Source organism: Agrobacterium vitis (assembly GCF_013337045.2).
GTDB lineage: Bacteria > Pseudomonadota > Alphaproteobacteria > Rhizobiales > Rhizobiaceae > Allorhizobium > Allorhizobium vitis_B.
Window position 1 is genome coordinate 1,147,160 of the sequence record NZ_CP118259.1, and the last position, 226,648, is coordinate 1,373,807.

219 protein-coding genes, 3 tRNA genes, 3 pseudogenes and 1 riboswitch (2 of these 226 cut by a window edge) are annotated in these 226,648 nt (G+C 57.4%); of the genes and pseudogenes, 140 read left to right on the forward strand and 85 right to left on the reverse strand.

Annotated elements, in window-relative coordinates; genetic code table 11:
- From rplD to G6L01_RS05475, 26 genes are all read left to right on the forward strand, one after another.
- On the forward strand, positions 1-454 hold the 3' portion of the coding sequence (rplD, locus tag G6L01_RS05350; RefSeq protein WP_060715703.1) for a 50S ribosomal protein L4. The gene continues 167 nt to the left of window position 1, outside the view; the window shows 454 of its 621 coding nt (coding positions 168-621); its start codon lies beyond the left edge, outside the window; the stop codon is at positions 452-454.
- The gene (locus G6L01_RS05355) at positions 451-744 is read left to right on the forward strand and encodes a 50S ribosomal protein L23 (RefSeq protein WP_015915740.1); all 294 of its coding nucleotides are present in this window, start codon (positions 451-453) and stop codon (positions 742-744) included. The genes rplD and G6L01_RS05355 overlap by 4 nt, the downstream gene beginning before the upstream one ends.
- An 11-nt stretch (positions 745-755) precedes the next feature.
- Positions 756-1,592, forward strand: a complete 837-nt coding sequence (rplB, locus tag G6L01_RS05360) for a 50S ribosomal protein L2 (RefSeq protein ID WP_015915741.1) — start codon at positions 756-758, stop codon at positions 1,590-1,592.
- 15 nt (positions 1,593-1,607) lie between these two features.
- A complete protein-coding gene (gene rpsS, locus G6L01_RS05365) occupies positions 1,608-1,886 on the forward strand; it encodes a 30S ribosomal protein S19 (RefSeq protein WP_015915742.1) in 279 nt (92 codons plus the stop codon).
- A 2-nt stretch (positions 1,887-1,888) separates the two neighbouring features.
- Positions 1,889-2,278, forward strand: coding sequence for a 50S ribosomal protein L22 (rplV, locus tag G6L01_RS05370; protein ID WP_015915743.1), 390 nt, complete (start codon positions 1,889-1,891; stop codon positions 2,276-2,278).
- Positions 2,278-2,991: a 30S ribosomal protein S3 gene (rpsC, locus tag G6L01_RS05375; RefSeq protein ID WP_041696471.1), complete on the forward strand. Its 714-nt coding sequence runs from the start codon at positions 2,278-2,280 to the stop codon at positions 2,989-2,991. Before rplV ends, rpsC begins: the two co-directional genes overlap by 1 nt.
- A 37-nt stretch (positions 2,992-3,028) precedes the next feature.
- The gene (gene rplP, locus G6L01_RS05380; RefSeq protein ID WP_015915745.1) at positions 3,029-3,442 is read left to right on the forward strand and encodes a 50S ribosomal protein L16; all 414 of its coding nucleotides are present in this window, start codon (positions 3,029-3,031) and stop codon (positions 3,440-3,442) included.
- A 10-nt stretch (positions 3,443-3,452) separates the two neighbouring features.
- A complete protein-coding gene (gene rpmC, locus G6L01_RS05385) occupies positions 3,453-3,653 on the forward strand; it encodes a 50S ribosomal protein L29 (RefSeq protein ID WP_015915746.1) in 201 nt (66 codons plus the stop codon).
- Positions 3,654-3,668: 15 nt separating this feature from the next.
- Entirely contained in the window at positions 3,669-3,905 is a 237-nt protein-coding gene (gene rpsQ / locus G6L01_RS05390; protein WP_015915747.1) for a 30S ribosomal protein S17, read from the forward strand.
- Positions 3,906-4,140: 235 nt separating this feature from the next.
- Positions 4,141-4,509: a 50S ribosomal protein L14 gene (gene rplN / locus G6L01_RS05395; RefSeq protein ID WP_015915748.1), complete on the forward strand. Its 369-nt coding sequence runs from the start codon at positions 4,141-4,143 to the stop codon at positions 4,507-4,509.
- A gap of 15 nt (positions 4,510-4,524) precedes the next feature.
- On the forward strand, positions 4,525-4,833 hold the full coding sequence (rplX, locus tag G6L01_RS05400) for a 50S ribosomal protein L24 (protein WP_015915749.1): 309 nt from the start codon (positions 4,525-4,527) through the stop codon (positions 4,831-4,833).
- A complete protein-coding gene (gene rplE / locus G6L01_RS05405) occupies positions 4,826-5,383 on the forward strand; it encodes a 50S ribosomal protein L5 (protein WP_015915750.1) in 558 nt (185 codons plus the stop codon). The genes rplX and rplE overlap by 8 nt, the downstream gene beginning before the upstream one ends.
- 33 nt (positions 5,384-5,416) lie before the next feature.
- Entirely contained in the window at positions 5,417-5,722 is a 306-nt protein-coding gene (rpsN, locus tag G6L01_RS05410) for a 30S ribosomal protein S14 (RefSeq protein WP_060715702.1), read from the forward strand.
- A 12-nt stretch (positions 5,723-5,734) separates the two neighbouring features.
- Complete coding sequence (rpsH, locus tag G6L01_RS05415) at positions 5,735-6,133, forward strand: 30S ribosomal protein S8 (protein WP_015915752.1); 399 nt, start codon at positions 5,735-5,737, stop codon at positions 6,131-6,133.
- A 42-nt stretch (positions 6,134-6,175) separates the two neighbouring features.
- A complete protein-coding gene (rplF, locus tag G6L01_RS05420) occupies positions 6,176-6,709 on the forward strand; it encodes a 50S ribosomal protein L6 (RefSeq protein WP_015915753.1) in 534 nt (177 codons plus the stop codon).
- A 12-nt stretch (positions 6,710-6,721) separates the two neighbouring features.
- Positions 6,722-7,084 (forward strand): 50S ribosomal protein L18, encoded by a 363-nt coding sequence (rplR, locus tag G6L01_RS05425; protein ID WP_015915754.1) that lies wholly within the window; start codon positions 6,722-6,724, stop codon positions 7,082-7,084.
- Between the two features lie 145 nt (positions 7,085-7,229).
- The gene (gene rpsE / locus G6L01_RS05430; protein WP_015915755.1) at positions 7,230-7,799 is read left to right on the forward strand and encodes a 30S ribosomal protein S5; all 570 of its coding nucleotides are present in this window, start codon (positions 7,230-7,232) and stop codon (positions 7,797-7,799) included.
- Positions 7,800-7,810: 11 nt separating this feature from the next.
- The gene (gene rpmD, locus G6L01_RS05435; RefSeq protein WP_015915756.1) at positions 7,811-8,014 is read left to right on the forward strand and encodes a 50S ribosomal protein L30; all 204 of its coding nucleotides are present in this window, start codon (positions 7,811-7,813) and stop codon (positions 8,012-8,014) included.
- 16 nt (positions 8,015-8,030) lie between these two features.
- Entirely contained in the window at positions 8,031-8,510 is a 480-nt protein-coding gene (gene rplO, locus G6L01_RS05440) for a 50S ribosomal protein L15 (RefSeq protein ID WP_070167170.1), read from the forward strand.
- A 340-nt stretch (positions 8,511-8,850) separates the two neighbouring features.
- A complete protein-coding gene (gene secY / locus G6L01_RS05445) occupies positions 8,851-10,191 on the forward strand; it encodes a preprotein translocase subunit SecY (RefSeq protein WP_015915758.1) in 1,341 nt (446 codons plus the stop codon).
- A complete protein-coding gene (locus G6L01_RS05450) occupies positions 10,188-10,838 on the forward strand; it encodes an adenylate kinase (protein ID WP_070167169.1) in 651 nt (216 codons plus the stop codon). The genes secY and G6L01_RS05450 overlap by 4 nt, the downstream gene beginning before the upstream one ends.
- Before the next feature lie 229 nt (positions 10,839-11,067).
- Positions 11,068-11,436 carry a 30S ribosomal protein S13 gene (gene rpsM / locus G6L01_RS05455; RefSeq protein ID WP_060715700.1) on the forward strand — a complete coding sequence of 123 codons (369 nt, stop codon included), beginning with the start codon at positions 11,068-11,070 and terminating at the stop codon, positions 11,434-11,436.
- Between the two features lie 132 nt (positions 11,437-11,568).
- Positions 11,569-11,958 (forward strand): 30S ribosomal protein S11, encoded by a 390-nt coding sequence (rpsK, locus tag G6L01_RS05460; RefSeq protein ID WP_015915761.1) that lies wholly within the window; start codon positions 11,569-11,571, stop codon positions 11,956-11,958.
- A 99-nt stretch (positions 11,959-12,057) separates the two neighbouring features.
- Entirely contained in the window at positions 12,058-13,068 is a 1,011-nt protein-coding gene (locus tag G6L01_RS05465; protein ID WP_060715699.1) for a DNA-directed RNA polymerase subunit alpha, read from the forward strand.
- A gap of 119 nt (positions 13,069-13,187) precedes the next feature.
- Complete coding sequence (rplQ, locus tag G6L01_RS05470; RefSeq protein WP_070167168.1) at positions 13,188-13,613, forward strand: 50S ribosomal protein L17; 426 nt, start codon at positions 13,188-13,190, stop codon at positions 13,611-13,613.
- Positions 13,614-13,863: 250 nt separating this feature from the next.
- A complete protein-coding gene (locus G6L01_RS05475; protein WP_234891986.1) occupies positions 13,864-14,922 on the forward strand; it encodes a purine-nucleoside phosphorylase in 1,059 nt (352 codons plus the stop codon).
- Positions 14,923-15,055: 133 nt separating this feature from the next.
- Here the strand turns inward: G6L01_RS05475 and G6L01_RS05480 are convergent, their stop codons facing one another.
- On the reverse strand, positions 15,056-15,928 hold the full coding sequence (locus G6L01_RS05480) for a DUF817 domain-containing protein (protein ID WP_070167167.1): 873 nt from the start codon (positions 15,926-15,928) through the stop codon (positions 15,056-15,058).
- Positions 15,929-16,051: 123 nt separating this feature from the next.
- Between G6L01_RS05480 and G6L01_RS05485 the strand changes: the two genes are divergently transcribed.
- Positions 16,052-16,435, forward strand: coding sequence for a ribosomal maturation YjgA family protein (locus G6L01_RS05485; RefSeq protein ID WP_070167166.1), 384 nt, complete (start codon positions 16,052-16,054; stop codon positions 16,433-16,435).
- A 124-nt stretch (positions 16,436-16,559) separates the two neighbouring features.
- Here G6L01_RS05485 and sseA read toward each other — a convergent pair whose 3' ends face one another.
- The 8 genes from sseA to bcp all read right to left on the reverse strand — a co-directional run bounded on the left by sseA (position 16,560) and on the right by bcp (position 24,688).
- Positions 16,560-17,993, reverse strand: a complete 1,434-nt coding sequence (gene sseA, locus G6L01_RS05490) for a 3-mercaptopyruvate sulfurtransferase (RefSeq protein ID WP_070167165.1) — start codon at positions 17,991-17,993, stop codon at positions 16,560-16,562.
- 17 nt (positions 17,994-18,010) lie between these two features.
- Positions 18,011-18,748 (reverse strand): alanyl-tRNA editing protein, encoded by a 738-nt coding sequence (locus G6L01_RS05495; RefSeq protein ID WP_070167164.1) that lies wholly within the window; start codon positions 18,746-18,748, stop codon positions 18,011-18,013.
- A gap of 5 nt (positions 18,749-18,753) precedes the next feature.
- Positions 18,754-19,791, reverse strand: a complete 1,038-nt coding sequence (locus G6L01_RS05500; protein ID WP_070167163.1) for a cysteine synthase A — start codon at positions 19,789-19,791, stop codon at positions 18,754-18,756.
- Positions 19,792-19,935: 144 nt separating this feature from the next.
- Positions 19,936-21,387, reverse strand: coding sequence for a cryptochrome/photolyase family protein (locus tag G6L01_RS05505; protein ID WP_070167162.1), 1,452 nt, complete (start codon positions 21,385-21,387; stop codon positions 19,936-19,938).
- Positions 21,388-21,506: 119 nt separating this feature from the next.
- Positions 21,507-21,731 (reverse strand): hypothetical protein, encoded by a 225-nt coding sequence (locus G6L01_RS05510; protein WP_070150340.1) that lies wholly within the window; start codon positions 21,729-21,731, stop codon positions 21,507-21,509.
- 170 nt (positions 21,732-21,901) lie between these two features.
- Positions 21,902-23,194, reverse strand: a complete 1,293-nt coding sequence (locus tag G6L01_RS05515; RefSeq protein WP_070167267.1) for a M23 family metallopeptidase — start codon at positions 23,192-23,194, stop codon at positions 21,902-21,904.
- Between the two features lie 136 nt (positions 23,195-23,330).
- Positions 23,331-24,113 (reverse strand): ferritin-like domain-containing protein, encoded by a 783-nt coding sequence (locus G6L01_RS05520; protein ID WP_420359866.1) that lies wholly within the window; start codon positions 24,111-24,113, stop codon positions 23,331-23,333.
- A 101-nt stretch (positions 24,114-24,214) separates the two neighbouring features.
- Positions 24,215-24,688, reverse strand: coding sequence for a thioredoxin-dependent thiol peroxidase (gene bcp / locus G6L01_RS05525; protein ID WP_070167161.1), 474 nt, complete (start codon positions 24,686-24,688; stop codon positions 24,215-24,217).
- Between the two features lie 220 nt (positions 24,689-24,908).
- Between bcp and G6L01_RS05530 the strand changes: the two genes are divergently transcribed.
- Positions 24,909-28,334, forward strand: a complete 3,426-nt coding sequence (locus G6L01_RS05530; RefSeq protein WP_070167265.1) for a YhdP family protein — start codon at positions 24,909-24,911, stop codon at positions 28,332-28,334.
- 65 nt (positions 28,335-28,399) lie between these two features.
- On the opposite strand, the gene G6L01_RS05535 is transcribed toward G6L01_RS05530, so the two are convergent.
- From G6L01_RS05535 to G6L01_RS05550, 4 genes are all read right to left on the reverse strand, one after another.
- Entirely contained in the window at positions 28,400-29,572 is a 1,173-nt protein-coding gene (locus G6L01_RS05535; protein ID WP_070167160.1) for a DUF2865 domain-containing protein, read from the reverse strand.
- Between the two features lie 202 nt (positions 29,573-29,774).
- On the reverse strand, positions 29,775-30,419 hold the full coding sequence (locus G6L01_RS05540; protein WP_070167159.1) for an acyl-homoserine-lactone synthase: 645 nt from the start codon (positions 30,417-30,419) through the stop codon (positions 29,775-29,777).
- Between the two features lie 308 nt (positions 30,420-30,727).
- On the reverse strand, positions 30,728-31,468 hold the full coding sequence (locus tag G6L01_RS05545; protein WP_070167158.1) for a helix-turn-helix transcriptional regulator: 741 nt from the start codon (positions 31,466-31,468) through the stop codon (positions 30,728-30,730).
- Positions 31,469-31,802: 334 nt separating this feature from the next.
- On the reverse strand, positions 31,803-34,109 hold the full coding sequence (locus tag G6L01_RS05550) for an NADP-dependent malic enzyme (RefSeq protein WP_070167264.1): 2,307 nt from the start codon (positions 34,107-34,109) through the stop codon (positions 31,803-31,805).
- Between the two features lie 183 nt (positions 34,110-34,292).
- Between G6L01_RS05550 and G6L01_RS05555 the strand changes: the two genes are divergently transcribed.
- The 5 genes from G6L01_RS05555 to G6L01_RS05575 all read left to right on the forward strand — a co-directional run bounded on the left by G6L01_RS05555 (position 34,293) and on the right by G6L01_RS05575 (position 39,374).
- Positions 34,293-35,153, forward strand: coding sequence for a UDP-2,3-diacylglucosamine diphosphatase (locus tag G6L01_RS05555; RefSeq protein ID WP_070167156.1), 861 nt, complete (start codon positions 34,293-34,295; stop codon positions 35,151-35,153).
- Positions 35,154-35,340: 187 nt separating this feature from the next.
- Complete coding sequence (locus tag G6L01_RS05560; protein ID WP_070167155.1) at positions 35,341-36,471, forward strand: ABC transporter permease; 1,131 nt, start codon at positions 35,341-35,343, stop codon at positions 36,469-36,471.
- Positions 36,472-36,534: 63 nt separating this feature from the next.
- Entirely contained in the window at positions 36,535-37,356 is an 822-nt protein-coding gene (locus G6L01_RS05565; protein ID WP_070167154.1) for an ABC transporter ATP-binding protein, read from the forward strand.
- A gap of 6 nt (positions 37,357-37,362) precedes the next feature.
- Positions 37,363-38,730, forward strand: a complete 1,368-nt coding sequence (locus G6L01_RS05570) for an MlaD family protein (RefSeq protein WP_015915781.1) — start codon at positions 37,363-37,365, stop codon at positions 38,728-38,730.
- A 29-nt stretch (positions 38,731-38,759) separates the two neighbouring features.
- Positions 38,760-39,374: an ABC-type transport auxiliary lipoprotein family protein gene (locus G6L01_RS05575; protein ID WP_234892419.1), complete on the forward strand. Its 615-nt coding sequence runs from the start codon at positions 38,760-38,762 to the stop codon at positions 39,372-39,374.
- Positions 39,375-39,392: 18 nt separating this feature from the next.
- Here G6L01_RS05575 and G6L01_RS05580 read toward each other — a convergent pair whose 3' ends face one another.
- Positions 39,393-40,817, reverse strand: a complete 1,425-nt coding sequence (locus G6L01_RS05580) for an aminotransferase-like domain-containing protein (RefSeq protein WP_070167153.1) — start codon at positions 40,815-40,817, stop codon at positions 39,393-39,395.
- Between the two features lie 96 nt (positions 40,818-40,913).
- Between G6L01_RS05580 and G6L01_RS05585 the strand changes: the two genes are divergently transcribed.
- Positions 40,914-41,243 (forward strand): DUF1127 domain-containing protein, encoded by a 330-nt coding sequence (locus tag G6L01_RS05585; RefSeq protein WP_070167152.1) that lies wholly within the window; start codon positions 40,914-40,916, stop codon positions 41,241-41,243.
- Positions 41,244-41,268: 25 nt separating this feature from the next.
- Here G6L01_RS05585 and G6L01_RS05590 read toward each other — a convergent pair whose 3' ends face one another.
- From G6L01_RS05590 to G6L01_RS05615, 6 genes are all read right to left on the reverse strand, one after another.
- Positions 41,269-41,826 carry an acyloxyacyl hydrolase gene (locus G6L01_RS05590; RefSeq protein ID WP_070167151.1) on the reverse strand — a complete coding sequence of 186 codons (558 nt, stop codon included), beginning with the start codon at positions 41,824-41,826 and terminating at the stop codon, positions 41,269-41,271.
- Positions 41,827-41,970: 144 nt separating this feature from the next.
- The gene (locus tag G6L01_RS05595; protein ID WP_070167150.1) at positions 41,971-42,357 is read right to left on the reverse strand and encodes a hypothetical protein; all 387 of its coding nucleotides are present in this window, start codon (positions 42,355-42,357) and stop codon (positions 41,971-41,973) included.
- 44 nt (positions 42,358-42,401) lie between these two features.
- The gene (gene purQ / locus G6L01_RS05600) at positions 42,402-43,076 is read right to left on the reverse strand and encodes a phosphoribosylformylglycinamidine synthase subunit PurQ (protein WP_070167149.1); all 675 of its coding nucleotides are present in this window, start codon (positions 43,074-43,076) and stop codon (positions 42,402-42,404) included.
- 196 nt (positions 43,077-43,272) lie between these two features.
- Positions 43,273-43,515 carry a phosphoribosylformylglycinamidine synthase subunit PurS gene (gene purS / locus G6L01_RS05605; RefSeq protein WP_070167148.1) on the reverse strand — a complete coding sequence of 81 codons (243 nt, stop codon included), beginning with the start codon at positions 43,513-43,515 and terminating at the stop codon, positions 43,273-43,275.
- Positions 43,516-43,531: 16 nt separating this feature from the next.
- Positions 43,532-44,296, reverse strand: a complete 765-nt coding sequence (purC, locus tag G6L01_RS05610) for a phosphoribosylaminoimidazolesuccinocarboxamide synthase (protein ID WP_015915788.1) — start codon at positions 44,294-44,296, stop codon at positions 43,532-43,534.
- A gap of 293 nt (positions 44,297-44,589) precedes the next feature.
- The gene (locus tag G6L01_RS05615; protein WP_070167147.1) at positions 44,590-45,150 is read right to left on the reverse strand and encodes an RBBP9/YdeN family alpha/beta hydrolase; all 561 of its coding nucleotides are present in this window, start codon (positions 45,148-45,150) and stop codon (positions 44,590-44,592) included.
- 142 nt (positions 45,151-45,292) lie between these two features.
- Between G6L01_RS05615 and G6L01_RS05620 the strand changes: the two genes are divergently transcribed.
- Together G6L01_RS05620 and G6L01_RS05625 are read left to right on the forward strand one after the other, a co-directional pair.
- Positions 45,293-46,963 carry a tannase/feruloyl esterase family alpha/beta hydrolase gene (locus G6L01_RS05620; RefSeq protein WP_070167146.1) on the forward strand — a complete coding sequence of 557 codons (1,671 nt, stop codon included), beginning with the start codon at positions 45,293-45,295 and terminating at the stop codon, positions 46,961-46,963.
- Between the two features lie 475 nt (positions 46,964-47,438).
- Positions 47,439-48,680: a GGDEF domain-containing protein gene (locus tag G6L01_RS05625; RefSeq protein ID WP_139190272.1), complete on the forward strand. Its 1,242-nt coding sequence runs from the start codon at positions 47,439-47,441 to the stop codon at positions 48,678-48,680.
- A 109-nt stretch (positions 48,681-48,789) separates the two neighbouring features.
- Here G6L01_RS05625 and G6L01_RS05630 read toward each other — a convergent pair whose 3' ends face one another.
- Both G6L01_RS05630 and G6L01_RS05635 read right to left on the reverse strand, forming a co-directional pair.
- Complete coding sequence (locus tag G6L01_RS05630; RefSeq protein WP_070167144.1) at positions 48,790-49,413, reverse strand: glutathione S-transferase family protein; 624 nt, start codon at positions 49,411-49,413, stop codon at positions 48,790-48,792.
- 202 nt (positions 49,414-49,615) lie between these two features.
- The gene (locus G6L01_RS05635; RefSeq protein WP_015915793.1) at positions 49,616-50,830 is read right to left on the reverse strand and encodes an NADP-dependent isocitrate dehydrogenase; all 1,215 of its coding nucleotides are present in this window, start codon (positions 50,828-50,830) and stop codon (positions 49,616-49,618) included.
- A gap of 222 nt (positions 50,831-51,052) precedes the next feature.
- Between G6L01_RS05635 and G6L01_RS05640 the strand changes: the two genes are divergently transcribed.
- Positions 51,053-51,913: an RNA methyltransferase gene (locus tag G6L01_RS05640; RefSeq protein ID WP_070167143.1), complete on the forward strand. Its 861-nt coding sequence runs from the start codon at positions 51,053-51,055 to the stop codon at positions 51,911-51,913.
- Positions 51,894-52,703, forward strand: coding sequence for a glutamate racemase (murI, locus tag G6L01_RS05645; protein ID WP_070167142.1), 810 nt, complete (start codon positions 51,894-51,896; stop codon positions 52,701-52,703). The genes G6L01_RS05640 and murI overlap by 20 nt, the downstream gene beginning before the upstream one ends.
- A 30-nt stretch (positions 52,704-52,733) precedes the next feature.
- On the opposite strand, the gene G6L01_RS05650 is transcribed toward murI, so the two are convergent.
- On the reverse strand, positions 52,734-53,195 hold the full coding sequence (locus tag G6L01_RS05650; RefSeq protein ID WP_071206301.1) for an SRPBCC family protein: 462 nt from the start codon (positions 53,193-53,195) through the stop codon (positions 52,734-52,736).
- Between the two features lie 821 nt (positions 53,196-54,016).
- On the opposite strand from G6L01_RS05650, the gene G6L01_RS05655 reads away from it, so the two are divergent.
- The 3 genes from G6L01_RS05655 (at position 54,017) to G6L01_RS05665 (ending at position 58,005) form a co-directional block, all read left to right on the forward strand.
- Entirely contained in the window at positions 54,017-55,309 is a 1,293-nt protein-coding gene (locus G6L01_RS05655; protein WP_070167139.1) for a hemolysin family protein, read from the forward strand.
- A 142-nt stretch (positions 55,310-55,451) separates the two neighbouring features.
- Complete coding sequence (locus G6L01_RS05660) at positions 55,452-56,966, forward strand: helicase HerA domain-containing protein (RefSeq protein WP_070167138.1); 1,515 nt, start codon at positions 55,452-55,454, stop codon at positions 56,964-56,966.
- A gap of 76 nt (positions 56,967-57,042) precedes the next feature.
- Complete coding sequence (locus tag G6L01_RS05665) at positions 57,043-58,005, forward strand: alpha/beta hydrolase (RefSeq protein ID WP_234891988.1); 963 nt, start codon at positions 57,043-57,045, stop codon at positions 58,003-58,005.
- A 109-nt stretch (positions 58,006-58,114) separates the two neighbouring features.
- Here G6L01_RS05665 and pepT read toward each other — a convergent pair whose 3' ends face one another.
- Complete coding sequence (pepT, locus tag G6L01_RS05670; protein ID WP_070167137.1) at positions 58,115-59,350, reverse strand: peptidase T; 1,236 nt, start codon at positions 59,348-59,350, stop codon at positions 58,115-58,117.
- A gap of 797 nt (positions 59,351-60,147) precedes the next feature.
- Between pepT and G6L01_RS05675 the strand changes: the two genes are divergently transcribed.
- Both G6L01_RS05675 and G6L01_RS05680 read left to right on the forward strand, forming a co-directional pair.
- On the forward strand, positions 60,148-60,852 hold the full coding sequence (locus G6L01_RS05675; RefSeq protein ID WP_070167136.1) for a carbonic anhydrase: 705 nt from the start codon (positions 60,148-60,150) through the stop codon (positions 60,850-60,852).
- Between the two features lie 4 nt (positions 60,853-60,856).
- Complete coding sequence (locus G6L01_RS05680) at positions 60,857-62,383, forward strand: SulP family inorganic anion transporter (protein WP_070167135.1); 1,527 nt, start codon at positions 60,857-60,859, stop codon at positions 62,381-62,383.
- A gap of 81 nt (positions 62,384-62,464) precedes the next feature.
- Here G6L01_RS05680 and G6L01_RS05685 read toward each other — a convergent pair whose 3' ends face one another.
- Positions 62,465-63,454, reverse strand: coding sequence for a TerC family protein (locus G6L01_RS05685; RefSeq protein ID WP_071206299.1), 990 nt, complete (start codon positions 63,452-63,454; stop codon positions 62,465-62,467).
- A 331-nt stretch (positions 63,455-63,785) separates the two neighbouring features.
- On the opposite strand from G6L01_RS05685, the gene rpsD reads away from it, so the two are divergent.
- The 6 genes from rpsD (at position 63,786) to G6L01_RS05715 (ending at position 69,101) form a co-directional block, all read left to right on the forward strand.
- Positions 63,786-64,403 carry a 30S ribosomal protein S4 gene (rpsD, locus tag G6L01_RS05690; protein WP_060715661.1) on the forward strand — a complete coding sequence of 206 codons (618 nt, stop codon included), beginning with the start codon at positions 63,786-63,788 and terminating at the stop codon, positions 64,401-64,403.
- 155 nt (positions 64,404-64,558) lie between these two features.
- The gene (locus tag G6L01_RS05695) at positions 64,559-65,485 is read left to right on the forward strand and encodes a glutaminase (RefSeq protein ID WP_070167133.1); all 927 of its coding nucleotides are present in this window, start codon (positions 64,559-64,561) and stop codon (positions 65,483-65,485) included.
- Between the two features lie 139 nt (positions 65,486-65,624).
- Positions 65,625-66,419, forward strand: coding sequence for a ChbG/HpnK family deacetylase (locus G6L01_RS05700; RefSeq protein WP_337692740.1), 795 nt, complete (start codon positions 65,625-65,627; stop codon positions 66,417-66,419).
- Between the two features lie 78 nt (positions 66,420-66,497).
- Positions 66,498-67,373: a tRNA 2-thiocytidine(32) synthetase TtcA gene (gene ttcA, locus G6L01_RS05705; RefSeq protein ID WP_070167131.1), complete on the forward strand. Its 876-nt coding sequence runs from the start codon at positions 66,498-66,500 to the stop codon at positions 67,371-67,373.
- Positions 67,374-67,425: 52 nt separating this feature from the next.
- Positions 67,426-68,253: an inositol monophosphatase family protein gene (locus G6L01_RS05710; protein WP_070167130.1), complete on the forward strand. Its 828-nt coding sequence runs from the start codon at positions 67,426-67,428 to the stop codon at positions 68,251-68,253.
- A 26-nt stretch (positions 68,254-68,279) separates the two neighbouring features.
- Positions 68,280-69,101: an inositol monophosphatase family protein gene (locus tag G6L01_RS05715; protein ID WP_070167129.1), complete on the forward strand. Its 822-nt coding sequence runs from the start codon at positions 68,280-68,282 to the stop codon at positions 69,099-69,101.
- 72 nt (positions 69,102-69,173) lie between these two features.
- Here the strand turns inward: G6L01_RS05715 and G6L01_RS05720 are convergent, their stop codons facing one another.
- The 5 genes from G6L01_RS05720 to purL form a co-directional block, all read right to left on the reverse strand.
- The gene (locus tag G6L01_RS05720; RefSeq protein ID WP_070167128.1) at positions 69,174-70,379 is read right to left on the reverse strand and encodes a multidrug effflux MFS transporter; all 1,206 of its coding nucleotides are present in this window, start codon (positions 70,377-70,379) and stop codon (positions 69,174-69,176) included.
- A 256-nt stretch (positions 70,380-70,635) separates the two neighbouring features.
- Entirely contained in the window at positions 70,636-70,971 is a 336-nt protein-coding gene (gene grxD, locus G6L01_RS05725; protein WP_070167127.1) for a Grx4 family monothiol glutaredoxin, read from the reverse strand.
- A gap of 101 nt (positions 70,972-71,072) precedes the next feature.
- Positions 71,073-71,273, reverse strand: a complete 201-nt coding sequence (locus tag G6L01_RS05730) for a hypothetical protein (RefSeq protein WP_071206295.1) — start codon at positions 71,271-71,273, stop codon at positions 71,073-71,075.
- 15 nt (positions 71,274-71,288) lie between these two features.
- Positions 71,289-71,525, reverse strand: a complete 237-nt coding sequence (locus G6L01_RS05735) for a BolA/IbaG family iron-sulfur metabolism protein (protein WP_070167126.1) — start codon at positions 71,523-71,525, stop codon at positions 71,289-71,291.
- A 39-nt stretch (positions 71,526-71,564) separates the two neighbouring features.
- A complete protein-coding gene (purL, locus tag G6L01_RS05740) occupies positions 71,565-73,802 on the reverse strand; it encodes a phosphoribosylformylglycinamidine synthase subunit PurL (protein WP_070167125.1) in 2,238 nt (745 codons plus the stop codon).
- Between the two features lie 364 nt (positions 73,803-74,166).
- On the opposite strand from purL, the gene G6L01_RS05745 reads away from it, so the two are divergent.
- The 3 genes from G6L01_RS05745 (at position 74,167) to G6L01_RS05755 (ending at position 76,019) form a co-directional block, all read left to right on the forward strand.
- The gene (locus tag G6L01_RS05745; RefSeq protein ID WP_139190282.1) at positions 74,167-74,760 is read left to right on the forward strand and encodes a J domain-containing protein; all 594 of its coding nucleotides are present in this window, start codon (positions 74,167-74,169) and stop codon (positions 74,758-74,760) included.
- A 40-nt stretch (positions 74,761-74,800) separates the two neighbouring features.
- Entirely contained in the window at positions 74,801-75,115 is a 315-nt protein-coding gene (locus G6L01_RS05750) for a hypothetical protein (protein ID WP_070167123.1), read from the forward strand.
- 499 nt (positions 75,116-75,614) lie between these two features.
- Positions 75,615-76,019, forward strand: coding sequence for a helix-turn-helix domain-containing protein (locus G6L01_RS05755; RefSeq protein ID WP_070167122.1), 405 nt, complete (start codon positions 75,615-75,617; stop codon positions 76,017-76,019).
- Positions 76,020-76,039: 20 nt separating this feature from the next.
- On the opposite strand, the gene lipB is transcribed toward G6L01_RS05755, so the two are convergent.
- Positions 76,040-76,771, reverse strand: coding sequence for a lipoyl(octanoyl) transferase LipB (lipB, locus tag G6L01_RS05760; RefSeq protein WP_070167121.1), 732 nt, complete (start codon positions 76,769-76,771; stop codon positions 76,040-76,042).
- A gap of 486 nt (positions 76,772-77,257) precedes the next feature.
- On the opposite strand from lipB, the gene G6L01_RS05765 reads away from it, so the two are divergent.
- Positions 77,258-77,342 (forward strand) — tRNA-Leu (locus G6L01_RS05765).
- 262 nt (positions 77,343-77,604) lie between these two features.
- Here G6L01_RS05765 and G6L01_RS05770 read toward each other — a convergent pair.
- The 10 genes and pseudogenes from G6L01_RS05770 to G6L01_RS05820 form a co-directional block, all read right to left on the reverse strand.
- A pseudogene (locus G6L01_RS05770) lies at positions 77,605-77,886 on the reverse strand (IS3 family transposase); the annotation flags it as partial.
- Between the two features lie 16 nt (positions 77,887-77,902).
- The gene (locus G6L01_RS05775; RefSeq protein WP_070163634.1) at positions 77,903-78,979 is read right to left on the reverse strand and encodes an IS110 family RNA-guided transposase; all 1,077 of its coding nucleotides are present in this window, start codon (positions 78,977-78,979) and stop codon (positions 77,903-77,905) included.
- Positions 78,980-79,265: 286 nt separating this feature from the next.
- A pseudogene (locus G6L01_RS28110) lies at positions 79,266-80,140 on the reverse strand (transposase); the annotation flags it as partial.
- A gap of 143 nt (positions 80,141-80,283) precedes the next feature.
- Positions 80,284-83,577 (reverse strand): error-prone DNA polymerase, encoded by a 3,294-nt coding sequence (locus G6L01_RS05790; RefSeq protein ID WP_070167118.1) that lies wholly within the window; start codon positions 83,575-83,577, stop codon positions 80,284-80,286.
- Positions 83,574-85,085 (reverse strand): Y-family DNA polymerase, encoded by a 1,512-nt coding sequence (locus tag G6L01_RS05795; RefSeq protein WP_071207269.1) that lies wholly within the window; start codon positions 85,083-85,085, stop codon positions 83,574-83,576. The genes G6L01_RS05790 and G6L01_RS05795 overlap by 4 nt, the downstream gene beginning before the upstream one ends.
- A complete protein-coding gene (locus G6L01_RS05800; protein WP_070167117.1) occupies positions 85,006-85,758 on the reverse strand; it encodes an ImuA family protein in 753 nt (250 codons plus the stop codon). Before G6L01_RS05800 ends, G6L01_RS05795 begins: the two co-directional genes overlap by 80 nt.
- A gap of 477 nt (positions 85,759-86,235) precedes the next feature.
- Positions 86,236-86,999, reverse strand: a protein-coding gene (locus tag G6L01_RS05805; protein ID WP_139190091.1) for an IS5-like element IS869 family transposase whose coding sequence is annotated in 2 segments (ribosomal slippage) — positions 86,236-86,684 and positions 86,684-86,999 — 765 coding nt in all. Because the reading frame shifts where the segments join, the coding sequence is not laid out codon by codon here.
- A 74-nt stretch (positions 87,000-87,073) separates the two neighbouring features.
- Positions 87,074-87,781 carry a retropepsin-like aspartic protease family protein gene (locus G6L01_RS05810; protein WP_070164570.1) on the reverse strand — a complete coding sequence of 236 codons (708 nt, stop codon included), beginning with the start codon at positions 87,779-87,781 and terminating at the stop codon, positions 87,074-87,076.
- A 3-nt stretch (positions 87,782-87,784) separates the two neighbouring features.
- Entirely contained in the window at positions 87,785-87,982 is a 198-nt protein-coding gene (locus tag G6L01_RS05815; RefSeq protein ID WP_081344038.1) for a DUF1289 domain-containing protein, read from the reverse strand.
- A 9-nt stretch (positions 87,983-87,991) separates the two neighbouring features.
- The gene (locus tag G6L01_RS05820; protein ID WP_070164571.1) at positions 87,992-88,771 is read right to left on the reverse strand and encodes an adenosylcobinamide-GDP ribazoletransferase; all 780 of its coding nucleotides are present in this window, start codon (positions 88,769-88,771) and stop codon (positions 87,992-87,994) included.
- 313 nt (positions 88,772-89,084) lie between these two features.
- Between G6L01_RS05820 and cobT the strand changes: the two genes are divergently transcribed.
- From cobT to G6L01_RS05845, 5 genes are all read left to right on the forward strand, one after another.
- On the forward strand, positions 89,085-90,107 hold the full coding sequence (gene cobT, locus G6L01_RS05825; protein WP_070164572.1) for a nicotinate-nucleotide--dimethylbenzimidazole phosphoribosyltransferase: 1,023 nt from the start codon (positions 89,085-89,087) through the stop codon (positions 90,105-90,107).
- 43 nt (positions 90,108-90,150) lie between these two features.
- On the forward strand, positions 90,151-90,540 hold the full coding sequence (locus G6L01_RS05830) for a diacylglycerol kinase (RefSeq protein ID WP_070164573.1): 390 nt from the start codon (positions 90,151-90,153) through the stop codon (positions 90,538-90,540).
- A gap of 28 nt (positions 90,541-90,568) precedes the next feature.
- A complete protein-coding gene (locus G6L01_RS05835; protein ID WP_015915860.1) occupies positions 90,569-90,811 on the forward strand; it encodes a hypothetical protein in 243 nt (80 codons plus the stop codon).
- Between the two features lie 268 nt (positions 90,812-91,079).
- Positions 91,080-91,397 carry a hypothetical protein gene (locus G6L01_RS05840; RefSeq protein ID WP_070164574.1) on the forward strand — a complete coding sequence of 106 codons (318 nt, stop codon included), beginning with the start codon at positions 91,080-91,082 and terminating at the stop codon, positions 91,395-91,397.
- Between the two features lie 159 nt (positions 91,398-91,556).
- A complete protein-coding gene (locus G6L01_RS05845; protein WP_070165100.1) occupies positions 91,557-92,990 on the forward strand; it encodes a carbohydrate porin in 1,434 nt (477 codons plus the stop codon).
- A 54-nt stretch (positions 92,991-93,044) separates the two neighbouring features.
- Here G6L01_RS05845 and G6L01_RS05850 read toward each other — a convergent pair whose 3' ends face one another.
- From G6L01_RS05850 to G6L01_RS05860, 3 genes are all read right to left on the reverse strand, one after another.
- Positions 93,045-93,542, reverse strand: coding sequence for a BON domain-containing protein (locus G6L01_RS05850; protein ID WP_070164575.1), 498 nt, complete (start codon positions 93,540-93,542; stop codon positions 93,045-93,047).
- A 114-nt stretch (positions 93,543-93,656) separates the two neighbouring features.
- On the reverse strand, positions 93,657-94,157 hold the full coding sequence (locus tag G6L01_RS05855) for a peptide deformylase (RefSeq protein WP_070164576.1): 501 nt from the start codon (positions 94,155-94,157) through the stop codon (positions 93,657-93,659).
- Between the two features lie 18 nt (positions 94,158-94,175).
- Positions 94,176-94,901, reverse strand: coding sequence for a Crp/Fnr family transcriptional regulator (locus tag G6L01_RS05860; protein ID WP_070165101.1), 726 nt, complete (start codon positions 94,899-94,901; stop codon positions 94,176-94,178).
- Between the two features lie 319 nt (positions 94,902-95,220).
- Here G6L01_RS05860 and hemN point away from each other — a divergent pair, with 319 nt between their 5' ends.
- From hemN to G6L01_RS05895, 7 genes are all read left to right on the forward strand, one after another.
- Complete coding sequence (hemN, locus tag G6L01_RS05865; protein ID WP_070164577.1) at positions 95,221-96,573, forward strand: oxygen-independent coproporphyrinogen III oxidase; 1,353 nt, start codon at positions 95,221-95,223, stop codon at positions 96,571-96,573.
- 107 nt (positions 96,574-96,680) lie between these two features.
- A complete protein-coding gene (locus tag G6L01_RS05870) occupies positions 96,681-96,959 on the forward strand; it encodes an acyl carrier protein (protein ID WP_015915867.1) in 279 nt (92 codons plus the stop codon).
- 41 nt (positions 96,960-97,000) lie between these two features.
- Positions 97,001-97,474: a 3-hydroxyacyl-ACP dehydratase FabZ family protein gene (locus G6L01_RS05875; protein ID WP_070164578.1), complete on the forward strand. Its 474-nt coding sequence runs from the start codon at positions 97,001-97,003 to the stop codon at positions 97,472-97,474.
- Between the two features lie 289 nt (positions 97,475-97,763).
- Positions 97,764-98,969 carry a beta-ketoacyl-ACP synthase gene (locus tag G6L01_RS05880; RefSeq protein WP_070164579.1) on the forward strand — a complete coding sequence of 402 codons (1,206 nt, stop codon included), beginning with the start codon at positions 97,764-97,766 and terminating at the stop codon, positions 98,967-98,969.
- Between the two features lie 10 nt (positions 98,970-98,979).
- The gene (locus G6L01_RS05885) at positions 98,980-100,281 is read left to right on the forward strand and encodes a beta-ketoacyl-ACP synthase (protein ID WP_070164580.1); all 1,302 of its coding nucleotides are present in this window, start codon (positions 98,980-98,982) and stop codon (positions 100,279-100,281) included.
- 76 nt (positions 100,282-100,357) lie between these two features.
- Positions 100,358-101,386, forward strand: a complete 1,029-nt coding sequence (locus tag G6L01_RS05890) for a zinc-binding dehydrogenase (protein ID WP_070150944.1) — start codon at positions 100,358-100,360, stop codon at positions 101,384-101,386.
- Positions 101,387-101,388: 2 nt separating this feature from the next.
- The gene (locus G6L01_RS05895; RefSeq protein WP_070164581.1) at positions 101,389-102,321 is read left to right on the forward strand and encodes a lipid A biosynthesis lauroyl acyltransferase; all 933 of its coding nucleotides are present in this window, start codon (positions 101,389-101,391) and stop codon (positions 102,319-102,321) included.
- Here G6L01_RS05895 and G6L01_RS05900 read toward each other — a convergent pair.
- On the reverse strand, positions 102,305-103,111 hold the full coding sequence (locus G6L01_RS05900; RefSeq protein WP_234891826.1) for a hypothetical protein: 807 nt from the start codon (positions 103,109-103,111) through the stop codon (positions 102,305-102,307). The two genes, G6L01_RS05895 and G6L01_RS05900, sit on opposite strands and share 17 nt — an antisense overlap.
- A gap of 697 nt (positions 103,112-103,808) precedes the next feature.
- Between G6L01_RS05900 and G6L01_RS05905 the strand changes: the two genes are divergently transcribed.
- The 3 genes from G6L01_RS05905 to bluB all read left to right on the forward strand — a co-directional run bounded on the left by G6L01_RS05905 (position 103,809) and on the right by bluB (position 107,292).
- Positions 103,809-105,488 carry an NAD+ synthase gene (locus tag G6L01_RS05905; protein WP_070164583.1) on the forward strand — a complete coding sequence of 560 codons (1,680 nt, stop codon included), beginning with the start codon at positions 103,809-103,811 and terminating at the stop codon, positions 105,486-105,488.
- 5 nt (positions 105,489-105,493) lie between these two features.
- Complete coding sequence (locus tag G6L01_RS05910) at positions 105,494-106,327, forward strand: TolB family protein (RefSeq protein WP_070164584.1); 834 nt, start codon at positions 105,494-105,496, stop codon at positions 106,325-106,327.
- A gap of 18 nt (positions 106,328-106,345) precedes the next feature.
- A riboswitch (cobalamin riboswitch) is annotated at positions 106,346-106,526 on the forward strand.
- A gap of 79 nt (positions 106,527-106,605) precedes the next feature.
- Positions 106,606-107,292 (forward strand): 5,6-dimethylbenzimidazole synthase, encoded by a 687-nt coding sequence (gene bluB / locus G6L01_RS05915; protein ID WP_070164585.1) that lies wholly within the window; start codon positions 106,606-106,608, stop codon positions 107,290-107,292.
- 193 nt (positions 107,293-107,485) lie between these two features.
- Here bluB and G6L01_RS05920 read toward each other — a convergent pair whose 3' ends face one another.
- Both G6L01_RS05920 and tyrS read right to left on the reverse strand, forming a co-directional pair.
- Positions 107,486-108,286, reverse strand: a complete 801-nt coding sequence (locus G6L01_RS05920) for an endonuclease/exonuclease/phosphatase family protein (protein WP_070164586.1) — start codon at positions 108,284-108,286, stop codon at positions 107,486-107,488.
- Positions 108,287-108,432: 146 nt separating this feature from the next.
- Positions 108,433-109,689, reverse strand: coding sequence for a tyrosine--tRNA ligase (tyrS, locus tag G6L01_RS05925; RefSeq protein ID WP_070165102.1), 1,257 nt, complete (start codon positions 109,687-109,689; stop codon positions 108,433-108,435).
- A 171-nt stretch (positions 109,690-109,860) separates the two neighbouring features.
- Here tyrS and G6L01_RS05930 point away from each other — a divergent pair.
- The 3 genes and pseudogenes from G6L01_RS05930 to G6L01_RS05940 all read left to right on the forward strand — a co-directional run.
- Positions 109,861-110,931, forward strand: a pseudogene (locus tag G6L01_RS05930) (anhydro-N-acetylmuramic acid kinase); the annotation flags it as partial.
- Complete coding sequence (locus tag G6L01_RS05935; protein ID WP_337692693.1) at positions 110,908-111,450, forward strand: GNAT family N-acetyltransferase; 543 nt, start codon at positions 110,908-110,910, stop codon at positions 111,448-111,450. The pseudogene G6L01_RS05930 and the gene G6L01_RS05935, both read left to right, overlap by 24 nt.
- Before the next feature lie 124 nt (positions 111,451-111,574).
- Complete coding sequence (locus tag G6L01_RS05940; RefSeq protein WP_070164587.1) at positions 111,575-111,838, forward strand: hypothetical protein; 264 nt, start codon at positions 111,575-111,577, stop codon at positions 111,836-111,838.
- A gap of 82 nt (positions 111,839-111,920) precedes the next feature.
- Here the strand turns inward: G6L01_RS05940 and G6L01_RS05945 are convergent.
- Positions 111,921-111,995: transfer RNA gene (locus tag G6L01_RS05945), tRNA-Asn, on the reverse strand.
- 175 nt (positions 111,996-112,170) lie between these two features.
- Here G6L01_RS05945 and G6L01_RS05950 point away from each other — a divergent pair.
- Entirely contained in the window at positions 112,171-112,482 is a 312-nt protein-coding gene (locus G6L01_RS05950; protein WP_139190284.1) for a hypothetical protein, read from the forward strand.
- Between the two features lie 19 nt (positions 112,483-112,501).
- Here the strand turns inward: G6L01_RS05950 and G6L01_RS05955 are convergent, their stop codons facing one another.
- Positions 112,502-114,037: a sensor histidine kinase gene (locus tag G6L01_RS05955; RefSeq protein ID WP_070164588.1), complete on the reverse strand. Its 1,536-nt coding sequence runs from the start codon at positions 114,035-114,037 to the stop codon at positions 112,502-112,504.
- Positions 114,038-114,167: 130 nt separating this feature from the next.
- Here G6L01_RS05955 and G6L01_RS05960 point away from each other — a divergent pair, with 130 nt between their 5' ends.
- The 3 genes from G6L01_RS05960 (at position 114,168) to G6L01_RS05970 (ending at position 115,869) form a co-directional block, all read left to right on the forward strand.
- Positions 114,168-114,683 (forward strand): thermonuclease family protein, encoded by a 516-nt coding sequence (locus tag G6L01_RS05960; protein WP_081344041.1) that lies wholly within the window; start codon positions 114,168-114,170, stop codon positions 114,681-114,683.
- Between the two features lie 2 nt (positions 114,684-114,685).
- The gene (locus G6L01_RS05965; protein ID WP_420359880.1) at positions 114,686-115,315 is read left to right on the forward strand and encodes a uracil-DNA glycosylase family protein; all 630 of its coding nucleotides are present in this window, start codon (positions 114,686-114,688) and stop codon (positions 115,313-115,315) included.
- A gap of 65 nt (positions 115,316-115,380) precedes the next feature.
- Positions 115,381-115,869, forward strand: coding sequence for an Lrp/AsnC family transcriptional regulator (locus tag G6L01_RS05970; RefSeq protein ID WP_015915887.1), 489 nt, complete (start codon positions 115,381-115,383; stop codon positions 115,867-115,869).
- Between the two features lie 41 nt (positions 115,870-115,910).
- On the opposite strand, the gene G6L01_RS05975 is transcribed toward G6L01_RS05970, so the two are convergent.
- The 7 genes from G6L01_RS05975 to G6L01_RS06005 form a co-directional block, all read right to left on the reverse strand.
- On the reverse strand, positions 115,911-116,780 hold the full coding sequence (locus tag G6L01_RS05975) for an NAD(P)-dependent oxidoreductase (RefSeq protein WP_070164591.1): 870 nt from the start codon (positions 116,778-116,780) through the stop codon (positions 115,911-115,913).
- Between the two features lie 104 nt (positions 116,781-116,884).
- Positions 116,885-117,859, reverse strand: coding sequence for a prolyl aminopeptidase (gene pip, locus G6L01_RS05980; RefSeq protein ID WP_070164592.1), 975 nt, complete (start codon positions 117,857-117,859; stop codon positions 116,885-116,887).
- Between the two features lie 21 nt (positions 117,860-117,880).
- Entirely contained in the window at positions 117,881-118,690 is an 810-nt protein-coding gene (locus G6L01_RS05985) for a class I SAM-dependent methyltransferase (protein WP_070164593.1), read from the reverse strand.
- Between the two features lie 194 nt (positions 118,691-118,884).
- Positions 118,885-119,151 (reverse strand): usg protein, encoded by a 267-nt coding sequence (locus G6L01_RS05990; protein ID WP_041696536.1) that lies wholly within the window; start codon positions 119,149-119,151, stop codon positions 118,885-118,887.
- Positions 119,152-119,385: 234 nt separating this feature from the next.
- Positions 119,386-120,216, reverse strand: coding sequence for an ABC transporter permease (locus tag G6L01_RS05995; RefSeq protein WP_070164594.1), 831 nt, complete (start codon positions 120,214-120,216; stop codon positions 119,386-119,388).
- Positions 120,213-121,016 carry an ABC transporter permease gene (locus tag G6L01_RS06000; RefSeq protein WP_070164595.1) on the reverse strand — a complete coding sequence of 268 codons (804 nt, stop codon included), beginning with the start codon at positions 121,014-121,016 and terminating at the stop codon, positions 120,213-120,215. Before G6L01_RS06000 ends, G6L01_RS05995 begins: the two co-directional genes overlap by 4 nt.
- A 94-nt stretch (positions 121,017-121,110) precedes the next feature.
- Entirely contained in the window at positions 121,111-121,887 is a 777-nt protein-coding gene (locus tag G6L01_RS06005; protein WP_070165105.1) for an ABC transporter substrate-binding protein, read from the reverse strand.
- 288 nt (positions 121,888-122,175) lie between these two features.
- Here G6L01_RS06005 and G6L01_RS06010 point away from each other — a divergent pair, with 288 nt between their 5' ends.
- Positions 122,176-124,737, forward strand: a complete 2,562-nt coding sequence (locus tag G6L01_RS06010) for an OmpA family protein (RefSeq protein ID WP_070164596.1) — start codon at positions 122,176-122,178, stop codon at positions 124,735-124,737.
- Positions 124,738-124,784: 47 nt separating this feature from the next.
- Here G6L01_RS06010 and mobB read toward each other — a convergent pair whose 3' ends face one another.
- From mobB to moaA, 4 genes are all read right to left on the reverse strand, one after another.
- Positions 124,785-125,312, reverse strand: coding sequence for a molybdopterin-guanine dinucleotide biosynthesis protein B (mobB, locus tag G6L01_RS06015; RefSeq protein ID WP_070164597.1), 528 nt, complete (start codon positions 125,310-125,312; stop codon positions 124,785-124,787).
- Complete coding sequence (gene mobA / locus G6L01_RS06020; RefSeq protein ID WP_070165106.1) at positions 125,299-125,940, reverse strand: molybdenum cofactor guanylyltransferase MobA; 642 nt, start codon at positions 125,938-125,940, stop codon at positions 125,299-125,301. Before mobA ends, mobB begins: the two co-directional genes overlap by 14 nt.
- 14 nt (positions 125,941-125,954) lie before the next feature.
- Positions 125,955-126,848 carry a DMT family transporter gene (locus G6L01_RS06025; protein WP_070164598.1) on the reverse strand — a complete coding sequence of 298 codons (894 nt, stop codon included), beginning with the start codon at positions 126,846-126,848 and terminating at the stop codon, positions 125,955-125,957.
- 102 nt (positions 126,849-126,950) lie between these two features.
- Entirely contained in the window at positions 126,951-127,940 is a 990-nt protein-coding gene (gene moaA, locus G6L01_RS06030) for a GTP 3',8-cyclase MoaA (RefSeq protein ID WP_070165107.1), read from the reverse strand.
- Positions 127,941-128,287: 347 nt separating this feature from the next.
- Here moaA and G6L01_RS06035 point away from each other — a divergent pair, with 347 nt between their 5' ends.
- A complete protein-coding gene (locus tag G6L01_RS06035) occupies positions 128,288-128,650 on the forward strand; it encodes a gamma-butyrobetaine hydroxylase family protein (protein ID WP_070164599.1) in 363 nt (120 codons plus the stop codon).
- A gap of 18 nt (positions 128,651-128,668) precedes the next feature.
- On the opposite strand, the gene G6L01_RS06040 is transcribed toward G6L01_RS06035, so the two are convergent.
- On the reverse strand, positions 128,669-129,736 hold the full coding sequence (locus tag G6L01_RS06040) for a GGDEF domain-containing protein (RefSeq protein WP_070164600.1): 1,068 nt from the start codon (positions 129,734-129,736) through the stop codon (positions 128,669-128,671).
- 182 nt (positions 129,737-129,918) lie between these two features.
- The gene (locus tag G6L01_RS06045; protein ID WP_070164601.1) at positions 129,919-131,523 is read right to left on the reverse strand and encodes a fumarate hydratase; all 1,605 of its coding nucleotides are present in this window, start codon (positions 131,521-131,523) and stop codon (positions 129,919-129,921) included.
- Positions 131,524-131,710: 187 nt separating this feature from the next.
- On the opposite strand from G6L01_RS06045, the gene G6L01_RS06050 reads away from it, so the two are divergent.
- Entirely contained in the window at positions 131,711-132,157 is a 447-nt protein-coding gene (locus tag G6L01_RS06050; protein WP_070164602.1) for a hypothetical protein, read from the forward strand.
- Between the two features lie 135 nt (positions 132,158-132,292).
- On the opposite strand, the gene fumC is transcribed toward G6L01_RS06050, so the two are convergent.
- Positions 132,293-133,684 carry a class II fumarate hydratase gene (gene fumC / locus G6L01_RS06055; protein ID WP_070164603.1) on the reverse strand — a complete coding sequence of 464 codons (1,392 nt, stop codon included), beginning with the start codon at positions 133,682-133,684 and terminating at the stop codon, positions 132,293-132,295.
- 396 nt (positions 133,685-134,080) lie between these two features.
- Here fumC and G6L01_RS06060 point away from each other — a divergent pair, with 396 nt between their 5' ends.
- Positions 134,081-135,925 (forward strand): L,D-transpeptidase family protein, encoded by a 1,845-nt coding sequence (locus G6L01_RS06060; RefSeq protein WP_070164604.1) that lies wholly within the window; start codon positions 134,081-134,083, stop codon positions 135,923-135,925.
- Between the two features lie 63 nt (positions 135,926-135,988).
- Here G6L01_RS06060 and G6L01_RS06065 read toward each other — a convergent pair whose 3' ends face one another.
- Positions 135,989-136,702, reverse strand: coding sequence for an HAD family hydrolase (locus tag G6L01_RS06065; protein WP_070164605.1), 714 nt, complete (start codon positions 136,700-136,702; stop codon positions 135,989-135,991).
- Positions 136,703-136,923: 221 nt separating this feature from the next.
- Between G6L01_RS06065 and rpiA the strand changes: the two genes are divergently transcribed.
- The 4 genes from rpiA to G6L01_RS06085 all read left to right on the forward strand — a co-directional run bounded on the left by rpiA (position 136,924) and on the right by G6L01_RS06085 (position 141,545).
- Positions 136,924-137,622 carry a ribose-5-phosphate isomerase RpiA gene (rpiA, locus tag G6L01_RS06070; RefSeq protein WP_070164606.1) on the forward strand — a complete coding sequence of 233 codons (699 nt, stop codon included), beginning with the start codon at positions 136,924-136,926 and terminating at the stop codon, positions 137,620-137,622.
- Positions 137,623-137,761: 139 nt separating this feature from the next.
- Positions 137,762-138,355, forward strand: coding sequence for a DUF2059 domain-containing protein (locus tag G6L01_RS06075; protein WP_070164607.1), 594 nt, complete (start codon positions 137,762-137,764; stop codon positions 138,353-138,355).
- 228 nt (positions 138,356-138,583) lie between these two features.
- A complete protein-coding gene (gor, locus tag G6L01_RS06080) occupies positions 138,584-139,972 on the forward strand; it encodes a glutathione-disulfide reductase (RefSeq protein ID WP_070164608.1) in 1,389 nt (462 codons plus the stop codon).
- Positions 139,973-140,168: 196 nt separating this feature from the next.
- Positions 140,169-141,545: a class II 3-deoxy-7-phosphoheptulonate synthase gene (locus G6L01_RS06085; protein WP_070150888.1), complete on the forward strand. Its 1,377-nt coding sequence runs from the start codon at positions 140,169-140,171 to the stop codon at positions 141,543-141,545.
- Positions 141,546-141,702: 157 nt separating this feature from the next.
- Here G6L01_RS06085 and G6L01_RS06090 read toward each other — a convergent pair whose 3' ends face one another.
- A complete protein-coding gene (locus G6L01_RS06090; protein ID WP_070164609.1) occupies positions 141,703-142,209 on the reverse strand; it encodes a hemerythrin domain-containing protein in 507 nt (168 codons plus the stop codon).
- 489 nt (positions 142,210-142,698) lie between these two features.
- On the reverse strand, positions 142,699-142,848 hold the full coding sequence (locus tag G6L01_RS06095) for a hypothetical protein (RefSeq protein WP_156547832.1): 150 nt from the start codon (positions 142,846-142,848) through the stop codon (positions 142,699-142,701).
- Positions 142,849-142,936: 88 nt separating this feature from the next.
- Here G6L01_RS06095 and ccoN point away from each other — a divergent pair, with 88 nt between their 5' ends.
- Genes ccoN through ccoP form a run of 4 tightly spaced genes read left to right on the forward strand, consistent with a single transcriptional unit; the run spans position 142,937 to position 146,357 of the window.
- Positions 142,937-144,577 (forward strand): cytochrome-c oxidase, cbb3-type subunit I, encoded by a 1,641-nt coding sequence (ccoN, locus tag G6L01_RS06100; RefSeq protein WP_070165108.1) that lies wholly within the window; start codon positions 142,937-142,939, stop codon positions 144,575-144,577.
- Between the two features lie 10 nt (positions 144,578-144,587).
- Entirely contained in the window at positions 144,588-145,319 is a 732-nt protein-coding gene (gene ccoO / locus G6L01_RS06105) for a cytochrome-c oxidase, cbb3-type subunit II (RefSeq protein WP_070164610.1), read from the forward strand.
- A 10-nt stretch (positions 145,320-145,329) separates the two neighbouring features.
- On the forward strand, positions 145,330-145,491 hold the full coding sequence (locus G6L01_RS06110) for a cbb3-type cytochrome c oxidase subunit 3 (protein ID WP_070164611.1): 162 nt from the start codon (positions 145,330-145,332) through the stop codon (positions 145,489-145,491).
- Between the two features lie 2 nt (positions 145,492-145,493).
- Complete coding sequence (gene ccoP, locus G6L01_RS06115; RefSeq protein WP_070164612.1) at positions 145,494-146,357, forward strand: cytochrome-c oxidase, cbb3-type subunit III; 864 nt, start codon at positions 145,494-145,496, stop codon at positions 146,355-146,357.
- Positions 146,358-146,474: 117 nt separating this feature from the next.
- Here ccoP and G6L01_RS06120 read toward each other — a convergent pair whose 3' ends face one another.
- The gene (locus G6L01_RS06120) at positions 146,475-146,828 is read right to left on the reverse strand and encodes a VOC family protein (RefSeq protein ID WP_070164613.1); all 354 of its coding nucleotides are present in this window, start codon (positions 146,826-146,828) and stop codon (positions 146,475-146,477) included.
- Between the two features lie 346 nt (positions 146,829-147,174).
- Between G6L01_RS06120 and G6L01_RS06125 the strand changes: the two genes are divergently transcribed.
- On the forward strand, positions 147,175-149,112 hold the full coding sequence (locus G6L01_RS06125; RefSeq protein ID WP_139190285.1) for a putative bifunctional diguanylate cyclase/phosphodiesterase: 1,938 nt from the start codon (positions 147,175-147,177) through the stop codon (positions 149,110-149,112).
- A gap of 141 nt (positions 149,113-149,253) precedes the next feature.
- Positions 149,254-152,256: an excinuclease ABC subunit UvrB gene (uvrB, locus tag G6L01_RS06130; RefSeq protein WP_070164615.1), complete on the forward strand. Its 3,003-nt coding sequence runs from the start codon at positions 149,254-149,256 to the stop codon at positions 152,254-152,256.
- A 427-nt stretch (positions 152,257-152,683) separates the two neighbouring features.
- Here uvrB and G6L01_RS06135 read toward each other — a convergent pair whose 3' ends face one another.
- Positions 152,684-154,237, reverse strand: a complete 1,554-nt coding sequence (locus tag G6L01_RS06135) for a gamma-glutamyltransferase family protein (RefSeq protein ID WP_070164616.1) — start codon at positions 154,235-154,237, stop codon at positions 152,684-152,686.
- Positions 154,238-154,472: 235 nt separating this feature from the next.
- On the opposite strand from G6L01_RS06135, the gene G6L01_RS06140 reads away from it, so the two are divergent.
- The 17 genes from G6L01_RS06140 (at position 154,473) to G6L01_RS06220 (ending at position 170,520) form a co-directional block, all read left to right on the forward strand.
- Positions 154,473-155,672, forward strand: a complete 1,200-nt coding sequence (locus G6L01_RS06140) for an amidohydrolase (RefSeq protein WP_070164617.1) — start codon at positions 154,473-154,475, stop codon at positions 155,670-155,672.
- A gap of 101 nt (positions 155,673-155,773) precedes the next feature.
- Positions 155,774-156,994 (forward strand): amidohydrolase family protein, encoded by a 1,221-nt coding sequence (locus G6L01_RS06145; protein ID WP_156584031.1) that lies wholly within the window; start codon positions 155,774-155,776, stop codon positions 156,992-156,994.
- A 99-nt stretch (positions 156,995-157,093) separates the two neighbouring features.
- Positions 157,094-157,774, forward strand: coding sequence for a hypothetical protein (locus G6L01_RS06150; protein ID WP_070165109.1), 681 nt, complete (start codon positions 157,094-157,096; stop codon positions 157,772-157,774).
- A 29-nt stretch (positions 157,775-157,803) separates the two neighbouring features.
- Positions 157,804-158,655 (forward strand): VOC family protein, encoded by an 852-nt coding sequence (locus G6L01_RS06155; RefSeq protein WP_070164619.1) that lies wholly within the window; start codon positions 157,804-157,806, stop codon positions 158,653-158,655.
- Positions 158,652-159,506 carry a 3-deoxy-8-phosphooctulonate synthase gene (gene kdsA, locus G6L01_RS06160; protein WP_070164620.1) on the forward strand — a complete coding sequence of 285 codons (855 nt, stop codon included), beginning with the start codon at positions 158,652-158,654 and terminating at the stop codon, positions 159,504-159,506. Before G6L01_RS06155 ends, kdsA begins: the two co-directional genes overlap by 4 nt.
- Positions 159,507-159,595: 89 nt before the next feature.
- The gene (eno, locus tag G6L01_RS06165; protein ID WP_070164621.1) at positions 159,596-160,870 is read left to right on the forward strand and encodes a phosphopyruvate hydratase; all 1,275 of its coding nucleotides are present in this window, start codon (positions 159,596-159,598) and stop codon (positions 160,868-160,870) included.
- A 181-nt stretch (positions 160,871-161,051) separates the two neighbouring features.
- Positions 161,052-161,363 carry an FtsB family cell division protein gene (locus tag G6L01_RS06170; protein ID WP_015915925.1) on the forward strand — a complete coding sequence of 104 codons (312 nt, stop codon included), beginning with the start codon at positions 161,052-161,054 and terminating at the stop codon, positions 161,361-161,363.
- 201 nt (positions 161,364-161,564) lie between these two features.
- Complete coding sequence (pdhA, locus tag G6L01_RS06175; RefSeq protein ID WP_070164622.1) at positions 161,565-162,611, forward strand: pyruvate dehydrogenase (acetyl-transferring) E1 component subunit alpha; 1,047 nt, start codon at positions 161,565-161,567, stop codon at positions 162,609-162,611.
- A 20-nt stretch (positions 162,612-162,631) separates the two neighbouring features.
- Positions 162,632-164,026 (forward strand): pyruvate dehydrogenase complex E1 component subunit beta, encoded by a 1,395-nt coding sequence (locus G6L01_RS06180; protein WP_070164623.1) that lies wholly within the window; start codon positions 162,632-162,634, stop codon positions 164,024-164,026.
- 15 nt (positions 164,027-164,041) lie between these two features.
- Positions 164,042-165,376, forward strand: a complete 1,335-nt coding sequence (locus G6L01_RS06185) for a pyruvate dehydrogenase complex dihydrolipoamide acetyltransferase (protein WP_070164624.1) — start codon at positions 164,042-164,044, stop codon at positions 165,374-165,376.
- A 63-nt stretch (positions 165,377-165,439) separates the two neighbouring features.
- Entirely contained in the window at positions 165,440-166,078 is a 639-nt protein-coding gene (locus G6L01_RS06190; RefSeq protein WP_070164625.1) for an SGNH/GDSL hydrolase family protein, read from the forward strand.
- Positions 166,079-166,174: 96 nt separating this feature from the next.
- Entirely contained in the window at positions 166,175-166,441 is a 267-nt protein-coding gene (locus tag G6L01_RS06195; protein ID WP_070150865.1) for an HP1242/YdcH family protein, read from the forward strand.
- Between the two features lie 78 nt (positions 166,442-166,519).
- Positions 166,520-167,965 (forward strand): dihydrolipoyl dehydrogenase, encoded by a 1,446-nt coding sequence (gene lpdA / locus G6L01_RS06200; protein ID WP_060715993.1) that lies wholly within the window; start codon positions 166,520-166,522, stop codon positions 167,963-167,965.
- A 70-nt stretch (positions 167,966-168,035) separates the two neighbouring features.
- On the forward strand, positions 168,036-168,284 hold the full coding sequence (locus G6L01_RS06205) for a GlsB/YeaQ/YmgE family stress response membrane protein (protein ID WP_015915932.1): 249 nt from the start codon (positions 168,036-168,038) through the stop codon (positions 168,282-168,284).
- Between the two features lie 39 nt (positions 168,285-168,323).
- Entirely contained in the window at positions 168,324-169,295 is a 972-nt protein-coding gene (gene lipA / locus G6L01_RS06210; protein ID WP_070164626.1) for a lipoyl synthase, read from the forward strand.
- A gap of 77 nt (positions 169,296-169,372) precedes the next feature.
- The gene (locus G6L01_RS06215) at positions 169,373-169,948 is read left to right on the forward strand and encodes a P-loop NTPase family protein (protein WP_070164627.1); all 576 of its coding nucleotides are present in this window, start codon (positions 169,373-169,375) and stop codon (positions 169,946-169,948) included.
- Positions 169,949-169,950: 2 nt separating this feature from the next.
- On the forward strand, positions 169,951-170,520 hold the full coding sequence (locus tag G6L01_RS06220) for a P-loop NTPase family protein (protein WP_070164628.1): 570 nt from the start codon (positions 169,951-169,953) through the stop codon (positions 170,518-170,520).
- Positions 170,521-170,535: 15 nt separating this feature from the next.
- Here G6L01_RS06220 and G6L01_RS06225 read toward each other — a convergent pair whose 3' ends face one another.
- Positions 170,536-171,861 (reverse strand): MFS transporter, encoded by a 1,326-nt coding sequence (locus tag G6L01_RS06225; RefSeq protein ID WP_070164629.1) that lies wholly within the window; start codon positions 171,859-171,861, stop codon positions 170,536-170,538.
- Between the two features lie 243 nt (positions 171,862-172,104).
- Here G6L01_RS06225 and G6L01_RS06230 point away from each other — a divergent pair, with 243 nt between their 5' ends.
- Entirely contained in the window at positions 172,105-172,557 is a 453-nt protein-coding gene (locus G6L01_RS06230) for a type II toxin-antitoxin system RatA family toxin (RefSeq protein WP_070164630.1), read from the forward strand.
- Here G6L01_RS06230 and G6L01_RS06235 read toward each other — a convergent pair.
- The 3 genes from G6L01_RS06235 to G6L01_RS06245 form a co-directional block, all read right to left on the reverse strand.
- Entirely contained in the window at positions 172,542-173,297 is a 756-nt protein-coding gene (locus G6L01_RS06235; protein ID WP_139190286.1) for a hypothetical protein, read from the reverse strand. The genes G6L01_RS06230 and G6L01_RS06235 overlap by 16 nt on opposite strands.
- Before the next feature lie 129 nt (positions 173,298-173,426).
- Positions 173,427-173,927 (reverse strand): CinA family protein, encoded by a 501-nt coding sequence (locus tag G6L01_RS06240; RefSeq protein WP_070164632.1) that lies wholly within the window; start codon positions 173,925-173,927, stop codon positions 173,427-173,429.
- A complete protein-coding gene (locus G6L01_RS06245) occupies positions 173,924-175,147 on the reverse strand; it encodes a bifunctional 2-C-methyl-D-erythritol 4-phosphate cytidylyltransferase/2-C-methyl-D-erythritol 2,4-cyclodiphosphate synthase (RefSeq protein ID WP_070164633.1) in 1,224 nt (407 codons plus the stop codon). Before G6L01_RS06245 ends, G6L01_RS06240 begins: the two co-directional genes overlap by 4 nt.
- Positions 175,148-175,312: 165 nt before the next feature.
- Between G6L01_RS06245 and dusB the strand changes: the two genes are divergently transcribed.
- From dusB to hflX, 7 genes are all read left to right on the forward strand, one after another.
- The gene (gene dusB, locus G6L01_RS06250; protein WP_070164634.1) at positions 175,313-176,311 is read left to right on the forward strand and encodes a tRNA dihydrouridine synthase DusB; all 999 of its coding nucleotides are present in this window, start codon (positions 175,313-175,315) and stop codon (positions 176,309-176,311) included.
- Positions 176,308-177,477 carry a two-component system sensor histidine kinase NtrB gene (locus G6L01_RS06255; RefSeq protein WP_070150855.1) on the forward strand — a complete coding sequence of 390 codons (1,170 nt, stop codon included), beginning with the start codon at positions 176,308-176,310 and terminating at the stop codon, positions 177,475-177,477. Before dusB ends, G6L01_RS06255 begins: the two co-directional genes overlap by 4 nt.
- The gene (gene ntrC, locus G6L01_RS06260; protein WP_015915943.1) at positions 177,474-178,925 is read left to right on the forward strand and encodes a nitrogen regulation protein NR(I); all 1,452 of its coding nucleotides are present in this window, start codon (positions 177,474-177,476) and stop codon (positions 178,923-178,925) included. Before G6L01_RS06255 ends, ntrC begins: the two co-directional genes overlap by 4 nt.
- A gap of 206 nt (positions 178,926-179,131) precedes the next feature.
- Positions 179,132-181,411, forward strand: a complete 2,280-nt coding sequence (locus tag G6L01_RS06265) for a sensor histidine kinase NtrY-like (protein ID WP_070164635.1) — start codon at positions 179,132-179,134, stop codon at positions 181,409-181,411.
- Positions 181,401-182,765, forward strand: a complete 1,365-nt coding sequence (gene ntrX, locus G6L01_RS06270) for a nitrogen assimilation response regulator NtrX (protein ID WP_070164636.1) — start codon at positions 181,401-181,403, stop codon at positions 182,763-182,765. The genes G6L01_RS06265 and ntrX overlap by 11 nt, the downstream gene beginning before the upstream one ends.
- Positions 182,766-182,957: 192 nt before the next feature.
- Positions 182,958-183,200 carry an RNA chaperone Hfq gene (hfq, locus tag G6L01_RS06275; RefSeq protein ID WP_003539403.1) on the forward strand — a complete coding sequence of 81 codons (243 nt, stop codon included), beginning with the start codon at positions 182,958-182,960 and terminating at the stop codon, positions 183,198-183,200.
- A 185-nt stretch (positions 183,201-183,385) separates the two neighbouring features.
- Positions 183,386-184,735, forward strand: coding sequence for a GTPase HflX (hflX, locus tag G6L01_RS06280; protein ID WP_139190316.1), 1,350 nt, complete (start codon positions 183,386-183,388; stop codon positions 184,733-184,735).
- A gap of 22 nt (positions 184,736-184,757) precedes the next feature.
- On the opposite strand, the gene G6L01_RS06285 is transcribed toward hflX, so the two are convergent.
- The 3 genes from G6L01_RS06285 to G6L01_RS06295 all read right to left on the reverse strand — a co-directional run bounded on the left by G6L01_RS06285 (position 184,758) and on the right by G6L01_RS06295 (position 187,491).
- Positions 184,758-185,828: a hypothetical protein gene (locus G6L01_RS06285; RefSeq protein ID WP_071206361.1), complete on the reverse strand. Its 1,071-nt coding sequence runs from the start codon at positions 185,826-185,828 to the stop codon at positions 184,758-184,760.
- A gap of 210 nt (positions 185,829-186,038) precedes the next feature.
- On the reverse strand, positions 186,039-186,881 hold the full coding sequence (gene mazG, locus G6L01_RS06290; RefSeq protein ID WP_070164638.1) for a nucleoside triphosphate pyrophosphohydrolase: 843 nt from the start codon (positions 186,879-186,881) through the stop codon (positions 186,039-186,041).
- A 22-nt stretch (positions 186,882-186,903) separates the two neighbouring features.
- Complete coding sequence (locus G6L01_RS06295) at positions 186,904-187,491, reverse strand: deaminase (RefSeq protein WP_070164639.1); 588 nt, start codon at positions 187,489-187,491, stop codon at positions 186,904-186,906.
- A gap of 274 nt (positions 187,492-187,765) precedes the next feature.
- Between G6L01_RS06295 and cysG the strand changes: the two genes are divergently transcribed.
- The 10 genes from cysG to G6L01_RS06345 all read left to right on the forward strand — a co-directional run bounded on the left by cysG (position 187,766) and on the right by G6L01_RS06345 (position 198,267).
- Entirely contained in the window at positions 187,766-189,223 is a 1,458-nt protein-coding gene (gene cysG / locus G6L01_RS06300) for a siroheme synthase CysG (RefSeq protein ID WP_070164640.1), read from the forward strand.
- A gap of 2 nt (positions 189,224-189,225) precedes the next feature.
- Positions 189,226-189,540, forward strand: coding sequence for a DUF2849 domain-containing protein (locus G6L01_RS06305; protein WP_070164641.1), 315 nt, complete (start codon positions 189,226-189,228; stop codon positions 189,538-189,540).
- A 14-nt stretch (positions 189,541-189,554) separates the two neighbouring features.
- Positions 189,555-191,228 carry a nitrite/sulfite reductase gene (locus tag G6L01_RS06310; RefSeq protein ID WP_070164642.1) on the forward strand — a complete coding sequence of 558 codons (1,674 nt, stop codon included), beginning with the start codon at positions 189,555-189,557 and terminating at the stop codon, positions 191,226-191,228.
- A gap of 11 nt (positions 191,229-191,239) precedes the next feature.
- Positions 191,240-191,746, forward strand: a complete 507-nt coding sequence (locus G6L01_RS06315) for a DUF934 domain-containing protein (RefSeq protein WP_070164643.1) — start codon at positions 191,240-191,242, stop codon at positions 191,744-191,746.
- A gap of 242 nt (positions 191,747-191,988) precedes the next feature.
- Positions 191,989-192,801 (forward strand): ferredoxin--NADP reductase, encoded by an 813-nt coding sequence (locus G6L01_RS06320; protein ID WP_060715569.1) that lies wholly within the window; start codon positions 191,989-191,991, stop codon positions 192,799-192,801.
- A gap of 117 nt (positions 192,802-192,918) precedes the next feature.
- On the forward strand, positions 192,919-193,623 hold the full coding sequence (locus tag G6L01_RS06325) for an SDR family oxidoreductase (RefSeq protein WP_071206363.1): 705 nt from the start codon (positions 192,919-192,921) through the stop codon (positions 193,621-193,623).
- Between the two features lie 293 nt (positions 193,624-193,916).
- Entirely contained in the window at positions 193,917-195,026 is a 1,110-nt protein-coding gene (locus G6L01_RS06330) for a septal ring lytic transglycosylase RlpA family protein (protein WP_070164645.1), read from the forward strand.
- 206 nt (positions 195,027-195,232) lie between these two features.
- A complete protein-coding gene (locus tag G6L01_RS06335) occupies positions 195,233-196,405 on the forward strand; it encodes a D-alanyl-D-alanine carboxypeptidase family protein (RefSeq protein ID WP_070165111.1) in 1,173 nt (390 codons plus the stop codon).
- Between the two features lie 172 nt (positions 196,406-196,577).
- Positions 196,578-197,243, forward strand: a complete 666-nt coding sequence (tmk, locus tag G6L01_RS06340; protein ID WP_070164646.1) for a dTMP kinase — start codon at positions 196,578-196,580, stop codon at positions 197,241-197,243.
- A gap of 1 nt (position 197,244) precedes the next feature.
- Positions 197,245-198,267, forward strand: a complete 1,023-nt coding sequence (locus G6L01_RS06345; protein WP_070164647.1) for a DNA polymerase III subunit delta' — start codon at positions 197,245-197,247, stop codon at positions 198,265-198,267.
- 13 nt (positions 198,268-198,280) lie between these two features.
- Here the strand turns inward: G6L01_RS06345 and G6L01_RS06350 are convergent, their stop codons facing one another.
- Positions 198,281-199,054, reverse strand: coding sequence for a sulfite exporter TauE/SafE family protein (locus G6L01_RS06350; RefSeq protein ID WP_070164648.1), 774 nt, complete (start codon positions 199,052-199,054; stop codon positions 198,281-198,283).
- Positions 199,055-199,265: 211 nt separating this feature from the next.
- Here G6L01_RS06350 and metG point away from each other — a divergent pair, with 211 nt between their 5' ends.
- The 4 genes from metG to G6L01_RS06370 are packed head-to-tail and all read left to right on the forward strand — an operon-like array spanning position 199,266 to position 204,274.
- The gene (gene metG / locus G6L01_RS06355; RefSeq protein WP_070164649.1) at positions 199,266-200,843 is read left to right on the forward strand and encodes a methionine--tRNA ligase; all 1,578 of its coding nucleotides are present in this window, start codon (positions 199,266-199,268) and stop codon (positions 200,841-200,843) included.
- Positions 200,844-200,846: 3 nt separating this feature from the next.
- Positions 200,847-201,629: a TatD family hydrolase gene (locus G6L01_RS06360; protein ID WP_070164650.1), complete on the forward strand. Its 783-nt coding sequence runs from the start codon at positions 200,847-200,849 to the stop codon at positions 201,627-201,629.
- A 7-nt stretch (positions 201,630-201,636) separates the two neighbouring features.
- Positions 201,637-202,455, forward strand: a complete 819-nt coding sequence (locus tag G6L01_RS06365) for an MBL fold metallo-hydrolase (RefSeq protein WP_070164651.1) — start codon at positions 201,637-201,639, stop codon at positions 202,453-202,455.
- Positions 202,456-202,489: 34 nt separating this feature from the next.
- Entirely contained in the window at positions 202,490-204,274 is a 1,785-nt protein-coding gene (locus G6L01_RS06370; RefSeq protein WP_071206365.1) for a chloride channel protein, read from the forward strand.
- Positions 204,275-204,317: 43 nt separating this feature from the next.
- Here G6L01_RS06370 and G6L01_RS06375 read toward each other — a convergent pair.
- A tRNA-Lys gene (locus G6L01_RS06375) sits at positions 204,318-204,393 on the reverse strand.
- A 192-nt stretch (positions 204,394-204,585) separates the two neighbouring features.
- Here G6L01_RS06375 and G6L01_RS06380 point away from each other — a divergent pair.
- Positions 204,586-205,332 carry a cytochrome c biogenesis CcdA family protein gene (locus G6L01_RS06380; protein WP_070164653.1) on the forward strand — a complete coding sequence of 249 codons (747 nt, stop codon included), beginning with the start codon at positions 204,586-204,588 and terminating at the stop codon, positions 205,330-205,332.
- A 23-nt stretch (positions 205,333-205,355) separates the two neighbouring features.
- On the opposite strand, the gene G6L01_RS06385 is transcribed toward G6L01_RS06380, so the two are convergent.
- Complete coding sequence (locus G6L01_RS06385) at positions 205,356-206,564, reverse strand: UbiH/UbiF family hydroxylase (RefSeq protein WP_070165112.1); 1,209 nt, start codon at positions 206,562-206,564, stop codon at positions 205,356-205,358.
- Between the two features lie 196 nt (positions 206,565-206,760).
- Here G6L01_RS06385 and pcsA point away from each other — a divergent pair, with 196 nt between their 5' ends.
- From pcsA to G6L01_RS06435, 10 genes are all read left to right on the forward strand, one after another.
- On the forward strand, positions 206,761-207,486 hold the full coding sequence (gene pcsA / locus G6L01_RS06390; RefSeq protein WP_015915968.1) for a phosphatidylcholine synthase: 726 nt from the start codon (positions 206,761-206,763) through the stop codon (positions 207,484-207,486).
- A gap of 169 nt (positions 207,487-207,655) precedes the next feature.
- Positions 207,656-209,254 (forward strand): ABC transporter ATP-binding protein, encoded by a 1,599-nt coding sequence (locus tag G6L01_RS06395; RefSeq protein ID WP_070164654.1) that lies wholly within the window; start codon positions 207,656-207,658, stop codon positions 209,252-209,254.
- The gene (locus tag G6L01_RS06400) at positions 209,244-210,341 is read left to right on the forward strand and encodes an ABC transporter permease (protein WP_070164655.1); all 1,098 of its coding nucleotides are present in this window, start codon (positions 209,244-209,246) and stop codon (positions 210,339-210,341) included. The genes G6L01_RS06395 and G6L01_RS06400 overlap by 11 nt, the downstream gene beginning before the upstream one ends.
- Positions 210,338-211,255 carry an ABC transporter permease gene (locus G6L01_RS06405; RefSeq protein WP_070164656.1) on the forward strand — a complete coding sequence of 306 codons (918 nt, stop codon included), beginning with the start codon at positions 210,338-210,340 and terminating at the stop codon, positions 211,253-211,255. The genes G6L01_RS06400 and G6L01_RS06405 overlap by 4 nt, the downstream gene beginning before the upstream one ends.
- Positions 211,256-211,291: 36 nt before the next feature.
- Positions 211,292-212,365 (forward strand): BMP family ABC transporter substrate-binding protein, encoded by a 1,074-nt coding sequence (locus G6L01_RS06410; protein ID WP_070164657.1) that lies wholly within the window; start codon positions 211,292-211,294, stop codon positions 212,363-212,365.
- 83 nt (positions 212,366-212,448) lie between these two features.
- Positions 212,449-212,799 carry a pentapeptide repeat-containing protein gene (locus tag G6L01_RS06415; RefSeq protein WP_070164658.1) on the forward strand — a complete coding sequence of 117 codons (351 nt, stop codon included), beginning with the start codon at positions 212,449-212,451 and terminating at the stop codon, positions 212,797-212,799.
- A gap of 96 nt (positions 212,800-212,895) precedes the next feature.
- Complete coding sequence (glmU, locus tag G6L01_RS06420; RefSeq protein ID WP_071206366.1) at positions 212,896-214,254, forward strand: bifunctional UDP-N-acetylglucosamine diphosphorylase/glucosamine-1-phosphate N-acetyltransferase GlmU; 1,359 nt, start codon at positions 212,896-212,898, stop codon at positions 214,252-214,254.
- 215 nt (positions 214,255-214,469) lie between these two features.
- Entirely contained in the window at positions 214,470-216,296 is a 1,827-nt protein-coding gene (gene glmS, locus G6L01_RS06425; RefSeq protein WP_070164660.1) for a glutamine--fructose-6-phosphate transaminase (isomerizing), read from the forward strand.
- A 116-nt stretch (positions 216,297-216,412) separates the two neighbouring features.
- A complete protein-coding gene (locus G6L01_RS06430) occupies positions 216,413-217,120 on the forward strand; it encodes a DUF502 domain-containing protein (RefSeq protein WP_070165113.1) in 708 nt (235 codons plus the stop codon).
- A gap of 158 nt (positions 217,121-217,278) precedes the next feature.
- A complete protein-coding gene (locus tag G6L01_RS06435) occupies positions 217,279-218,754 on the forward strand; it encodes an esterase-like activity of phytase family protein (protein WP_420359830.1) in 1,476 nt (491 codons plus the stop codon).
- A 69-nt stretch (positions 218,755-218,823) separates the two neighbouring features.
- On the opposite strand, the gene G6L01_RS06440 is transcribed toward G6L01_RS06435, so the two are convergent.
- The 5 genes from G6L01_RS06440 to G6L01_RS06460 are packed head-to-tail and all read right to left on the reverse strand — an operon-like array spanning position 218,824 to position 223,768.
- Positions 218,824-219,705 (reverse strand): glycerophosphodiester phosphodiesterase family protein, encoded by an 882-nt coding sequence (locus G6L01_RS06440; RefSeq protein WP_070164662.1) that lies wholly within the window; start codon positions 219,703-219,705, stop codon positions 218,824-218,826.
- A 35-nt stretch (positions 219,706-219,740) separates the two neighbouring features.
- Complete coding sequence (locus G6L01_RS06445; RefSeq protein ID WP_070164663.1) at positions 219,741-220,604, reverse strand: ABC transporter permease; 864 nt, start codon at positions 220,602-220,604, stop codon at positions 219,741-219,743.
- Positions 220,604-221,458, reverse strand: a complete 855-nt coding sequence (locus tag G6L01_RS06450; protein WP_070164664.1) for an ABC transporter permease — start codon at positions 221,456-221,458, stop codon at positions 220,604-220,606. Before G6L01_RS06450 ends, G6L01_RS06445 begins: the two co-directional genes overlap by 1 nt.
- A complete protein-coding gene (locus tag G6L01_RS06455) occupies positions 221,458-222,498 on the reverse strand; it encodes an ABC transporter ATP-binding protein (protein WP_174089199.1) in 1,041 nt (346 codons plus the stop codon). The genes G6L01_RS06450 and G6L01_RS06455 overlap by 1 nt, the downstream gene beginning before the upstream one ends.
- Positions 222,499-222,538: 40 nt before the next feature.
- Positions 222,539-223,768 carry an extracellular solute-binding protein gene (locus G6L01_RS06460; protein ID WP_070164666.1) on the reverse strand — a complete coding sequence of 410 codons (1,230 nt, stop codon included), beginning with the start codon at positions 223,766-223,768 and terminating at the stop codon, positions 222,539-222,541.
- A gap of 139 nt (positions 223,769-223,907) precedes the next feature.
- Between G6L01_RS06460 and G6L01_RS06465 the strand changes: the two genes are divergently transcribed.
- Complete coding sequence (locus tag G6L01_RS06465; protein ID WP_070164667.1) at positions 223,908-225,056, forward strand: ROK family transcriptional regulator; 1,149 nt, start codon at positions 223,908-223,910, stop codon at positions 225,054-225,056.
- A gap of 12 nt (positions 225,057-225,068) precedes the next feature.
- Here the strand turns inward: G6L01_RS06465 and zigA are convergent, their stop codons facing one another.
- Complete coding sequence (gene zigA, locus G6L01_RS06470) at positions 225,069-226,283, reverse strand: zinc metallochaperone GTPase ZigA (protein WP_070164668.1); 1,215 nt, start codon at positions 226,281-226,283, stop codon at positions 225,069-225,071.
- Positions 226,284-226,367: 84 nt separating this feature from the next.
- A protein-coding gene (gene znuA, locus G6L01_RS06475; RefSeq protein ID WP_139190317.1) for a zinc ABC transporter substrate-binding protein ZnuA crosses the window boundary here: on the reverse strand, positions 226,368-226,648 show its 3' portion. Its footprint extends 652 nt past the window's final position; only the last 281 of its 933 coding nucleotides appear in the window; its start codon lies beyond the right edge, outside the window; it ends in the stop codon at positions 226,368-226,370.

Sequence of the window (226,648 nt, forward strand, 5' to 3'; positions counted from 1 at the left end):
TTCGCGCACCGGTGCCAAGATGTACAAGCAGAAGGGTACGGGCCGCGCTCGTCACCATTCGGCTCGCGCTCCGCAGTTCCGCGGCGGCGGCAAGGCCCACGGCCCGGTCGTTCGTAGCCACGAGCATGATCTTCCCAAGAAGGTTCGCGCTCTCGCCCTGCGTCACGCTCTGTCTGCTAAGTTCAAGGCTGACGAACTGATCATCGTCGATCAGCTGGTTGCTGCCGATGCCAAGACCAAGGCCGCCGTTGGCGTGTTCGAGGCTCTCGGGCTGAAGAACGCACTGGTGATTGGCGGCGTCGAACTCGACGTCAATTTCAAGCTCGCTGCCGCGAACATCCCGAATATCGATGTTCTGCCGGTTCAGGGCATCAACGTTTATGACATTCTGCGTCGCGGTAAGCTCGTGCTTTCCAAGGCTGCGGTTGAAGCTCTGGAGGAGCGGTTCAAATGACTGATCTTCGCCACTACGACGTGATCGTATCTCCATCGATCACTGAAAAGTCCACGCTGGTTTCCGATTTTAACCAGGTGGTCTTCAATGTCGCCCGGACTGCTTCCAAGCCTGAAATCAAGGCTGCCGTCGAAGCACTGTTCGGTGTCAAGGTCACAGCTGTGAATACGCTGCTCCGCAAGGGCAAGACTAAGCGTTTCCGCGGCTTCGCCGGTAAGCAGAAGGATGTGAAGAAGGCGATCGTTACGCTCGCCGAGGGTCAGTCCATCGACGTCTCCACCGGTCTCTGAGGAACAGAAAAATGGCATTGAAAAATTTCAATCCGACAACCCCGAGCCAGCGTCAGCTGGTCATCGTTGACCGGTCGGGCCTTTACAAGGGCAAGCCTGTCAAGTCGCTGACCGAGGGTCTGTCTTCGAAGGGCGGTCGCAACAATCTCGGTCGCATCACCGTTCGCTTTCAGGGCGGCGGTCACAAGCGTACTTATCGTCTGGTGGACTTCAAGCGTCGGAAGTTCGACGTAGAAGGCACAGTCGAGCGTCTGGAATACGACCCCAACCGTACGGCGTTTATTGCGCTGATCACCTATGCCGATGGCGAGCAGGCCTATATCCTGGCTCCGCAGCGTTTGGCAGCCGGTGACAAGGTGATCGCATCGGACAAGGCTGTCGACGTCAAGCCCGGCAACGCTATGCCGCTGCAATACGTCCCAGTCGGCTCCATCGTGCATAATGTCGAGCTGAAGCCCGGCAAGGGCGGTCAGGTTGCCCGTTCCGCTGGTGCCTACGTTCAGCTGGTCGGCCGCGATGCCGGCATGGCTATCCTGCGCCTCAGCTCGGGTGAACAGCGCCTGGTGCATGGCACTTGCCTTGCAACGGTCGGCGCCGTGTCGAACTCCGACCACGGCAACATCAATGACGGCAAGGCTGGTCGTTCGCGTTGGCGCGGCAAGCGCCCGCACGTTCGCGGCGTCGTCATGAACCCAGTCGACCACCCGCACGGCGGTGGTGAAGGCCGCACCTCCGGTGGCCGTCATCCGGTTTCCCCTTGGGGTAAGCCGACCAAGGGCAAGCGTACGCGGTCGAACAAGTCCACGGACAAGTTCATCATGCGTTCCCGCCACCAGAAGAAGAAGTAAGAGAGGTAGTCAGAGATGGCTCGTTCAGTATGGAAAGGCCCCTTCGTTGACGGCTACCTTCTTAAGAAGGCTGAAAAAGTTCGCGAGAGCGGTCGTAGCGAAGTGATCAAGATGTGGACCCGTCGGTCCACGATCTTGCCTCAGTTTGTCGGTTTGACGTTCGGCGTCTATAACGGCAGCAAGCATATCCCGGTCAGCGTCAACGAAGACATGGTTGGCCATAAATTCGGTGAATTCGCTCCGACCCGGACCTATTACGGTCACGGTGCGGACAAGAAAGCGAAGAGGAAGTAACGATGGGCAAGGCAAAAGCCGAACGCCGGCTGAAGGATAACGAGGCGCAGGCCGTTGCGCGCACGCTCCGCGTCAGCCCTCAGAAGCTCAACCTGGTTGCAGCTTTGATCCGTGGCAAGAAGGTCGACCGCGCTCTGGCCGACCTGACATTCTCGCGCAAGCGCATTGCAGATACAGTGAAGAAGACACTGGAATCGGCTATTGCAAACGCCGAGAACAACCACGACCTCGACGTCGATCAGTTGATCGTCGCCGAAGCCTATGTTGGTAAATCGATCACCATGAAGCGTTTCCACGCTCGTGGCCGTGGCCGCGCATCGCGCATTGAAAAGCCATTCTCGCATCTGACGATTGTCGTGCGCGAAGTCGAAGCCAAAGGGGAGGCCGCATAATGGGTCAGAAAATCAATCCAATCGGTTTCCGCCTGGGCATTAACAGGACTTGGGATAGCCGTTGGTTCGCCGACAACGCCGAATATGGCAAGCTTCTTCATGAAGACCTGAAGATCCGCGCCTATTTGATGGATGAGCTGAAGCAGGCCGGTATCGCCAAGGTGGTTATCGAGCGTCCGCACAAGAAGTGCCGCGTCACGATCCACTCGGCCCGTCCCGGTCTGATCATCGGCAAGAAGGGTGCAGACATCGAAAAGCTTCGCAAGAAGCTTTCCGAAATGACCAATTCCGAAACGCACCTCAACATTGTTGAAGTGCGCAAGCCGGAAGTCGATGCTACGCTGGTCGCTCAGTCGATCGCCCAGCAGCTCGAGCGCCGTATCGCGTTCCGTCGTGCCATGAAGCGCGCCGTACAGTCCGCCATGCGTCTGGGTGCCGAAGGCATCAAGATCACTTGCGCTGGCCGTCTCGGTGGTGCCGAAATCGCCCGTACAGAATGGTACCGCGAAGGTCGCGTGCCGCTTCATACGCTGCGTGCCGATATCGATTACGGTGTAGCGGAAGCTACGACCGCTTATGGTATTTGCGGCATCAAGGTCTGGATCTTCAAGGGCGAAATCCTTGAGCACGATCCAATGGCCTCCGAGCGCCGGGCGCTGGAAAGCGACGCCCAAGGCGGCAACAACAACAACCGTCGTCGCGAGAACGCCTGATTAGGCGCGCCCGGAGAAAAGTTCGGAGAATAGATAAATGTTGCAGCCAAAGCGTACCAAGTACCGCAAGCAGTTCAAGGGACGCATCAAGGGCGTTGCCAAGGGCGGTTTCGACCTGGCGTTCGGTGAATTCGGCCTGAAGGCTCTTGAGCCCAACCGCGTCAATGCACGCGAGATCGAAGCGGCTCGCCGCGCGATCACGCGTTACATGAAGCGCGCAGGTCGCGTGTGGATCCGGGTATTCCCCGATGTGCCGGTCACGGCAAAGCCTACCGAAGTCCGTATGGGTAAGGGTAAGGGCTCTGTCGAATACTGGGCATGTAAGGTCAAGCCCGGCCGTATGATGTTCGAGATCGACGGTGTGTCCGAGGAAATCGCCCGCGAGGCGCTGCGTCTCGGCTCGGCCAAGCTCTCGGTGAAAACGCGCTTCGTACAGCGCATTGCAGAGTAAGGATCAAGCCATGAAAGCCGCAGACGCACGCGCCATGAGCGCTGATCAGTTGAAGGATGAGTTGGGCAACCTGAAGAAGGAGCAGTTCAACCTGCGCTTCCAGAAGGCAACTGGCCAGCTCGAAAAGTCCTCGCGCATCAACGAGGTCCGTAAGGACATCGCCCGCGTGAAAACCATTGCCCGCCAGAAGGCGGCAGAAGCCAAGGCCTAAAGGACCAGAAGAACAATGCCGAAACGCATTCTGCAGGGCGTCGTGGTCAGCGACAAGAACGAGAAGACCGTTGTAGTCCGGGTTGAGCGTCGATTCGCTCACCCGCTGCTTCAGAAGACCGTTCGTCGCTCGAAGAAATACAAGGCTCACGACGAGAGCAATCAGTATAAGATTGGTGACGTGGTTTCCATCGAGGAATGCGCACCGATTTCCAAGGATAAGTGCTGGACGGTCGTTTCCGCCCAGGCTTAATTTGCAGAGAAATGGGGGGGGGGCCACTTGCGCCTTTCCCAAAAATCTGTAGAAGCACCGCAACGGCGCAAGAACGCTCCATCGAGAGCGTTCTTTTGCTTTGAGCGCAGGGAAGGTCCTTTTTAAGGAAACCACCTTGGCAAGATCCTCCTCCGCTCGAAAAGACATAAAGATCCATAAGCCGGAATAGGGGGCATCGCCCAACCGTTCCGGTATAACGAGAAGGCGACCTGACATGATTCAGATGCAGACTAACCTCGACGTTGCCGATAATTCCGGCGCGCGTCGTGTCATGTGCATCAAAGTGCTGGGCGGTTCTAAGCGCAAATACGCTTCGGTCGGCGACATTATCGTCGTTTCGATCAAGGAAGCTATTCCGCGCGGCCGCGTGAAAAAGGGTGATGTGATGAAAGCCGTGGTGGTTCGCACCGCCAAGGACATCCGTCGCGCCGACGGCAGCGTCATCCGCTTCGATAACAACGCAGCCGTTCTTATCGACAACAAGAAAGAGCCAATCGGCAGCCGTATCTTCGGACCGGTTCCGCGCGAACTTCGCGCTAAGAACCACATGAAGATCATCTCGCTGGCTCCTGAAGTTCTTTAAGGGGAGCGATTGACGATGCAAAAGATTCGTAAGGGCGACAAAGTCGTCGTACTCACCGGCAAGGACAAGGGTCGTTCTGGTGAAGTCATTCAAGTGATGCCGAAGGAAGACCGTGCGGTCGTTCAGGGGATCAACGTCGTAAAGCGCCACCAGCGCCAGACGCAGACCCAGGAAGCCGGTATCATCAACAAGGAAGCCTCTGTGCACCTTTCCAACCTTGCTATCGCAGACAAGGACGGCAAGCCGACTCGCGTTGGTTTCTCCGTTGTTGACGGCAAGAAGGTTCGCGTTGCCAAGCGTTCGGGGGAAGTGATCGATGGCTGAGACCAAGTATGAGCCACGGCTCAAGGCAGAATATGTAAGCCGCATTCGTCAGGCGCTTCGGGAGCAGTTTTCCTACGCCAACGAAATGCAGATTCCGAAGCTTGACAAGATCGTCATCAACATGGGCGTGGGCGAGGCAACTGCCGATTCCAAGAAGCCCACGGTTGCTGCTGCGGATCTGGCGGCTATTGCTGGTCAGAAGCCGGTCATTACCCGGGCCCGTAACTCTATCGCTGGTTTCAAGGTCCGCGAAGACATGCCGATTGGCGCAAAGGTTACCCTGCGCGGCGCTCGCATGTATGAGTTCATGGACCGTCTGATCAACATCGCGCTTCCGCGCGTTCGCGACTTCCGGGGCTTGAACCCGAAGAGCTTTGACGGCCGTGGCAACTTCGCCATGGGCATCAAGGAACACATTGTGTTCCCAGAGATCAACTACGATAAGGTTGATCAGATGTGGGGCATGGACATCATCGTTTGCACGACGGCTCCTACGGATGACGAAGCACGGGCTCTTCTAAAAGAGTTCAACTTCCCCTTCCGTCAATAACCGTAACGACGAGCGTAGAAGAGGAACTTCAATATGGCGAAGACAAGCGCAGTTGAAAAGAACAAGCGCCGCCGCAAGACAGTTGCCCAGCAATCCGGCAAGCGTGCCGAGCTGAAGGCAATCATCATGAACCAGTCCCTGTCGATCGAGGACCGTTTCAAGGCAACCCTGAAGCTGGCAGAAATGCCGCGTGACGGCTCCAAGACCCGCATCCGTAACCGTTGCGAAGTCACCGGTCGTCCGCGTGCATTTTATCGCAAGCTCAAGATGTCGCGTATCGCACTTCGTGAGCTTGGCAATTCCGGCAAGGTGCCGGGTATTGTAAAGTCGAGCTGGTAAGGAGACGGGCAAATGACGATGACTGATCCGTTGGGCGATATGCTCACCCGTATCCGGAATGGTGCTGCCCGCCGCAAGGCTTCGGTGGTTACTCCGGCTTCCAAGCTGCGTGCGCGCGTTCTGGATGTTCTTCAGGCTGAAGGCTACATTCGTGGCTATTCTGAAATCGACCATGGTAACGGCAAGGCCGAGATCACGATCGAACTGAAATATTATGAAGGCGCGTCGGTGATCCGTGAGATCGGCCGCGTGTCCAAGCCGGGCCGCCGAGTCTATGTCTCGGTTAAGTCCATTCCGCAGGTCGCGAACGGCCTCGGCATTACCATCCTTTCGACTCCGAAGGGCGTAATGGCCGATCACCAGGCTCGCGAACAGAATGTTGGTGGCGAGGTTCTCTGCTCTGTCTTCTAAGACAGCGCAGAGATCTCCCTAGCGAACAGACAGGATAATCACATGTCTCGTATCGGTAAAAAGCCCGTTCAGGTTCCTGCAGGGATCACGGCCTCGGTTGATGGCCAGAAAGTAACTGCCAAGGGCCCGAAGGGCGAACTCTTCTTCGTCGCAAATGACGAAATCTCGGTTGCGCTTGAGGACAATGCAATTGTCGTCAAGCCAGTCAACGACTCCAAGGATGCACGTTCAAAGTGGGGCATGTCCCGCACGATGATCGAAAACATCCTGAAGGGTGTCAAGGACGGCTACGAGCGCAAGCTCGAAATCAACGGCGTTGGTTACCGCGCATCTTTGCAGGGCAAGAACCTGCAGCTGGCGCTCGGTTTCAGCCACGACGTTGTGTATGAGCCGCCGCAGGGCATCACTATCGCCGTTCCGAAGCCGACGGAAATCGTGGTTTCCGGGATCAACAAGCAGCAGGTCGGTCAGGTCGCTGCCGAGATCCGCGAATATCGCGGCCCCGAGCCCTACAAGGGCAAGGGCGTCAAGTATGCCGAAGAGCGGATCGTCCGCAAAGAAGGCAAGAAGAAGTAAGGAACGCGCGAAATGGCAAGCAGAAAAGAAGCACTTGTACGTCGTGCCAACCGCGTACGGCGTCAGATCAAGGCGGTGGCCAATGGCCGTCCGCGTCTGTCGGTACATCGCTCTTCGAAGAACATCTACGTCCAGGTTATCGACGACGTGGCCGGCCGCACGCTGGCTGCTGCATCGACCCTCGACGGCAGCCTGCGCTCTTCGCTGAAGACCGGCGCCGACACAGCAGCAGCTGCTGCTGTTGGCAAGCTGGTCGCCGAGCGTGCTGTTGCCGCCGGTGTGAAGGAAGTCGTGTTCGATCGCGGCGCCTTCATCTATCATGGCCGCATCAAGGCACTGGCAGAAGCCGCCCGCGAAGGCGGTCTGTCCTTCTAAGGAATAGCCGCCCGGATGCGCTGGTATCCGGGCGGTTTCGCGGCTTTGCCGCATATGCCGGAGGAGCCCAACCCTAAAAGGGGAGGGCCGAATTCAAGATTGTAATCTGCCGATTGCACCCGGAAAAGAAAAAAGGAAAAGGACAATGGCACAAGAAAAGCGTGGTTCGCGGGACGACCGTCAGAACCGTGAAGAGCGCGATAGCGAATTTGTCGACAAGCTGGTCGCCATCAATCGCGTCGCCAAGGTCGTCAAGGGCGGCCGTCGTTTTGGTTTCGCTGCTCTCGTCGTCGTCGGCGACCAGAAGGGTCGCGTTGGCTTCGGTCATGGCAAGGCACGTGAAGTGCCGGAAGCCATCCGCAAGGCAACCGAATCCGCCAAGCGCGACCTGATTTTCGTACCGCTGCGTGATGGCCGTACGCTGCATCATGACGTTCATGGCCGTCACGGCGCTGGCAAGGTGCTGCTGCGGTCTGCGAAGGCTGGTACTGGTATCATCGCTGGTGGTCCGATGCGCGCCGTTTTCGAAACGCTCGGCATGCATGACGTTGTTGCCAAGTCGACCGGTTCGTCGAACCCTTACAACATGGTTCGTGCAACGTTTGACGCGCTGAAGCACCAGGTTCATCCAAAGGACGTCGCTGCACAGCGTGGCCTGAAGTATGCGACCTTGCAGGCTCGTCGTGCCGCGTCCGGCAACGGTTCTGAAGAATAAGGAGCTGGACAATGGCCAAGAACACTGAAGCCCAGAAGACGATCACGGTCGAGCAGATCGGTTCGCCTATTCGCCGCCCGGCTGTACAGCGCCAGACGCTTATCGGCCTGGGTCTCAACAAGATGCATCGGGTCCGCACGTTGGAAGATACGCCTTCGGTTCGTGGCATGATCCGTGCTGTCCAGCATCTCGTTCGCGTCGTCGACGAGAAGTGAGACGGAGGAAACTGTCATGAAACTGAATGAAATCAAAGACAACGAAGGTTCCAGCAAGGATCGTATCCGCGTAGGTCGCGGTATCGGTTCCGGCAAGGGCAAGACCGGTGGCCGTGGCGTCAAGGGTCAGAAGGCGCGTTCCGGCGTAGCCGTCAATGGCTTCGAAGGCGGCCAGATGCCGATCTATCGTCGCCTGCCGAAGCGTGGCTTCAACAACATCTTCGCTTCCGAATTCACGACCGTTTCGCTCGGCCGGATTCAGACGGCGATCGATGCTGGCAAGCTCGACGCTTCCGCCACTATCGATGCAGCAGCTCTCAAGGCTGCTGGCGTGATTCGCCGCCTCAAGGACGGTGTTCGCGTCCTCGGTGACGGTGAATTGACGACGAAGGTAACGATTGAAGTTGCCGGTGCCTCCAAGCCTGCGGTCGAAAAGATCGAAAAGGCAGGTGGCTCGATCAAGCAGCTTTCAGCTGCTGCGGAAAAGTCGGAATAATCGATTAAATTTATCGCCCGGGGTGCTTCACACCGGGCGATTTTTCTACCATATGTGTGCCTCGCGACCCATGGGCGGCCCCTGTGTCGCTTTCTCCCCAAATCATCTTGGTTTGGGGAGAAAGCGACACAGCACTTTTTGAGTGATAAAGCAGTTTTGTTGTGTTTGAAAAAATACACGACGCTTTATGTTCCGTCTTCCGGGAATTTCGGAAACAGAGGGAGAGGCATCTGGTTGCAATGCAATCGCTCCGCCCCCGGTTTTCTGCGAGAGAGAACGAACTTTACCTTCGGCAGGCTGTCCATTATCAAGCCGCCGTATATGGTACGCGGAGAATTTTATGGCTTCTGCAGCGGAACAATTGGCCTCGAACCTGAACTTTTCAACCTTTGCGAAGGCAGAGGATTTGAAAAAGCGCATCTGGTTCACGCTGGCCGCCCTTCTTGTCTATCGTCTAGGTACCCACATTCCGCTGCCTGGCCTCAACCCCGAGGCCTATGCGGCTGCCTTTAAAGGCCAGTCCGGTGGTATTCTCGGGCTGTTCAACATGTTTTCCGGTGGCGCAGTGCAGCGCATGGCGATTTTCGCCCTCGGCATCATGCCCTATATTTCCGCTTCGATTATCGTCCAGCTGATGACATCAGTTGTTCCCTCGCTTGAAAACCTCAAGAAGGAAGGTGAGCAGGGGCGCAAGATCATCAATCAATATACCCGCTACGGCACTGTTCTGCTCGGCACGCTGCAAGCCTATGGCATTGCGGTTGGGCTGGAGCACGGCAATGGCTTGGTGACCGATCCTGGCTTGTTCTTCCGGCTGTCGACCGTCGTGACGCTGCTGGGCGGTACGATGTTCCTTATGTGGCTTGGCGAGCAGATCACGTCGCGCGGTATCGGTAACGGTATTTCGCTGATTATCTTCGCGGGTATTGCCGCAGGTCTCCCGACCGCACTTGCCGGTACGTTGGAGCTAGGCCGCACAGGCGCTTTGTCCACAGCCTTGATCCTGACGGTGATCCTGGTGGCAATCGGCGTGATTGCGCTGATCGTGTTCTTCGAGCGTGCCCAGCGCCGCTTGCTGATACAGTATCCGAAGCGTCAGGTCGGCAACCGGATGTTCCAGGGTGATACCTCGCATCTGCCGCTGAAGCTGAACACCTCAGGCGTTATCCCCGCGATCTTCGCATCGTCGCTCTTGCTGCTGCCAGCGACAGCTGCCGGCTTTACCGGTGGCTCAACGCTGCCCGCCTGGGCGACCACCATCATCAGCGCGCTTGGCCATGGTCAACCTGCCTATATGGTGCTCTATGCGCTGCTGATCGGCTTCTTTGCATTCTTCTATACGGCCATTGTTTTCAATCCGAAGGACACGGCCGACAATCTGAAAAAGCATGGCGGCTTTATTCCAGGGATTCGTCCCGGTGAGCGAACAGCTGAATATATCGATTATGTGCTGACGCGAATCACAGTCGTTGGCGCCATCTACCTTGTCTTCGTCTGTATCCTTCCCGAAATTTTGGTTTCTCAGACCGGGGTGCCCTTATCCCTTGGTGGTACGTCGCTTTTGATTGTTGTCAGCGTTACCCTGGATACGGTAGCACAGGTACAGGGTCACCTGATTGCTCAGCAATATGAGGGGCTGATCAAGAAATCGAAGTTGCGTGGAGGAAAGAGGGGACGATGAGGTTAATTCTATTGGGGCCTCCGGGTGCGGGTAAAGGCACTCAGGCCCAGAGGATCGTCGACAAGTACGGTATTCCGCAATTGTCGACGGGGGATATGCTCCGGGCCGCTGTGTCGGCTCAGACTGAGGTCGGTAAGCGCGCCAAGGCGGTGATGGATGCCGGGAAACTGGTTTCGGACGATATCGTCATCGCCATCGTTTCCGAGCGGATCGATCAAGATGATTGCCGCAATGGATTCATTCTCGATGGGTTTCCGCGGACCTTGATCCAGGCGGATGCTACGGAGAATATGCTTGCGGTTAAGGGCCTTGAGCTTTCGGCTGTGGTTGAAATCAGGGTCGAAGACGAAATTCTAGCGGATCGAATCGCTGGTCGTTATACCTGTGCCAATTGCGGGACGGGTTATCATGACGAGAATCTCAAGCCGAAGGTGGAGGGGGTCTGCGACAAATGCGGATCAACTCACTTCAAGCGCCGTCCCGATGACAATCGCGATACGGTAAAGACCCGTCTACAGGCCTATTATAAGGAGACTTCTCCCTTGATCGGCTATTACTATGCCAAGGGAAAACTCCATTCTGTCGACGGTATGGCCGAAATCGACCAGGTTACGGCGGAAATCGAGGCTGTGTTGTCCGGTCTCTGACCGGATTTCCATGAATTTCTTTAGTGGAACGGTTGCTTTTCGTTACCGATTCCGCTAGATAGCGCGCCAACTCGCTAAAGATCAACGGTCGGCGCGTTCTTCCTACGGAGGAAGACGGGTTCGGTCGTTTTGACTTGTTGAGAACCCAAAAATCAATCGGCGGCCTTGTCACGGCTGTCAAACGACACACCACTTGCCGGATGGCAACTGGAACGCAAGGAGAATAGGCGTGGCACGTATCGCTGGCGTCAACATCCCAACGGCAAAGCGCGTAGTTATCGCGCTGACCTATATTCATGGGATTGGTCCGAAGTTCGCACAGGAAATCATGGAAAAGGTTGGTCTTGCCGCCGACCGCCGCGTTCATCAGCTGACAGATGCTGAAGTTCTGGCTATCCGTGAAACCATCGACCGCGATTACCAGGTCGAAGGTGACCTGCGTCGCGACACCGCAATGAACATCAAGCGCTTGATGGATTTGGGCTGCTACCGCGGTCTGCGCCATCGTCGCGGTCTGCCTGTTCGCGGTCAGCGTACCCATACCAATGCTCGTACTCGCAAGGGTCCGGCAAAGGCTATCGCTGGTAAGAAGAAGTAAGTTTCGCTGTATGGCGAGCTTGAGGCTGGCACGTCAGTGCCGGCCTTGTTGCAGTTTTGGAAAGGGCACGTTGTCCTTTCCGGTGGAGCCGCTGGTGTTACGGCGGTGTCGAGATCAATGAAAGGGAATTGAATGGCCAAGGAAGCCACACGCGTTCGCCGTAGAGAGCGCAAAAATATTTCGTCGGGTGTTGCGCACGTCAACTCGACATTCAACAATACGATGATCACCATCACCGACGCGCAGGGCAATGCAATTGCCTGGTCGTCCGCTGGTGCCAAGGGCTTCAAGGGTTCGCGTAAGTCGACCCCGTTTGCCGCTCAGATCGCTGCTGAAGATTGCGCCAAGAAGGCTCAGGAACACGGCATGAAGTCGCTGGAAGTCGAAGTTTGCGGTCCTGGTTCTGGCCGTGAATCGGCTCTGCGTGCTTTGCAGGCTGCGGGCTTCATGATCACCTCGATCCGCGATGTGACCCCGATCCCGCACAATGGCTGCCGTCCTCGCAAGAAGCGCCGCGTCTGATCATTCTTCGTCCGGCCGGGATATGCGCAGATGCGGTCCCGGTTCTTCTCATGCTCGGTCGTCACGATTGAATAGTGGCGACGAACGGAAGGTAAACATATGATTCAGAAGAATTGGCAGGAACTGATCAAGCCGAACAAGGTTGAGTTCTCCTCCAGCGGTCGCACCAAGGCAACCCTGGTTGCTGAACCGCTTGAGCGGGGCTTCGGTCTGACGCTCGGCAACGCGCTTCGTCGCGTTTTGCTGTCGTCGCTGCGTGGTGCTGCCGTGACGGCAGTTCAAATCGACGGCGTTCTGCATGAATTCTCGTCGATCCCAGGTGTTCGCGAAGATGTCACCGACATCGTTTTGAACATCAAGGAAATTGCCATCAAGATGGACGGCGACGATGCCAAGCGCATGGTCGTCCGCAAGCAGGGTCCAGGCGTCGTGACCGCTGGAGATATCCAGACGGTTGGCGATATCGAGATCCTCAATCCGAACCACGTCATCTGCACTTTGGATGAAGGCGCGGAAATCCGGATGGAATTCACGGTCAACAACGGCAAGGGCTATGTCCCCGCCGATCGTAACCGCGCAGAAGATGCGCCGATTGGGCTTATCCCGGTCGACAGCCTCTATTCGCCGGTCAAGAAAGTGTCCTACAAGGTGGAAAACACCCGCGAAGGCCAGGTTCTTGACTACGACAAGCTGACCATGACGATCGAGACTGATGGGTCTGTTTCGGGTGAAGATGCGGTGGCTTTCGCTGCCCGTATTCTCCAGGATCAGCTGTCTGTCTTCGTCAACTTCGATGAGCCGCAGCGTGAAGCTGAAGAGGAAGCCGTTACAGAACTGGCTTTCAACCCGGCTCTCTTGAAGAAGGTCGACGAACTCGAGCTTTCGGTTCGTTCGGCCAACTGCCTGAAGAACGACAATATCGTGTATATTGGCGATCTGATCCAGAAGACCGAAGCCGAAATGCTGCGCACGCCGAACTTTGGTCGCAAGTCGCTGAACGAGATCAAGGAAGTTTTGGCTTCCATGGGCCTGCATCTGGGTATGGAAGTTCCTGCCTGGCCGCCGGAAAACATCGAAGATCTCGCCAAGCGCTACGAAGACCAATATTAATCTTAGATAAGGCAGGTTGAACTCTGCCTTTCCAGTCAAACTGCGGATCTTGATCCGTATGTGTCAGGAAACGGCAGGGCCGCAACAAGCGCGGGAACCTGCATTGAAGGAGAATAGCCATGCGCCATCAGAAAGCCGGCCGCAAGCTGAACCGTACCGCAAGCCACCGTAAGGCAATGTTTGCCAATATGGCGGCTTCGCTCATCACCCATGAGCAGATTGTCACCACCCTTCCGAAGGCGAAGGAAATTCGCCCGATCGTCGAACGGCTTGTCACACTCGGCAAGCGTGGCGACCTGCACGCTCGTCGTCAGGCCATTTCGCAGATCAAGGATCAGGATGCTGTTCGCAAGCTGTTCGATGCGATTGCTACCCGTTACGCCAGCCGTAACGGCGGCTACCTTCGCATCATGAAGGCTGGCTTCCGTCAGGGCGACAATGCTCCTCTGGCCGTTATCGAGTTCGTTGAGCGCGATATCGACGCCAAGGGTGCAGCTGACAAGGCTCGCGTTGCCGCTGAAGCAGAAACCGCTGAAGCAGCATAAGCCATAAGCGACGTTAAGTCGTTTGTTTCAGGGCCGGATGGGAAACCATCCGGCCCTTTTCCGTTTTCTGGCTCGCTACTCCAAGTCTTTCCGGGAGTAGTTGTGTTTAGGCGTCGCGCCGTTGTTGGTTAATGTTCAGGATCGCCTATGCCTCTGGTCTATGGTTTTGACCTGAAATTCTGTCCGGGCTAAGAAGGAGATCTCCCTCCCTGCAATGCTGCCATTGCCCTTCGACAAAGAGACCTATCCCATGATGCCAAGATTGCCTGCATTCGCCACAGCGATGATTGTCACTGCGTTGACGGTGGCGTCGAGCGCCATTGTCAGTCATGCCGCGTCGTCGGCTTCCAGCCGGGGAGTGAAAACGATTGCTCCGAAGGTTCTCGTTATCACCATGTTTGGCGAAGAGACCAAGCCGTGGCTGGCAGGGCGCAAGCTGACGACGAAGGTTAAAGTGCCAGGCCTGTCGAAAGAGTATCCGGAGGTCGTTTGCGATCGTCAGGGCCTCTGCGTGATGACCACGGCAATGGGCTATGCCAATGCGGCGAGCTCGACCATGGCGGTCGCGTTCGACCGTCGGTTCGATCTCCGCAACACCTATGTGTTGATCGCAGGCATTGCCGGCGTCAATCCGAAGGAGGGAACTCTGGGGTCGGCGCTCTGGGCCAGATATGTGGTGGATGGCGGATTGCGGCATGATATCGATGCCCGCCAGATCGACAAGGACTGGCCAGACGGGCAGGTGCCGCTGGGTGCGGCAAGTCCGACGGGCAAACCGACCTGGGCGGCGGGGACAGAAGTCTACGCGCTGAACGAGGCTCTGGTCCAGAAGGCCATGGCGGTGACCGGGTCCGTTGAACTGATGGACAGCGATGCTGCCAAGACCTATCGCGCCGCCTATGCCGCGCCGGCAGCCAAGGCGGCTCCGTCTGTGAAGATTTGCGACACGGTCTCAGGCGATACCTACTGGCATGGGGTCAAGAACGCTGAAGCCACGGAACGATTTGCTACCCTGGTCACCGATGGAAAAGCCCATTACTGCACCACCCAAATGGAGGATAATGCGACGCTGACAGCTTTGAAGCGGGCCTCGGAGGCCGGGCGCCTCGATTTCAACCGTATTCTGGTGTTGCGCACAGCGTCCAATTTCGACCGCGAACCGTTTGGCCGCACCGCTATCGAATCGCTGACTTCGAAGTCCGGCGGCTTCATGCCATCAGTTACAAATGCTTATCGAGTGGGAAGTCGTTTCGCCGATGTCGTTATCGCGGACTGGAAAACGTGGAAGGAACGCAATGGCGGAAAATAAGACATATTGTATGTATCTTGAGCGCCTTATTCGTTTTTGAGCTCCACAATAAAAATCAAGGCATTGAAGACGCGGTGTGTTTTCGCGCCTTCATGTCCTGACAATCGGGACCGCCAGAAGGTCGATGCGCTTATTATTGAGGTATGTGTATCCTTGTTTTAATATGTTTCAATTGCGTGACGATCACAAATGACATGATCACCAACAAGGACCACGAACTCCACTTACCAAGATGAACCATGGACCAATAGTTCATCTGGTTCGGATAGCGCCAGATACCAAAAAATGTGCTGATATTTTCCGCAAGCCATATAAAAAATCCTATGAGGATAAATGCCACAAACAGAGGCATCCATCGGTCTTTGTCATATGGACGGAAAATCACAGTGGTTCGGGCGTAGAGGCCCAGCGCGCAAGCGGCAATATACCAGCGGTAGTCGCCGATATAGTGATGGGTGAAAAAGTTTGCGTATATTGCCACTGCGACTAGCGCCGTCATCCAATATGGTGGGTGATGGCGAACACGCAGGTCGAATAACCTCCAGGCTTGTATGATGTAGGAGCCGACACCCGCGTACATGAAGCCGGAAAATAGAGGAACACCGAATAGTTTGCTCAATCCTGGATCAGGATAAGACCAAGATGGAAGTGCGCCGGATGTCTTGAAAACTTCAAGAGCAAAACCAAGTGCATGGAAGAGCGCGATTGCCTTGGCTTCGTCCCATGTCTCCAGTTTGCCGATCAGCATGATCGCTTGAATGGCAAGAGCGATAAACAAAAGTATATCGTAGCGGGCAACACCGAGAATGCCACCGCGCGGCACGAGGAAAACCGCCAGAAAAAACAGTCCGACAAAAAGACAGGCGCGGGCCTCTTTTATTCCAAAATAGAGAAACTCGACAATAAATCGGCGCAGACCTGAGAGATTGTTGAATGGCCGACTCTGCTCAAGAATGTCATCAAGGCGATGAAGTGAGAACGCTTGGCGTGTGCGGGGATCTGTCATACGATCTTGCCTGCTGCATAATTCACTGGAACTTATACGCTTCAAAAATGTGCAATGTTGGAGAGGGACGGTTTTTGAAGAGGATCCAACTTGTCTATTGTAGGGATCGGAGAACATAGCCCATTGCAAAGAAAGCTTATTCTATTGGTGGCGTCGTTAGGCGTGATTATTGCTGGTCTCCTTTTGCGGGTTAAAGGCTATCAGTTTGGTTTGCCGTTCTTTTTCGTCAAGTATGGCGGGTCGATTTTGTGGGGAGCTATGGTCTATGGATTGACCGCTATTGTTTTGGTTGCATTCCGGCGGTCTTTGGTCGCTTCTTTGGCCGTGGCGATTGCTGTCGAATTGTCCAGGTTGATCCATACGCCGGAGCTGGATGCTTTCCGTTTGACTATGGCGGGTTCCTTGCTGCTCGGCCGGATTTTTTCACCGTGGAACATCGTGGCTTATTGTTTGGGCATTGTCATCGCTAGCTTGCTGGACCGGCTTGCATTCTCACCTAAGAAGTGAGTGTCCGAAAGGTTGATGGTGTTGCCCGTCGATTATCCCATTGCTGAACTGAATGGATTCGAGCCTGTCGGGTTCAATCTAAACCTGACAGGCTCGAAGAAGAATTAACCGGCGTCACAGCCCATCACTGAATGTTGTAATCCCGCTTCAAAATGTCCAGCAAACTGGATTCCGAGGGTGGCTCCACCAATTCCTGCCAGGTCTCAACCGGGGAAAAGCCAAACTGCTGGTAGAGTTGCAGGGCACGGGGATGGTCGAGTGTATTTGTCATCACCGAAATTTTGGTTGGTGCGGTCGACCATGCGGCATAGAGCGCCTGGAGCAGGAACCATTTGCCGATTCCAAGCCCCAGTGCATGTTCAAACAGGCCGAAATAGGAAAGCTCGACGGTATTGTCCTGTTGCTGGGTCAGTTCGAAGAAGCCCGCTGGTGCGCCATTGACGTAAAGCACACAGATTGACACATCCGGGCTATGGATGGCCGCCTTCAGCTCGGCATCGGTCATCTGCAGGCGCTTGTACCAGTGCCAGCGGGAGCCGACCTGGCGATAGAGGAAGCGGTAATAGGGCAGGGGCATTTCGGTGGCGCGGATGATCGCCGTCTGGATATTGATTGGCACTGGCAAGCTGGATTTCGGCGGGGCGGTCATTTCCAGCTTGGTGACATGGGCGGTCAGAAGCGTAGGTAACTCGCCCTCAATCGCGTCTGCCGGTCCGGTCACGACAGGAGTGTCCTTGCGGGAGCCCCATTCAGACCAGGAACCGTCATAGAGCGTATTATCGTGATGGCCGAGCGATTGCAGCGCCAGCGTCACCGCCGCAGCTGTAACGCCGGAGCCGCAGCTGGTAACGATCGGACGGGTCAGGTCGATGCCCGCCTCGGTGAAAATCTTTCGCAATGTCGAGAGGTCTTTCAACCGGCCATTCTCGCTCAAAATCGAGGCAGGCACAGAACGCGCGCCCGGCATATGGCCAGAGCGCATGCCGGCCCGTGGTTCGGCATCCTGACCGGTGAAGCGTCCTGCGGGGCGCGCGTCTGCCACCTGCTTCAAGCCATCATCGACAATTGTGCGCATTTCGGCGAAGGATGTTACCTGGGCTTCGTTGAATGTTGCATTGAATGTTGCGGGTGCAGGCTCGGGTAAGTCGGTTTCCAAAGGCAGACCCTGCTGCTTCCAGCCATCCAGACCACCATCGAGAACAAACACATCGCGCGCACCCATCACACGCAGCATCCACCAGACGCGCGGTGCGGAATAAACTCCGGGTCCGTCATAGACAACAATAGTGTCGGTGTCGGCAATGCCGAGCTTGCCAACAGCCTCGGAAAATCTCTCTGGTGAGGGCAAGGTGTGGGGCAAAGAGGTGGAATGATCTGCGATTTGGTCTTGATCGAAAAACACAGCGCCAGGAATGTGGCCGCTGGCATATTCATCTGCCGCATTACGGTTGTGAATTGGCAAATACACCGATGCATCGACCACCTTGAATTGAGGTGCGCCCAATTGCTTCTGTACCCACTCGGCCGATACGACGAAACGGCTTTTCTCCGCAGACATGCTTCTCTCCATGCTTGTCAGGCAGAGGGTTCCAGCGTACCGAAGCGAATACGGAAGCGCCGGTTCTCCTTGCCCTTTTTCTCGATCTTGGCGATATGAATCGCGCCGACCTCCTGGGTCTCGGAAACATGTGTGCCGCCGCAGGGCTGGCTGTCAACGGATGAATTCTCTCCGATGCAAACAAGGCTAACGCGACCCAAACCCATTGGCGGACGGACATTCTTGGATTTGACGATATCCGGATTGGCGGCCAGTTGCGCGTCGGTGATCCATTCCAGGTAGATCGGATGGTTTTCCTCCACCAGCCGCATCAGATCGGCGGTTACCGTTTCGCGGTCGATGGCTTCGCTCATGTCGAAATCCACCCGGCTTTCATCCTCGCCGACCGCAGCACCGGTAATGGGAAACGGGCAGACCACCGACAGCAGATGGCAGGCGGTATGCATGCGCATCAATTTGTAGCGCCGCTGCCAATCGACATGCAGGACCAGTTTTTCGCCAAGATCGGGACTTGGCTGGCCCTCCAGCGGCTGATGTAGAATGATGCTCTTGTCTGCCCCGTGGCGCGTTGCCCCGAGCTGGATAGTCGAGCCATCGGCGCGTTCGAGAAAACCGGTATCGCCTGGCTGGCCGCCGGATGTGGCGTAAAAGCAGGTCTGGTCAAGCTCGATTGAGCCGTCTTCATGCACGGCTGTCACCACCGCCTCAGCCGTCGAGAGGTAAAAATCGTCACGAAACAGAGGCAATGTTGGCATGGGGCTCAGACAGGTTCGAAGGGAATGGAAATGTCAGGTTTGCCGCCCAGCCATGTCGGCTGCGGCAGGCCCTTTTCCTTGAGGAAGGCCGGATTATAGAGCTTTGACTGGTAGCGATTGCCATAGTCGCACAGAATGGTCACGATGGTATGACCCGGCCCAAGCTCACGCGCCAACCTGATGGCACCGGCAATGTTGATGCCGGAAGAGCCGCCAAGGCAGAGGCCTTCCTGTTCGACCAGATCGAAAATGATCGGCAGAGCTTCGCTGTCGGGGATCAGGTAAGAGAAATCAGGCGTAAATCCTTCCAGATTGGCGGTAATCCGGCCCTGGCCGATGCCCTCGCTTATTGATGAGCCAGAGGATTTCAACTCGCCATTCCGGTAGAATTCATAGAGCGCGGCTCCTTCGGGATCGGCAAGACCGATCTTGACGCCGGGCTTCAGGTTTCGCAGTCCGATCCCCGTGCCAGCCAGCGTGCCACCGGAGCCAACTGCGCAGATGAATCCATCGACAGCACCGCCTGTGTCCTCGAAAATCTCCCGGGCCGTTGTCTCGATATGAGCATCGCGATTGGCGGTATTGTCAAACTGATTGGCCCAGATCGCGCCGTTCGGTTCGGTTTTCGCCAGTTGGGCCGCAAGTCGCCCGGAAAGCTTCACATAGTTATTCGGGTTCTTGTAGGGAACAGCGGGAACCTCGACCAGTTCGGCGCCAAGCAGCCGCAGCGCGTCCTTCTTTTCCTGGCTCTGGGTTTCCGGAATGACGATCACGGTGCGGTAGCCAAGCGCCTTGGCGACCAGGGTCAAGCCGATACCGGTATTACCGGCGGTGCCCTCGACGATCACGCCGCCAGGCCGCAGCAATCCGCGCCGTTCGGCATCGCGGATAATGTAGAGGGCGGCACGGTCCTTCACGGACTGGCCGGGATTGAGAAACTCGGCCTTGCCCAGAATGGTGCAACCGGTTGCCTGTGAAGCGGCTTTCAGCCGGATCAGCGGCGTGTTGCCTATGGCGTCTAGAACGGAGGGGTGGAATGCCATGAGCGCACTTTCTGTTTCCCGGACAATAGAAAGTGTGTTTTCGGTCTACAAGCCCCGCATGACAAGAAATGCAATTTCTTGCTGTGGCATCAACCCGGAAAACCTTGCCTCAGCATGCGGGAGAAATGCCTTTGAGGCTGTTATTCATTCCGGCGCGCCGGTTGATTTATAGGCCTCAAGCGCCACTGCCCTGGCTTTTTTGTGATCCACCAGTGGCGCCGGATAGGTTTTGCCAAGCGTAACACCCGCGTTTTCCAGCAGGGCTGCGGGGGCTTCGAATGGACGATGGATCAGGTTATTGGGTAGTTTTGCCAGCTCTGGAACGAATTGGCGGATATAATCGCCGTCCGGATCGAATTTCTCACTCTGGGTGACCGGGTTGAAAATTCGGAAGAATGGCGAGGCATCGGCGCCGGAGCCAGCCACCCATTGCCAGCTAGCGGCGTTGGAAGCCGGATCGGCATCGACCAAGGTGTAACGAAACCAGGCTTCGCCCTCGCGCCAGTCGATCATCAGATCCTTGATCAGGAAGGAGGCGACGATCATCCGCACGCGATTGTGCATGACGCCATGCCGCCAAAGCTGGCGCATACCGGCATCGATAATCGGATAGCCGGTCTGGCCCCGTTGCCAGGCGGATAGAAATGCCGCGTTCTTTTCCCAGGGGAAGTCATTGAAGCGGTCGTTCCAGTTCTGGCTGGCCAGATCGGCAAAGTGAAACAGCAGGTGGTAGGAAAATTCCCGCCAGACCAGCTCTTTTCGAAAATGCACATAGTCTTCGCTGGAAACATCATCGCCGAGGCCGATGGTTGCATGCCAGATTCGCGCCGGAGAAATTTCCCCCAAAGCCAGATACGGCGACAGGCCGGATGTATGGGGCAGGGCGGGGAAATCCCGCTGCGTGCGGTAACCCTTGATGCCATGATCGATAAACTGGCTCAGTTTCTCATGCGCACCGGATTCCCCTGGCGTCCAGATCTGCGAAAACTCTTTTGCCCAATCCGGCCTGGTCGGCAGCAATTGCCAGTCTTCCAACCGGTCGCTATCCGGCCAATCGGCGGGGTTGTGAAAGGTCTTGGGTTTCTCGATGGGCGGTGGTGGATCGCCCTGTTTTTCAAGAGCGCGCCAGAAGGGTGTATAGACACGGAAAGGCCCGCCGCTCCCGGTTTTCACCTTCGACGGTTCATGCAGCAGGAAGCCCGCATGGCTGCTGGCCTCAAGCCCTTCGCTGCGCAGAGCGGCTTTCAGCTCCGCATCCATGGCCATGCCGGATGGATCGTAACGGCGATTCCAATGCACGGTTTTGGCGCCACTCTGCTCGATCAGATGGCGCAGGACCTGGCCCGGTGGGCCATGGCGAAGAATCAACTTACTGCTGTAAGGTTCAAGCGACTGGCCGAGGCTGACGAGTGAGTGATGCAGCCACCAGGCCTGCGCCGGACCGAGCGGGCCGGTACCCATCTCCTCAGGCTCAAGGATATAGACGGGGATGACCGGGCTTCCGGTCTGCAAGGCTGCGTGCAGCGCCCTGTTGTCATCAAGACGCAGATCCTTGCGGAACCAAAGGATGGTTGGACTAGGGCTGGCATTTGGCATGGTGGCTCGCTGATTCAGGAGTAACCTATACCATTACGCTAGGCGAAAGGTGTTGGATCAATCTCTGCCATGCTTAGAGCAGCGTTCAGCAACCCGGTTTCTTTTTCGGGGCCGATGCTTTAAGCGCCGCCTGTCCTGCCAGCCTGCCGGTTTTGCTCCTGGCGGATCATCTGCATGATCTGGGTCGCGCTTTCTCGCACGTAAAGCATATGCAGTTTTTCCGCCACAGGCGCCGTGGTCAGCAAGCTGGTATATTTTTCTCGTTCATACCAACGAAAATCAACAACATTGTTCATATTGACGAAGAAGGGAAACCCGTCGCCGTCATGCAGTTCAAGCCACATAGTACCGTTCCGCTTTGTCTGTTGAGCTGCTTTGTTGCAACTCAGGTCCCCTGACATATCCTCGTATCTGCAGATATTCAGTAACAGACATTTATGAATAACGGGTTGCCTTGGTAAGTGCCGCCAATCTCATCTCCAATCGCGCGATTCCTCCCGATTTGAGGCGCCTACTACTGAATAAAGGGCTTTAATGTCATTCCGGATGCCAGAAAGCTCATCGGATTGATCGGGTTGCCGTTCTTGCGAATTTCATAATGCAGATGCGGCCCGGTGGAACGCCCGGTAGACCCAGACAGGCCGATCAACTGACCGACCTCGATCTTTTCGCCGGGACGAACCAGGATTTTCGACATATGGCCGTAACGGGTGGAAAGTCCCTGACCATGGTCGATTTCCACCATATTCCCATAGCCGCCTGTCGGTCCCGCCGTGACCACGGTTCCGGCACCGGCACTTTTGACAGCTGAACCATTCGTTGCGCGGAAATCTATGCCGGTATGCATGGCCAGTCGTCCAAGCAGCGGGTCAGGGCGGTTACCGAAGGGGCTGGTGATTTCGCGGGTAGCGGCAGGATTTGAAAAAGGCATGTCCTTTGCCGTTTCGCGTGCGGCATCCAGGCGATTGAGGGCGCTGTCCAACCCTTCGAGACTGGTATCGATTCCGAGCTTGGGATCGGCATCGACCAGAGGTCCCCCCATTCCATCCTTGCCGGCATCAGGCTTGTCGATCTGGATGCCGTTGTCGGTCAGGACCTGCTCGATGGCACCGGCCTTGTCGCTCGCCTCGGCGGTCAGTGCATGGATGCTTGATTTCTGCTGCTGTTCGATGGATTTCAGTGACAGGGTCACATTGCGGAAAACCCGGTCCGCCCGGTCGGCGCCGCTTTCATGGGCGGGCATAAAGCTCAGTGCCGGGCCATCGCTTTCCTGTGTGTCTGCGGGTCCGGTATGGAGCATCCGGTTGAGGGCGGCGAGCGCATTGCCTTTGCCCACAGGCGCGATAAATGCGGATTTATCCTGTACCGCTGGTGCTGAAGGTGACTCATTCGGCGTCAAGCCGGATTCCTCGGCACGGTCCAGGAGCGATCCAAGCTTGCCGGAACGGGCAGAAAGCGCCATCTGCTTTTCGAGCAGGGTTTGAAGCTTTTCCTCCACCACCTGCTGGTCCAGCAATTGCCGGGACGTGACGCGGTCGACCTGGGCGCGCAAGGCGGAAATCCGGTCTTCGTAGTCGTGCTGTAAATGCGCCTGGCGGGCCATGGAGGCTCCGATCAGATTATCGCGCATGATGAGATAGGAGGTCGCGCCGAGATAGCCGACCACACCGGCCACCACCAGGCAAAGACCGGCTCCTGCCATCCACGGGCGCAGTATCATATGGCGAATGGTTTCGCCGGACGCGAGGATAAGGACATGCTGTTGGCGCTGACGCTTGCTGAAGCCGTTGCGGCTGCGTGTCTTCATCATGCCGACCTCGTGCATCGTTACAGCCGTTGCGCGTGGCCAAACTCTAACGTTTGACCCGGATTGCAGACCCGATTCTGTCGAGGTGATTACATCCTGTTAAGGTTAACAAAATGTTGCCTGCCGCCGATATGTTTCAAGCGTGGCTGATAGAGGAGAGCACCCGGTAAAAGGAAGGTGTCAGCCCGGCTTCCGCCCTAGCAATGTCGTTGAACGGTGCTTTCAACGTTCCACGGAAGTTGGCGCGAACCAATTGCTGGAAGGTTTTGGCCGGGTCACGCTTTTCACGGGAACAGAGAAAGCGAAACCATTTGGCGCCGACGGCGACATGGCCTTTTTCGTCGTCATAGATGATCTTCAATACATCGGCACTTTCGATATCGCCGGTCTCGCGCATCTTTTCCTGAAGGGACGGGGTTACGTCCAGGCCGCGCGCCTCAAGGATCAGCGGCACGACAGCAAGTCGGGCTGTCAGGTCGGTGCGGGTGCTATGGGCCGCCTGCCAAAGGCCGTCATGGGCTGGCATGTCGCCATAATCAGCCCCGAGCGCCCGGAGCCGGTCGCGCACCAGGCCGAAATGCTTGGCTTCTTCAAAGGCCACCTGCATCCAGCCGTCGAAAAATGAATGTGGCACCGGTTCGCTGGCAAAGCGGGCAACAATATCCAGCGCCAGATCCACGGCATTCAATTCGATATGGGCCAGCGAATGCAGCATGGCGATCCGGCCCTTCAGCGTGTGCAGAGACCGTTTTTCCGTCGCCTTTGGCGGCACCAGAACCGGATGGGCCGGACGCCCCGGACGGTCCGGCAACGGTGGATCGAGCGGCGAGCGCAGTGACAGGGTCCGGCCATGCCAGCGGCGGGCGGTTTCCTGCGCAAGGCCGGTTTTTTCATCAAGGTCGGTTGCGGCGATTGCCATCGTCGCACCCGCTCTCAGGGATTTTATCATGCTATGAGACATGCTTGGCATTTACTGCATAATTGCCGAAATCTCTATCGATTTCGGGCGAAATATTCCAGCTACGCTGCTTTGTCTTTTACGGCTTGCAGCACCGCCTCAGCATGACCAGGCACTTTCACCTTGCGCCAGACGCCTGCGATCCGGCCATCGGCATCAACAAGAAAGGTGCTACGTTCGACCCCCATATAAGTCTTGCCATACATGCTTTTTTCCTTCCACACGCCGTAGGCTTCCAGCGTGGTCTTCTCTTCGTCAGAGCCGAGCATGACCGCAAGTCCGTGTTTGGCGACGAATTTATCGTGACTTTTCACCGTGTCGGGGGAAATGCCGATAATGACTGCGCCGGAACTCTCGAATTCCGGTGTCAGGGATGTGAAGGACGTGGCTTCTACGGTGCAGCCGCTGGTATCGTCCTTGGGATAGAAATAGACGACGACCTGCTTGCCCTTGAACGAGGAGAGGCTCACCGTGCCGCCGCCATCGCGTGGAAGCGTAAAATCCGGAGCCATGTCCCCAATCGACAATTCCGCCATGCTGATACCTTTCTTTTGCCCGGTTTGTGGAAATATAAGGCCGGGACGGATATATAGCGCAGATGAAGCGCGTCCAGTGTAATGAATTTGCCATCAGAATTCTGTTTGCTGCGCGCAGTCAAGGCACATGTCGAATTCGGTCATTCATTGGAATCATAAGGTTGCCGGTGCGCTAACAGCCCGTCGAGCTTCAGGAAATATCGGAGATACAGGCCAAGGCATGGGAGAGATCCGGGGCGAGAAAATCCGTTTTCGCAAAGGCGATATTGTTGCCCTCGAGACCTTGCCGTCCTCGCAGGTCGATGATCCCTTGATCGTGCATTGCCCGCGCCGCCGTGGCCTTCTGACCAGATTGATGCGGTTTGGGGCCTATATCGTGCTGTCGCTGATGGCCATGCTGGGGGCGGCGGCCATTGCGATTGAAACCGGTACGCTGGACCAGGCCCTGTCAACCGGGGCGCGCGCTGCGTTTCAATCTGCGATTGGCGACGACCTGAAAGCCGATATCGACCAGACCTCCATCCGTCTTTCCAGGAATTTGCATCTGGCGGTCGCCGCGCAGAATGTCACCCTGACCGATCCGAAGACTCAGCAGGTCGTGTCTAAAGCCGGCGACGTCAAACTGGTCATCGATCCGATCTCGCTGCTGATGGGAAAGGTTTCCGTAACTGAAGTCGATGTGACCGGCATCGATTTCGACAGTTCACGCCTGTTGCAGGGCGGCGATCTGGATCTTGCCACGCTGCGGATCGATGGATTTCCGGCTTTCATGGAAACGATGTTCGGCAATCTCGACGATGTGCACGGCTTCATCGTCCGTGGTGGGCTGGATCGGCTGCGCCTGGGGGGCATTACCTTGCCCGCCAAAAACGGCATTGGTCAGCCGGTCGATGTGCAGGTCAACGACCTGACATTGACCCGTAAGAAGGACGATTCGCTGGCCATTGAGGGTGAGGCTTCCATCGACGGCAAAGTCAGCATGATCGCAGCCGAGGCGATGACTGACGGAACCCGAACCACCTCATTGACGGCAACGGTGACGGATCTGATCGCCACGCCTTTTCTGATCAAGCGCACGCCCACCGGGGTCTGGCGGGACGGGGCCGATACCAGCATCAATATCGATTTCTATGCCTTGCGGCAGTCACAAAGCCAGAGACCGGCTCTCTCTGCGCGGTTGCGAACGGAAAACGGCATCCTCTACGTCGATGGTGACAAGCAGGACTTGACGCGGGCCGACATTAATCTCGCCTATGATTTCGATAAGCTGACAGCGGAAATCCGACCTTCTGAGGCGGATTTCGGCCCAACCCATGTGCCGTTCTCCGGCGGGTTCATCGATCTCGACCGGTTGCAGTCGGTGCCGGGCGACGCCCGGGGCATCGGCATCGACCTACTGGTCGATCAGGGCACGGCCTCGGTGGAATCGTCGGGAGAGCAGCCATTTCCGTTTTCTCTGAAGGCCTTTGGACAGTTCATTCCCAGCCAGCGTCATTTGACATTCAGCGAGTTGGCGGTTTCGACGCCGCATGGCAGCATGCAGGCCACGCTCAATGTTCAGTTCGGCAACGCATCGCCGGAAATCCGTTTCAACGGTAAACTGTTTGAGATGCGCACCGCCATGGTCAAGCAGCTCTGGCCCTATTGGATGGCCATGAAGCCAAGAACCTGGGTGCAGGCCAATCTGTTCGGTGGCACGATCAGCAATGCCTCTATCGATGTGCTCATTCCTGCCGGACGAATGAAGCCTATACCCCAGCCCCTGGATCTGGGTCCTGACGAGCTGAAAATTGCTTTCGATATCAGCGGTGCGCGAATGAACGTCACAGGCGATCTGCCGCCGATTCGTGATCTTGCCGGGCATTTCGACCTGACAGGGCCGGATCTGGAAGTGCGTATCGACGGCGGCACGTCCTATTTCCCCTCAGGACGCAAGGTCAAGTTGGATAAAGGCACATTTGCGATCGCCAATACCTACAAGAAGCCCCTGATGGCCAATATCGCCGTTTCCGTCAGCGGCCCGGCTGATGCCATGGCGGAACTTGCAACATTCAAGCCTATGCAAGCCTTGCAACGCACGGAATTCGTGCCGGAGGATTTTGCAGGCGAGATCACGGCCGATGTCCAGCTCTATGGCGGTATTATCGCCGATCAAAAGCCCCCGCCGGAAGTGTGGAAGGCATCGCTGGATTTGAAGGGTGTCGATCTCAAACGGCCCTATATGGATAAGAAGATCAACGGCTTCGATGGCACGCTTGTGGTCGATCCGCAAAATGCCGTCTTGCAGGGGGACGCGCAGATTGATGGCGTGCCGGTGGAGATCGACTTCTCCCAGCCGGTCGAGCGCGGTTCCAATAGAGCGCCAAGCTGGACGGTGAAAGGACAGCTGAACGACAGCCAGCGCGCCAAGCTCGTACCGGGCCTTGGCGACATTGTCGGCGGTACAATCGATCTGGAAGTCTCGCGTCTCGATGACAATCGCCAGCTGGTGAAAAGCGACCTGTCGCGCGCAACGTTGAACATCCCGGTCATTGGCTGGACCAAGGGCTCCGGTATTCCCGCCAAAGTGTCGCTGGAGTTGCAGGACAAGTCCGGCATGCTGATGCTCGACAAGTTCAATCTCGATGGCGACGGGTTCGGGGCGACTGGCAAGCTTGTGGTATCCAAAACCAATGGACTGGTTGGGGCGGATCTCGACCATGTCAAACTGGCCTCCGCCGATGATTTCGGCGTTTCGGTTCAAGTCAACAAGGGTGTCATCAACGCAAAGGTCAGCGGCAGCAGTGTTGATGGCCGTGTTTTGCTGAAGAAGCTGAAATCCGGCAGCTCTTCCAATGGTGCGACTGGCGACAGTCGATCGTCAAGTAATTCGACCGATGTCGATATAAGTGTCGATGTCGATAAGCTGATTGGTTTCAATGACGAAGCCCTTTCCGGCGTCAGGCTGGTCTATGGCTCCCGATCAGGGGCAATAACGGCGCTGAAAATGAGTGCCGTGACCGATACAGGCCAGGCGGTCGTCGTCCAGTCGACCAAGGCTGGAAATGGCAATGATATATCGCTGATTTCCAGCGATGCAGGCACATTGGTGCGGTTTGTCGATCTCTACAGCCATATGCGCGGTGGCATGCTGGACGTGAAAATACGTGGCGATCTGAACAAGAACTGGATGGGCAATGTTGATCTGCGCAATTTCCGGGTCGAGAATGAGGATCGGCTACAGAAAATCGTCACGACGCCGGCAACCGACGATGGCCGTAGCCTGAATAGCGCGGTCAAGCGTGACTTGGATGTCAGTTCGGAAAAATTCCAGCGGGCCTTCGCGCGGCTGATCTATCAGGATGGCGTGCTCAGGACCGATAACGGTATTGTCCGTGGCGAACAGGTCGGCGCTTCGTTCCAGGGCACCATCAAGGATACACGAGGCCAGATGGAAATGACCGGGACATTTATGCCCGCCTATGGTCTCAATCGTTTGTTTGCGGAAGTGCCGATCATTGGCAGCATCCTCGGCAATGGACGGGACCGGGGGCTTTTGGGCATTACCTTCAAGTTGAAAGGCCCGGTTGATGCGCCACATCTGGTGGTCAATCCGCTATCGATCATCGCGCCCGGCATGTTCCGCCAGATCTTCGAATTCCAATAGAGTCTGTTTATCCGCTCCATAGATCGTGCAGAAAACCGGAATGGGTATGATACTGCAATCAGTGCCTATTCCTGAACCGGTTGGGCGCCTGGAAGCGCTGGATGGACGAGGTCGATCTGGCTGGTATTGGACGGCAGGAATGTCGGCCCGACGCGGCGCACGGACTGGCGTCCGGGATCATAGGGTCGGCTCGCCGCTTCAGGTTCAGGGAGAGCCTTTTTCGTGGCTTCCGTGCCAGTCGTCGCCTTTTGGTCGGTCGATGTTTTGACCTGCGCACCAGATGGAGCCTCCAGCTGTCTGGTGCCAGCGGCTGATCCATTGGATGTGATGGAAATGACTGAGGACCCACCAGCATCTGCCCCGGAACCCGGCTTTGGAGCATTGGTCTGCAAGCCTTCGGAGTTGCTCCTGTTGCAACTGCATTGTCCCTGATGTCCGGGCGCGCGGCTGAGATAGGCGAAGGCATGGGGCATATCGCGATAGGGCTGGCCGGTTACGGTTGAAACCATATCCTTGGCCTCATCGGTGAGGCGGGAATAATAGAGTTCGGCTTGCGTCCCTGGACAAAGCCGATTGCATGTTTCGGCATCGCGACCGAAATCACGGGCGGATGTGCTGGGCGAGATCGGGAAAAAGCCGCCATCGCAGGTTCGGACACAGAGAGTTCTGTATCCGCCCTGTCCCGAAGGCAGCATAAGCCCGCCGCTGGATGTCGAGATCGGCGCCTCATTGCGCAATGGGTAATCCGGATAGACCGGGGCTTCATAGGGCCTGACCGTCTCCCCGCTGTCATCCGTATCCTGGGGCGCCGAGGTCGGTTCGGTGACATCACAGCCATTCGATTGCAAGGCAGCCGTCAGTTCCTCGTGACGGGGATTGACGCCGCCCTTCATGCCCGCAGCGTTGCGCTCGATCAGAAGCTGACGCTTGTTTTCCTGCATGACAGCAAGGCTCTCCTGCATTGGTGCGCAGAGATCTTGTCCATGGCCGTCGAGAATGGCGATACTGGAGGAGCATCCGGCCTGTTGCAGGGTGCGTTGCAATTTGCGGATCTCGAAATCCTGCCGGGTCACAGCCCCTGAATAGGCGCGCACGTCCTGAGAATTGCCAATCACCACAGGTGTCTGGGCAAGCTCGGCCCGAATAGCCTCGCAGCTTGGGGCGGCCCATGCAGAACCGGCTGGCCCAAGAGCAATGAAACAACAGGACGCGACAACGATAAGAGCGATAGCGCGCATGCGGATCCATAAGCCATGCTATTTGGGCCATGCTATTGGGCCGGTTGACGGGAAACTAAACAAGCCAAGTGAAAGGGAACATAGGGCAGGGCGTCGGAAACGCCAACCCGTAATCCTGTTTTAGCAATCCCGTCTACCAGGGCCAAGAGGCCGGCCATACGAACAGCCATTGTCGGCGGCTCTTCGTGTGAGAAATGCCACGTCAGGCGGCGCGCGCCTGTTCCAGCGACATGGGTGTGTCGAGCAGGCGTCCGGTAATGGCAGCAATGTTTTTCATGGCATCGAGCATGCCGGTATCGATCTCCCAGGCAATTGCCACGGCATGAACCGAGCCGATCTTATGCGGCGCGCCAATTCGTTCGCCGGGGCAGCCCATGCGGCGAAACATCCGCTCCAAAAAAACATCCGTAACGGTGACGATATGCGTAAGCCCCGATGCAAGGCCCAGTTCACCAACACCACACATCAGCTCGGCTGCGGCAACGCTGACCTGGTTGGAAGATCGGTCCAGGGAAATTTCCGGGTCGATGCAGAACCGGCTCGATTCCCACATGGAAATGTCACGAATGGCCGGCTTTCCGTCCAATAGAATCGGAAAGGTATCATCCAGCATATTCGGGCCAAGCGTCGGCAGCAGGCGGAGCGAGCCGCGCAACAGGCCTGTCCGGTCGTCATAAGATAAAACGTAAATCGGATTGGCATCATCATAGTGATCCATCTCGAAATCACCCTGTACAACGACATCCCATTTCAAAAGATCATGAAATACTTTTTTTCGCAGACGAAACATGTCTGCCAATGCCGCCTGTTGGGTCTGCTTATGTCGGCTGTTCAGAATTTTGAGCATGCGTGTCTCCTTAATTGGAAGGTGACACAGTATGGGTGTAAAAAAATTCAAATAAAACTGACGGTAGCGACAGTTTAACTGACAAGAATTGACAGTTAAACTGCTCCGATTCACCATCTCATACCAAGGCATCGATGATGTGGCCGATATCCGGCCTTGATGGCATTGCAGATATCTAAAACACGTCAGCGATATGAAATTTTTGCAAAGCCAATATGGACCGACACCTATCAATGATAGTTCGGATCACTCAGCTGCCGAGATGTCTCGTTAAAATAAGATCTGGAGATCTGGAGGGTGGCGGCCTGTTATAGTGGTGCCTCAGGTGGGATCAATCCGCGTTGCAGCGCCTTTGCCACCGCTTGAGTGTTGGAGACGGCGTCGAGTTTGGTGCGGGCATTGGCCATGAAAAACCGCACGGTCCGTTCCGAAATTCCAAGGATAACCGCAGTTTCCCAATAGCTTTTGCCGGCAGCCGTCCACCGCAGGGTTTCCTGTTCCCGTCGGGTGAGGATGGGTACTCCTCCTATGTGGGCACCATCGCAGCGTTTCACCAGGCCTGCGTGAAATTTTCCCGCCAGAAGATGAACGTCGCGGTCATGGCAGCGGCGAAAGCGTCGCCACGTGTCGTCACACGCATTGCTTGCAATGACGAGAATCGCGCCGCGTCCATCGACCGAAAGGAGTGGATAGCTGACAGCCTGGCTTGGCAAGGGCAGATCGCGCAGCTTGCTACGCAACAGCAGACCCTCTTCGCTCAATTGCGCCAGATCATGCATATCCACCGGTTCCATGGCCCGGCTGAGCTGTGACAAGACGTTACGCAAAACAGGCGCATCGAGCATGAGGATAGGGTCTTTTGCCTGCTGATCGAATGTATGCCCGTATCGATATAGAAGGGCGCCTGCCGAAGTGATGGAAGCGTCCATGTAAAGACAGCCCGACAGGTTGTAGCTGGCTTGCAGGCGGTTCAGAAAATCGGTCCATTTCGCGCTGGTGGCGGTCTCCAGCCAATCGAGCAAATTGAAATAAATGTTATCGTCAAACATGAAAGCCCCGCAATTTCTAAGGGTTTATTTTCTACCTTTGAGGGCAAATGTCCATGTGTCGAATAAGGTTTCAGGTCTGCGATTTTGTGTCTTGCGAAGACGACTATGCCCGGCGAGAACGCCGAAAACTCCGTTTCTGGAAGAAACAGAGCAAGCGAGAGGATAATAAACAGATGGTGTCCCAGATCGTCATCGTCGCCCGGCTCGGCATGGCGTTTGCGATGAAAAATGGGATCCGGATTTCTTGAAAGGAAATGCAAGCAGGCAAATAAAAATCACTCAGGTTCGGAATGAACCTGAGTGATTACAGAATGCGAAAGATGGAAAGTTGGGGTCAGACCTGCTGGTTGGCTTCCACGACAGCGAGGGCGGCCATATTGACGACGCCACGTGAGGTGACGGACGTTGACAGAACATGCGCTGGCTGGGCGGCTCCCAGAAGGATCGGGCCGACATGCAGCGCATCGGTCAAGGTGCGAACGATACCCAGCGAAATATTGGCGGAATCCAGGTTGGGGAAAACCAGCAGATTTGCATCGCCCGACAGCGTGCTGTTGGGAATGGCGCGCCGGCGCAAGGTTTCCGACAGGGCCGAACCGCCCTGCATTTCACCATCGACTTCCAGCTCAGGCGCTTCCTTGCGCAGGATCTCAAGCGCTGCGCGCATCTTGCGAGCACTTTCGCAATTGCGTGAACCGAAATTGGAGTGAGAGAGGAGCGCGGCTTTCGGCGTGATGCCGAATTGACGAATCGTCTGGGCGGCCAGAATCGTCATTTCCGCCACTTCTTCCGCGGTTGGATTTTCCGTCACGAATGTATCAGTCATGAAAACCGCACCACGCTGGGAAATCAGCAGGCTGAGACCGGAAAAGTCTCGGACATTCGGCTTCTTGCCAAGAATCTGACCGACATCGTGGACATGTCTGTCAAACCGGCCTTCGACGCCGCAGATCAGCGCATCAGCTTCGCCGCGCTTCAGCGATAGCGCGCCGATTACGGTCGTATTGGTGCGCACGATGGTTCTTGCAGCTTCAGGGTTGATACCCGACCGTCCAACCAGCGCCACGTAATCGTCCACATAGTCTCGGTAGCGCGGATCGTCTTCCGGATTGACGATGGCAAAATCGGTGCCGGGCCGGATACGCAGGCCAAAGCGTTTCAGGCGCGTTTCGATGATCTGTGGACGACCGATCAGGATCGGTTCGCCGATCCCGTCTTCCAACAGCACCTGGGCAGCGCGCAACACCCGTTCATCCTCGCCTTCGGCAAAGATCACCCGCTTTTTCACAGCCGTTTTTGCATTCGCAAAGATCGGCTTCATGATGAAGCCGGAGCGGAACACGAAGCGGCTCAGGGTATCGAGATAGCTGTCATAATCGGCAATCGGCCTTCGGGCGACGCCGCTGTCTTCGGCCGCTTTTGCCACGGCAGGGGCAATGCGCAGGATGAGGCGTGGATCGAAAGGTGAGGGGATCAGGTATTCCGGTCCGAATGTCGGCGAATCGCCGGTATAGGCCCTGGCTGCCACCTCTGAGACTTCTTCGCGCGCCAGCGCGGCGATGGCCTTGACGGCGGCCATCTTCATCTCTTCGTTGATCGTGGTCGCGCCGCAATCCAGCGCACCCCGGAAAATATATGGGAAGCAAAGAACGTTATTGACCTGGTTGGGATAGTCCGAACGGCCAGTGCAGATCATCGCGTCGGGACGGGCGGTGCGCGCCAGCTCCGGCATGATTTCCGGCTTGGGATTGGCCAGAGCCATGATCAGCGGGCTTGGCGCCATCTGTTCCAGCAGTTCCGGCTTCAGGACACCGGCAGCAGACAGGCCGAGGAACACATCGGCACCGCCGATGCTTTCGGCAAGCACCCGCTTGTCGCTTTCCTGGGCATAGACCTCTTTCCAGGGGTCCATCAACTCGTTACGGCCCTTGTAGACCAGGCCCTCGATGTCATGAACCCAGATATTTTCGCGTTTCGCGCCGAGTGCGACCAAGAGGTTAAGGCAGGCCAGAGCAGCAGCGCCTGCGCCTGACGCGACGATCTTCACGTCGCCAATGGTTTTACCGGCCAGTTCCAGGCCATTCAGAATGGCGGCGGCGACGATGATCGCGGTGCCGTGCTGGTCATCGTGAAACACCGGAATATTCATCCGGTCACGCAATTGCTGCTCAATCTCGAAGCATTCCGGCGCCTTGATATCTTCAAGGTTAATACCGCCAAAGGTCGGCTCCAGCGATGCGACGGTGGAGACCATGGCATCGACGGTCATGGCGTCGACCTCGATGTCGAACACATCAATGCCGGCGAATTTCTTGAACAGGACGGCTTTGCCTTCCATGACAGGCTTGGAGGCAAGCGGACCGATATTGCCGAGGCCGAGGACGGCGGTGCCGTTGGAAATCACCGCGACGAGATTGGCGCGGGCCGTGTAATCGTCAGCGGCTTGTGGATTGTCGCGAATGGCAAGGCAGGGAGCCGCAACACCGGGAGAATAGGCAAGTGCCAGATCGCGCTGGTTGCCCAGCGGCTTGGTTGCCTGAATCTCCAATTTGCCGGGGCGGGGATGCAAATGGTAGAACAGAGCCTGTTCGTCCAGATCGCCAGAGGCGGGCGAATTCGTCTTGGTCTTGTCGTCGGTCATGCTTCTTGCCGCTTCATCGTTCATCTCTTCCCCCCTCATACAACAAATCGTTCCACGGACCAGAACATATTTCTGGGGGGCATGGCAATTGCAGCTCATCGCTGTATCGAGCCCGTGTCATCATCCTGAAACACGAGTCTGATTTTGAGAGCATGCCAAAGCTGATCGTAAAGGACCATTCCCGTGAGCGACGAAACCGAAACGCGGCATGTGAGAACCCTCTTCATTTCGGATGTGCATCTCGGCTCAAAGGCCGCAAAAACTGATTTCTTGCTGGATTTTCTGCGTGTTTACGATGCCGACACGATCGTTCTGGTTGGCGATATCGTCGACGGCTGGCGGTTGAAACGCAGCTGGTACTGGCCGCAGGGCTGTAATGATGTGGTGCAGAAATTGCTGCGCAAGGCGCGCAAGGGGACAAGAATTGTCTATATCCCCGGAAATCACGACGAGTTCCTCCGGGGTTTTCCCGGAACCCATTTCGGTGGAATCGAAGTGCTGGACCAGATGATTCACGAGACGGCGGATAACAAGCGCTATCTTGTTCTACACGGCGACCAGTTCGATGTCGTGGTGCGCAACGCGCGCCTGCTCGCCTATATGGGCGACTGGGCTTATGACATGGCGATTGCCATCAACGTGGTTCTGGCAGCCGTCCGCCGCCGGATGGGCATGCCTTACTGGTCCTTTTCCGCCTGGGCCAAGCTACAGGTCAAACATGCGGTCAATTTTATCGGCGAATTCCAGAAAGTCGTTGCCGACGAAGCGCGCCGCAACGACGTGCATGGTGTCATCTGCGGCCATATCCACCATGCTGTCATGGAGGATGTCGGTGGTATCCATTACATCAATACCGGCGATTGGGTGGAAAGCTGTACCGCGGTGGCCGAACATTACGATGGACATTTCGAGCTGATCGAATGGGGCACGCGCTATAACGCCGCTGCGCAACCGCGCCTGCTTGGTCCGCCGGAGCCGATTCGCATCTTTCCGGTGGAAAACCCCGCTGGAACAGAAACGCAGGCGGCGCGCTGCAACGCCTAAAGTGGTTATAGATGACAAAAGCCTGTGGACCGAAGTGTTGCCCATGGGTTGATCGACACTTTTCACGCAAAGATCAGTGGAATTGTCGCGAGGGAACGATATATAGTCGCCAGCATCAAGCCGATGGCGGCTTGCCCACTCTCTGAGTGATGGCTTTGAAAGTGTATTCGTTTTGAGTTCCGGTCAGATGGACAATGCCACGGTCGATGCCGAACAGCTGGAAGGGGAGGCCGGGCAGCGGCTTCGCCTGAGCGGTCCGTGGCGAAATACCACGGTCGATACCGTGATTCCAAAACTGCTGGAAATGCGTGAGACGCTGAATGGCCATGTCGAGATCGACATTACCGGCATTTCAAGTCTCGATACATCGGGCGCATGGATTATCCGCCGCATTGAACTGGCCGCCGCCAAGCAAGGCGATGTGCAGATTGTCGGTGGCAGCGACGCGATGCGGGAACTGATTTCCGCGCTGCCCGAACAGCCGCCTTTGCCAGAAAAGGTCGTGGATCACCGTCCCTTCTTCCAGCGGGTTTTAGAGCCGGTTGGCAAAATGAGCGTCAGCCTGTTCGAAGACGTCTTGGCTATGAGCTATGTGCTCGGCTCGGCGGTGCGTGGCACGCAATCCAAGGAAAGACGTGGCGGGCGGGCGTCCATTGCTTCCATCGTCAATCAGTTGGACCATATGGGTCTGCGGGCGGTGCCGATCATCCTGCTGATGTCCTTCCTGATTGGAGCAATTATCGCCCAGCAGGGTGCCTTCCAGCTTCGCTATTTCGGCGCCGAAGTCTTTGTGGTCGACCTGGTCGGCATTCTGCAATTGCGCGAGATCGGCGTGCTCTTGACCGCTATCATGATCGCTGGCCGTTCGGGCAGCGCCATCACCGCTGAAATCGGCTCGATGAAGATGCGCGAGGAAGTGGATGCGTTGAAGGTTATCGGCCTCAATCCGATCGGCGTCCTGGTCCTGCCACGTATCGTCGCGCTGGTCATCGCGCTGCCACTTCTGACTGTTATCGCCAATTTCGCAGCGCTCTATGGCGCAGCGGTTGTCTCCCTGGCCTATTCCGGAATCACTTTTCAGGTCTTTGTGACCCGCCTGCACGATGCTGTGGATTATGCGACCTTTGCCGCTGGTTTGATCAAAGCACCATTCATGGCTGTCGTGATCGGTATTGTTGCAGCGGTTGAGGGTATGAAGGTTGGCGGCAGTGCCGAGTCGCTCGGCCAGCACGTCACGGCCTCGGTGGTGAAGTCGATCTTCGTCGTCATCCTCATGGATGGGATGTTTGCCGTATTCTACGCAGCGATCAATTTCTAAGGGGCCGCCGTGGAACATCAAGACCTGAACAATCAAGACAGAGACAATCACCCGACACAAGAGGTGCCGCCGCTCAAGGAAGGGCGCGAAGCGGTGCTGTCCGTGCGTGGTCTGACTGTCGGATTCGGTGACAAGCTGGTGCTGGACAATCTCGATCTCGATGTCTATCGCGGCGAAATTCTCGGTTTTGTCGGCGCTTCGGGTGCAGGCAAATCAGTGCTGATGCGCACGGTTCTCCGGCTTTTGCCGCGTCAGGCCGGCCAGATCCACATTCTGGGCGCAGACTACGATTCGGTCAGCGCTGCCGAACGTTCCAATCTCGATACACGCCTCGGTGTGCTGTTCCAGCATGGTGCCTTGTTTTCCGCCCTGACGGTCAAGGAAAACATCCAATTGCCGATGCGGGAATATCTGAAGCTTCCGCAAGTGCTGATGGATGAACTGGCCTATCTGAAAATCCAGATGGTCGGCCTTTCTGCGGATGCCGGGGACAAATACCCCTCGGAATTGTCCGGCGGCATGATCAAGCGGGCGGCTTTGGCGCGTGCGCTGGCGCTTGACCCGGACCTGGTGTTTCTCGATGAACCGACCTCCGGCCTCGACCCGATTGGCGCTGCCGAGTTCGATGATTTGATTGCCCGTCTGCGCGATACGCTGGGGCTGACCGTCTATATGGTGACCCATGACCTCGACAGCCTGTTTTCCGTCTGCGATCGCATCGCTGTGCTCGGACAGAAACGAGTCTTGGTTGAAGGACCGTTAACGGATATGCTCGCCTGCGACGATGACTGGGTCAAATCCTATTTCCGGGGCAAACGGGCGCGCTCCATTCCCAAACATCAGGAAATGCGCGGCACCCGCGCGATTGCCGGCACGATTGATTGAGATCCTATGGAAACCAAAGCAAATTACACCATCGTCGGCTTGTTCACGCTTCTTGTGATCCTTGCGGCATTTGGTTTTGTCTACTGGATGGCTGAATATGGCCGTGGTGGTCCCATGTCACCGCTGACCATCCGCATTCCTGGCTCTGCCAATGGTTTGAGTGTCGGCTCGCCGGTGCGTTTCAACGGCATCCAGATCGGCTCGGTCGTTTCCTTGAGCATCGACCGTGACGATCCGGCATTTTCCATCGCTGAGACGCAGGTGCAGCAGGATGCGCCCATTCGCTCCAATACCAAGGCAGCACTTGAGGTTCAGGGCCTGACCGGTGCGGCCTATGTCGAAATGTCGGGTGGCGTTGGTGGCGACGATTTGCTGAAGAAAGCCCAGGAAACCGGCAAGACGGCGGTGCTGGTCGCCGATCAGTCCAGCCTGACCAATCTTCTGGCGACGGCTGACAAGATCATGAAGCGCGCGGATGACGCTATCGCCAATGTTCAGGGCTTCGTCGCCGATGCGCGCGGGCCGTTGACGAATACGATGCGCAACGCTGAAACCTTTTCCAAGGCTCTGGCCGACAATGCCGATGGCATCGACACCTTCCTGAAGAGTGTCAGCGCTCTCTCCGATACGATCACAGGTCTCTCCGGACGGCTTGATTCAACGCTTGCCGCAGCCGAAGACCTGCTGAAGGCAGTGGACCGCAACAAGGTCAACCAGATCCTGACCAATGCCGAAACCTTTACCGGCAAGATTGCCGATGCCTCCGACAAGGTCGGCGTCGCCGTCGATAATTTTTCGGCGACAGCAAAGACCTTCAACGATTTTGGTGTGAAGGCTGAAGGAACGCTTGGACAGGTCAACGCGCTGATCGCCGCGATCGATACGCAGAAGGTCTCTCGTGTCGTGGATGATGTCTCGGTGGCTGTCACCGACGCCCGCAGTGCGGCTGCCAATGTTCAGTCGGTGACCGAGACCTTCAAGGATCGTAAACCGGATATCGACCAGGCAATCAGTGACTTTACCCAGCTTTCCAACCGGTTGAACAATGCCTCGACCAGGGTCGATGGCATTCTGGCCAAGGTCGACGCGCTGCTGGGCTCCGACGATACCAATTCGCTTTCGGCGGAGGCCAAACGCACCCTCCAGTCCATTCGCGCCGTGGCGGATAATCTCAATCAGAAGATCGGCCCGATTGCCGACAATCTGTCGAAATTCTCGTCTTCCGGCCTGAAGGACATTCAGACGCTGGTCAACGATACGCGCAGCACCGTGAAGAACCTGGATGACACGATCAGCAATTTTGATCGTGATCCGCAACGGCTGATCTTCGGTGGCGACAACGTCAAGCAATATGATGGGCGGACAAGACGGTGACAGGTTTTTCCGTGAAAAAGGGACAGATGATGGGGTATTCTTTAGCGGTTCTGCGTCCAATGGCGGTGTTGCGCGCCGCTTGTACCCTGTCCATTCTCGGCGTGATGCTGGCGGGCTGCGGCACAACGCCGAACGACACATACGATCTGGCCAGTATCCGTGCCGCCACAACGACCCAATCGGCCCAGAAGCGGCAGGTTCTGGTTGCCGATCCGACCGCGTTGAAAGTGCTCGACAGCGACATGATCGTGGTGCGGGTTTCCGGCACGGAAATGCAATATCTGGCCAAGTCGCAATGGAGCGACAAGCTGCCGCGCATGGTGCAGTCAAAACTGGTCGAGGCTTTCGAAAATACCGGTAAGCTCGGCGGTGTCGGCAAGCCGGGACAGGGCCTGGCAATCGATTATCAATTGCTCTCCGACATCAGGACGTTCGAAGTCGAGGCTGGCGGTATTCGCCGGGCCAATGTCGAGATTTCCGTCAAGCTGCTCAATGACCGCAATGGCAGTGTGATTTCCCAGAAGGTATTTTCCGCCAGCGTTCCCGCCCGTGGCGGTGACAATCAGGCGCTCGTCAACGCGCTGTCGCAGGCTTTCGCCAAGGTCAGCGGCGATATCGTCAACTGGACGCTGACGACGATCTGATCCCTGGAGGCAACGCCGTCACATGACGGCGTTGCTGCCGACCGGAATCTGGTCGAGAATCCGCCTGAGCGTGATCAGGCCACCTTCGGCGATGCTTCTATCCCGCCCTTCGCTAAAACCAGCGCGGATATGGTGAAACACCCGGGATGAACGGGCCGGTTTGAACTCGTCTTCATCATCGATCAATACGCCCTGGTCCAGCGCGGCCTGCTTGAATGTGCCAGACAGCCATGGTTCCGGCAGTTTCAGCCAGAAATACGGCAGGTGTGGATGCGAGCGGAATTCGTAGCCTTCGAACAACTGACGGACGATCTGTTCTCGAGCCGAAAGCTCTTCCAGCACGCGCCCGCGAATATCATCCGCAGCCCCCGACAGAACCAGACGTGCCGACAGCTCCGCCAGCAGGAAGGGCAGGCCGCCGCAGACCATTTTCTGGGTGACGCGGACCCGCTGGCTCATATGGTCAGGGCAGGCGACCCAGCCGCCGCGCACTCCAGCTGCGACGGATTTAGACAGGCTGTTGAGCAGAAATGTCCGGTCTGGTGCCAGTTGGGCCAGCAAGGGAATGCCATCGCCGACCAGCGCCCCATAAATGTAATCCTCGATCAGCCAGACATTATAACGGCGGGCGATGTCTACGATCTCCAGCCGCCGTGACAGGGGCAGACAGGACAGCGTCGGGTTCTGGCCTGACGACATGATGAAGGCTGCCTTTGGGTGCTCGCGTGCGCAGACCCGTTCAAAGTCCTCCGGCATGATGCCGTCATGGTCGGAATCCACCAGTGAAATCTGGCGACCCATCAGCGAGGCGCTGCGGGCAATCTGTGAATAGGTCAGGTGTTCACAAACGATCCGGTCACCGGTGCCGCTAATGGCGGCGATCACCGCATTCACTCCGGCATGTACACCCATCTGCGGCACGATATTGGCGGCCTCCGGGCTCCAGTCGCCATTCGACAGCCAACGGCGACCTGCCTCCAGCCAATCCGGCAGCAGTGTTCGGGTGTAGCTGGCGATCTCGTCCGGTTGATCGCGGGCAATGTCGGTCATCAAACGGCCGATAATGTCAGCCTGGCCGACATCGATGGCAGCGGTGGTGTCAAAGCGCAGCTTGCCCGGCGGCGGCGACAGGGTTCGCGTGCCGCCATAGGTGAGGGTAACCGGGTCGCGATGAATATCGGTTTCGCTCTCAGCCAGGCTTGACTGGACGTAAGTGCCGCGCCCGACCTCACCAGTCACCAGCCCACGTTCCCGCAACAATGCATAGGCTCGGGTAATTGTCCCGATTGTTACCTTCAAATCAAAGGCAAGATCCCGCTGCGGCGGCAGCTTTGCGCCGGATGACAACCTGCCGGTCTTGATATCCGCCTCTGCCCGATCCGCAATCCTGATATAAAGCGGACCCTCTGCCGTCGAGAGGTCGGGGAGCCAATGTGTTACCATGACAATTATCCTTATTGTCACCTTCAATAGGACAATTGTATCTATAAATGCACAGATAACAAGCGACACAATTGAAGATTACGAGATTTTAGGATCATGGTGATGGTGACAATAGATACAATTGTCTTGCGGGATACAGATGCTGCAGGCAGTGCCCAGTCAAGCAATCATCACGGCAGTGTTTTACGCGGTCCCGTATGGCGGCTTTTGAAACATATCGGGACGGTGTGGGCACGGCTGAAGCGGTGGCAGGTGACGCGACGGACCCGAAAGGACCTTACGGATCTGGATGCGTGTCTGTTACGCGATATCGGCATATCACGTGACGAAGCCCGACTGGAAATGCGCAAGTCTATTTACCTGCACTGGACGGCTGAACTTTTACCGCCGCATCATCATGCACCGATCAAGTTCCCGATGCTGTAATCAAACCGATCATCGAGCACGATCGTCAGAATTTATAACCGATCATCACGCCCGCCCGGGTCATGCCATCATTCGGATCGCAGAGATCGGCATTGGAAGCGTGCTCGATCTGCCCCATGACGCTCCAGGTCTTGTTGATCCGGTAGCCGAGCGCTGCATATTCACGAAATAGCACGCGGCAGCCGAGATCCGGGCCGTTGCGGTGCTGCTCGTCAATGGCGCCATCATGGATCACGCCGCCAAAGCCTGCTTCGATAAAGGTTTTGGAGGAGAAAATGTCGGTCGTCCAACTAAAGCCCGCATAGATCTGATTGTTGAGGCTGTCGCCACCGATTTCGCCACCGACATGGACCCTTGGCCGGGCAAGGCTGTCAAGGAAGCCAGAGGCAGAGTCGCGGGAGAATGGGTCGAACAACATAGTGACTTCACCGGCGCCGCCATGTTCATGGCCCTGGATTGAGGTGACGGCCCCGAAACGCAATTCGTCGAAAATATTATCGCCAGCAAATGCGGATTGGGTGGTAATGGTAAACAGTAAAAGGCCAGCCAAGGCCGAAGCTCTTATCGAAGACAGCGCAATCATTGTTATTCAAATTCCTCGTTCGAATCCCGATGATTCGCCGAGGCTCAATCTGCCAATTTTTCCAAGAAAACGCAGTGCCAAAATCGCCACGCTGGACATTTATCGCCGCGTGGACGAGGCGCTGTAGCGCGTTTCATCGAAACATTAACGGCAGGCTGACGATCCGTTTGCCCAGCGCTTGACGTCGGCAGAAATACGGCCGGACAGGGGCTCGTTCATGACAGGGCCGAAGGCCTGAAGCCTGGCGGGCGTGCCTTGCGCCATGACCACCAGCAGGGGACGGATATCGCCGCTGCCCTTGCGCACCAAGAGAATGCGCGGCTGTCCTGAATAGGAGGTCAGTTCGGCATCCATGCGATAGGCTTTGAAAGCCGGATCTCCGGACTTGAACCAACAGGATGAGGCGCTGACCATCACCCGCTCCATCACGTCAAGGGCGCTTTGTGGCTTCACGGCAGCAGGCGGTGTCGGCTTGCAAGCACCCAGCATGGCGAGACCCGCAAGGGCGATCATAAAAAGTGGCTTGCGCATGAGTGAATCCGAGTCCGATTTGTAATTCAGGTCAACAACCGGTCTCAGGCTGCAGCGACGACGTCGAGAGCGGATGCAAACAGACCACGCCCATCATTGCCGCCATGGGCGGCTTCGATCAGGTTTTCCGGATGCGGCATCATGCCCAGCACATTGCCCTTGGCGTTGATAACACCGGCAATATTGTTGAGCGAGCCGTTCGGATTGGTGCCTTCAGCATAGCGAAACACCACCTGGCCATTGCCTTCGATGGATTGCAGCGTGTCGGCGTCAGCAAAATAATTGCCGTCGTGATGGGCCACCGGGCAGCGGATGATCTGGCCCTTGCCATAGGCGCGGGTGAAATCCGTTTCGTCATTGGCGATTTCCAGCTTCACTTCGCGGCACACGAATTTCAACGACGCATTGCGCATCAGCGCGCCCGGCAACATGCCGGCCTCCAGCAGAATCTGGAAACCGTTGCAGACGCCGAGAACCTTGACACCCTGATCCGCCTTGGCCTTGATGGCCTGCATGACGGGCATGCGCGCGGCAATGGCGCCGCAGCGTAGATAGTCCCCATAGGAAAAGCCACCGGGAATGACAATCAGGTCGACATCCGGGATTTCTGTTTCCGTCTGCCAGATGGTGACGGGTGCAGTGCCGGAAATCTTGGTCAGAGCCGCGATCATATCGCGGTCACGGTTCAGGCCGGGCAGTTGAACAACGGCGGATTTCATGGCGTCGGCTCCCACTTGACTGTCTGTTCCAGACACTGCCGTGTTGATGTTTCAACCAGACGGCCTCTGGATCTTTTGTGATGTCATTTGCCTTGGAACGATCGGCTTCCGTTCTTCCCAAGGCAAATTCTAAAGCATCATGCGTCTTATTAACCGCATTCCGGCTTTGTCGTCCCCGTCACCGGGAACAGTCCGCTCAATCGATCGAGATCGCGTAATTTTCGATCACGGTATTGGCCAGCAGCTTTTCGCACATGGCTTTCAATTCTGCTTCTGCCGCAGCCTTGTCGGCGGTATCGAGCGACAGGTCGAAAACCTTGCCCTGGCGGACATGGTTGACGCCCTCGAAGCCAAGCGCGCCGAGCGCTCCTTCGATAGCCTTGCCTTGGGGGTCCAGAACGCCGTTTTTCAATGTAACGGTGACGCGAGCCTTAATCACGAGTGTGTCTCCAGAACTACTTGACCAGAACCGGGCCGGTGCCGCGAACGGGTTCGTTTTCATTGATGATGCCGAGACGGCGCGCCACTTCCTGATAGGCTTCCAGCAACCCGCCCATATCGTGGCGGAAGCGGTCCTTGTCCAGTTTCTCGTGGGTTTCGACGTCCCAGAGACGGCAGCTGTCAGGCGAAATCTCATCGGCCAGCACGATACGCATCATGTCACCTTCATAAAGGCGGCCGCATTCGATCTTGAAATCGACCAGCTGAATGCCGATGCCGAGGAAAAGCCCCGAGAGGAAGTCATTGACGCGAATGGCCAGCGCCATGATATCGTCCAGCTCAGCCGGATTGGCCCAGCCAAACGCGGTGATATGCTCTTCCGAGACGATCGGATCTTCCAGCGCGTCGGACTTATAATAGAATTCGATGATGGAGCGTGGGAGAACCACGCCTTCCTCGATGCCGAGACGCTTGGACAGGGAACCGGCGGCGACATTGCGCACGACGATTTCCAGCGGGATGATTTCCACTTCCTTGATCAACTGCTCACGCATGTTGAGGCGGCGGATGAAGTGGGTGGGAATGCCGATCTTGTTCAGATGCGTGTAGACATATTCGCAGATGCGATTGTTCAACACGCCTTTGCCGTCGATAACATCATGCTTTTTCTTGTTGAAGGCTGTTGCATCATCCTTGAAAAACTGGATCAGCGTGCCCGGCTCAGGACCCTCGTACAGGATCTTGGCCTTGCCTTCGTAAATACGGCGGCGACGGTTCATGACGGTTTGTCTCTATTGTTGGCGTCGCACAAGGGACGCTCTGTGTCACTGGTTGAGGCGGTCCATAAAGGAAAACGCGGCTTTTCACAATCCGGCTCTTGCCCCTTCCTTGTTTTTCTGGTCGCGCCCGGTTCGGGCGCATCCATACAGGCTTCTGCTCCCTACCGTTCAATCCCCAATGCAGACACTACCGACCATGGAGAATCGCGATCTATCACAGCAGCCCAGGATATTATCTTTAGCACAGCGGTGCCGAACCACGAAATCCATGGCCAGAGAAAGCCATGGATAAGTCAGTCCTCGGCGGAAAGCTTGCTGAGAAACTGGGCAAAAACCATGGTGCCTTCCGGCCAGGGACCATGACCGGATTCGGCATTGAGGTGGCCAGCCTCGCCCGCATCAACGAGAAGCGCGCCCCAGGCCTTTGCAATATCCTCGGCGTGATCATAGGTGCCGAACGGATCGTTGCGGCTCGCGACCATCAACGTGGGAAAGGGCAGGGGCATGCGGGGATAAGGCCCGAAGGTCATCAGGTGGCGGGGCCGAATTGCTGAATTGGCCACGTCCGGCGGCGCCACCAGAAAGGCGCCAGCCACCTTGCGCTGAAAATGCGGCACGGCATGCACGATCGTCGGCACACCCAGCGAGTGGCCCACCAGCACGACTGGTTTTTCGGCGCGGTTGACCTCTTCTACCAGCCGCTTCACCCAATCTTCCCGGACAGGCTTTGCCCATTCGGCCTGCTCAACGCGGCGGGCGGTGGACAATTTGCCCTCCCAACGGCTTTGCCAATGGTCCGGCCCGGAATTGGTATAGCCGGGGACGATCAAAATTTCTGCTTGCGATGCCTTCATGCCGCTTATCTGCGATCCGTAGCGCCTTGCGTCAAGAGTGTGAGCGCGGCAACGACAAAAGAAAATGGTTTGTCTTGCCTACCAATATTGACGCCAGCCCGCTGACGGGATTACCTTGCCCGGCATATTCTGGGAGGAATTCATGTCAATATTTGCTTTGCGGAGTGCCGTGGTTACGGCTCTGCTGTTTCCGTCATTGATGTATGCATCTGGCGCCTATGCCGCCGGCACATGCGGCGATATCCGCAACACCGGCGGGCATCCGCCCGAATTGACCATAGCTGAGGCAAAATCCGTCCCTGGTAATGCGGAGATGCCGCGCAGCCATTGCCTGGTCCAGGGGGAGTTGGCGGCTCACCAGGGCATTGACGGCAGAGCCTATGCCATCCACTTCGAAATGCGGCTTCCGGATGACTGGAATGGCCGTTTCGTGCACCAGTTCAACGGAGGCAATGACGGCAAGGTCCTGGCTGCCACTGGCCCGCTGCTTGGCGGCAACAAGGCGGACAATGCGCTCAGCCGTGGTTACGCGGTGGTTTCCAGCGATGCTGGTCATGACGAGGCGGCATTTTCCGACAAGGGGCTTGCCGGTTCAGCCGCCTTTGGCTTCGACCCGGTCGCTCGCCAGGATTATGGCTATGGTGCCGTCGCCAAGCTCAACCCCTTGGCCATGCGGCTGGTGGAGCAGTATTACGGACAAAAGATTGCCTTTCGCTACGGCATCGGTGGCTCGAATGGTGGCCGCCACGCGCTGATGGCCGCCACGCGACTGCCGGAGCAATTCGATGGTCTGCTGGTCGGCTATCCCGGCTTCAATCTGCCGAAAGCTGCCCTTCAGCATGCTTGGGACGTGCAGGCCTGGGCCAAGGTTGATCAGGATATCGCCAAAGCCTTTTCTCCCGCCGATATGGCGGTTCTGGCCAAGGGCATCCTTTCCGCCTGTGATGCCTTGGACGGTCGGGTCGATGGCGTTGTCGGCAATGCGGATGCCTGCCAGAGCCGTTTCAATATCAAAACCCTGGCCTGCAAGACTGAGAAGCAGCCTGATTGCCTTAGCCAGGACCAGATCACCGCCCTTCGCACCAGTCACGCAGGCCCGAGAAACAGCAAGGGCCATGCGCTGTACAGCAATTGGGATTGGGACCCGGGCATGGGGTCGGCCAATTGGCGTCTTTGGAAATTGCAAAGCCCTGTTGCAGCCTGGGGCGGCAAACCAATCATTGCTGTGATGGGCGCGGGTTCGCTGGCTCAGATCTTCACCACGCCGCCCGTGCCTGTCAACGGAACGCCAGAGGACCTGCAAAAGTTTTTGCTCGACTTCGATTTCGACCGGGATGCGCCGAAGATTTTTGCAAAATCAGGACCGTTCACGGAATCTGCCGCAGATTTCATGATTCCGCCTGATAGCGCCAATCCGCGTTTGAAGGCATTTAAAGATGCGGGCCATAAGATGATTGTTTTTCATGGCAATGCCGATCCGGTATTTTCAGTGCTCGATACGGTCAAATGGTATCGCAAACTCGACAGCAATAACGGTCGCAAGGCGGGGGATTTCGTCAAATTCTACCGTATTCCTGGCATGCCACATGGGGCGGGTGGCCCCTCATATGACGATTTTGATTTCTTCACACCGCTTGTCGCCTGGGTAGAAAAGGGCGCGGCACCCGGTCCGGTATCCGCAGGGATCACCAAGGACAACAAGGATGGCGCAGCACTGACGCCGGGGCGCTATCTTTACTGCCCCTATCCCCTGGTTGCGCATTACGATAAAGCCGCTGCTGGCTCGGATTCCCCCCACTTCAAATGCCGCTAAGACAAATGAGCAGCATCTGACCGGGGAGCCAGTTTGCCCTTTTTCGGGCCGGTGGTGGTTTTGTTATGAAGGCATCGCGCATTTTCACATGCGCGATGCCTTTATGCTTTTAAATCATGCAGTCGCCCGTTCTTGTCGAGATTTTACGCGACTGACATTACACGTATGCGTAGATTTTCATGGTCTGGCTTATGTCGTCTGTTGCGAAAAAAACAATCAATAGGTGATTCTTTTTAAAATAAACCAATAGATGGAATCTTTAATCCGTAACCCAGTTTGTTTTTGTGGTTGTATTTCCGATTTTTAGTTTGATTTCTGTCTGTACCGGAGAAATCGGCTTGAATATCATTTGCCAGTGGATTTTTAGTGAGCAGCAGGCGATAATTGTAAATATTATTTAAGGTCGACGGGTGCAAAAATACTTCTTCTCCGCAGAGGGGCGTAAAAAGGCAACCGTTTTTTGGGTTAACATCTCTTGGTTTTACTCTTCAACATTCCAACGCTGATGATCTGCCTGCTGGTCGGATGGACCTTGAATTCTGTCCTGATGAGCATCAGCTGGTTTTTCGACCGCAAATCCAACCATTTGGGTCTTTGGAGTATCGGTTTTTGGTGTGTTTCAATCGGTACATGCTTGCAGGCTTTGCGCGGTATCGTTCCTGAATCTCTCGGTATCGGCGTTGGTGGAGCACTGGTGCTTCTGGGCTCCGGACTGGTGTGGGTTGGGTTTCGGATCTTCGATGGATTTTCCCGTTCCCATTGGTTTGTGGTCGCAATAACTGCGATTTGGCTCCTCTGCTATTTTGGAGTGAATGTTTTTTCCGCCAATCCGGACTACAGAATTGTCCTCTACACGATTTTGACCGTTATGCAGATCGGCGCTTTGGTCGCCTCGATTGGGTCCGGCTGGAAGAGCGACCGTTTTCCAGTCCGCCTCGTCATTATCTTCATGCTGCTGTCCTATGGCTTTGTCATGTTGCTACGCATTCCTCTGGTGATGATTTGGCCGGTCACCGAGGTTGGTGGCGTAGCCCAAACAGCATGGGTGTCGGTCGTTACCTTTATTTTATACGTCAATAGCCTTGGGCTGGGGATCGGCATTTTTGCGCTCAGCAGCCATCGAAGCCTCATGCAGTATAAGCATGCCTCCGAGATCGACATGCTGACCGGCGTTCTCAATCGCCGCGCTTTCTATGAGCGCGCCCAGTCACAAATGCTCAAGAGCGCTGGTGTGCTGGCGCTGATCGATCTTGATCATTTCAAGTATATCAATGATGCGCATGGACATGCAGGAGGGGATGCAGCCTTGTGTGCCTTCGGGAAAACGATGATCGAGCAACTTGATGCGAACATGGTGTTTGGCCGGCTCGGTGGGGAAGAATTCGCTTTGTTCATGCCGCAAATGACAGGTGATGAAGCGCTGGCCTTTTGCGATGGGCTGCGGCAATCCGTTGCCCGGCTCACCACACCCTGGCGTGATGCGATGATCACCATGACCATCAGTATCGGCATGCATGAGGTGGCCAAAGCCGGGGCGGATCTTGACGCGGTGTCTCTTCGGGCGGATGCAGCACTTTACCGGGCTAAGGACCAGGGACGGGATCGTTGTATTTTGAGCGCTGCGGAGGACGTCGTGGCGCAGAAACCGGAGGAGGGGATGGCGGCCGTCATCGCGCTTATCGGTGCTAAACCAGCGGCGGTACCTGAACTATCGTGATGCGTCGAAAAGTGCTGGTAAGGGGAATGCCAAGCGCCATCTTTGAGGGCGCTTGGCAAATTCTTGTTAATCAGAGGTCCGATGTGTCAACCGGATCTGAAAATCAGGGTTATGCGTTGGCCGCAGCCTGGGCTTCGGCGTCGATTTCGCTCGCACGGCGATAGGCGTCACGATCGGTCATCCGGGCAATGTAATCGGTAAACACCGGACGTGCTGGCACGCTGTTGACCCGCAGTGAGAACGACAGATGCGATGCGAGATAGAGATCGGCAGCGCTAAAGCTTTCGCCAGCGATATACGGGCTTGCGGAAATTGCCGAAGCAACCACATCCATCATCGTATCGATACTGCCGTAGCCAACCATGCCACGGCGCTCATCGGGGACCGCGAAGCCACAAGCCTGGCCGATGACGGCGGCTTCCACTGGACCGGCAGTGAAGAACAGCCAGCGATAATAGCTGCCGCGATTGGCAAGGGAAGGTGCAAGGCCCGCCTCAGGAAAGGCATCGGCCAGATAGGCCAGAATGGCTGGCGTTTCCGTCACGACGGTTTTTCCGTGACGGATGGCCGGGACCTTGCCGAGCGGATTGATGGCGGTGTAGTCCGCCGCCTTCATCACTGGACCATAGGCGACCAGTTCCGTCTGATAGGGTTGGCCGATCTCCTCCAGCATCCAGCGAACGATGCGCCCTCTGGACATGGGATTGGTGTATAAAACGACTTGCTCGGTCATGGTGCTCTCTTCCCCAAAAAATCATAGAATACGAAGGCGCAAAGATGCTCACGCATCTTCGCCTGACAAGAATTTCGAATATCTCAAATCTGTGAAGGTTTGAGATATTCGACAATAAAATACGGAAAATCATTCTCTATGGCTCTCCGTATCAATGCGAAAACCCGGCGCGATGGCCGGGTTTTGCAAAACGTGTGACGGATCAGGCAGCCATTGCAGCCCGAAGGTTTTCATCCACCTTGTCGAGGAAGGCGGTGGTCGACAGCCACGGCTGGTCGGGACCGATCAGCAGCGCCAGATCCTTGGTCATGTAGCCAGCTTCGACCGTGTCGACGCAAACCTTTTCAAGGGTGAGGGCGAACTTGGCCAGTTCGGCATTGTCATCCAGCTTGGCGCGGTGCGCGAGGCCACGGGTCCAGGCAAAGATCGACGCGATAGAATTGGTCGAGGTTTCCTGGCCCTTCTGGTGCTGGCGATAGTGACGGGTCACGGTGCCGTGGGCGGCTTCGGCTTCCACCGTGCGGCCATCTGGCGACAGCAGAACCGAGGTCATCAGGCCGAGCGAGCCGAAGCCCTGGGCAACCGTGTCAGACTGCACGTCGCCGTCATAGTTCTTGCAGGCCCAGATATAGCCGCCGGACCATTTCAGCGCAGAGGCAACCATGTCGTCGATCAGGCGATGCTCGTAGGTAATGCCGGCGGCGTCGAACTGGGCCTTGAATTCGGCCTGGTAGACTTCCTCGAAAATATCCTTGAAGCGGCCGTCATAGGCCTTCAAAATGGTGTTCTTGGTGGACAGGTAGACTGGCCATTTGCGCATCAGGCCGTAGTTCATCGAAGCGCGGGCGAAATCGCGGATCGAATCATCCAGGTTGTACATGGCCATGGCTACACCGGCGGACGGTGCATCGAACACGTCCTTCTCGATGACCTGGCCGTCTTCGCCAACGAACTTGATGGTCAGCTTGCCCTTGCCGGGGAATTTGAAATCGGTTGCCTTATACTGGTCGCCGAAGGCATGACGGCCAACAACGATCGGCTGGGTCCAGCCGGGGACGAGACGGGGTACGTTCTTGCAGATGATTGGCTCGCGGAAAATAACGCCGCCGAGGATGTTGCGGATCGTGCCGTTCGGGCTTTTCCACATTTCCTTCAGGTTGAATTCCTTCACGCGGGCTTCGTCTGGCGTGATGGTGGCGCATTTGATGCCGACGCCGTGCTTTTTGATCGCGTGGGCGGAATCGATCGTCACCTGGTCATTGGTTGCATCGCGGTTTTCTACCGAGAGGTCGTAGTATTCAATCTCGAGATCGAGATAGGGAAGGATCAGCTTTTCCTTGATGAACTGCCAGATGATACGGGTCATTTCATCGCCGTCGAGATCGACGACCGGGTTGGCAACCTTGATCTTTTGCATAAGTCTTCCTCATCGATAGGGCGGCTTTAATTCGACCGCGTCTCTGTCCATATGACCGGAGTTGCCTATAGCATTCTCGCAAGCCAAGGCAAACAGGAAGCCGCGTGTGGACTTCATTTTAGCTTGAGCGCGCTTTGCCTTCCGCCTCTTGCATTTTGGGCTGTTTATGCCCATGCAGGCGTAAATTTGCAGGGTTGAATGAATTATTGCAGGAAAGGCGCCATGGCAGGCACGAACAGCGAGCGCGAGCTTATCGCCGAGGGACCAGCGATTATTCTGGTGGAACCGCAATTGGGCGAGAATATCGGCATGGTGGCCCGTGCCATGGCGAATTTCGGGCTGGCGGAGCTGCGTCTGGTCAATCCGCGTGATGGCTGGCCCTCGGAAAAAGCCCGGTCCGCCGCATCCAAAGCCGATCATGTCATTGATGGCGCCAAGCTTTACGATACGCTCGAGGAAGCACTGGCCGATCTGAATTTCGTCTATGCGACCACGGCGCGCCAACGGGACAATTTCAAGCCCGTGGCCTCGCCGGTGACGGCGGCCTCAACTTTGCGAACTCGGTTTCTGGCCGGTGAAAAAACCGGAATTCTTTTTGGGCGTGAAAAATCCGGTCTGAAGAATGAAGATGTGGCTCTGGCCGATGAAATCGTCACCTTTCCGGTCAATCCCGCTTTCGCGTCGCTGAACATCGCTCAGGCTGTGCTGCTGATGTCTTATGAGTGGATGAAATCCACCATGGAGGACGTTACCCAGACGCCGTTTCAGGGTGTCGATCAAATGCCTGCCAGCAAGGAGGAAGTCATCGGCCTGTTCGAGCATATGGAGGATGCGCTCGATGCCAGGGGATATTTCCGCCCGATCCATAAAAAAGCACGAATGATCGACAATCTGCGCGCCGTGCTGACGCGACGTGGTTTCACCTCACCGGAAATCAATGTCATGCGTGGCGTGGTCTCGTCACTCGACCGCTTCTCCCGCCGCAATCCGCGCGGCGCTGGAGCGCCTTTGGAGGGTGATGAAGTGGACGGTATTGAGAGGGACGAAGCTGATGGTAGCGGGCATGAACGAGACCAGGACTAAACTCAAACCGATCCTGGTCTTTGATTCCGGTATTGGCGGCTTGACCGTTCTGCGTGAAGCCCGGGTGCTGATGCCGGAGCGCGGCTTTATCTATATCGCCGACGACGCTGGTTTTCCCTATGGCAATTGGGAGGAGGAGCCGCTCAAAGCGCGGATCGTCTCGTTGTTTGCCAATCTTCTGGCACAGTATGATCCCGAGGCGGTGATCGTCGCCTGTAGCACGGCCTTCACGCTGGCCGGTGCCGCGTTGCGCGAAGCCTTTCCCGGCATGCGCTTCATCGGCACCGTACCCGCCATTAAACCAGCCGCAGAGCGCAGCCGTTCCGGGCTTATTTCCGTGCTGGCCACGCCTGGCACCGTCAAGCGCGCCTATACGCGCGATCTGATCCAGTCCTTTGCCAGCCAGTGCGAGGTAAACCTCGTCGGCTCTCAACATCTGGCCCGGCTGGCTGAAGCCTATATTCGCGGTGAACCGGTGGAAGAGGCGGCGCTGAATGCCGAGATCGCGCCGTGTTTCATCGAAAAACAAGGTGCGAAGACCGATATCGTCGTGCTCGCCTGTACCCATTATCCGTTTCTTGCCAATGTCTTCCGCAAGCTGGCTCCCTGGCCGGTGGATTGGCTTGACCCTGCGGAAGCCATCGCCCGTCAGGCACGGCGTCTGGTGCCTGTTGTGGACGAGGGCGCGCATTCGGACGACTATGATTTCGCGGTCTTCACGTCGGGCCAGCCGGTCTTTTCCACTCATCGGCTGATGCAGGGTTTTGGTCTGCGCGTGGCAGCGGGCTGACGTTTGTGACGGAAATAGCCAGAAGATAAATTATCGCGTTCGCGCGTTTAGGCTCTCAGTGAGCTGTTCGACCAGGCAGGCAAGCTGCTGCAGACATTCGTCCCAGGCCAGCCGAACTCCCTCTTGCGATACCGTATCCGGAATACCGGATTGAACGATTGACAGGTCCGTTCCTCTTACTGCCGGTTTCATCTGAATCACGGTCTCGACCCGCGCAGTCCAGAATGGGTCATCCATTCTTTCTGTGTAGCGGATGCGCTCGTTGAGGACCAATTCGTCGAATTCGGCGATCATCACATAACTTAAATCTGACGCGGTGCTGCTAAAACGAATCTTGTAACCGCCACCTTCGCGTCCATCGAAATGAAGCGGTTGGCAGGTAAAGTCCTTCCTCTGCATCCATTGTACAACAGCCTGCTCGTCAAGAAACGCTTTATAGACGCGACTGATCGGAGCCTGGATGAGTTTATCAACGCGAATGGAAAATGCCATTCCGAGACCTTTCGCGCCCAAAGGGCTATAGGTGTTCGTAAAAACAGTAGATATTCAAGGTTTTTTCATCGTTTTAGAAGCGGATGCACTTTAAACCGCACCCGTCCTGTATTGAGGCGATCTTTATAGGACGCAATGCGGGGGTCAACTATCTAAAGATTTCACACTATGTTTTTTTGTTATTTCGCGTCATACGAAATGTGATGCCGCGACTAAGTCGCTAAAGTAGAATTGGTTGGAAGTGGATTTTAATGCTCCAGATAAAAAATATCGAGCATTCAACGTGTTATTGTGGATTTGATAAAATCGGACCTGCTTGAAGAATACCATTATCTGGGAAACACACAGCCCTACAAAAATACGGGAAGCGCTGTGACATGGTGGGAAAAAACACCAAAAATGCTGCATCGTCTTCAAATAATCATCGTCAACATGATCTTTACGGGGCTCGTCAGCGGTTATTTTTCTTGATAAATGTCAGTTATTCACGACAAGCCCTGTGTGTATCTCTTCGGAGATTGGCTTTTGATGGCGACTTGAATTTTTGTCCGGCTCACTCGTCGGCTTGCATCAAGGTCCCCTCATGCTCGCAGATTCTTGCCTTGCCGATGCTTAGCTCCCTGAGGCGTCTACATTTTCAGGCCTCGGTATGTTCTGCCTTTCTGCATGATCTGCCTTTTTCGGCAAAGCGGGCGACCGCATTTTCCCAACCATGTCTCATCCATTGAAATTGTTGCGAGCCATTTGGAATGCGGCGGCGACTTGTGCTACAGATTTTATCCCGCCGCCATCCATGCGGCTCCTAAGAGATTTGAAACAGCTTGTTTGCCGAAATCGTCATTGTTGTCCTGCTCACCATCTTGAACGGCGTATTGGCAATGTCCGAACTGGCGGTCGTCTCCGCCCGTCCGGCGCGTCTGAGGGTTCTGGCCGAAGCCGGTCATCGCGGTTCTGCCGTTGCCATCCGGTTGGCTGAAAATCCCGGTCGGTTTTTGTCGACCGTGCAGATCGGTATTACCCTTGTCGGCGTTTTGTCCGGCGCGTTTTCGGGAGCTACTCTCGGCGCCCGATTGACCCAGTGGCTTTTGCTGCAAGGGATGTCAGAGGCCCTGGCCAGCACGCTCGGCGTCGGCTGCGTCGTGGTCGGCATTACCTATCTGTCGTTGATTGTCGGAGAGCTTGTGCCCAAGCAGATTGCGCTGCGAAACCCTGAAATGGTCGCCTCGCGTATGGCGGGTGCCATGCTGATCCTGTCCAAGGTTTCGCTGCCGCTGGTCTGGCTGCTGGATGGCTCGGGACGGGCTGTCCTGTCGCTGCTCGGCCAGAAGGGTGCATCCTCTGGCACGGTCACGGATGAGGAAATCAAGACGGTTCTGGCCGAAGCACAAAGTGCTGGTGTCATCGAATCGGAAGAATCACAGATGATTTCCGGCGTCATGCGCCTGGCGGATCGCACGGCGCGTGGCCTGATGACACCGCGCCGCGATGTCGAACTGATCAGCGTCGATGACACGATTGAGGAAATTCGCGAGACATTGCGTAAAAGCCAGCATTCCCGGCTGCCGGTGCGCAACGGCAATTCCGACGAAATCGTCGGGGTCATGCTGGTGAAAAACTTCTACGATGCCTTGGCCAATGGCGGCACGGTCGACATTCGCTCGATTATCAGCGATGTGCCGATCGTATCCGATCTGGCCGGTGCCATCGATATCATCCAGTCGATCCGCAAGACGGTTCTGCATATGGTGCTGGTCTATGACGAATACGGCCATTTCGAAGGCATTATCACGTCAGGCGATATTCTGGAGGCGATTACCGGTGCCTACCAGGAAGAGGGCGAGGAAGAGCCGGCTCTGCTGATGCGTGAGGACGGTTCCTATCTGGTGGCTGGCTGGACACCGATCGACGAGTTCATCGAGCATATCCGTGTGCCCGTGGATGACGACCCGGATTTTACCACCGTCGCAGGCTATGTGCTGGATGAGCTGAAACGCATTCCGGCGCTGGGCGAAAGCTTCGTCAAGAATGGCTGGAAATTCGAAGTCGTTGACCTGGATGGCCGGCGCATCGACAAGCTGCTGGTCTCGCCGGTCCTGGCAGACGATCCGGATTGATTTAAGCCGCGATTGCCTGTGGGTTTCGACGAGAAGACGCAGGCATCTTCTTTTACTTTCTGTTAGGAAATACGGATTGAACAGCGTGGCCGCATTGCGGTGCAGGAACGCGTCATCATTCCATCGTGAGGGAATATATAAGGTGCAGGTCGGGATCGATATGGGAACAGTGGCGGGTGGCCAACCTGCCAGGCTCGATATCGAGGAGCTGCTGGCAACCCGTCTTCTTGTTCAGGGTAATTCCGGCTCCGGCAAATCGCATTTGCTGCGGCGCCTGCTGGAGCAATCCGCTCAATGGGTTCAGCAGGTCATCATCGATCCCGAAGGGGATTTCGTGACGCTCTCGGAAAAATACGGCCATCTGGTCGTAGATGGGGAACGCAGCGACGCCGAATTGATCGGGATTGCCAACCGCATCCGCCAGCATCGCGTTTCCTGCGTGCTGACGCTGGAAGGGTTGGATATCGAGCAGCAGATGCGCGCAGCCGGTGTGTTCCTGAACGGCCTGTTTGATGCCGAGCGCGAGTATTGGTATCCGGTGCTGGTCGTAGTCGATGAGGCGCAGATGTTTGCCCCCTCGGTCGGCGGGGATGTCTCGGAAGATGCCCGCAAACTGTCGCTGGGCGCGATGACCAATTTGATGTGCCGTGGCCGAAAGCGCGGCCTGGCGGGTGTGATCGCTACGCAGCGTCTGGCAAAGCTTGCCAAGAATGTCGCGGCTGAAGCCTCCAACTTCCTGATGGGCCGCACCTTTCTCGATATTGATATGGCGCGTGCCGCCGATCTTCTCGGTATGGATCGCCGCCAGGCGGAAATGTTCCGCGACCTGAAGCGCGGTAATTTCGTCGCCCTTGGCCCGGCGCTATCACGCCGTCCCTTGCCGATCGTGATCGGAGATGTGGAGACATCAGCGCGCTCCTCCAGTCCGAAACTGATGCCTTTGCCCGATGCGCCGCAGGATGTGGAAGATCTAATCTTCACCCCGGATCCTGAAGAGTTTACCCGTCCGCTCGTTCGCCGTGCGCCGCCAGCCCCGCGTCCGACCACCGATATTCTGGCCGAGCTGGCCCGTGCAACGCCGGTGAGCGTCGAGGATGTCGCCCCACAGAGATCGTCACAGCCGGAAATCACCGCCGAGGAACGCGAGGAGCGGATGGCGGCGGTGCTGGCTGAAATTCTCGATGATCCACAGGCGGCCTATCGCACCGATTCCGTTCTCTATCAGGAATTCCTGGTTCGAGCCCGTATGCGCCGGGTCGGCGGTCCACCGATGGCGATGGGCGAATTTCGTCGTCGCGTCGCCGTGGCACGGGCTGATGTCGATGAAGAAACCGCGTCCTCTGACAGCTGGCAGGAGGCGCTGTCTTTATCAACGCGGGTTTCGGATGACTTGCAGGGCGTTTTCCTGCTGATCGCCAAGGCGGCCATCCGGTCCGAGCCTTGCCCTTCCGATTTGCGGATTGCCCGAGCCTATGGCACCCATTCCGCCCGCCGTGCCCGTCGGTTGCTTGGCTATTTCGAGGAGCAGGGGATGGTCGTGGTGCATACGGATTTTTCCGGAAAGCGCATCGTTGCCTTCCCTGACCTGGAATCAGAAACCAAACCGGGTGATCCGAATGCAGCCGATATGCCGGATAGCCGCACTGCTGCGGAATAGAGTTTAGCCACGGTTTTAAACCTGGAGCCTTGCTGACTGGCCAAGTTGTGCCGCAATGGCTGCCCATGATGGTTTGATGACCAAGTTTCCCCTAGCCCTCCGACGGAGGCATGTCCTGAGCCTTGCTTCTTTGAGTTTCCTGGGTCTCGCGACATCAGGGCAAGCCGCATCCCTGGCGCCCGGTGAAGTGCCGCTTTGGCCGGGTCGGGCGCCGGGCGGTGGGGGGCCTCGGCTTGGCAGGCGGACCATTCACAAGGCAGCATTGCTGCGGATCGCCACGCCAACCCTGCGAATGGTCCGTCCTCAAATCCCAAATGGCACAGCCGTGCTGATTGCACCCGGCGGCGGCTATCATTTCGTTGAGGAGCGTAAGGAGGGCGAAGCCGCCGCGCAGTGGCTGGCCGCCCGTGGCGTTACCGCTTTCATTCTCACCTACCGTCTTCCGGGCGAAGGCTGGTTCGTCGGCCCGCGTGCGCCATTGCAGGATGCCCAGCGGGCCTTGCGGCTGATCCGTGCACAGGGTGACACATTGGGCCTTGATACTCAGAAAATTGGCAGTATGGGATTTTCCGCCGGTGGGCATTTGATGGGCATGCTATCAACCCGCTTTGCTGAGCCGGTGTATTCGCCTGTGGATAATGCCGATACGCTGTCGGCAAGGCCGGATTTCACCATGCTGGCCTATCCGGTGATTACCCTGAAGGCCCCTTATAATCATACCTGGACCCGGGTCGAGATGGTCGGCAAGCATCCAAGCGATGCCGATGTTGCGGCCTGGTCGGTGGAAACCCATGTCAACTCCACTTGCCCGCCGGTCTTTCTGGCCCATGCCAAGGACGATCCGGTTGCCAATATCGAGCATTCCAGACTGATGCAGGCGGCTTGCCGCAAAGCTGGTGTTTCCGCCGATCTGGTCGAGCTTGAGCAGGGTGGCCACGGCTTTGCCATGGGCGAAGGGAGCATGGGGAAAACGCCCAGGCCGCCGGTGCTCTGGACACCGGCGCTTGAGGCATGGATGCAGGGCCGCAATCTGGTTTGATCCAGCATCGTACCGAAAAGTGGAGACCGGTTTTCGGATAATACGATGCGAAAATAAGATCATCGTACCGAAAAGTGGAACTCGGTTTTCGGCACGATGTTATAGGGCGTCAGTCTGCCCGCTCTTCCCAGACCTTTGTCAGCTCCACAATGGTTTTCACGGCGACTTCCATGTCCTGAACGCTTATCCATTCGAGTGGCGAGTGGTAAGCATGGCCACCAGTATAGATATTGGGGCAGGGCAGGCCCATGAAGGACAGGCGCGAGCCATCGGTTCCGCCGCGAATGCTGTGCAGCACGGGGGTGAGGCCAACGCGGCGCACCGCTTCCTCAAGATTGTCCATCACCATCGGAACTTGGTCGAGCACCACTTTCATATTGCGATATTGCTGCTTGACCTCGAATCTGTAGGTCGATCCGGGGTAGTCGCGCATCACATCGCGGGTAATCTCTTCCAGTCGCGCTTCTTTCTGAGCTAAGCCTTCATCGACAAAATCGCGGATGATGAATTTCAGATGAGCTTCATCCATGGAACCGCTGATGTCGGTGGGGTGAATGAAGCCCTGGCGGCCCTCGGTGGTTTCGGGGGTCTGGTCCTTCGGCAGCCGGGCAATGATAGCGCTGGCGATCTTGATGGCGTTTTCCATCCGGCCCTTGGCCGTGCCGGGATGGATGGCAACACCGGTTATGGTGATATCCACGCCGTCTGCCGAAAATGTCTCGTTCTCGATCTCGCCGATCGTGCTGCCATCCATGGTGTAGCCAAAGGCTGCGCCCAGCTTTTTCAGATCCACCTTGTCGGCACCTCGGCCAATCTCTTCGTCGGTGGTGAAGAGGATTTTGATGGCGCCATGCCGGATGTGCGGATTGTCGATCAGGAACTGCGCCGCCGCCATGATTTCGGCAATACCCGCCTTGTCGTCGGCACCCAGCAGTGTGGTGCCATCGGTGGTGACAATGTCATGGCCGATTTGCGTGGTGAGCTGCGGATTGTCACTGACCCGGATGATCTGATTGGCGTCGCCGGACAGAACGATATCTCCGCCCTGATAGTTTTTCAGCAGCTGCGGCTTCACATTCGTGCCGGTGAAATCCGGTGCCGTATCCATATGCGAGCAGAAGCAGATCACCGGAACCGGCTTGTCGACATTGGCGGGAATGGTCGCATAGACATTGCCGTGCTCATCCAGATGGGCGTCGGAAAGGCCCATGGCCAGCAATTCACTCACCAGCACATGGCCGAGGTCCTTCTGTTTTTCCGTGGAGGGCTGGCTGGTTGATTCGGGGTCTGATTGTGTGTCGATGACGACATAGCGCAGGAAACGGTCGAGAATTGTATCGGGCATGCGGGCGGTCCATCACGGTTTGTGGCTATGGTTGGTGGCCACGGTTTGGGGCGGGGGCGGCTTTGCCTATCCGCAGGATATGCGATGCCGACCCGCGGCATCTGCAATTTTACAGTATTCAATTTGCGACATTCTTGGCGCAAAAGAGATCTTGTAAATGTAAGCGTTTCACAAGACGAAGGTTTGCTCAACCCATTTGTAACGTCTCCGTATTTTTATCTTTCACCATTGGCAACGGCCAATACTCAAGCAAACACTGTCAGAAATGACCCTGTCGACGGACGGTTCCGTGACATGACATCCGTCTCTTTATTGTCGCGCAAGACTAAGAGAGTGTCATGATATTTGCTTTTTCCTATGCATCCTAAGGGAGTATTTTGATTTAATGTTGCGGCGCAGAAAAATAGCTGTGCTTTGATAGGGACTCGTGGAATTGAACGGAATTTGAAAATTTCAATATTTTAAATTATCATGACATCTATCAAGTTTAGCATTCAAATAATTGTAATTTATATGTAAAATATCCTGAGTTTTTGCCCGTCGATAAAAAGGGATTTTGAAATAATAACGGAAAAGTGATTGATGTTTTTGCTGCACGGCAACAGAAATCACATTTTCGTCCTCGAAATAAATTACTCTCGGTTGTGCAGGCGGGGAATGGTTAAAGGGATCGATTTGGTCCAGCCCTGCACGATAACCAGCCGGATTGCTGTTTCAAATCCGCGTGGCTCACGACACGGATGCAATGCATCCCGGCTTTAATATCTAGCCAGCTATTTATCAGGAGGATTTTTGCAATGAGTGATTTTTTGAAGCGCGTTTCGAGTTTCCGGGAAGAAGTATTTCCAACCCATTCGGGTCTCTATCGCAAACTGGCCCGTGAAGGGCAGCAGCCCCAGGCCTTGATGATTTCCTGCGCCGATAGCCGGGTCATGCCGGAAGTGATTACCCAGTCCGGCCCTGGCGAATTGTTCGTATGCCGCAACGCGGGCAATATCGTTCCACCGTTCTCGACCATGAATGGCGGCGTTTCCTCGGCCATCGAATATGCTGTCGTGGCGCTTGGCGTGCGCGACATCGTCGTGTGCGGCCATTCCGATTGCGGTGCCATGAAGGGTCTGTGCAATCACGAACTGCTGGCGCCAATGCCCAATGTGGCCGCCTGGTTGCGCCATAGCCAGGCAGCCTATTCCATCGTCTGCGAGGCCTATCCTGACGATCTGCCGCACAAGGACAAGGTGCGGGCCGTGGCGATGGAAAATGTGGTCATTCAGCTCGATCACCTGAAGACCCACCCCTCGGTCGCCGCCAAACTTGCCACCAATGACATTACTCTGCATGGCTGGTTCTTCGACATCGAGACCGGCGAGGTGCAGGTTTATGATGGCGCGGAGAAACGCTTCCTGGTGATCGAAGGTGAAAAGCCGCTGCCGGTTGCGGTTTCCGGGCGTGCCACGCCGCATATCATGGCCGATCCTTTCGTAGCGGTGGCGGCGGAGTGAGGCGATGGAAAAAACCAGTTCAGCTCTGACACGGGACATCGCTTCGTCCATCGTTGTCTTTCTCGTCGCCATTCCGCTGTGCCTCGGCATTGCCATCGCATCCGGCGTACCGGTGGCGATGGGCCTCGTCTCCGGCATTGTCGGCGGCATTGTTATCGGCGTCATCGCCGGTTCCCCCTTGCAGGTCTCTGGCCCGGCGGCAGGGCTTGCGGTGATCGTCTTCGGCTTTGTTGAAGAATATGGGCTTGTTCTTCTGGGGCCGGTGCTTATCGTCGCCGGATTTTTGCAGGTCCTGGCCGGCTATCTCAAGCTCGGCTCGTGGTTTCGCGCCATTTCGCCTGCCGTCGTGCATGGTATGCTGGCGGGAATCGGTATCCTGATCGTCCTTGGCCAGGTCCATGTGCTGATGGACGCCAAGCCTGCTGCCGGTGGCGTTGAAAATGTCGCCGCCATGGATGAGACCATCGGCAAGGTGATCAGCGGCGGCATGAGCAATCACAGCATAGCGCTCATTATCGGCCTGATCTCTTTGCTGGCCATGGTTGGCTGGGAAAAATTGCGGCCAGCCCGGCTGCGGCTGGTGCCGGGGGCATTGATCGGCGTAGCCGCCGGAACCTTGCTGGCGGTCGGCCTCGACCTGCCGATTGCCCGGGTTCAGGTTCCAGCCACCCTGCTGGAAGGCATTCGCTTGCCAACGATGGAAAGCTTTGCCGGGCTTGCCCAGCCGGGGGTGATCGCCACCGTGCTGATCATCGCCGTCATCGCCAGCGCCGAAACCCTGCTATCGGCTGCCGCCGTTGACAGGATGCATGATGGCGAACGCACCCGTTTCAACAAGGAACTGGTGGCGCAGGGCGTCGGCAATAGCCTGTGCGGCCTACTGGGTGCTCTGCCGGTAACCGGCGTTATCGTTCGCTCCTCTGCCAATATCCAGGCAGGCGCTGCAACGCGCCGCTCTACTATTTTCCATGGAATCTGGATTCTGGCTCTGGTGGCGCTTCTGCCACAATTGCTGGGCGTCGTGCCTTTGACCGCTCTGGCTGCAGTGCTTTTGGTAACCGGCTGGCGACTGGTGAGCTTGCAGCATGTGCGTCACCTGTTCGATCACCACGGCTGGGTGCCAGTCGCGGTCTGGGCCACGACGGTCAGTCTTGTCGTCGTCCAGGATCTTCTGGTGGGGGTTGCGGTCGGCCTGTTTCTCTCGATTATGGAAATCATTCCGTTCCTGCGCCGTAAACTGCATATCGACCATCATGAGAATGATGATTCGATCCAGTTGAAGCTGAACGGTGTTGGGACCTGCCGGGACGTTCCGGCATTGCTGGCCACACTGGAATCGCTTCCAGACGGAAAGAAAGTGCTGATTACGCCCGCAGGGCTGCATTATGTCGATCACACCTATGCCGAAACCCTGACGGAATGGGTGACGCGCGAAAGACGGGCAGGGCGACCGCTCGAGGTGAGCGCTTCCAGTCAGCTTGCCCCGAAAGTTGCCTCCATGGTGGATCGGCTCTGCGTCAAGCCTGCATAGGTAAAGTCACGTCGGACACAGAAAAGGGGCGGCTCATGAAGCCGCCCCTTCTTTTATATTGGCTGTTGGCTGGAGAGAAAATTACTCTTCGATAACATCCTTTTTCTCGTCCTTGCGGGTCGCCCACAGAGATCCAACAATACCAGCTGCCAGGATTGCCAGCGTGATGGTTAGCGACAGCAGCGGTGGGATCTTGGCGATACCCAGCATGTCGGCAAGAAAGATTTTCGAGCCGATGAAGATCAGCACGACTGACAGCGCGTATTTCAGGTAAGCGAAGCGGTGGATAAGGGCGGATAGCGCGAAGTAGAGGGCGCGCAGGCCGAGGATGGCGAAGATATTCGAGGTGTAGACGATATAGGGATCAGTGGTGATCGCAAAAATCGCCGGGATCGAATCGACCGCAAACACCAGGTCGACGAATTCCACCATGATCAGCGCCAGAAGCAGCGGCGTGATATAGGTTTTCAGCTTGCCAGTCGTTTCGTCCTGCTTGCGCACCACGAAACTGTCGCCTTCCAACTTGTCGGTGACAGGCAGGTAGCGCCGCGCCAGCTTCAAGGCCGGGTTGTTGGCGACATCATATTGGCTGTCGGCCGATAGCAGCATTTTGACACCGGTAAACACCAGGAAGGCCGCAAAGAAATACAGAACCCAGTGATAGCTTTCGACAATCGCCGCACCTGCCGCAATCATGATGCCGCGCAGCACGATCACGCCGAGAATACCGTAGAGCAGCACCCGGTGCTGATAGGCGCGAGGGATGGCGAAATAGCCGAAGATCATGGCGATGACGAAGATATTGTCCATCGCCAGGCTTTTTTCGATGACAAAGCCCGTCAGATATTCAAGTCCGGCTTGCGGACCCGATTGCCACCATATCCAGCCGCCGAACAACACGCCCAGAGTGATGTAGAAGGCCGAGAAAGCAAAGCTTTCGGCCATGCCGATCTCCTTGCTGTTCTTATGCAGAACACCAAGATCGAGAACCAGAAGAAATAGAACGATTGCAAGGAAGAAAAGCCACATCCATGTTGGCTTGCCCATAAAATCGACCCAAAGAAAATCCATCGAGGGTTTCCTTTGCCGGAGGGTTTTTGTTGCAGTTCCGACATCACGGGTATCCGGCACTCGCGTCAGAGGGGCCCGGAACTGCTGATACAACGGTAAATGAGGCGGGCCTGCCACGAGTTCAAGGCCGGTGCTTGACATTTGTGACGGCTCTGCGTAGAGACCCGTCCAACGCCGGGTGGAAACGCCCGGTGTTTTTACGACATGTCCCGTGGAGGCTCCGCTTTTTTAGGTGTGAGCCGCCTGTCAGGAAAGCCGAAAGGCGATCCAGAGGAGGGCGTGTTTCCCAAAATGGGTTCTAAAAGGCCCAATAACAACAAGAGGAAATACGATGAGCAAGCGCGCATCTTCCAAGTATAAAATCGACCGCCGCATGGGCGAAAATATCTGGGGCCGCCCGAAGTCCCCGGTCAACCGTCGCGAATATGGCCCCGGCCAGCACGGTCAGCGCCGCAAGGGCAAGCTTTCCGACTTCGGTGTGCAGCTGCGCGCCAAGCAGAAGCTGAAGGGCTACTACGGAGACCTGCGTGAAAAGCAGTTCCGCGCCACCTACGACGAAGCCAACCGTCGTAAGGGCGATACTTCCGAGAACCTGATCGGCCTCTTGGAATCGCGTCTGGACGCCATCGTCTACCGCGCCAAGTTCGTGCCGACTGTGTTTGCTGCTCGCCAGTTCGTCAACCACGGCCACGTTTCGGTCAATGGCGTCAAGGTCAATATCGGTTCCTACCGCTGCAAGGCTGGTGACGTTATTGAAGTGCGTCAGAAGTCCAAGCAGTTGGCCATCGTTCTGGAAGCCACGCAGCTTGCCGAACGTGACGTTCCCGATTACATCGAAGTTGATCACAACAAGATGGTTGCGACCTTCGTTCGCGTTCCCGGCCTGTCGGACGTTCCTTACGCCGTCATCATGGAACCGCAGCTGGTCGTCGAATTCTACTCGCGTTGATTTCGATCTGAAATTCGAGAAAGCCGCCTTTACGGGCGGCTTTTTCTGTTTGCAGCGCAGCAAAATTTGATAATGATGCCTGTTGGCTTCTGCACGAAAAACGTGACGGTCATGCATCTGCCGGGATGAGTACCAGCCCGGCATGGGGAACCCAGATGGATTTGCAGGCAATTGTTGACGACATTGTCGGTGAGATGCAGCCTCGACTCGGGGAAGGCAAGGTTGCCGATTATATTCCCGAGCTTGCGACGATCGACCCGAAGCAATTCGGCATTGCCATCACTACCGTCGACGGCCAGACCTTCACCGCAGGCGATGCAGCGGTGCCATTTTCCATCCAGAGCATTTCCAAGGTGTTCATGCTGACGCTGGCGCTTGGCAAAACGGGTGAGGGCGTCTGGAAGCGGGTCGGGCGAGAGCCCTCCGGCTCATCCTTCAACTCCATCGTTCAGCTGGAGCATGAGCATGGTATTCCGCGCAACCCCTTCATCAATGCGGGCGCCATCGTTGTGACGGATATGGTGCTGGCCGGGCATAAGCCGCGCGAAGCCATCGGTGAATTCCTGCGCTTCATGCAATTCCTGGCCGATGACGACAGTATCACCATCGACCGGAAGGTGGCGCAGTCTGAGCAGACGACTGGCTACCGTAATTTCGCACTGGCCAATTTCATGAGCGGTTTTGGTAATCTGCACCACGCGGTGGAGATGGTTCTGGGTGTTTATTTCCATCAATGCGCGCTGGCGATGAGCTGTGTGCAACTCTCCCATGCGGGTCTGTATCTTGCCAACCGGGGTACAAATCCGCTTAGTGGCTTTTCCGTGGTCTCGCCAAAGCGGGCGCGGCGCATTAACGCCTTGATGCTGACCTGCGGCCATTATGATGGCTCGGGGGATTTTGCCTATCATGTCGGTCTGCCCGGCAAGAGCGGCGTGGGCGGCGGCATCCTGGCGATAGCGCCGGGCAAGGCCTCTATTGCAGTGTGGTCTCCGGGATTGAACAAAGTCGGCAATTCGGCGCTTGGATCGGAAGCGCTCGAACTGCTGGCTACCCGGACCGGCTGGTCGGTTTTTGGAAATTGATGTGAGAACGGTTTTTGCTTTCCCGTGAGGGCGATACCGGAAGAATGCAGGGTCGATAGGCATAAAGTTCGGCGCGCATTCATGCCGTGACTATGATATAGCGGGCAAAAGGCCTGCAGGAGTGGGACAAGTCTTGAACGTGATCTCAGATATGAAAATCAATGCGGCGCCGCTATGCATCGTGGCTGATGGCTATGGCCTGTCGCCGGGCGTCAATCAGGCAATCAGGACGCTGCTCAGCGAGGGCAAGGTGCGTGGCACCGGCTGCATGACCGTGTTTGCCGATTGGCGCGACGAGGCATCTCTGTTGCTGCCAGTGATCGACAGATGTGGCGGCGCCATCGGCCTGCACCTGACGCTGACCAATTTCCTGCCTTTGAGCGGTGTGCAGCCCATGTGCTCCTTCCGCCGTCGCCTGACCCAGTCCTTCATGGGCGGTGTCGACAAGGGCAAGCTGCAACGCGAGCTGGATGCGCAGCTCAACGCTTTTATTGATGTGATTGGCCGCGTGCCTGATTATATCGACGGTCATCAACACATTCATTTTCTGCCCGTCGTGCGGGAATGGCTGGTGGCGCGGCGTGATCTGCTGATCAGCCCGCGCGGCAACAGTCCCTGGCTGCGTGGTGAGCCGGATGCACGGCTGGCGACCAGCCTTGCCCAGCGCGCCAAGATCAGCCTGGTGCAGCGCATGGCCCGCGGTTTCAACACGGAAATGCAGGCTGCGGGCTATGCAATCAAGGGACCGCTGACCGGTTTTTACGAGCGCGGCAAGCCGAACGGCTTTGCCGATGCGCTTCGCTATTTTCGCAGCCATGCGCCGCACGATGCGGTTGTCATGTGTCATCCCGGCCATTCGGATGCGATCCTGCGTGCGCGTGACCGGCTGATGATGGCCCGCGAGGTTGAATTTGCCGAGCTGATGCGCCAGTAAGGGAAGATCCGTCCGACAGGCGTAACTTTCACGGATCGACCGTATTAGACAAATCAGCGGACAGGGGCGCATCCGAATATGAACCTTGCATTGGCGGAACGTAGAGAGGCCGATGAGGTCGACGACGCGCAGGAGAGCGTTCGCCATCCTCTGTTTGATGCCGCACCGCAATCGGTCTCCTTCAACAAGCTGCGCAAGCGATTGCTGCGCCACGTGCGTCAGGCAATCGACGATTTCGGCATGTTGAACGGCCAGAAGCGCTGGCTAATCGGCCTTTCCGGCGGCAAGGACAGCTATGGCCTCCTGGCGCTGCTGATGGACCTGAAATGGCGCGGCCTGTTGCCCGTTGAATTGATCGCCTGCAATCTCGATCAGGGTCAGCCTAATTTTCCCAAGCATGTCCTGCCGGATTATCTTAAATCCATCGGCATGCTGCATCGCATCGAATATCGAGACACTTATTCCATCGTCAAGGAAAAGGTCCCGGCAGGCGGCACCTATTGTTCGCTCTGCTCACGACTGCGGCGCGGTAATCTCTACCGTATCGCCCGTGAAGAAGGCTGTGATGCGCTGGTGCTCGGCCATCACCGCGAAGACATTCTCGAAACCTTCTTCATGAATTTTTTCCATGGTGGCCGGTTGGCGGCCATGCCAGCCAAGCTGTTGAATGATGAGGGCGATCTGTTTGTGCTGCGACCGCTGGCCTATGCGGCGGAAGACGATCTCGCCAAATTCGCCGCTGCCATGCAGTTTCCAATCATTCCCTGCGATCTCTGTGGCTCGCAGGACGGTTTGCAGCGCAACGCTATGAAGGACATGCTGGCCGGGATCGAAGCCAAGATGCCGGGCCGCAAGGATGCGATGCTGCGGGCGTTGTCGCATGTGAACCCCTCGCATCTGCTTGATCCCGCACTTTTCGATTTTTCCGGGCTGACTGTCACGAAGCCGTCATAAGGCGGGCGCATCGAGATTTTTGACATTTCACCAGCTTAAGAGAGTCTCCCTCGTGTTTCATGACCATGATATCGACGCCGTCCTGCAGATCGTCAAGGACGCCGCCGCCAGCCAGATCGTGCCTCGTTTTCGCCGTTTGGGTGTTTCCGATATTTCCGAGAAGAAATCCTCTATCGATCTTGTCACCGAGGCCGATCTTCTGTCGGAAAAGCAGATGACGGACGCTTTCCTCGCCCGTTGGCCCGGCGCCCTGATCGTCGGAGAGGAGGCTTGCGAAACAAATCTAGGCGTGATCGACGCGTTGAGGGATGCCGAACTGGCATTCGTCATTGATCCGGTCGACGGAACGTTCAATTTCCAGGCAGGTCTGCCTTTGCATGCCACCAATCTTGCCGTCGTGGTGCGTGGTGAGACCGTGGCGGGAATTATCCACGAATCGGTGCTTGGCGATACGCTGGTGGCCGCTCGCGGTGCCGGTGCGCAGTTCCTGCGCGCCAATGGTGAGCGCGTGCCGGTCAAGGTCGCTGCCCCATGCGATCTCTCGGCCATGGTTGGAACGATTTCGATCAATGAATTGTCGGGCGAGGAAAAGCGCCGCATTGCCGGTAATCTCACAAAGACGAAGATGGCGTTTGCCTTCAATTGCTCGGCCTATGAATATTGGCTGGTTGCCACCGGCAAGGTCCATTTCATCGGCCATTATAAATTGATGCCCTGGGACCATCTGGCGGGCGTGCTGATCCATCAGGAAGCGGGCGGTGTGACGGCCCGGTTTGATGGCAGCCCCTACCTTCCCGGCGACATCACCGGTGGCATCCTGACGGCACCGGATCGCGAGAGCTGGGAGATGATTCTACGCGAAGTGATCCAGGCGCGATAAGACTGACAACTCTAAAAGGAACAGACATGGCCGATATCGACATTGCAGCCCTTGCCAATCTTCTGCAGGAAGCGGCAGTCAAGGAAATCCTGCCGCGTTTTCGCAATCTGGGCGAAGGCGATGTACGGATGAAAACCGAGGCCATCGATCTGGTCACCGAGGCCGATGAAGCCGCCGAGCGGTTGATCCGTGCTGGTATCGAGGAGATTATGCCCGATGCGGTGTTCATCGGCGAGGAAGCGGTTGCCGCTGACCCGGCTCTGCTCGACAAGCTGGCGGATGCCGAGCTCGCCGTGATTGTCGATCCGATTGACGGCACGTTCAATTTTGCTGCCGGCCTGCCGCTGTTCGGGGTCATGCTCAGCGTCGTGCGCCAGGGCGAAACGGTTGCGGGCCTGATTTACGACCCGATGGGCAATGATTGGGCAATCGTTGAAAAGGGCAGCGGTGCTTGGCTCTGCAAACCCGACGGCAACCAGGAAAAGATGGAGGTGCGCCCGGCACCCGATCTCGCCCAGATGATCGGCATTGCCAATGTCGGCTTTTTCGAGCTGGAGGCGCGCCGCAAGCTGCTCGTCAATCTGGCCGAGGTGCGGCTGTTCACCAGCTATCGCTGTGCCGCCCACGAATACCGTATTCTCTGCCAGGGCCATATGCATTTTGCCATGTATAACAAGCTGATGCCCTGGGATCATCTGGCCGGAACGCTGATGGCTCAGGAATCGGGAGCCTATGCAGCTAGGTTCGACGGCTCCGCCTATCTGCCGCATCACACCAGCGGCGGCCTGCTGATTGCCCCTGACAAAGAGAGCTGGACAGAATTGCGCGAAAAGATTTTCAACGTTTGAAAACTTCGATTACCCAATAAAAAAGCCACGGCAGGTGATCTGCCGTGGCTTTTTTGTTCGGATATCCGATTGTCAGACTTTGGGGTTATGCGGCTGGAACAGCTTGCCCTTTTCGGCAATCAAAACGAAAACCAGCCCTATAACGCCGAGGAAGAAGTAGCCTGCCACCAGCGGGCGGGATGTTCCGTCGAAGGCTTGACCAACGATAGCGCCGAGAACCGAGCCGCCGATGGTGGAAATGAAGCCGAGCACCGAGGAGGCCGTTCCGGCGACATGGCCGAGCGGTTCGATGGCAAGCGTCTGAAAATTGCCGCCGATCCAGCCGAACTGGAACATTGAGACAGCAAAGAATGCCATGAACACGACGAAGGGCAGTGGTGTCGGCCCGAAGGTTTCAGCCATCAACCATAGAGCATTGATGGTGATGAAACCAAGAAGTGAGCCATGAGACAGGCGCCGCATGCCAATCCGACCCACCAGCTTCGAGTTGACGTAGGACGACAGCGCCATGAAAATCGCTACGGCAGCAAAAGCGAAGGGGAACCAGACGCCCAGACCATAAATGCCCATGTAGATCTGTTGGGCAGAGTTGATGAAGCCGAACAGCGCCCCGAAGATGAAGGTGCTTGCCAAGGTGTAGAACAAGGCGATGCGATTGGTCAGGACGATCTTGAAGCCCTCGAAGATCACCTTGGGGGTGAATTCCCGGCGGTTTTCCGGGGTCAATGTTTCCGGCAGTCGCATGTGCATCCACATGCTGGTGAGAATGCCGCCGACGGCAATGAACAGGAAGATCAGGTGCCAGTTGCCAAAGAACATGATGATCTGACCGGTTCCAGGCGCGATAACCGGGATTATCATGAACACCATCATGATCAGCGACATGACTTCCGCCATCTGGCGGCCACCGTAGACATCGCGCACGATGGAAATGGTGATGACCCGGGTTCCAGCCGACCCGGCACCCTGGATGAAGCGCAGGATCAGCAATCCGGCAAAGCTTGGCACAATGGTGATGGCCAGCGCCGCCAGAACATAGACGATGAGACCGATCAACATCGGCGTGCGCCGCCCGAACCGGTCCGACAGCGGGCCATAGACCAATTGCGCGCAGCCAAAACCGATCAGGTAGGACGTCACGACATATTGCCGGTGATTTTCATTGACGACATTGAGGGCTTCGCCGATCTGCTGCAAGGCAGGAAGCATGATGTCGATCGCCAGCGCGTTCATTGCCATCAATGCGGCACAGAGAAAGACGAATTCCAGCTTGCTCATGCCTTGCAAGGCAGCTGGAGCGGAACGAAGGGGAGCTGTCATGGAAAACATGTCCTAGAAAATCAAAAGGCGTCGCAAGGCGCGACGCCTTTATCAGATACTGCATTAATCCCTCAATCGGAATCGATTATGAGAGCCTTGCTGTCGTTAGGCTATTAGCCAAACTCTGTGTGCGTCAAATTTGCCGCACTGCAATATGCATAGGGGGTGGGAAAGGTACAAGCCCGGAATACCACCGGGCTTTGTCCGTTCTGCATCAGGCTGCGCCGCGGACCGTAATGCCCTTTTCCTCAAGATGGGATTGCAACTCACCAGCCTGGAACATTTCCCGGACGATATCGCATCCGCCGATGAATTCGCCCTTCACATAGAGCTGCGGAATGGTCGGCCAGTTCGAATAGGTCTTGATGCCTTCACGAATTTCCTGGTCGGCGAGCACATTGATGCCCTTATAGTCGATGCCGAGATAATCGAGCATCTGCACGACCTGGCCCGAAAATCCGCATTGCGGAAACTGGGGCGTGCCCTTCATGAAAAGCACGACGTCATTGCTTTTGACAGCATTATCAATGAATTCGTTTACACCGCTCATGGATTTATCCTTTCACATGCGGGTCAAGGCCGCAGTATTCCATTGCCTATATAGGCGCAATTTGCCGAAATTTCAAAAGTCAAAACGGCGGTTAACCGTTATCAGCCCCGGTTGCGGGTCACACGCCGGGCCTGACGGGCGGCTTTGTTGCGGTTATTTGCCCGTGTCGGCTCGACCTTCTTGTCGGCAGCAGGAGCATTCAACCGTTGCAGGCGGGCCTGCTTGTATTTCTTTCGGTCGGACATTTCAGCTTTCACCGATTTGATCAGTGAGGAGAAAAACGAGGTGATCGGGTTGCTCATGATGATGTGATACCGTCAGGCTTCGGGGATGGAGGTTTGCAGGGCGAGCGCATGCAGCACCCCGCCCATATTGCCTTTCAGGGCATCGTAGACCATCTGGTGCTGCTGCACCCGCGACTTGCCGCGAAAGGCTTCTGCCACGACTTCAGCGGCATAGTGGTCGCCATCGCCTGCCAGATCGCGGATAACGACCTTGGCGCCGGGAATACCCACTTTGATCATGTCTTCGATATCGCCGGGCTTCATAGCCATGGTTCTGCTCCCATTCTGATCTTTTTGCGCGCCTGATCTTTACTGCGCGGCGGCCAAGCTTTCGGCCTTGCCATCCATGAATTCAGGGAACCACGATTCATGCGTGTTGCGCAATTCCTCAACGGTGATTGTACACATACCGTCGATGACGAGCGCATCGCCGCCAACCTTGCCGAGGCGGCGGAACGGTACGCCCGCGCCTTCGGCATTGGCGCAGATGAAATTAGCGAGATCGGCTGGAACCGTCACCACATAGCGGGCCTGGTCTTCACCAAACAGCAGGGCATGGGCCGGACCGCGGCTTTCCGACAGGTCAATGGTAAGGCCCTTGGCCGAGGCCATTGCCATCTCGGCCAGAGCAATCCCCAGGCCACCGGAGGAAATGTCATGGCACGCAGTTACCTGACCATTGCGGATCGCCGAGCGGATGAAATCGCCATTGCGGCGCTCGGCATGTAGGTCCACTTCAGGCGCCGGGCCATCGGTGCGGCCAAGAAGGTCGCGCAGATAGATCGAGCTGCCGAGATGGGAGCCATCGGTGCCGATCAGCAGGACATGATCGCCATCCTGGGCGCCGCCGATTTTCGCCATCCGGCTCCAATCGGGCAGCAGGCCAACGCCGGCAATGGTCGGGGTCGGCAGGATCGCGACGCCATTGGTCTCGTTATACAGCGAGACATTGCCCGAGACGATTGGGAAATCCAGTGCTCGGCAGGCTTCGCCAATGCCCTTGATGGCTTCCACGAGTTGTCCCATGATTTCAGGCTTTTCGGGATTGCCGAAATTGAGATTGTCGGTGGCGGCCAGCGGCTCGGCGCCGGTAGCGGTAATGTTGCGCCAGCATTCAGCCACGGCCTGTTTACCGCCTTCGAACGGATCGGCTTCGACATAACGCGGCGTGACATCCGAGGAGAAGGCCAGTGCCTTGGTCGGATGATTTTCCACCCGCACTACGCCCGCGTCGCCGCCGGGAAGTTGAAGCGAATTGCCCTGGATCAGCGTGTCATATTGTTCATAGACCCAGCGGCGGCTGGACTGGTTGGCCGAACCGACCAGCGACAGAATGGCGGCACGGTAATCGGCTGGTTCTTCCACCAGATTGGCGGGCAGGGGGCCGCGCTTGTCTGATTCGCGCCAGGGACGGTCATATTCGGGTGCCTGGTCGCCGAGATCCTTGATCGGCAGATTGGCGACTTCCTCGCCTTGATGCAGGATGCGGAAGCGCAGGTCGTCGGTTGTCTTGCCGACAATGGCGAAATCCAGACCCCATTTTACGAAGATCGCTTTGGCGACCTCTTCCTTGGAGGGCTCCAGCACCATCAGCATGCGCTCCTGGCTTTCCGAGAGCATCATTTCATAGGCTGTCATGTTTTCTTCGCGCACCGGCACGGTGTCGAGGTCAAGCTCGATGCCGAGATCGCCCTTGGCGCCCATTTCCACTGCCGAACAGGTGAGACCGGCGGCGCCCATGTCCTGGATGGCGATGACCGCGCCGGTTTTCATCAGCTCAAGGCAGGCTTCCAGCAGGCATTTTTCGGTGAAGGGGTCGCCGACCTGTACGGTCGGGCGTTTTTCCTCGATGGATTCGTCAAATTCCGCCGACGCCATGGTCGCGCCGCCGACGCCGTCGCGGCCGGTTTTGGCGCCGAGATAGACGACCGGCAAACCAACGCCCTTGGCTTCCGACAGGAAGATCGCATCCGATTTGGCAAGACCGGCGGCAAAGGCGTTGACCAGGATATTGCCGTTATAGCGCTCGTCGAATTCCACTTCGCCGCCCACCGTCGGCACGCCGAAGGAGTTGCCGTAGCCACCGACGCCGGAGACGACGCCCGCCACCAGATGCCGGGTTTTCGGATGATCCGGCGCGCCGAAGCGCAGCGCGTTCATGGCCGCAATCGGACGCGCACCCATGGTGAAAACGTCGCGCAGAATGCCGCCGACACCGGTCGCAGCGCCTTGATAAGGCTCGATATAAGAAGGGTGGTTATGGCTTTCCATCTTGAAGACCACGCAATCGCCATCATCGATATCGACCACGCCTGCATTTTCGCCGGGGCCTTGAATGACGCGCGCGCCAGTTGTGGGCAGGGTGCGCAACCAGCGCTTCGAGGACTTGTAGGAACAATGCTCGTTCCACATGGCCGAGAAAATACCAAGCTCGGTAAATGTCGGCTCCCGTCCGATCAATTGCAGAATCCGGTCATATTCCTCCGGCTTCAGGCCGTGGGAGGCAACCAGTTCCGGGGTGATCGGGATGGAATTCGGGATCGTCATGGCTCTCTCTTGCACTGGGAGTGAGAATTTTGCCGCCCTTTTATAACAGGCAATTCGTTCGCGCGACTGGAAAATGCGGCGGCGGCGGGTAAAATACGGCCTTTCCAAGGTTTGCGTGTTGATGGCTGGTCTTTGGCCGGATCTGCGCAAATTCCAGGGCTGGTGAAAGCGTGGTTTATGGCATCTCAGACAATCTGTTTGGGGATAGACCATTTCTTTTCACATTTTCGCCCCGGCCTGCGGTAAACTTATGCGCGATGTAAGCGAGGCGGATGAGCCTGTGCTACAGCATGCGAAACGTCTGCCCGCTTTGCCGGGCCGGTTGGAATTCTAGACAGGTGCCTTTGTGATCGATCCTTATGTCATGCTGGGTTTGGAGCGCGATGCCGATGAGGCGGCGGTCAAGGCGGCGTATCGCAAGAAAGCCAAGAGCGCCCATCCGGATGCTGGCGGTGATCAGGACGAGTTTGGCCGGATCACCACATCCTACGATCTTCTGAAGGACCCGGTCCGCCGTAAGGTCTATGACGATACCGGCTACGATCCGCAACTGGCCGATGTCGCCGACCTGAAGGGCCTGATGGTGCTGGAATCGCTGATTAACGACATGATTCTTGACGAGCGCGAACCCGGCAGTTTCGATCCGGTCGCGGGCCTGCGCCGTAAACTGACCGACGATATCCTCAAGGCCCGGTTCCATATTCTGGAACTGGAACGTCACCGCACCCGTATCCGCAAGCATGTGGATCGTATTGGCCGGCGGCCTGAAACCGATGTGCTCGGCTCGATGTTGCGCGCCCGTACCCAGTCGATTGCCGAAGCGATCAAGAATGCCGAAACCCAGATCGACGCCATTGAGCGCGCCTATTCCATGCTGGAAGGCTATTCCTACGAGCTGGAACCGCTGGTGGAAACGCTGTCCGATCCTGTCCCGGAGCTGCCGAAGGCGGCCGAATAGCATCGGCCCGAAAAGTGTGGAGCGGTTTTCGGGTAAGCCGATGCTTGGGGAAGCTATCGGCCCGAAAAGTGTGGAGCGGTTTTCGGGTAAGCCGATGCTTGGGGAAGCTATCGGCCCGAAAAGTGTGGAGCGGTTTTCGGATAAGCCGATGCTTGGGGAAGTCGTCGGCTTGAAAAGTGTGAAGCTGCTTATGGCGCGCGCCATCATTCCAAAAAATAATCCAAGCAAAAACGCATTGCTGTTGTTTTTTTGCCAAGTTGATTCGTCGTGGCTTGGCTGCCTCAAAAACATACATCGAATTTCTCCCTGGACCAAAACTGGGTCATTTTGGAGCGTCGCGGATTTAGGTTGTTAACGCGCCCTTAAGTCCTGTCGAGAGAAGCCGATAAGGAAATGTCAACCCGTTCCGCTTCCTCAATGGAATTCAATTTTCCGCTTTCTCATTGAAAAACATTTCGTTTTTTTTAAATTATTGAGCGTTTTACCGAGGGCTTGCTGGTCGGCGTTTAAATATGACGGTCGCGAAAACGAAATTTGTCGCGAGGCACCATTGCGGCACAGTTTCAATTTTCGTAATTTACGACGTCAGGATAAATTTTTCTCTGCGGCGTGGAACCAATTGAGATGTCGGACATTTCTGTTGCGGTTTTAGACGGTTCAACGGCGTGCCAATCCGATGAGCGCGTATTTTTTACCTGGATGCGCGGCAGACGGATTTCGATTTGGACCTATTTTAAGCTGGCTATCATGCGGGTAAAAAATTTGTCGAAGGCGTGGGCCTTTGGCGAGAGGCGGTCAAGGGAATGTCGGGTGGCTGGGAATCATCGGCGTTTTTTTTCCACGGAGATCGTATTATGGGGCTTTACGATATTAACCGGCTACTGAATGTGAATGACGACACCTTGGGCGGGCGACTTGCAACTGCGCGGGACTGCGCGGGTATGGATATCGCCGATTTGGCCTCGATTGCGGGCGTGCCGGTTGCGAAATTGCGCTCATGGGAGGCGGATCGCAGTGAAGCCGATGCCAGAAGTCTTGGTTTGGTTGCCGATAGTCTTGGCGTTTGCCGCCAATGGTTGATGACCGGCAACGGGCGAGGGCCAGACGAAGAGGACAATGGAGGCGATGCCGAGGATGACATGCTTTTGGTCATGCGCCGCGAGCTTGATCGTTTGACCCATATGTATCAGGAAACCGGCAGTATGATCGAAATCCTGCATCGCAGGATTGGCGATTTGGAGCAACGGTCCAGCCGGTAATGGGTGCTTTACAACGCTGATTACCGCGGCTTTGAATGACAGTCGGGCAATGTCGGTCCGAATACCGTTTCAAATGCCTCTTTGAGATGAATATCGACATCGGCCATCGTCACAGGCAGGCCGAGATCGACCAGGCTGGTAACGCCATAGGCAGAGATGCCGCAGGGCACGATGCCACTGAAATGAGACAGGTCTGGCTCGACATTTAACGACAAGCCGTGAAAGCTGACCCAGCGCCGTAGACGAATGCCGAGAGCGGCGATCTTGTCTTCAGTCACGCTACCGTCCGGTAGAGGTGCCTTATCTGGCCGGCGAACCCAGACCCCGACCCGATCTTCCCGCCGCTCGCCGCGAATATTCATCATATCCAGCGTGTTGATGATGACATCTTCCAAGGCAGCGACATAGGCCCGTACATCCTGACGGCGACGCTTCAAATCCAGCATGACATAAACGACCCGCTGGCCCGGCCCGTGATAAGTATACTCGCCACCGCGACCGGTGGAGAAAACCGGAAAGCGCTGCGTGTCGATTAAATCCTTCGGATCGGCACTGGTGCCCGCCGTGTAGATCGGCGGGTGCTCCAGCAGCCAGATCAGTTCGTCGGCGGTGCCATCAGCAATGGCCGCCACTTCCTCCTCCATCACGCGCAACGCATCCTCATAGCCAACAAGTCCGTCGCTGACCCGCCACCGGATCGGCGGATTGCCAGGGCTGGCAAGCATGGACTTGTCGAGATCGGAACGAAGCATGAGAAGCTATCCTTAAGCGCGCAACTGGCCTTCGCCGTTGCATGGGTTGGTTTATACCGCCGCGCACAATATGTGGGATGGCGGCGGTATAACACTTTACGTTTGTTGCATAATTTTCTCTATGCCGATTTCGGCCAAAAGAATTATGCAATGGTGAAACGGCAACGGAGTTGAGCGGACGCACACGCTGGCCGTTCGATTGTTGCATGAATCAGATAGGGTCGAGGATAAGATGTCCGCGCATCCTCGTTTTGACCTTATCAGCAAGGGGAACATGATCGGCAATCTCCCGTGACCTAATCTTATGAGGTTTATTCCGGCAGCGCACCGCATTTCACCCTGCATTTGGCCCGGCAGGAGTGAGTTTTCAACAGGCATATCAATGCCGTGGAGCGATTTCATAAAAATGTTGCAAGCCGCCCTTGTGTACCCCCGGCGCATTTGCTAGATGCAGCCCGTCGGCGCAAGTCGGCACTCTACCACGATGCGGTCGTGGCGGAATTGGTAGACGCGCAGCGTTGAGGTCGCTGTGGGGCAACCCGTGGAAGTTCGAGTCTTCTCGACCGCACCAAGAACCCGGCTTTAGGCCGGGTTTTTCTTTTTTTATTACAATTAGTTAGGTTTCCAATGTGTCCAGCGTTTTAGATGCCATTGGACACTTCAGAGCCAACCAATTTGTTTTCCAACTTTTGATAGAACTGTCCTTGCAAGGTGCCTGCGCTCAACGCGACGGGCATAGACCTCGCTGGTTTTGGCCTCCGAATGGCCGAGAATGGCCATGATTTCGTATTGGCTGAATCTGAATAGCCCCGAGTTTCGTAGACACCCTCGGGTTACGTTTTCTGCTGTTTCTCGAACTCGACAGGCGACAGCATCCCGTTCCTTAGGTGCTTGTGTTTCGGGTTGTAGAACATTTCGATGTAATCGAACCCGTCCTGACGGGCTTCGTCACGTGAGCGATAGAGCCTGCGGCGTATGCGTTCACGCCTCAGAAGGTTGAAGAAGCTTTCTACGACTGCGTTGTGGTGGCAGTTTCCACGACGGCTCATGGAGTGAACCAGATTGTGATGCTTCAAGAATGAGGCCTAGTCCATGCTGGTGAACTGCGAGCCCTGGACGCCCTTCTAAGAGTCAAGCCGCAATTTGGCTTTGGTTGATTTCCCTGTGCCGCCGCATGATGATGGCGAAGACTTCGCGGGCAATGTAGCGTTTGAGGCAACGAATAGCCTCGAGCTTCGAATTTCCGGCTGCGATCCGTCGGGCGACGTAGTCCTGCGTGCGTGCCTCCAATCGAAGCCTCCCGATGGCGATGATGTGGATGGCGCTGTTTGCTGCGCGATCCCCACCCCTGTTCAACCTGTGCCGGACCGTTTTCCCGGAAGAAGCGGGGACTGGGCTAACGCCGCACAATGCGGCGAAGCTCGCCTCGGACTTCAACCGGTCAGAGTTATCGCCCGCCGTGAGCAGCAACTGCGCCGCACTGTTCACGCCGATTGCGGTTTGAGCAAGGAGTTCAGGAGCGAGATCCTTGACGATAGCCTCAATCATGTCGTCGAGGTCGGCGATCTCGTCATGGAGTTCGAGATAACGCCGCGCCAGAGACTTGAGAGAGATGCGGTAGGCTTCCTCGACCTGGCGATACGCAGTGAGGTCAGGTCTACCGGCTGCGAGCGTACGGATCAATTGCATCCGCGTCATGCTGCGTAGCGGATCGCGGATTTTGTCCGGTGCGCAGACGATGGTCATCTGGATCATCTGCAGGGCAATGCGGCGCGCCTGAATAGCGGTTTTGCGGCAAACCCTTAGGACGCGTAAACTTTCTACCATGCCGTCCCTGCTGCGTGGCGTTACGGTGTGCCGTCTCGCAAAGGCTGCGTGGGCCGCACTTTCTGCGTCGAAGTCGTCATTCTTGCCGCGCCGGCGGCGGTCGAGTTTGTCAGGTGCGGTGACCTCCAGAATCTCGACACCTGCGGTTTGCATGTAGCGCAGCAACCCCGCGCCGTAGCTGCCAGAGCATTCGATCCCGACCCGCTGGAGTTCCCCGAATGATCGCATCCAAGCCAGCATCAAGCGATAGCCGTGTCGGGTTGTCGGGAAGCTCTCGGTACCGAGAACGCGGTCGCGATGATCAACGACTGCCGCGACATGCAAGTCCTTGTGTGTATCGACGCCACCAATGACGTGAGTTTCTGCTCGGTGTTCAGCCATCTAATTGTCCTCTCCTGCGGCATGAGAATTATTTGCCTGAAGGATGCGGGGACAGGACAGTCATGGGACCTGAGGGTCATGCCCTTCTTGGGTCACCGTAGCACCTTCGAGGCAAGACCTCACCGCAGGGCGTTCCCGGATGATCGACAGGTCCGCGGAAAGACACATATTGGGTCGATCGGAATGAGGGTCAGATCATACCGGGAAGCCATGCGGCACCAGCCCAGAGGATGGTCAAACGGTGTTTGAGTCAAACCACCTGAAAACTGGTATCAATCATATGACTATCCGAATGGACCACAACCTGACCCTTTGGCTTGCGTCGCCAAACCGCCATGAGCAAGGCCTGCAGCACGACATCAGTGGTTTGCCGGCTCTGCATTGACGAGCCAATCACCCGGCGGAAATAGAGATCGATGACGACAGCAAGGTAGGCGAAGCCCTCGCAGGTCCGGATATATTGCCGGGACGACGCTTGTAACCGATTTCAGCCTTGATCCCAGCAAGCCGTGTCATACCAAGTCTCGAAGATGCTCACGCATCCTCGACTTGAACAAATTGAAAATATCTCAAATCCGTCAGAGGCTTGAGATATTTTCAAAAGGAATACGAAGAGCCATTTTCGATGACTCCTCGTATCAGACGCGCGACGCGGTTCGGGCAGCACATCTCGCCTTGGTCGAGAAGGTCGTCATGGAGCTTGCGATAGCCATAGACCTTGCCGCTCTCTTCCCAAGCCTGAAACAGGAGATCGGTCTGTCGTTTGTCCTCGCTGGCCCGTTTGCTCAACGGGCCCTTCAGCCAGGCGTAGAACCCGCTCGGGCGCACATGGAGAAGCCGACAGATCGTCCGGACCGAAAATCGCAGGCGATGCAGGGCTATGAACGCGTACTTCACTTTGCATCGCTGGAATTATGCGGCCGCTTTTTTAAGAATGTCGCGCTCCTCGGTGACGCGAGCCAGTTCCTTCTTCAGCCGCCTGATCTCGTCGGCCTCGTCGCTGGTCTTGCCGTTCGATGTGCCGAACTTCTTCTTCCACTCGTATAGCGAATGCTGGCTGACCCCGAGCCGTTGCGAAACCTCCGTCACCGGGTAGCCACGCTCGGTGATCTGACGCACCGCGTCGCGCTTGAACTCTTCCGTGAAATTGCCTTTGCCCATGTAGGCATCATGCCTCATGATTTAGGAGAGAAGGCCTCTACAAATCTAGGGGCTATTCAGTCGCCATTCCGCCGTAAGTTCGCAACAGCCGTCAAACCCGGTATTCCAATGCTTCTGAATTATGTCGAGCGTTCATTATTGAATTACCGGAAATCTCGGGCTTTAGGGAATGGGTTCGGCATAGTATTGAGCTCTGAATTTGTATCCTTATGCCGAGTTCGGCATAAGGACACAAATATGTCTCGAGGCTTTGGTGGTGACCTTTCACGGCTGTCGCCGCCTCCCGGTGAACCATGCGCAAACTCGTCCCCTCTGCCTGTCGGCAGCTTGAACTCCATGTCCCTGTCGGCAAGGCTGGAAAGGTCTGGCGTCAGGTCGAACAATTGCTGCGCGATAAGATGGACAACCTCTCCTTCTCGTTGAATTCGGCCATTGATCGCCATCATCGATGACCCAAGAACGACACGCCGCCGCTTTTCAAAGAGTTTGGGCCAGACGACGATGTTTGCAGGTCCAGTCTCATCCTCAATGGTGATGAACATCACCCCCTTGGCAGAGCCCGGCTTTTGCCGGACCAGCACCAAGCCTGCCGTCATGACCCAGCGGCGGTCGCGTGCGGCCATCGCCTCCTCGCAGGTGATAATGTTGCGTTTCGCCAGATCGGTACGCAGGAAGGCGATCGGATGATCTCGAAGCGTGAGCCCGATATGCCCGTAATCCTCAACCACGTTATGGCCTTCAGTCATTTGCCGGAGGTCAACCTCTGGCTCACTTTGCTCGGCGATAGTCTTCATCTCACGTTCGGCGGCAGCCGCAAACAGGGGCAGAGGCTCGTCGCGCAAAGCCTTGATCGCCCAGAGCACGTCGCGCCGTTCAAGCTTCAAGGAAGGCTGGAATGCGTCAGCGTGGGCCAGTTCGACTAGTGATGCCGCCGGCACGCCTGATCGCCGCCACATGTCATCGACAGAATCGAACGGACCATTCATCCGGGCCGCCACGATTCGAGCGACATCCGCAACGACCAACCCTTTCACCATCCGCATGCCCAATCGAACCGCATGCCGCTGCGTGGTGCCAATCCTTTCCAAAGTGCAATCCCAGCGTGATCGATTGACGCAGACAGGACGAACCTCAACGCCATGGGCGCGGGCATCGCCGACAATCTGCGCGGGTGCGTAAAAGCCCATCGGCTGGCTGTTCAGCAGGGCAGCACAAAAGACATCCGGGAAATGGCATTTCACATAGTTCGAGGCATAGGCGATCAACGCGAACGATGCGGCATGCGATTCCGGAAAGCCGTAGGACCCGAAGCCCTCGAGTTGGCTGAAGGTCTTCTCGGCAAATTCAGGAGTGTAACCATTCTTGACCATGCCTGAGACCAGCTTTTCCTTGAACCGGCTCACGCCGCCCGTGAACTTGAAAGTCGCCATGCTCTTTCGCAACTGATCGGCTTCGCCACCGGTAAAACCGGCGCAGACCATGGCGACTCGCATCGCCGATTCCTGAAACAGTGGCACGCCCAGCGTTTTGCCGAGGACGGCTTCCAGTTCCGGCGTCGGATAGTCGACGTCTTCTTTTTTCTCCCGCCGGCGCAGATAAGGATGCACCATATCCCCTTGGATCGGCCCAGGACGCACGATCGCCACCTGCACGACGAGGTCGTAAAATGTCTTGGGCTTCAGACGTGGCAGCATCGCCATCTGCGCTCTGGATTCGATCTGAAACGTCCCCAGCGTGTCGGCCTTGCAGATCATCGCGTAGGTCGCCTCATCCTCTTGGCGGATCTTTGCCAGATCCAGATCATCGCCCTTGTGCTCGCGGATCAGATCGAACGCCTTCGACATGCAAGTCAGCATGCCGAGCGCCAACACGTCGACCTTCATGAACTTCAGCGCCTCGACGTCATCCTTGTCCCACTCAATGATCTGTCGATCCTCCATGGTGGCTGGCTCAATGGGAACGAGATCGTCGAGACGATCATGAGTGAGCACGAAGCCACCCGGATGCTGTCCCAGATGACGGGGAGCACCCATTAACTGTTGTGCCAATTGTAGAGTAAGGGTCAGCCTGCGATCGTCTGGATTGAGGTTCAGCTCGCGCACATTCCGATCGCTAATTTCCTGCGACCAGGACCACATGCCCGATGAAAGTGCTTTGATCAGATCTTCCGGCAAGCCTAGCGCCTTTCCGACGTCTCGGATGGCTCCCTTTGCCCGATACCGGTTCACCGTCGCGCAGAGCGCTGCTTTATCCTTGCCGTAGGTTTTATAGATCCACTGGATCACCTCTTCACGTCGCTCGTGCTCGAAATCGACGTCAATGTCCGGAGGCTCATCGCGCTCCTGGCTGACGAAGCGTTCAAACAGGAGATTGTTGGTTTCCGGGTCGATAGACGTCACGCCAAGGATATAGCAGACAGCCGAGTTCGCGGCGGACCCACGGCCCTGGCAGAGGATGCCTTGCGACCTTGCAAACCGAACGATCGAAAACACCGTCAAAAAATACGGCGCATATTTCATCTTATGAATGAGGTCGAGTTCGTGGCGGATGATCTGCAAAGTCTTCGGGGGCAGTCCCTGCGGATAGCGATCAGGTACACATTGCCAGACGTAGTGCTCCAGGGACTCCTGAGCTGTCTTCCCAGGCACGATAGCCTCTTCCGGATACTGGTACGTCAATTCCTCAAGGGAGAATTTGCACCGATCAACAATTTCCATGGTTCGCCGCAATGCTTGCCTGTAGCGCGGAAACAGACGTTCCATTTCTTCCGGAGGCTTAAGATAGCGATCGGCATGACGCTCGCGCTCGAAGCCGACTGTATCGATCGTCGTGTTGTTACGAATACAGGTGACGATGTCCTGAAGTTGCCGCCGTCCCGGTTCATGAAACAGGACATCGTTGGTGACGACGGTCTTCACCTTGAAGCGGGCCGCCATGTTCGAAAGCTCGTGCAGCCGCAGTTGATCGTTCGGACGACGGCGCAGACACAGCGAGAGATAGGCCAGGTCCCCGAACACCTCCGCCATCTTTCGCAATTGGACCGCACACGTGTCATCGGCGAGATCGGGCACCAATATGCCGAGCAGGCCTTCGCCATATTGGGCGATGTCATCAAGCGTCAGGATGCAATTGTTCTTGCCACCTCTGCCCTTGCCCAGCGTAATCAACCGGGTCAGCCGCGAATAGGCCGCGCGTTCCGTCGGGTAAACCAGGACCGACATGCCATCCTGCAGATCCAGCCGGCAACCGACGACCAGACGCACACCTGTAGCGCGGGACGCTTCGAGTGCCCGAACGATACCGGCGAGCGAGTTGCGGTCGACAACACCAATGGCATCGATGCCGAGGCTCTTTGCGGTCTCAAACAGCTCTATCGCACTGCTGGCACCGCGCAGGAAGGAGAAATGGGTGGTGACCTGAAGCTCGGCATATCTCATGCAAAGATCCCCTGGACGAACCATTTGTGCGAGCCGGTCTCGCCATCCACACCGTCTCCTGCCCGGAACACCCAGAGACGCACGCCAGCTTCATCCTCGATGATGAAATAATCCCGCACCGCTGCCCATTCGGATGTACGCTGCCACCACTCACCAAATATCCGCTCGGGCCCATCGGCGCGCTTCACTTTTCGCCGCTTGCCCCGCCATGTGACGGAAACGGGTGGATGGTCGGGCATCAGCGCGATGACCTCGACCAGCTCTGGATGCGCAAGCAAGCGCACCGGTCGCGGCCAATGATGCGACCATGATATCGTGACATCTTCCGCCACGGCCGCGATACGCTGAACGCTACGCTCCGGAACATCCGAGGCGACGGGTGCGAAGCGATACACCCTTTGTCCACGATTGCCGAAGAGGTCGATGAGCGGCGTGATATCCGCGCTCTCTTCCTCAACGAGACCAGACGATCTCTGTGTCTCCTCAAGAGGTTCCGCCATGATCGCCACCAGGGTCAGTTTTTCGATGCCAAAGCCCGGGTCAATCTTTTCCGTCCGGTCCCTGAACAACTTCGTCAACCAGGCCACATCGCGTGCCGCCTTCGCGGTGCCCACCCGTAGAGCCTGGGTGGTGTTATCCACCCTATGGACGATAAGATCGAGCCTGCGGCCCCCCAGGCCTTGTCTGTGAAGTTCGTTGCAGAGCTCCCCAACCAGTCGACCGACATATTTGTTGATCGTTTCGGCAGCCCCGATCGGTTCCTGGAACGCGCGGCTGACCTCAATTCGTTCCGGGCTGCGAATAGGGTCGATCGGTTCGTTGAGGCGGCCGAAAATCTGATCGAGGCGGCGCGCGATGTCTGGACCGAAACGCAGTGTCAGCGGCGCGCGCGGTGTCGCAGAAAGCTCACCGATGGTTCGAAAGCCAAGGGTCCTCAGGTCATTTACGATTTTTTTTGGCAGCCTCAGCAAGGACACTGGTAAGCGCTGGACGGCGCGAGCGGTTTCGCTGCGGGGCACGATCATCACTTCCTGGCTGATGGCCCGTGCACAGGCATGCGCGGCACCCCAGGTATCCGCGATGGCAATACGCACCGTCAGTCCCCTGCCGCGAAAACGATTGGCGATGCCGGTCAACATCGCAAGCTCTCCGCCCTGTAGATGATCGGCACCCTCGGTATCCATGACGATACCATTTGGAGCATCGATGGCGACGATCGGCGAATATTGAGCGAGTACCCATAATGTGATGCGTTCAAGAGCCAAAGCGTCGGCCACCGGATCGGCATCGATCATCAGAAGCCCCTGGAACAGGGCCTGGGCCTTTGCGGCCTGCATTCCCACACGCACGCCCGCCTTTTTAGCTGCCGCATCTACCGCTGACACCCATCGTTTTGAGCCGGTCCTGGCGATCATGGCGATCGCTTGCTCAACCGGAATGGTGGGATCGGCGCGACGAATGCGATCCGTCGGCAGATCTGGAAGATAGATCGATACGACCCTGGTCATCACACGCTCCAACGATAAACTCAGCACACTCGCCTGCACGCGATCTCATCAGTTCCAGCAACCAGGTTGCCCGCCCCACACCGGGCACGGGCAATTCCTGCGATGGCAACACGCTGACCCTCCAACGGGTGGTCGATGCGGTCGGTTGGCCATAATCATTGGCTTCTGTCTGTCGTCGCCATCTGCGAACAACGAGCGCCAACGTACCCTTCTTTTCGGCAGCAAGTTGAAGGCGTCTGCTTGCCAGCATCGGTAGCCGGACCAGTTCGCCAACAACGGCGCCAAGGCCGCCATAAGACAGCGCCTCCTCCATGGACGCGAGGACGTCCTTTTCCGTGTCTCCCTCTACAAAAATGACGCGATTTGCATCGAGACCGACCTGGGCCAGTGCCGGAAAGAACAGATCCGGCCGTGTCAGGCACCAGACGATCTTTCCTTTCGTTCTCGCTGCAATCCCGGCTGCAAACAGGGCAGCGGCGGCTCCATCGACCGTGTCGGCGCCACCGCCCGCAAACTCATGCAGTGCGCCGCGAGCAAGACCACCTCCCGGCAGCGTGGCATCGATCTCGTCCAGGTCGAACGGCAAAGACCCAGACTGCTTCGAAAAGCCTCCTTCAAGAGAAGCAATCCGATCACGAAGATCGGCTATGGCGTGCTCGCGCGTAGCCGTCATTGTTCACGTAAATCCTCTCGGTCCGTGGTGCCCATTAGAACGGTATCATGCCGTTTTGACTGCTAATGTTCTTTGTTTGTTCTAACGTTGAAAAAGAGTCAAGCGGATATAAAATGGGAACATTTTTCCGTTCTTTAGCAGAACAAAAGATTCACAAGTTGAATCAGCGGACTAGATGGTGATCCAGCCAAGTGATGCTGTTGAGAAAATTGTTTCGTCAGAGCACGGCCAACATAGGAACACTCTGTGGAAAAGGGGACGCTACAGCAAAAGAGTGAAGTCGATTATTCGAAAGGAGATTGGATTTGTCGACAACCGTACGTCGGACGCGGTGGCCGGCAGGCAGTCGTGGCGATCGAATGCTCTGGGACCAAACCTTGGACCGCCGGAGCGAACTCAAGACTGGATAAAACTTGGAGGCAAGGTCACGGAAGACGAACTGTCAGCTTCAATGGTTCTTCATATTAGGCCGTAGACTCATAACGATCTGATCCAAATTCTTGCTGCTGCCAATTTGACAGCGGCGAGAAAGTTCAATGGGTCTTTGTCGTAACGGGTTGCGATGCCTCTGAACTGTTTGAGTTTGCTGAAGAAACGCTCAACGAGATTGCGCTGTCGGTAAACCCATTGGCTGAAAGGGAAGCTTCCCTTCCGATTGCTCTTGGCAGGAATATTGGCCCATGCCTGCCTTTGCTTTGCAAATGCTCTGATCGCGTTGGTATCGTAGGCCTTGTCCGCCAGCAGGATCGCACCCTTGGAGATTGTCTGTAACAATGGTTCTGCCATGCGACCATCATGGGTTTGACCGGCTGTGAGTGCGAGACGGATCGGTCGGCCATCGGCATCGACAACGGCGTGGATTTTGGTGGTCAAGCCGCCACGGGAACGTCCCATGCAGCCATCGTGTTGATCCCCCTTTTTCCCGTGGCCGCATGTTGATGAACACGGACACAGGAGCTGTCGATCATAACGATATCGCCGTCGAAAGCCTTGGAAATCTCGCCCAGAACATGATCCCAGACACCCGCCTTTCGCCATCGCACGAACCGGTTGTAGCAGGTTGTATATGGACCATATCGATCAGGAACGTCTGCCCAGGGTGAACCTGTCCGAAACCGCCACAAGATGCCGTTGATCACCCGCCGGTCGTCAACCCGTGGCACCCCACGCGGCTTGTTGGGCAACAAGGGCTGGATGACAGTCCATTCGAAATCGGTGAGATCAAACCGGCGACGGGTCATGAGAGGCCTCCAAATCAAGGCCTCAGTGAATCAAAATCAGGCCGATTTGCAAACCCGGTTTATGAGTGTGCGGCCTAGTCCGTCAGACGCAGTTCGTCGCCGCGGATCTGGATGCTGTCTAGCGTCGAGAGAAAACTCATACCAAGCAGGCTGCCGTCCATTCGGCCCGGCTGGGTGATCAGGGCGCGGACATTTTCCCGGATCACGGGGCCGATGGCCACCTGCCGCAGGCGCAAGGGCGAGGCTAGCGCTTCGCCATTGGCGGTGCTGACGGTGACGCTATAGGTCAAGTCGTTGATCTTGATGCCGATGCTGGCAGCATCTTCGGCGCGTAGCACCACGGCGCTGGCGCCGGTATCAATCATCATGGGGATATCGACACCGTTAATGCTGACATTTGCCGAAAAATGTCCGGAGGAGCCTCTTTGCAACACGAGTTGGCTCTGGCCATCGCCGGTTGTGGTCACCACCGCACGGCCCGGCACCAGTCCTGCCAGCACCCGGTCGGCGACGGAAGCCGCATCGTTACGGTAGATATAGCCGGTGACGAGGATCAGCGCGATGAGCACCCAGGCAGCGGCAAATCGCAGGTTCTGGCCCAGGTTCTGGCGGCTGGCGACAATGCCTGCGGAAAGCATCAGCGCAAAGGGCAGAAGGGTGACAACACGGGCGAAGTCGTCATTATCCATGCCGAAGCTCTGGCCGCTATCGCGGTTGATGATCAAAACCGCGGTGCCTGCGAGCAGGATGCCGATGACAATGCCAAACCCACCGAGCTTCATGGTCTAATCCTGTTCTACCGGTGGAGACCCTCGCAAGCTCAGCATGATTTCCGTCCGTTGCTGCTCGCTATAGCGCGACCAATTGGCGATATGGTTCAGGCTGCGCCCGCAGCCCAGGCAGAAGGCACTGGTCTCGTCCAGAGTGCAGACGCCAATGCAAGGCGAGGTGGCGCAGGGCGAAGAGGCTTGAGCGTTTGTCATGCTGATGTCCTACAAGGCCATGGCGATGCTGGCCAGCGCGGTGATTTCACAAATCTGTTGGGTAGCGCCTATGGTATCACCAGTCTGGCCGCCTAGCCTGTGCGAGACCAGCCGATTGGCCGCGAAGGCCGCCGCGCCACTTGCGACAAGCATGACCACCAGCGGATGAAAAGAGGTAACTGGCGCGATGGTGACAACCGCGACGGCCAAGCCGAGGAACAGGGCCGCATATAGGCTATTATCATCCGGTTTTCCAAGCGATGCCGCGACACCATCGGGTTTTGCCGGGGGCAGGGCGTGCCAATGCCAAACCATCAGCGCCCGGCTGACGGCGGCAATGCCGATCATCACCAGCGCAACATGGATAGGAGAGAGACTATTGACCAGCGAGGCCAGCGCCGCGACCCGCAGGCCAATGCTAAAAACCAGTGCCAAGACGCCAAAGGTGCCGACCCGGCTGTCTTTCATGATGTCCAGCGCTTTTTCGCGGTTGGCACCCCCGAGGCCATCGGCTGTGTCGGCAAAGCCGTCCTCATGCAAAGCGCCGGTCAGCAGAACCTGCAAACCAATTGCGGCAAAAGCGGCGATCAGACTGCTGGCGCCGAGGCCCAGCATTAGGGCCAGCAACAGGCCAGCGGGGGCAGCAATGACCGCACCGGCCAGAGGAAAGGCGCGGGGCGTGCGGCTCATTTCGCCGGAATGGTTTTGGAAAAAATGCGAAGCGATCGGCAGGCGGCTGAGGAAGCCGAGCGAACGGGCGAGATCGTCGACAAATGCAGTCAGGGTCATCAACGTCGTCCACTCTTTATATCTGAGGATTTGTGCGAGTTTCCTGGAGGGAAACTGTGCCGAATCCGGCTCTTTTCATGGTTTAATATATAGTTTGCCTATTGCTATTTGCCAGTCGCCGCGAAGGCTGGACGATTGGTTCCGTTGTTAGCGTTTTCCGCAAAATCGTTTTCTCGTAATGTTTGCGAAAACCGGTAGGTCAGGGTTTTTTCGTTCATTGATAAAATTTTGTGCGAATCGATTCCGATTTCGGAATTTATGCATTAAGAAAGGCGCCAAATCCGCCTGACTAAAAGACAAGAAAGCCTGCCTGATGAGTGTAACCGGCCTGCCGTTTGACGATTTCCGAGTGCTGCTGCGCGATTTGCCAGGGCCTGACAGCCATGCGCTTGTGGCGGCCCGCGACCGCGACCGTCAATTGACCAAGCCGCCGGGCTCGCTTGGACGGCTGGAAGAAATCGCCATGTGGCTTGCCGCCTGGAGTGGCCGTGCGCCGGCGGTGAACCGTCCACTGGTGGCGATCTTTGCCGGCAATCACGGCGTGGCCCGGCATGGGATTACCCCGTTTCCGTCCTCCGTCACCCAGCAGATGGTGGAGAATTTCGCAGCCGGTGGAGCGGCGATCAACCAGATTTGCGTTGCCCACGATCTCGGCCTGAAGATTTTCGATCTGGCGCTGGATTATCCGACTGGCGATATTACCGTCGAGCCGGCTTTGTCGGAGCGTGATTGTGCGGCCACTATGGCCTTCGGCATGGAAGCGATCGCCGGTGGCACGGATCTGCTGTGCCTCGGCGAAATGGGGATTGGCAATACGACCATTGCCGCAGCAATCAATCTGGCGCTTTACGGCGGTTCTGCCGAGGACTGGGTCGGGCCTGGCACCGGCTCGCAAGGTGAGATGCTGGAGCGCAAGATCGCTGTGGTCAAACAGGCGGTCGAGTTTCACCGCGATCACCTTTCCGATCCGCTGGAAGTGATGCGCCGTCTGGGAGGACGCGAAATCGCCGCCATGGCAGGCGCCATTCTTGCGGCACGAATGGAGCGCATTCCGGTGCTGATCGACGGTTATGTGGCAACGGCTGCCGCTGCCCTGCTGAAAGCTGCCAATCCCTCGGCGCTCGACCATTGCCTGATCGGCCATGTCTCGGCGGAGCCGGGGCATTTGAAGGCCATCGACAAGCTGGGCAAGACGCCGCTTCTGGCGCTTGGCATGCGGCTGGGCGAGGGGACCGGTGCAGCCCTTGCAGCTGGCATCGTCAAGGCGGCTGCGGCCTGCCATACGGGGATGGCGACCTTCGAACAGGCCGGCGTGACCAATGCCGGCACCCATTGAGGCATCTTCTGTTGAAAAGCCTGGTATTGGGACGGCCTCAGACATGAGTTTAGAAGACGATAAACCCGCCCCCTTTGAGAAAAAGACCGGGTTTGCCCATCTTTTTGCTGCCACTCGCTATTCCATGCAGGGCGCGCGCCGCTTGTGGCGCGAGGCCGCGTTTCGCCATGAAGTGCTGGCGTTCGCAACCGGCCTGCTGCTCCTCGCGCTGCGGGGTGCAGCACCCGTCTATTACCTCGGCTTTTTACTGTTGATGCTGGTGCTTTTTTCCGTCGAGGCTCTAAATACCGCCATCGAAGACGTGATCGACCGGATTTCACCGGAATTTTCGATCGTCGCTCGCAATGCGAAGGACTTAGGATCATTTGCGGTGTTCTGCCTGTTGGTTGCCAATGGGCTCTATATCAGCTGGGTGATGTTTTTCGCTGGCTGAGCCGCTCTACTGAAACAAGGATGAATGAATGAAACGCCTGCTGCGCCTGATACTGATCATGGCAATCGCCGCTATCGTGCTCTTTGGCTCGCGCTGGTATACCTATGTCACCAATACGGAAACCCCGTATCAGGAAGTCGGTATCGACATTAACAGCCGTTTGCCGGACCCCTTCAACAAATGGGGTTGCGCTAAGCTGCAAGCCAATTTCAGCACCATGCTGCCGCCCTATGGCTGCCAAAACCCCACCGACCCGAAGCAATGGCGCTAGGGTCTGCCCGGTTTAAGTGGAACTGATCTGATTTAACGCTCACTATTCTTTAATTTTTAGCGCTTCCGGGAAACTGGGAGCGCTTTTTTATGGGCATATTTCGACGCTGTTGTGAAAGGCAGATCCTCACCACATGTTCCCAATAATTTCAGGGTAAATCGCGTTTGTGGTCGGCAGTCGATGGTTACAACGCATGTGTATCATTCCGTGACTTTTGCAGGCCGCAGCAAAAGCGTACCGATCGGTATTCAACAAGCAACATTGAGCCATGATGGCGTTGCAATTTGATCAGGTGGAAATCATCAATGACTGGCATGTCATGGGGATGACGGCGATCTTCCTTACCAACCTTATCTTGGGCAAAGAGCACTCTTTTGCTGAGAAAGATCGGGTTTATGTCACATGTTTTTCGGCATGGCTTCGTTGTGCGCTGAAAGCCTGTAGCGATATGGCCAAACAACATCCCCTCAATCTGCCTGGAGTCGCGACGCCGAACTGGCCTAGCGAGAGACTTGGGTTGCCCCGGCATTGGATCGGATTGAACGATAGGGTCCGGGTCTGCAATCCAGATTTGGGCAGCATTTGATGGGTTTTTGCCTTTCCCTCGCGTTTTGGGGAGGGGAGCAGTGTTTGTAGGGCCGGTGTTTGGAGGAAGACAGGCCTGATCGAACGGCTCGGTCAATTGATTGAGCCGAAGCGCGCGGTAGGAGGCCGCGCGCTCTATCTACCAGAGGAGGAGGATGCCTTGAAGCAGGGAAAGAGGACGTGTGCCGTCGCCAGTCTGGCGACGGAGAGAGGGCTCGAATACAGTATTCATGCAGCAAAACTGTTCTGTGCATTGTGTTTGATCGTGCTGTTTGGAATTGCTGTCCCAGTGGCGGCCCAGCCTGCTTTGGTTGCCGATGTGTCCTCATCTGGCCTGGGGAACCTTCCCGATCCGGTTTACGAAGGCCCTTTGGCGTCCGTTGGAAAATCTCTGCATGATAACGGAATTGACCTCAGGTTGGACTATTTCAACATTTACCAGAGTTCCCCGACATATGGATTCAGCTCGACTGCCTATGGTGGGTTAATCTTTGACGCGACTGGTCATCTGTCGCCTGATTTTCGACTAAGGCTCACGGAAACGTTTAATTTTCCGGCCCACAATGTCGGTGGTTACGCGAATGTCTTCGTTGGGCCTGTTCGCGACAAGTCAGACACGGATCTTACCCGCTTAACATTCCAGGCGGATTTTTTCGATGATCGTCTCCTGATCGAGGCTGGTCGTATGGGGCTTGTTGAAAATTTCCTGACCAGAGGCTTCTGCGACGGTCCCGCCTGTGTGAACTCCACACAAGGGGCAACCCTCCATCTCCCTGAGGCGGGGCTTGCCGTTTGGGGCGCGCGGGCGGCATATAAAATGACGCCCAACACAACGGCGGGCTTCGGTATCGTTGAAAACAATACTGACAATTGGCTAGACGGCGATGGTTGGGATTGGGAAAAGGGCAGTACCGATGGGTATATTGCGGTTGCCAACATTATTCATGCAGAGAGTTTCATGGATACCCCTCGTCCTCTAAAATTCGAGATTGGTGCCTATCGTCGCTCGGCCGCCTATAATGATGCACTCTATGATGATGGGCCTGGAAACCCAACATTCAGCTCCGCTTCGCCGACTGTCATCACCCATAAAAATGGCACGAACGGTCTTTATGGACAGGTCCGAAAAGTCCTGTGGAGCGATCCTAACGGTGGTCCGGTTCCGAAGAATCTGGCGTTCTATGGTGGTGTTTTCCACACGTTGGGTGACGGCCAGGCCTATCCCTGGGAAGCCTATGCTGGCCTTGAATATTCGGGCTTCCTGCCAGAAAATCCGCTCACCACGATAGGTGCGTCGATCCATTATATCGCCCTCAGCGAGGAACGTGCGCAATATGAAACAAACGCCCGGCGGGTCATGGCAGGGCTTGATCAGCGCCAGTCGAAGGACACGTTCATGTTTGATGTGCATGCAAGAACGGGACTGTTCAACAGGGGCGTTCTCAACGCTGGTGCCGCGTATATCGTCAATCCGAACACAATCGTTCCGACCGATTTCTCGTCAAAACAACAGAAGGACGGCTTCTTCTTTTATGTAGCGCTGGCGTTCGACCTCGGCGGCAGCCTGGGACTTTCGCCCCGCATAGGGCCTTAAAGCGCCCTCACAATTGTGTAAGAGCGCTTTCAACCCTCGACATGACAAGCACCATCAGTCCTCATCGGGCTGATGGGCATCGACCCCCATGGCTTCGATCTCGTTGATGACATGACGAACGCCGGGAACACTGAGCGCCAAACGCGCCGCCATCCGCAGTTCTTCATTGGTGTCGACCATGCCACTTAAGGTCGCCGTATGGCCATCGACGCTGATTTCGATGTTATCGAGCTCCATGTCGTCGACTGACTCGAACCGTTCGGCAATGCGGCTCTCAATGTCATCGCTGTCTTCACGACCGATGGTGGCGGGGCTCAAACCGTCCTTCAATGGCTTTTCTTCACCATCGGCCTCGACGGTATCGATTCGGTAGCCACGATTAGTATCACGGTCAAAATTGCCAGCGGTTTCTCCGTAAGCACGATTTTCCGGCGCGTCCGAGGCCGCTGCCGGTGTGTCGGAATAAGGCCATCCATCGTTGATGTCGCGCTCTTCCAAGTCCCGCAATTCGTCTTCGGTGGATGCAGCGTTTCCATGCTTGGCATAAATCATAACACGTTCTCCTGGTGTTTTCTTTCGGATAAACGTTTCAGGATTGATTTGGTTCATATCCCCGGTTGGCCGGGGATTCCAGGCCATCCGGGTGTCAGACACCGCATGTGACGATCATGTTTGCGACGATATTGCCTTCTGCCATTTCTTCAGCAACCGATCGCGTTTCAGGCGGGAGAGCCGCTGGATCCAGAACAGGCCGTCGAGCTGGTCTATTTCATGCTGCATGCAGATGGCGGCAAAGTCCTGAAGCTCCTCCTCGTGAACCGTGCCGTCCAGCGATTGGTAACGAAGGGTGATCTGGCGCGGTCGTGTCACGGTCTCGGTCATGCCCGGCATGCAGACACTCCCTTCATCATGCTCCAGAGTGTTTTGAGAAAAGGAGAGGATTTCAGGATTGACGTAATCACGCCGTCCACCCAATTCGGGCAGATCGAGGATGACCAGGCGCACCAACTCGCCCACATGGGCGGCGGTAATACCGACGCCGGGTGCGGCGCGCATGGCATTGTATAATGCATCGGCAAAACTGATCAGTTTATCGTCAAACGCCGTCACGGCCTGGCAAGGCTTCGCCAGCAGTGGATGAGGGTAGCGCAGGATTTTCAGGGCCATGACAGAATTATAGGTGGCTCAATCGGAGCCAGCCGCCTCGCGCAGTTTTCGACGGTCGGGCACGATGACATGGCGGTTGTTCTCGATGACGATAATGCCCTCCTTGCGCAGTTTGGTCATCTGCCGGCTGACGGTTTCAATGGTCAGGCCGAGGAAGTCGGCGATATCGGCGCGCGAAAGCGGCAGGTCGAAGCTTTTGCTGAACGCCTGCATCGGGTCGATATGGGTGGCAATCAGATGGAGAAAACTGGCCACCTTTTCCTGCGCGGTTTTACGACCGAGCGTCAGCATCCATTCGCGGGCTTCATCCAGCTCCTTCAGGGATTGTTCGTGCAGCTTGCGCTCGAAATCAGGAGCATCGGCGACCAGCCGGTCGATGACAGCACGGGGAAAAGCGCAGATTTCCGCGTCGGTCGCGGCTTCCGCCGTCAAACTGCTTTCCTTCAGGAAGGGGCGCCCCATGAAATCCGGGGCAAATTGCAGGCCAACGATCTGTTGGCGGCCATCTGCCATCATTTTCGACAGCTTGACCACGCCCTTGACGATATTGCTATAGCTGGAGATCTGCTCTCCCTGGCCGATCACTTCCCCGCCCGCTTCGATATGGCGCTTTGTCGAGATACGGTTGAGCTCGATCAATTGAAGAATCGAAAGTGACGCGCATACTCCGCCATGCCTGGCTTCGCATTCACTGCAAACCGCAGGCGTTTCCGCGCCGCCGGTGCTGCTTTTTAGACTATGCATGTCCATTGTCTGCCCCATACATGTGAAGTCGCGCGTACACGTAGCGTAGCGCGTCCTTGTGACGCCCAGGTTCGGTCGAACAGTTCGTCATTGTGCAATTGCGCGCCGTAGGGCGCCGACAAAAGTTCAAAAACGACACAGGCCACGCAGAAACGGTGATGCAGCAGACACGCATCCAAAGCCGCCGAATTTTCCGTCGCGCTCCCATGAGGAGTTTCTACCTGAACGAGACTATCAAGAAATTGATCGAAGTCAAAGTCCGTTCCATTGAAACCGATTATTTGTTCAATTCAACCGCCACTCGATAAGGCCTCAGTTCATGCCCGCCAAAGCGCTTCTTCCGAAATATGCCGCCGCCGTTCCGCGCTACACGAGTTATCCGACGGCGCCGCATTTTCATGCCGGTGTTGACTGCGGCAATTATGCGCATTGGCTATCGCTGCTGGGGCAGGGGCAGACGATCTCTCTTTATATTCATATCCCCTATTGCGACAGGCTCTGCTGGTTTTGCGCCTGTCATACCAAACATACACTAAAGTATGAGCCGATAACCGCTTATCTTGCCGCGCTTTTCAGCGAGATCGAAAATAACGCCAGGCTCGTTGGCCGCGAAGCAGTGGTGACGGCTGTGCATCTTGGCGGCGGCTCTCCCACCATGCTGCGCCCACAGGATATGGTGGCGCTGATTAGCCGGCTCCGGGCAAATTTTACCTTTGCCGATCATGCGGAAATCAGCGTTGAAATGGACCCGAACGATCTCGACGATGCCCGCTACGACGCGCTTGCATCCATTGGTTTGACGCGGGCAAGTCTCGGTGTTCAGGATTTCGATCCCGTGGTTCAGAAGGCGATCAACCGTCTCCAGACCTTCGAACAGACTAAATCAGTGGTTGAACAAGTGCGTAAGCGCGGTGCCACCTCAGTCAATTGCGATATTCTCTATGGTCTTCCCTATCAGACCCTCGACAGTCTGGAGAAAACTGTCCTCGACATCGTGTCGTTGAAGCCGGATCGGATCGCGTTATTCGGCTATGCCCATGTGCCCTGGATGAAAAAGCATCAGACGCTGATTCCCGAGAATGCCTTGCCCGATATTGTGATGCGTTATGAACAGATGGTGCGGGCCTCTGCCATGCTGGTTGCGGCTGGCTATGATGCCATCGGCATCGACCATTTTGCATTGCCTGAGGATAGTCTGGCTATCGCGGCACGGCAAAAACGGCTGCGGCGTAATTTCCAGGGTTACACGACGGATGGGGCCGATGCCTTGATCGGACTTGGCGCATCTTCGATCAGCCAACTGCCGCAAGGCTATGTACAGAACATGCCCGCGACTGGAGAATATCAGCGTCTTGTCAGCGAAAACGGTCTTGCCGCGACAAGAGGTATTGCTCTGAGCAGCGACGATCGGGTGCGTGCCGCCGTCATCGAAAAGATCATGTGCGAGTTCGGCTTTTCCTTTGCAGAGATCCGGCAGGCTTTCCCAGATGTCGCCGAGGGTGTGATCGCAGAAGCCAAGATATTCACGGCCTCCAACGGTGACGATCTCTGCCGGATCGACCGGGAATATTTTACTCTGACGCCAACCGGACGGCTCTTTGCCCGCAGTGTTGCGGCCACGTTCGATTGCTACTTTTCCAGCGGTAAGGCCCGTCATTCCATTGCGGTTTGACGAATAGGTCTGCATTTTTGCTGCGAGCGCACAAAACAGGCCATTGGCTTTTGTCCGAGTTTTGCCTATGTGGGACGCTGAATTTGAAATTCTGAAGGATAATTGGCGTGACCGCTACATTTGACAAAGTTGCCGACATTATTGCTGAGACCAGCGAGATCGATCGGGAAACCATCACTCCTGAGAGCCACACGATCGATGATCTGGGAATCGACAGCCTCGATTTCCTCGACATCGTTTTTGCGATCGACAAGGAATTCGGCATCAAGATTCCGCTCGAACAGTGGACCCAGGATGTCAACGAAGGCAAGGTTTCCACGGAAGAATATTTCGTGCTGAAGAACCTCTGCTCCAAGATCGACGAACTCAGGGCCGCCAAGGCTTGATCTGCTTAGGATTGTCACCGCCATTGCCGGGGGATCTGTGAATGCTGCTGGAATATTTCCAGATGATCGACAAGGTCGAGACGGTGGATCTGTCTGCCCTGACCTTGAAGGCGCAATCGGTGGTGCCGGAAAATAGCCCCGTGTTCGAGGGGCATTTTCCGGGCATGCCTCTGGTGCCCGGCGTTCTGTTGATCGAAACCATGGCGCAGGCGTCCGGTCTGCTGGTTCTGGCGGTGACGAAGTTTGCCTCTATGCCGTTCCTGATGTCGGTGGATGGTGCCAAGATGCGCAGCTTTGTCGAGCCGAACGCGGTTCTGGATATCGAGGCGCATCTGGAGCACGAAGGGTCCGGCTTTGCCGTCACCAAGGCGAAGATCACCTCTGCCGGCAAGAAAGTCGCGGATTGCCAGTTGAAGCTGCGCACCATGTCTTTTGACGAAGTGCCGTTGGGCGATATCGTCCGCAACCGCGCCGAGCAGATCGGCCTGATGGCGGCGATTGCTGCTGCGCAATAGAGTTTATCAGGGAAACTTGGAAACCGGTTTTCCTGAAAAGACAAACTTAAACAAAGAGAGTGAGAATCTGTCCGTTTCAATATGAACCTGGCGGATTCTAAGTGAGATCTTTAAAGTTTCGTCAATAAGGCCGCCGCTTTTGTGCGCGGCCTTATTGCGTAAAGCCGTCTGTCGGAGTAGGGCATGGCGGCCCTTGCAGGCCTTGGAGCTTTCCGGCTCGGGCCTGGGAATGGACGGTATGTCGCAGTGCTGGCGCGGATCGCCCGGCATTGCTGAAGAGGTTATAGACATGCATAAGACGCCCAACGATGTGGTGATCACCGGCATTGGCATTGTCAGCTGCCACGGAACCGGCAAGGAGCCGCATCTTGCGCTTCTGTCTGCGGGAACGGCAGCCGTGCCACCGGTCGAGGTGGAAAAATTTGCGCCTTACCCCATTCATCCGATGCCGCAGATCGATTGGTCGACCCAGATCGCCAAGCGTGGCGACCAGCGGCAGATGGAAAACTGGCAGAGGCTTGGCGTCTATGCCGCCGGTCTGGCGCTCGACGATGCCGGGCTGAAGGACGACGTGCAGGCCTGCGCCACGATGGACATGATCGTGGCAGCCGGTGGCGGTGAGCGCGACATCAATGTCGATACGCTGATCGTCAATGAAGGCCTGAAGCGCAACGACCGTGCCCAGCTGGTCAATGAAAAGCTGACGACCGAGCTGCGCCCGACCCTGTTTCTGGCCCAGCTCTCCAACCTGATGGCTGGTAATATTTCCATCGTCCACAAGGTCACCGGGTCCTCGCGCACCTTTATGGGCGAAGAGGCCGCTGGGATTTCCGCTATTGAGACCGCATTTGCGCGCATCCGCGCCGGTCAATCCACCCATTCGCTAGTGGGTGGCGCGTTCGTGGCTGACCGCGATGATATTTTTCTGCTGGTGGAGGGCATTCAGGCCCATACGACCGGCCCCTGGAAGCCACTTTGGCAGCGCCAGAGCGGCGAGGGCGGCGGCATGATTCTCGGCACCGTCGGCGCTTTTTTGGTTCTGGAGCAGCGTGCTTACGCTGAGGCGCGCGGCGCGCATATCTATGCTGTGCTTGATGCCATCGAGGGTGACCGTGGCCAGCGTGCCGATGGCGGGTTGGAAAAGCGTTTGAACCGCATGGCGGGTTCGGTCGGAAAGGATATTGGCGCAGATGCGCTGGTCCTGTCGGGTGCGAGTGGCATGCATGAAATTTCCGCCCGGGAAAAGACGGCGCTGGAAAAAGCCTTTCCAGGTGCGGCCATTCGCGGCTTCGGTGGGGTAACCGGCCACGGGCTCGAAGCGCAGTTTCCTCTGGGCCTGGCGCTGGCGGCGCTGGCGCTCGATGGAGAAACCATTGTCCCGGCTTTCGATCCCACCGGCGAAGCGGCGATGACCAAATCGGCGCGCCAGGCCGTTGTCACCACGGTCGGTTACGTGCGTGGCGAAGGCATGGCCCATCTGTCGGCTGAGGCGTGAGGAGAGAGATATGACACAATCCGGTTTCGAATCCCGTTTCAAGGATCATCTCGGTCGTCCGATTATCGCCGTCACCGGCATGGGCGTCATCACCTCACTCGGTCAGGGGCTTGCCGACAATTGGGCAAAGCTGACCGGTGGCGTGTCCGGCATCCACAAGATCACCCGGTTTCCGACCGAAGGGCTGAATACCCGCATCAGCGGCACTGTGGACTTCATCGATATTCCGGCCATCAATGCCGTTGAACGTTCCTATGCCATGGCGCGGGAAACCACCATCGAGGCGCTGGCTCAGGCTGGTCTGTCCGGCGATTTCGAAGGTCCGCTGTTTCTGGCCGCCCCGCCGGTCGAGCCGGAATGGGACGATCGTTTTGCGCTTGCTGAACGCGCACCTGTGGAAAGCGCCGAAGGCCATGCTTATCAACGGCTGCTGGCCGCCATGCGTGCCGAGGCCGATCCGGTGTTTCTGGAAGCCGTGCAGTTCGGCTCGATTTCCGAGCGTCTCGCCGACCGGTTCGGCACGCGCGGCCTGCCGGTGACGCTGTCAACGGCCTGCGCTTCGGGCGCCACAGCCATCCAGCTTGGCGTCGAGGCCATTCGTCAGGGCCGCACGGACCGGGCGCTGACCGTGGCAACCGATGGATCGGTCGGTGCCGAGGCCCTGATCCGCTTCGCGCTGCTCTCGGCGCTGTCTACCCAGAATGATCCGCCGGAAAAGGCGTCCAAGCCCTTCAGCAAGGATCGTGACGGGTTCGTCATCGCCGAAGGTGCGGCAACGCTGGTGCTGGAATCGCTCGAAGCCGCCATTGCCCGTGGCGCCAAGGTGCTTGGCATCATGAAGGGCTGTGGCGAAAAGGCCGACCATTTCCACCGCACCCGTTCCTCACCGGACGGCGGCCCGGCCATTGCCACCATCCGCGCAGCCCTTGAAGATGCCGGTCTTTCCGATGACGGCATCGGCTATATCAATGCGCATGGCACATCGACGCCGGAAAACGACAAGATGGAATATGGCGCCATGCTGTCGGTGTTTGGTGAGCGGTTGAAGGACCAGATTCCCGTGTCGTCCAACAAGTCGATGATTGGCCATACGCTGACGGCAGCCGGTGCGGTCGAAGCGGTATTTTCGATCCAGACCATGCTGACCGGAACGCTGCCGCCGACCATCAACTATACCAATCCCGATCCGAGTGTGGAGCTGGACGTGGTGCCGAACGTCAAGCGCGACGCACAGGTTTCGGCTGTGCTATCCAACAGTTTCGGTTTCGGCGGGCAGAATGCCAGCCTTGTCATGACCCTTGAACCTGCCTGATAAGGCTTCACCCGGCCCGGCCACGACCGGGACAGGAAAGACAATAAAATAAGCCCTCGGGCGAAGGAAGATAGCCATGCGCGCATTGCAATTGATCGAAGACCGTAAGCTTGAAATCACCGATCTGCCGGAACCGGATGCGCCCGGTCCCGGGGAAGTAACGCTGCGGGTCAAGGCGGTGGCGCTGAACCATATCGATGTCTGGGGCTGGCGCGGCATGGCCTTTGCCAAGCGCAAAATGCCTCTGGTGATCGGGGCGGAAGCCTCCGGCGTGGTCGAGGCCATCGGTCCCGGCGTCGGCAATATCCTGCCCGGCCAGCTGGCGGCGGTCTATGGTGCGCGTACCTGCGGCCTCTGCAAGCCCTGCCGTGAAGGCCGCGACAATCTCTGCGAACATGTCGGTGGTGTGTATGGTTTCCACCTTGATGGCTTTGCACAGGAAAAGATCAATATTCCGGCCCGTCTGCTGGTTCCGGCCCCTCCAGGCGTCGATGCCATTGCCGCAGCGCTTGCGCCGGTCACCTTCGGCACCGTTGAACACATGCTATTCGACAATGCCAAGCTGGAGCCGGGCGAAACCATTCTCGTCCATGCCGGCGGCTCCGGCATTGGTTCGGCTGCCATTCAACTGGCCAAGAAGATCGGCTGCACGGTGATCACCACCGTCGGCTCTGACGACAAGATCGAGCGGGCGCGGGCGCTGGGTGCCGATCACGTCATCAACTACCGCACGGACCGGTTTGAAGGCGTGGTGCGCAAGCTGACCAAGAAAAAGGGCGTTGACGTTGTGTTCGAACATGTCGGCAAGGATACCTGGGCTGGCTCCATGCTGTGCATGAAGCGCGGCGGACGTCTCGTGACCTGTGGCTCGACATCAGGCGTTTCGACCGACCTGAACCTGATGATGCTGTTCCAGCAGCAATTGAAGCTGCTCGGCTCGTTTGGCTGCCGGATGGAAAACATGGCCAATGCCATGCAGAAAATGGCCCGTGGCCTTGTTCATCCTGTTATCGATACGCAGGTGACGTTCGAAGATATCGACGTGGCGCTGACCCGGATGGAAAGCCGCCAGATCTTTGGCAAAATCATCCTGAAAATGGATTGATCATGCTCCGTCGGGTTCTGACAAAGGTCGTGCTGGGTCTGCGGAGATTTCCGCAATGGCTGGTGGCCAAGTTCATCCTGGTCTTGCTGACGCTGCTGAAACTGTTTCCTGCCGATACAGCCTTGAACGGTGCGGATCGGCTGGTACGGTTTATCGGTCCGAAGCTGAAGCGCCACCGGTTGATGCTGACCAATCTGCGCAATGCCTTTCCGGAAAAATCCGAGGCGGAAATCGAGACCATCGCGCTGGCCGCCTGGGGACATATGGGGCGGCAGATCGCCGAATATGTGTTTCTGGACGAGTTGTTCGATTTCGACCCGGAAAAGCTGGGAGAGGGCCGCGTCGAGGTTTCCGGCATTCCGATCTTTATGGACTTGCTGGAAAATCCGCGCCCATTCATCGTTTTTACCGGCCATACCGGCAATTTCGAAATGCTGCCGGTGGCGGGCGCTGCCTTCGGTCTTTACGTGACGGTGCTGTTTCGCCCGCCCAATAATCCCTATATCGCCGAGATGGTGTTCGATTTCCGTCGGGCGCGGATGGGCAATCTCGTGCCCTCCCATGCCGGTTCGTCCTTTCATCTGGCGCGCCAGCTGGAAGCAGGCAATGGGGTTGGCGTGCTGGTCGACCAGAAGTTCAAGAAGGGCCAGCCCACGACGTTCTTTGGCAGCGAAGTGCGCACCAATCCGCTATTGGCCAAGCTGGTGCGACAGTTCGGCTGCGATATCTATCCGGCCCGCTGTATCCGTCTGCCCGGCAATCGCTACCGGTTGGAAATCGAACCGAAGGTTGACATCCCGAAGGATGGTCAAGGCCGGGTCGATGTGCAGGCGACCGCGCAAATGCTGAACGACAAAGTGGAGAGCTGGGTGCGCGAATATCCGGAGCAGTGGCTTTGGTATCACGACCGCTGGAACATCAAGAAAACACTTTGAAGTCCGCTCTGGCCTTCTCAGCTTGGGACAACTCAGCTCTCGTTTGTTCGGTTTGATCCGGCGTCGAAACGTTGGCCTGGGCAACCGCTTTCCAGAAGGCAGTGTTGATGGCTTCGAACTTTGTTGATTGCCAATGGAAATAATCATCGACAAAAAGCTGTGACAGCCAGACATTGCCACGGCGGCGGGGCAATTCCCAGCCCAGCAATTCTTCTTCCTGTGCCTTCTTGAACATCCGCTTCAGGTTGGTGATCGAGATCAGATAGGTCTCTCCAAGCGCGGCAAGGCTGATTGGTCCAAGCCGATAGAGCCCATCAGCATCGGGCAGGTCCGGGATCTGGCTGATCATGCCATGCAGCACCATGCCACCCATGTCCGAATTGAGAAAGGGAGCAATCGTTTCACGCGGTATGCGCCAATCGGGGTCAACCACCAAAGCCTGGGCGATCATCGGCTGGGCAATCCTGAAAATAAGCGGATTGGCATCGGCCAGCGCGCGGCGGCCTCCGTCGTCCAGCCGGTCAAGGCAATCCAGATGCCCCAGAAACCAGGAGACCATCGCCTTCTCGGTTGCCGCCGTTGGCACCAGGATGCGCATTCGCCGATCGGTTGGGTTTTCTATTTCCTCGATAAATTTATAAGCGGAAAGTTCGGCCAGAAATGAGGCCGCGGTATTGCGGCTTGCCGCGCCCAATTGCATGGCCGCATCCATGAAGCGGGAGGCCGTCAGGCCTGAAAGCGGATCTTCCGGGGTTCGCTGCAAGGCAAGCGCATACATGGAATGCGACATCAACCATTTGCGGTGACAGGCCTTGAGGCGTGACAGGCGCGGTGTTTTAAGATGTATCCCAATCAGGTGCCGGGCAATTTCTCGCTCGATTTCCGGAAACAGCGGATGCGCTGCTATCGCCTCACGGCTCAGAAGGGATGGAGATGATATTTGTGAACGCGGAGATGACAACATCTGTGTTGAACCCGACAATGACGAAAGAGCAATACATGTTTTGTGACGGCTGTCTTCGTGAACGCTCTATGGTAACAAGAATAGCGGCAAGCCAATCAACTTGCGGTTAATCTTCATCCAAGATCATCGGGTTTCCTTGTATTTTCATTGTGATCCCGATGCAACGGCTTGCCCAAAACATACGTGCTTTGTCCCACAAAATATACGGGAATAAAAATTATCGTTTAACAAAAGGTCTCTGATATTCTGCTGCTTATATCATAGATGGTACGGTTCCTCGAATGCGTGAATATCTGGAAATAGTGTCAATCAGATTTGATTGGCATTCACGGGAGAAATTTGACGCTCGCTGTCGATTATACCAGATGAGGCATACGGCCGATATCCGTCTTTTTGGTTTGCTGTCCGCAATAGAGCCGCACGGCCCAGGTTCTTTTGAGGAAACTGGAACGCTCTATTTTTCATCTCAGCAGGTCGTTTTGGGCCGTTGCAGTCCACCGATGGCCGGGGTAAACCTTGAGCCATGAGCGACACAGTCCAAAGACCCGAAACGCTGCGCATTGCCGTGGCTCAGTTCAACCCGACCGTGGGCGATGTGGTGGGCAATCTCAGCCTTGCCCGGGCCGCCCGCGCGAAGGCAGCCGCGCTGGGGGCCGATCTTCTGTTGCTGTCCGAGCTGTTCATTTCCGGCTATCCGCCGGAAGATCTGGTGCTGAAACCCGCCTTCCTTCAAGCCTGTAAGGCAGCGGTGGAGGAACTGGCCGCCGATACCGCCGATGGCGGACCGGGCGTTATCATCGGCTTTCCGCGTCAGGGCGATAAAGGCCGGCACAATTCGGTGGCGATTATTGATGGTGGCAAGATTCTCGGTCTGCGTGACAAGATCGACCTGCCCAATTACGGCGAATTCGATGAGAAGCGGGTGTTTGTCGAAGGCGACATGCCGGGACCGGTGAACTTCCGTGGCGTGCGGCTGGGCGTGCCGATCTGCGAAGAAATCTGGAACGATCTCGGCGTTTGCGAGACACTGGCCGAAAGCGGTGCGGAAATTCTGCTGGTTCCCAATGGATCGCCCTATTACCATGGCAAGCTTCAGGTGCGCTATCAGGTCGTGCTGCGCCAGGTGATCGAAAGCGGCTTGCCGCTGGTTTTCGCCAATCAGGTGGGCGGGCAAGACGAACTGGTGTTCGATGGTGCCAGCTTCTGCTTCAATGCGGATAAGACGCTGGCTTTTCAGATGCCGCAGTTCGAGGAAAGCATTGTGCTGACCACCTGGACGCGGGACGCCGATGGCTGGAGTTGCGCGGCAGGCAAAGTCTCTGATATCCCCGAGGGTGAGGAGGCGGATTACCGCGCCTGCATGTTGGGTTTCCGCGATTATGTGAACAAGAACGGCTTCAAGAGTGTGGTGCTCGGCCTGTCCGGTGGCATCGATTCGGCGATTTGTGCAGCAATGGCAGTCGATGCGCTGGGGCATGAGCGGGTGCGCACCATCATGCTGCCCTATCGCTACACATCCGAGGAAAGCTTCAAGGATGCCGCCGATTGCGCCAAGGCGCTTGGCTGCCATTATGACATCGTGCCGATTTCAGAGCCGGTAGAGGGCTTTCTGTCCAGTCTTGCCGATATGTTCGAGGGAACGGAAAGCGGCATTACCGAGGAAAACCTGCAAAGCCGCACCCGTGGCACCATCCTGATGGCGGTGTCCAACAAGTTCGGCTCGATGGTGGTAACGACCGGCAATAAATCGGAAATGTCGGTGGGCTATGCGACGCTCTACGGCGACATGAACGGCGGCTTCAATCCGATCAAGGACCTCTACAAGATGCAGGTCTATGCGCTTTCGGCCTGGCGCAACGGCCATGTGCCAGTTGGTGCGCTCGGCCCGGCAGGCGAGGTCATTCCGGCCAACATCATCTCCAAGGCCCCATCTGCCGAACTGCGCCCCGACCAGAAAGACCAGGACAGCCTGCCGCCCTATCCGGTGCTGGATGACATTCTGGAATGCCTGGTGGAAAAGGAAATGTCAGTGGATGAGATTTTGGCGCGCGGCCATGACATCACCACCGTGCACCGCGTCGAACATTTGCTCTATCTGGCTGAATATAAGCGCCGCCAATCGGCTCCGGGTGTAAAAATCACCAAGAAGAATTTTGGCCGCGACCGTCGTTATCCGATTACCAATCGGTTCCGGGATCGCTAGCGGCTATGCGCAGCTCTGTCGAGATTTACAATATTGAGACCCGCCAGAGCCGCATTGTCTGGCAGACGGAACGTTTGGTGGAAGCGCCGAACTGGTCGCGGGATGGCGCCTCCCTGATCCTGAATGATGACGGGCTGATGTATCGTCTTCCTCTGGTCGGGCAGTCGGTGCCGGAAAAGATCGACACCGGCTTTGCCACACGTTGCAACAATGATCATGGGCTTTCGCCCGATGGCCAATGGCTGGCAATCTGCGACAAGGTGGAGCATGGCAAAACCTGCCTCTACATCCTGCCAGCCGCAGGCGGAACACCTGTCCAGATCACCGAAAACCTGCCTTCCTACTGGCATGGCTGGTCGCCGGATGGCGGAAGGGTGTGTTATTGCGGCATCCGCGACCAGGTCTTCGATATTTATACGATTTCGGTTGACGGCAGCGATGAGCGGCGCCTAACCCATGGCGAAGGCCGCAATGATGGGCCGGACTGGTCAGCGGATGGAGAGTGGATTTATTTCAACTCCAGCCGCAGCGGCGCGATGCAGATCTGGCGTATTCGCCCGGATGGAAGCGACGTGCAGCGCCTGACCGATGACGGGCAGGGTGACTGGTTTCCCCATCCATGCCCAAATAACCGCAAGGTGGTGTTCATTTCCTATGACGGCGATGTCTTCGACCACCCGCGCGATCTCCATGTCCGTATGCGCCTGATGGATATGGACGGCGGAAATGTCGAAACCCTGTTCGAGCTGTTTGGCGGGCAGGGGACGATCAATGTGCCTAGCTGGTCGCCGGACGGCCAGGAATTTGCCTATGTGCGGTATTTCCCGGCGGCCGCCTAAGCATCGCCGCAGTCTGACAGTACCAGCCCTTTGTCAGGTGCCCGCATGTTTGCGGGAGAATCGGGAATGCGGTGAAATTCCGCAACGTGCCCAACGCTGTGAGGTGGATGATTGTTGCTTTTACCACTGGTGAGAACCGGGAAGGTGCGGCAATCAAAGGAAGCCCAGTCAGAAGACCGGCCTGACACGATAGACGACGCTTGCGCGGACGGCAGGTGCGTTTTGCTTGATCGCGATTCGCAAGGGATCGCGTAGGGCGCATTGTTGGGGACCAAACGATGCAGGACTTAGTGAACGATGCTCTGGTATCTGCCGGAGCTTTTTCTGCCGAAGAACGCGCCGCCGTCTACCGGGCCATCATGACCCGTCGCGACGTGCGCGATGAATTCTTAGCCGACCCAATCGACGATGACACCCTCTGGCGGATCCTCACCGCCGCCCACCACGCCCCCTCCGTCGGTTTCATGCAGCCCTGGAATTTCATCCTGGTGCGCGATGCCGCACGGCGGCATGCCGTTTGGCAGGCTTTTTCCAAGGCCAATGACGAGGCGGCAGCGCTGTTCGAAGGCGAAAAGGCCACGCTTTACCGCAATCTGAAGCTGGAAGGGATTCTCAAAGCCCCACTCGGCATCTGCGTTACCTGCGACCCAGACCGCGCAGGCCCCGTGGTGCTGGGGCGAACCCATAACCCCCGCATGGACAGCTACTCCACCGTCTGCGCCATCCAAAACCTCTGGCTCGCCGCCCGCGCGGAAGGCATCGGCGTCGGCTGGGTCAGTATTTTCCACGATACCGATTTGCGCGCTATTCTCAATATTCCAGAGCGGATTGAGATTGTTGGGTGGCTGTGTCTTGGCCACATTGCCGAGCTTTATGATGAGCCGGAATTGCAGGTGAAGGGGTGGCGCAAGCGGCTTGCGTTGGAAGATTTGGTGTTTGAGGAGGGCTGGAAGGGTGATGCGTGAGAAGGGAGTGGGAATCCGGCGCTTGATTGGATGCTGAAATCATTGTTGCGAATATCGAGCAAAAAACTTGGATATTTCCGATTGAGTTTGCAAAGGAGTTTCTAAAGTAATTTTGTTCATTTTATTCAATCGTAAATTATAGGCCATTTGCGAAAGCGTTTTAGCTTTTAGAATTAACCAACATGAGTTCTGATCAGATTGTCAACAGCAGTGGGCAGTGATCAGAAACCTCTGGTTCTGTTACGACCGAAAATTCCAAAACTTCGACATACTCATTGACCAGCATGTAGTCGGCGAATTTTCCGGGTTTTAAATAATGTGATGTGCGAGTGCCATTGAACCCTCTGGTCGTTACCAAATCCGTCAGTCCAAGCTTTCCTAGTATCTCGAATGTTTCGCTTGAAGGTTCTACATTGAAGTCACCACATACGATCAGCGCATCACCTGGTACGGAGACATAGGTTGCTAGTTCCTTCATCCGATGCGCCTGCTGCGTTCTCTCTGGTGTGTCGATTTTTCCTTTGAGATCGCGAAGTCCATGCATGTGCGCTACGCATATTGAGCGATCTAGTTGGAAATCATAAACACGAATGGCATGAGCAGTTCTTGATCTTGGGTGCTCGCCATATCCGTGCGGAGAAAAACCCTTATGGACAAAGCCTTGAACTTGTGCCGTGATTGGCAAGGATTTGTGGACAAAGGTTGCCAGTCCCCATTGAGATTGCACGGTGTGCTCTTCATCCCAAAGAACTCCTTGGGCTGCCGGGCAGAATATTGCTGTATGATCAGGGAGGACCCCCGCAACGTCACGAAAAAAGTTCGCACGTTGTGGCAGGATGTGGTCTCCATCCCTATAGGTTAACCAGTCATTTTGTGCTTCAGGGCTGTGGACCACCTCTTGCAGGCACAAAATATCGGGAGATTCCGATTTAATATAAGAAGTCAAATGCTTATGTAGTTTGCCGCCCCAGCCGTTGAGACACATTATCTTCATTCATGTATACTCCTTGGCGTTATCCGCTATGTTAAGCGTTGACACAGGCAGTCTCAAATCCTCCGAATAAAGCGGCAGTTCTGTATTCGATTTTCTCAACACTTAAAAAGCCTTCTGCGCCAATCAAAACACAGAAGGCCATCACATCAAACCGGACGCACCAGAATATGCTTCTTCTTACCCAATGACAGCTTGATAACCCCATCCGCCGTCACTTCACCAGCCCCAATGCTCATGCGCTCATCTGACACGCTCTGATCATTGATCTTCACAGCTCCACCCTGCACATGGCGGCGGGCTTCGCCGTTGGAGGCGGCGAGGCCGGCTTTGACGATCAGGGCCAGAAGGCCGATACCTGCTTCAAGTTCGCCTGTTGCGACCTCGATGGAGGGCAGATTATCGGCCAGTGCGCCTTCTTCAAAGGTTTTGCGGGCGGTTTCAGCTGCTTCCTCGGCGGCGGTGCGGCCATGCAGGATGGCGGTGATTTCGGTGGCGAGGATTTTCTTGACCTCGTTGATTTCCGAACCGCCCAGCGCAGACAGCTTGGCAATCTCATCCATTGGCAGCGTTGTGTAGAGCTTCAGGAAGCGGCTGACGTCAGCATCTTCGGTGTTGCGCCAATATTGCCAGAAATCATAGGCCGAGAGCAGGTCGGCATTCAGCCACACAGCGCCCGTGGCCGATTTGCCCATCTTGGCACCAGAGGATGTCGTCAACAGCGGCGAGGTCAGCGCGTAGAGCTGTGGTGTGCCCATGCGGTGGCCAAGGTCAATACCGTTGATGATATTGCCCCATTGGTCAGAGCCACCCATTTGCAGGCGGCAGCCGTAGCGCTTGTTCAGCTCGACATAATCGTAGGCCTGGAGAATCATGTAGTTGAATTCCAGGAAGGACAGTGACTGTTCGCGGTCGAGGCGGGTCTTGACGCTCTCGAACGACAACATACGGTTGACCGAGAAATGACGGCCCACATCGCGCAGAAATTCGAGATAGTTCAGCCCACGCAACCATTCGGCGTTGTTCAGCATCAATGCGCCGCCCTTGGGGCCTTTGTCGTAATCAAGGTAATGCGAAAAGCAGCGCTTGATCGAGGCAATATTGTCCTCGATCTTGTCCACGGTCATCAATTGGCGGGCTTCTTCCTTGAAGGACGGATCGCCCACCATGCCCGTGCCGCCACCCATCAGAGAAATCGGCTGATGGCCGGTTGCCTGAAACCAGTGCAACATCATGATCTGAATGAGCGAACCCGCATGCAGGGAGGAGGCGGTTGGATCATAGCCGATATAGGCCGTCACGGTTTCCTTCGACAACAGATCATCGAGGCCGGTTTCATCGGAAATTTGATGAATAAACCCGCGCTCATGCATTGTACGGAGGAAATCGGACTTGAACTTGGACATGATCGTCACGCCTTCTGGTATCGGACTTTGGTCTTGTGAATTTGGAATTCGAGGCGGCTTTATCATTGTTTTTTGAAAAGTGCATCAATTTCAGCCATCAATACCGCTCTTTCTGATCGCCGGGAAAAGGAACATCGAGTCGTGACCAAAACGCTGCAAGCAATCGGCCTGATGAGTGGCACCTCCATGGACGGCATCGATGTTGCCCTGGTCACTACAGATGGCGAGGCGGTGGTGGAGCGTGGGCCGTTTCTGGCGGTGGCTTATGACGATGCGTTTCGCCAGCGACTGAAGCAGGGGCTGGAGGATGCCAAGGTGATCACCGACCGCCGCCAGCGCCCGGCAAGCTTGGCCGCGCTGGAGAGGGAGTTGACGCTGCGTCATGCGGAGGCGGTCAAAAACTTTCTCGCCGCAAACAGGCTTCGCGCCCGTGATATCGATGTCATCGGCTTTCATGGCCAGACGGTGTTGCACAGGCCGGATCAGGCTTTGACGGTGCAGCTTGGCGATGGCGCGTTGCTGGCCCGCGAAACCGGTATTGATGTCGTCTACGATATGCGCGCCAGTGATATGGTGCATGGCGGGCAGGGCGCCCCGCTGGTGCCTGCCTATCATGCTGCGCTGGCTGGCGGATTGGGGGCGGAACGCCTTCCGGCCTGCTTCGTCAATATCGGCGGCATTTCCAACCTGACCTATATCGGTGCTGACGGCGAAATCGCCGCCTTTGACAGTGGCCCCGGCAATACCTTGATCGACCAATGGGTTGAGGCCCATACCGGCCTTGCTTTTGATGCCGGGGGCGGGATTGCCGCCAAGGGCCGGGTGGTGAAGCCCTTGGCGGATCGTTATCTTGGCCACGGGTTTTTCACCTCCAATCTGCGCCGCTCACTGGATCGCAATGACTTCACTCCGCCCAAAGCTGGGGATATCAGCCTTGAAGATGGTGCGCGCACGCTGGCGCATGTGGCTGCGGCGTCGATTTTCGCCTCGGCCCGGCATTTGCCGCAGGAGCCGAAAACCTATGTGATCTGCGGCGGTGGTCGGTTGAATGCGGTTATCATGGCTGATTTGAACGACATGGCGGCGCGGGAAGGAGCTGTGATCGTCAATGCCGATGATCTGGCGCTCAATGGCGATGCCATGGAGGCGGAGGCCTGGGCCTATCTGGCGGTGCGCTCGCTGAAGGGGCTGCCCCTGACATTTCCCGGCACCACTGGCGTGCGTCAGGCGGTATCGGGCGGTGTCCACCAGATCCCGCTGGTCTGCGAGACAGAGCGGCTTTTGCTGACCCCATGGCGGGCGGGCGATGAGACATTGCTGGCCGACCTTCATTCAACCCCGGAAACCTGCCGTTTTGTCAGCACGGGAGCGCCATGGAGCCAGTCCTACTCGGCGGAACGTATCGATGGCTGGATGGATGACTATGAGGCAAATGGTGTTGGTAAGCTCAAGCTGATTGCCCGGGACGATGGCCGCTTCATCGGGCGCGCTGGTTTCTCATGGTCGAAGGACAGCGGGCAGTACGAACTGGGCTATTCCATCTGCCATGATGAATGGGGCAAAGGCTTTGCAACGGAAATCGCTACAGGCTTGAAGCGCTGGTTCTTTGAGCAAGGCATCGGGAATGCCTTCACCGCCTTCGCCCATGTCGACAACGCGGCCTCGCTGGCCGTGCTGCGCAAGATCGGCCTTACGGAGACGGAGCAGCGCGACTACAAAGGTCGGCCATTTCAGTTTTTTGAATGCGTGGCGACTGAGTAACCGAAGGCATGTGACCGCTGAAAAACACCCGTCCTCAACATGAACAAGAGGATCAGATTGCGTTCATCTTGTTTCGCTTAATCTCCAGTCATCGTTTCCAGTGAAACGCATCAGGAGATAGAAGATGAAGAAATTTTTGGTCGCATGTCTGATCGGTCTGGGAAGCATCACAGCAACGGCAGCGCCGTCTCTGGCCGATGATGTCAGGGTTATGGTGTATGATCGCGGTCATAATCCTGATCGCTACTACAGCCGCGACGATCGCCGTCCCCACCATCGCAATTTCGAGCGGCGTCATCACGCCTACCGCGATAACTGCCGGACAAAGAAGGTCAAGTTCCGTCATCATGGGCGTTGGGTCTACAAGACAACCACGGTTTGCCGTTAAGCCCATCAGCTTGAATTAGGATAGAAAAAAAGCCGGATCAGAAATGATCCGGCTTTATAATGTCAGCTATTCAGCTGGAATATGGCTCCCCGGGCCGGATTCGAACCGGCGACCTGTCGATTAACAGTCGAATGCTCTACCGCTGAGCTACCAGGGAATGTACCGTTTGAAGCGGTGTGAACCGCGTCCGTTGGTGTGAGTGGGCTTCTACTCAGGCTTTGATGGTTTGCCAAGTCCCTTTTTGAAAAAAAAGTGCCTCTTGTTTTGTTTTCCCCTCTTTCCCATCTGATGTCTGTGGGAAAACTGGCCTCAAGCGGCCTTGAAGGACGACCGTGACGGAAAAGAAAACCAAGACCTATCATATGGATACCGAGAAGGGGCGCCTGCATCTGGGGCGTTTCAACCTGCCAATCCCGCAGTCTCGCGGCGGGCGGATCACGGTTGGCAGTCTTCTGGTGGTTGGCGGCTGCCTGGGCTTTCTGCCCGTGCTTGGCTTCTGGATGGTGCCGCTTGGTGTCTTGGTCCTCTCCCATGATGTTGCGCCGGTCCGGCGGTTTCGCCGAAGGGCCGGGCTAAAATTTGCCAGGGCTCAAAAAAATGGCTGGAAGCTGGGGCGCAAACGACGGCCCCATATGCAGCGGTGAGGGTTCAGAGCCCGTTTGTTCAGGCGAAATAACGTCGCTTCGGTTCCACGGCCTGGGTGCCTTGTACGGCGGGAATCGTTTGCAGGACGCGCTTGGCAGGCAGGATGGCAATCACTTCCGTCCCTTCGCGCAGTTTTGATTTCAGCTTGAATTCGCCACCATGCTTGGCGAGGATGGCCTGAACGATGGGAAGGCCGAGGCCTGTCCCCTGTTCGGCGCTCTTGATGGCGATGGAGCCCTGGCCGAAGGCTGAGAGCACCACGGGGATTTCCTCTTCGGCGATGCCAGGGCCATTGTCCTTGATGGAGACATATTGCCCGCCGCCGACGGTCCAGCCGACCTTGACGAAGATTTCTCCGCCCGGCGGCGTGAATTTCACCGCATTCGACAAAAGGTTCAGCACCACTTGCCGAAGCGCCTTTTCATCGGCCCAAAGGGAAGGCAGGTTGACCTCATATTGCTGGGATATCTTGATATCCTTGGCCTTGGCGCGCAATTGCACCATGCCGACGCAGTCCTCGGCGACTTCAAGCAATGAGATCGATTCTTCCGAAAGATCGTATTTGCCGGCCTCGATTCGCGACAGATCGAGTATTTCGTTGATCAGATTGAGCAGGTGCTGGCCGGACCTGTGAATGTCGCCGGAATATTCCCGGTAAAGCGGATTGTTGAGTGGCCCCAGCACTTCCTGGGCCATGACCTCGGAAAAGCCGAGAATGGCATTTAATGGTGTGCGCAATTCATGCGACATTGAGGCGAGAAAGCGCGATTTCGCCATATTGGCTTCTTCCGCCCGGCGGCGGGCTTCATCCGACATGGATTTGGCCACTTCCAACTCGGCGATCAGGTCGTCCTTCTCGCTCTGGAAGGAGATCAGCTTGAGGTTGGAAACGTAGAGCCTGCCGGTGATATAGATGAAGAACAGCACGGAGACGGTAAAGGCCAGGGCCAGCGTTGCGTCGTCGACACGCTGAGAAACAAACGCCTGTGCGGAAAGCGCAATGATCGGTGGGGTAAACGCATAGAGTACGGCCTGACGCAGCAGAATATTGGTCATGGCCGTGGTGCAGAGCACGACCAGCAGTACGGAGCCTTTCAGCAGCAGGTCGCTTGTCGGGCCGCAGGCGTCGCAGGTCTGGAAGGTAAAGGCGGCCCAGCAGCAGCCCATGGCCAGATGCCCGCCCAGCAGAACATGGCGCCAATGTTCCTGATGATGGGAGACCGGAATGCGCTTGGCAGCCTTGCGAATGAGCAGAATGTTCAGGGCATGAATGCTCAGCGTCAGCAGTGCCCAGAGGATATAGATCGGGCTTCCCGACAGGTAGGCCGTCAGGCCCGCGGTCAATATCGTGATGAAAGGTGTGATGGCCGCGCCTTGCAGGCTGGCCTGGGTATGCATGGACAGCAGGTCTTTTTCGAAAGCCGGTGTGCCGCCATGGGTGGAATGCAAGCGTTCTCTGGTCATGCGTAAGGCTTTTGCCGTCGCCTTGTTGCGGTGGCTACGCGATAGGTCGACAATATTCTTGTCGGTCGAGTTTGAGACGCCGTTACCCATGATATGGTTGCATTTTTTCCGCGGTCCGTCTCAGACTAGCCATGAAGTCTTAAGAGTTACTTTCTGGAAAGGTTTTATTTGCCATTCTCGGATACCGGCTGTTATTGAAAAGGGCCAGATTGTGACACGCATGCATCGGATCATCGCTGCCGCCTTCGTCTGCCTGGTCATCGGCACAATGATTGCCGCCGCCTTCTGGCCCCGCAAAATGCCGTCCTTCGATGGCCCTTTCGTGATTGCCGATGGTGAAACATTGGTGACCAATGGTCAACGCCTGCAACTCAAAGGCCTGGATTCACCCGAAATTGGTCAGCGGTGCCGGGGCGAGGATGGTGTTGTTCAGCTTTGCGGTGCGCAGGCCCGATTTGGTCTCGCCCAGCGCATGGCTCAGGCTGGCGTCCTCTGCCAGGGGTCGGAGCGCATCGACAACGACCGTATTCTGGTGACCTGCAATGTCATGGGCCGCGATGTCGGCGCCGACATGGTTCGCTCCGGTCTCGTTTTGAATGCGGGCGGCTATGAGAATGAGGAAAAACAGGCCCAGGCCGACAAAGCGGGGCTTTGGGCAGGCACTTTCGACCGGCCTGAAGAATGGCGAAAGCTGCATCCTCGCAATGATATTATCCGCAGGCAGGACGAAAATTGAGCGTGAACGTGCCTTTTGACCTAGACGGACTGCGTGCCGCTATTCACGCCTGCCGGATCTGCCGGGATTGTCCGACGCAGGCAACGGCGCTGCCGCATGAGCCAAGGCCCGTCGCCGTCCTGTCTTCTGCCGCCCGCATTCTGATTGCCGGGCAGGCGCCGGGTAAGCGGGTGCATGAAACCGGACTGCCTTTCAACGATGCCTCGGGCGATCGGCTGCGGCAATGGTTGGGCGTGGACCGGGAGGCGTTTTACGATAGCCGCAACTTTGCCATCCTGCCGATGGGCTTTTGCTTTCCGGGATATGATGCCAGCGGTCACGATCTGCCGCCTCGGCGCGAATGCGCCCCGCATTGGCGCGATGCCGCCATGGCTGTCATGCCTCAGGTGGAACTGGTGCTTGCCATCGGCCAATATGCGCAACGTTGGCATATGGGCGACCTGCGAAAACCAACCTTGCATGCCACGGTGCAAAGCTGGCGCGAATCGTTTTTTACCAACCGGCCAGGGCCGAAGATTTTGCCGCTGCCTCATCCCAGTTGGCGAAACAGCGGTTGGCTGCGCCGCAATCCGTGGTTTGAGGCAGAATTGCTACCTATCTTGAAAAAGCAAGTGGATCACTGGCTACGGTGAAAGCATTTTGCTTTCGTTCGCTCCAAATTGCGCTATACCGAAAAAAAATTTCAATGGTGTCGCTCATGGATCGTCTGGACCGTAAAATTCTGCGTATTTTGCAGGAGGATTCCACTCTTGCCGTTGCCGACCTCGCCAAGAAGGTCGGTCTCTCCACCACGCCCTGTTGGCGGCGTATCCAGAAGATGGAAGAGGATGGCGTGATCAAGCGCCGCGTGGCGCTGCTCGATCCGGTCAAGGTCAATACCAAGGTTACGGTCTTCGTTTCGGTGCGCACCAATACCCATTCGATTGAATGGTTGAAGCGCTTTTCCGAAGTGGTGGCGGAATTTCCCGAAGTGGTCGAATTCTATCGCATGAGCGGCGATGTGGATTACCTGCTGCGGGTCGTGGTGCCTGACATCGGCGCCTATGACGCCTTCTACAAGCGGCTGATCGCCAAAATCGAGATCCGCGACGTTTCCTCGGCCTTCGCCATGGAGCAGATCAAATACACGACTGAATTGCCGCTCGATTACATGATGCTCGATAATAATAAATCGGGTGAGGAATAAGGGTTGGGGAGCCTGATAGACAGACAGGCTCCCTAATCTCATTATTTTTCCAGCCGGGCCAGCAGGGATGACGTATCCCAGCGATTGCCGCCAAGCTTCTGCACGTCACCGTAGAACTGGTCGACCAGGGCTGTAAGCGGCAGGGTGGCGCCATTGGTCTTGGCTTCGTTCAGCACAATGCCCAGATCCTTGCGCATCCAATCGACGGCAAAGCCAAAATCATATTTGCCGACGGCCATGGTCTTGTGGCGGTTTTCCATCTGCCAGGAACCGGCAGCCCCCTTGGAAATCACCTCGATGACCTTTTCGATATCGAGACCGGCCCGCTTGCCGAAATGCACGCCTTCAGCCAAGCCCTGAACGATACCGGCAATGCAGATCTGGTTGATCATTTTGGTCAACTGACCGGAACCCGCTGGTCCCATCAGGCCGATCATCCGTGCATAGGCTTCGATCACCGGGCGGGCCTGTTCGAACACCGGCTCGTCTCCACCGCACATCACGGTCAATACACCATTTTCCGCTCCAGCCTGACCGCCGGACACCGGCGCATCGATGAAGCCAAAGCCTTTGGCCTTTGCAGCCTGATAAAGTTCCCGAGCCACGTCCGCTGAGGCCGTGGTGTTGTCGATCAAGATCGCACCGGGTTTCATGCCCGCGAAAACACCATCGACGCCAATGGTGACGGCACGCAGGTCATCGTCATTGCCGACGCAGGTGAAGACGAAAGCGGCATCCTTCGCGGCCTCTGCCGGTGTCAGGCCAAGCGCCCCGCCATGCTGGGCTACCCAGCTTTCGGCCTTGGCCGTGGTGCGGTTATAGACCGTCACATCATGGCCGCCCTTCGCCTTCAGGTGTCCGGCCATGGGATAACCCATGACGCCCAATCCGATGAATGCCACCTTGGCCATGTCTTAAGTCTCCTTTGCTTATTGCGCGCCGCCAGAGGTATCGCAGCCCGCAACGCAGGAAAAGTTATTTTTGGGCCAAGCGGCCATGATGGGGTGGTGCCGGATCAGTGTTTCAATTCGCGGGCAAGGCGTTGCAGGGACCCGATGACACTGGCTGCCATGCCAGGCGCACTGATATTGTGTTCACCATCCTCAACGACAATCAACCGACTGCCCGGCCAAGCCTGATGCAGATCATAGGCCGTCTTCAGCGGGCTACCGAAATCGAGGCGGCCATGAATCAATATGGCAGGAATGCCGTCCAACAGTTTGATTCCGTGAAGAATGGCTCCGTCAGCGAGCCAGGCACGATGCGACCAGTAGTGGGTGACAAGCCGGGCAAAACACAGCCGAAACCGGGCATCCGACCATCTGGTATGCGGGACATAGCCTGGCTTTACGGCAAGATGGGCGGATTCCCATGCGCACCAGGCACTTGCGGCCTTTTCATGAATCTCTTTGTCAGGATTGATCAGCAGTTGGTGATAGGCGGTAGTGAGATCGCCGTCTCGCTGATCCCTTGAAAGATGGTCGAGAAAGCGGGTATGCTCTGCCGGAAAAAACTGTCCGACGCCGCGTGTGATCCATTCGATTTCGGCAGCACTTGTCGTGACGACCATGGTCAGCAGCAGGCCGAGAACCTGCTTCCGGTGCGCTTGGGCATAGGCGAGCGCCAGCGTTGATCCCCAGGAGCCGCCCATCACCAGCCAGCGCTCAATGTCGAGATAGAGGCGCAACGCTTCGATATCCTCAAGCAGATGCGGCAGCGTGTTGGTACTGAGATCGACCACCGGATCGCCCGCAAAGGGGAGACTGCGACCGCAATGGCGCTGGTCGAACTGGATGATGTGATAGTGCTCGGGATTGAAGAACCGGCGCGTGGTTTCAGAGAGGCCGGAGCCGGGGCCGCCATGCAGAATGACGGCCGGAATGCCCTGACGGTTGCCGCTGCATTCGAAATAGATCCGGTGGCCGTCTGTGACCGGCAGGTGGCCGGTTCGGTAGGGCAGCAAGGGCGGATGAAGATCTGGTCCGGTCATCTCGCCCTCGCGGCTTTTATGTCAGTTCAAGGTTTTTAACTGCGCGATCACCAGATGGCCGGGCGAAGGCTCACCATCTTGCATCCGCACATTTATGTCGGTGACTTCTACGACCTCGAAGCCAGTGGCGGCCAACCGCTCGCGGATATAGGTCTGCGCATGGACGAAACGCTGATGCGGGCCGACCTTGTAGGGCACATCCTCACCCATGGTTTCCGAGGAGAAGATGAAATAGCCGCCCAGCATCAGATTTTCCGACACGCCGAAAAACAGCGGCTCAAGCGCGCCAAGATAGGGCAGGACATCGGTAGCGGTGATCACGTCGAACAGGTCTTCATCATTGTCCTCAAGGAAATCCTCGACTTCGGCAACGTAAAGCGTGTCGTAAAGGTCTTTCTCATGGGCGATCTCGACCATGTTTTCCGAAAGATCGATGCCGGTGATATCGTCCACCATGTCACGCAGGGTGCCGCCCGTCAGGCCGGTGCCGCAGCCGAGATCCAGCAGGCGCTTGAATGGGCCAAGCTTCAGTTCCTGCAAGCGCTGGCGCACGATGACCGGCACGGCGTAGCCGAGCTGATCAACGAGAATATCCTCGAAATCCTCGGCATGCTGGTCAAACAGCGTTTCCACATAGGCATCGGAGGCACGCGGCGGCGTTTCACCGCGGCCAAGCGAGGCGAGGCGGACGGCTGCGCCGCCATGGTCTTCCGGGTCGATTTCCAGAACCTCGTGATAGGCCTTCACCGCAGCGTCGATATCGCCAGCCTTCTCAAGCGCCAATGCCCGGTTATAAGCCTCGGACAGCTTCTCTTCATCGATTTTCGCCATTGCGTCGCCCTCAGATCACGCCGCCGCGCACCGGATCGGGCGTCAGGCTCTGGCGTAAATTTCAATCCATCCGCATGATCTCGGCCCGGCATTGAAAGTCAATGGTCGGTGCCGAGAACAGGCGATTGGCGTGAGGGTCTACCGGCTCATGGCGCGTTTGGCAACATCGCCAGCTTTCCCTCCGAGGCCGACTGTCAATGCAGGATGAATTCGCCTTTCAGCGCTCGCCATTCATTGGCGGCAATCAGTTTGCGATGCACATAGCGTACCGAATGAAGCGGTCCATCCAGCTTTTCCTGCCAGAATTTCAGAAAGCCGCGCATTTCCGGAAAATCCGGGGCCAGATCGTAATTCTGCCAGATGAAGGTTTGCAGCAGGTTTTGGTGATCGGGCATGCGGTAGAGAATTTGCGCTGTGGTCATGCCATAGCCTTTCAGCATCATTTCCATATCGGAAGTCATGCCAGATTTATGTGTGTCGTCATTCCTGATGTCAGTGTTCATGGCAACCTCGTTTCGTTCCCATTCTGATCCCGGCGGCACAGGTTAAACCTGCCCGTCGCGCATCGGTTCGTCCGATAGGATGATGGTTCCATGCGAGGCTTAATTGAGGCTTAACAAAACTGTCATAGATGACATTTCAAAATAAAAATCATATGGTTAGCAGCGTATCGCCTTGAGTGCTGCCAGGTTTTGTCAGCGCTTGAGATGGCGCGTCAGCCGTGTCTCGATGGCGGCCCAGCCATGGCGCAGGATTTCGACAATGGCGAGATAGAAGATCGCCGCCCAAAGATAGGTCTGGTAGTCGAAGGTGCGCGAGAAGGCGTAGCGGGTCTCGCCCATCATATCGAGAACGGTGATGATCGACAGAATGGCCGAACCCTTGACCATCAGGATGATTTCATTGCCGTAAGGCCGGAGCGCAACAATCAGCGCTTGCGGCAGGATGATTTTCCAGAACGTGACGGTGCGCGGCAGACCCAGCGAAGCAGCACCTTCATGCTGGCCGCGTCCAACGCTGCGGATCGCGCCCCGCAGGATCTCTGCCTGATAGGCGGCCGTGTTCAGCGACAGTGCCAGCAACCCGCAATACCAGGCATCGCGGAAGAACCACCAGAGACCGACGGCCTCGAATTCCGTCCGGAACCCACCGAGGCCGTAATACACGAGAAACACCTGCGCCAGCAGCGGCGTACCGCGAAAGACATAGACATAGGCATAGGTCGCGGCGTTGGCCAGACGGTTTTTCGACATCCGGCCAAAGGCGATTGGGATAGAGAGGACCGCGCCTGCGGCAATCGAGATGACGACGATGCTGAGCGTCGTCCCAAGGCCCGAAATAAAACGCGGACCGTATTTGACGAATTTATCCTGGTCCCAATTACCGATCATCATCGCCAGCAGGCCAAGGCCAAGCAAAGCCCAGACCAGCAGCAAAGATCCGCCCAATACCCGGCCAGGGGTAACGCGATGCTCATGTCTTGGAGGTGCTGGGCGGGGCGGGATCAGTTCGAGGCTGTGGCTCATCGGTTCGCCCCCGACTGTTTCGTCCAGTTTTCGATATAGCCGACGGCGATGGAGGAGAGGATTGCCAATACCAGATAAAGCGCACAGGCAATCGTATAGAACAGGAAGGCTTCCTTGGTAACACGGGCGGCAATACCGGTCTGGCGGATAATGTCGGAAAGGCCGATGACAGAGACCAGCGCGGTATCCTTCAAAAGGTTCATCCACAGATTGACGATGCCGGGCAGGGCGATGCGGATCAATTGCGGCACGATCACCAACAGCATGGTCTTGGTGCGCGACATGCCGATGGCAAAGCCTGCCTCATACTGGCCGGAGGGAATGGCGCGGAAAGCTGATTGCAACACCTCGGCGCAATAGGACGAAAACACCAGAGCCAGCGCGATCATACCGGCGAAAAAGGCGTTGATTTCAATCCGTTCCTCAAAGCCCATGGAGGCGAGGACGGACTGAATGAGGATCTGCGAGCCGTAATAGACGATGAACAGCGTCAGGAGTTCGGGCAGGCCGCGAAAGATCGTCGTGTAGATTGCGGCTGCCTGGCGCAACATGCGCTCGCTGCTTTGGGTGGCAAGGGCAATCAGGAAGCCAATGACCAATCCGAAGGGCAGGGTTGCCGCAGCCAGTGTGACGGTGACCTTGAAGCCGAAGCCGATTTCATCGCCCCAGCCCGCATCGCCGCAGGCCAGAAGTGTCCCGGATGCAAACCAGGTGAAGATCCCGGCGCTGCCGCAAAAGGGATCGAAAATCTGCGAAACGAGCGCCCAGAAGGCGTCGAGCGCGGAAGCGAGTCCGCCCATTTAGCCAATTCCCCTTGCGGTCTTTGCCGCATGTTTTTGCTTTGTCTGTTATGCGTGATCCGGGTAGCCCCGGATCACGCCGTCTTAAACCGATTTATTTGTCGCCGTAAACGTCAAAATCGAAATATTTGGCATTGATCTTCTGGTAGGTGCCATTGGCGCGAATGGCGGCGATGGCCTTGGTAAAGCGGTCAGCCAGAGCGGTTTCGCCCTTGCGAACGGCAATGCCTGCACCCTCGCCATTGATAACCGGATCGATCGGCAGTGGCGTCAGGATCTTGCAGCAGGTGCCTGCATCGCTCTTGACCCATTGCGTCAGCACCACGACATCATCGATGACAGCATCGATACGGCCGTTGGTGATGTCCAGCTTATATTCGTCGGCTGTCGGGTAAAGCTTCAGCTGCGAATCAGGCATATGCTTTTCGGCATAATTGGCATGGGAGGTGGAGGTTTGCGCACCGATGGTCTTGCCTTTCAGGTCTTCGACGCTCTTGGCAGGCGAATCCTTCGGCACGGCGATGGCTGGAGGGGTGTTGTAGTATTTCTTTGAGAAATCCACTTTTTCCAGACGCTCTGGGGTGATCGACATCGAGGCGACGATGGCGTCGAATTTCTTGGCCTGCAAGGCCGGGATGATACCGTCCCAATCATTGGTCTTGAAGGTGCAGGTCACCTTCATTTCTTCGCAAAGCGCCTTGGCGATATCGATGTCGAAGCCGGTCAGCGAGCCGTCGGCTTCCAGGCTGTTGAAGGGCGGATAGGCACCTTCCGTGCCGATAACGAGCTTTTCTTCAGCCAAGGCGCCACCGGCAAACAATGACAGGGCGGTAAGGGAGGCGGCGGCCAGAAAACGGGTCGAGATACGCATGAGATCCTCTCTGTTGGTTGCCATGCGGGATGGGAATGTCCCGCTGGCGCAGGCACCGGCCATTTCTTTGAATTTTCGCCGGAACGTTTCGCCAGTTTTTCCGTTTTTGCGGAAATTGCAACTGCTAATGCTCGCCACCCCCTGCCTGATGTCGTGAACATGTCATTCACCCTTCGTTCATTCCAACCCAGCCATCTTCCTGCCTAGAATCCGGCGTGTAAAAGCGCGTCGTTAAAGAATCGAATTCAAGAACAACGAGGCAAAATGCCTCAACTGCGAGGAAAACCCATGGCAGTACAATCCAGGATAACGGCATCGGTGCTTATTGCACTTGCAAATCTCGTTGCCGCACCATCCTTTGCCGCCTCTTATACTTCCGACAATCTCGCACCAAGCCAGGATATTGCCGGCCGGATGCGGGCGATGTCGGCTGGCACGACACTTGACGGTCACGGCATCGTGCTGATGGCCCAGGCCGAGCCTCCGCCGGAAGAGCTGCCGAAGCAGAAAAAGAAGGGGCCGCCGGAAGAGGGAAAGCCCGGCGAAGAGCGCCCGCCTGAGGCACCGAGACCGCCGAAGGAAGACAAGCGCCCTGAGGCGCCACCCGCCCGTAGTGAAGCAGCCCCGCCTGCCCGTGTAGAAGCACCTGCCCGGGAAGAAGCGCCTGCTCAGCAGTCCAGGCCAAAGCCTCCGGCTGGAATGGAAGCGCCTTCCGCCGAGCCGCCACAGCAGAAAAAACATGAAAAGCCGATGGAGCCAGCGTTAGAGCCACAAAAGGCTCCCCCGCCACCGAAAATGGAGCCGCCGAAAATGGCGGAGCCTCCAGCTGAACCGCAAGAAAAGCCGGTGAAGCCGAAGAAGAACGAAGCTCAGCCGCCTATGCCTCCTGCCGGTGAGCCGAAAGGTGCGCCGATGCGGCCTGTTGGTGATCGTACGATTGCACGGCAACCGGGTACGCCCCAGCCTGGAATGCCTAAGGGCGAGGTGCAGCCCGTGAAACCGGAAGACCAGAGACCGGCTGGCAAGAAGCCCGTTCCAAACCCTGCTGCTCAAAATCCTGCTGAACAAGATCCGGCTGGAAAAGTCCCGGAAGGTCAGAAGCGTCCAAATCCGCAAGCGGAAGGTCAAGCCCCAGCAGGCCAACCGCAAAGGCCGCAAGCTCCGCGGCCAGCCGAACCGGAACCCCAAGCCAAGCCCGAACCTAAAACGGCGCCTGAATCCCAAGTAAAGCCTACTGCGCCTAACGCGCCCGCAGAGCCCCCGGCTGGGAAGCCGCCAGCGCCTCCGGTAGCTGAGCCGCCGTTGCCGGGCGGGCCAAAGCCGCCTGCCGAGGCACCGGGCGCACCGAAGGCACCGCAGCCGCCCGTTCAGCCTGCCGCACCACGCGCCGATGCTCCCATGCCACCACCGCCCGGTCCCGGAAATGACGAGGCGGGAAAGCCTCGCCCGGCTCTGTTGCCGCCAATGAACGCCACACAGTCTCGCGAGCAGGGCGGTCTTCCTGGTCAGGGTGGAAAGGGCGGGGCTCCTGGTCAGGGTGGTCAAGCCGGACAGAATGGCCAGCCGGGCCAACCCGGTCGTCCGGGAGCGCCTGGCGATGCCGTGAGCGATCAGCAATTGCGCCCGCAATTGCCGCCGCAGGAACAGGCACCGTTTACGCCGAAAGAATTGCAACGGTTGCGGGCTTTGGCCGACAAGCCGTCGCAGACCGATGAAACCATCATCCTGCCGGTGGATCGCGGTGCGCCCGTGCTCGACAGCGATAAGGACAATAATTGGCGTCGCGGCATGTCCGAAGATCAGTTGCGCCGTCTGCGTCAGCAGGCCGATGACCAGGATCGCTATGCAATTCCTGAAAGCGATGCCCAGGCCCAGCAGGACTATTACGGCAACCGTCCGCGCCCGGGGATCCGCATTGAATCCATCGATCAATATCAGGGCCGCCGTCTGCGCGATCAGCCGCAATTCACCTATCCCGACGATGTCATCGTCGAACGCAGCTTCGACGATGACCGCGAGGTGATGGATTATGGTGGCCAGATCGTCATCCGCAGCGACGACAACCGCCGTTTTGCTCAATATGGCCGCCCGCCGGTCTATGAACAGGTGGATCACCAGCGTGTTCGCATCACTGTCTTCAAGGAAAACGGGGATCGAATCGTCAGCCTGCGCAATCGCTATGGCCAGTTGATCCAGCGGTCGCGAATCGATGCCAATGGCCAGGAATATGTGCTATTCTACTCGCCAGATCTCTATGGTGCCGACGACGACCGCCGGGTTGTCTACCGTGATCCGGGTGCGGACCTGCCGCCCATGCGCCTGCGTGTGCCGCTCAATGACTATATTATTGACGTCGGCAGTTCGCCCGACCGCGATTATTACAAGTTCATGGAGCAGCCGCCGGTAGAGCCCGTCGAGCGTGTCTATACCATCGACGAGGTTCGCAACTCCGCCCGTATCCGCGATAAGATGCGCCGCATCGACCTCGATACCGTGACGTTTGCGACTGGTAGCGCCGATATTTCCATGAACCAGGCCGGTACCTTGAAGAAGGTCGCGGATGCCATCGTGCGGGTGTTGAAGGACGATCCGGGCGAAACCTTCTTGATCGAGGGCCATACCGATGCCGTCGGGTCTGCTGAGTCAAACCTGGTGCTTTCGGATCGCAGAGCCGAATCGGTCGCCAATGTCCTCACCCAGGTTTACGGCATTCCGCCAGAAAACATGATCACCCAGGGCTATGGCGAGCAGTTCCTTAAGGTGATGACCTATGGGCCGGAACAGCAGAACCGGCGCGTCACCGTCCGCCGTGTCACGCCGCTGGTGCGGCCGGTGCAGGCGGCCCGCTGATAAAGCTGAGATATCTGACATGCCGCCGGATTGATCCGGCGGCATTTTTAATTGCACAGACCTGTAGCCGAGGCGATGAAATCGGCAATCGCTATCGTGTCGTCGAGATCGAAGACCGGCAGGTCTGTGTCGGGGATCTGATGATCGGCAGCGATGGCGATGATATGCGGATCATCAGGGGCAAGCGGCGCGCCGTTCTTTGCGTCCAGACGCCGCGCCTCGATTTTCGGGATTGCCTCGCGTTTATAGCCTTCGATCAGCACCAGATCGCAGGGAGATAGCCGAGACAAAATTTCATCGAGGCTTGGCTCCGGGCTTCCCCGCAGTTCATGCATGATGGCAAAGCGCGTGCCGGAGACGATAGCGACTTCCGCCGCACCGGCCTGACGGTGCCGGTAGCTATCGGCGCCGGGCTTATCGATGTCAAAATCATGATGGGCGTGTTTGATCGTAGAAATCCTGAAGCCACGCTGCGTAAGTTCGGCAACCAGCCGCTCGGTCAGCCCCGTCTTGCCGGAATTCTTCCAGCCGGAAATGCCGAATACCTTGTGAGGGACGCGATCATTGGATGTCATGAGACAGGGCCTTTAGATAGATTTCCGCTCGGGCCAGATCATCCGGGCTGTTGACGTTGAAAAATGGATCGAGTGGACCATGCGCCGTATCAATCGCCTGAAACTCGACCTCTATACACACCTGTTTCCCAAGGAAGAGCATAAGTTTGCGATTATCTGGCGCACTCAGCCAGTCCTCGATTGTTTCTTTCAACGCGACCGGCCAGAGACCGACGACCGGATGAACCCGTCCGAGTGAACGCGCCAGCACGATGGTTTTTTCGTCCGCTGTCACGGACAGTAGACGCTGCACCAGATCTGCCGGAAGGAAGGGCGTATCGATGGGCGCGACCAGCACATGGCTGGAGGATGAGACCTGCCGTACAAACTCCATGGCGGTGGCAATGCCCGCCAACGGCCCGGCGTAACCGGTGATCCCATCATCGATCAGTGGCAGGCGGGTGTTGAGGGTCGGATCGTTGCTGTTGACGGCGAGGTTGCCGACCTGTGGTGACAGCCGGTTGGCCACATGGTCCAGCAGGGTAAGGCCTGCCAGCATAGTGGTTGCCTTATCCGCGCCCATGCGGCGCGACAGTCCACCAGCCAGAATGACGCCGGGAAGGTCGGTTGGTGTTGCAGGTGGTGCCATGGCGCGCTCTTGGCTCAAGCTGCCAGCGCGCTGGCATCGCGGATTTTCCGCAGCCGTTCACGGTGGAACGTATAAAGACCCGATCCGACCACAACGGCCATGCCCAGCAGCATCCAGGGGTCTGGCCATTCATGAAACACCAAAATGCCAAGGCCGATGGCCCAGAGTAGGCCCGAATAGCGGAAGGGCGCGATGAAGGAAATGTCTGCGGTACGCATGGCGAGAATGATGCATTGATAGCCAATGAACATCAAGATAGCGGCACAGATCAGCACCCCAAAAGACGGGAGGGATAGCGGCTGCCAGCCACCCTGGAACGGAATGAGCGCGGCGCCAGCCAGCGCGTTGCCAGCGGCAGTCATCAGGGTGATGACGATGGAAGGCGTTGCCCTGTCGATCCGTGTGGTCACCAGATCACGGGTGGCGGCGAAAAACACGCTGCCCAGCACGTAGATCGCCGACAGGGTAAAGCCTTCCGGACCGGGCCGGATGATGATCATCACTCCGATAAAGCCAGCGATAATGGCAAGCCAGCGTCGCCAGCCGACCGGCTCTCGCAGAAACACCGCAGCACCAAGCGTGACGGCCAGCGGCAGCGATTGCAGGATAGATGCAGCATTGGCAAGCGGGATGGCAGACAGTGCCGTGAGATAGGTGATCGAGGCCAGAATCTCACACAGCACGCGGGTCATGATCAGCGGATTGCCGAGCAGTTTGGGGGAGATCACGGCGCGGGACTGACGAGCGATGAAATAGACCAGAAGCGTGGTCAGCGCCCCGCGCACCAGCATGACCTGCCCGACGCTCATCACTTCGGTCAGCGATTTCGACAGGGCGTCGTTGATGGTGAAGCCGGCCATGGCCGCAGCCATGAACATCGCGCCCTTCATATTTCGGGTCAGCACCATCGCGTAAAAGCTTTCCAAACAGTCCGCCCGGACAGATCGCCCGGGCTTGGATGCGGTGTTCTATCCAGAAAACCAATAGATGCAAAGGTTTGAAAATACCTGTTAACCGCCGGTGACGCTCATATGGCGCGATACGGCGGGGCGACGGGTGGTGCGGTCGATGATGAAATCATGGCCCTTGGGCTTGCGCAGGATCGCCTCGTCGATTGCCGCAGCCAGCAGCGCGTCATCCTCGCTGGCCCGCAAGGCGGCCCGAAGATCGGCCGCATCGTTCTGCCCGAGACACATATAGAGCGTGCCGGTGCAGGTAAGGCGAACGCGGTTGCAGCTCTCGCAGAAATTATGGGTGAGGGGGGTGATCAGCCCCAGCCTTCCGCCAGTTTCCTCGACGCGGAGATAACGGGCAGGGCCGCCGGTCTGATAATCGAGATCTTGAAGGGTGAAATGTTCTGCCAATCCTTGCCGAACCTCGGAAAGCGGCAAATAGCGGTCGGTGCGGTCTTCGTCGATCTCGCCCATCGGCATGGTTTCAATCAGCGTCAGATCCATGCCCCGGCCATGGGCAAAGCGCATCAGATCGGGAAGTTCATCCTCGTTGAAACCTTTGAGCGCAACCGCATTGATCTTGATGTGAATGCCAGCCGCCTGGGCCGCATCGATACCTTTCATGACCTGGGAGAGATCGCCCCAGCGGGTGATGGTGCGGAATTTCTGCGCGTCCAGCGTATCCAGCGAGACATTGATGCGGCGCACTCCCGCGTCGGCCAGTTCGGCTGCGTGGCGGGCGAGCTGCGACCCATTGGTGGTCAGCGTCAGTTCCTCAAGCGCGCCGCTTTGCAAGTGACGTGACAGGCTGCGGACCAGGAACATGATGTTCTTGCGCACCAGCGGCTCACCACCGGTCAGGCGTAGCTTGCGCACGCCCTTGGCGATGAAGGCACTACAGAGCCGGTCCAGTTCCTCCAGTGTCAGCAGGTCCTTTTTCGGCAAAAAGGTCATGTTTTCCGCCATGCAATAGGTGCAGCGGAAATCGCACCGATCTGTCACCGATACCCGCAGATAGGTCACGGCCCGACCGAAGGGATCGATCATTTTGTCTGGTATCTGCGCTGGCTGTAGACCGGTATGGGCCTGCAAGGTCTGATTTTCCTGCAAGTTTGGCGCCGGCTGGTGCAGGCGGGGGGCATAATCCAAGCGAACCTCCATGATTGCTTACTAATCTGGTGCGCGCATTGCGATCCGTCAAGCAAGGCAACAGGCTGGACGACTGGAATAAGTTGGATCGGACTGAATCGGGTGATACAGCATCAGACCGAAAAGTGCGAAGCGGTTTTCGGATCATCTGATGCGAATGAAAAAACGATCAGACCGAAAAGTGCGAAGCGGTTTCCTCCGACTGTGTTGCAGGCGGTACTTTACAATATGACAGGGAGAATGTGGTGAGCGAAGTTTGGCCGAAGGAAATCAGGGTGTCACCGGATCGGCGGCTTTTGACGCTGGTTTTCGATAATGGGGAAAGCATCAGTTTGGCGGCGGAGATGCTCCGGGTGCTTTCGCCGTCCGCAGAGGTGCAGGGCCATGGGCCGGGGCAGAAGATCACCGTGCCCGGCAAGCGCAATGTGACGATTGCCAAGCTTATTCCAACCGGCAATTATGCGGTGCGGATCGGTTTTGACGACGGCCATGATACCGGCATCTTTACCTGGGCCTATCTGCGCGAGCTTGGCCAGACTGGTGAGACGAAGTTTGCGGATTATCTGCGCGATCTGGAGGCAAAGGGGCTGTCGCGCGATAAGCTTTAGGCGCTTTTATACCAGGTCTTATCCCTTGTAGATCAGCCAGCCCTTGGCGAAATCCTTGCGCATGCCGGGCTCAAACGGCCTGCTGCAATTGCGACCGGCATTCTTTGCGCAGTAAAGGGCGATATCGCTGCGGCTATAAAGTTCGCCGGGGTCCTGGCAATTGGCGGCCAGGGCAAAGCCGATTGAGACCGTGACCGGACCGTAATTGACACCGGTGCGGGAGTTGCGAAACAGAGTATTTTCCAGATTGGTGCGGATGCGTTCGCACAGCCCGAACACTTCGGTATCCGGCATGCCCTCAACGATGATGGCGAATTCCTCGCCACCCGCCCGTGCCACGAAGGCATCACGCGGTGCATTGGCGCGGATGACACCGGCAACAGTTGCCAGAATCTTGTCTCCGACCGGATGGCCGAAGGTGTCGTTGATCTTCTTGAAATGGTCGATATCGATCAGCATGAGCGACGTTGTCGTCAGTGTTGAGGGATAGTTGAACAGTCCGGCCATCCGTTCATCGAAGGCGCGGCGATTGGCAAGCCGGGTCAGAGAATCGGTATTGGCGATCCGCTTGTATTCGTCCAGCTCACGCCGTACGGCATCCATTTCAACGGATTTTTGTGTAAAGCTTTCAGCGGTCTTTTCGCCATGGGCCAGCGTATCGTCTGTTGCCCGCGTCAAAAGGGCGATGGCATTGCGCAGCAGCTCGACGCTGCCGGTGCTCTTGGCATTGATGCGCGAGCAGGTCTCATCCAGCAGCTTGTTATAGGTCTCCAGCGAACTTTGCTCCTGCTTCATCAGGCGCAGCAGATTGTCCAGTTCCGAAACCAGCCTTGAATGGGCATTTTCAATAATGCGGTTGGAATTATGGCCGAAAAATTCCTCGGCGATCTTGTCCAGGTCTTCCTGGGTGGCACGGCTTCCCAGCGCGGTCACCCTGCGGGTCAGGACCGGGTTGGAGCCGATATAGGCCTCGTAGAACAGCTCGTAATTTCGCGGCAACGGCGAAATGCCCATCGAGCGCATCGCAAAGGAGATCTGCATTGCGATGTCGAGCCCTTGCGGTCGCGCCATTGTTGCGGTGTTCATTCTGTTAACCCCATCCGATAATCCCCACTCAGGATTAGGGCTGAATGGTGAGCAAATATTTAAAGCAATAAGTAAAGGATGCCGGTAATTGTAAAATTTCTATTTATTATATGAAAATCCACAGTAAACTATCGTAGTCCACGTGCAAAGCCAAATGTTGCCTTTGCACGTGGATTAAACGATCAGAGGTTGAATTCCTGGAAGAAATCATTGCCCTTGTCGTCAGTGACGATGAAGGCCGGGAAGTTTTCAACCTCGATCTTCCAGACGGCTTCCATGCCCAGTTCCGGATATTCCAGCACGTCCACATGGCGGATGCAGTCCTGGGCAAGCCGGGCTGCCGGGCCACCGATGGAGCCGAGATAGAAGCCGCCATGGGTCTTGCAGGCTTCACGCACGGCGCGGGAGCGATTGCCCTTGGCCAGCATGACCATCGAGCCGCCAAACGACTGGAACTGGTCCACATAGCTATCCATGCGGCCAGCCGTGGTCGGCCCGAAGGAACCGGAGGCAAAGCCTTCCGGCGTCTTGGCCGGGCCGGCATAATAGACCGGGTGGTTTTTCATGTAATCCGGCATTCCCTCGCCGTTCTCCAGCCGTTCGCGGATCTTGGAATGAGCCAGATCGCGGGCGACGATGATCGTGCCGGTCAGCGACAGCCGGGTCTTGACGGGATGCTTGCTCAACTCGGCCAGGATGGCGCTCATTGGCTGGTTGAGGTCGATGCTGACCGTGGAGGAGGAGAGGGCGGCCTCATCGATGTCAGGCATATATTTCGACGGATCGGTTTCCAGCTGTTCGATGAAGATCCCGTCGCGGGTAATCTTGCCCATCGCCTGGCGGTCGGCGGAACAGGAGACGCCAAGGCCAATCGGCAGCGAAGCGCCATGGCGCGGCAGGCGGATGACCCGCACGTCATGACAGAAATATTTGCCGCCGAACTGGGCGCCGACGCCAAGCGACTGCGTCAGCTTGTGGATTTCCTGCTCCATCTCGATGTCGCGGAAGGCGTGGCCGCTTTCGGAGCCGTCTGTGGGCAGGCCATCGAGGTAACGGGCCGAAGCGAGCTTGACCGTTTTCAGGTTCATTTCCGCCGAAAGCCCGCCGATGACGATCGCCAGATGATAGGGGGGACAGGCTGCCGTGCCAAGCGACAGGATTTTGTCCTTCAAGAAATCGATCATCCGGTCATGGGTCAGTAGCGAAGGCGTGCCCTGATAAAGGAAGGTCTTGTTGGCTGAACCACCGCCCTTGGCCATGAACAGGAATTTATAGGCATCCTCGCCCTCTTCATAGAGATCGATCTGGGCGGGCAGGTTGGTCTTGGTGTTCTTTTCCTCGAACATTTTCAAGGGCGCCAGCTGCGAATAGCGCAGGTTACGCTTTTCATAGGCATCGCGCACGCCATGGGCCAAGGCTTCATAATCGCCACCATCCGTCCAGACGCGGCGGCCCTTCTTGCCCATGACGATGGCGGTGCCGGTATCCTGACACATCGGCAACACACCACCGGCGGCGATATTGGCGTTTTTCAACAGGTCATAGGCCACGAAACGGTCATTGTCGGTGGCTTCCGGGTCCTGGAGAATGGAGGCCAATTGCTTAAGATGGCCGGGGCGCAGCAGGTGGTTGATATCGGAAAGCGCCGTTTCCGCCAGAAGCCGCAGGCCTTCCGGATCAACGGTCAGGATTTCCTGGCCCTTGAAGGTTTCGACCGAGACGTAATCGGCGGTCAGTTTGCGGTAGGGAGTCGTGTCTTCGCCAAGGGGAAAGAGATCGTCAGCCATCGAAGGAGCCTTTTTGCCAAACGGATTTTCGGCATTTGGTCTAGTTCGGCGACAAGCGCTTTGCAAATGATTCTAAAGTGGAGAGTGCGATGCAACATTTAACGTGAGAGAATAGATTTTCTATTCGTTTATTATGCTGTTATCGCGGGCGCGCGAACGCGGCTCGGCGATAGGCTTGTGAGGTTAAATGGATCAGCGGCTTCTCGACCAAATTGCCGACACCTTGAATGATAGCGCATTGAATTACACTGTGTTCTTGAAGCTGTTCGAGATGCCTTTGGATGGCCCGCTCGAAAAACACCTTATTATAAAAGCGTTGTTGGGTCCTAAGGCGACGCTCGACGACATCAAGGAAATTGACAAAGCGTTGGTGTGGCCCATCTTGAACGATCTATTGTTCTTCAGGGGTAATGAGGCTTCCGGTCCTGATGCGCTTGTATTGAAATCGCAACATCTGGTCGCCCTTGTGAATGAACTGAAAAGTCAGGTCAGTGATCTCATCGATGCAGCGCAGACAATTGACTTGTTTCAGTTGCAGGATGGCCACCCGGCATATCCCGTCTTCTGGGATTTTGCATTTCTGTTTTTATCGGCATCAAACGCATCGATCCTGATCGGCTCAAGCTCTGACTGATGCTGCCGATTCGATAGCAAAGACAACACTGAGCTTGCGCCTTAAACTGGGTCTACCCCGGAAATAGAGTGCCCTCAGATGTTGAAATCTGAGGGCACCGAGGATCTGATTAGATTCAAAGGCGGCGGTGACGGTTTACTTCGGCCCGATCATCAATTCCGGCCGGACATACTGATCGAATTCCTCATTGGTCAGATAGCCGCCGCCGACGGCTTCCTCACGCAATGTCGTGCCGTTCTTGTGAGCGGTTTTGGCGATCTTGGCGCAGGCGTCGTAGCCAAGCTTGCTGTTCAGCGCCGTCACCAGCATCAGCGAGTTTTCGACGCCCTTCCTGATATTGTCTTCGCGCGCTTCGATGCCGACGACGCAATTGTCGGTGAAGGAGACGGCGGCGTCGCCGAGCAGCTGCACCGATTGCAGGAAGTTATAGGCCATCATCGGATTATAGACATTCAGCTCGAAATGGCCCTGGCTGCCTGCAAAGGTCAGGGCGGCATTGTTGCCGAAGATATGGGCGCAGACCTGGGTCATGGCTTCCGACTGGGTCGGATTGACCTTGCCGGGCATGATAGAAGAGCCGGGTTCGTTTTCCGGCAGGGCCAGTTCGCCCAGACCGGCGCGCGGGCCGGAGCCGAGGAAGCGGATGTCATTGGCGATCTTGAAGCAGGCCGCCGCCGCCGCATTGATCGCTCCATGCGCAAATACCATGGCGTCATGGGCTGCCAGCGCCTCGAATTTGTTGGGTGCCGTGACGAAGGGCAAGCCGGTGATTGCGGCAATTTCTTCGGCGACCTTTTCGGCAAAGCCGATGGGGGCGTTCAGCCCGGTGCCGACGGCGGTGCCGCCTTGCGCCAGCTCATAAAGGCCGGGAAGCGTCAGCTCGATCCGCTTGATGGAGGAGGCGACCTGTGCGGCATAGCCGGAAAATTCTTGGCCAAGTGTCAGTGGCGTCGCGTCCTGGGTATGGGTGCGGCCGATCTTGATGATATGGTCAAAAGCCTTGGCCTTGGCATCCAGTGCCGCATGCAGATGCTTCAAGCCGGGAATCAGATGATGCACGACATATTCGGCCGAGGCGATGTGCATGGCGGTCGGATAGGTGTCGTTGGACGACTGGCTCATATTGACATGGTCGTTGGGGTGAACGGGCTTTTTCGAACCCATCACTCCGCCCAGCATTTCAATCGCCCTGTTGGAAATCACCTCATTGGCATTCATGTTCGATTGCGTGCCGGAGCCGGTCTGCCAGACTACCAGCGGGAAATGATCGTTGAGCTTGCCGTCGATCACCTCCTGTGCCGCCTTGATGATTGCTTCACCGAGCGTCGAGTCCAGCCCGCCGAGCGCCATATTGGCGCGGGCCGCCGCCTGCTTGACGATACCCAGCGCCCGCACTACCGGCAGGGGCTGCTTTTCCCAGCCGATCTTGAAATTGCCCAGGGAACGCTGCGCCTGCGCGCCCCAATATCGATCGCTGGCAACCTCGATAGGGCCAAATGTATCAGTTTCGGTACGGGTTGCAGTCATGATGTGTCTCCAACTGAAGGGTCTGAATACGCAATCGCTCCGTTGACCGGCTCGATGACGGTCGCCGTAAAACATGACGCTTTGATACATGTTTTCACGCCCGCGTCAAAGCATCCCGGTTACAGGCCAGGTCGGTTGTGCAATCGCGGTAATGTCATCAAAGTTTGGTGGAAGAAAGGATCTGCGGTTACTGAATTTTAACCAATTCCCGGCTTAACCTTGACGTCGTGTTAACCATGGCGGCGCGCTGATCGGTCACTTAAAGTTGACCCTCTGTTTTTCAAGCATTTTAGCATGGTTAACTTTCCAAAGCCGATGCAATCGGCTAGGGAACCGGCTAATATTCGGGGACCGACTTCGAATCCCGACCTTGACCTTTCTGAATGGGGAAAGCAGTTGCAGAAACCTTCACTGAACCGGGCGCTGATTGCAGTCCTCCTGACCACGTCCACGGTTGTGGCCGCCCTGCCGCAGACGGCGAGCGCCACGACCCTGATGGATCTGCTGCGCGGCAGGTCGGAGGAGCGCCGCCAGCCAGCGCCGGCGGAAATCATTCCCCAGGCCCAATTGCGCGATCCAGAGCCGATCCAGAAGGTCGCCGCACCTCGCTATTATGCCTATAAGGCCGAGAACAAGCGTGCGATCTCCATCAAGGCACCGGACATGCCGATCCCGGTTTTTGGTGAAGACCATGCCCTGGCCGTCGCCCATCTCGCCATGTCGCAGGTCAAGGTTGAAGCGACGCCCGACGTGGCGCAGGCTGTGGAAAACTATTATAACAACAAGGGCGCGCTGATCTGGGCCAGCGATACCGCCATAACCGACAAGGCGAAATCGGCGGTTGCCGCCCTGGCAACAGCCGACACTGCCGGGCTTGAGCCAGCCGATTATGCGGTGAAAGTGCCTGATGGTCTCGATACCATGCCCGAAGACGCCCGCCGCCAGGCGCTGATGGCCTTCGAACTCAACCTGTCGGCCAAGATCCTGACCTATGTTCAGGACACGGTGCGTGGCAGGCTCGATCCGAACCGCATTTCAGGCTATCACGATTTCAAGCGCAAGACCGTCAATCTCGATCCGGTGCTGGATCTGGTGCATTCAAGCCCGGATATCGCTGCCTATCTGCATGGCCGCGATCCAGCCAGCCCGCAATTCCAGGCGCTGAAGGCTGAGCTTGCCAAGTTGGTGGCAGAGGCCAATCAGCAGCAGAGCAAGCCCGTCAAGATCAATCTGACCGGCGTTTTGAAGCCCGGCGGCAGCAATCCTGAGCTTGCCAATATCGTCGAAGGCATCAAGACCTATGGCAGCGATGCGCTGAAGACTGAGCATGCGCTGACGCTGACCGACTACACGGGCACGCCGGATTACACACCGGAACTGGTGGCGCTGGTCGAGAGCTACCAGAAAGAACGCGGACTGAAGCCGGATGGCGTCATTGGCCAGGCAACGGTCCGCACCATGGTCGGACATTCCAATGCCGAGAAAATCGAAAAGCTCGTGGTTGCCATGGAGCAATTGCGCTGGTTGCCCGCCGATCTGGGGCCGCGCTATGTGTTCATCAACCAGCCGGCTTTCGAGGCCTATTATTTCAACGACCGCCAGCAGCAGATTGCCATGAAGGTTGTTGTCGGTGCGCCCCAGCACCAGACTTTCTTCTTCCAGAACATGATTCAAACGGTGGAATTCAACCCTTATTGGGGCGTTCCGCGGTCGATCATCGTCAACGAAATGCTGCCCAAGCTGCGCCAGGACCCGAGCTATCTCGACCGTCTCGGCTATGAAGTCAGCTACAAGGGCCGCAAGGTGGCTTCTTCGCAGGTCGACTGGTACACGACAAGCGATGTCGATGTTCGCCAGCCGCCAAGCAGCGACAATGCGCTGGGCGACCTGAAGATCCTGTTCCCCAATGCCCATGCCATCTACATGCATGACACACCGGCCAAGAGCTTCTTCAAGCGCGATATGCGCGCGCTCAGCCACGGCTGTGTGCGTCTGGCTGAGCCGCGCGTCATGGCCGCAGCCGTGATGGGTACGACAGTTGAAGACATCGATGCACAGATTGCCTCCGGCCAGAACCGCGCCGTGCAGGTGCCGCAGAAGTTCCCTGTTTATGTCGCCTATTTCACCGCCTGGCCGGATAAGGATGGGGTCGTCCGCTATTACGACGACGTCTATGGCCGCGATGAAGCGACCCGCAAGGCCTTCGATGTGACGTCGACCTCTCGCGGTGTGCAGAGTTGAGATTTAAGTAAGGCATAATAAGCAAAAGGCCCGGTTGATCCGGGCCTTTTGTGTTTTGGGATTTCAATTGGCCTTGTTGAGGAGCCTGTCTACCAGTTCCAAGGTCAATTCATTGAAATGTGTAATGATCACATCGGGATCAAGGTCGGCAACCGGTACGTCCGAATAGCCGAAAGGCACGGCAATGGAGGGGATACCGGCATTGCGCGCCACCAGAATGTCGTTGCGGCTGTCGCCGACCATGATAGCCCGGCGCGGGTCGCCGCCAGCCTTGGCGATGGTGCCGAGCAGATGGCCAGCATCTGGCTTGCGCACATCGAATGTATCGCCGCCGGTAATGGCCGTGAACCGCGCCGTCAGGTTTAAACCTTCGAGCAGTGGCCGGGCGAGGCCTTCCATCTTGTTGGTGCAGACCGCCAGCCGATGGCCTGCCGTGTCGAGCCGCTCCAGAGCGTCCAGCAGGCCGGGATAGGGCTGGCTTTTTCCGGGCATATGGTCTTTGTAATGCTCAATGAAGCGCTCAAGCAGGGGCTGGAACGCATCCTCGGAAATCGGCCTGCCGCGCAGGCTGAAAGCCCGCTCGATCATCACCCGCGCGCCGTGTCCGACCAGATGGTTGAGGTCATCGGCCTCCAGCGGCGCGAGATCGGCAGCAGCGATGGTATGGTTGAGGCTGGCTACGAGGTCCTCTGCTGTATCGATCAGAGTTCCATCCAGGTCGAAGACGACTGTGGCGGGGGCGGCGTTGAATGCTGGGGACACGGGCTGACTTTCCATGGATTGCACTTTAAAACCTTGGGTTTCGGCGGTCAGGGCTAAGGTTTTTCAAGGCGGAATGCAAGATTGGAAGGCGTCGAAAGGGGCTTTCGTTTGGCTTGCGACCCGTGTAAACAGCGAGAACTTTCTGCGGAATGCTTGGCAAACCAGCAAGGTTTGCTTCATTGACCGGCAGTTTCGAAAGGCCTTGGCCGAGTGTTGCAAGAGGAGTTGCGGGCAGCATGGACGTTCGTCAAATGAAGATCAAAGCCGCAGAACTGGCTTTGTCTTATGTCGAAAATGGGATGCGGCTCGGCATCGGCACCGGTTCGACCGCTGAGGAGTTCGTACGGTTGCTGGCTGAAAAAGTCGCCGACGGCTTCAAGGTTCAAGGCGTACCAACGTCGGAGCGCACCGCAAGGCTTTGCCTGGAACTGGGCGTGCCGCTGATGTCGCTCGATGAATTGCCGGAACTGGACCTGACCATCGATGGCGCCGATGAGCTTGATCGTCACCTGACCCTGATCAAGGGCGGCGGCGGAGCGCTGCTGCGCGAAAAGATCGTTGCCGCCGCCTCAGCGCGGGTGATCGTCATTGCCGACGAAACAAAGCTGGTGGAGACGCTGGGCGCTTATCCTTTGCCCATCGAGATCAATGGATTCGGCGGCATCGCAACCCGGATCTCCATCGAAAAGGCCGCCGCCAAACTGGGCCTGTCGGGGTCGATTGGCCTGCGCATGTCTGGCGACGATCTGTTTATGACGGATGGCGGGCATTATATTCTCGATGCTTCTTTTGGCCGCATTCCTGATGCAGTGGCCCTTTCTCAGGCATTGCATGCTATACCCGGGGTGGTGGAGCACGGTCTGTTCATCGGCATGGCATCGCTGGCCGTCGTGGCTGGCTCTGATGGTGCGCGGGTGATCGAGCCTGTGGCGTGATTGACGCGGCGTGATAGCCGGATGGTCATGGTCTGGCGCATGTTTACGCTGAGGCCATGGGTATCGATAATACCAATATGACAATTCAGCGCTGCCGTTGGAGGCGAGTGCTGGGGACACAAACAGGAGCATGAGTTTTATGAGCAAATATCAGGGTCTCGGTCGCCTTAATTTCGGGCACATGGTTGCCGGTGCGGTTATCGCAGCTTCGCTTCTGGCTGGTCCGGCTGCTCGCGCGCAGGATGTGACGGATGCGCAGATCGATACCGCCCGTCAGGCCATCACGGCGCTGGGCGTTACCAATGTATTTGACAATATTCTGCCGAATGTCGCCGCTCGGTTGAAGGCACAGCTCATCCAGGCTTATCCTAACCTTGAAGACCAGATCGACAAGACGGTTGACCAGCAGGCCATCGCGCTGGCTGCACGCCGTGGCGATCTCGAAAAGGAAGCGGCAACGGTTTATGCCAAGTCCTTTACTCAGGAAGAGTTGAAGCAGATTGCGGCCTTCTTCGCCAGCCCGGCTGGCAAGAAGCTGATCAAGGACCAGCCGGTCGCCAATCGTGAGCTCGGCAAGTCTGCCGATATCTGGGCTGCCGGTGTGGCGCGTGACCTGGAAAAGAACACCAATGATGCGCTGGTCAAGGTTGCCGGTGCACAGTTGAAGGCGCAGATGCCTGCTTCGGAACCGGCGCCTGCACCTGCGGCTCCAGCACCTGCCCCCAAGCCTTGATCTGATAACGCCGATTAAAGAAAAGCCCGGACCTAGGTTCCGGGCTTTATCGTCAGGCCCGTCGGGAATGATCCGGCGGCATTCCGTTGTCGTTGTTCCTATCCATTCCCATATAGGGGATGGATGATCTTATGATTTTTGGCCAGCATTCATCCTTTTTTGCCAGTCCGGCCGATCTACTGAAATTTTCGAGGGACGCTTTGGCCGTCCGTCTTGCGGGAGTTTTCCATGTCATCATTCGATTATGATCTGTTCGTCATCGGCGGCGGCTCCGGCGGTGTGCGCAGCGCCCGGCTTGCGGCATCCATGGGCAAGCGGGTGGCGATTGCCGAAGAATACCGGTTTGGCGGCACCTGCGTCATCAGGGGGTGCGTGCCTAAAAAGCTGTTCGTCTACGCATCGCAGTTTCACGAGCATTTCGAGGATGCGGCTGGATTTGGCTGGACAGTGGGCGAAAGCCGATTCGACTGGAAAAAGCTGATCGCCGCAAAGGATCAGGAAATCGAGCGTCTGGAAGGCCTGTACAGAAAGGGCCTCAACAGCGCCGGTGCGGAACTGATTGAAAGCCGGGCGGAACTGACCGGCCCCAATCGCGTCCGTCTGCTGGCGACCGGACGCGAAGTTACCGCAGAGCGGATCATCATTGCGGTCGGCGGTTCGGCCAATGCGCATACCTCCTTGCCGGGGCATGAACTGTGCATAACCTCCAATGAGGCTTTCCATCTGGAGGCGCTGCCCCGCTCGATCGTGATTGCTGGCGGTGGTTATATCGCTGTGGAATTCGCCAATATCTTCCACGGTCTCGGCGTCGATACGACGTTGATCTATCGTGGCAAGGAAATCCTGTCGCGCTTCGACCAGGATATCCGTCGTGGCCTGCACCAGGCCATGGAGGCCAAGGGCATTCGTATTCTCTGCACGGATGTGATGGAGGAAGTCGAGAAGATGGCCGCAGGTGGCCTTTCCGTCCGCACCCGCAACAACGGGGTGATTTCGGCTGAAACGGTCATGCTGGCTTTGGGCCGCGATCCCTATACCAAGGGCCTTGGTCTCGAGACGGCGGGCGTTGCTGTCAATGAGCGCGGCGCCATCATCGTCGATCAATATTCACGCACCAACGTGCCGGGCATTTTTGCATTGGGTGACGTGACAGACCGAGTGCAGCTGACACCGGTGGCGATCCATGAGGCCATGTGTTTCATTGAGACGGAATACAAAGACAATCCGACCTCGCCGGATCACGACCTGATTGCCACGGCGGTCTTTTCGCAGCCGGAAATCGGCACGGTCGGCATGACCGAGGAAGAGGCGGCCCGCACGTTCCCGGAGGTCGAGATCTACAAGGCCGAATTCCGGCCGATGAAGGCGACGCTATCGGGCCGCACCGAAAAAGTGATCATGAAGCTGGTCGTCAATGCGGCTGACCGAAAAGTGGTTGGCGCGCATATTCTTGGCCATGACGCTGGTGAAATGGCGCAATTGCTTGGAATTACCCTCAAGGCCGGCTGCACCAAGGACGATTTTGATCGCACCATGGCGGTGCATCCGACCGCGTCCGAAGAACTGGTCACCATGTATAACCCGAGCTATCGGATCAGGAACGGCGAGCGGGTTTAAAAACCACCGGTCCCCTTCAATATACAGGGAGGCAGGTTACTGCTTCCCTGTTGTCCAAAATCCTTCCAGAGTGGTTTTCACCTATGGAAGGCCAATTTGACAGCAAGGTATTGCTTTTCAAGCTTCCATTAAGCGTTTATAAGCCGCCAATCCGAGCGGCCCGCAGGCATGGCCGCGTTTTGTTTAGGTGAAGACGATGGCGCAGAATTGGACCCCGACAAGCTGGAGGCAGAAGCCGATCAAGCAGGCTCCGGCCTATCCGGACCAGGCCGCATTGGCCGCAGCAGAGAAAAAGCTGGCGACCTATCCGCCGTTGGTCTTTGCTGGTGAAGCGCGCCGGTTGAAAAAGGCACTTGCCAATGTGGCTGATGGCAATGGCTTCCTGCTTCAGGGCGGCGATTGTGCCGAAAGCTTTGCGGAACACGGCGCCGACACGATCCGCGACTTCTTCCGCGCTTTCCTGCAGATGGCCGTCGTACTGACGTTTGGCGCCCAGCTTCCGGTCGTCAAGGTCGGCCGCATCGCTGGCCAGTTCGCCAAGCCGCGCTCGTCGGATTTCGAGCGTCAGGGCGATGTCGAATTGCCGAGCTATCGCGGCGATATCATCAATGGCATCGATTTCACCGAAGAGTCCCGTGTTCCCGATCCGCATCGTCAGTTGATGGCCTATCGCCAGTCAGCCGCGACGCTGAACCTGCTGCGCGCTTTCGCCATGGGTGGCTATGCCAATCTCGAAAACGTTCATCAATGGATGCTGGGCTTCGTCAAGGACAGCCCGCAGGCCGAGCGTTACCGCAAGCTGGCCGACCGGATTTCCGAGACCATGGATTTCATGAAGGCGGTCGGCATCACGGCGGAAACCAATGCCAGCCTGCGCGAAACCGATTTCTTCACCAGCCATGAAGCTCTGCTTCTCGGCTATGAAGAGGCACTGACCCGCGTCGATTCGACATCTGGCGATCATTACGCCACATCAGGCCACATGATCTGGATCGGCGACCGTACCCGTCAGGCAGATCACGCCCATATCGAATATTGCCGCGGCATCAAGAACCCGCTGGGTCTCAAATGCGGCCCGTCGCTTCAGGCTGACGATCTTCTCAACCTGATCGACATTCTCAATCCGCAGAATGAAGCGGGTCGTCTGACGCTGATCTGCCGTTTTGGCCACGACAAGGTTGCCGATCATCTGCCGCGCCTGATCCGCGCGGTAGAACGGGAAGGGCGCAAGGTCGTATGGTCCTGCGATCCGATGCATGGCAATACCATCACGCTCAACCACTACAAGACCCGGCCTTTTGATCGTGTCCTGTCGGAAGTGGAAAGCTTCTTCCAGATCCACCGGGCCGAAGGCTCGCATCCTGGTGGTATCCATATCGAGATGACCGGCAACGATGTCACCGAATGCACCGGCGGCGCACGTGCCGTTTCTGCTGAGGATTTGCAGGATCGATACCATACCCATTGCGACCCGCGTCTCAATGCGGACCAGGCGTTGGAACTGGCCTTCCTTCTGGCCGAGCGCATGAAGGGCGGACGCGACGAGAAGCGGCTGAGATCCGTCGGGGCCTGATCGTTTCGGCTCACATCAAAAACCCGTCATAGCAAATGAACTGCCCCCGGAAGTTGGACATCAACCTTTCCGGGGGCAGTTCATGGGGGGACGGGTTTTTTATTGACCGAAGAGAGCGGCACAGTCACCGTTGTGATCAACGGCAAAAGCTTAGCCGTCAGGATAGCTGGGTTTCGCCGATCTGGCAGAGAATGTGTTCTCTCTCGAAGGCGATATGGCGTCGCAGCCCTTCAAAGAAGCCACGCAGCATATAGCCCACGGCCTCCATGTTGACTTCGCCACCGCTGCCGAGTTTGAGCAGGGCATCTGTCAGTTCCTCGGCAAAACACTCATCTTCGCAATGCTCGAAGCGCAACCGGTTCAGCGTCTCATGCATGCCGACGCTGCTGCGTGTCGATGTTTCGAGCCAGGGAAACAGGATGCTTTCCTCATAGTGATGGACGCCCTTGATGAGCGGGGTTAGCGCCTTGGCCGCGTAGATGCATTTCTGCCGGTTGATAGTGTTCGGCAGAGAATCGGCGATCTCTTCCAGTTCGGCGCACAGCGCCATTTGCTCCCCATGGGCATGATTCAGCCATTCCAGACTGGTCTCACATGGCGGCAAAGCAAGGGGCCGAGCGTCTCTGGCCTTCGGAAAACCCGTCTTGTCCAAATTGCTCTGCATTCCGCATCTCCTTCTATTGCCGGCCCGGCACATGCGTAGGGCGTTATTGACAAGCGCGAAGGCGTGAGCCACATCTTCGCCCTGCATGAATGCCGAATATCTCAAATGCATCAAAGGCTTGAGATGTCCGGAAATGAAATGCCAGGGCCATTTCCAAAGAGCCATGGTTGTCGTTCACAGCGCCGGGCTCTGAACATGGCAATGCGGCATCGTGCAAGGGCAAGAAAAATCCCGCCTTGAAGACCGTTTCCCGATCAGGATGCGTAACACGCACTGAAAGGGTCACTTAGGAAACGCCAGAGACCCTTTCAGACCCTCCGGTGTTTCGCCGCAACTGCCGGTTCGCAATGTCTCCGCATCGGATGTCCGATGCCTGCGACACAATGCCATTGCCGTCCTTCATATATCGCCATCTTTGCATGGACTGCCTTGATTTGAATCAAGGTTGCAGAGGCTGCGGAATGTCAAACAGAGACTCGACGCAGAAGTCTATCCATCCGGCAGGCGGCATGGCGCGGCGAGCAATACTGCTTTTCCTCGAAATGCAAAACGCTCTATCTCGCTGTTTTTACGTACTTTTGCTGGAAATACTCTGGCGCTGTCAGAAAAACGTCCCGGCAACGGAATGGCTTTTTTCATGGAGCGACTGCGCAAACCACAAATCAGGGCGGAACCCTTCCCTTAGGGAAGGGCCGTGCCGACACAAAGCCGTTGGGGGATGCCAACAATGAATTATACTTTCGAAACCATGGTTTTGGCCATTCTGGCCTTTGCCGCGCTGCTCGGGGCGGGTTTCGCCTATGACAGCCTGTTTGCTGCCCATATGTGGGTGGCCTTTTTCGTGCTCCTGGGTGGCACGGTCGTCATGCTGCGCCATATCCGGTTTGCACCGGCAGCAGCTGGCCTCTCCAGCCGGGCTGCGGCGCAACCCAAGTCTGAATATTTTGACGAAGTCATTCGCTATGGCGTCATCGCCACGGTGTTCTGGGGTGTGATCGGCTTTCTTGTCGGGCTGGTCATCGCGCTGCAACTCGCCTTTCCCGATCTGAATTTCGGCCCCTGGCTGAATTTCGGGCGGCTGCGGCCATTGCACACGTCTGCGGTGATTTTCGCCTTTGGCGGCAATGCACTGATCATTACATCGTTTTATGTGGTGCAGCGCACGTGTCGCAGCCGGTTGTTTGGCGGCACGCTCGGCTGGTTTGTGTTCTGGGGCTATAATTTCTTCATCGTCATGGCTGCCACCGGTTACCTGCTCGGGATCACCCAGGGCCGTGAATATGCGGAACCGGAATGGTATGTCGATATCTGGCTGACGATCGTCTGGGTCGCCTATCTCGTCGCCTTCCTGGGCACGATCCTGACCCGCAAGGAGCCGCATATCTATGTGGCCAACTGGTTCTACCTGGCCTTCATTGTCACCATTGCCATGCTGCATATCGTCAACAACCTGGCGATCCCGGTCTCCTTCCTCGGCGTCAAGAGCTACTCGGCTTTTTCAGGGGTACAGGATGCGCTGACGCAATGGTGGTACGGGCATAATGCCGTCGGCTTCTTCCTGACGGCGGGCTTTCTGGGCATGATGTACTATTTCGTGCCCAAGCAGGCCGGTCGCCCGGTCTATTCCTACCGGCTGTCGATCATCCACTTCTGGGCGCTGATCTTCATGTATATCTGGGCCGGTCCGCATCACCTGCATTATACCGCGTTGCCCGATTGGGCGCAGACGCTGGGCATGGTGTTCTCGATCATGCTGTGGATGCCATCCTGGGGCGGGATGATCAACGGATTGATGACGCTTTCGGGTGCCTGGGACAAGATCCGTACCGATCCGATCATCCGGATGATGGTCATGGCCATCGCCTTCTACGGCATGTCGACCTTCGAAGGCCCGATGATGTCGATCAAGACGGTCAATTCGCTTAGCCACTATACCGAATGGACCATCGGTCACGTTCACTCTGGCGCTCTCGGCTGGGTCGGCATGATCACCTTCGGCGCGATCTACTACCTGACGCCTAAGCTCTGGCACCGTGATCGCCTCTATTCGATGCGGATGGTCAATTGGCACTTCTGGCTCGCCACGCTCGGCATCGTCGTCTATGCCGCCGTGCTCTGGGTGGCCGGTATCCAGCAGGGTCTGATGTGGCGCGAATACGATGCGCAGGGCTTCCTGGTCTATTCCTTCGCGGAAACCGTCAAGGCCATGTTCCCCTACTATGTCATGCGCGCCGTCGGCGGCGGGCTCTATCTCGCCGGCAGCCTGGTCATGGCCTGGAACATCACCATGACCATTCTCGGCCACCAGCGCAACGAGGCGCCTCTTGCAGGTTCGGCCATGGCGCCTGTCCTGCAACCGGCGGAGTAAGGAGGGCACCATGTCCATTCTCGATAAACACAAGATCATCGAAAAAAATGCCAGCCTCCTGCTTTTGGGTTCGCTGCTGGTGGTTGCGGTGGGCGGTATCGTCGAAATCGCGCCGCTGTTCTACCTGCAAAACACCATCGAAAAGGTGGAGGGCATGCGGCCCTACTCGCCGCTCGAGCTGGCCGGTCGCGACATCTACATCCGCGAAGGCTGTTACCTCTGCCACAGCCAGATGATCCGTCCGTTCCGTGACGAAGTGGAACGCTACGGTCATTACTCCCTGGCGGCGGAATCGATGTACGACCATCCGTTCCAATGGGGTTCCAAGCGCACCGGGCCGGATCTGGCCCGGGTCGGGGATCGCTACTCGAATGACTGGCATGTCCAGCACTTGAGCGATCCACGCTCGGTCGTGCCGGAATCGATCATGCCGAAATATGCGTTCCTGAAAGAGACGCCGCTGAAGATCACCAATGTCTCCATGGATCTGAAGGTCAATAGCGAAGTCGGCGTGCCCTATACCCAGGACATGATCGACAATGCCAAGGCCGATCTGGCCGCCCAGGCGGACCCGAATGCCGATACCACGGCATTGCTGGCCCGCTATCCCAAGGCGAAAGTCGGCGATTTCGACGGCAACCCGGCGGTCCTGTCCGAAATGGACGCGCTGATCGCTTATCTGCAAATGATCGGCACTTTGGTGGACTTCACCAAATATGACGACGCAACCGGTTACCGTTGAGGAGGGCGTCATGGAAGGAACCGAAATCTATACGGCCATGCGCCATTTCGCCGACAGCTGGGGCATGCTCGCCATGCTGCTGTTCTTTGCGGGCGCCATTCTCTTCGTCTTTCGTCCGGGCGCCAAAGAGCGGGCGAAAGATGCTGCCTCTATCCCCTTGCGGGAGGACTGATCATGTCTGACAAACACATTGACGAAATCAGTGGTGTCGAAACCACTGGCCATGAATGGGACGGCATCCGCGAGCTGAATAATCCGATGCCGCGCTGGTGGGTCTATACCTTCTACGCCACCATCGTCTGGGCGATTGGCTATACGGTGGTCTATCCGGCCTGGCCGATGCTCTCCACCAATACCAAGGGTCTGTTCGGCTATACCAACCGTGCAGCTGTCACCGCCGAGCTTGCAGAGGCCAAGGCGGCGCAATCGGTGTTCACCGACAAGATCGCGGCCCTGCCGATCAAGGATATCCTGGCCGACAAGGATCTGACCGAATTCGCCACCGCTGGCGGTGCTGCGGCCTTCAAGGTCAATTGCACCCCCTGTCATGGGTCTGGTGCGGCTGGCGGCCCCGGCTATCCAAACCTGAACGATGATGACTGGCTGTGGGGCGGCAGTGTCGATGCCATCTACACCACTCTGCAACACGGTATTCGCTACACGAGCGATCCGGAAACCCGGACGTCGGAAATGCCGGCCTTCGCCGATATCCTGAAGCCCGAGGAAATTCGCCAGGTTTCTGCTTATGTCGTCAGTCTGACGGGCAAGCCATCCAACGACGCATTGGTTGCGCCCGGAAAGCAAGTGTTCATGGACAATTGTGTTGCCTGCCACGGTGAAAAGGCCGAGGGCAATCGCGATCTCGGTGCGCCCAATCTCGGTGATGCCATTTGGCTGAAGGTCAAAGGCGAGCAGGAGATCATCCAGCAGGTGGCTCATCCCAAGCATGGCATGATGCCGGGATGGTCAGCGCGTCTAGGCGATACGACGGTCAAGGAACTGACTGTCTATGTCCACTCACTCGGCGGCGGAGAGTGATAAAAAGCCGCCGGGGCTCAATAGTTCCGGCGGCTCTCCTTTGGTCTTGCATGAAGACTGGTTTGGCGATGGCAGGCTAGGTACAGCATCATCCCAATTGCAGCTTTGTGCCCGATATTAGAGACTGTCCGACCAGACAGCCAGTTCATAGCCATCCAGGTCTCGGAAGTGAAATCGCCGACCGCCTGGAAAGGAAAAGATCGGGCGGGCGATCGTGCCGCCGGCGCTTTCCACGCTGCTCAATGCCTTTTCCAGATCATCGGCAAACAGGATGACGAGCGGCCCGCCGGTCGCTGAGACCGGGGCGGTCGTGGTAAATCCACCTTTCAGTCGACCATCGTTGAATTCGGCATAATCCGGTCCGTAATCGGTAAAGGACCAACGAAAGGCCGTGGCGTAAAATTGTTTTGAAGCCGAAATGTCGCGCACGTTGAATTCGATATAATCAATTTGATCGTTCCGTTGCGTCATGCTCGACCATCTCCCCTTGGATTGTATTTGCCTGCTGCAGAATCCCTTAAACGGATTGCGGACTAAGGTGAAAATTATGCGGTAGTATAAAAGCGCTAAAGTGTATATCAATGCGCCCACAGGATGTATTGAGTGTCTTTTGCTCGCAATGATGCGTAATCATAAGGCGTTGCACAATTTTTAACTGCATTATTCATAATTTCTTACCAAAAAAGAGCAATCTTAGCGCCAGGCTCGTAAAAACACAATTATTGCGCCTCGTTTTAAGAATGAGATTGTCTTGTTTTCAGAAACCGCGGATCAAAAAGCATCTTTATTGTCGTCTGCCCACAAGGCGCGGGCGTCGATGGCATTGCGTGGCAGTGGAACGGCTGCAGTTTACAATGTGATGGCGGGGCTATCCGCGTCCATGTTGCTTCTGGCCGAGGGGAATGACGTAAGCGTCGTTACCGGCTGGATGATAGCGTTGGCTATTGCCACGGTATTCCGGTTCCTGTTGTCGCGCCATCTGCAGCATCGTCAATATGCCTCTGCCAATCCGGATGACGTACTTCGGCTAATGTGCATCACGGCATGTTTGCAAGGGATCGTCTGGGCTCTTCTGCCGACAGCGGTGGTCAATATGGACTTGCTGGGCCGCAATGCGCCTATCCTGGTGGTTATCGGCGGTCTGGTGGCGACAGCCATGTTCCGCCAGGCCGGCACCAGTCAGGTCGCCTTCAGCTACTGCATTCCGATGATTTTAGCGATATCGTGGAATTTTGCAATTCATGGTGGCATAATTGCGACCATCTCCACGTTTAATTTTATCGTATTGGCCATATTCATGTCGCATCTGCTGTTAAGGGCGGACAGGACATTTATAGAAAGCGAAATGGCGAAGTTGCGCAGCCAGGCTGCAACACAGTCGCTAATCATCGCTAACAAGGATATTCAGCATAAGAATTTGCGGTTGGAGGTTCTGGCTAACGGCGATCCCGTGACGGGGCTGTTCAACAGAATCTACTTCAATGGACGGCTCGCGGGGGAAATTGCTGCTGCCAAAGTCGGAAACCGGGACATTGGCCTGTTATTGGTCAATGTCGATCGGTTCAAACTGCTCAACGATGCTTTTGGTCATCGCGGTGGAGACCAGTTTCTGGCAATCCTGGGGCAGAGGTTGAAAAATGCCGCGGGCGGTGATGCCGTGACAGCCCGGATCAGCGGCGACGAGTTTGCGATCCTGTTGCGGAAAGGCGATGTGCGCCAGGATTGCCGTGCGCTTGCCGAGACCGTTATCGCCTCGTCCATGGTTCCGATTGCCGTCCATGGCACCCAGGTCAGTCCTGGTCTGAGCGCTGGAATTGCGTTTTTCCCCGACCATGCGGAGGATGGCGACGGTCTGTTTACCTGCGCCAGCATGGCGCTGTCGGATGCCAAGCAGGATGGTCGCAGGCAATTGCGGGAATTCGATCATCAGATCAAACAGCGCATTGATCGCCAACGGCGTATTGAGCAGGATCTGCCAACGGCCCTTCGTGATCGTTCGCTCGAGACCTGGTTTCAGCCGCAGGTCGATCTTGTCACGGGCAGGGTCGTTGGCTTCGAGGCGCTGGTCCGCTGGTTCCATCCGGAGTTCGGAGGGATCGCTCCGCCTGAAATCGTCAACGCCGCCCAGTCCATGCAGATGTGTGAGGCGCTGACTGGGTTCGTGACAGAAAATATCTGCCAGCTGCTCAACAGGCTGAAAGAGCTTGGTATGCCGGAGATCGCTGTCGCCTTGAACGTTTCGCCGCGCGAATTTGCGCTCTATGACGTATCTGTCATGCTCGACCGTATTACCACTGCCTATGGCGTCAGTCGCAATCTTCTGGAAGTGGAGATTACCGAGGAAACCATTCTGGATCCGGCGGTTGCCGGTGAACAACTGACCCGGCTTGAAAACAGCGGGTATAAGCTGACGGTGGATGATTTCGGTATGGGATACTCGTCCTTGGCCTATTTGATCAGCCTGAAGATCACCCGGCTGAAGATTGATCGTAGTTTCGTCACTGGTATGAGCGATTCCCCAAAGAACAAGGCACTGGTTGTTGCCCTGGTCGGTCTCGGCCGCGCTCTGGGCGTCGATATCGTGGCGGAGGGCGTGGAAACGGTAGCGGATGCCAGGACCTTGACCGAAATCGGCTGCACAATAGGCCAGGGCTATTATTTCTCCCGGCCCATGCCTGCCGATATGCTGCCCAAATGGCTCGACCTTAAAAAAAAGCAAATGGGTGAGAAAAAATCACGACGCGCCGTGGCCTGATGAAAGGCGTCCACAGGAAATACCCCCCTGGTTTTCCCGAGAATGCAAACGGATAAAAACTTTAGTGAAATTGTTGCTTTTTTGTTCTGATTTTCGTCTGGCACACTTCACTTTGACTGCGGTCTTATCCATATTCGGACCATGGCCAGATCTCCGAAAAAATCTCCCTCCCGTAACAATGACACCCCATCGCAGGATGAGGCAGGTACGCCTTATTCCGGTGGATTTGAAGAGGCGCCGCAGGCTGCTTTCGAAGGAGCGCCCTTGAGCGGAAGTGTCGCGGACTGGGTGAAGCAGCTGGAAGCCGAAGCGGAGGCCGGGGGCATCGAAAGCCAACGGGAACTCGCGTCCAAGGCTGGAAAGCACCGCAAGAAGATTGAGATCGAAGCGCGCAGACATGCCGAAAAGATAGCGCTTGAGAAAAGCACGGGTAGCAAGACCGGGGCCGACCCCGTAAAGGCCGGTCGCACTGCAAAGGCCAAGAGCGAAGACGGCGGCAGCGCCATGCGCACCTCCCGAGGCGTATCCATCGGCGCATCTTCCGATCCGGCCACGCGCGCTGCTGCCGGTCTCAACCCGGTGTCCGGCATGGATACGTCGCTGGAAGAGGCGCAGAGCCTTGCCCCAGGTGCCGTGACGGCAACAGTGGAAGCACTGTCGGCGCTGATTGAAAGCGGCAATCCGCTGTTCAAGGGCGGCAAGATCTGGGCGCCGCATCGCCCGGCCAGGCCGGAAAAGTCCGAGGGGGGAATCCCGATCCGCATGGTGTCGGATTACGAACCGGCGGGTGATCAGCCAACGGCGATCAAGGATCTAGTGGAAGGCATCGATGCCGGGGAGCGCAGTCAGGTTCTGCTCGGCGTGACCGGCTCCGGCAAGACCTTTACCATGGCCAAGGTGATCGAGGCGACCCAGCGGCCAGCGGTGATTCTGGCGCCGAACAAGACGCTGGCGGCCCAGCTCTATTCGGAATTCAAACATTTCTTCCCCGACAATGCGGTGGAATATTTCGTTTCCTACTACGATTACTATCAGCCGGAAGCCTATGTGCCGCGTTCAGATACGTTTATCGAGAAGGAAAGCTCGATCAACGAACAGATTGACCGTATGCGCCACGCCGCCACCCGCGCTATCCTGGAACGGGACGATTGTATTATCGTCGCCTCGGTGTCCTGCATCTACGGTATCGGCTCGGTCGAAACCTATACGGCGATGACCTTCCAGATGTCGGTCGGCGACCGGATTGACCAGCGGCAATTGCTAGCCGACCTCGTGGCGCAGCAATACAAGCGGCAGGACATCAATTTCGTGCGCGGCTCTTTCCGGGTGCGTGGCGATACGATTGAAATCTTCCCAGCCCACTTGGAGGATGCCGCCTGGCGCATTTCGATGTTCGGCGATGAAATCGATGCGATCACCGAATTCGATCCGCTGACCGGCCACAAGACCGGCGATATGAAGTCGGTGAAGATCTATGCCAATTCGCACTATGTCACGCCGCGCCCGACGCTGAACGGGGCGATCAAAGCAATCAAGGAGGAGTTGAAGCAGCGGCTGGCCGAGCTGGAAAAGGGCGGACGTCTGCTGGAGGCGCAAAGGCTGGAGCAGCGCACCCGCTACGATATCGAAATGATGGAAGCGACTGGCTCCTGCACGGGCATCGAAAACTACTCCCGCTACCTGACGGGCCGTGCGCCCGGTGAGCCGCCGCCGACCCTGTTCGAATATATTCCCGATAACGCCTTGCTGTTCATCGATGAAAGCCATGTCTCCGTCAGCCAGATTGGCGGCATGTATCGCGGCGACTTCAGGCGAAAGGCGACGCTGGCCGAATATGGCTTCCGGCTGCCGTCCTGCATGGACAACCGGCCATTGCGATTTGAGGAATGGGACGCCATGCGTCCGCCGACCGTTGCTGTTTCGGCCACGCCCGGCAGTTGGGAGCTGGAACAGTCGGGCGGCGTGTTTGCCGAACAGGTCATTCGCCCGACGGGCCTGATCGATCCGCCGGTCGAAGTGCGCTCCGCCAAGTCCCAGGTTGATGACGTCTTGGGCGAGATCAAGGAAACCTCGCTAAAGGGCTATCGCACGCTGGTAACGGTGCTGACCAAGCGCATGGCAGAGGACCTGACGGAATATCTGCACGAGCAGGGTGTGCGGGTGCGCTATATGCATTCGGATATCGACACGCTGGAACGCATCGAAATCCTGCGTGATCTCAGGCTCGGCGCCTTTGACGTGCTGGTTGGTATCAACCTGTTGCGCGAGGGTCTGGACATTCCCGAATGTGGCTTCGTCGCCATTCTCGATGCCGACAAGGAAGGCTTCCTGCGTTCCGAGACTTCGCTGATCCAGACGATTGGCCGCGCGGCGCGTAATGTCGATGGTAAGGTCATTCTCTACGCCGACCAGATCACTGGCTCCATGCGGCGCGCCATGGACGAAACGTCGCGCCGCCGGGAAAAGCAGGTGGCCTACAATCTCGAACACGGCATCACGCCGGAATCGGTCAAGGCGAAGATTTCCGACATTCTCGATTCGGTCTACGAGCGCGACCATGTCCGCGCCGACATTTCCGGGGCGAGCGGCAAGGGCTTTGCCGCCGGTGGTCATCTGGTCGGCAACAATCTCCAGGCCCATCTTTCGGCGCTGGAAAAACAGATGCGTGATGCCGCCGCCGACCTCGATTTCGAAACTGCCGCTCGTTTGCGCGACGAAATCAAGCGTTTGAAGGAGGTCGAGCTGGCCAGCATGGGTGATCCCGGCGAAAAGGCCGAGGCCCGGGCGCAAGAACAAGCCGTGTCCGGCCAGTCCGCTGGCGTTGCAGCAGACGATTCCCGTCAGGAATCCACTGACAACGGCTCCTATTTCGCCAAACCATCCCTGGATGATATGGGCCCCGGCACGGACACGGCCAAGCCGCTGTTTCGCAAGAACAGCCTGGATGAAATGACGGTCGGTCGGACGGAAAAGCCTGTTCCCGGCAAGCTTCCTGACAAGCCCAGCTCGAAAAGCGGCGATGTTAAAACGGACGATCCCCGTCCGATTATCCGCGCCAAATCCGGGGCCGGTTCCTACGAAGATGCTGGAGATCAGAAACGCAAGACACGCACCAAGGGAAAGACCGGTAAGCCGGGGCGGTAGGTTGGGCTCGGCTTGTTCGTCCGAAAATGCGTAAAAACAAATGGATAGAGAGTTTCACTGTTTCTGCGAGACACTGAAATTCTCGGAATTTTGTTAGAAAACGTAAAAATCGTTGACACATCTCCAGATGGATGAAAACACGACCCAACCGAAAAACGCCCCCCTTTTTCGGTTGGGTATCCTATAGCATCGTTTAAAAACCGAAACCGGTTCGATGCTATAGGATCTTGCTTACGCAACAGCCGTTTTCGCAACTCCGTCCCAAAGCCTTGTCAGGCTCTCCCATTCCAAGTCTCGAAGATGCTGCTGCATTCCCACCTTCAGAATGGTGCAAACGCTCAGATGAATCATCGACTTGAGTAAAGGAAGACGAACGATCACCGATCAATGATCGTTCGTATAAAACCTAATGACCCTATGCAATTGGTCAACACGCGGCTAGCGCCACACCCTCGCCGCGTGGGTCATGGGCGCCTGTCAGGCTGCCATCCGGGGCGATGGTGATGGCACCTGCCTGACCCGCGATTGGACTTTGCGGCTCAATGGGTGCCAGCTGATGACCGAGATCGGCCAGGGTATCGAGCACCGCCTGGCCGCAGTCTGCCTCAATTTTCAAACTGTCGCGGCTGTCGGAAAACGTCTTGCCCAGGAGAAATCGTGGTCCGGCCAGCGCCTGGGCGGGAGGCTGCGCATAATCGATCAGCCGTGTCAGCAGCATGGCCAGGGTCTGCGGCTGGCCGTCTGCACCTTGGGTGCCGTAGATCAGCGCCGGTTTGCCGTCGCGCAGGGCAAGTCCGGGGTTGAGGGTATAGAAGGGTCTTTTACCCGATTGCAGGCAATTGGGGCTTTGCGGATCGAGGGAGAAAGCCGCTCCCCGGTTTTGCCAGAGAATGCCGGTATCGCCGACGACAACGCCGCTGCCCCAATCGAAATAGGTGCTTTGCAGCGTGCTGACGCTTTGGCCCGCAGCGTCAGTCGCGCCGAAAAACACCGTGTCCCCGGTTCGGTAGGGATGCGGCCAGGCGAGCGCGCGGTCCAGATTTATGGCTCTGGCGGCCTGCTGCAATTGTTCTGGCGATAGCCATTGTTGCACAGATTGATCGGCAAAATCCGGATCGGCGATCCGGTCGCGAGTCAGGAAAGCCTGCTTCACCGCCTCGACGACCAGATGCAGATGCTGGGCGCTGTCCGGAGCGAGGGCGGAAAGGTCGAAATGCTGGAGAATGCCCATGATCGCAAGAGTGGAGATCCCTTGCGTCGGCGGCGGTGGCGCGAGAAGCTCCAGTCCGCGATAGGATAGACGCACCGGTTCCACCTGCCGCGTGCGTGTTGCTGCCAGATCGGCAAGAGTGATTGGCGACCCGACTGCCCGAAGCCCCTCGGCGATGCGCTGGGCGAGGGGGCCTTGGTAAAAACTGCGCGCGCCATGGCTGGCAATATCCTCCAGGGAGCGGGCCAGCTCTGGCTGGCGAAAGATCTCTCCCGGGGCAAAGGGTCGTCCATTGTTGAAGAACAGGTTGATGAAGCCTGGCCAGTCGGCAAGCATGTCCTTACGCATATCGAGCCAGAAGCCTTGCGAGAGGCTGACCGGAAACCCGTGTTGCGCATGATGAATGGCATCCTGCAACAGATCGCCAAACGCCTGTTTGCCACCCCAATACTCAGTGGAATAGCGGTGAACGGCCTCCCAGGCATCGACGGTGGCAGCGGTGGTGAGGGTTGAAAGCGGGCCGCGCAGTGGAATACTGTCACTGGTAAAATCCGGCAGTTCCAACGCTGCTTGACCGATTCCCAGGAAACAGGTCTGGCGGCCCTGCCGGTCGGCTAGAATCCAGACCGAGTCGCCGCCCAGGCCGCAGAAATGCGGGTAGACGACGGCAATGGTGCTGGCCATGGCGATGGCCGCTTCCGCTGCCGTGCCGCCGCGCTCCAGAACAGCCAATCCGGCAGCGCTTGCCAGCGGATGGGGGCTGGTGACCATTCCAGTGTCAGGGCCGGAAGCAGCGTATGTCGTTGGGGAAATGATATGAGATGAAGAGGGCATGGATACGTTCCGGCAAGAGGCGGGGAATAATCAAGTCCAAGCCTGACACGGAACACCAAATTACCGCAATCCTGACTTTGCTTTAAACCTCGTGTCCGGCCAGGAAATACGGCATGATCCGGCCCGCATTCCGCCTGTTTGATTGCCCGTCTGTTTGAAAGTCGATCTTTCCATGAGCGCCACCCTCGTCGTTTTCAATGCCCGCAATGGTCTCGGTGAGCCGGTCGATATCGTTATTGCCGGGTCTACAATTGCCGCTATCGGCGCGGCGGTGGGTGAGGGTGTTTCAACGGAAAAGCCGCGGATCGACGCGCGCGGCGGTCTGGTCCTGCCGGGCCTGGTCGATGGTCATGTGCATCTGGATAAGACGCTGATCGGCATGCCGTTCATTGCCCATATTCCCGGAGGCTCGGTCGCAGAGCGAATCCGGGCAGAAAAGGCGCTCCGTCGCTCGCTGCCCTTGCCGGTCGAGGTGCGTGGCGGCAAGCTGCTGGAGAAGATGGCCACCTATGGCACCGTTACCTGCCGTAGCCATGCCGATATCGATACGGAAGTCGGATTGGCCGGGCTGGAAGCTATCCTGTCCCTCAAGCAAAGCCATGGTCATCTGGTCGATATTCAGACGGTGGCGTTTCCGCAGTCCGGCGTCTTGGCCGATCCCGGCACTGCCGATCTGCTGGAGCAGGCGGTCAAGGCAGGGGCGGACCTGATCGGCGGTCTCGACCCGGCTGGAATAGACGATGACATTACCGGCCACCTCAACGCAATTTTTGCCATCGCCGGTCGTTACGGCGTCGGGGTGGATCTGCATCTTCACGATCCGGGTCCGCTCGGGGCTTTCGAAATCCGCCAGATCGCCAAACGGGCTTTGGCGCATGGTCTTCATGGCAAATGCGCCGTCAGCCATGCCTATTGCCTGGGCGCGCTGGATGATATGGATTTCGGGCGCACGGCGGAAGCGCTGGCGCGCGCCGATGTGGCGATCATGACCACCGGTCCTGGCGATACCAGCATGCCGCCGATCAAGCGGCTGAAGGCTGCGGGCGTGCGGGTGTTTTCCGGAAATGACAATATCCGCGATGCCTGGTCGCCGCTCGGCAATGGCGATCTCCTGGAGCGGGCCAGCATTCTCTGCGACCGGCAGAATTTTCGCGCCGATGCCGATCTTGAACATGCCTTCGCGCTGGTCAGTACCCTCCCGGCTGAGGTTTTGGGGCGCAGCAGTGCGGCCCTCGGCAAAGGGAGCCCAGCCGATTTTATCATCCTGCCAGTCGCCTCGATTGCCGAAGCCGTGGCGGCGCGCCCGATGGAGCGCATGGTGTTCAAGGCGGGTGTGCTGATTGCCAGCAACGGTAATCTCGTCGCCTTGTGACGGTCGCTCATCCATGGGATATCGTTTGCGGATAGAAAGAGATTTCATGCGGCAGAGACGGTGGCTGGATGATTGTCAGCCAAAGAGGGGAATGAAAACGCATGGCGATTGATTTCGTGTTGCGCCGCGCCAGGCTGCCGATGTCGGCGCAGCCGCTGGACATCGCCTTCGAGGCGGGGCGGATTGTTGCGCTGGAGGCGGAATTCCGTTGCGATGCGCCGCAGGAGGATGCGGCAGGCCGGTTGGTCTGTGCCGGGTTGATCGAAACCCACCTGCATCTCGACAAGGCAGGGATCATCGGGCGCTGTCGGGTGTGTAGCGGAACACTGGCGGAAGCAGTATCAGAGACCTCGAAAGCCAAGCAGGCCTTTACCGAGGAAGATGTCTATGCCCGCGCCGCCGATGTCGTGGAACGAGCCATCGTACATGGCACGACCCGGATCAGGACCTTCGTGGAGATCGATCCGCGCGCCGGTTTCCGGTCGTTTTCGGCGATCCGCAAACTGAAGGTCGATTACGCCCATCTGGTCGATATTGAAATCTGCGCCTTTGCCCAGGAAGGGTTGACCAATGAGCCGGAAACGGAGCGGATGCTGGAAATCGCCTTGTCGCAAGGGGCGGATCTGATTGGTGGCTGCCCTTACACGGACCCTCGGCCAGCCGAGCATATTTCCAGGATCTTCACGCTGGCCCAGCGCTTCGATGTGCCTGTTGATTTCCATCTCGATTTCGATCTCGATCCTTCAGGGTCCAACCTGCCGACGGTCATTGCCCAGACGCTGGCGCGGGGTTACCAAGGCAAGGTGTCCGTCGGCCATGTCACCAAGCTTTCCGCAATTTCTCCCGACGAAGTGGAGCGGGTGGCAAAGCAATTGGCCGAAGCGGGTATTACGGTGACGGTTCTGCCCGCTACCGATCTGTTTCTGACCGGCCGGGATATCGATCATCTTTGCCCAAGGGGAGTTGCTCCGGCACATCTTCTGGCCCGCCAGGGGGTGAATGTCACCATCTCGACCAATAATGTCCTCAACCCGTTTACGCCGTTTGGCGATGTTTCGCTGATGCGCATGGCCAACCTCTACGCCAATGTTGCCCAACTGGCGACGCCTGCGGATCTGAACCAGGTCTTCGAGATGATCACCCGTTTCCCGGCCCGGCTGATGGGGCTGGATGAACAGCTGAAGGTCGGGGCTGCGGCTGATCTCGTCCTGTTTGATGCCGTCTCCGGTGCCGAGGCCGTGGCAACGATTGCGCCTGCGATGGCGGGCTGGAAAAGCGGCATCAAGACCTTCGAACGCAAGCCGCCGCAGCTTTATCGGTAACGTCAAAATATCAGCGCATGGTCATCTCTCCGTCATGTTTTCATGCTGATGTCCGCGCGACTTTTTATCGAGATTTTTCTTTCTATTTCAGGAGTTTGCATGCGTTTGTTGTTCCTGCCAGCTGTGGTTGCCGCCATGACCGTTTCTTCCCTGAGCCTTGCCGCCGCGCCCGCCGCCTGGCCGGATACGCCCGTTTCGCGTTTGCAGGCGCTCGCCGTATTGCAAACGCTGAATGCCGACCTGTTGAGCCATGACAGTGCCACGCTGACGCTGGACCGCTGGTGCAGCATTCATAAGCTGGCGGATGGAGCAAAAATCACTGCCGAACGGGTAAAGGATATCGACAAGCCCGCCACGGTCGAAATTCGCGCCGCCCTCAAAGTCGCGGATGGTGACAAGGTCGGCTATCGCCGGGTGCGGCTGAAATGCGGTGACCGTATCCTGTCTGAAGCCGACAACTGGTATGTACCGGCCCGGCTGACGGATGACATGAACAAAGTGCTCGACACGACGGACGGTGCGTTTGGCCGTGTGGTGCAGCCTTTGCATTTCCAACGGCACACGATATCCGCCGAGCTGTTGTGGAAGCCGCTGCCGGACGGATGGGAGATGGGCAGTGCGGTGCCACCGGCCAGCGGCAACCCCTTGTCGGTGCCCGAATATGTTCTTCAGCACAAGGCATTGCTGAGTGTGCCGGATGGAACGCCGATCAGCATGGTGGTGGAAACCTATCGCCGCGACCTGCTTGATTTTACGCCACCGAAGCTCGATACCAACTAACATAACCGCTCCACAGTGAGTTTTTTAAAATGCCCAACACAAATGCCCGTCTCGTCGATCATCTGGTGCTTCCGGTGGAAACGCTGGAGGCGGCGCGAAGCCGCCTGACTGCTCTTGGTTTTACGGTCGCGCCGGATGGGCGCCATCCGTTCGGCACGGTCAATGCCTGTGTATTCCTGGCCGATGGGATCTATCTGGAGCCGCTGGCAACCGGCGACCATGAGGCTGTGGACGCCGCCATTGCCAAGGGCAATGTCTTTGTCGGGCGTGATCGTGCCTTCAGGCAGGTGTACAGCCAAGGTCTGTCGGCAATTGTCACCGCATCGCAGGACGCCACGGCGGATCATGCGGCCTTTGTCGCGGCCGGTATGACAGGTGGCGACATGCTGGAATTCTCAAGGCCCATGCGGCTGCCGGATGGGAGCGAGACTGTTGCGCGCTTTCACCTTGCCTTTTCAGCGCGGGAGGTTGAGCCTTTCTTTCTGTTTGCCTGCGAGCGGGTTAATCCGCTGCCCGCTGACAGGCAAGCGCTCGAAATCCATGCCAATGGCGTCATCGGTTTGACGCGAGTGTTTTTCTATGCACCGAAGCCAGTGCTTTATGCCAGTTGGTTACAAACCATATTGGGCGTAGCAGCCAGAGAAACCACCAATGGATTGGCCTTCGACGCCGCCAATCTGTCGATGGAAATCATTTCCGGCGAGACGAAGAACAAGGCCCTGGTGGCGGAGGCCCTGGTGTTTACGGTTGCCGATCTTGAGGTGACAGCGGCGGTTCTGGCTGCTAATGGCGTTGCCCATGAGAGACTAGCGGGCGGCATTACCGTCCCGGCCGCGCCCGGACAGGGCGTTGCCTTTCTGTTTGAGGAGAATACGCCATGACCGCTTCTGCCCTGCCGAATGCAACCGTCACCATTGGCGAAGGCGCCAAGACGGTCTCCTTCTCCAACAGTGCGAAAATTTCGCTGATCTGTGGTCCCTGCCAGATGGAAAGCCGCGAGCACGCTTTCATGATGGCGGGCGGGATCAAGGAAATCTGCGACAAACTCGGCATTGGCCTCGTCTATAAATCCTCTTTTGACAAGGCCAACCGCACCTCGCTGAAGGCCGGGCGCGGTATTGGCATCGAGCAGGGACTGGCGATCTTCTCCGACCTAAAAAAGGAATTCGGTTTTCCTGTCCTGACCGACATTCACAGCGAAGACCAGTGCGCCGAGGTGGCTGAAGTGGTTGATGTGTTGCAGATCCCGGCCTTCCTGTGCCGCCAGACCGATCTTCTGGTGGCCGCTGCAAAAACGGGCCGGGCGATCAATGTCAAGAAGGGCCAGTTTCTAGCGCCTTGGGACATGAAGAACGTGATGGAAAAGATCACGCTGTCCGGCAACCCCAATGTCATGCTTTGCGAGCGTGGCGCTTCCTTCGGCTATAACACGCTGGTCTCCGACATGCGCTCGCTGCCGATCATGGCAGGCATGGGTGCGCCGGTGATCTTCGATGCCACGCACTCGGTACAGCAGCCGGGCGGGCAGGGCGGCTCGACCGGTGGCCAGCGCGAATTCGTGGAAACACTGGCACGCGCCGCCGTGGCGGTTGGGGTCGCGGGTCTCTTCATCGAGTCGCATCAGGACCCTGACAATGCGCCGTCTGACGGTCCCAATATGGTCTACCTGAAGGACCTTGAGCGCTTGCTGGAAAAGCTACTTGCGTTCGACGCCGTCACCAAGGCGGCCTAAAGGCCGAGACCATGTCATTGTAATTTTCAATTCACCGGCTAAGACAGGGCGACCAAAGCCTTGTCCAGCCTTTACAGCAGGGAGTGACCATGACCGCTATTACCGACATTATTGCCCGCGAGATTCTCGACAGCCGCGGCAACCCGACCGTCGAAGTCGATGTCTATCTGGAAGATGGCAGCATGGGCCGCGCTGCGGTTCCGTCGGGCGCATCCACCGGCGCCCATGAAGCCGTTGAGCTGCGCGATGGCGGCAAGCGTTATCTGGGCAAGGGCGTCGAAAAGGCCGTTGAAGCCGTCAACAGCGAAATCTATGACGCCATCGGCGGCCATGATGCTGAAAACCAGATCCAGATCGACACGATCATGCGCGAGCTGGACGGCACGCCGAACAAATCGCGTCTCGGCGCCAACGCCATTCTCGGCGTGTCGCTGGCCGTTGCCAAGGCAGCTGCAGAAGCCTCCGGCCTGCCGCTCTATCGCTATGTCGGTGGTCCGAACGCCCGCATCCTGCCTGTGCCAATGATGAACATCATCAATGGCGGCGCCCATGCTGACAATCCAATCGACTTCCAGGAATTCATGATCATGCCTGTCGGTGCGGAGAATATCCGTGACGCCGTGCGCATGGGCTCGGAAGTGTTCCATACGCTGAAGAAGGAACTCTCGGCTCAGGGATTCAACACCAATGTCGGTGATGAAGGCGGCTTCGCACCTGGCTTGAAGAGTGCACCGGAAGCACTTGATTTCATCATGAAATCGATTGAGAAGGCTGGTTACCGTCCGGGCGAAGACATGTATCTGGCGCTCGACTGCGCTTCGACCGAATTCTTCAAGGACGGCAAGTATGTTATGGAAGGCGAAGGCCGCACGCTGGAGCCGGAAGCCATGGCTGACTATCTGGCTGAGCTGGCTGCCAAATACCCGATCATCTCCATCGAAGACGGTATGGCCGAAGACGATTGGGACGGCTGGAAATATCTGACCGACAAGATCGGTGCGACGACCCAGCTGGTTGGCGACGATCTGTTCGTCACCAATTCCGCCCGCCTGCGCGACGGTATTCGCATGGGTGTCGCCAATTCGATCCTCGTCAAGGTCAACCAGATTGGTTCGCTGTCGGAAACCCTGGATGCGGTTGAGACCGCGCACAAGGCTGCCTATACCGCCGTCATGTCGCATCGTTCGGGTGAAACCGAAGACTCGATCATTGCCGACCTGTCGGTTGCCACCAATTGCGGACAGATCAAGACCGGCTCGCTGTCGCGCTCCGACCGGCTTGCCAAGTACAACCAGCTGATCCGTATCGAGGAACTGCTGGGACCGCAGGCCGCTTATGCCGGTACGTCCATTTTGAAGGCCTGATCCGGCGAGCGGAGCTGGTTGTTCCGCAACGATTTTTCTCTCAAGCCCGCGCCGTGCAAACGGTGCGGGCTTTTTGCATTGAGCAGAGGCTGAACTTTTTCGCAACAAGGTCAATACTCGGTTAAGCAAATGGCTCTAATGTCGATGCAAAGATGTTGTGCGTTGCAAGGCCAAATCGAGAATGTGGACACGTCACCATAAGAACCGTAAATTTGGACGCCTGGTCCTTCCCGCCGTTACCATCGCCTTTATCGGCTATTTCGGCTATCACAGCATTCATGGCGATTACGGGTTGAAGGCCGGCGAGCATTTCGATGTCGTCCGGGCTGAGCGGAGCAAGGAACTGGCCGCGCTCATTCACGACCGCAAGAAGCTGGAAACTCAGGTAAAACTGCTCAGCGACGGCTCGCTTGAGCGCGATATGATCGATGAAAAAGCTCGCTATCAGCTGAACATGTCCCGTCCTGATGAGATCGTCATTTTCAATCGCTAGTGTGAATCATTCCATTCGCGACAATGCCCGTCATATTTAGGGGATTGTTGATTAACTGAAATCCAGTTAATCGCAAAAAAATATTAAATATCTGGTGTTTATACGGAATGGAAGGCATGCATTTAATGCATTGCGGCCTGTCCCATTCTTGCATATGGTGTGTGCCAATCAAAAACCCTTACACAACTCAGGGAGGGATGAATGGCACCGCGCAAAAACGCGACTGCTTCAGGCCGCAAACCGGCAGCAAAGCCTGCAAAAGGCGATTTCGCTGTGGGGACGATTGAAGAATTCGACCGCGAAAAGGAGCTGAAAGCCTATCGCGAAATGCTTCTGATCCGCCGCTTCGAGGAAAAGGCCGGTCAGCTTTACGGCATGGGCTTCATCGGCGGTTTCTGTCACCTCTACATCGGCCAGGAAGCTGTCGTTGTCGGCATGCAGATGGCGCTGAAGCTCGGCGACCAGGTCATTACCGGCTATCGTGACCACGGCCATATGCTGGCTTGCGGCATGAGCGCACGCGGTGTGATGGCCGAATTGACCGGACGTCGCGGCGGCTTGTCCAAGGGCAAGGGCGGCTCCATGCACATGTTCTCCAAGGAGAAGCATTTCTACGGTGGTCACGGCATCGTCGGCGCCCAGGTGTCGCTCGGCACGGGTCTGGCCTTCGCCAACAAGTATCGTGGCAATGACAATGTCTCTCTCGCCTATTTCGGCGATGGCGCGGCCAACCAGGGCCAGGTCTATGAGAGCTTCAACATGGCGCGCCTGTGGAACCTGCCGGTGATCTATGTGATCGAGAACAATCGGTATGCCATGGGAACGTCCGTTGCCCGCGCCTCGGCTCAGACGGATTTCTCCCAGCGCGGCGTGTCCTTCAACATCCCCGGTTTCAAGGTGGATGGCATGGATGTGCGCGCCGTCAAGGCGGCTGCCGTGCAGGCTGTCGAGCATTGCCGCGCCGGCAAGGGCCCGGTCATCCTGGAAATGGAAACCTATCGCTACCGCGGTCACTCCATGTCCGACCCGGCCAAATACCGCTCCAAGGACGAAGTGCAGAAAATGCGCTCCGAGCATGACCCGATCGAACAGGTCCGGCTGCGTCTCCTGGAAAAGGGTTGGGCCAACGAAGAAGATCTCAAGCTGATCGACAAGGACGTACGCGACATCGTCGCCGACAGCGCCGATTTCGCCCAAGCCGATCCGGAGCCGGATGCATCCGAGCTCTACACCGACATCCTGTTGTAAGCGAGAGGGAGGGTTAGCCCATGCCAGTCAATATTCTCATGCCCGCCCTGTCTCCGACAATGGAGGAAGGCACGCTGTCCAAATGGCTGAAAGCTGAAGGCGATAGCGTAAAATCCGGCGATGTGATCGCCGAAATCGAAACCGACAAGGCAACCATGGAAGTGGAAGCCGTGGATGAAGGCGTCATCGGCAAGCTGCTGATTGAAGCCGGAACCCAGAATGTCAAGGTCAACACGCCGATTGCCGTGCTGTTGCAGGATGGCGAAAGCGCCTCTGACGTTTCCGCCCCCAAGGCTGAAAGCGCAGCGGCACCCGCTGCCCCTGCCGTGCCGCAGGAAGAAAAGCCGACCGAGACCGGTTCGGCTTCCGCGCCTGTTCCGGCTCAGCCGATTTCAAGCGCTGCCAGCGATCCGTCGATTCCGGCCGGTACGGAAATGGTGTCGATGACCGTGCGTGAAGCATTGCGCGAAGCCATGGCCGAAGAAATGCGCGCCAATGATGATGTATTCATTATCGGCGAGGAAGTTGCGGAATACCAGGGTGCCTACAAGATCACCCAGGGCCTGCTTGCCGAGTTCGGCGACCGCCGCGTGGTCGATACGCCAATCACCGAGCATGGTTTTGCCGGTGTGGCCGTGGGTGCCGCCATGGCGGGCCTGCGTCCGATCGTCGAGTTCATGACCTTCAACTTCGCCATGCAGGCGATTGACCAGATCATCAACTCGGCTGCCAAGACGCTCTACATGTCCGGCGGTCAGATGGGCGCGCCCATCGTGTTCCGTGGTCCAAACGGCGCTGCGGCCCGCGTTGGCGCCCAGCACAGCCAGGATTATGCTGCTTGGTATAGCCAGATACCCGGCCTGAAGGTCATCTCGCCCTACACCGCAGCCGATGCCAAGGGCCTGCTGAAAGCGGCGATCCGCGATCCGAACCCCGTGGTCTTCCTCGAAAACGAAATTCTCTACGGTCACAGCTTCGATGTGCCGAAGCTGGATGATTTCGTTCTGCCCATCGGCAAGGCACGCATTCACAAGACCGGCAAGGATGTCACCATCGTGTCCTGGAGCATTGGCATGACCTATGCGACCAAGGCGGTGGAAGAGCTGACCAAGCTTGGCATCGATGTCGAACTGATCGACCTGCGTACCATCCGTCCGATGGATCTGCCGACGGTAATCGAATCGGTCAAGAAGACCGGTCGCCTGGTCGTGGTGGAAGAAGGTTATCCGCAGTCGTCCGTCGGCGATTTCGTGGCCAACCGCATTCAGCGCGAAGCCTTCGATTATCTCGATGCACCTGTTCTGACCGTGGCTGGCAAGGACGTGCCGATGCCTTACGCGGCCAACCTTGAAAAGCTCGCTCTGCCGAATGTCGGCGAAGTGGTCCAGGCCGTTAAATCCGTCTGCTACAAATAAGGGGAGGCGAGGCATATGCCGATCAATATCACCATGCCGGCCCTCTCTCCCACGATGGAAGAGGGCAATCTGGCCAAGTGGCTGGTCAAGGAAGGCGATACCGTCAAGTCCGGCGACGTGATCGCCGAGATTGAAACCGACAAGGCAACCATGGAAGTGGAAGCGGTCGATGAGGGCGTCGTTGCCAAAATCGTCGTTGCCGCTGGCACCGAAGGCGTCAAGGTCAATGCGCTGATCGCCATTCTCGCCGCTGAAGGCGAGGATGTCTCGGCTGCTGCGGCTGGCGGCGGTGTAGCCGCTCCAGCAAAAGCTGACGCACCCAAGGCCGAAGCTCCAAAGGCCGAAACTCCTGCTGCCAAGGCAGATGCTCCTGCGGCTGCCCCTCAGGCCGCTGCTCCGGCAGCCGCATCCGGTGACCGCGTATTCTCGTCGCCGCTCGCCCGTCGTCTCGCCAAGGAAGCCGGTCTTGATCTCAAGGCCATTTCTGGCACCGGTCCGAAGGGCCGGGTGGTAAAAAGCGACGTCGAAAAGGCCGTCAGCACCGGTGGTGCCAAGCCTGCTGCCGCTCCGGCGGCGTCTGGCGCGGCACCTGCTCCGGCGCTGGCCAAGGGCATGTCTGACGATGCCGTGCTCAAGCTGTTTGCCGAAGGTTCCTACGAGCTTGTGCCGCATGACGGCATGCGCAAGACCATCGCCAAGCGTTTGCAGGAGAGCAAGCAGACCATTCCGCATTTCTACGTTTCCGTGGATTGCGAATTGGATGCATTGCTGGCCCTTCGCGCCCAGCTCAACACCGCCGCTCCCGAAAAGGATGGCAAGCCGGTCTACAAGCTCTCGGTCAACGATATGGTCATCAAGGCCATGGCGCTGGCGTTGCGTGACGTGCCGGATGCCAATGTTTCGTGGACCGACACCAACATGGTCAAGCACAAGCATGCCGATGTCGGCGTGGCTGTGTCGATCCCCGGCGGCCTGATCACCCCGATCATCCGCCAGGCCGAGTTGAAGAGCCTGTCCGCCATTTCCAACGAAATGAAGGATCTGGGCGCACGCGCCAAGAGCCGCAAGCTGAAGCCTGAGGAATATCAGGGCGGCACAACAGCGGTCTCCAACATGGGCATGATGGGCGTCAAGAACTTTGCCGCCGTGGTCAACCCGCCGCATGCCACCATTCTGGCAGTCGGCGCTGGTGAAGAGCGTGTTGTCGTGAAAAAGGGCGAAATGAAGATCGCCAATGTCATGACCGTCACGCTGTCCACCGACCACCGCGCGGTCGATGGCGCGCTCGGAGCCGAACTGCTTGGAGCCTTCAAGCGCTACATCGAAAACCCGATGGGCATGCTGGTCTGATGAAATTGGGGAAGGGTGGCTTTATTCACCTTTCCCCTCTCGTTTCTGCAAGGTGGGCCACGAATGAAAACCGTTCTCGCATACGGCGATAGTTTGACCTGGGGGTACGACCCGGTTGCCCTTGGTCGTCACGCCCATGAGGACCGCTGGACCAGCGTGTTGCAAAAGGCGCTTGGTCATGGCGTCAGGGTTATTGCCGAGGGTTTGAACGGGCGCACGACGGCCTATGACGATCATCTGGCGGATTGTGACCGCAATGGCGTGAGGCTGTTGCCAAGCATACTCGAAACCCACAAGCCGCTGGATCTGGTGATCCTGATGCTGGGCACCAATGATTTGAAACGCGGCATTCAGGGAACGGCGATTGGGGCGACGTCGGGCATCAAGCGGTTGGTCAAGCTGGTCCATCAGCATGACTGGGGTTTCGATTTCGATGGCCCGGATGTGCTGATTGTTTCGCCGCCGCCGATCCGCGAAACCGCCAATGTGATGTTCGGGGCGATGTTCAATCATTCCATCGAGGAAGGTGGAATGCTGGCCAGCATGTACCGCGATGCGGCGGATGAACTGGGTTGTGGCTTTTTTGATGCCGGTTCGGTGGCCAAGACCACGACGATGGATGGCATTCATCTCGATGCTGACAATACCCGCGCCATAGGGCGCGGTCTGGAGCCTGTGGTGCGGATGATGCTGGGCCTGTGAAGGGAAAGCATGGACGGTAATACGGGTTGATTGGAATCAAGGAACGACCATGCGGCGGGTTTAAAATGATCTTGCAACCTTAAAGGGGGAAAGATCATGTCCAACACTCCGCATGAACTGGCAGAGGAATTTCCGGAATTTGTGACTTTGATGCGGCATTTGAAGGAAACGGACGGCCATTTCGTCCGGTTGTTCGATGCCTATCACGAGATCAACCGGCAAGTTCATCGCGCTGAAACAAATATAGAGCCGCTCGACGACTTCCATATGGAAGACCTCAGGAAGAAGCGGATGCGGCTCAAGGACGAAATCTACGGGATGCTGGTTCGTCACGAACCGGAGGCCGAGACACCGGCATTATAAAGCCGGTTGCGCTTCCAGTCCCGTCACGGGTTGGGCCGAGAGGCACAACCCCAAGGAAACCGAGGAGTGGAAGCGCCCATGTCGAATGCTTATGACGTCATCATCATCGGGTCCGGCCCTGGCGGCTATGTGACTGCGATCCGTGCCGCCCAGCTTGGCCTGAAAATCGCGATTGTCGAGCGCGAGCATCTTGGCGGCATCTGCCTCAACTGGGGCTGTATCCCCACCAAGGCGCTACTGCGGTCGGCGGAAATTCTCGATCATGCCAATCACGCCAAGAGCTACGGCCTGACGCTGAACGGCACGATGACCGCCGATGTGAAAGACGTTGTTGCCCGCTCACGCGGCGTATCGGCCCGCCTTAACGGCGGCGTTGCCTATCTGATGAAGAAGAACAAGATCGATGTGATCTGGGGTGAGGCCAAGCTCACCAAGCCAAACGAGATCGTCGTCGGCGCATCGTCCAAGCCTGCCGTGCAGCCGCAAAATCCGGTTCCGAAGGGCGTGTTGGGTGAGGGCACCTATACTGCCAAGCATATCATCGTCGCCACCGGCGCGCGTCCCCGCGCTCTGCCGGGTATTGAGCCAGATGGCAAGCTGATCTGGACGTATTTCGAAGCGATGAAGCCGGATTTCATGCCGAAATCCATCGTCGTTATGGGCTCAGGCGCCATCGGCATCGAGTTTGCGTCCTTCTATCGCTCGATGGGTGTCGATGTCACTGTGGTCGAGCTGATGGCCAATATTATGCCGGTCGAGGACGTGGAAATCTCCACCATCGCCCGCAAGGCGCTGGAAAAGCGCGGTCTGAAGATCATCACCGAGGCCAAGGTTTCCAAGGTCGAAAAGGGTGCCAATTCCATCACCGCTCATGTCGAGACCAAGGATGGCAAGGTACAGCAGATCACGGCTGACCGGCTGATCTCGGCTGTCGGCGTGCAGGGCAATATCGAAAATCTCGGTCTGGAGGCTTTGGGCGTCAAGACGGATCGAGGCTGCATCGTCATCGACGGCTATGGCAAGACCAATGTGCCGGGCCTCTATGCCATCGGCGATGTCGCCGGTCCGCCAATGCTGGCTCATAAGGCCGAGCATGAAGGCGTGGTCTGCATCGAGAAGATTGCCGGTCTGCCGCATGTCCATCCCATGAACAAGTCTCTGATCCCTGGCTGCACCTATTGCAATCCGCAGGTCGCCTCAGTCGGTCTCACCGAAGCCAAGGCAAAAGAACAGGGCCGCGAGATTCGTGTTGGTCGCTACAATTTCAACGCCAATGGCAAGGCCATCGCGCTGGGCGAAGACAATGGCATGATCAAAACGATCTTCGACAAGAAGACCGGCGAATTGATCGGCGCGCATATGGTCGGCGCGGAAGTGACCGAGTTGATCCAGGGCTTCGTGGTCGCCATGAACCTGGAGACGACAGAAGAAGAGCTGATGCACACCATCTTCCCGCATCCGACACTGTCGGAAATGATGAAGGAAAGCGTGCTTGATGCCTATGGCAAGGTGCTGAACGCCTGACGCGGCGGACAGTGACATTGCGAGACATTGCCCGGCTCGCTATATAGGGGCGGGCAACTGAGGATAGACGATGGAAAATGTGGGCTGGTTGACGGCGATCTTCGTGGGTGGTCTGGCCGGATGGCTGGCAGGCAAGTTGATGGACATGCGCTTCGGCATTTTCATGAACATCGTCATCGGCATTATCGGCTCTGTCATTGCCAATGCCATCTTCCGTCGCTTTGACATTTTCGTCGCCAGCGACTGGGTGGGCTATCTGATCACCAGCTTTATCGGCGCCTGCATTCTGCTGTTCGTCGCCAAGCTGGTGCGGAAATAGAGACTTTTAAAACCGCTCATCGGCGGCAAAGGAAACACGATGGTTACCATCCTCGATAGAACCAAGCCGGACGACAAGCGCATCCGCCACCCGGAAAAGGCTCACAAGCCGGATACGGAAGTGTTGCGCAAGCCGGAATGGATCAGGGTGAAAGCTCCGACCTCCAAGGGCTATCAGGAAACCCGCGAACTGGTGCGTTCCCACAAGCTGGTCACCGTCTGTGAAGAAGCCGGCTGCCCGAATATCGGCGAGTGCTGGGAAAAGAAGCACGCCACCTTCATGATCATGGGTGAGATCTGTACCCGCGCCTGCGCCTTCTGCAATGTGGCGACCGGCAAGCCGAATGCGCTTGACCGTGAAGAACCTGCCAATGTGGCCAAGGCCGTGCGCCAAATGGGCCTGTCGCATGTGGTCATCACGTCCGTGGACCGAGATGACCTGGCTGATGGTGGTGCCGAGCATTTCGAACAGGTGAGCTGGGCCATCCGCGAGGCTTCGCCCGCCACGACCATCGAAATCCTGACGCCGGACTTTTTGAAAAAGCCCGGTGCGCTGGAGCGTGTCGTTGCCGCCAAGCCCGACGTGTTCAACCACAATATGGAAACCGTTCCGGGCAATTACCTCACCGTGCGTCCGGGTGCCCGTTATTTCCACTCTGTCCGGTTGTTGCAGCGGGTCAAGGAACTCGATCCGACAATGTTCACCAAGTCAGGCATCATGGTCGGGCTTGGCGAAGAGCGTAATGAAGTGCTGCAATTGATGGATGACCTGCGCACTGCGGATGTGGATTTTCTGACCATCGGCCAATATCTCCAGCCGACCCGTAAGCACCACAAGGTGGAACGCTTCGTGACGCCGGAAGAATTCAAGTCCTATGAGGATATTGCCTATACCAAGGGCTTCCTGATGGTCGCCTCCAGCCCGCTCACCCGCTCCTCTCACCATGCCGGCGACGATTTTGCCCGGTTGAAGGCCAACCGCGAAAAGAAGCTGCTGGCGGCAGCGGAGTAGATTTCCGCTACATGATGCTTGCCGAGATTGGAGCCCGTCGCCTATAAGCGTCGGGCTTTAAAGTTTGCAGGTGATGCATGGCACTATATATCGACAAGCTTGACGATGCGGCAGCACTGTTGAACTCGGCCAAGCGCATCTGCGTGGTCGGCTGCTCCGGCAGCGGCAAGAGTACACTATCGCAAATTCTGTGCGAGCGGCTGGGCCTCGACTACATCTCCATGGATCGCGACGTCTTCTGGCTACCCGGCTGGAAGCTGAGGCCAAGGCCGGAAGCGCTTGAGTTGATGCATCAGTTCGTGGCCGGTGAGCGGTGGATTATCGACGGCAACAGCCCCGGCAGCCTGCCAGCCAGGCTGGCGCGCGCCGACATGGTGATCTGGATGCGTCCGCCGCGCCACCTATCGATCTACGGTGTTCTGTCGCGTTGGCTGAAACATCGCGGAACGGTCAGGCCAGAGATGGCGCCGGGATGTCCTGAAAAGATCGATTGGCCATTTCTTCAATATGTCTGGAATTTCGAGGCGCACGAAGTGCCGCAGTTTCAGGCGCAGTTTGAAAATGCGCGGGCCGATCTTCCGGTCGTCGTCCTTAGGTCGCACCGGCAGACCAATGAGTTTTTAGCGGCTTTAGGCGGGTGCCAGCGGAGGTAGACATGGTGCGTTACGTGGAGATGTCCGCCGCCGCCGGTCTTCTTGGCCGCAGTAACAGGATCATGGTTGTTGGTTGTTCGGGAGGTGGTAAGACCACCTTGTCGCAGAAACTCGCGTCTCGCTTTGGGCTCGACTATCAGTCGATCGATCGGGATGTCCGTTGGCTTCCCGGCTGGCAGCAAAGAGATAAGCACGCTCAGCGAGACATTATTGCTGAACTGGTCTCACATGAACGTTGGGTAATGGACGGAAGTAGTCCCTCGACGTTCGATTTGCGATTACCTCGAACAGACCTGGTGATCTGGGTAAAAATGTCTCGGCTGGCCTGCCTAAGAGGCATCGCTGGGCGGGTGTTACGCAATTATGGAAAAGTGCGCGTTGCCATGGCCGAAGGCTGCAAGGAGCCGTTGCCTGATCGGGAATTCCTTTCTTACATCTGGAATTTCGAGCGCAAGCACGCACCGATCTTCATCCGCAATTTCGACCTTCATGGCCCCGACGTTCCGGTTCTGGTGCTGAAATCCCGCCGAGAGGTCGCGCGTTTTCTCGACCTCGTCGGCGTTTCGGGGTAGGGCGCTTCCTCCGCTTTACGCGGCAAAAGCCGCCGCCGGTTGCCTGCGGCTGGAAAGCACCAGCAGCGTCACGGCGGAAACGGCGGAGGCTCCCATGATATACCATGCCACGGAAGCGGCGCTGCCAGACGTGGCCACCAGCCAGGCGGTAATGATCGGGGTCATCGCGCTGCCCAGCACGCCAGCCAGCATGTAGCAGATCGACAGGCCGGTATAGCGTACGCCGGTCTCGAACAGTTCTGACAGAAAGGTGGCAATCGGTCCGAAGTTGGCGGCAAAGGCACTCATCATCAGCAGGAATCCGAGAAGCACGCCCGGCAATCCGCCGTGGTCCATCAGCCAGAACATTGGGAAAGCAAACAGGATTTCAGCAAAAATCCCGGCCAGAATAACGTTTCGGCGACCGATCCGGTCCGAAAGTGCACCAAATACCGGCAGAAGCACAACGCAGACCGCGCAGGCGATCAGGATCATCGCCAAGATCTGCTGTTTGGGAAAATGCAGCGTCTGCGTGCCATAGGACAGGCCGAATACCGCAATGAGATTGAAAGACGAGCCGATGGACAGGGTGGCAAAGCCGCCAAGCAGAACCTTTGCCCAATGCCGCCGCATGAGATCGGCGAGTGGCATTCGTTGCGTCTCTGCCCTTTGCCTGTGGCGGGCGAATGCTGGTGTTTCGCTCACCGACATGCGCACATAGAAGCCGATGGCGACGAGCACGATGCTGATTAGAAACGCCACCCGCCAACCCCAGAGCAGGAAGCTCTGATCCGAGAGGACCGAGGATAACACCAGGAAGGCGGAATTGGCCAGAAACGTACCAGCGGGAACACCGATCTGTACCCAAGACCCGTAAAGCCCGCGCTTGTTTTGCGGAGCATGTTCCACCGCCAGAAGCACGGCCCCGCCCCATTCGCCGCCCAGCGCCAGCCCCTGCAAAAGCCGCAGCACGACGAGGAGGATAGGCGCCCATACTCCGAGTGTTTCATAGCCGGGCAGCAGGCCGATGGCGAATGTGGCAAGACCCATCAGGCTCAGCGACAACATCAATGTCGATTTTCGTCCCATCCTGTCGCCGAAATGGCCGAAAAGGGCTGCGCCCACCATACGCGACAGATAGGCGGAGGCGAAGGTGCTGAACGCCAGCAGCGTACCCACCAGCGGATCGACGCTGGGAAAGAAAACCTTGTTGAACACCAGAGCCGAAGCGGTGGCGAAAATGAACAGATCATACCACTCGATTGTGGTGCCGATCACGCTGGCCAGCATGACCCTGCGTAGTTCTTTGCCCTGGAGAGGTTTAGGGGTGGCTATATTGTCGTTGGTCGAGGGAGCGGCCATAGGCGGTTCCTTGCTAAAATAATTCGATTCTAAAACAGCTTAGTGACATCGTGACTTTCAATAACGGAAGGCTAGCACCTCCGGAGAGACCTTGCCACCAACCGGAAATTTCGGCCTCAATTCGTCGTGAGTTTTTATCAGGATGGCAGATCCCACTGCGGTTTTGAGGAATTTCCTTGTAAATTTCTCAAACCACAGGAGCGACTTCTTGATCTTGCCGTTGCGCAGGATTAAGTGCGGCTTATGCCGAAGTTTGAAACCCGCCGTATTGTCCAGCACTCAGCCGATCGCATGTATGAGCTCGTCGCCGATGTCGAGCGCTATCCCGAATTCGTGCCGCTTTGTGAGGAGCTTGCCGTGCAATCGCGCAAGGAGCGCGATGGCAAGACTTTGCTGATCGCCAATATGACCGTGGGCTACAAGACGATCCGCGAGACCTTCGTTTCGCAAGTCCTGCTGAAGCCGGACGAGCGGGCCATTGATGTCAAATATCTGGAAGGCCCGTTCAAATATCTCGACAATCGCTGGCGTTTTGAAGACCTCGGCGACGGCACTTGCGCGGTGAATTTCTACATCGATTACGAGTTCAAAAGCATGATTCTCGGCGCCCTGATGGGCTCGATGTTCGACCGGGCGTTTCGGATGTTTTCCGAGGCGTTCGAGACCAGGGCCAATAAGGTTTATGGGACCGCCTGAGTGCCCGAACCTATCGGTCGTTTCTCGATGTAATGTCCGTAAAGCGTGGTGATGACGGATAGGCTAATCATCATCAGGAAAGCGCTGGACATCGTTTCCCATAATATACTGAGGACGATGGGGCCGTCGCGGAGCAGATATGTTGTCAACAGAACAGGAACGGCGATGACATACAGCATCACAGCGACACCGAGGCAGGCGAGATTTTCCGCCCGGGTGGCATCCCAAGCCTCTCTTATTGTCATCGATGTGCCAAGTGCCGCGCTGGGCAGAAGCGTCGAGAGACGCATTGCCATGGTGATAAGCCCGAAAGTCGCGACAAATGACAGAAAAATGAAAGCAACGTCCAGGAATCTGATGTCGCTTGCAATAAGATTGAACAGGACGATGGGGATGGCGACCATTATCACTAACAGGCCAATCAACAGGCCTTTCAAGAAGTAGGATGCGATGCGGGCACCATGAAATCGCGGCATAAGCCGTGGATATTCATCAATCAGGATAAAGCGATGCCAGGCGACCGCGATCCAAAGATAACTTACGAAGCCGAACAACTCAGAAACGACAAGCATAGCCCGCAAAATTACGTCGTTCTCAGAGGCTACGAAGCCCGTATAAAAAATAGTCAGGGCCTTAAGCGATAAGGCTATTGCAATAAATGGTGCCGTAATCCTTACCGCGGCGAACCAATTGTTAAATGTAAGCTTTAATGCGTGTTTGAAAATTTTCCAAAACTTCATCCAAATTCACCTGTTAAATCGGGTGACGCAAATAAAAACGTTAATTCAATGGGAACATACCATACGGCAGCACCGTACCTGTTTTACTCTTCACCGCTGGAGATAGAGTAGCGCGATGCGCAATCAAGTCTAATGCTGCTGGATATCCTGGAGTAAGGCGAGCGCGGTTCTTATGGTCGCCAGGCGGATCGCTTCGCGCCCATGGTTTTCATAGTGCATTTCCCGATGGCAGGCTGCGCCTGTTCGCGACAGTGCTGCGATATGCACCAGCCCCACCGGCTTTTCGTCACTCCCACCGCCCGGCCCGGCGATACCGGTCACCGCAACCGAAATGGAGGCGCTGGAGCGGTAGAGGGCACCGTGGGCCATGGCCAGCGCCGTTTCGCGCGACACGGCACCATAGGTTTCCAGCGTCAGCGATGGCACGCCCAGCATGTCCATCTTCGCCTGGTTGGAATAGGTGACGTAGCCGCGATCCACCACGGCGGATGATCCGGCAATTTCGGTTAGCAGGCCAGCGATCAGCCCGCCGGTGCAGGATTCGGCGGTGGCGATGGTCAGGCCGCGTCTGGTGAAGTCTTCAATGATGGTCCGGGCGGCCTTTTCCAGATCGTCGGGAAATAGGCTCATTGCGGCTTTCCCTGAAAAACCACAGTTGCAGTGGCAATGGCCGCAATGCCTTCGCCCCGGCCGACAAAGCCGATTTTCTCGTTGGTCGTGGCTTTGACCGAGCAGCGGTCCAGCGCAATGCCGAGAATCTCCGAGAGTTTTTCGCGCATGATCTGGCGATGTGGGCCGATTTTCGGTGCTTCAGCGATCAGCGAAATATCCGCGTTCATGATTGTGCCGCCCGCTTTGCGCACGATGTTTGCGGCATGCTCCAGGAAGATCCGGGAAGCGGCACCGCGCCATTGTGGGTCTGACGGCGGGAAGTGGTCGCCGATATCGCCAGCCCCGCAGGTGGCCAGCAGCGCATCGGTTAGCGCATGCAGGGCGACGTCGGCATCGGAATGGCCGCTCAAGGCCTGGTCATGGGCAATGAAAATGCCGCAGAGCGTCACACCGTCACCCGGCACCAATTGGTGGACGTCATAGCCATTGCCGGTGCGCACATCGGGCAAAGCGTTATGGGAGAGGCGGGCGTCAGCCATTTCAAGATCCCGTTTCACGGTCAGTTTCATGTTGTCAGGCGAGCCTTCCACCAGATGGACAGTCAGTCCCGCCCATTCGGCGATGGCGGCGTCATCGGTAAAATCGTCACGCCCGGCGCTTGCGGCGTCTTCATGGGCAGTCGTTATCTTCGCATAGACGAAGCTCTGCGGTGTCTGGGCTGCAAAAAGCCCGCCGCGCGCCACGGTATCGACGACTCGGGCATTCTCATCGCCACGCTTGAGCGTATCGGCCACCGGCATCGCGGGCAAGACGGCATCGGCACCATCGTCAAGCCGGGCGATAATCCGTTGCAGCATCGGCTGATCGAAAAACGGGCGGACCGCGTCATGGATCAGCACATAATCCGGCTTCTGATTCTGTAAGGCTTTCAACCCAGCCAGAACCGACTGCTGCCGGGTTTTGCCGCCGTGGGTGATGATCAGCGAGGCAGCGAGCTGCGGATAGGGGGCGAGAGCCTTGGCCAGCAAAGCCTCGTCATCGGGATGAATGACGACGATCAGGCGCGCTTGCGGGAGAAGATCTGCGAAGCCATGCAGGCTATGGATGATAACAGGCTTGCCACCAATCGTCCGATATTGCTTCGGCCCCTCGCTGGAGGCGCCAGCGCGCTCTCCCCGGCCTGCCGCGACCAATATCACCGCTGTTGACCTTGCCCCGTCCGCTTGAATATGCACCATGTCATTCCAGTGTTTGAAACAGATTTCCGCCTGTCTATCGGTGCGGTTAAAAGTTTTCCAGCATTTGCCCGAAAAATTGTCGGTATCGCTTGGAAAGAGCTTGGCAATGATCTTTTTTATGTCTAAAAATCGGGCAAATTAGTATCTTGCCCGAAAGATAGACATTTGCAGCAGCCGGATCTCCAGACAGGGTTTAGCATTGCCTCGGTTGCCATTCGCAACCGCGTCGTGCTTGCGCCGATGTCCGGCGTCACTGACCTGCCGTTTCGGCAATTGGCGTTTCGCTATGGGGCAGGATTGGTGGTGACGGAAATGGTTGCCAGCCGCGAACTTGTGTTCAACGCGGCGGAAAGCTGGTCGCGGCTGAAGGGGGCAGGCCTCACGCCACACATGGTGCAATTGGCCGGGCGCGATCCGCATTGGATGGCGGAAGCTGCGAAAATTGCCGAGGCCAATGGCGCCGATATTATCGATATCAATATGGGCTGTCCCGCCAAGAAAGTCATCGGTGGCTACGCCGGATCGGCGCTGATGCGCGAGCCGGAGATTGCGCTGGCGATGATCGAGGCGACGGTCAAGGCCGTTTCCGTCCCCGTCACCGTGAAGATGCGGCTCGGCTGGGATTCCGATTCGATCAACGCGCCGGACCTGTCGCGCCGCGCGCAGGATGCCGGTGTGCAGGCGATCACGGTGCATGGCCGCACCCGCATGCAGTTTTACGAAGGCCGGGCCGATTGGGATGCGATTGCCGCCGTGCGTGAGGCGATTTCCATTCCGCTGATTGCCAATGGCGATATCGATACCCTCGGGGACGCGCAGGAGATCCTGCGCCGGTCTGGCGCCGATGCGCTGATGCTGGGGCGCGCCTGCCAGGGCCGTCCCTGGCATGCGGGCGTGCTGGCTGGCCATGCGCCGCCAAGCGCGGATGAAATTCCGGCGATTGCCGTCGCCCATTACCGCGCCATGCTGGATCATTACGGCGCGCATGTCGGCGTTCGCCATGCGCGCAAACATGTAGGCTGGTATCTGGAGCGGCATGGTGTGCAGCTTGATCCTGCCGAAAAGACTGCGCTGATGACATCGAAAGATCCCGACCATGTCGCCGACCGCCTGTTTGCGGCGCTGGCTGGCGCGGCACCAAGACCGCTTGAGGAGGCCGCATGAGCAGTGATACGAAACCCGGCGATGGCTCGGGAGCTGGCCCAGCCGCTGGAAATGTATTGGCGATGGCCGTGCTCAACGCCATCCAGAACCCGGTGGTCATGGTCAATGGCGAGGGACATATCGTTTTTGCCAATTGGGAGGCCGAGGCGTTTTTCGGCGCCAGCGCCAGCCATCTCGCCCGTCACAAGATTTCCACCTTCATTCCGTTCGGCAGCCCGCTGCTGGAATTGATCGATCAGGTGCGGGAGCGGCGGGCACCGGTCAATGAATACCGTGTCGATCTCAGTTCCCCACGGCTTGGCCAGGACAAGCTGGTCGATCTCTATGTCGCACCGGTCACTGTAGAGCCGGGTGCTGTTGTCGTGGTGTTTCAGGAACGCTCGATGGCCGATAAGATTGATCGCCAGCTCACCCACCGCGCCGCCGCCCGCTCCGTTACCGGTCTTGCCTCGATGCTTGCCCATGAAATCAAGAACCCGCTATCAGGCATTCGTGGTGCGGCGCAATTGCTGGAAAGCTCCGTGCCTCCAGAGGACCGCAGCCTGACCCGGCTGATCTGCGATGAGACCGACCGGATCGTCTCGCTGGTCGACCGTATGGAAATCTTTTCCGACGAGCGTCCCGTGGACCGCACCTCGATCAATATCCATTCGGTGCTGGACCATGTGAAGGCCATCGCCCAGGCGGGCTTTGCCCGGCACTTGAAGATCACCGAGAGCTACGATCCATCGCTGCCGCCGGTGTTTGCCAACCGGGATCAATTGGTGCAGGTGTTTTTGAACCTGATCAAGAATGCTGCCGAGGCGGTCGGCGACCGGGCCGATGGCGAAATTCAGCTGACCACGGCCTATCGCCCTGGCATAAGGCTGTCGGTTGCCGGATCGCGGGAAAAGATCTCGCTGCCGCTGGAATTCTGCGTCGCCGATAACGGCCCGGGCGTGCCTTCCGACCTTCTGCCGCATCTGTTTGATCCCTTCATTACCACCAAGACCAACGGGTCCGGCCTGGGCCTTGCGCTGGTGGCCAAGATCATTGGCGGCCATGGCGGCATTGTTGAATGCGACAGTCAGGGCAACCGGACACTATTCCGCGTGTTGATGCCGGTTTCCAAGGAAACGGTTGATGAAGACACTCCCTTTGCGAAATCCGTGGGAAGATCAAGATGACAGCCACTATCCTTGTTGCCGATGACGATGCTGCGATCCGCACCGTTTTGAACCAGGCGCTGAGCCGCGCCGGTTACGATGTCCGCATCACGTCAAATGCCGCGACCCTGTGGCGCTGGATTTCAGCCGGCGAGGGCGATCTGGTCGTTACCGACGTGGTTATGCCCGACGAAAACGCCTTCGACCTTCTGCCGCGCATCAAGAAGGCCCGGCCCGACCTGCCGGTTTTGGTGATGAGTGCCCAAAACACCTTCATGACCGCCATCCGCGCTTCGGAAAAGGGCGCTTACGATTACCTGCCCAAGCCCTTCGACCTGACCGAACTGATCGCCATTATCGGCCGGGCGCTGGCCGAGCCAAAGAAAAAGCCGGCACGGCTGGGCGATGACATGCAGGACGGCATGCCGCTGGTTGGCCGTTCCGCCGCCATGCAGGAAATCTACCGGGTTCTGGCCCGGTTGATGCAGACCGATCTGACGCTGATGATTACGGGCGAATCCGGCACGGGCAAGGAATTGGTCGCCAAGGCGCTGCATGACTACGGCAAGCGCCGCAACGGTCCCTTCGTGGCGATCAATATGGCGGCCATTCCGCGTGATTTGATCGAATCGGAACTGTTCGGCCATGAAAAGGGTGCGTTTACTGGCGCACAGAACCGCTCCACCGGACGTTTCGAGCAGGCCGAGGGCGGCACTTTGTTTCTGGATGAGATCGGCGACATGCCGATGGATGCCCAGACGAGGCTCCTGCGTGTTCTACAGCAGGGTGAATATACCACGGTCGGCGGGCGCACGCCGATCCGCACCGATGTGCGCATCGTCGCCGCCACCAACAAGGACTTGAAGCAGTCGATCAATCAGGGTCTGTTTCGCGAAGACCTCTACTATCGCCTGAACGTCGTGCCGCTGCGCCTGCCGCCATTGCGTGACCGGGCCGAGGATATTGCCGATCTGGTGCGCCATTTCATCCAGCAGGGCGAGAAGGAAGGTCTGGACGCCAAGCGATTCGAGCAGGAAGCGCTCGAAGTGATGAAATCCTATGCCTGGCCCGGCAATGTTCGTGAGCTGGAGAACCTGGTGCGCCGGTTGATGGCGCTTTATCCACAGGATGTTATCACCCGCGAAATCATTGAGCAGGAACTGCGTTCCGACATTACCGACAGCCCGCTGACCAAGGGTGGATCGGGCGGCGGTCATATGACCATTGCCCAGGCGGTCGAAGAAAATATGCGCAGCTACTTTGCTTCCTTTGGCGACAACCTGCCGCCGCCCGGCCTTTACGACCGGGTTTTGACCGAAATGGAATATCCGCTGATCCTGGCGGCCTTGACCGCCACCCGTGGAAACCAGATCAAGGCCGCCGACCTTTTGGGTTTGAACCGAAATACGCTACGCAAGAAAATCCGCGAATTGGGTGTTTCGGTTTACAGAAGCTCGCGTAGTGCTTGACATTCGCCTGACAAGCGTTGCAATTTCGCCACAATGCGTTGCTCAATAGCAACGGTGGAGAGCTTTAACGGTAAGGCTTCGTTTCGTGATCCTGCGTCTTCGGTCGTGGGACACGGTTCTTTTTGCATCCGGTATCGTCAGGGTGCAGCAGAGACTTAGTTCGCCGACAAGGCATCTCATCTTTCCGTTTGCGGAGACGAGACTGGATGAAAACGCGGCGGCCTGCGGGGCAGACCGAAGAGGAAGCAGCATTGACGCTGCTACAGGAGCGCAAGTCCTCCTTTGCCTTGCCGGGCCTTATTCTGGCCGGGGGCGCGTTGGCCTGCGCCATGTTCACCCTGCCGGTCCTGCTTGGCCTCACCCCGATTGCGCCGACCTCGAATGTGCTGATCGGCTCTGTCGTCATCAATACGCTTTTCGTTCTTGGCCTGCTGTTTCTGATCGGTCGGGAAGTCAGCCGTCTCGTCAAGGCGCGGCGCCGGGGGCGGGCGGCGGCCAGGCTGCATGTGCGCATCGTCGTGCTGTTTTCGATCGTGGCGATTACACCGGCGATCCTGGTGGCGATTTTCGCCAGTATTACCCTCAATGTCGGGTTGGATCGATGGTTTTCGATCCGGACCCAAGCCATCATCAATTCATCGATGAATGTGGCCCAGGCTTATATGCTGGAAAATGCCAGCTATTTGCAGGGCCAGACGATTTCCATGGCGACGGATCTGGAGCGAAATCGGCCACTGTTCTTCCTCGACCGCACCGGATTTATCGAGTTGATGACCCGCCAGGCCAAGGGGCGCGGACTGCTGGGTGCCTTTCTGGTTCGCAAGGACGGCACGCCCATCCTTCAGGCGGATATTTCGACTGAAAAGCCGCTGCCAGCCATTCCGCAGGATGCGTTGGACAAGGCCGCGGCTGGCCAGCCGACGCTGATCCCACCAGGTGTCACCAATCTGGTCGGCGGGATCATCAAGATGGATTCGCTGAGCGGCGCCTATCTCTACACGATCCGTGCCGTTGATCCGAAGGTCATGCGGGCAATGCGTGAGATGGAGGACAATACCGCCGAATATAAATCGATGGAGGCGGGACGCACCACGTTGCAAATCGCCTTTGCCGTTCTCTATCTCGGCTTCGCATTGATCGTGCTTCTGGCTGCTATCTGGACCGCGATTGCCGTTGCTGACCGCATCGTTCGGCCGATCCGGCTGCTGATTGGCGCTGCGGATAATGTCGCGTCAGGCAATATGAATGTCGTGGTGCCGGTCAGGGTGGCCGATGGCGATGTGGGCAGCCTGTCGCGTACCTTCAACAAGATGATTTCCCAGATCCGCACCCAGCGCGATGAAATTCTGGAAGCCAAGGATGAGGTCGATGACCGTCGCCGCTTCATCGAAGCGGTGCTGTCGGGCGTGACAGCGGCGGTGATTGGCGTCGAGGACGATGGCCGGATCACCATCGTCAATCCTTCGGCAGAACTGTTTCTGGCGCGCGACGCCGAAGAATTGCTGGGCGAGAAGCTGGAAACAGTCGCGCCGGAGATCAACACGGTGTTTGCCGAAGCCGGGCTTCGCCATCGTGGTGATTTCCGCAAGCAGATCAATCTGGTGCGCAGTGGCAAGGAGCGCACCTTGTCTGTACAGGTCACACGCGAGGAAACCCGCAACGCCACCGAATCCTACGTGATCACGCTGGATGACATCACGGATCTGGTGATTGCCCAGCGCTCGACCGCCTGGGCCGATGTGGCGCGCCGTATCGCCCATGAGATCAAGAACCCGCTGACCCCGATTCAGCTCTCGGCAGAGCGATTGAAGCGCCGTTTCGGCAAGCAGATCGCTAGCGAGGACCGTCAGGTCTTTGACCAGTGCACCGATACGATCGTGCGTCAGGTCGAGGATATCGGCCGGATGGTGGATGAGTTCTCGTCCTTTGCCCGGATGCCGAAGCCGACCAAGCAACCGGCCGATCTGCGCGACGTTTTGAAGGACGCAATCTTCCTGCGGGAAATGGGTCATAGCGATTGTGAATTCATCCGCGACGTTGGCGAGCTTCCGCTTGAAGGTTCGTTCGATGCCCGGATGTTGGCCCAGGCCTTCGGCAATCTGATCAAGAATGCGGTGGAAGCAATCGAGGCTGTGCCCTCTGATGCTGAAAAACTGCCGGGCCGGGTGTGGATCAGGGCGGCGACGGACGAGGGACGTGACGGTTTCGTGGTGGATATCATCGACAATGGCAAGGGACTGCCTATCGATAATCGCCATCGCATTCTGGAACCCTATATGACGATGCGGGAGAAGGGCACGGGCCTCGGCCTCGCCATTGTCAAGAAAATCATTGAAGAGCATGGCGGTCAGCTTGAATTGCATGATGCACCGGCAGAATTCGACGGTGGGCGTGGCGCGATGATCCGCGTCGTGTTGCCGCGACAAGCCGGGGCAGCCTCTGCCGCCACTGAAGAACATGATAAGGAAGCAGCTTATGGCCTCTGACATCCTGGTGGTTGACGACGAGGAAGACATTCGCGAGATCGTCTCCGGCATCTTGAGCGACGAAGGGCACGAAACCCGCACGGCGCATGATGCCGACAGCGCGCTTGCGGCGATTTCCGACCGGGCGCCTCGACTGATCTTTCTCGATATCTGGATGCATGGCAGCCGGTTGGACGGGCTGGCATTGCTGGACGAAATCAAGGCCCGGCATCCCGACCTGCCGGTTGTGATGATTTCGGGGCATGGCAATGTCGAAACGGCGGTGTCGGCCATCAAGCGCGGCGCTTTTGACTTTATCGAAAAGCCGTTCAAGGCCGACCGTTTGATCCTGATTGCCGAGCGGGCGCTGGAAAATTCCAAGCTGAAACGCGAAGTAACCGAACTGAAACGGCGCACCGGCGATGCCAACGAGTTGATCGGCAGTTCGGTGGCGGTATCGCAACTGCGCCAGACCATCGAGAAGGTCGCACCGACCAATAGCCGGATCATGATCGTCGGCCCGTCCGGCAGCGGCAAGGAACTGGTGGCGCGGATGATCCACAAGCGCTCGGCCCGTGCCGCCGGACCGTTCGTGACATTGAATGCCGCAGCCATCACCCCCGACCGCATGGAAGTGGCGCTGTTCGGGACCGAAGGTGGCCCCGGCCAGTCTCGCCGGATTGGCGCGCTGGAAGAGGCGCATCGCGGGATACTCTATCTGGATGAAGTCGGCGAAATGCCGCGCGAGACCCAGAACAAGATCCTGCGGGTGCTGGTCGATCAGCAATTCGAGCGCGTCGGCGGTTCCAAGCGGGTCAAGGTCGATGTGCGGATCATTTCCTCCAGCGCCTATAATCTCGAAAGCCTGATTGCTGAGGGCCGGTTCCGTGAGGATCTGTTTCATCGCCTGGCGGTGGTGCCAGTGCGGGTGCCGCCGCTGGCGGAGCGGCGCGAAGATATTCCCTTCCTCGTTGATATGCTGATGCGCCATATCGCCGAACAGGCCGGTATTCGCCAGCGCAAGATCGGTGAGGACGCGATGGCGGTGTTGCAGGCCCATGACTGGCCGGGCAATATCCGCCAATTGCGCAATAATATCGAGCGGCTGTTGATCCTGACCCAGAACGATGGGGCGGATGTGCCAATCAACGCGGAAATGCTGCCGACGGATCTTGGCGAAATGCTGCCGAAAGTCTCCGGTCGCAGCGATTACCAGATCATGACCTTGCCGCTGCGCGAAGCCCGCGAAATGTTCGAACGCGATTATCTGATCGCCCAGATCAACCGCTTTGGCGGCAATATCTCACGAACGGCGGAATTTGTTGGCATGGAGCGATCGGCGCTGCACCGGAAGTTGAAGTCGCTGGGCGTCTGAGCTGGTTTGGGCGTTGGCTGGCAAGAGAATCCATTGCAATTCGACAATGAATTTGCTTGGGGTTTCCCGATTGCGGAACCACTTCCGATTTGATACCAAACAAGACTGACGGGCATTTGGGGAAGCCTGTCCAAAAAAATTAGAAAATTGCAACCGGCACCCCCGACCGGCAAGATAGAAAGAAGCGGCGCCATGGCGGAACGTTCTCAGAATTTGCAGGACCTATTTCTCAATACGGTTCGCAAGCAGAAGATTTCCCTCACTATTTTCCTGATCAACGGTGTGAAGCTGACCGGCGTCGTCACCTCGTTTGATAATTTCTGCGTGCTGCTGCGTCGCGATGGGCATTCCCAGCTCGTCTACAAGCACGCCATTTCGACCATCATGCCGGGTCAGCCCATGCAGATGTTCGAAAGCGAAGAAGCTGCTTCTTAAATTTCGCCATTGCGTTTCATAGCATCGTGTCGGCTCGAATTTTCGGCACGGTGCTATAGTGGGAACAGAATGGGTTGCGCTCCGTTGACGAGGCGGAGACAATCCATTTTTCTGCGTTTAACAACAGGACAACGGCTATAGCCAATCGAGACACCACATCCGATAGCATCATTCCCGAACAGGAAATGCACCGCGACGACATGCGCGCCGTGGTTCTTGTTCCTGTGTTGAAGCAGGCCCGTTCCAGTGAAAAGGCCTCGACTGAGCTTGGTCCGACCACGACCCGCAGCCACGAGAGCCGGTTGGAAGAGGCCATGGGGCTTGCGCGCGCCATCGACCTGACAATCGTGCAAGGCCTGATCGTTGCCGTCAACCAGCCGCGTCCGGCGACCCTGATCGGCAGCGGCAAGATCGAGGAAATCAAGGCGCTGCTCGATAGCCATGATGCCGGTCTTGTCATTGTCGATCATCCGCTGACGCCGGTGCAGCAGCGCAATCTGGAAAAACAGTGGAACGCCAAGGTCATCGACCGCACGGGTCTGATCCTGGAAATCTTCGGCCGCCGCGCCTCCACCAAGGAAGGCACGTTGCAGGTCGATCTCGCCCATCTGAATTACCAGAAGGGCCGTCTGGTGCGCAGCTGGACCCACTTGGAGCGTCAGCGCGGCGGTGCAGGTTTCATGGGCGGCCCCGGTGAAACCCAGATCGAGGCCGACCGGCGGATGTTGCAGGACCGCATCGTGCGGCTGGAACGCGAACTGGAACAGGTGGTTCGCACCCGCCAATTGCACCGCGCCAAGCGTCGCAAGGTGCCGCATCCGATTGTCGCGCTTGTTGGCTATACCAATGCCGGAAAATCGACACTGTTTAATCGGATCACCGGGGCAGGCGTGCTCGCCGAGGATATGCTGTTTGCCACGCTGGACCCGACGCTGCGCCGCATGAAGCTGCCGCAGGGCCGCACCGTAATTCTCTCGGATACGGTTGGCTTTATCTCGGATCTGCCGACCCATCTGGTCGCAGCCTTTCGCGCTACGCTTGAAGAAGTGCTGGAAGCGGACTTGATCCTGCATGTGCGTGACATGGCCGACCCGGATAACGGTGCGCAGGCAGGCGACGTTTTGCGGATTCTCTCCGACCTTGGCATCGATGAAAAAGAGCGTGACGAACGCATCATCGAAGTCTGGAACAAGATCGATCGGCTGGAGCCGGAAGCGCATCAGGCTATCGCGGAAAAGGCAACTGGCCGGAAAAACGTGATGGCTGTTTCCGCCGTCACGGGCGAAGGGGTCGATGCCCTGATGGCCGAAATCGCAGAGCGGCTTTCCGGCGTGGTGACGGAAACCACGGTGATTTTGCCGCCCGACAAGCTCTCCCTGATCTCCTGGGTCTATGAGAACACCATGGTGGACAGCCGCGAGGACCGGGACGATGGTTCTGTTTCCCTCGATTTACGCCTGTCAGAGCAACAGGCCAGTGCGTTGGAGCGCAAGCTTGGCCTGATCCAGCCGGTTCGCAGCGAGGATTGGGACTGAATAGCCCAGCTTAACTCTGGACCTATTCTCCAATCAGGCTTTTCAGATCAGCGTCCCCCGCATAGCGATCAAAGATCGTCATGGCGCGGTCGCGGATGGGTGCGGGTATGATTTTTGCCCGATACGGGAGACTTTTGTCGGCCATTATGGTGTTGGTAGCTTTCTCATCGGTCAGTGCCTGGGCAATGGCCGTCGCGTCAGCCTGATGACTGCCAATGAAATCGGCAATTTTCTCGGCCAGAGGGTACGCCTCTCCGAGGATATCCTTTTCATAGGAAATCCAGAGCGGCTTCACCTGTCCACTCGCTTCGCATTTCTGCCAACTGGCGACAAATTGCGCGTACCAGACGGCTTGCGCGTCTACCAGCAGATCCAGGCGTTTCTCAAAGGGTAGATCCTGGTAGCAGGCCGGCAGTCCATCCTCAAAGAAGTGTTGACCCATGCTGTTCTGCAAGCCTCTTGCTTGCATCAGCGCGTCATCCGTGCAGATCAGGGAAACGAAGAAGTTGCTGATGGTAACGATGGGCCTGATGCCATAGAGCGCCATTTGTCGGGCAGCATAGGGCGTACAAAGCACCGGATGCTCTGCCACATATCCGACACCGTCCAGCCCGTTGCGCTGCAAGGCCAGTTCTTCCAACTCTTTTGAGCTGAGATTGGCTCCAAACAGGGAGGCTGAATAATCCGAATAGGCCATGGTGACGAGATTGGCTGAGCGCAACCCGAGCGTCTTGCGCAGAGCATGTCCGACAATGTCTGCCGATCCTGGTGTGCCAGCCACAAGCAGGTTGAGATTTTTCGCCCGATGAGCGGTCAATCGCGCCTCAAGTACTGTCTCGGCAAACCGACCAAGGCAAAGTTTGAGGTTTTCTGCCGCGTCGTTATCGATATCGGGCAAGAAGAACGGGTGAACATGCGACAACGCCACCGTTGCCTCCTGGAGATCCTGTGGCGCGAGTTGAGCAAGGAATTCCGTTCCCATCCAGCATGCCGTCTGCGCATCCGGGATACAGGAAAGAATCTGCATGAAATGGGCAATGTCTGCGGGCTGCGGTGCCTGTCCGGGTGGCTTGGTCTTGACATGTACGTTCATGATGCGAGCTCCACAAGCGACTGGCCAGCTCCGAGGCAAGCGTTGTCGATATAATATTTATTGAAAATAATTATAAATGATAACTTGTGCGAGAATGGAGTGCTGCGATCACGTGCGCAATCGCATCCACCGATACGATTGCGCTTTTGAGAAAATCCCAAAAGTATTTAAAATCAGAATCGTCGCGTGTGGTCCGCGATTGGAATTTGGCTAGCCATCAGTTTTGCCGCTGCGTTCCAACTGCTTTGCCGCCTGCCAGAGCTGCTCCATCCGCTCAAGGCTGGCGTCTTCCAGCGTTGATTTTTCGGTGGCCAATGATTTTTCGATATAGCCGAAGCGCCGTCTGAATTTCACATTCGTTCCCCGCAGGGCTTGCTCGGGATCGCTGCCGGTGTGTCGACCGATATTGACCAGAGCGAAGATCAAATCCCCCAACTCGTCCTTTATCTTTTCTGGCTGCCCGGCTTGGAGTGCTTCGCGCAGTTCAGCGATCTCCTCCTCGATCTTGTCGAGAATGGGTTCTGCCTCAGCCCAATCGAACCCAACCTTTGCAGCCTGTTCCTGAAGTTTGACGGCTTCCGTCAGGGCCGGAAACGTTCTCTGCACTGAGCCGAGATGACCGTCTTTAAACACCTCGGCTACACCGCGCGCTGCACGGCGTTCGGCTCTTTCCTGCTTTTCCTGTTTTTTAATCGCTTCCCATTGCAGCTTGACGGCGTCAGGCGTGTCGGCCTCTGAGCGGGCAAACACATGCGGATGACGGCGGATCATTTTGGAGGTTACCGCCTCAACCACGTCGCCAAAGGAAAACAGTCCGGCCTCCTCAGCAATTCGCGCATGAAACACCACTTGCAGCAGAAGATCGCCCAGTTCTTCACAGAGATCGTCCGGATCGTTGCGCTCGATGGCGTCGGCCACTTCATAGGCTTCTTCCAGCGTATAAGGCTTGATCGTCTCGAATGTCTGGACAATGTCCCAAGGGCAGCCGGTTTGCGGATCGCGAAGCGCCGCCATGATTTCGATCAGCCGGGCGATATCCTGTGAAGGCTGCATAGTTTTTCCTTATTCAAGAAGATCAGTTTAGCGGAATGTCGTTGCCGCTCTTGGCTGATTGGTATTGGCCGGATAGATTGCCATAGAGGCCACGGATCTTCTGGGCCTGGGTCAGCAATTCACCCCTGATTGCGTCGTCTTCTACTTCAATCATGTCGTTGATGGCAAAACTGTGCCAGAAGGCGTTCTGCTTGCGATAGCCGCCGGGCTCCAGTCCGAACACTTCCTTCAGAATTTTCAGGTCGTGGGGAATAGCGAAGGCATCGCGGCTATCTTCATGGCTGAAGAAATAGTAGAAATTGTCGAAACCGGCCCAGGTGATTGCCGACATGCACATGGTGCAGGGTTCATGGGTGGAGAGAAAAATCAGCTCTGATGTCGGTGGGCGCTCGCCCAGTTCGTAAAAGCGCTTTAACGTATGGACTTCGCCATGCCAGAGCGGATTTTCCAGCTCGTTATTGGTTTCCGCCAGCACCAGCGACAGGTCCGATTTGCGCAGGATTGCCGCGCCGAAAATCTTGTTGCCGTCGGCCACGCCTTTTTCCGTCAGCGGGATGATGTTCTGCTCGATCACGTCAAGCAATCTGGCGGTAAGATTTTGATCGGTCATGATGGGCAGCGCTCCTTGAAACTCGTCTTTGTCGTTTCGGCAAAACCGGTGGACACTTTTGCCGGACAAACTCGCAGCGCATTTAGCGGCAAGCGACGGCCAAGGGAAAGCCTTACTCTGCGTATTGATTGAAAATTGCCGGGGTGGGTTGGTTTTGCTCTTATCTTCAAATGCGTTAGGATAGAAATATCGATGCTGTCGGGAAGGCAGATTCGTGTTTCTTCATAACAGCGTTGTTTTCCCGGATAATGGCGAGATAACAAGGAATGGGTCTTTGAGCATCGAGTCTGACAAGCTGGCGGTTTTTCCGGCGTTTTTTCGCGTTTCCGGCGCGAAATTGGCTGTGTTTGGCGATGGCGACGAGGCCTTTGCCAAGGCTCGGCTGATTGCCAATACATCAGCGACGATCGTTGCCTTTACCCAGGAGCCGGAGCCTGCTTATGTAGCCTTTCTGAAGCGTAAATCCATTGAGATCAATCCGGCACCGTTTTCTCCTGATCTGCTGGTGGGGATGAAATTGGTTTTTGCCGCGACCGGTGATGGCGCGGCGGATCGGATGATTGTTGATGCGGCTCGGCTGCAAAAAATTCCCGCCAATGCCGTCGATCAGCCGGATTATTGTGATTTTTACACGCCAGCTCTTGTCAATCGCGCCCCGATTGCGGTGGCGATTGGTACAGAAGGCGTCGGGCCAGTGCTGGCCCAGATGATCCGCGCCGGAATCGACCGGCAATTGCCGAGGTCGCTGGGCAAGCTGGGGCGGTTGGCCAATAGCTATCGTCATGCCGTTGACAGGCTGGTGCCGCGCGGTGTGGCGCGCCGTTTGTTCTGGCGTTCTTTCTTTCAAGGCGATGTGGCCGATGCCATGGAAGGTGGCGATGTGAAGGTCGCACGCCGTCGGGCGACAAAGCTGCTGAAGACGGCGGCCAACACCGTGCCGGAAGGTCGGATCTTTCTGGTTGGGGCCGGGCCGGGGGCGGAAGACCTGCTGACATTGCGCGCCCATCGGCTGATGATGGAAGCCGATGCGATTGTTTACGATGCGCTGGTGCCGCAGGCCGTGGTCGATATGGGCCGGCGCGATGCGGACCGGATTCCGGTTGGTAAGCGCAAGGGCTGTCATTCCAAGTCGCAGAGCGAGATCAATGATCTCCTCGTGTCGCTCGGTCAGGCTGGAAAACGCGTCGTGCGGCTGAAATCCGGCGATCCCTTGATCTTCGGTCGGGCCGGTGAAGAAATGGCGGCGTTGCGCGATGCCGGTATCGCCTATGAGATCGTGCCCGGCGTCACCTCGGCGTTGGCGGCAGCAGCGGATTTCGAATTGCCCTTGACCTTGCGTGGCGTCTCGTCCTCGCTGGTCTTTACCACCGGTCATGACCTGACCGGCGATGTTCTGCCCGATTGGGCGCGGCTGGCGCTATCAGGCGCAACCGTTGCCGTCTATATGGGGCGCACGGTTGCTGCCTCCGTGGCTGAACGGCTGATTGCCGGTGGTCTGGCGCAGGACACCACGGTTGCCGTGGTGGAAAATGCCGGGCGCGGTGACCGCAGGCTGCTGCATGGCACGCTGAGGGAATTGCCGGGTCTGGAAGGCATGACGGAATTGACCGGACCGGTGATGGTGATTATCGGCGATGCGGTGGCGGGTGCGAATTTCGAGCGGTCGATGCCATTGGCGCAGGCGCGTCTTGCCCTGGCTAAGGCCGATCAACAGCAGATGACGAGGGTTTGACAATGGCAGAGAAAGTCTTGACCGCCAACCGCTTGAGCGACGGCATCGCCGTCTGGCTCGATGCCTCCGGCCAGTGGGTGGAAGACCTGCAATCGTCGCTGGTTGCTCGTCATGCCGAGGCTGTTGCGGCGCTGGAAGCCAGCGGCAAACGTGACTTTACCAATAATCTCGTTGTTGACGTCGCCGTGGTCGATGTTGAAGAGCGGGATGGAAAGCTCTGGCCGCTGCGCCTGCGTGAGCGTATTCGCGCCGCAGGCCCGACCATTCCCTATGCGGATGGGCATGGGCATGCAGATCCTGATTTTGTTGCCGTCTAAGGCTGAGGAAAGATATGTATCGTTACGATGAATTCGACCACGCCTTTGTTGCAGCCCGCGTGGACCAGTTTCGCGATCAGGTAGGTCGCCGCTTGTCCGGCGAACTGGCGGAAGATGCGTTCAAGCCGCTTCGGCTGATGAACGGCGTTTATCTTCAATTGCACGCCTATATGCTGCGCGTCGCCATTCCCTATGGCACGTTGAACGCCAAGCAGATGCGCATGCTGGCCCATGTGGCGCGCAAATATGACCGTGGCTATGGTCATTTCACCACGCGGCAGAATATCCAGTATAATTGGCCAAAACTGTCGGATACGCCCGATATTCTGCAAGAACTGGCCAGTGTTGAGATGCACGCCATCCAGACCTCAGGCAACTGTATCCGCAATGTTACCGCCGACCATTTTGCCGGTGCGGCCCAGGACGAAGTCGCCGATCCGCGCCCTTATGCTGAAATCCTGCGGCAATGGTCTTCGGTCCACCCGGAATTTTCCTTCCTGCCGCGCAAGTTCAAGATTGCCGTGACTGGGGCCGAGCGCGACCGCGCTGCCATTCAGGTGCATGATATCGGCTTGCATGTGAAGAAAGACGCGAGTGGAAATCTTGGCTTTGCCGTCTATGTCGGTGGCGGTCAGGGCAGAACGCCGATGATTGCCAAGAAGATCAAGGATTTCCTGCCTGAAGAAGACATGCTGTCCTATATCACCGCCATTGTCCGGGTTTATAACCTGCATGGTCGCCGCGACAACAAATACAAGGCGCGGATCAAGATCCTCGTGCATGAAACAGGCACGGAAGAATTGACCCGCCAGATCGATGCGGAATTCGCAAACCTGAAGGACAGTGTGCTGAAGCTGCCCGATGCCGATATTCGCGCCATCGAGAGCTATTTTGCCCTGCCTGATCTGGTTGAGCGCCCGGAAGGCTGGGAAGTTCTGGCAAAGGCCAAAAAGGCGGATGACGGTTTTGCCACCTGGCTTGCGCAGAATGTACAGCCGCATAAGCATCCCGATTACGGCATGGTGACAATTTCGCTGAAGCCGATTGGTGGCATTCCCGGTGATGCCAGCGATGCCCAGATGGATCTGGTGGCGGATCTTGCCGAGCGCTACGGCTTTGACGAAATCCGCGTCAGCCATGAGCAGAACCTGATCCTGCCGCATGTGGCGATGGCCGATCTGCCAGCGCTGTATCAGGCGCTATCAGGCGCTAATCTTGCCACCGCCAATGCGGGCCTGATCACTGACATTATTGCCTGTCCCGGGCTGGACTATTGCGCGCTGGCCAATGCGCGCGCCATTCCTGTCGCCCAGGCGATTTCCACTCGCTTTGGCTCCCAGGCGCGCCAGGCTGAGATTGGTGAGCTGAAAATCAAGATTTCCGGCTGCATCAATGCCTGCGGCCATCATCATGTCGGCCATATCGGTCTCTTGGGTGTGGAAAAGAAGGGTGCGGAGCTTTACCAGATCACGCTTGGCGGATCGGGGGATGAAAATTCGTCCATCGGTGAAATCATCGGTCGCGGCTTTGAGCCGGAAAAGGTGACGGATGCGGTGGAGACCGTGGTCGATACCTATCTGGCGCTGCGGCTCGATCCGAAGGAAACCTTCCTTGAGGCTTATCGCCGCGTCGGGCCAAAGCCCTTCAAGGAAGCCCTGTATGGCGGCGCATCCGCCGAAGCCGCCTGAGGAGCGCGATCATGACCCGTATCTGGACCGAAACCGGTTTCGCCGCACAGGACATCTGGCTGGAGGAGACCGAAGAGGTGAAAGCGGCTGAGGGCCAGAAGGCGCTTCTGCCGCTGGATGCCTTTATCGCTGCGGCCGAAGACAGCAATGCCGTCGATCTCGGCGTGGTCATCGCGCCAGCCGATGACGTGACGAAGTTGAAACCCTATCTCGACCGCATCGCCATCATTGCCGTGAAGTTTCCGGCCTATAACGATGGCCGTGGCTTCAGCCATGCTTCGCTGCTGCGCGACAGACTTGGTTATCAGGGCGAATTGCGGGCGGTGGGCGACGTGCTGATCGATCAGGTGCCGTTGATGCTGCGCACCGGCTTCGATAGCTTTGCTGTGACCAATGCGGTGGCGCTGAAACGGCTGGAAGAGGGGCGTCTGCCGGGGATTGCCAATCACTATCAGCCAACTGCCCAGCCAGCCGCTGAGGTTGGTGGTTATAGCTGGCGCCGCCGGTCTGCGTCTTGAGGAGCTGAGTACTCATAAGGAACGATAATAATGGCCTTGCTGCGCGTCTCGCCTCACTGTCGGTTGCACGCTTTCCGCCTCCCGGAAAGCGTGCGCTGCTGCGGTTTATGATCGCATCTACGTGTGGCCTCTGGTCATGCGTGGGATTTTACAGTAATTGGCCCGCCAAGGCGGATAATGCATGACCGAACACGCCCTGATCCGCGGCAGTTCGACGTGAGATTTGAAGGACCCGAACGCTGATGAATGCTCCTGCAAAGACCGACAATGCCGAACTAATCGTCCCGGAAGGCGTCTATGCCGAAACGGTGCTGAGCGTGACGCATTATACCGACCACCTGTTCCGCTTCCGGATGACCCGGCCTGCCGGTTTTCGCTTCCGTTCGGGCGAGTTCGCGATGATCGGCCTGATGGTGGAGGGTAAGCCGCTCTACCGCGCCTATTCCATCGCCAGCCCGTCCTGGGACGAGGAACTGGAATTTTTCTCCATCAAGGTGCCGAACGGCCCGCTCACCCAGCATTTGCAGCGGATTCAGCCGGGCGACCGGGTGTTGATGCGCAAGAAGCCGACCGGTACCCTGGTGCTGGACGCGCTGACGCCCGGCAAGCGGCTTTATATGTTCTCGACCGGCACCGGCATTGCGCCGTTCGCCAGCCTGATCCGTGACCCGGAAACCTATGAGAAATTCGAGGAAGTCATCCTCACGCATACCTGCCGCGATGTCGCCGAGCTGAAATATGGGTTCGACCTGATTTCCGAAATCAAGGCCGATGAAATGCTGAGCGAAATCGTCGGCGACAAGCTGAAACATTACGCCACCGCCACCCGCGAAGACTATCCCTTCATGGGCCGGATCACCGACCTGATCGAAAACGGCAAGCTGTTTACCGACCTCGGCGTCCCGGCGCTGGACCCAGCCATTGACCGTGGAATGATCTGCGGCTCGACGGCGATGTTGAAGGACACCAAGGCGCTGCTGGAAAAGGCGGGGCTGACAGAAGGTGCGAACAACAAGCCAGCCGAATTCGTCATCGAGCGGGCATTCGTCGGCTGATTTTCGGCGCTGTATTGTCGATACCAAGTTTCGTGCGACAGTGTTTCTGCCGCACGAACGGATTACGGTGGGCAGCGCTGTTGCATAATTTTCCGGTTCGCCCTTGGGAGAGATATCATGTCCGCAGAGAAAGTTGCTGTTGTTACGGCTGGTGGAAGCGGCATGGGAGCAGAATGCGCCAGACGTCTTGCTGCCGATGGCTACAAGGTCGCCATCCTGTCATCTTCCGGCAAGGGCGAGGCACTGGCAGGGGAACTTGGTGGTATTGGCGTAACCGGGTCCAATCAATCCAGTGACGACCTGGTGCGTCTGATCGATACCACCATGGACACCTGGGGTCGGATCGATGTGCTGGTCAACAGCGCCGGTCACGGCCCGCGCGCCCAGATCATTGAGATCACCGACGAGCAATGGCATATGGGCATGGACGTTTATCTGATGAACGTCGTTCGTCCTGTCCGTCTCGTTACATCGATCATGCAGACGCAAAAATCGGGCGCCATCATCAATATTTCTACCGCCTGGGCGTTTGAACCCTCGTCGATGTTTCCGACCTCGGCGGTATTTCGCGCCGGTCTTGCCGCCTATACGAAGATTTTTGCGGATACCTATGCCGCTGACAATATTCGCATGAACAATGTTCTGCCGGGCTGGATTGACAGCCTGCCCGCGACCGAAGAGCGCCAGGATGCTGTTCCGATGAAGCGATATGGCACAAGTGCTGAGATTGCCGCGACCGTCGCCTTCCTGGCATCCGAAGGTGCGGGCTATATCACCGGCCAAAATCTCAAAGTGGATGGTGGACTGACCCGGTCGGTATAACCGCGGGAGGCGCAAGACGTGCTCCCTGATGATGGGTAGGGTTGTCGATTTGAAGGCTTGCGATTAACTCTTCATTAACCATAACGCGAACTATTCCCCCTAACGCCTTAACCATAATCGCATTTTCGCCATTTTATCCCCATTTCTATTGTGGCACAGTCCTGTGTCACTTCGGGGGACTAAAATTTGACATTTATTCTTTGCAATGGCCGTCTTGCGGTCCTGATTGGTGTGTCGGTGCGATGACGGTAAAAATGGTTTTGCAGCGGCGTTCAGTTTCCGGATGTTTGCGGATGGCATGGGTTGTTCTGGCGGGCGTGGCGGTGACGTCCTGTGGCGCCAACCATGATGTCAGCAAGGTCAGCACGACCAAGAAACGCAGCAAGGAATATTTTGCCGAATCCGCCTATGGCGTGAAGGCCAGCCCGCGTGTGGTGGAAAACGGCCCTGTGCCAAAAGGCGGCGGTCGCCGTCTGGTCGGAAACCCTTACGTGGTCGCTGGCAAGGTTTATAAGCCGCGCGAAAACCCCAATTACGAAGCCTCCGGGCTTGCTTCCTGGTATGGCTCGGCTTTCCATGGTCGCTACACCGCCAATGGCGAAGTCTATGACCAATACGGCATTTCCGCCGCCCACCCGACCATGCCGCTGCCCAGCTATGCTCGCGTTACCAATCTCGATACCGGCAGTTCGGTCATTGTCCGCGTCAACGACCGTGGCCCGTTTCACGCCAATCGCCTGATCGACCTTTCCGACAAGGCAGCAGAACTTCTTGACGTCAAGGGTCATGGCACGGCCCATGTGAAGGTCAAATATGTCGGCCCAGCCGATATGACCGGCCATGACATGCCCTATCTGATGGCGTCTTATGTCCGCAAGGGCCAGCGCGTTCCCGGCGTCGATCCCTTCGGTGGAGGCCAGATCGCCAGTGGTGTGATGGTGGCGTCGAATGCGCCGCAGCAGAATTTCTTCGGCCGTTTCGCAGGCCCGGCCAGCGCTTCTGCACCGCAGCCCAAAACTGCAAAACCGGTTATTGCGCCGGCGTCTGCCACGGCTTACGGCAGCAACTCCTATCCGTCTTCCGCCAGTGCCAATGCACCGCGCCCGGTCCAGCATCAGCCGGTCGCCGTATCGCGGCCAGAACCGACCCGCATTGAGCCGACCCGTGAATGGCAGGCTCCGGCCATTGCCTCCGCTGAGCCGATGCCGCAGCCGCGCAATGCTGCCAGCACCGGCGTTGCTCGCCGGGAGATGGCGCCTGTGGCCGCACCGCAGCCGGTTCGAGCCACTGCGACCCGTCAAAAGCCCGTGGCTGCACCGTCCAATGGCGGCCTGCCGCCCGGCTGGCATGTTGGCCCGGCTCCGGTAACAGCCAATGCCTATTCCAATCCCAATGAAGGTTGATCCCAACTGGCGCTGGTGAGGCTTGTTCGAGCCTTGCTCTAGCCGCTTTCAAGGGTAGACGCCTTCCTCCATAAAACCTATCCATTATAGATGCCGGTCGCGATTCTCGCCGTCCAGCATATTATTGTTGGTGAAGGATGGCGATGCATATCGGCTTGCCGGTCACAAAGCGCTTCTGGGCGTATGGTGGATCATACTATAGAAAGATGCTTGTGCTGCTTGCAGCACTTTTCTACGGCGTAAGTTTTCAGACCAGCACGTTTGCGCAAGGAGCGGCAGCCGACACGGCAACGCCCGCCGTCTACGCCACCGAGGCCAAGCAGGTCCTGCTGATCGAGGCCGAAACCGGCAGTGTGCTGTTTGAAAAGAACAGCGATCAGCCCTTCACCTCGGCCTCTCTCTCCAAGATGATGGTTGCGGAAGTGGTGCTCGATGCGCTGAAATCCGGTCGCCTGACGCTGTCCCAGGAGTTTCCCGTTTCCGAATTTGCCTGGCGCACCGGTGGCGCGCCGTCACGCACGGCGACGATGTTTGCTGCCGTGCGCTCGCGCGTGCCGGTGGAGGCGTTGCTGAAGGGCGTCATGGTGCAGATGGCCAATGATGCCTGCTTGATCCTTGCCGAAGGCATGGCCGGATCGGAGCAGGGTTTCGTCAAGCTGATGAATGAACGGGCGGCAGCGCTTGGCCTGAAGGACAGCCATTTTGCCAATGCAACCGGCCTTCCCGATCCCGGTAATAAAGTCAGCCTGCGCGACATGATCACGCTGGCGCAGGCGCTCAAGTCCAATTACCCGGATTTCTATGCGCTCTACGCCCAGCCGGATTTCGAGTGGAACAAGATTTTCCAGCGCAATCGCAATCCGCTTCTTGGCCAGTCACCCGGTGTGGATGGCCTGGCGGCAGGCTTTGCCGAAGGGGAAGGCTATTCCATCGTCGCCTCCGCGCAGCAGAATGGCGTGCGGCTCTATCTCGGCCTGGCGGGCAGCGAAAGTGACAAGTCTCGGCAGGAGGATGCGGCAAAGGCGCTGGCCTGGGGCTTTTCCGCCTTTGAGAAGCGCCGCCTGTTTGAGGCGGGGCAAGTGATCGGCGAGGCCAGCGTTTATGGTGGGGAACCGGCACAGGTACCGCTGGTCTCGCCGCAGCCGGTTGATGTCTATCTGCCGGTTGGCGCAAGCGATAAGCTGGAAGCCAAGGTGATCTATCCCTGGCCATTGCGCCCCGGCGTTGCCCAGGGCCAGCAGGTCGGGCATTTGAAGGTCATGCTCGGCGATAAGCTGCTGCGTGACATGCCGCTTCAGGCCGCATCGCCGTCAACGCTGGGATCACTGGTCAAACGCACCCGTGACGCACTGGTGGAACTGCTGTTTTCCTGGGTTTGAGCCGACAGAGGTTTCCCAGGGCGCAAGCTTGCGTTACACAGCGGTTCTAGAGCAACGGACCGAAACGTGGGAACCGGTTTTCCGTCCGGAAATGCGTAAAAACAAAAGTTTAGAGCGTTTCGGTGTTTCCATGAAACACCGAAACGCTCTAAACAGGAAAGAAAGCGGATCAGTGTCGGTTGGCAGCGGATTATTCGTAACATTCGAAGGCGGCGAGGGCGCGGGCAAGTCCACCCAGATCAGGCTTCTGGCAAACGCGCTGGAGGCACTCGGCTTTGCCGTCGTCATCAGCCGAGAACCGGGTGGCTCACCCTGCGCCGAGGCCTTGCGACATGTGCTGCTGTCGGGTGCCGCCGAGCCGTTCGGGGTGGAAATGGAAGCCATCCTGTTTGCCGCCGCCCGCAATGACCATGTCGAAGCCCGGCTGCGCCCCGCGCTGCTGCGGGGCGATGTGGTGCTTTGCGACCGCTTCATGGATTCCTCGCGGGTCTATCAGGGCGCGACCGGCAATCTCTCTTCTGCCTTCATCGAGCGGCTGCAAGCCATTGCCGTGGACGGCGTGGTGCCGGACCTGACGATCATCCTCGATCTGCCGGCAAATATCGGATTGGCGCGGGCGAAAAACCGGGCTGGGGCCTTGGGAGAAGATGCGCCTGATCGTTTCGAGAAAGAGGAAATCGCCATTCACGAACGCCGCCGCGAGGCTTTTCAAGCTATTGCGCGGGCCGAGCCTGCGCGTTGCAGAGTGGTGGATGCGCGAGCCGGGATCGAGCAGATCGCGGAGGAGATTTTTGCTGCCGTGAAGCCGATTCTGCCTCCAAACCACGGAAGGCACTAGGATGGAAAAGCCCGGTCTTCTCGATGGCGCCATTGCGCCTTTTGCCAATGACAGGCTGTTTGGCCATGGCGCGGCGGAACAGTTTCTGGCCAGTTCCTACCAATCCGGCAAGCTGCATCATGCGATCCTGATCGAAGGGCCGGAAGGGATCGGCAAGGCAACGCTGGCCTTCCGCTTTGCCCATCATGTCCTGTCGCATCCCGACCCCGCCAGCGCGCCCTTTGTCCTCGCAGACCCGGACCCCAACTCGCTGGTCGGACGCCAAATTGCGTCCGGTGCCTCGCATAACCTCCTGCATATCGCCCGACCGGTGGATGAGAAGACCGGTAGGGTAAAAGCCTCGATTACGGTGGAGGAAATCCGCAAGGCCGGGCATTTCTTTTCCCAGACCTCAGGCGGTGGCAATTGGCGCATCGTTATTCTCGATCCCGCCGACGACATGAACCGCAATGCGGCTAATGCGATTTTGAAAGTGCTGGAGGAGCCACCGAAACGGTCGCTATTCCTGGTTCTGTCGCATGCGCCGGGCAAGCTTTTGCCCACCATCCGCTCACGCTGCATGCCGCTGAAATTACAAACGCTTGGCGTGGACGATCTGGCCAGCGCGCTGGCGCATCTGGATGTTTCGCCTCCTGTGGAGCAGATGGCGGCGCTTTCCGATCTCTCCAAGGGCAGCGTGTCGCAGGCGTTGAAACTGATTAATTACGGCGGCATGGAAATCATCGCTGCCTTTAATGCGACCCTGGCGAGCGAGGGCCCGGCGGCAAGACGGCAGATGCATAAGCTGGCCGATGCGCTGTCAGCCAAAGACAGCGATGTGATCTATCATTTCTTCACCGAGCACCTGTCCGAATTCCTGATGGACAATGCGCGTGAAGTCGCCATGGCCGGTGATCTTGCCCGGGCCGAACGGCTATCGCGGCTTTCCAGTGCCATCGTCGAAAAGCTTGGCGTGGCCGGGGCCTATAACCTCGACCGGAAGCAGACGCTGTTGGAAATTCTTGGTGAGGTCGCGGCTGTATAAGCTTGATCGGGTTCTATAGCGCGATCAGCTTTGCCGCGACGATCACCAGAATAAGCGCCAAGATCATTCTCACCGCTTTTTCCGGCAGGCGTGGTGCCGCATAACTTCCCATGACGATTCCGGGAATGGATCCGATCAGCAGCGAGCCCAGCAGCACCCAGTTGACATCGCCGATTACCCAATAGCCGATACCCCCGATCAGCGTCAGCGGAATGGCGTGAGCAATATCAGAGCCAACGATATCGTTGATGGCGGCACGTGGGTAGAGAAACAGCAGCACGGTGACGCCGATGGCCCCAGCGCCAACCGAAGTCAGCGTAACGACTGCACCCAACACCAGACCAAGAACGACAGTGCCGATTGCAATGGCGCGCGGGCTCGGGCTGCGATGGGCTTGAAGCCAGTTGATTTCATAGCGCATCAGCAGATCGCGAAACAGCAGGATGAGTGCAGTGATCATCAGCATGATGCCGAGGCTGGTGGTCAGGAGGTCGGTGGAATGGGCGCTTTTCCTGTCAACACCGCTCATCAGCCAGAGCGTCACCGACGTGGCCGGAATGCTGCCCAGCGCCAGCAGGCCGACCAGCCGCCAGCGGATATGTCCGTGGCGATGATGCACGGCCGCACCCGCCATCTTGGTGATTGCCGCATAGAGAAGGTCGGTTCCCACGGCGGTTGCCGGATGAATGCCAAACAGCAGCACCATCAACGGCGTCATCAGCGATGCGCCGCCGACGCCGGTAATACCAACCAGAGCTCCCACGAAAAAGCCTGAAAGCGAAACCATTGGATCGAATGAAAAACCGGTCAGAACGTCGCCTCCTCGGATTCGGACAGGGCCGATGAAAGCGATCTAGCGAAAGGAATGCACGCCGGTCAAGGCGAAGACCTCATGCGCAAAGCGCTTGGCCGAGAAACTTGTTGTTTCGCAACGCGGCGACATGCGCTAAGAGCGGCGGACATTCCTGATCGATAAAGCGGACTGCAAGGGCCGACCCATGAAAGATACGTTCTACATCACCACCGCCATTTCCTATCCGAACGGCAAACCGCATATCGGCCATGCCTATGAACTGATCGCCACGGATGCGATGGCGCGCTTCCAGCGGCTGGATGGTAAGGACGTGTTCTTCCTGACCGGCACCGACGAGCATGGCCAGAAAATGCAGCAGACCGCCCGCAACGAAGGCATTGCGCCAGAGGAGCTGGCAAAGCGCAATTCTGACGAATTCCGCGCCATGGGCAAGCTGCTCAATGCCTCCAACGACGATTTCATCCGCACCACGGAAGCCCGCCACCACGCCGCCAGCCAGGAAATCTGGAAGCGGATGGAGAAAAACGGCGACATCTACAAGGACAGCTATGCGGGCTGGTACTCGGTGCGCGACGAGGCCTATTACGCCGAAGACGAAACCGAAGTGCGCGCCGATGGCGTTCGCTATGGGCCACAGGGAACGCCGGTGGAATGGGTGGAGGAGGAGAGCTATTTCTTCCGTCTTTCAGCCTATGAAGACAAGCTGCTGAAGCTCTATGAGGATCAACCGGATTTCATTGGCCCCAACGAGCGCCGCAATGAGGTGCTGTCCTTCGTCAAGTCCGGTCTCAAGGACCTGTCGATGTCGCGCACCACCTTTGACTGGGGTATCAAGGTACCCGGCGATGACAAGCATGTCATGTATGTCTGGGTTGATGCGCTGACCAATTACATTACAGCCACCGGCTATCTGACGGATGAAAGCGGTCCGCGCGCCAAATACTGGCCGGCAGATGCCCATATTATCGGTAAGGATATCATTCGATTCCACGCCGTCTACTGGCCGGCTTTCCTGCTGTCGGCGGGTGTTGCGTTGCCGAAGCGAATTTTCGCCCACGGATTCGTCCTGAACAAGGGCGAGAAGATGTCAAAATCGCTTGGGAATGTGGTTGACCCCTTTGACCTGTTGCAGCAGTTCGGTCTTGATAATGTCCGTTATTTCCTGTGCCGCGAAATCTCTTTTGGGCAGGATGGCAATTGTAATGCTGAGCTTATTGCTCCGCGCATCAATGCCGATCTCGCCAACGGCATCGGCAATCTTGCCAGCCGTTCGCTGTCGATGATCGCCAAGAACCTCGACGGCAAGGTGCCGCAGCCCGGCCCGCTGACCGAGGCCGACGAGGCTATTCTCGCCACGGCGGATGAAGCGATTGCCATCTGCCGTGAGGAAATGTCCCGCCAGCAGATCCATAAGGCCGTGGGCGCGATCATGAACATCGTCAACGAAGCCGACCGCTATTTCGCTGCCCAGGCACCTTGGGTGCTGCGCAAGACGGATGTGCCGCGCATGGAAACGGTGCTGTATGTGACGGCGGAAGTGGTGCGGCAGATCGCCATCCTGTTCCAGCCGATCATGCCCGATAGTGCTGCGAAGCTGCTTGATCTCGTGGCCATTGCACCGGATGATCGGGTGTTCGCCAAACTGGGCAAGGCCGGTCGCTTGACGCCCGGAACGGAGCTTCCTGCCGTCTCACCGGTCTTCCCGCGCTACGTTGCCCCTGACGCAGACAAGGTTGCAGACAAAGCAGCAGACAGGGCCTGAGTGATGTTGATCGATACCCATTGCCATCTGGATTTCGCCGATTTCGAGGAAGAGCGAGACGCGCTGGTGAAGCGCGCCCATGACGCAGGCGTCAAGCAGATGGTGACGATCTCCACCCGCGTCGCCAAGCTTCCGGCGCTTTTGGCGCTGACCGAGCGCTACCCTTCGGTATTCTGCTCGGTCGGCACCCATCCAAACAATGCCAATGAAGAGCTGGATATTGGCGCCGACGATCTGGTGCGACTGGCCGAGACGCATGAAAAAGTCGTTGCCATCGGCGAATGCGGCCTGGATTACTTCTACGATACCCAGACGCCTGAAGACCAGAAAACCGGCTTCCTGCGTCATATCGAGGCGTCGCGCCGCACGCAATTGCCGCTGGTGATCCATAGCCGCAGCGCCGATGACGACATGGCGCAGATCCTGCGCGAGGAGACGGCCAAGGGTGCGTTTCCCTTCATTCTGCATTGCTTTTCGGCTGGCGAGGCTTTGGCGAAAACCGGTGTCGAGCTGGGTGGCTATATTTCCTTTTCCGGCATCCTGACCTTTCCAAAGTCACAGGAATTGCGCGATATCGCCAAGGATCTGCCGATGGACCGGCTGCTGGTGGAGACCGACGCGCCTTACCTTGCGCCAAAGCGCTGGCGTGGAAAACGCAACGAACCATCCTATGTCGTCAATACGGCGGAGGTGCTGGCCGAGGTCAAGGGTGTCAGCTACGCGGACATCGCCGCGATCACCACGGATAATGCATTGCGACTGTTTTCAAAAATGCCAAGGCTTTGAGTGACCGATGACCTATCTCCGCCGCTTCACCATTCTGGGATGCTCATCGTCGCCGGGCGTGCCGCGGATCAATGGTGACTGGGGAGATTGCGATCCGTCTAACCCGAAAAACCGGCGCACACGCGCGTCTTTCCTGATCGAGCAGATCGGCCCGGATGGCGGCAAGACCGTGGTTCTCGTCGATACCGGCCCGGATTTTCGTGAACAGATGATCCGTGCGGGTGTTCAATCGCTGGACGCCGTCGTCTACAGCCACGCCCATGCCGACCATCTGCATGGCATCGATGACCTGCGCGGCTATTCCTTGATGCAGCGCGGACGCATTCCGATCTATGCCGAGCCGGAAACCATGCGCCGGATAGAGGCAGGGTTCGGCTATTGCCTGAAGACGCCTGATGGTAGCAATTATCCACCCATCGTGCGCCCGCATCTCATCGATGACATGGACCGTCCAGTCGAGATTGATGGCGCAGGCGGGCGCATCGCGCTCCTGCCGCTGGAACAACAGCATGGCGACATTATTTCACTCGGCTTTCGCATCGGCGATGTCGCCTATTGCAGCGATGTCAGCGATTTTCCGGAAAAAACCGTGCCACGCCTGGCCGGGCTGGATGTGCTTGTTATCGATGCCTTGCAATATAGAGAGCATCCAAGCCATCTGTCGCTGTCGCAATCGCTGGCGTGGATCGACCGGCTTGCCCCGAAGCGGGCGATATTGACCCATATGCATATTCCGCTCGATTACGACACCGTCCTGCGCGAAACGCCTGACCATGTCGAGCCGGCCTATGACCAGATGCAATTCGAGGTCACGCTTTCAGCCTGATTTCTCGAAAACATGGCGCGGGCCAGGATAGACGATGTTGAACAAGCCCTTTCAATCTCCCAGCACAGCCAGCTTTCTCAACAATCTGAAAGCATCCCGACTTCAGGCACTGCTACGGCGGGGCGAACTGGGGCTTGTGGTGCTGGCCGCCATTATCGGCATACTCGCTGGTCTGCTGGTGTCGCTGGTCAGTTTCTTAAGCGCCAGTCTGCATTTTCTGATCTTTGGCGTGGAAGGCACGTTGAGCGGCAGCGGCATTACCGGACCTATTGTGCTGGGCGGCCCTATAATCGGCGGTGTCATCCTCGGTATTATTGTCTTCATCCTGTCCAAAACCCGTAAAAAGCCGATGGTCGACCCCATCGAGGCCAATGCGCTGCATGGCGGACGGTTGTCGCTGACTGACAGCATCATCGTTTGCGTGCAGAATATCATTTCCAACGGTTTCGGGGCCTCAGTGGGGCTCGAGGCCGGTTACACCCAGATCGCCTCCGGCTTTGCCTCCAAGCTTGGTGTCAAGCTGAAGCTGCGGCGCGGTGACTTGCGGCTGCTGGTCGGCTGCGGGGCGGCTGGCGCCATTGCTGCGGCCTTCGATGCGCCGTTGACCGGCGCTTTCTACGCGGTCGAACTGATCATCGGCTCCTATACGGTCGTGACGCTCGCCCCGGTGATCGTCTCGGCGCTGGTGGCAAAAATCGTTACCAGCCAGATCGGCGGGCAGGGCCTGTCCATCGATATCGGTGCGGTTGGTAACATCACCCCAATCGATTACCTGCCCGCCGTCATGCTCGGCATCGTCTGCGCAGGCGTTGGCATCGTCCTCATGCAGGCGGTATCCTTCATCGAAGAAACCGCGCGCAAGAGCTTCATCTCCCAGCCCTTCAGGCCAATGATCGGCGGGATCATCATCGGCCTTCTGGCGCTGGTCTCCCCGCAGGTTCTGGCCGGTGGCCACGGTGCGCTGCATATCAACCTCAATACCCAGAGCAGCCTTTATGCGCTGGTGCTGCTGTTCGTCCTGAAATCCATTGCCAGCGCCGTCTCCATCGGCTCCGGCTTTCGTGGCGGCCTGTTTTTCGCCTCGCTGTTCATGGGTGCGCTGCTCGGCAAGATCTTTGCCTTTGGTGCCATGCTGTTTCCAGTTCTGACGCTGACGCCGGTGATTTATGCCGTGGTCGGCATGAGCGCCTTTGCCGCCGCCGTCATTGGTGGACCGCTGACCATGACCTTTCTGGCCTTGGAACTGACCGGCGACTTTCCAATCACCGCGCTGGTGCTTGCTTCAGTCATCACCACCTCGCTGGTGGTGCGGGTGTCCTTCGGCTATTCCTTCGCCACCTGGCGTTTTCACTTGCGCGGCGAAACCATTCGCAGCGCCCAGGATGTCGGCTGGATACGTGACCTGACGGTGGCCAAGATGATGCGCGCCGATGTCCGCACCGCCAAGCTCTCCATGGGGCTTGAGGAATTCTGCAAGCAATTTCCATTGGGCTCGACCCAGCGAGTGATCATGGTCAATGACGACGGCCGCTATGCCGGTATCGTGCTTCTGCCGGAAATCTATGCCGATCCAATGGACCGCGAGGATGAGAGCCGCAGCCTGGAAACCTATCTGCGCTATACCAAGGATGTGCTTTTGCCGACCATGAACGTCAAGCAGGCTGCCGCCATCTTTGATTCCACCCAGAGCGAAGCGCTGGCCGTGATGAACGACCGCGTCCAGAACCGTCCAATCGGCTTGCTGACCGAAAGCCACACGCTTCGCCGCTATAGTGAAGAACTGGACCTGCGACGCCGGGAGGTTGCAGGCGAGTTTTAACCCCTTCGGGGGCCAAGATGATGTGATGTATCTTCTAGGAAAGTGGTGAGCGCGCAGGGATTCGAACCCTGGACCTACTGATTAAAAGTCAGTTGCTCTACCGGCTGAGCTACGCGCTCCCGAAGCGGAGCAACTGCCCCTCTGGAAGTGCGCGGACCATATGCAGGGCGGTGTTTTCGGTCAACCCAAAAAAACAGCTTTTTTCACATTTTCACCAGAGGTTTTTTGGCTTTGGCAAAAAGGTGATTGGCACGTCATTGCCATCGGGGCTACCACACCGATTAAAATAGATACCGGGCGGTGAGGACATCGTGACGATTGCTGAAATTCCATTTCTGACGGCGCTTGTGGCCGGGACCCTGTCCTTTCTCTCGCCCTGTGTTTTGCCGCTGGTGCCGCCTTACCTCTGCTATATGGCGGGGGTCAGCGTCGAGCAGTTTCGCGGCGAGGCAGTGGCGGTCGACCGGCGGGCGCGCTCGGCGGTGATTTTTTCGGCCCTATGTTTCACCCTGGGCTTTGCCACAGTCTTTGTGGCGCTCGGGGCAGGTGCTTCCTCCATCGGTATGATGTTGCGTCAGCATCTCGATCTGCTGTCGAAGATCGGCGGCTTGATCATCATCATCATGGGGCTGAATTTTTTGGGGTTGTTTCGCATCGGCCTGCTGGCCCGCGAAATGCGCTTTTCAGGTGGCGGCAAGCCCGCGACCCTGACAGGGGCCTATGTGATGGGGCTGGCCTTTGCCTTCGGTTGGACGCCCTGCATCGGCCCTGTATTGGGTGCTATTCTCGCGGTCGCCGCAGCCCGTGACACAGTTGGGCAGGGGGCTGTGCTACTGGCGGTCTATTCGCTGGGGCTTGCCATTCCGTTCTGGATCGCCGCTGGCTTTTCAGGGGCTTTCATGCGGTTTCTTACCCGGTTTCGCCGCCATCTCGGCCTGGTGGAAAAGCTCATGGGCCTGCTTCTGGTCGCAACCGGGCTTGCCTTCATCTTTGGTTTTGTGTCCGATCTGGCGATCTGGTTTCAGCAGAGCTTTCCGATCCTGTCACGGATCGGATAAACGGGAATTGGCCAAATCACGGTTCAGAATCGCGACTTGATCTTGTCTCGGATCATTTGCGGAAATGCGCCGAAACCACGGCCCGGTGCAACGCCCTCCCGCATGGCAAAATGGCGCAGCGGCGACAGGTTTGAAAGAAGGTGAATACCGGCGGCGCGCACCATTTGCACCGGCAGGAAGGACGACAGCAGCGAGCGGTTCAGAAGATCGACGCTGGCCGTGCGGCTCCAGACATCTACCTTGCGGCGGCGGTCGAATCGGTCGCCAAGCGTTGCGCCGAGTGGCTTTTGCGGCTCATGCCCGACAAGATCTTCAAGGGCCATGATGTCGCGCAGGCTGAGATTGAGGCCTTGCGCGCCGATGGGCGGGAAGGCATGCGCCGCCTCACCGATGAAAACGGCGCGGCCTTTGCCGTAGCGGTTGGCGCTCATGCCCGAAAGCGGCCAGGCCTGGGCCGGTGCTTCGACCGTGACTTGCCCCAGTAGGGACTGCATGCGTGCTTCGACCAGAGCGCTGAGATCGTTGAGCGGCAAGGATGTCAGCCGCTCCGCTTCCGCAGGCTCGACCACCCAGACCAGGCTGGAACGATTGCCTTTGAGCGGCACCTGAGTGAAGGGCCCGGTTTCCGTATGAAATTCGGTCGAGACATTGTTGTGGGGCAGGGTGTGGGTAAAATTCAGCACCACAGCGGTCTGCGGATAGGACCAGGTCCGCACCGCCACATCCGCCGCGCCGCGCGTCATAGAGTGCCGGCCATCGGCACCGACCACCAGATCGCATTCGATAACGGTGTTATCGGCAAGGGTTACGCGAGCAGTGTCGGTCGTAAAATCAATCGAGGCGGCTTGTTGATACAAAATGGTAAGATTGGGTTCTCGCGCCAGGGCAGCGTCGAACACATCGAGAAGATCGCTGTTTGCAAAATTATAGCCGAAGGCGGCCAGCCCGATTTCAGAACTGCGAAAGGCAACAGGCGGCGCGCGCAGCAGCCGGTGGGTGCCATCGATGATCTGCATGGTCGAAAGCGCTTCGCCTTGGGATTTGAGGTCTTCCCAAAGGCCGAGACGATCAAGAAAGCGGATCGATTGATCCATCAGTGCCGTGGTGCGGCGATCTTTCGGGCGGATATCCCCGGCAACCAACGTTACCTTGCGCCCGCGCCGTGCCAGCGTCAGCGCCGCGACCGACCCAGCCAGACCCGCGCCAATTACCGTGACATCGACCGTTTCCATCGTCTGCTCCTTCATGCATTCATCTGCAAAATAGGGTGTCTGACGCTGAAAATCCATGGGCTTGTGTGTCGCAACCGAATGACGATATGTCGCGGCATAGCGCTGGAAAACGGGTAAAGCCTGGATGAAAGGTTGCATTTGGGGCAGATTCAGAGAATATCCCCCAACCAATCAAAGGGGTTTCTACCGGCGGATTATGAAGATTTTCAACTATAAGCGCGTACCCTATGCAGAGATGCGCGCGTTTTCCGTGCATATTCTGACAGCCTCCGGCTCGTTCCTGGCCTTTCTGGGGGTCGTGGCCGCCGCAGAGCATCGTTTTGTCGATATGTTCTGGTGGCTTGGCCTGGCGCTGGCCGTGGACGGCATTGATGGGCCGATTGCCCGCAAGGTCAAGGTCAAGGAGGTCCTGCCCAATTGGTCTGGCGATACGCTCGATAACATTATCGATTATGTCACCTATGTCCTGCTTCCTGCGTTTGCGCTTTATCAGAGCGGTATGATCGGCCAGCCCTGGTCCTTCGTCGCTGCCGGAATGATCGTGGTGTCCAGCGCTATCTACTATGCCGATATGGGCATGAAGACCGACGAATATTTCTTCTCCGGCTTTCCGGTGGTGTGGAATATGATCGTTTTCACCCTGTTCGTCATCGATGCATCGGCGACGACAGCGATGATCGTGGTCGGCATTTCCGTGGCGCTCACCTTCCTGCCGATCAGCTTCCTGCATCCCGTCCGGGTCAAGCGGCTGAGACCGCTTAATCTGGCGGTGTTCTTCCTGTGGTGCGGGCTGGGGGGCGCGGCGTTGCTGATGCACTTCCAAACGCCGTCTTTCCTGGTCATCCCCTTCATTATCAGCGGCATTTACCTCTATGTGATTGGTGGAATTCTCCAGGCTTTTCCGTCGCTTGGCCGTAGTTGAAAACAATGCCCTGCCTTAAAAACGGGCAAGACCCAAAAAATAACCTTTCCGGTAGTTGTAAGCGGCAATAAAACCGGTATCAATACATTCAGCAATCTGTTCTTCACGCTAGTCTATGGCGTGAAGGTGTTGAAATGGTTTAGGTATCCGTTTCGTCTCCTTGTTGTGGATGTTCGTCCCGACCGAGGCGGAGCAAGGGGGTCGAGTGTCGCATAGCAAAGAAGTAGCGCCATCTCCGCTGCTTTCGGTTCGCAGCCTGACGAAGCGATTCGGCACATTTGCCGCCTGCGATGGCATCGATCTCGACATTCTTCCCGGCGAAATCCATGCCCTGCTGGGTGAAAACGGTGCGGGCAAATCCACATTGGTCAAAATGCTGTTTGGTGTGTTGACGCCAAGCGCTGGCGAGATCCATTGGGATCACCAAGGTGCCGTCGAGGTCGCTTCTCCAGCGGAGGCCCGCCGCCTTGGCATCGGTATGGTCTTCCAGCATTTTTCGCTGTTTGAAGCGCTAACCGTGGCTGAGAACATCGCCTTGTCCCTGGATAGCTCGGTGTCGATTGGCGAAATCTCCGAACAGGCGCGGACGTTATCGTTGTCTTACGGTTTGCCGCTCGATCCTTCGGCCCATGTCGCGGATCTGTCGGTGGGCGAGCGTCAGCGGATCGAAATCGTCCGGGCATTGTTGCAAAATCCGAAACTGATCATTCTCGATGAGCCGACCTCGGTGCTGACCCCGCAGGAGGCCGATAAGCTGTTTGAAACGCTTGAAAAGCTGCGGGCCGAAGGGCGTTCGGTGCTCTATATCAGCCACCGGTTGGAAGAGGTGCAGCGCATTTGCGATCGTGCCACGGTTCTGCGCCACGGCAAGGTGACAGGCACCTGCGATCCACGCCAGGAAACCCCGTCCACGCTGGCACGAATGATGGTGGGCGCGGATGTCATTGGTGTGACGCCGGATATCGCGGCTCCTGTTGGTGCGGACCTGCTCACCATCAGCAATCTCAGCGTCGATGCACGCACGCCGTTTTCCATGGCGCTGAAGGATGTGTCGCTGAATGTGCGTGCCGGTGAAATCCTGGGATTGGCGGGCGTGGCTGGCAATGGCCAGAGCGAATTGTTCGATGTGCTGTCGGGCGAATATACTGTGCGTGACCATCAGGCCATCCAGCTCTGCGGCCAGCCGGTCGGGCGCTTTGGTATCAACCGGCGTCGATTGATCGGCGCGGGTTTCGTGCCGGAAGAGCGCCATGGTCATGCGGCCGTTACCGGGCTTTCGCTGTCGGACAATCTGCTGTTGGCGCGGCATGGCTCGGATCGTGGTCGCTATGTTTTCGGCCTGTTCGGGTTGATCCGCCACAGTGCCATCAAGTCGTCCACCCGGCAGATTTGCGAGGCGATGGATGTGCGCAAGAGTGGCGAGGACCCTTCCGCCGGATCGCTTTCGGGCGGCAACCTGCAAAAATTCATTGTCGGGCGTGAGCTGGACCGCAAACCGGCGGTGCTGGTCGTCAACCAGCCAACCTGGGGTGTGGATGCGGGTGCGGCCAGCCGTATTCGCCAGGCTCTGATCGATCTTGCGGCGCAAGGCTCGGCTGTGGTGATCATCAGCCAGGATCTGGACGAGATTTTCGAAGTCTCGACGTCGATTGCGGCGATTTCGGAAGGCAGGCTGTCGAAAGTCTATCCAAGCGGCGTGATGAACCGCGAGAAGATCGGGTTGCTTATGGGCGGCTTGCATGGTCTGGAGAGCGCCGATGCGCATTGAACTGGAAAAACGCACCCGCGCGTCCGGACTGTTTACGCTGATTTCGCCCCTTCTGGCGCTGGCTTTGACCCTGTTCTTTGGCGGGTTGATGTTTGCAGCGCTGGGCAAGGACCCGTTCTTTGCGCTTTACAGCTTCTTCATCGCGCCGCTCACCGAGGTCTGGTCGCTGCATGAACTGGCGATCAAGGCGGCGCCGCTGATCCTGATCGCCGTGGGCCTTTCGGTCTGTTATCGCTCCAACAACTGGAATATTGGCGCGGAAGGCCAGTTCACGGTTGGGGCGATTTGTGGATCGATCATTCCGGTGATCTTTTACGAATGGCAATCGCCGTTGCTTTTGCCGCTGATGATGGTAATGGGCATGGTTGGCGGTGCGCTTTACGCCGCCATCCCGGCACTGCTGAAAACCCGCTTCAACACCAATGAAATTCTCACCAGCCTGATGCTGGTCTATATCGCTCAGTTCATTCTGGATTATCTGGTGCGCGGCCCCTGGCGCGACCCGCAAGGCTTCAATTTTCCCCAGACCCGCGAATTCGTCACGGAAGGCATTCTGCCTGCCATCTGGGAAGAATCAGGACGCGCCCATTGGGGCTTTGTCTTTGCCCTGGTTGCGGCTGTCGGCGTCTGGTTGATGATGCGTTACACGCTGAAGGGCTTTGAAATCGTCGTTCTTGGCCAATCGGAGCGGGCAGGGCGGTTTGCCGGGTTTTCCTCCAGGGGCATGGTGTGGTTTTCCATGCTGTTTTCCGGCGCGCTGGCCGGTCTTGCCGGGATTTCGGAGGTTTCTGGGTCGATCAATCACTTGCAGCCGTCGATTTCGCCGGGCTACGGTTTTACGGCGATCATTGTCGCCTTCTTGGGCAGGCTCAATCCGCTCGGTATCATTATTGCCGGTTTGGTTCTGGCGCTGACCTATCTGGGCGGCGAGGGCGCGCAGCTGGCGATCGGCGTTTCGGACAAGGTGGCGCGGGTGTTTCAGGGGCTGTTGCTGTTTTTCGTGCTCTCCTGTGACCCGTTGATTTATTATAAAATCCGGCTGGTGTTCTCCAAAACCCGCTCGTCCGTGGCAGAGGGTGCGAAATGATCCTCGAAGCCATTCTCCTGACGGTTATCACTGCCTCGACGCCGCTGGTTATCGCCGCTCTTGGCGAGCTTGTCACCGAGCGCGCTGGTGTGCTCAATCTTGGCGTCGAAGGCATGATGGTCATGGGCGCGGTCGCCGCCTTCGCATGCGCCTATTCCACCGGGTCACCGCTTCTGGGCGTGGTGGCGGGCATTGTCGCCGGGGCAGTATTTTCGCTGCTATTTGGATTTCTGACGCTGACGCTGGTCACCAACCAGGTGGCGACTGGCCTCGCGCTGACCATACTGGGGCTTGGCGTGTCCGGTCAGTTGGGCGAGAGCTTCGTCGGCAAGCCCGGCGTCAAGCTTCAGGCCATCGAATTTCCGCTGCTGTCGGATATTCCCGTCATCGGCTCTCTGCTGTTTCGGCAGGATCTGATCTTCTATCTGGCGATTGTCCTCGTTATCGGCGTCCACTGGTTTCTGTTCAAAAGCCGGGCCGGGCTGATGCTGCGTGCGGTGGGCGATAGTCCCGCGTCTGCGCATACATTGGGGCTGAAAGTCATCCGCACCCGCTATCTTGCGGTGATGTTCGGCGGTGCCTGTTCCGGTCTGGCCGGGGCGCAATTGTCGCTGGTCTATACGCCGCAATGGGTGGAAAACATGTCGGCCGGGCGCGGCTGGATCGCGCTGGCGCTGGTGGTGTTTGCGTCCTGGCGGCCGGGGCGGGTGCTGGCGGGTGGCTATCTGTTCGGGGCCGTCACCATCGGCCAGCTGCATGCGCAGGCTTTCGGCATCGGATTGCCATCGCAATTTTTATCAGCACTTCCTTATGCTGCAACCATTGTCGTTTTGATCGCGATTTCGCATAATCGGCGCACAACGCTGATCAATACACCTGCTTCTCTGGGAAAGCCTTTCGTTCCGGATCGCTGACCCATCATCTTCACTCTCATGCAATCAGGGGAAACTATGAAAAAACTCGCACTCGCATTTGCGGCCTCCGTCGCCACGATGCTTTCCGTTGCCGGTAGCACCAGCGCCGCCGACAAGACCAAGATCTGCTTCGTTTACGTTGGCAGCAAGACCGATGGCGGTTGGACGCAGGCTCATGAGCTGGGCCGTCAGGAATTGCAGAAGCATTTTGGCGACAAGATCGACACGCCTTTCCTTGAAAACGTGCCGGAAGGCCCAGATGCCGAACGCGCTATCGAGCGTCTGGCCCGCGAAGACTGCAAACTGATCTTCACCACCTCCTTCGGTTTCATGGATGCCACCGTCAAGGTCGCCAAGAAATTCCCGAAGGTGAAATTCGAGCACGCAACCGGCTTCAAATCGGCTGAAAATGTTGCGACCTACAATTCGCGCTTTTACGAAGGCCGCTATATTTCCGGCGTGATTGCCGGCAAAATGTCGAAGAAGGGTGAGGCCGGTTACATCGCCTCCTTCCCGATCCCTGAAGTTGTCATGGGCATCAACGCCTTTGAGCAGGGTGCCAAATCCGTCAATCCGAATTTCAAGATGAAGGTCATCTGGGTCAATACCTGGTTCGACCCCGGCAAGGAAGCCGATGCCGCCAAGGCGCTGCTGGACCAGGGCGTCGACATCCTGACCCAGCACACCGACACCACCGCCCCGATGCAGATCGCTCAGGAGCGCGGCATCAAGGCGTTCGGCCAGGCCTCCGACATGATCGCTGCCGGCCCAACCTCCCAGCTCACCGCTATCAAGGACACCTGGGGCGCTTATTACATCAAGCGCACCCAGGCCCTGCTGGACGGCAAATGGACATCCGAACAGAGCTTTGACGGCCTGAAGGACGGCATCCTGACCATGGCGCCCTACACCAACATGCCTGACGATGTGAAGAAGCTGGCCGAAGACACCGAAGCCAAGATCAAGTCTGGCGAACTGCATCCCTTCACCGGTCCTGTGAACAAGCAGGACGGCACGGCTTGGCTGAAGGCTGGCGAAAAGGCTGATGACAAGACGCTGCTCGGCATGAACTTCTACGTCGAAGGCGTGGACGACAAGCTGCCGAAGTGATCTTGGCCTGACGGTCCGATCCAGTTAAATTGAGCCGCTCGGTCAAGGCCGGGCGGCTTTTTTGCGAACAAGGATATCAAGACATGCAGCTTCATGGCGTGACGGAGCGGTTGGATGTGAAGGATTGCGATCTGTCTGGGTCGGAATTTCTGGATGCCAATCTATCGGGCTGCCATTTTCAGCAGGTCAACGTCTCCGGTGCCCGCTTCGCCGACGGCGATTTGTCCGGCTGGCAGATCGATAAAGCCAATCTCTCGGGTCTGCGGGTCAATGATGTGAACCTGTCTGGCGCGCAAATTCAGAACGCCAATCTCTCCGGTCTGCAAATCGTCGGCTGCCGGATGATTGGAGCCACCATCGATGGGATCTCTATTGAAGAGCTGCTGGCGGCCTATCGTTCCATCCATCCGTCGACCGGTAGCGAAGACGGCTGATATTTCTCCATTTGTAGTTTTCATTCAAGCTGGTAAACAGCGTTCGCCGGTCGTCTTGCCGTGCATGCTGGACCCTATATTGGCTGGAGATACCTGATGAGCCGCACCTGTCTTGCCGTCATTCTCGCCGCAGGCGATAGCACGCGGATGAAATCCGGGATGTCCAAGGTGCTGCATCCGGTGGCGGGCCTGCCGATGATTGCTCATGTGATGCAGACGATTGCCGCCAGCGATATTACCGATGTGGCGCTGGTCGTCGGGCGCGATGCCGATAAGGTGACAAAAGCCGCCAGCATCGAAGGCCTGTCCGTCACCCCCTTCGAGCAAACCGAGCGGCTTGGCACCGGTCATGCCGTTTTGACAGCGCGCGAGGCGCTGGCCCAAGGCTATGATGATATTCTGGTGGCCTATGGCGATGCGCCGCTGATTACGCCAGGTCCGCTGCTGGCGGCGCGTGCGGCTTTGGCTGACGGCAATGACATCGCGGTGATCGGGTTTCATACCGAAAAGCCAACCGGCTATGGCCGTCTTCTGGTCGAGGATGGTGAATTGGTTGCCATCCGCGAAGAAAAGGATGCCAGCGACGAAGAGCGCAAGGTGACCTGGTGCAATAGTGGCCTGATGGCCATCAATGGCGCGAAGGCGTTGGACCTTCTGGGGCGGATCGGCAATGCCAATGCCAAGGGTGAATATTACCTGACCGATCTGGTCGAAATCATCAGGTCTTTGGGCGGCAAGGCGGTTGCCGTCGATGCGCCGGAAGCCGAGCTTGCCGGCTGCAACAATCGCGCCGAACTGGCGGTGATTGAAAAGCTCTGGCAGGAGCGCCGGCGTCACGAGATTATGCTATCTGGCGTCTCGATGATCGCCCCGGAAACCGTGTTTCTGGCCTATGATACGGTGTTGGGCCAGGATGTGCTGATCGAGCCGAATGTGGTGTTCGGGCCCGGCGTGACTGTGGAAAGCGGCGCTGTGATCCATGCCTTCTCGCATCTGGAAGGTGCGCATGTGGCGTCTGGTGCGACCGTCGGCCCGTTTGCGCGGCTGCGGCCCGGCGCCAATTTGGGCGAGGGCTCCAAGGTCGGCAATTTCTGTGAGGTGAAAAAGGCTGAGATTGGCGCTGGCGCCAAGATCAATCATCTCACCTATATCGGCGATGCCTTTATTGGCGCGGAAACCAACATCGGGGCAGGCACCATCACCTGCAATTACGATGGGGTGAACAAGCACGTGACCCGGATTGGCGCCCATGCCTTTATCGGCTCCAACAGCGCCCTGGTTGCCCCAGTGACGATTGGCGATGGCGCGCTGATCGCCTCAGGCAGCGTGATTACGGATGATGTACCCGCCGACGCGCTGGCGCTTGGCCGGGCGCGCCAGGAAATCAAACCGGAGCGGGCAAAAGTTATTCGGGAGCGGAATCTTGCCTTCAAAGCATTCTCAGGAAAAGTGTGAAGCGGTTTTCCGCCCGGAAATGCGTAAAACAAAAGACATAGAGCGTTGTAGCGATTCAACGAAGCGCGGAAATGCTCTAAGGCCATGAAAAAATCCGGTTCCTGATCACGGATATTTTCGTAACGTCACGATATCCAAATTGACCATCCCTGGAATTGAGAAATCCTCCGGAATTGGTAGGACTGGCCTCGCGTGAGCGCGAGAAGGAGAATTGCATGTGCGGTATTGTCGGAATTGTCGGTGACCGGCCAGTTTCGGAACGCTTGGTAGACGCCCTGAAGCGGCTGGAATATCGAGGGTATGATTCGGCAGGTGTCGCGACGCTCGATCATGGTGTGATGGATCGCCGCCGCGCCGAGGGCAAGCTGTTCAATCTGGAAACCAAATTGGCGCAGCAGCCGCTTCCAGGCACGATCGGCATTGCCCATACCCGCTGGGCGACGCATGGCGTGCCAAATGAGGCCAATGCTCATCCGCATTTCGTCGAAGGTGTCGCGGTCGTTCACAACGGCATCATTGAAAATTTCTCTGAGCTGCGCGACGAGCTTGTTGCCGATGGTGCGAGTTTCACCAGCCAGACAGATACGGAAGTCGTCGCCCAGCTTCTTGCCCGTCTCCGCCGTCAGGGATTGGATCATAAGGCTGCGATGCTGGCGATGCTGAACCGGATTACCGGCGCCTATGCACTGGTGGTGATGTTTGCCGATGATCCGACCCAGCTTTTCGCCGCTCGTTTCGGCCCGCCGCTGGCGATTGGCCATGGCAAAGGCGAAATGTTCCTGGGCTCCGACGCCATTGCCCTGTCGCCTTTCACCAACCAGATCACCTATCTGGTCGATGGGGATTTCGCTGTGATCGGCCATCGCACCGCCCAGATCATGGATTTCGCTGGCAAGCCGGTCAAGCGTATCAAGCAGACCTCCCAGGGCAGCGCCTATCTGGTCGATAAGGGCAATCATCGCCATTTCATGGAGAAGGAAATCTATGAACAGCCGGAGGTGATCTCTCACGCGCTGGCGCATTATGTCGATCTGGCCGGCCATACGGTGAAAAGCGACGTGATCGGCCTGGATTTTGCCCGGCTGCGGGGGCTGGCGATTTCGGCCTGCGGGACGGCCTATCTGGCAGGCCTGATCGGTAAATACTGGTTTGAGCGCTATGCGCGCCTGCCTGTTGAAATCGACGTCGCATCTGAATTTCGCTACCGGGAGATGCCGCTGTCGCCGGATCAGGCGGCGCTGTTCATTTCGCAATCGGGCGAAACCGCCGATACGCTGGCCTCGCTGCGCTATTGCAAGGAAGCGGGGCTGAAAATCGGCGCGGTCGTCAATGTGCAGGAATCGACCATTGCCCGCGAGGCCGATGCTGTCTTTCCAATTTTGGCCGGGCCGGAGATCGGCGTTGCCTCCACCAAGGCCTTCACCTGCCAGCTCGCCGTCATGGCGTCGCTGGCGATTGCCGCCGGTAAGGCGCGGGGCCTGATCGGCAACCAAGAAGAAAAAGAGATGGTGCGGCATCTATCCGAACTGCCGCGCATCATGAGCCGGGTGGTCAACCTGATCCAGCCGCAGATGGAAAGCCTGTCGCGGGACCTGTCGAAATTCAAGGACGTGCTCTATCTCGGTCGCGGCACCAGCTATCCTCTGGCCTTGGAAGGGGCGCTGAAGCTCAAGGAAATTTCCTATATCCATGCCGAGGGCTATGCTGCCGGTGAACTGAAGCATGGTCCGATTGCGCTGATCGATGAAAACATGCCTGTTATCGTCATCGCTCCGCATGACCGGTTCTTTGAAAAGACCGTCTCGAACATGCAGGAGGTGGCGGCGCGCGGCGGCAGGATTATTTTCATCACTGATGAGAAGGGCGCTGCATCCTCCAGGCTGGAAACCATGGCGACCATCGTTCTGCCCGATGTCGCGGAAATCATTGCGCCCATGGTGTTTTCATTGCCGATCCAGTTGCTCGCCTATCATACGGCGGTGTTTATGGGGACGGATGTCGATCAGCCGCGCAATCTGGCGAAATCCGTCACGGTTGAGTGATCGATTTTTTTGCGGTGCACCTTGTCTTGGCGGGCAAGGTGCCGCACAGTTTGGCCATACTGCTTCGCTGTGCGTCTATGCGGCGAAGCAGGCCATTTCATGAAAAATCGGATCATATGTCGGATAAACCAGAACGAATTTCTTTTGCCAGCCGGCTAAGGACCAATTTCCTGACCGGCATGATTATCTGTGCGCCTTTGGCAATCACCGTCTGGCTGACCTTCACCTTCATCGATTGGGCCGACAGCTGGGTGACGCCCTATATTCCGCAGCGCTACAATCCGGAATATTACTTCAATATCGCCATTCCCGGCACCGGCCTGGTGATTGCGGTGGTCGGCATCACCATGATCGGCTTTCTGGGGCGCAATCTCGTCGGGCGCTCCATCGTCAATTTCGGGGAGTCGATCCTCAACCGAATGCCGCTGGTTCGCACCCTTTACAAAAGCCTGAAGCAGATTTTTGAAACGGTGCTGAAGGAACAATCCAGCTCCTTCAAAAAGGTCGGGCTGATCGAGTTCCCCGCTCCCGGCACCTGGGCCATGGTGTTTGTCGCCACCGAAGTGACCGGCGAAATCGCTGCCCGGCTGAATGAGGAGGGCGAGGAGATGATCGCTGTCTTCATGCCACCCACCCCGGTGCCAACGGCAGGTTTTCTGATGTTTGTGCCGCGCAGCCGCCTGAAACTGCTGGACATGACGCCGGAAGAGGGCGCCAAGCTGCTGATTTCCGGTGGATTGGTCATGCCGGAATGGAAACCGGCAACTGGCGCGATTGCCGTGGCACCGGTGGCGGATGTCGCAGGTGGAAAAGCGGGAGCGTAGGCCCTCGGCGAAATGCTCGTTTGCCCGCACATGCCTGTCACGATCCTGTCACGGGAAGCTTCTAATGGCCCTGATGGGGGAGCAGTGATGCGGCACACAAATGCCGCCTCACCATCAAAGGCTGAGGGCTGCCCCGATTGATGCAAAGGATCGGGACGATGATATTTTCACGCAAGGCAATGCTTCTGGCCGCAACATTCGTGGTTTCTTCGGCGGGAATGACTCTGGCGGAAGGAACGGTCAGCGCCAACGGGGTAACGATCGCCAACAAGGGTCTGGTCGCCATTGGCCGCATCCCAGCCAATGCGCGCGACAAGTTCAAGGAAACCTTCGGTTCCGGCTCCGGCATGGCAATGGATCTGACCCAGTGGAAAAAACAGGGCGAGAGCTATTCCGGTTCACTCTGGCTCCTGCCGGATCGTGGATACAATGTCGAAGGCACGACGGATTATAATACCCGGATCAACAGAATTGATTTCACCCTCGCGCCGACACCAGCTGGGACCACTGCGCCGGCTGACCAGCAGCAGAAGGGTGTTGACGCAAAGCTTGCCGATACGATCCTGCTGACGGACGGCGAGGGCAAGAGCCTGACCGGTCTTGATCCTGAATCCGGCATTCGCGCCGCGACCAAGACATTGCCAGCCTTGCCGCAAGCGACCACGGGCAAGATCTCGCTCGATCCGGAAGCCGTCGTTCTGTTGAAGGACGGCTCGATGATGATCAGCGACGAATATGGTCCCTATATCTATCACTTCTCGGCTGCGGGCAAATTGCTCTCAGCCACCCAGCCGCCAAAGGCTCTGCTGCCGATGCGCAAGGGTGAGCTGAACTTCTCGTCCAACAATGTTGGCGAAGGCGGCAAGAAGCCAGACCCGAAAGACCCAGATAGCGGTCGCCAGAACAACCAGGGCCTGGAAGGCATGTCGCTGACACCGGATGGTAAGTTCCTGATTGCGCTGCTGCAATCGGCAACCCGCCAGGATGGCGGTGATAGCAGCTCCACCCGCATGAATACCCGCGCTCTGGTTTATGATGCCGCCGATATGGATCATCTGAAGCTGGTGCATGAATATGTCGTGCCGCTGCCGACCTTCGATAACAAGGGCAAGGTTGCGGTTGCCGCCCAGAGCGAAATTCTGGCGCTGTCGGACAAGACGTTCCTGATGCTGGCGCGTGACAGCAATAATGGCCAGAGCATGAAGGGCGATACATCGGTTTACCGCAAGATCGATCTGGTTGATCTGTCTGCTGCCACCGACATTGCCAATGGCGAGTTTGACGATGCAAAACCGGTTGCCCCGAAGGGCGTGGTGGATGCGTCCGTCAAGGTTGCGGCGGTCACGCCCTTTATCGACATGAACGACGACAAGGATCTCGCCCGTTTCGGCCTGCACAATGGCGCGCCGAACGACAAGAATAATCTCTCTGAAAAGTGGGAAGCCATGTCGGTCGCCCCGGCGCTCGATCCGTCGGCCCCAGACGATTATTTCCTGTTCGTCGCCAATGACAACGACTTCCTGACCCAGGATGGCTATCAGGTCGGTGCTGCCTACAAGGCTGAAGGCGGCGCTGAGGTTGATACCATGTTCCAGGTGTTCCGCGTGACCTTGCCGGGCATGACTGCCAAGTAATTATCGATCAAGGCTACTCGCTAATAAACGCCGTGCATCCGAAGGGATGCACGGCGTTTCCGTTTATGCTTACGCCTGTCTGGCGTTCAGCCAAGCCTTGAATGCTTCGACCTCGTCGGTCTGGATGGCGCCGACGCCTGCATTTGCTAGTACGGTCCAGACACCGTCCGCATCGACCAGGGCGCGGGTGTCGTTGAAGTCAAGGCAATGCGAGACGTCGAGCGTGTTGATCCAGACGCGGATGTTTTGGCGCTCCAACTCGGCCCGTGCATGGGCGATATCGGCGATATCCGTGAATTTTACTTCGATCATCGGCGCCTTGAGGCTCTCGATGCGGCGCAGGTCTTCGGTAAACCGGCCCTGACGTACGGGAAACATCGGCATATGCGGAATCTTCCCGAACCAGTCGGCATCGACAATATTGAAATGGTCCGCGTCGAGATCGATGTCGGTCTTGACCAGAACCTGATCGGCAATGTTCATCCGCAGCACCGTTTCCATCACTTGCGGCAGATCACGGGTGAATTTCGTGTCGATATTGACGGTAATACGACCACGGACTTCCTCGAGAATTTCCTCAAGTGTCGGAACGCATTCCTCCGTTATATCAGCCTCCGGGCCGCCCGCGCCGCTGCGCAGCTTTGCTTGACGGATGACATTGAACGGCAATTCACTGACCGTGCCGCTGCCGGTCGTTGTTCTGTCCAAGGTCGCATCGTGAATAACCACGAGATGACCATCGGCGCTGGCCTGGGTGTCGATTTCGACCATATCCACCCCCTGGGCAATCGCTTCCCGGATCGAGGCCAGCGAGTTTTCCGCCGTGCTCTTCCACAGGCCACGATGGGCGATGGTCAGAATGGTGGGATTGGTGCGCGACGCCATTTCGGCAATCGAGCAGGGACGGGTGGCCAGTGATTGGTGCGCAAGCGTGAACGTCTGGACAGGCATGGGTTGGACTTTCGGCTGTTACGGTTTGGGAAAAATCAGATCTTGCCCATGCCTGCCGCCATCAGGTCGTCGCGCAGGATGCGACCGGCGATGATGAAGACGATGAGGGCTGGCAAAAGCAGGATGAAGGAAACGATGGCGGCCAGCGGCAGCTGCATCGAATAGGGGTCGAGATACATGTAAAGCTTGATCGGCAGGGTCTGGACCACAGGCGCGCCGACGATGAAGGATTTGTCGAATTCCTCGAAACTGCCGATGAACGACATCAACCCGCCCGCCAGCAACCCGGGTACGGCCAGCGGCAGGATGATATGCGCGACAATGCCAACTGTTCCGGCACCGAGCGAGCGGGCCGCATGGATCAATTCGTCAGGAATGGTCTCAAGCGTTGCGGTCATCAGCCGGATCATTAACGGCAGTGTGCCGACGATCTGGACGATGATGACGCCAGCCACCGAATAGGCAAGGCCCAGTGCCAGGAACACCTGGCCGATGCCGACCGCGACCACCAGGCCGGGAATGATGACCGGCGCGAGAATGAAGATCTCCACCAGCCGTTTCAGCCGGAAGGGAAAACGGGCCATGGCCCAGGCCGTCGGCAAGGCAATGATTGCCGTTGCGAACGTGACCGTGAAGGCGATGGCAAGGCTGGTGGCCATGGCCTGGATCAGGCCTTGATCGCTGAGCACGCTCGTCCAGCGGCTGGCCGTATAGACTTGCGGCAGCACATGCGGCGGCTGCCAGCCATCGGCAATGCTCCAGACAAACATCAGGGCAAGCGGCAGGGCGATGGCCAGGGCAAGTGTGGCGAACAGGCCGATGGAAACCAGCAGGCGGTCTTCGGGGCGGAACATGCGGCGCTTTGCTGTGGCAGGCGGGGCGAGCTCAAGAACAGCCATCACGCATTTCCCCGCGCATTGCCAGCGCCGATCCGGCTGGTCAGGGCATAATAGGTCAGGAGAACGACGACCGCGAACAGGCTGAGCACCATGCCCATCGCATAGACCTGCTCGAACCGTCCCTGTTTGAACTCCTGCACCATCAGGACAGAGAGTGGCCGCGCCGTCGGTGGGCCGACGATATCGGGAATGGCATAGGAGCCCATCGAGCCGATGAAGGTCAGGAGAATGGCGGCGGTAATGCCCGGCATGGCAAGCGGCACGTCCACAGTCAAGAATGTCCGAAGCCGGGATGCTCCAAGCGTGCGGGCGGCAAAGCGGATATCCTCGGGAATGGCGGCAAAGGCGCTGGTGATGATCAGAGTCATGAATGGGATCTGCTTCCAGGAACTGGCCATGATGACACCAGCGCCTAGATCGTCACGGACCAGTTTTGGCAGGGTAAAGCCGAGTGGTGCCAGCAGGCGGTCAAAAAAGCCGCCACGCTCGAAGACGACGATGATCATCAGACCGACGATGATACTCGGAACGGCCATCGGCAGCTTGTAAAGCCCGCCGAACAGTTTGCGCCCAAGAAAGCTTTTGCGCAGCAGAAGCGCCAGCGGCACAGACAGCGCCAGCGAGACGAAAACCGGCATGACGCCGTAATAGATTGAGGTGGACAAGCCGCGCAGCATGGAGGGCCGGGTGAAGATCCGCTGATACCAGCTTAGCGTAAAGCTGCCATCTTCCAGCCGGAAGCTGCCGACCAGCGCCGATAACAGCGGCAGGCCGAAGAAGAACAGCAGGTAGCCGACCCCCGGCAGGAGCAATAGCAAGAGTTGGATTGAGCGGCGGCGAAGCAGCAATGGCATCAGGCGGCCTCCATCGACGGCTGGTCTTCGAGCAGATGCACGGCATCGTGGAAAGTCAGCGGGACCCGGCTGCCGGCTTCTATCGGTGTGCCGCCACCCGACTGGCTGATCTTGATCCCGACAGCACCGATATCGGCGGTGTAGAGGATATTGGCACCCATGAATGAAACAGAGGTGACGGTTGCCGATCCGCTCTCGTCGCGCTCGATGCCGATATTTTCCGGGCGGACCGAAATCTGCATAGGACCGACGGCGGGACGGTCCAGCACCACGTTCTGGCCCCAGGGCAGCAATGCATCCATGCCGGAGGCCTTGACGGAGAGGAGATTGGTCTGGCCGAGGAAGCTGGCGGTAAAGGCCGCTTTCGGCGCCCGGTACAGCTCCAGCGGCGTGCCGATTTCGACAACCTGACCGCCATTCATCACCACGATCCGGTCGGACATCGCCATGGCCTCGGCCTGGTCGTGGGTGACGTAAAGGCTTGTCGCGCCGATGCGGCGATGCAGTTCGACCAGCTCGTGGCGAAGGCTGTCACGCAGCTTGGCATCGAGATTGGAGAGCGGCTCGTCAAACAGCAAAAGTCTGGGCTGCATGACGATCGCGCGGGCCAGCGCCACGCGCTGCTGCTGACCGCCGGACAATTGCCGGGGCATGCGATCCACCAGGGCGCTGAGATTGCAGATCTCCAGCACATGAGCGATGCGCCGCGCCCGCTCGTCTTTCGGCACATTCTTCATCTTCAGGCCGAAGCCGAGGTTCTTGGCGACCGACATATGCGGAAACAGCGCATAAGATTGGAACACCATGGCGATATCGCGCGCTTCGGGCGCAAGTCCATCAATCCGCTTGCCCGCCAGCCGGATTTCGCCGCCGGACGCCTCGCTGATGCCCATCAGAATGCGCAGCAGCGTCGATTTTCCGCAGCCGGAGGGACCGAGAATGGTGACGAATTCGCCCTTTTCGACGGCAAGTGAAACCGGATGGAGGACGCGAGCTGACCCGAAATCCTTGGTGATATTGTTGATGTCGAGCTCACTCATGTCTTTGCCCCTGTTCGTCGTGTATCAGGCTTTTCCAGCATTACTGGTTCAGGACTTTTTCATCGAGCGCTTCGGCAAGGGCGGTCGACATGTCCCAGAAGGCAGGCACCGACAGACGAGGGTAGACACTTTTCGGCAGGACATGATCCTGTAGAGCAGCCGGGATCAGATCGTTGGTGATATCGGTGCGCGGTGAGCGCGATGCCTTGGTTTCCAGCTTGAAGGTCTGGAATTCCTTGCTCATCGCCATATCGATCAGCAGCAGGGCAGCGGCGACATGCTTGGCATTGGCGGGGACGAACATCGCGTCACCGGAGCCGACCTGTCCCTTTTCCAGCAGCGTCAGGCGGAAGGTTTCGGGCAATTGCTTGTTGCCGAGAAAGCTCATCACCTGATCTTCCCAGACCGTCCCCATATAGAGCTGCTGGTTGTTGATCAGGTTCAGCGTATCGGCATTGCCATTGGTCAGTTCCGCAGCCTTCAGCAGGCGACGGTAATAGTCCCAGACAGGCGTCAGGCATTCGGATGACATTGCCCAGTCCTCGGCCTGCTGGCGGGTCTGGCTGTAGTCGGTCAGGGTCTTGCGGCAATCGCCGGTCAGGTAATTGAGCGCGACGGAGTAGATGAAACCACCGCCCGATCCGCCCTTGGCGGGCAAGGTGACGCCGAGGCGCTTCGGATGGCTCTCGGCCCAGGCCAGAAGTTCATCGAAACTCTTGGGAACGTCGGCAGGCTTGACGAAGGCACTATCGTAGCCGATCGCAGTCTGGTTGAGATGGACGAGCGGATAAGCCCCGCCATGTTGGCGTCCGAACAATGTTTGAGCCAGAATCGGATCATAGGTCGCCATGTTGGGCAGAAGGGTCGTCAGCGGGATCTTTCCGACCACACCCTTGGATGACAACAACGGATAGCTGCCGCCGCCGTCAAAAAAGGCATCGACCGGTGCGTCGTGCCCCGATGCCTGGACGGCGATCAATTGCTGGTCAGCCTGATCGCCGTTGACGTCGCTATAGATGACCTTAATGCCGTATTTGGCCTCGAACATGCTGGTCAGTTTCTTCCATGTCTCTCCGAAACCACCGGCGTAATTATACATTGTCACCGTTCCCTCGGCTTTGGCGGCGGGAACGACGATGTCGTAGAAATTCTCTCTTGTGACATTGGAGAGATCGAAATCCAGGTTTTTCATATTGGTTTCGGCGCTCAAACACGGAGCGACGGAAGCGGCGAGCGTCAGGGCCGCGATGGCCAGGAATTTCATCTGCATTGGAGGTCTCCATCAGAGCTGGATCAATTGCAGGGTTAATAATACACTTTGGGTGTAATATTTGTGACAAGTCTGGAAATTTGTGCTCGCGGTCGAGTTGCGATTGCCTGACCGCGAGACGCCGGATAGATATTCAACCATGACGACCCAAGCCAAACAGCCCTCTCGCTTTGACAGAAACCCGCTTGCCAGCGAGAACGAACGCCTGATTCTGGACATCGTTCGCCGTCACGGACCAATTGCCCGATCAGTCATCACCGCCCATACCAACCTGACCCAGCAATCGGTGCATCGGTTGATCGAGGGGCTGATCGAGCGCGGTTTGCTGCGCACCGGCGCGCCGCTGAAGGGTACGCGAGGCCAGCCAAGCCCGACCATCGAGCTTGCGGTGGAATCTGTGGCGTCGCTGGGCATATCGATCAACACCGATTCGGCGATTATCTGCCTCGCGGATTTCAGCTGCGGTGTCACTGCCCAGAAGAAACTCAATCTCCTGCCGCTTAGCCGCGAGGCAACCCTTGCTGCCTTGTCACGGACCTTGGACGAGATGCTTGAGGCTCATAATCTGCCGCGCGAACGGCTGCTTGGGCTGGGATTTGCCATGTCGGGCTTTTCTGTTGCGGATGACCGGATATTCAATGCGCCGGAGCCCTTGCAGGACTGGTCGTTGATGGATCTTCGCCCGGTCCTTGAACAGACGTTTCAGCTTCCCGTCTGGCAGGAGAACAACGCGACCACGGGCGCTATCGGCGAAAGCTTGCAAGGTGTGGGGCGATGGTGCCAGACCTTTGCCTATCTGTCGTTCAACTATGGCTTCGGTGGCGGGCTGATCCTCAACGGCCAGCCGTTCTACGGATTCCATGGCAATGCCGCCGAATTATCCGGGATTTACGACCCGACCGAGGCACCTCGACGTCCAGCATTGCAATATTTGCTTCGGAGCCTTCAAGACCACGGCATCGAGATTGATTCCGTCGATACTCTTTACCGGACATTCGACCCAGGTTGGCCAGGTGTGGAGGCTTGGCTGGAGGCAACCATGCCACAGGTCGAACGGCTGGTGGCGGTTTTGATCGCTGTGATAGATCCGCAGACCATCGTTTTCGGCGGTCAATTGCCGCCAGCGCTGGGCGCGATGATGATCGAAAGATGCCCGATGCCCTCGCAGCGGGTTCACCGTTACGGCGTCGGGCCAAAAGAGGCCCGACTGGTGCTCAGCGAAGTGAAGGGAGATGCCGCAGTCATCGGTGCGGCGCTTCTGCCACTCAAGATGCGGTATTTTATTTAAACCAAAGCAGGTTCAAGCCTCCGCAAATTGCGGCGCTGCCCAGTTGGGGAATGGGTCGCGCATATCGCGCCAGACACCGGGGGTGAAGCGATCCGCAGGCACCAGACAGGCGTCCAGCCGAGCGCGGATTTCGGCCTCATCCATGGGGTCAGCACCGATAAACACAAGTTCCTGGCGTCGATCACCCCAGATCGGGTCGAGATAGGGTTTCATGGCATTGAGGAAACCCTTGTCCTGCGGCCATTGCTGCTTGGGTACGGAGGCCCACCACAGGCCCATGCGCCCGGTGCGCACCAGCGGTCCGGCCTGGCTCAGTTCTCCGACATGATGGGGCCGGGTTGCCAGCCAGAAAAACCCCTTGGCGCGGATCACGCCCGGCCAGTCGCTATCAATGAAATCCTGGAATTTCAGCGGATCGAATGGGCGGCGGGCGCGGTAGACAAAGCTTCGAATGCCATATTCTTCTGTCTCAGGCACATGGTCCTTGAAGCCGTGCAATTCCTTGAACCACAGCGGATGGGTCTCCGCCCGGCCAAGATCGAACCGCCCGGTGCCCAGCACGTCCTTCGGTTCGATCTGGCCAAAATCGGTCTCGATAATCCGCGCATCCGGGTTGAGGCCGACAATGATCTTGCGGGCAGCATCCAGCCGGGCAGGGCCGGCAGTTTCGGCCTTGTTGAGCACCACGACATCGGCAAACTCGATCTGCTCGACCAGAAGGTCAACGAGCGTGCGGTTATCGTCTTCACCTGCGGTTTCGCCCCGGTCGGAGAGGAAATCGCTGGAACTGTAATCGCGCAACAGGTTGGCGGCATCGACCACCGTAACCATCGTATCCAGCCGGGCGATGTCGGAGAGGCTGTTGCCGTCTTCGTCACGAAATTCGAACGTGCTGGCAATCGGCAGCGGTTCGGCAATGCCGGTCGCCTCGATCAGCAGATAGTCGAACCGGCCGGAATCAGCCAATTGCCGCACTTCCGTCAGCAGGTCTTCGCGCAGCGTGCAGCAGATGCAGCCATTGCTCATTTCCACCAATTGCTCGTCGGTGCGCGATAGATTGGCACCGCCATCACGCACCAGGGCGGCATCGATATTCACCTCGCTCATGTCATTGACGATGACCGCGACCTTCAGCCCGGCCCGGTTGCCAAGAATATGATTGAGAACCGTGGTTTTACCGGCACCGAGAAAGCCGGACAGCACAGTCACGGGAAGCTTGTTGTCCATCTTCAACTCCTTAATGTAATAACATTACATTGATGGTTCTGAAAAAGGCGAGCAGAGGCGCTCGCCTTTTGGTTGTTGCGTCTGTCAGCCCTTCAGGCAGGTGGTCATGGCGGTTGCGAGATCCGTCATCAGGGCGGGATAGAGGTCAGGGCCATCAGCTATTCCCGTGCCAAGCGGGTCAAGCGTGCCGGTACGGGCATTGCTGCCTTCAGACACCACCTTGATCAGTTTCGGCGCAAATTGCGGCTCGGCAAAAATGCAAGCCGCGTCCAGCGATTTGACCTTGGCGTGAATGGCGGCCACACGTTCAGCGCCGGGAGCCTTTTCCGGGCTGACGGTGACGGAGCCGGCAACCGTAACATGGT

What these genes read in the sequence shown, in the direction of transcription:
- G6L01_RS05355 (WP_015915740.1), top strand. Translation starts at nt 451, where the DNA reads ATGACTGATCTTCGCCACTACGACGTGATCGTATCTCCATCGATCACT.
- rplB (WP_015915741.1), top strand. Translation starts at nt 756, where the DNA reads ATGGCATTGAAAAATTTCAATCCGACAACCCCGAGCCAGCGTCAGCTG.
- rpsS (WP_015915742.1), top strand. Translation starts at nt 1,608, where the DNA reads ATGGCTCGTTCAGTATGGAAAGGCCCCTTCGTTGACGGCTACCTTCTT.
- rplV (WP_015915743.1), top strand. Translation starts at nt 1,889, where the DNA reads ATGGGCAAGGCAAAAGCCGAACGCCGGCTGAAGGATAACGAGGCGCAG.
- rpsC (WP_041696471.1), top strand. Translation starts at nt 2,278, where the DNA reads ATGGGTCAGAAAATCAATCCAATCGGTTTCCGCCTGGGCATTAACAGG.
- rplP (WP_015915745.1), top strand. Translation starts at nt 3,029, where the DNA reads ATGTTGCAGCCAAAGCGTACCAAGTACCGCAAGCAGTTCAAGGGACGC.
- rpmC (WP_015915746.1), top strand. Translation starts at nt 3,453, where the DNA reads ATGAAAGCCGCAGACGCACGCGCCATGAGCGCTGATCAGTTGAAGGAT.
- rpsQ (WP_015915747.1), top strand. Translation starts at nt 3,669, where the DNA reads ATGCCGAAACGCATTCTGCAGGGCGTCGTGGTCAGCGACAAGAACGAG.
- rplN (WP_015915748.1), top strand. Translation starts at nt 4,141, where the DNA reads ATGATTCAGATGCAGACTAACCTCGACGTTGCCGATAATTCCGGCGCG.
- rplX (WP_015915749.1), top strand. Translation starts at nt 4,525, where the DNA reads ATGCAAAAGATTCGTAAGGGCGACAAAGTCGTCGTACTCACCGGCAAG.
- rplE (WP_015915750.1), top strand. Translation starts at nt 4,826, where the DNA reads ATGGCTGAGACCAAGTATGAGCCACGGCTCAAGGCAGAATATGTAAGC.
- rpsN (WP_060715702.1), top strand. Translation starts at nt 5,417, where the DNA reads ATGGCGAAGACAAGCGCAGTTGAAAAGAACAAGCGCCGCCGCAAGACA.
- rpsH (WP_015915752.1), top strand. Translation starts at nt 5,735, where the DNA reads ATGACGATGACTGATCCGTTGGGCGATATGCTCACCCGTATCCGGAAT.
- rplF (WP_015915753.1), top strand. Translation starts at nt 6,176, where the DNA reads ATGTCTCGTATCGGTAAAAAGCCCGTTCAGGTTCCTGCAGGGATCACG.
- rplR (WP_015915754.1), top strand. Translation starts at nt 6,722, where the DNA reads ATGGCAAGCAGAAAAGAAGCACTTGTACGTCGTGCCAACCGCGTACGG.
- rpsE (WP_015915755.1), top strand. Translation starts at nt 7,230, where the DNA reads ATGGCACAAGAAAAGCGTGGTTCGCGGGACGACCGTCAGAACCGTGAA.
- rpmD (WP_015915756.1), top strand. Translation starts at nt 7,811, where the DNA reads ATGGCCAAGAACACTGAAGCCCAGAAGACGATCACGGTCGAGCAGATC.
- rplO (WP_070167170.1), top strand. Translation starts at nt 8,031, where the DNA reads ATGAAACTGAATGAAATCAAAGACAACGAAGGTTCCAGCAAGGATCGT.
- secY (WP_015915758.1), top strand. Translation starts at nt 8,851, where the DNA reads ATGGCTTCTGCAGCGGAACAATTGGCCTCGAACCTGAACTTTTCAACC.
- G6L01_RS05450 (WP_070167169.1), top strand. Translation starts at nt 10,188, where the DNA reads ATGAGGTTAATTCTATTGGGGCCTCCGGGTGCGGGTAAAGGCACTCAG.
- rpsK (WP_015915761.1), top strand. Translation starts at nt 11,569, where the DNA reads ATGGCCAAGGAAGCCACACGCGTTCGCCGTAGAGAGCGCAAAAATATT.
- G6L01_RS05465 (WP_060715699.1), top strand. Translation starts at nt 12,058, where the DNA reads ATGATTCAGAAGAATTGGCAGGAACTGATCAAGCCGAACAAGGTTGAG.
- rplQ (WP_070167168.1), top strand. Translation starts at nt 13,188, where the DNA reads ATGCGCCATCAGAAAGCCGGCCGCAAGCTGAACCGTACCGCAAGCCAC.
- G6L01_RS05475 (WP_234891986.1), top strand. Translation starts at nt 13,864, where the DNA reads ATGATGCCAAGATTGCCTGCATTCGCCACAGCGATGATTGTCACTGCG.
- G6L01_RS05480 (WP_070167167.1), bottom strand. Translation starts at nt 15,928, where the DNA reads ATGACAGATCCCCGCACACGCCAAGCGTTCTCACTTCATCGCCTTGAT.
- sseA (WP_070167165.1), bottom strand. Translation starts at nt 17,993, where the DNA reads ATGTCTGCGGAGAAAAGCCGTTTCGTCGTATCGGCCGAGTGGGTACAG.
- G6L01_RS05495 (WP_070167164.1), bottom strand. Translation starts at nt 18,748, where the DNA reads ATGCCAACATTGCCTCTGTTTCGTGACGATTTTTACCTCTCGACGGCT.
- G6L01_RS05500 (WP_070167163.1), bottom strand. Translation starts at nt 19,791, where the DNA reads ATGGCATTCCACCCCTCCGTTCTAGACGCCATAGGCAACACGCCGCTG.
- G6L01_RS05505 (WP_070167162.1), bottom strand. Translation starts at nt 21,387, where the DNA reads ATGCCAAATGCCAGCCCTAGTCCAACCATCCTTTGGTTCCGCAAGGAT.
- G6L01_RS05510 (WP_070150340.1), bottom strand. Translation starts at nt 21,731, where the DNA reads ATGTGGCTTGAACTGCATGACGGCGACGGGTTTCCCTTCTTCGTCAAT.
- G6L01_RS05515 (WP_070167267.1), bottom strand. Translation starts at nt 23,194, where the DNA reads ATGAAGACACGCAGCCGCAACGGCTTCAGCAAGCGTCAGCGCCAACAG.
- G6L01_RS05520 (WP_420359866.1), bottom strand. Translation starts at nt 24,113, where the DNA reads ATGGCAATCGCCGCAACCGACCTTGATGAAAAAACCGGCCTTGCGCAG.
- bcp (WP_070167161.1), bottom strand. Translation starts at nt 24,688, where the DNA reads ATGGCGGAATTGTCGATTGGGGACATGGCTCCGGATTTTACGCTTCCA.
- G6L01_RS05530 (WP_070167265.1), top strand. Translation starts at nt 24,909, where the DNA reads ATGGGAGAGATCCGGGGCGAGAAAATCCGTTTTCGCAAAGGCGATATT.
- G6L01_RS05535 (WP_070167160.1), bottom strand. Translation starts at nt 29,572, where the DNA reads ATGCGCGCTATCGCTCTTATCGTTGTCGCGTCCTGTTGTTTCATTGCT.
- G6L01_RS05540 (WP_070167159.1), bottom strand. Translation starts at nt 30,419, where the DNA reads ATGCTCAAAATTCTGAACAGCCGACATAAGCAGACCCAACAGGCGGCA.
- G6L01_RS05545 (WP_070167158.1), bottom strand. Translation starts at nt 31,468, where the DNA reads ATGTTTGACGATAACATTTATTTCAATTTGCTCGATTGGCTGGAGACC.
- G6L01_RS05550 (WP_070167264.1), bottom strand. Translation starts at nt 34,109, where the DNA reads ATGACCGACGACAAGACCAAGACGAATTCGCCCGCCTCTGGCGATCTG.
- G6L01_RS05560 (WP_070167155.1), top strand. Translation starts at nt 35,341, where the DNA reads ATGGACAATGCCACGGTCGATGCCGAACAGCTGGAAGGGGAGGCCGGG.
- G6L01_RS05570 (WP_015915781.1), top strand. Translation starts at nt 37,363, where the DNA reads ATGGAAACCAAAGCAAATTACACCATCGTCGGCTTGTTCACGCTTCTT.
- G6L01_RS05575 (WP_234892419.1), top strand. Translation starts at nt 38,760, where the DNA reads ATGGGGTATTCTTTAGCGGTTCTGCGTCCAATGGCGGTGTTGCGCGCC.
- G6L01_RS05580 (WP_070167153.1), bottom strand. Translation starts at nt 40,817, where the DNA reads ATGGTAACACATTGGCTCCCCGACCTCTCGACGGCAGAGGGTCCGCTT.
- G6L01_RS05585 (WP_070167152.1), top strand. Translation starts at nt 40,914, where the DNA reads ATGGTGATGGTGACAATAGATACAATTGTCTTGCGGGATACAGATGCT.
- G6L01_RS05590 (WP_070167151.1), bottom strand. Translation starts at nt 41,826, where the DNA reads ATGATTGCGCTGTCTTCGATAAGAGCTTCGGCCTTGGCTGGCCTTTTA.
- G6L01_RS05595 (WP_070167150.1), bottom strand. Translation starts at nt 42,357, where the DNA reads ATGCGCAAGCCACTTTTTATGATCGCCCTTGCGGGTCTCGCCATGCTG.
- purQ (WP_070167149.1), bottom strand. Translation starts at nt 43,076, where the DNA reads ATGAAATCCGCCGTTGTTCAACTGCCCGGCCTGAACCGTGACCGCGAT.
- purC (WP_015915788.1), bottom strand. Translation starts at nt 44,296, where the DNA reads ATGAACCGTCGCCGCCGTATTTACGAAGGCAAGGCCAAGATCCTGTAC.
- G6L01_RS05615 (WP_070167147.1), bottom strand. Translation starts at nt 45,150, where the DNA reads ATGAAGGCATCGCAAGCAGAAATTTTGATCGTCCCCGGCTATACCAAT.
- G6L01_RS05620 (WP_070167146.1), top strand. Translation starts at nt 45,293, where the DNA reads ATGTCAATATTTGCTTTGCGGAGTGCCGTGGTTACGGCTCTGCTGTTT.
- G6L01_RS05630 (WP_070167144.1), bottom strand. Translation starts at nt 49,413, where the DNA reads ATGACCGAGCAAGTCGTTTTATACACCAATCCCATGTCCAGAGGGCGC.
- G6L01_RS05635 (WP_015915793.1), bottom strand. Translation starts at nt 50,830, where the DNA reads ATGCAAAAGATCAAGGTTGCCAACCCGGTCGTCGATCTCGACGGCGAT.
- G6L01_RS05640 (WP_070167143.1), top strand. Translation starts at nt 51,053, where the DNA reads ATGGCAGGCACGAACAGCGAGCGCGAGCTTATCGCCGAGGGACCAGCG.
- murI (WP_070167142.1), top strand. Translation starts at nt 51,894, where the DNA reads ATGAACGAGACCAGGACTAAACTCAAACCGATCCTGGTCTTTGATTCC.
- G6L01_RS05650 (WP_071206301.1), bottom strand. Translation starts at nt 53,195, where the DNA reads ATGGCATTTTCCATTCGCGTTGATAAACTCATCCAGGCTCCGATCAGT.
- G6L01_RS05665 (WP_234891988.1), top strand. Translation starts at nt 57,043, where the DNA reads ATGACCAAGTTTCCCCTAGCCCTCCGACGGAGGCATGTCCTGAGCCTT.
- pepT (WP_070167137.1), bottom strand. Translation starts at nt 59,350, where the DNA reads ATGCCCGATACAATTCTCGACCGTTTCCTGCGCTATGTCGTCATCGAC.
- G6L01_RS05675 (WP_070167136.1), top strand. Translation starts at nt 60,148, where the DNA reads ATGAGTGATTTTTTGAAGCGCGTTTCGAGTTTCCGGGAAGAAGTATTT.
- G6L01_RS05680 (WP_070167135.1), top strand. Translation starts at nt 60,857, where the DNA reads ATGGAAAAAACCAGTTCAGCTCTGACACGGGACATCGCTTCGTCCATC.
- G6L01_RS05685 (WP_071206299.1), bottom strand. Translation starts at nt 63,454, where the DNA reads ATGGATTTTCTTTGGGTCGATTTTATGGGCAAGCCAACATGGATGTGG.
- rpsD (WP_060715661.1), top strand. Translation starts at nt 63,786, where the DNA reads ATGAGCAAGCGCGCATCTTCCAAGTATAAAATCGACCGCCGCATGGGC.
- G6L01_RS05695 (WP_070167133.1), top strand. Translation starts at nt 64,559, where the DNA reads ATGGATTTGCAGGCAATTGTTGACGACATTGTCGGTGAGATGCAGCCT.
- ttcA (WP_070167131.1), top strand. Translation starts at nt 66,498, where the DNA reads ATGAACCTTGCATTGGCGGAACGTAGAGAGGCCGATGAGGTCGACGAC.
- G6L01_RS05715 (WP_070167129.1), top strand. Translation starts at nt 68,280, where the DNA reads ATGGCCGATATCGACATTGCAGCCCTTGCCAATCTTCTGCAGGAAGCG.
- G6L01_RS05720 (WP_070167128.1), bottom strand. Translation starts at nt 70,379, where the DNA reads ATGAGCAAGCTGGAATTCGTCTTTCTCTGTGCCGCATTGATGGCAATG.
- grxD (WP_070167127.1), bottom strand. Translation starts at nt 70,971, where the DNA reads ATGAGCGGTGTAAACGAATTCATTGATAATGCTGTCAAAAGCAATGAC.
- G6L01_RS05730 (WP_071206295.1), bottom strand. Translation starts at nt 71,273, where the DNA reads ATGAGCAACCCGATCACCTCGTTTTTCTCCTCACTGATCAAATCGGTG.
- G6L01_RS05735 (WP_070167126.1), bottom strand. Translation starts at nt 71,525, where the DNA reads ATGGCTATGAAGCCCGGCGATATCGAAGACATGATCAAAGTGGGTATT.
- purL (WP_070167125.1), bottom strand. Translation starts at nt 73,802, where the DNA reads ATGACGATCCCGAATTCCATCCCGATCACCCCGGAACTGGTTGCCTCC.
- G6L01_RS05745 (WP_139190282.1), top strand. Translation starts at nt 74,167, where the DNA reads ATGCTGGGTTTGGAGCGCGATGCCGATGAGGCGGCGGTCAAGGCGGCG.
- G6L01_RS05750 (WP_070167123.1), top strand. Translation starts at nt 74,801, where the DNA reads ATGCTTGGGGAAGCTATCGGCCCGAAAAGTGTGGAGCGGTTTTCGGGT.
- G6L01_RS05755 (WP_070167122.1), top strand. Translation starts at nt 75,615, where the DNA reads ATGGGGCTTTACGATATTAACCGGCTACTGAATGTGAATGACGACACC.
- lipB (WP_070167121.1), bottom strand. Translation starts at nt 76,771, where the DNA reads ATGCTTCGTTCCGATCTCGACAAGTCCATGCTTGCCAGCCCTGGCAAT.
- G6L01_RS05775 (WP_070163634.1), bottom strand. Translation starts at nt 78,979, where the DNA reads ATGGCTGAACACCGAGCAGAAACTCACGTCATTGGTGGCGTCGATACA.
- G6L01_RS05790 (WP_070167118.1), bottom strand. Translation starts at nt 83,577, where the DNA reads ATGAGATATGCCGAGCTTCAGGTCACCACCCATTTCTCCTTCCTGCGC.
- G6L01_RS05795 (WP_071207269.1), bottom strand. Translation starts at nt 85,085, where the DNA reads ATGACCAGGGTCGTATCGATCTATCTTCCAGATCTGCCGACGGATCGC.
- G6L01_RS05800 (WP_070167117.1), bottom strand. Translation starts at nt 85,758, where the DNA reads ATGACGGCTACGCGCGAGCACGCCATAGCCGATCTTCGTGATCGGATT.
- G6L01_RS05810 (WP_070164570.1), bottom strand. Translation starts at nt 87,781, where the DNA reads ATGAAGCTCGGTGGGTTTGGCATTGTCATCGGCATCCTGCTCGCAGGC.
- G6L01_RS05815 (WP_081344038.1), bottom strand. Translation starts at nt 87,982, where the DNA reads ATGACAAACGCTCAAGCCTCTTCGCCCTGCGCCACCTCGCCTTGCATT.
- G6L01_RS05820 (WP_070164571.1), bottom strand. Translation starts at nt 88,771, where the DNA reads ATGACCCTGACTGCATTTGTCGACGATCTCGCCCGTTCGCTCGGCTTC.
- cobT (WP_070164572.1), top strand. Translation starts at nt 89,085, where the DNA reads ATGAGTGTAACCGGCCTGCCGTTTGACGATTTCCGAGTGCTGCTGCGC.
- G6L01_RS05830 (WP_070164573.1), top strand. Translation starts at nt 90,151, where the DNA reads ATGAGTTTAGAAGACGATAAACCCGCCCCCTTTGAGAAAAAGACCGGG.
- G6L01_RS05835 (WP_015915860.1), top strand. Translation starts at nt 90,569, where the DNA reads ATGAAACGCCTGCTGCGCCTGATACTGATCATGGCAATCGCCGCTATC.
- G6L01_RS05840 (WP_070164574.1), top strand. Translation starts at nt 91,080, where the DNA reads ATGATGGCGTTGCAATTTGATCAGGTGGAAATCATCAATGACTGGCAT.
- G6L01_RS05850 (WP_070164575.1), bottom strand. Translation starts at nt 93,542, where the DNA reads ATGATTTATGCCAAGCATGGAAACGCTGCATCCACCGAAGACGAATTG.
- G6L01_RS05855 (WP_070164576.1), bottom strand. Translation starts at nt 94,157, where the DNA reads ATGGCCCTGAAAATCCTGCGCTACCCTCATCCACTGCTGGCGAAGCCT.
- G6L01_RS05860 (WP_070165101.1), bottom strand. Translation starts at nt 94,901, where the DNA reads ATGCATAGTCTAAAAAGCAGCACCGGCGGCGCGGAAACGCCTGCGGTT.
- hemN (WP_070164577.1), top strand. Translation starts at nt 95,221, where the DNA reads ATGCCCGCCAAAGCGCTTCTTCCGAAATATGCCGCCGCCGTTCCGCGC.
- G6L01_RS05875 (WP_070164578.1), top strand. Translation starts at nt 97,001, where the DNA reads ATGCTGCTGGAATATTTCCAGATGATCGACAAGGTCGAGACGGTGGAT.
- G6L01_RS05880 (WP_070164579.1), top strand. Translation starts at nt 97,764, where the DNA reads ATGCATAAGACGCCCAACGATGTGGTGATCACCGGCATTGGCATTGTC.
- G6L01_RS05885 (WP_070164580.1), top strand. Translation starts at nt 98,980, where the DNA reads ATGACACAATCCGGTTTCGAATCCCGTTTCAAGGATCATCTCGGTCGT.
- G6L01_RS05890 (WP_070150944.1), top strand. Translation starts at nt 100,358, where the DNA reads ATGCGCGCATTGCAATTGATCGAAGACCGTAAGCTTGAAATCACCGAT.
- G6L01_RS05895 (WP_070164581.1), top strand. Translation starts at nt 101,389, where the DNA reads ATGCTCCGTCGGGTTCTGACAAAGGTCGTGCTGGGTCTGCGGAGATTT.
- G6L01_RS05900 (WP_234891826.1), bottom strand. Translation starts at nt 103,111, where the DNA reads ATGTCGCATTCCATGTATGCGCTTGCCTTGCAGCGAACCCCGGAAGAT.
- G6L01_RS05905 (WP_070164583.1), top strand. Translation starts at nt 103,809, where the DNA reads ATGAGCGACACAGTCCAAAGACCCGAAACGCTGCGCATTGCCGTGGCT.
- G6L01_RS05910 (WP_070164584.1), top strand. Translation starts at nt 105,494, where the DNA reads ATGCGCAGCTCTGTCGAGATTTACAATATTGAGACCCGCCAGAGCCGC.
- bluB (WP_070164585.1), top strand. Translation starts at nt 106,606, where the DNA reads ATGCAGGACTTAGTGAACGATGCTCTGGTATCTGCCGGAGCTTTTTCT.
- G6L01_RS05920 (WP_070164586.1), bottom strand. Translation starts at nt 108,286, where the DNA reads ATGAAGATAATGTGTCTCAACGGCTGGGGCGGCAAACTACATAAGCAT.
- tyrS (WP_070165102.1), bottom strand. Translation starts at nt 109,689, where the DNA reads ATGTCCAAGTTCAAGTCCGATTTCCTCCGTACAATGCATGAGCGCGGG.
- G6L01_RS05940 (WP_070164587.1), top strand. Translation starts at nt 111,575, where the DNA reads ATGAAGAAATTTTTGGTCGCATGTCTGATCGGTCTGGGAAGCATCACA.
- G6L01_RS05955 (WP_070164588.1), bottom strand. Translation starts at nt 114,037, where the DNA reads ATGGGTAACGGCGTCTCAAACTCGACCGACAAGAATATTGTCGACCTA.
- G6L01_RS05960 (WP_081344041.1), top strand. Translation starts at nt 114,168, where the DNA reads ATGCATCGGATCATCGCTGCCGCCTTCGTCTGCCTGGTCATCGGCACA.
- G6L01_RS05970 (WP_015915887.1), top strand. Translation starts at nt 115,381, where the DNA reads ATGGATCGTCTGGACCGTAAAATTCTGCGTATTTTGCAGGAGGATTCC.
- G6L01_RS05975 (WP_070164591.1), bottom strand. Translation starts at nt 116,780, where the DNA reads ATGGCCAAGGTGGCATTCATCGGATTGGGCGTCATGGGTTATCCCATG.
- pip (WP_070164592.1), bottom strand. Translation starts at nt 117,859, where the DNA reads ATGACCGGACCAGATCTTCATCCGCCCTTGCTGCCCTACCGAACCGGC.
- G6L01_RS05985 (WP_070164593.1), bottom strand. Translation starts at nt 118,690, where the DNA reads ATGGCGAAAATCGATGAAGAGAAGCTGTCCGAGGCTTATAACCGGGCA.
- G6L01_RS05990 (WP_041696536.1), bottom strand. Translation starts at nt 119,151, where the DNA reads ATGACTTCCGATATGGAAATGATGCTGAAAGGCTATGGCATGACCACA.
- G6L01_RS05995 (WP_070164594.1), bottom strand. Translation starts at nt 120,216, where the DNA reads ATGAGCCACAGCCTCGAACTGATCCCGCCCCGCCCAGCACCTCCAAGA.
- G6L01_RS06000 (WP_070164595.1), bottom strand. Translation starts at nt 121,016, where the DNA reads ATGGGCGGACTCGCTTCCGCGCTCGACGCCTTCTGGGCGCTCGTTTCG.
- G6L01_RS06005 (WP_070165105.1), bottom strand. Translation starts at nt 121,887, where the DNA reads ATGCGTATCTCGACCCGTTTTCTGGCCGCCGCCTCCCTTACCGCCCTG.
- G6L01_RS06010 (WP_070164596.1), top strand. Translation starts at nt 122,176, where the DNA reads ATGGCAGTACAATCCAGGATAACGGCATCGGTGCTTATTGCACTTGCA.
- mobB (WP_070164597.1), bottom strand. Translation starts at nt 125,312, where the DNA reads ATGACATCCAATGATCGCGTCCCTCACAAGGTATTCGGCATTTCCGGC.
- mobA (WP_070165106.1), bottom strand. Translation starts at nt 125,940, where the DNA reads ATGGCACCACCTGCAACACCAACCGACCTTCCCGGCGTCATTCTGGCT.
- G6L01_RS06025 (WP_070164598.1), bottom strand. Translation starts at nt 126,848, where the DNA reads ATGGTGCTGACCCGAAATATGAAGGGCGCGATGTTCATGGCTGCGGCC.
- moaA (WP_070165107.1), bottom strand. Translation starts at nt 127,940, where the DNA reads ATGATCGATCCCTTCGGTCGGGCCGTGACCTATCTGCGGGTATCGGTG.
- G6L01_RS06040 (WP_070164600.1), bottom strand. Translation starts at nt 129,736, where the DNA reads ATGAACACCGCAACAATGGCGCGACCGCAAGGGCTCGACATCGCAATG.
- G6L01_RS06045 (WP_070164601.1), bottom strand. Translation starts at nt 131,523, where the DNA reads ATGGCTGACGATCTCTTTCCCCTTGGCGAAGACACGACTCCCTACCGC.
- G6L01_RS06050 (WP_070164602.1), top strand. Translation starts at nt 131,711, where the DNA reads ATGGATCAGCGGCTTCTCGACCAAATTGCCGACACCTTGAATGATAGC.
- fumC (WP_070164603.1), bottom strand. Translation starts at nt 133,684, where the DNA reads ATGACTGCAACCCGTACCGAAACTGATACATTTGGCCCTATCGAGGTT.
- G6L01_RS06065 (WP_070164605.1), bottom strand. Translation starts at nt 136,702, where the DNA reads ATGGAAAGTCAGCCCGTGTCCCCAGCATTCAACGCCGCCCCCGCCACA.
- rpiA (WP_070164606.1), top strand. Translation starts at nt 136,924, where the DNA reads ATGGACGTTCGTCAAATGAAGATCAAAGCCGCAGAACTGGCTTTGTCT.
- G6L01_RS06075 (WP_070164607.1), top strand. Translation starts at nt 137,762, where the DNA reads ATGAGCAAATATCAGGGTCTCGGTCGCCTTAATTTCGGGCACATGGTT.
- gor (WP_070164608.1), top strand. Translation starts at nt 138,584, where the DNA reads ATGTCATCATTCGATTATGATCTGTTCGTCATCGGCGGCGGCTCCGGC.
- G6L01_RS06085 (WP_070150888.1), top strand. Translation starts at nt 140,169, where the DNA reads ATGGCGCAGAATTGGACCCCGACAAGCTGGAGGCAGAAGCCGATCAAG.
- G6L01_RS06090 (WP_070164609.1), bottom strand. Translation starts at nt 142,209, where the DNA reads ATGCAGAGCAATTTGGACAAGACGGGTTTTCCGAAGGCCAGAGACGCT.
- G6L01_RS06095 (WP_156547832.1), bottom strand. Translation starts at nt 142,848, where the DNA reads ATGAAAAAAGCCATTCCGTTGCCGGGACGTTTTTCTGACAGCGCCAGA.
- ccoN (WP_070165108.1), top strand. Translation starts at nt 142,937, where the DNA reads ATGAATTATACTTTCGAAACCATGGTTTTGGCCATTCTGGCCTTTGCC.
- ccoO (WP_070164610.1), top strand. Translation starts at nt 144,588, where the DNA reads ATGTCCATTCTCGATAAACACAAGATCATCGAAAAAAATGCCAGCCTC.
- G6L01_RS06110 (WP_070164611.1), top strand. Translation starts at nt 145,330, where the DNA reads ATGGAAGGAACCGAAATCTATACGGCCATGCGCCATTTCGCCGACAGC.
- ccoP (WP_070164612.1), top strand. Translation starts at nt 145,494, where the DNA reads ATGTCTGACAAACACATTGACGAAATCAGTGGTGTCGAAACCACTGGC.
- G6L01_RS06120 (WP_070164613.1), bottom strand. Translation starts at nt 146,828, where the DNA reads ATGACGCAACGGAACGATCAAATTGATTATATCGAATTCAACGTGCGC.
- G6L01_RS06125 (WP_139190285.1), top strand. Translation starts at nt 147,175, where the DNA reads ATGGCATTGCGTGGCAGTGGAACGGCTGCAGTTTACAATGTGATGGCG.
- uvrB (WP_070164615.1), top strand. Translation starts at nt 149,254, where the DNA reads ATGGCCAGATCTCCGAAAAAATCTCCCTCCCGTAACAATGACACCCCA.
- G6L01_RS06135 (WP_070164616.1), bottom strand. Translation starts at nt 154,237, where the DNA reads ATGGTCACCAGCCCCCATCCGCTGGCAAGCGCTGCCGGATTGGCTGTT.
- G6L01_RS06140 (WP_070164617.1), top strand. Translation starts at nt 154,473, where the DNA reads ATGAGCGCCACCCTCGTCGTTTTCAATGCCCGCAATGGTCTCGGTGAG.
- G6L01_RS06145 (WP_156584031.1), top strand. Translation starts at nt 155,774, where the DNA reads ATGGCGATTGATTTCGTGTTGCGCCGCGCCAGGCTGCCGATGTCGGCG.
- G6L01_RS06150 (WP_070165109.1), top strand. Translation starts at nt 157,094, where the DNA reads ATGCGTTTGTTGTTCCTGCCAGCTGTGGTTGCCGCCATGACCGTTTCT.
- G6L01_RS06155 (WP_070164619.1), top strand. Translation starts at nt 157,804, where the DNA reads ATGCCCAACACAAATGCCCGTCTCGTCGATCATCTGGTGCTTCCGGTG.
- kdsA (WP_070164620.1), top strand. Translation starts at nt 158,652, where the DNA reads ATGACCGCTTCTGCCCTGCCGAATGCAACCGTCACCATTGGCGAAGGC.
- eno (WP_070164621.1), top strand. Translation starts at nt 159,596, where the DNA reads ATGACCGCTATTACCGACATTATTGCCCGCGAGATTCTCGACAGCCGC.
- G6L01_RS06170 (WP_015915925.1), top strand. Translation starts at nt 161,052, where the DNA reads ATGTGGACACGTCACCATAAGAACCGTAAATTTGGACGCCTGGTCCTT.
- pdhA (WP_070164622.1), top strand. Translation starts at nt 161,565, where the DNA reads ATGGCACCGCGCAAAAACGCGACTGCTTCAGGCCGCAAACCGGCAGCA.
- G6L01_RS06180 (WP_070164623.1), top strand. Translation starts at nt 162,632, where the DNA reads ATGCCAGTCAATATTCTCATGCCCGCCCTGTCTCCGACAATGGAGGAA.
- G6L01_RS06185 (WP_070164624.1), top strand. Translation starts at nt 164,042, where the DNA reads ATGCCGATCAATATCACCATGCCGGCCCTCTCTCCCACGATGGAAGAG.
- G6L01_RS06190 (WP_070164625.1), top strand. Translation starts at nt 165,440, where the DNA reads ATGAAAACCGTTCTCGCATACGGCGATAGTTTGACCTGGGGGTACGAC.
- G6L01_RS06195 (WP_070150865.1), top strand. Translation starts at nt 166,175, where the DNA reads ATGTCCAACACTCCGCATGAACTGGCAGAGGAATTTCCGGAATTTGTG.
- lpdA (WP_060715993.1), top strand. Translation starts at nt 166,520, where the DNA reads ATGTCGAATGCTTATGACGTCATCATCATCGGGTCCGGCCCTGGCGGC.
- G6L01_RS06205 (WP_015915932.1), top strand. Translation starts at nt 168,036, where the DNA reads ATGGAAAATGTGGGCTGGTTGACGGCGATCTTCGTGGGTGGTCTGGCC.
- lipA (WP_070164626.1), top strand. Translation starts at nt 168,324, where the DNA reads ATGGTTACCATCCTCGATAGAACCAAGCCGGACGACAAGCGCATCCGC.
- G6L01_RS06215 (WP_070164627.1), top strand. Translation starts at nt 169,373, where the DNA reads ATGGCACTATATATCGACAAGCTTGACGATGCGGCAGCACTGTTGAAC.
- G6L01_RS06220 (WP_070164628.1), top strand. Translation starts at nt 169,951, where the DNA reads ATGGTGCGTTACGTGGAGATGTCCGCCGCCGCCGGTCTTCTTGGCCGC.
- G6L01_RS06225 (WP_070164629.1), bottom strand. Translation starts at nt 171,861, where the DNA reads ATGGCCGCTCCCTCGACCAACGACAATATAGCCACCCCTAAACCTCTC.
- G6L01_RS06230 (WP_070164630.1), top strand. Translation starts at nt 172,105, where the DNA reads ATGCCGAAGTTTGAAACCCGCCGTATTGTCCAGCACTCAGCCGATCGC.
- G6L01_RS06235 (WP_139190286.1), bottom strand. Translation starts at nt 173,297, where the DNA reads ATGAAGTTTTGGAAAATTTTCAAACACGCATTAAAGCTTACATTTAAC.
- G6L01_RS06240 (WP_070164632.1), bottom strand. Translation starts at nt 173,927, where the DNA reads ATGAGCCTATTTCCCGACGATCTGGAAAAGGCCGCCCGGACCATCATT.
- G6L01_RS06245 (WP_070164633.1), bottom strand. Translation starts at nt 175,147, where the DNA reads ATGGTGCATATTCAAGCGGACGGGGCAAGGTCAACAGCGGTGATATTG.
- G6L01_RS06255 (WP_070150855.1), top strand. Translation starts at nt 176,308, where the DNA reads ATGAGCAGTGATACGAAACCCGGCGATGGCTCGGGAGCTGGCCCAGCC.
- ntrC (WP_015915943.1), top strand. Translation starts at nt 177,474, where the DNA reads ATGACAGCCACTATCCTTGTTGCCGATGACGATGCTGCGATCCGCACC.
- G6L01_RS06265 (WP_070164635.1), top strand. Translation starts at nt 179,132, where the DNA reads ATGAAAACGCGGCGGCCTGCGGGGCAGACCGAAGAGGAAGCAGCATTG.
- ntrX (WP_070164636.1), top strand. Translation starts at nt 181,401, where the DNA reads ATGGCCTCTGACATCCTGGTGGTTGACGACGAGGAAGACATTCGCGAG.
- hfq (WP_003539403.1), top strand. Translation starts at nt 182,958, where the DNA reads ATGGCGGAACGTTCTCAGAATTTGCAGGACCTATTTCTCAATACGGTT.
- hflX (WP_139190316.1), top strand. Translation starts at nt 183,386, where the DNA reads ATGCACCGCGACGACATGCGCGCCGTGGTTCTTGTTCCTGTGTTGAAG.
- G6L01_RS06285 (WP_071206361.1), bottom strand. Translation starts at nt 185,828, where the DNA reads ATGAACGTACATGTCAAGACCAAGCCACCCGGACAGGCACCGCAGCCC.
- mazG (WP_070164638.1), bottom strand. Translation starts at nt 186,881, where the DNA reads ATGCAGCCTTCACAGGATATCGCCCGGCTGATCGAAATCATGGCGGCG.
- G6L01_RS06295 (WP_070164639.1), bottom strand. Translation starts at nt 187,491, where the DNA reads ATGACCGATCAAAATCTTACCGCCAGATTGCTTGACGTGATCGAGCAG.
- G6L01_RS06305 (WP_070164641.1), top strand. Translation starts at nt 189,226, where the DNA reads ATGGCAGAGAAAGTCTTGACCGCCAACCGCTTGAGCGACGGCATCGCC.
- G6L01_RS06310 (WP_070164642.1), top strand. Translation starts at nt 189,555, where the DNA reads ATGTATCGTTACGATGAATTCGACCACGCCTTTGTTGCAGCCCGCGTG.
- G6L01_RS06315 (WP_070164643.1), top strand. Translation starts at nt 191,240, where the DNA reads ATGACCCGTATCTGGACCGAAACCGGTTTCGCCGCACAGGACATCTGG.
- G6L01_RS06320 (WP_060715569.1), top strand. Translation starts at nt 191,989, where the DNA reads ATGAATGCTCCTGCAAAGACCGACAATGCCGAACTAATCGTCCCGGAA.
- G6L01_RS06325 (WP_071206363.1), top strand. Translation starts at nt 192,919, where the DNA reads ATGTCCGCAGAGAAAGTTGCTGTTGTTACGGCTGGTGGAAGCGGCATG.
- G6L01_RS06330 (WP_070164645.1), top strand. Translation starts at nt 193,917, where the DNA reads ATGGCATGGGTTGTTCTGGCGGGCGTGGCGGTGACGTCCTGTGGCGCC.
- G6L01_RS06335 (WP_070165111.1), top strand. Translation starts at nt 195,233, where the DNA reads ATGCTTGTGCTGCTTGCAGCACTTTTCTACGGCGTAAGTTTTCAGACC.
- G6L01_RS06345 (WP_070164647.1), top strand. Translation starts at nt 197,245, where the DNA reads ATGGAAAAGCCCGGTCTTCTCGATGGCGCCATTGCGCCTTTTGCCAAT.
- G6L01_RS06350 (WP_070164648.1), bottom strand. Translation starts at nt 199,054, where the DNA reads ATGGTTTCGCTTTCAGGCTTTTTCGTGGGAGCTCTGGTTGGTATTACC.
- metG (WP_070164649.1), top strand. Translation starts at nt 199,266, where the DNA reads ATGAAAGATACGTTCTACATCACCACCGCCATTTCCTATCCGAACGGC.
- G6L01_RS06360 (WP_070164650.1), top strand. Translation starts at nt 200,847, where the DNA reads ATGTTGATCGATACCCATTGCCATCTGGATTTCGCCGATTTCGAGGAA.
- G6L01_RS06365 (WP_070164651.1), top strand. Translation starts at nt 201,637, where the DNA reads ATGACCTATCTCCGCCGCTTCACCATTCTGGGATGCTCATCGTCGCCG.
- G6L01_RS06370 (WP_071206365.1), top strand. Translation starts at nt 202,490, where the DNA reads ATGTTGAACAAGCCCTTTCAATCTCCCAGCACAGCCAGCTTTCTCAAC.
- G6L01_RS06385 (WP_070165112.1), bottom strand. Translation starts at nt 206,564, where the DNA reads ATGGAAACGGTCGATGTCACGGTAATTGGCGCGGGTCTGGCTGGGTCG.
- pcsA (WP_015915968.1), top strand. Translation starts at nt 206,761, where the DNA reads ATGAAGATTTTCAACTATAAGCGCGTACCCTATGCAGAGATGCGCGCG.
- G6L01_RS06395 (WP_070164654.1), top strand. Translation starts at nt 207,656, where the DNA reads ATGTTCGTCCCGACCGAGGCGGAGCAAGGGGGTCGAGTGTCGCATAGC.
- G6L01_RS06400 (WP_070164655.1), top strand. Translation starts at nt 209,244, where the DNA reads ATGCGCATTGAACTGGAAAAACGCACCCGCGCGTCCGGACTGTTTACG.
- G6L01_RS06405 (WP_070164656.1), top strand. Translation starts at nt 210,338, where the DNA reads ATGATCCTCGAAGCCATTCTCCTGACGGTTATCACTGCCTCGACGCCG.
- G6L01_RS06410 (WP_070164657.1), top strand. Translation starts at nt 211,292, where the DNA reads ATGAAAAAACTCGCACTCGCATTTGCGGCCTCCGTCGCCACGATGCTT.
- G6L01_RS06415 (WP_070164658.1), top strand. Translation starts at nt 212,449, where the DNA reads ATGCAGCTTCATGGCGTGACGGAGCGGTTGGATGTGAAGGATTGCGAT.
- glmU (WP_071206366.1), top strand. Translation starts at nt 212,896, where the DNA reads ATGAGCCGCACCTGTCTTGCCGTCATTCTCGCCGCAGGCGATAGCACG.
- glmS (WP_070164660.1), top strand. Translation starts at nt 214,470, where the DNA reads ATGTGCGGTATTGTCGGAATTGTCGGTGACCGGCCAGTTTCGGAACGC.
- G6L01_RS06430 (WP_070165113.1), top strand. Translation starts at nt 216,413, where the DNA reads ATGTCGGATAAACCAGAACGAATTTCTTTTGCCAGCCGGCTAAGGACC.
- G6L01_RS06435 (WP_420359830.1), top strand. Translation starts at nt 217,279, where the DNA reads ATGATATTTTCACGCAAGGCAATGCTTCTGGCCGCAACATTCGTGGTT.
- G6L01_RS06440 (WP_070164662.1), bottom strand. Translation starts at nt 219,705, where the DNA reads ATGCCTGTCCAGACGTTCACGCTTGCGCACCAATCACTGGCCACCCGT.
- G6L01_RS06445 (WP_070164663.1), bottom strand. Translation starts at nt 220,604, where the DNA reads ATGGCTGTTCTTGAGCTCGCCCCGCCTGCCACAGCAAAGCGCCGCATG.
- G6L01_RS06450 (WP_070164664.1), bottom strand. Translation starts at nt 221,458, where the DNA reads ATGCCATTGCTGCTTCGCCGCCGCTCAATCCAACTCTTGCTATTGCTC.
- G6L01_RS06455 (WP_174089199.1), bottom strand. Translation starts at nt 222,498, where the DNA reads ATGAGTGAGCTCGACATCAACAATATCACCAAGGATTTCGGGTCAGCT.
- G6L01_RS06460 (WP_070164666.1), bottom strand. Translation starts at nt 223,768, where the DNA reads ATGCAGATGAAATTCCTGGCCATCGCGGCCCTGACGCTCGCCGCTTCC.
- G6L01_RS06465 (WP_070164667.1), top strand. Translation starts at nt 223,908, where the DNA reads ATGACGACCCAAGCCAAACAGCCCTCTCGCTTTGACAGAAACCCGCTT.
- zigA (WP_070164668.1), bottom strand. Translation starts at nt 226,283, where the DNA reads ATGGACAACAAGCTTCCCGTGACTGTGCTGTCCGGCTTTCTCGGTGCC.